This window comes from Streptomyces sp. GbtcB6 (genome assembly GCF_019091475.1).
Taxonomy (GTDB): Bacteria; Actinomycetota; Actinomycetes; order Streptomycetales; family Streptomycetaceae; genus Streptomyces; species Streptomyces hyaluromycini.
The window spans coordinates 57,334-288,019 of sequence record NZ_JAGXJL010000012.1 but is presented as its reverse complement, the minus strand read 5'-3'; the positions used below and the strand labels follow the sequence as shown (position 1 = coordinate 288,019).

Here is a 230,686-nt window from a genome sequence, read left to right as displayed (position 1 = left end):
ACGACGACGCCGAGGAGTGCTCGGTCGAGCTGGCGGCCACCATCATCCTGGAGTGGTCCTCGGTGGTCGACGCGCTCCCGGCACTGTCGGAGGATCCACGCGTGCGTCGAGTGCAAGCGGCTCTGGGCGACCGGCGAGGGTGGTTGTAGACCGTGGCCCAGTACCTTCTGCTGATCATCGCGGGTGCCGTCGTGTGGCGGCTCTACCTGTGGTGGCGTGCACCGGACGATGCTCCGACCCGGTCGGTGGCGCTGGCTCTGCTGAACATGGGCCTGTCGTACCCGGTGGCCATGCCTGGCGGCGCCCACGGCATCGACACCCTGGCCGGCCACGGGATGGCGCGGCTCGTCCAGAACCTGCTCCTGCTGCTGGCCATGTACTTCCTGATGTGCTTCTACCTGTACTCGGCCGACGGACCGGCCGCGCACAGTCGCGCCCGGCGTGAGGCCCTGGTCATGGGCCTTGTCGCGGTGGCGATCACCGTGGCGGCGGTGAGCGTGCCGGATCAGGAGCTGGGCGCGCCGTACGCGACGGTGGACATGACCGTGCTGCCGATCTTCTTGTTCTACACCGTCGCCGGCCTGTACATGATGTATGCCGTCGGTGCGGCGGGGTGGTGGTCGGCCCGCTACGCGCGCATGTCCACCCGTCCGTACGCCACCGGGTTGTGGATGGCGGCGACCGGTCTGGGCGGGATGGCGCTGGCCTGCGCGATCCGCGCCGTCTTCGTCACCATCCGGTGGACCGGCGGTCTCGTGCCGATCCGGATCAACACCTACGTGTCGGTGCTCCTGGTGGTCTCCAGCCTGGCATTCGCCGCCGGCGTCACCTATTCCGTGGCGCGCGCGAAGATCACCGCCACGAAGCTGTGGCTGCGCCGGCGGCGGGACCACCGCAGGCTTGCACCCTTGTGGCAGCTGCTTATCGAGGTCTATCCGGAGAACCAACTGCGTCCCGCTTCGCAAGGGGTGTGGGACCGGTGGCGATCGCGTGGAGTGCATCGCCGGTACCACCGGCGGATCGTGGAGTGCCGTGACGGACTGGTGGATATCAGCCCTTACGTGGTGCACGAATGGGAAGGTGTCAACGTGCTGGACCTCGGGCCGGCGCAGTTGGCCCAGCGTCTGCGCACTGCGGCCGAGATGGTCAAGCAGGGTGTCCCGGCTCCCGGGCCGGCGATCGCGCTGGCCGTACCGAAGGGAGACGACACGAACGCGGACGTACACCAGCTGCTTGCGGTGTCGGAGAACCTCCGGCGGGCCGCGTGACCTGGGCAGGACAAGGAGACGAAAGCACATGCTGATCACGGCAGGCCGGGTCCTGACCGGTTCCGGAACATACCTGGAGGACGGTGCCGTCCTCGTCGAAGGCGATGCGATCGCCGCCGTGGGCCCGCGCACGCAGCTCGCCGAGCACGCAGGGCCGGACGGGGTGCACCTCGCGTTTCCCGACGCGACCATCGTGCCGGGACTCATCGACGCCCACGTTCACCTCGTGTTCGACGGCAGCGCCGATCCCCTCGCCGCGCTCCACGAGTCCGACGACGATGCCCTACTCGCGGGCATGCGCCAGCGCGCAGAACAGCTCGTCTCCAGCGGCGTCACGACCGTCCGGGACCTGGGTGACCGCAACCACCTAGCCCTGCGCCTGAGCGGCGAGATCGAACAGCGGCGCACGCGGGGACCGCGGATCGTGTCGGCAGGCACGCCGTTGACGGTGCCCGGCGGGCACTGCCACTTCCTGGGCGGCGAGGTCTCCGGCGAGACCGCGGTCAGGGACCTGGTACGCCGCAACCTGGCGGCCGGAGCCCGCGTGATCAAGGTCATGGCGAGCGGCGGCGGTCTGACCAAGGACGGCCCGAAGAGCTGGCAGCCCCAGTTCTCCGCGGGCGAGCTGCGGGCCCTGGTGGACGAGGCCCACCAGGCCGGTGTGCCGGTGGCCGCGCACGCCCACAGCGCGGCCGGCATCACGGCCGCCGTGGAGGCCGGGGTGGACACCATCGAACACTGCTCCTGGATGACAGAGGACGGGTTCGCCCTGCGCCAGGAGGTCCTCAAGAAGATCGTCGAGCAGGGCATCGCGGTCTGCCCGGCCGTCAGCCCGCACTGGCAGATGGCGGCCCGCGTCTTCGGCGAGGAACGCACGAAGGTCCTGTTCGGACAGGTCCGGGAGATGGCAGAAGCCGGTGTACGCCTGATCGCCGGAACCGACGCCGGGGTGCAGCGCACCGGGTTCGACGGCACGCTGGCCGACGCGCTCGGCTTCTACGCCCACCTGGGCATGCCGAACGCCCAGGTCCTCGACATGGCGACCACCGAGGCCGCCGACGCCCTCGGAATCGGCGGGTCGACCGGCCGCATCCAGCCGGGGTTCAGCGCGGACCTGCTGGTCGTCGACGGCGACCCACTGACCGACCTGAGCGCGCTCAAGGACATCCGCGCCGTCGTCGCCGCAGGCCAAGTGCACAGTCCGGGGTCACGGCCCGGGCAGCAGTCCTAGACCGTTTCCGGCCTGCGCCCCTCTCGTGGGGGCGCAGGCCGCGTTACGCGGAGCCGTCCTCCTGCTCCGCCATCTCCGCCGCCAGCTGGTTGATCAGCGCCAGCGTCTTGGGCGGCAGGCCCCGCCCGCCCAGGCCACGGGCCCTCACCCGGCCCACGGCGCCCTGCCTCGCGCCAGCCAGCAGCTGCAGACCTTCATAGACCTGGGCGGCCACCGCCTCGTCCGCTTCGAAGTACATCCGCGACACACCGAACACGGCAGCCAGCGCGTCCAGAACCACCGGGGCCGCCGCGTCCATGACACCGGTCCGCAGATCCTCGAAGTCGTTCTCCGTGAGGACATTCGCGCCCGCGTGCGCGTTGACCGCAGCCGCCATCTCCTCATCCGAAGGAGGTCCCTGCGGGCCGGGGTAGGAGCGCTGCAAGATCAGGGTGATTTTCTCGCTGAGGGACTCCGGCGGCCGGCCCGAGTCCGCAGCCATGGCTTCCTGGGTGCCGGGCTCCGGCTCTGTGCCGTTCTTCCTCGCCTCTGCGGCGGCGAAGGAACGATCCTCCGCCCGACGCAAGTCCATCTCGCTGACCCCGTACTTCGCCGCCAGGACGGGAATGTACTTGGCCTGGAGCCGACGCTCCCCACGTTCGGCTCCCGCGACGGGGCTGGCGCTCTTGGTGCCGAGCACAGCCGCCGTCTCCTTCTGGTAGATGCCGGCATCACAGCGGAGATCGGCCAGATCGGGCAGTCCGACACGGGGAAACAGGACGTTCAGATCGCCCCGGAGTGCCGCGGCGTAGGCAGGGAGCTTCTCCGGGTCGGGCGCGCTGTTGCCAGCCTCCCAGTTCGCCACCGCGGAGTCGGTCATACCCAGCTCTGCCGCCACCTCGATCTGGTGGCGATCAGCTGCTCGCCGAACACGGCGGGCACGGTGCCGGTCGAACTGGCGGGCAGACATCTGACCTCGAATTCTCTCCAAAATGAAGCGGGCACATCGTGTTGACTTTCACTTCTACCAAGAATAGCTTCAGCTTAGCGATAACGAGGCAGACCTGCACGTCAGTGGCCTCTCGAATCGCCCGCAGTCCCGCCGGGCGGCGGTGAAAGCCGCCCCACACCGGGCCCTCTCGCCCTCATCAGGAAGTCCGCACGATGTCGCACCAGCTCTTACGCCGTCCGGCGTGACGTACACCGCGGCACCCGCATCACGCACGATGCCGGAGGCACAGATCGCTCTGGATCCTCGGCCGTCGGCGTGAGGCCAACGGTGACAAGAGTGACGTTGCGCCCTGTCGGGGTCACGTCGGCCCACAGCGCTGCACGGTCTACCGCATGCCTCTCGCCGCCGAGGCGGTCGCCCAGGCCCAGCACGAGCAGCAGGAGGAAGACGGCGACACGGCGGCGGCAGATGAACATGCCGCCATGTTCGGCGCCGCCCAACTCACACTGCTCCGCTTCGCGTCGCGGCACGGCTCATGAAGAGCGGCGCCAAGATCGCCGCCGAGTACGCCGAGGCCATCAGTCTGCTGTCTGCATCACGGCCTGCTGCCTCCATCCGTAGATGCATGCGCCGCCGCCCGCAGCTGCGACTTGTAGAGAGTCCTTTAGCAAGGTCTGGATCTTGCCGCACGGCCTGCATATGTTCGTCATCCCTCGCCGGGCACCCCGCCCGGCAGCAGACGACGCTAGGAGCCATGTGCTGAACGGGCGATATAGCCGGCTGAGATAACCCCGAACACAGCGACGGCGCCCAGGGAGCGGTAACTCCCGGACGCCGGACGCCAGATGGCACTCCTGCCCCGGCAAGGGCGGAGTTTCACCCACCTTCACCGCACCGGCCCTTTCCACGGGGCACACCGGCGCGGGCTTCACTACGGAGGAGAGTCTTCCATGCCGCCTGCCCTGCGCAAAAGACCGGTGTCCCCGGCTCGCGCGGCAGCCGTCCTCGCTTCGCCGCTCGGCTCCCTGACCGCGCACCGGCTGTTCTGCGCCGTAGCGCCGGAGCTGGTGCCCAGGTCCCGCCGCATTGGGGCGGTGACCCGATGAGCCGGGACACCCGTGAGTGGGCGTGGGAGTACAGCGCCAGCCGCGGAAACGCGCGCCTGGTCCTGCTGTCGATCGCCGACCGGATCCCGGACGAGCAGTGCGTCGCCTGGGCGTCCCTCACCTCGCTGATGAAGCGTACGAACGCCAGCCGCAACGCCGTGCGCGCTGCTTTGGCCGCCCTGGTCGAGAACGGCGAATTGGAGGTGCTGGACGACCTCGACGGCCCGCAGCACAGCACGGTCTACCGGCTTTCCCGCGCCGCTGCGTGGCTGGCCAAGGTCGCGGCTGCCCGCATGGACGATGCCGAGGCGTACGTCGCGCCCCCTGCCGAGTCCGATCCGGTGCCCGACCTGGACATTGAACGGCTGCGCAGGCACGGGATCCGGCCCCGGACCGGGTCGGAATCAGACCCCCGTCGTCAGGATCTGACCGGGTCGGCTTCTGCACCCCCTCGTCGGAACTTGACCCCTCCCCGGGTCAGAGTCCGACCCTCCTCCGGGTCTGAATCTGACCCCCAGAACCGTAGTGAACCGAAGGTGAACCGTAGGTACAGCAGCAGTGGTGCTGCCGACCTCACCTCCGTCGAGGACTGGCAGGTCGACGACGCCAGCGTGTCCTGGGCCCAGCAGCAGGGGCATCTAGCCCGCCTCGGCGAGCACGGTCTGGAGGCTGCCGACGCGAAGTGGCGCCACCATCGAGCCTCTTGGAGCCCACGGCCCGCGTTGACCTGGGCTGCTGACTGGCGGAGCTGGATCGCCCGCGAGCACAGCCCCGCGCCCCAACGCGCAAATCTCTACGCCCTGCCCGGCGGCACCCCCGCGCCGCAGGCCGGCATGACCCGCGCCGATGCGCACATGGCCGCCCTGCTCGCCGCCGTCGACAAGCGAACTGGAACGGAGTAACTACCTTGAACCACCGCGAAGTTGCTGCCGTGCTCACCTATGCCGGCCGCCTCGACCCCCGTCTCATCCGCACCGACCCGGGCGAGGCTGACAATCAGCTCGACACCTGGCACGAGCTGCTCGGCGATGTCCCTATGGCCACCGGCCGGGGCTGGGACGTGCGCGAGATCGTCCGCAAGCGCATCGTGAGTTCCCCGTATCCGATCCTGCCGGCCGACGTGGCCCGCGAATGGCAGGCGTACCGCCGCGACCGGCTGGTCCGACACACCGATCCGACCCCGATGGCCGACCCGGACAATCCGGAAGCCTGGAGGGCCGAGCTGCTCGCGGCGCGCGACGCCGTGGCTGCCGGGCAGGCGGCCCCCTCGCCGCACCGTGGGATCACCGCCGGGCGCCATCGGCCGGGCCTGAAGGACCAGCTGGCCGCCGTCGGCCGATACATCCCGTCCGCCGTGCGCGCCGAGCTGGCCCCCTACCGTCCGGCCCGCGCCGCCCGGGAAGCCGCCATCGCCGAAGGAGGACCCGATGTCCTCGGCGTGCCGTGCGAGTGGTGTCACGCCCCTGAGGGCGAGCCCTGCCGTCGCCGTCGCCTCACCCTCGACGGCACCGCCCGGGGCAGCGCACCGCGTGCCACGGCTCACCCCGGCCGTATCGACCGCGCCCGGGCTGCCCAGCGCCATCAGGCGTCCACCGCCTGACCGCAGCCCGCTTCCTCACAGAAACGTTCCTTCTGCGGTTCGGCCCCACACCGCACCCCGAGCCCGCCTCGCCGTCGACACGCCGCGCCCCTGTCCGCCACCGGTGCCGCGTGGCCCGCGCCCGCCGAGGCGACTTCCGGAGACTGCCTTGCGTCACATCACCACCAACAACACCCCCACCCCCACGATTAGAGGCATCGCCGACCACAGCTGGCAGGAGCGCGGCCGGTGCCACGGCCTGCCGGCCGAGGAGATCGACGAGCTGTTCTTCCCCGCGGCCCGCGCCCGCGCGGCCATCGACGCGGCCAAGGCGGTCTGCGGCAGCTGCCCGGTGAAGAAGGCGTGCTTCGACTACGCCCTGGACAACGAGATCCGCCAGGGCGTGTGGGGAGGGCTCACCGAGGACGAGCGCCGCCCCTGGCACGCCAAGGTCAACAAGCGCCTGGACTATGCCCGCATCAAGGCCGCGTTCGAAGGCCGCGACATCCACCTCAGCGACGCCGAGCGTGACGCCGTCACCCGCCACGCCTACGTCCGCGGCTGGAGCCCCGAGCGCCTCGCCTACGCCCTGCGACTCGACAACCTCGACTGGGCGCGCGACCTGATGCGCAACGCCGCCCACGCCGTCGCCGACCGCGACCGCTACTGGGGCCACACCGAACCGGAAGAGGCCACCACCGACGAGAACCCCGAGGACGACGTCTCCTCGGAGGAGGACACCGAGGACGCGGTCTCCCCGGTGCAGGTACCCCGCCAGGCGCACACCCACGCCCTGATCGCCGCTCTCCGAAAGGCCGCATGACTCCCCCCACCGCCATGTCCTCCCTTCCCTCCGGCATCGATCCCGTCCACCTCGTCGCGGCCGTCGGCGTGCTCGCCGGGCTGCTGGCCGGCTGGTCGCTCAGGCGTCGCCGGACCCGGGAGAGCGGCCCGCGCGCCTCCACCCCCGCGGTCTGGGTCGCGGCCCTCGCCGCCCTGAACTGCACCGTCTACAGCGCCGACACCAGCTGGCGGTTCGCCGCCGACTATCTCGACATCGCCGGCACGGCGGAGCGGGCCATGATGTTCAGCGCGGCCGAGCTGGCGCTGTTCGCGACCGCCCTGATGGCCCGGCAGAACCTGAAGACCAAGGGAGCGCCCGGCCTGCCAGGCGGCCTAGTATGGGTGATCACCGGGGTGCAGGTCATCCCGGCGTACGCCGAGTCGGGCACGGTGGGCGGCACCGTGCGGGCCTTCGCCGGTCCGGTCCTGGCGGCCGTGCTCTGGCACCTGGCCATGGGCATCGAGCTGCGGCTGCACAAGCCGGACGCCGCCTCCCAAGGGCTCCTGGCCACGCTCGGACGCGAGGTGCGGGAGCGCCTCCTTTCGCGTCTAGGCGTCGCCACCCGCAACCGCGACGCCGCGCAGATCACCAAGGACCGCGCGACCCGGCGGGCGGTGGCGCTCGCCTCCCAGCTGGCTGCGATGCCCGAGGAGGAGCGCGAGAAAGGCCATGGCCGCCGCATCACCCGCCGGCTCCAGTCGGCTCTCGCGCGATCCGGTGTCGGCACCGACCCGGCCCAACGCCGTGTCCTTCTGGAGCAGCTGGCCGCCCGCCGGCACGCCACATCGCTCGCCACCGTGACCCTGCCATCGCCCTGGAGCCCGCCCGCGCGCGACCAGGACGCCGATCGCGAGGACCGGTCCCCTCTCCCCCCGTCCCTCGCGACTGCAGCGGCGGACGGGACGCAGGCGAGTACGGCCGTGAGCGCGGTCCCCGGCGGCGGTCCCCGCAGCACCGCATCGATCGGGGACCGGGCAGCCGGGGACCGTAGGGAACCGGGGACGGGACACGAACCCGACGGGGACCGTCCCCGCCCGAACTCCGTCCGCCAAGGGGACCGAGCCGCCGAGCACGGATCGGGCCCCATGCGCGAGGGCCAAGAAGCGGCGGTCGGGGACCGGGAGGCCGTACCCACCAGGACCGAAGAGCCCGACAACGACGCGAGCCACAGTGCCGGCAATGGGCACGAAGCCGCTGCTCAGGGGAGCATAGACGAGTCCCTAGTCCCCGTCCCCAGTGTGGACGGGGACCAGGAACACCCGGACGCCGAAACGCGGACGGAAGCCCACGGGGACCGTCCCCACACCGTCCCCGACGACGACGGGAACCGCGACCACCCCGACACCGAAACGGGGACCGAGTCCCGTGGGGACCGTCCCCGCACGGTCCCCGTGCGGCGGGCGACGAAGGCGAGGGCGTCCCGGAACCGGCCACGCGGCGGTCAGCCCGCCCGGTCCCGGAGGCAGCCGAAGCTGAGCGTCGAGGAGATGGTCGAGCGGGTCCGTCCCCACGTGCCCGCGCTGCTCAAGCGTGACGGGAACGAGTCCCTGACTCGGCCTCAGCTCCGGGAAATCCTGCGCGCCCAGCAGCTCCCGGGCGGCCGGAACGAGCACCTGACGCCGGTTCTGCAGCAGCTGCGCGACGAAGCGGGCACCACGACGGCACGGAGTACGACTCGATGAAGAACTGCCAGCGCTTCGCGCACATCAAGTCCGGCTTCGAGCAGGACATCCGCCGCCTGAGCGGTCATGCCGAGCGTTACCGGGGATCCGCCTCGGCGAAGACCAGCGCGAGGGACGCCATCTCGCTGAGGCGGAACATGGCGCGGGCCTTGAACCAACACCTCGACCGCTGCCCCGAGTGCGGCTGACACCTGCAAAGCAGCAGGTCAAACACTTGATTCCACCGATCCTTCCGGTGGCCCGGCCTCGGCCGGACCCACCACCACGCTGGAGGAACCCGCTATTCCTGCACGTCACCCGCACACGCACGCGCCGTCCGTCGCCGAGGCCGCCGCCTGGGCGGAGGTGCTCGTGCGGCATGAGTTCCTGCACGCCGCCGTGCTCGCGCCGAACGGCCAGTGGCTCGTCCAGCACCACGCCGAATCCCCCGTCCAACTCCTCGACGGCCCGGCCGCCATGGTCGATTTCGCCGCCGACATCCAGCACCGCATCCGTACCACGAGGAACCGCATCCGATGACAGATCCGACGACAACGCCCACCCCCGCTACAGGCGAGCCGGGAAGCAACTCCACTTCAGCGGGAGCAAGTTGGTGCAAGAGCATTGCTCCCGGTGGGAGCAATGCTCTTGCGTCTCCCGCCCCGGGGGTGGCGGGAGCGGGTCGGCACCGGGGGGCGCCGATCCGCCAGGATGCGGCCGAGGGCGGCCCGCATCCTGGAGAGGGGGACAGCCACTCCTGCCACAGCAGCGACTGCGCCCACGCCGTACCGCCGAAGCCCCACGTTCAGCAGCGTGAGCGCCTGCGCGACGAAAAGAAGCGCATGCACCAGCCGAGTTGCCGTATGAACGACGACGAGTACCAGCTCCTCGTCCGCGCCGCAGCCGCCTGCCACATGAGCGTCGCCAGCTACCTCGCGCGCGCCGCGCTCAAGGCCGCCCGCAACCTCGACCGCACCGCTGCGGAAATCGCCGGCGAACGCGAGATGCTGCACGAGCTGTTCGCCCTGAGAACCGCACTCAACCGGATCGGCAACAACCTCAACCAGGTCGCGGCAGCACTGAATTCGGACGAGCCCGCGCCGCAGGCCAAGGCAGTCCTCGCCGGTGTCGACCGGATCTCCCTGCGTGTGGACGCCTTCGTCCAGCGCTACCTGGACGGCGTGCGTCCGGCCGCATGATCCCCAGAGTCCACGACATGGGCGACGACACCTACGGCCTGCTGGAATACCTGTACGGCCCCGGAAAGGCCGAGGAGCACATCGACCCCCACCTCGTCGCCGCGTGGGACCGTCTGGCCCCCGACCCCGGCCGCCACCCCGGCCGCGACCCCAAGGCAACCCAGCGTGACCTGCAGCGCCTGCTGGACCAGCCGGTCATGGCCTTGCCCGAAAGCGCCAGGCCCGCCGAGCACGTATGGCACCTGTCCGTACGCGCGGCCCCCGAAGACCCGGTCCTCAGCGACGAGCAGTGGGCGGACATCGCCCGCCGTATGGTCGCCGCCACCGGTATCGCCCCCGCTGGCGACGATGCCGCATGCCGCTGGGCGGCCGTCCGCCACGCCGACGACCACATCCACATCATCGCCACCGTCGTCCGCCAGGACGGCCGCCGAGCCCGCATCCGCCACGACGGGGCCCGCTCCCAGGCGGAAGCCCGGAAGATCGAAGTCGACTACGGGCTGCGCCGGTTGAACACTAGTGACGGCACCGCCGCCCAGCGCCCCACCAGCGCCGAACGCCACAAGGCGAACCGCCAGGGCAGAGAACGGACCCCGCGCGAGGAACTGCGCGAGACGGTACGCCGCGCCGCCGCCGGCGTGGGAAGCGAGCAGGAGTTCTTCGATCGCCTGGCCGCCGGCGGCCTCCTGGTCCACCAGCGCGTCGCGCCCTCCGGCGATCTGCTCGGCTACAAGGTCGCGCTGCCCGACGACCGCAACGAGGACCGGGAGCCGATCTACTATTCGGGTTCCACCCTCGCCCCCGACCTGTCCCTCCCCAAGATCCGCGAACGGTGGGCCACCAACGCCTCCCAACCCGAGAGCGACGCCACCGCCGATCCGTCCTCCGGCTCTGCCCGTATCAGCCCGTCGTCCGCGCGTCGCCAGGCGACGCGTGCGGTGTGGGAGGCCGTGCTCGTCCTCGACCAGGGCGACGACGGGCAGATTGCCGCGCAGCTCGCCGCGGCCGGCGAGGTCCTCGACGCCCTCGCCAAGACCTCGGCCGCGCACACCCGGCGCGAACTGCGCGACGCCGCCTTCGTGTTCGAGCGGGCCACGCGCTCCCACATCCGGGCCCAGCGAGGCCACGCCCGCGGTCTGCGGCAGGCCGCCCGTGACCTCGTCCACGGCGGGCCGACGCTCGGCCGTGGGGAGGACGGCGCCACCACCGCCATGCTGATCGACATGGTGTTCTTCCTGGTCACCGCCGCCGCTCACTGGCACGGGATGAAGGAGCACGCCCAGCAGGCCGCTGCTGCCCGCGAGGCCGCCGAACACCTGCGCGCCGCCTACCAGACCGCCGCCCCCGTGTTCCTGGGCGTCCTGCACCAGCGCGGCCGTCACCTGCCCCAGCCGCTGCAGCGCAGGCAGGCAGCCTCCCTGCGCCAGGCAGTGCCGGAGCTGGCCGAGCAGGTCCTGGCCGAGCCGGGCTGGTACGCGCTGGCCGCCACGCTCGCCGACGTCGAGAGCGCCGGTCACGACCCGGACGCACTCCTGGCCGAAGCCGCCGCCCGCCGGGAGCTGGACACCGCCGACTCGATCAGCGACGTCCTCGTGTGGCGGCTGCGGCGCATGGCCGATCTGCCCGCGGACGCCTCCTCCACGCCAGCGCACATCACTCCCGCGCGCACCGGCGCCCGCGAAACCGCGCAGCGCACGGCGAAGGGCAAGGACCGTTCCGGCAAGACCCGCTGAATTCAACAATTCTAGAGTTGCAGCAGGTCAGGGACTTGCGGCACTCTCCTCGTGCAGGTGAGACGACAGAGATGGAGACCGCGTGTTCCGACGCACCCGTGCGGAGAGAGACTTCCGTGAAGCCCAGCGTGCCGGCCAGGCGCTGCTGGCGATGCACACCGAGTGGCCGCTGCCCGACGCACCCGGCCCGGCCCTCCCGGAGACCACGGTGCCGGACTTCCTGCCGCCGGACTTCCGGGCGCCGGTCCGCCAGGACGTCTCGGGCTTCATGATGCGCTGGGACCGGCCGCTCGTCATCGACGGGGAGGTCCACCAGTGCCACTGCGGTGCGTACCGGAACTGGATCGTCTTCAACATGCGCGACGACTCGGTGTGGCTGCGCTGCCCGGCCGGCCACGAAACAGTGGAGCCGCGTCTGGACACCGCCTGGTACAACCGCAATTCCGGTCCGGTCGACCACTTCCACCCCACCCTCGAAGACGGGCTGCGCCACCTCGGCCACTGAAAGCCCGCGAAACCCCTCCCCTCCCCCTGCCCCTGCGTTCGTCGGTGCCCGGAGAGCCGACCCGGTCAGACCGTCCGTCCCGCACCACCTAGGGGTTTCCGCATGCGCCTGTCCACCACGACCGCCCTCGGCCTGAGCGCCCTCTCCATACTTGTCCTGGCCGGCTGCTCCACCAGCACCGAGCCCACCACCTCCACGTCGTCGTCCACGCCCACTCACCAGGACGGCACGGCGAAGGCGTCCGGGCCGCTGTCCTCGGCCCAGCTGAGCGAGCGGCTGCTGAGTGAGAACGACCTGGGCGAGGGCTACACCCACGCGCCACAGCCCGCCGTCCGGCACGACGACGTAACTGTGATCGGCTGCCCGGCGCTGGCCGAGCTCGGCGGCGACACGGCCACCACCGGCAGCCTCAGCTTCCCCCGCAAGGCCAAGGTGTCCTTCACCTACGCCAGCGGCAGCAGCTCCGAGATGTCCGAGGAGCTCTACAGCGACAGCGCGGCGAAGCTGTCTAAGGGCATCGGCACGGTCTTCGACGCGATGCTCTCCTGCCCCACCTACCAGGTGGTGTCGGGCAGCACCGTCATCGACATGGGCACCGCGAAGACGAGCGCCCCTCCGCTCGGCGACGAGCGGTGGAGCCAGCTGCTCACCTACTCCGCCGGCGGGCAGAGCAGCGTCGTCAAGCAGACGGCAATCCGCACCGGCAACGTCCTGGTCATCCTCTCCGGGTCTCCGGCTCTCGTCGACGCCCACCTCGCCGACGCCGTCCGGGCGGCGCAGGCCCGCTGAGCGCGGCGCTCCGTCACGTCTCGTCCTCCCCTGCTGGCCCAGGGCAGGACGAGACGTTCGTCGTCCGGCACTACCGTGTCGGCGGACGACGAACGCCCCGTCGGCACCTTGATGCGGCCCGGGCTTCTGTCGTGCGCCATCAGCACGTCGCCGAACGAGAGGAGGTCGCCGGGGTGATGAAGCGTCCCACGAAGACGCGCGGGTGTTTCGCGTTCGTCACCACACCGCGCCGTGAGGTCGTCCTGCAACTGCGGGACGAGAAGTCCGGCATCGCCTGGCCGGGACACTGGTCGCTTCCCGGCGGCGGGTCCGAGGCGGACGAAACGCCGTTCGAGACGGTCCTGAGGGAGTTGCTGGGGGAGACCGGCATCGTCCCGGAGACGATCGAGGAAGTGCCGGTCACCGCCTACGAGAAGGGCAAGACGCCGCCCCACCTGTTCGCCGTGTCCTGGGACGGCACCGAGAGCGATCTCGTCCTCGGCGAAGGCCAAGCCCTGAGCCTGTTCCCCCTGGACACACTGCCCGAGCCGATGCCGCCCCACGTCCGGCACTACATCGAACAACTCGCACCACGCCGGACGCCGCCGTACCCCTGACGCGCCCGCGCTGTCCGGGCACCTGGCATATGAGAACGGCACAACACCCCCGACGCAACGGAAGCGGGCCTGCTCTCTCACCATGACAGCGGTGAGAGAGCAGGCCCAAAGCAGTGGGAGACTCAGCGGACGGCGTGGCACGGTCGACACAGGCCCGTGCACGAGGTCATGACAGCGCGGGCATGCCCGCCTCCGGCGCATGAGGCCGTTCGATGGCGAGCAGCCGGTCGTGGTGGAGGCCCAGCTCCACGATCTCGTCGTCCGCGGGCAGGTAGGCGAGGATCGTCAGCCGCCGCCCCCGGGTGGGGCGGGTCACGGCCAGGACGTGATGCCGGTCCAGGCAGCCGGACACGGTATAGGCGTCACCGGAGTTGAGGTCCGCAGCACGTCCCTGAACGGTCTTCAGTTCACGACGCTGGGTCCACCAGCGGGCCCTCGCCCGCATCCGGGCAAGCGCCGTCGCCCGTCGCTCGCGCTCGGTCATCCAGGCACGACAGCAGGGGGCGCACTCCACGGTGGCCTCGGGGTTCGGAGCGGAGAGCGGCAGGCCGCACAGCGCGCTGCCGGCGGCGGCGTTGCGGCGGTGTCCGATGACAAGATTGCCCCGGCCGCTGGACGCCCACAGCACGTCGTCCTCTCGCGGGCGCACCTCGTCGGCGGGCACGCGTACCTCGCCCGCCAGGCGATGGAAGCGGTTCAGGGCGGCGAGGAGCGCGGTGCAGTTCGCGCACTTCCGTCGAGCGGACGCCGGGCGGGGATCGAGCGATTTGCCGCAGTAGCCCATCAGGTGGCCCGGGATCGGCCGGTGTGCAGTGGCCCCTTTCCCCGTCCCGACGGCGGGCCGGAGATCCGGTTCGCCGCCGGGGTGCGGCGGCGTGGTCAGGATCAGGAAGGCGCGAGTGCAGGTCTGGCACAGGGAGTGCGCCGTGTTCTCTCCGACCGGCGCGAGGTCCGTCGAGTGGGTGGCGCACACCGTCAACGGCTCGGTGCCGAGCATCACGCCGTGGTGCGCGGTCCCGTTGACGGGCGAGATGGACAGCCGGATCAAGGACAGGTGCAAGCAGACCTCCAAGGCCAGGCTCGGAATGGTGAGGGTGTGCCGTGTCGTCAGTCGCGGCGTACGACGGTGAGCCGTTCCCGCGCGCCGTCGGGCAGCGTGCGCCGGGCAACGGGGACCGGGGAGGCTAGCGAGGCGGCGAAGACCGCGACCAGATCGTGGGGGACGCTGGCGCTGAAACTGGCGCACCACAGATACGGCGCCCCCAGCACGGGTTCCGCCCATGCCTGCCATCCCAGAAGGTCATCTCGGGGGTCAGAGTCATGGATGAGCGGCGGCAGCGTCTCCAGCGAGATGCTGGCGGAGAAGCCCGGGTCGGTGGCGGTCGTCCGCGGGCGGTCCAGGTCGCGCAGCCAGCCGCGCGCGCCGAGCGCGGTGAGCACAGTCTCCGCGTCCTCGAACCCGGCGTCGGGAGCTTCGCGGGCGTCGAGCGCGAGCAGGAGGTCGGCGATCGCCTCGTGCGGGACGCCAGCGGTGAAATACGCGTTCCACTCGGTCATGGCCGAGGCGGAGTGCGGGCGGGCCGACAGCTGCCAGGCCACGGGGAGCCCACCCAGCTCAAACGGGTAGGCGGCGAGGATCCATTCGGCGCCGCGCAGCCCATCGGGGCTCACGTAGAGCAGGGTGTTGCGGGAGGTCGGCCACATGTGCCAGCCGAGCCCGCTGAGCGTGTCGCCGATCCGCTCGGCAAGGGCGTCATCATCGCCGGCCAGATGGCGCGGGGTGACCCAGTACACCGGGTCCGGCGGACGGGGGTGGGAGGGATCGATGGGGTGGTGCGGGTGCAGGGGCGCCTCCGTGGGTTCGATGGATCACTGGCCGGCGTGCGGACCGGTCGCGCTGCGCCGGCGACGCGAGGGTCCCTCAGCCGGGGGCTGCCAGGTCAGAGCGACCGCCACCGCGGGCGGCAGGGGGCCGAACTGCACGGCCTCCTTGGACTCGGCGATGTAGACCACTGATCGGCCCTGCTCGTCCACCGCCGAATCCACACCGCCCAGGAGGTGGGCCATAGGGAAGAAGGGGTTGACGGCGAGGCGGATCGGCGCGTCACGGTCGTACGCGGACAGCAGGTCGAGCAGGTCACCGACGGTCATCTCGCGCTGGTGCGATTCCAACGTGTTCTCCAAGCAGTAGCGGGCGAGGCCGCAAGAACAAAGGCAGCGTTCACGGCGCGTACGAAGGTGATAGGACGCGTTAGTCACAGGGGGCGGGAGGTGGCCCGGATCCGGGCCACGACAGCAGCAATGATCTCCGCCGGGGTCTCTGTCCCGAAGGACATCCGGTAGCCCTGGACGTTCGCGGTGTCGACGACGGCGATCACCCAGCCCTCATCCGTCGACCAGTCCCCGTCCAGGCCGCCGGGCCGTCCGTTGGGGAAGTATCCGAGGTAGAACCGGCCGTCGCGCGAGCCGATGTGGACGTCGGCCCGGTCGTCCACGACATGGGTGAAGTCGGCCTCCGGGAACTGGTCGATCACCTGCATCGGCTGACCGGCGCCGACATTCCGGGAATGGAGCCGCAGGGCCGTGACCCTTGTGGCAAGTCCAGGTTGAGCCGCATCCAATGACACCGCATCACCTCTCTGACCTGGCGTTTTATGGAAGGTCGTTTAGGTTGACATGGTGCCGCGGCAATCACCAGTCCTTGCCGGATCATTTCTGTCTGCCACAGGCGAACTGTCTGTTCTCATCCTGTGGGGTCTCAGATCCCGTTGCCGAATCTCGTGAACGCTCATCTTGTCGCCTCGCGTGACGCGTCTGGGTTCTGGGACATGTATGGCCAACTATCGGTGAGTGTGCGACTTCGTGCCGCACACGTTCAGCGATAGTTGGTCACTGCACGCTTCTCTTGATCAGTCGAGTGCGCTGGACGAGCGGCGTCAATGACGAGCAACGCGCTTGTGCTCATGGCGGGAGCGAGTTCACAGTCGAAGTCCGCAACTACCGGCACCGTGCGCTAGGCCGTCGCGGGCTGGACCTCGTCGGCGCGTCGTCCGTGAAGTCGCTGGCCGCCCGCCGGGGGCACAGCGATACAGTCACAGTATCGACAGCGGCCGGAAGAGCAAGCACGGCCGGAGCTGACCCACGGCCCGTCGGGAATCAGGGTTTCTTGACGCGCGGCTGCCGAGGGACGGCCTGGGCGAGATCCGCGATCAGGGGCGATGAGACGACCGTGGTGGCGCCGGACCTGCCGCTCGTCGCCTGGATCATGGCGGCCGCCTCCAGGGCGGCGGCGGCTTGCGCAGCGAGTTGCACACTATCGAGGGGCTTGCGCTTCACCTGTTGTTTGGCCTTGGCGCGCTGTTCCTCCGTGGTGTCCCTGACCAACTGGGCGTACCCCATGAGGCACATCCCGAGAGAGATAAAGGCAAGGAGATAGGTACCAGTGACGGCGGCCTGCGTGAAGTATGTACGCGCGAAGGTCTCGATGTCGTCCACTGGCAGGTGCGAGAGGACCACGTCCCGAATCAGTTTGTCGAACCCGAATGGGCCCCAGAGCCCGAAGCCCACGATAGCGAGCTTGGGAAGCTTCCGTACGGGCCAGATGTCCCGCGTAACCGCACGCAGCCCCAGGAATGCGGCGATGGGCATCGCAACAACGGTCAGCACGGCGAGGAGGAGCAGGTTGGGCCAACCGCCGAGGGCTGCTAGCCCTGTCTTCCCTGCGACAGCACGTTGCGCGTGCCGGATGGCGGCGGACTCGTACATGAACGCCATCAGACGGTTCATGTCCTCATCGACGTTGTGCTGCCTCTTGATCGGCACTACTTCTCTGTCCTCAACGCCGCTCTCCTCCTGCTTGGGCTCCGGGCGGATGACACCGAGGACAACGTCCTTGACGATGCCTGCCAGCCTCTCCGGCGTGACCAAGTGCTCGCCGCGGTCAGTCCGTACACCGGAACGCCGCGCTGAGGTAGCGATGTTGGGGCGCCCAGAGTGCGGTGTGGAACCGGAGTGCCGGTGGACAGCCGCGGGAATTGCGCCAACCGGCTCCAGGCCAGCAAAATCGAACCACTCGCCCTCTCTGCGGTAGTCGGCAAACGCCTGGTGCAGATGGGCCTCCAGCTTTCGGCCACCGAGCGTGCACCACAGCACTTCGAGACGGTCGGGATTGCCGGTCTGTAGCTCCTTGAGCCGCTTCTTTGGGCTGACGCTAGTACCGATCTTGACGCGGGTCGATCCGACGGAACCGATCACGTACACATAGGAGTCGCCGCCCGGCGCGGAAGAGGTCACAGTCCCGACTGTACGAGGGACCACTGACATGCCATGGGCCCTCGCGCGGCTGTGCCTTGGAGGCTACGGAGGGCGGCCCGGCACCGGAGTTCCGGCGACTGGCGTAGCGCGTCTGTCAATTCTCAAGACCGCGAGCTGGCAGGCACATCAAACCAGTTTCTGCATGTCCGTTTCCCTGATCTCGTAAGGTGCAGCTGGCATCCACAGCTTCTGGAAGGATCGCCGCTGGCAGCCAACGGAAGGGCGGGGCACAGCGTGAAGATCAGCAGGATCACGGCACAGGGCTTCCTGTCCTTCGCCGACCTAAGCATGGACCTGGGACAGGGCCTGACCGTCGTCACCGGCTCCAACGCTGCGGGCAAGTCGAACCTGGGCCAAGTGCTCTGCGCTGTATCCGCATTCCTGGGCCGCTACCGCAACTCGGAGCAGCGCGATCTGCTTGACCTGTACGAGCAGGCCGGCCACCACGGTGCTTCCGCCTTCACGTTGACGGTCTCCTTCGAGCTGGACCAGCCGTGGGAAAAGGACCTGGTCACCACGTTCGTGAAAGCCTCCTACATCAGCATTACCGCTCAGAAGCACGACGGGATGGGCCCCGGCACCGAGGCATTGGAGCAGGCCGCCGAGACCAGCATCTCCACCGACTCAGTTGCCGCGCTGTTCCACGGCACGCTCCGGTTGGACTTCGACTCCCACCGACACTCTGGTTGGTCCTGTGCCTGGCAGTTCAACCGCGGCGAGGACACCTATCACATCCAGTTGGATGGACCGTGCCGGGAGCAGCTCCGCCCTGGACCCGCCCAAGGCTGGAAGACTACATACATGGAACGGGTAATGACACCCGAGCCTGAACTGGTCGAATTCGAAGCACTCCTGGACGGGCTTGACCAGCCAGTCATGTTCAACGTCCCCACACTGAACGACGGGTCAGGACCCCGGCCCGTCTCTATGACCACGCTCGCCCAGGCGCTGCGGTTGACCGAGCAGCATTCCGTACCCTTCGTCGCCGTGCTCGGGAAGATCTGGAGCGCGGGAGTCACGGTGACCGCCAATCGACGCCTGCCCGCGCGCCGGCGCTTTTCTCTCGATGAGCTTATGGGCCCCCTCGATCTGAGCGACGGCAGTCGCATCCCGGCCGAGTTGTACAGGCTGAAAAACGGTGCGCGAGTGCAGCGTGAGGGCTTCCGCAGAGCCCAGGAGATGTTTCGCACCATCACCGGAGCACGCCTGGACGTCCAGGCATCGGCTGAATCGGACGGGATGGCCATCGATGTCATGATCGACGCTGGTCACGGCGAACGCCGTTGCGAGTTCAGCGGTGCAGGACTACAGGAAGCCGTCCTGCTCGCGGCCCTGACAACGGGTGGACCCGGCCGCGTCATCGTCCTGGACGAACCGGCGGTCCACTTGCATCCGACTATGCAGCGACGGATCGCCACAACCGCCCTGCGTGATGTACAAGCCCTCCTGATCACCCACAGCGCAGACCTGGTTCCGGTGGCTACGAAGGCCGACCTCAAGCGCATCGTTCGCCTAGCCCCGGGGCCAGACGGAGCGACTGCGGTGAGCCGTACTTCGGCAACGGCTGCTTCACATCTGGCCGGCTGGATCCAGAATCTGGCTGCTGCCGACACCAGGGCCCTGCTCTTCGCCCGTGCCGTGATCCTCTGCGAAGGTGCGTCGGAGACCGGCGCCCTGGGCCACTGGTGGAACACAGCCACCGAGCTAGGACCGGAGTCGGCCAACGTCCCGCTGCTGGACGTCGGAGGCCAGAACAACTTCGGCGGCTACATCAAATTCCTCACCGCCTTCGGCATCCCATGGGCCGTCATCGCCGACGGCCCAGCTCTGCGCGGCACCAGCGGACTCGCCAAGCAACTTGCCAAGCAGGGACTTCGGCCTCCCAACCCACCTGGTGATGCCGATGGCTTCACCGCGTGGAGCGACTACTGGAAGACCGCAGGCGTGTTTTCCCTCGCCGACCAGTTCGGCGACGACGGCAGCAAGTCCGGCGAACTGGAGGCATACCTGCGCCGCCTGGACCCCCAGATCCTTGACCAAGCGCAGAGGGACACCACCAGCAAACCGCGAGTGGGCGCTCTCTTCGCTACCCGCTACCCCCACGGCACGCCCTTGGAGGTTGCCGCGCTGTACAAGGGCGTGGCCGCCCATCTGAGTATCGGCTGACGCCTCCAGGCTGGAGTTCACCGGAGAAACGAACCGCCAACCGGCGGCGCCGGGTTCGTTCTTGCCGTCTCGCTGGCAGCGTTCGGGGAACCGGCGAGCGGTCGACTGGCTCGCTCGACGGTCGGGATGCGAAAGCCCCCGAAGTCCGTGTCGGCGGATTTCGGGGGCTGGTTCAGCGCCGTGTCAGTTCTGGGAGCTGTGGCTGTCGTCCTCGGTGCGGCGCTGGCGTGCGGCGAAGACAGCTGCGCCGCCGGCAGCGAGGAGGGTGCCGGTGCCGCCGAGCAGCCACGGGGTGGCGTCGGCACCAGTGTGGGCGAGTTCCCCCTTGACGGAGGCGGGCGTGCTTCTTGACGCGGCCGCATCGGCGGGCGGGCTGCTGGACAGCGCACCGGTGGAAGAGTCCGTGCCGTCACCCCGCTGCGCGGGCGCGCTGGTGGCCGGCTTGTCGGACGGCATTGCGGGGAGCGTGGGTGCCGGGGTCGTGCCGCTGGTCTTCGTGGCGTTGGTGACGGTGACGGTCACCGGGTCGCCGGGCTTCGCGGTGAACCTCTTCGAGGACGTGTCGAGAGCGTGTCCGGCCGGTGCCTTGGTCTGCTTGGCCCAGAAGCTGGTGCCGGTGCGGCTGTTGACGGGCAGCTTCGCGGAGGCGGTGCCGTTGGATCCCGTGGTGAGGGTGAGCAGGGTGGTCTCGCCCGTGCCGATGGTGACGGTGGATCCGGGCAGCAGTTTGCCGCTCTTGCTGTCCCTTGCCCTGAGCGTGAGCATGGCGGGCGTGAAGGGAGCGGTGATCGTCAGCGGCGTGTCAGCGCCTGGGGTGACGATGACGTCCTGATCGTCCACGACGCTGTACAGCGGGCTGCCGCCGGAGACCTCCTTGAGCCGGTAGACGCCCGGCGCGAGGTCGGGAAAGGTCACCTTCCCCTGTGCGTCGGTTTTTCCGCGTCCGGTCTCCTGGCCAGCGGAGTCGAGCAGCAGGAACACCGCGCTGGGGACGACGTCCCCGGCTGCGTCCTTCGTGGTGATCTCGACGCTGCCCGCGTCCGGGGCCGCTGTCTCAGCGGGGGCGGAGGATCCCGAGGGGGCTGGCCGGGAGGGCTGGGCGCTGGCAGCCGGCGCCCAGCTGAGAGTGGCGGTCACCGCGACGGCTACGGCGGCGGATCGGACGACTCGTGCGTGCACCAGAGGGGGACTCCTTGGTTCAAGAGGCGGGGGGTATCAGCGGGTTCGGCCGGAGGCCGGGGCGGGAGGCGGCGGGGCGACGGGGGTGTTGCCGTGCGGCTGCTGGCCTGTCGGGGTGGCGACGTAGAGGGCGCGGCGGGTGTGGACAGGGACGTCCTGGACGGTGCGCTGGAGTGGTTCGGTGGAGATGAGCGAGGCGGTGAAGGCCGCGACGAGCGTGGTGGGCGTGCCGAACGAGAAGTGCGCCCTCCAGTACGGCTCGCTGGGGTGTCCGCCCCAGGCCCGCCAGGCCGGTCCGCTGGAGCCGCTGATGTCGTACCGGTGGCGTACGGCGCCGAGTCCGTCCGGGGTGAGGAAGGTCTGTGTGCCGCCGGTCTTGACGGCGTGGCTCCAGCCACGGGTGAGTAGCGGTGCGTACGCCTCGTGCGGCGGCGTGTCGTCCTGGAACAGTCGGTCCTGGTCGCTGTGCAGGTCTTCGAGGTAGAGGTCGAGCAGCTCGGTGTGGACGTCGTGGAGCAGTTCGACGGGGGTGGTGGCGTCGAAGGTGATCCACCAGGCCGGCGGGGTGAAGTCCGGTGGGGTGTAAGGGGTCCGGTGCGCGCTGATGGTCCAGGTGCCTTTGTCGGGCTTGGGTTCGTAGGTGGTCTGCAGTCGCAGGCACGGGCTGAAGGCGGCGGCCGTGCCGTCGTCGATCTGGGCGAACAGCCAGCCCTCGTCGTAGGGGAAGTGCCATGCGGCGCGTGGGTCGATGACGCCGGGCCCGACAAGGTGGCGGGGAAGGACCTGTACGTGCTGGGCCGGGTCGAGGTTCTCCAAGGGGTGGGTGATCACGGGCAGGGCTCCTGCGGGAAGAAGGCAGAACGCCGGGAGCGGCAGGTGTGGGGGCTCAGCGGGTGCGGGCGCCGACGGGGGTGACGGGCACGGCAGGTGAGGGCTGCGGGGCACGGCCCGCCGTGCGGCTGGGCGCGGATGCGGTCCAGGCGCCCGGGCACCAGACCTGCGTGTACTGCTCGATGGCGTCGCGCAGCCGGTTGGTGTGGGCGCCTTTCCAGGGCACCCAGTCGGGGCGGTCGCGGAACTCCTGGAACCTGCCGTAGCCGGACTGGCCCGGCCGGCGTCCTTGTGCCGAGTCGCGGTGGTCGAAGGTGTGGTGGTCGGTGAACTTCAGGACGGCGACGTCGAGTTCGCCCCGGTCCTGGTGGACGGTCGCCAGCCGCAGGCCGTCGTACTCGTCGACCCGGATCGTGCGACAGAAGTCGATCTTCAGGCGTAGTGGCCCGCCGGGCACCGGTGTGGCGTAGTAGGTGTGGCCGATGACGGCGTGGACGGCGAGCGGGAGCCCGAGTTCGGTGAAGAACTCGCGGGCATACATCGACATGAGCGGCTTCCTGGTACGGGTCAGCGACGGGGACCGGGCAGGGCGGGGCGGCTGGTGGTGCTCCAGCGCGGGACGCTGGTCGTGGGCAGCGCGGCCGGGCGGCGAGAGGCGACACGCTGCACGTCGAGCGGGGTCGGGGCCGGCGGGCTCGGCGGGAGGATGGGGGTGAGCTGGGCCAGGTCCTTGACGTAGCTGTAGGTGGAGTCACGCCAGCGGGGCAGCGGGGCGGGATCGCAGACGGACTCGGTGACGGCTTTGAGCAGGGCGACGGGGGTATCGGTACTGAAGGTGGCGTACCAGAAAGGGCGGTTGAGGGAGGTGCCGGCCCACAGCTGCCAGCGGGCCTCGCGGGTGGTCAGCTCGGTTTCCGGGGCGAGATCGCCGGTGGTGTACTCCAGGGCAGCGAGCGCGTCGGGTGACTGGACGGCGAAGACGCCCCGACGGGGGCGGTCGAACAGCCAGCCGCGGTTGATGAGCGGATCGATGGCGAGGAATGGGTCGAGGTACTTGCTCCCGGAGACCGGCCGGGCAAGATAACGGTCCGGGCCCTGCTCGTACGCGACGGCGAGCGCGGTGGTGAAGGCGGTCACGAACTCCGTGGGTGCGGAGTCGTTGAAGCAGGCGCCCCACGCGGGCGGGCCGAAGGGGTCCTTGTAGGCGTTGATGCGCCACAGGCCGTCGTCGTCGCCTTCGGGGAGATAGCCCAGGCGGACCTTGCGGTCCGGGGCGTTCAGGTAGGCGTTGCCGAGGTCGTCGTGGTGCAGTTCCCAGCCGAGGTTGCGCAGCGGGTCGAGGCCGGGATCGCCGACAGCGGTGGTACGGGCAAGATGGCGTGGGGAGACGTAGACGTCTCCGTCGATGGTGTCGTCGTGGCGTGGCACAGGATCCTGGGAAAGGGAGGAAGGCAGGTCAGGGGATCAGGAAGCGAGAGCGAAGGCCGTTCGCAGGTCGGCGGGGCGGCCGGTGTAGTGCAGCGTGCGCAACCCCAGGCGGCGGGCTGCGCGGCAGTTGTCAGCCCGGTCGTCCACGAACAGCACGCGTCCCGGGTCCGCGATGCCAGTGGCGGCCAGGGCGTGTTCGTACACGGCCGGATCGGGCTTGCACACGCCGAGGCGGGCGGAGTACAGGGCATCGTCCATCAGGTGGCGCCGCCAGTTGGTGGCGTCCAGGACGCTGCTGAGGTGGGCCGGGGCGTTGGAGAGCAGCACCATGGGCAGGCCCGCGGTCCTGGCTCGGTACAGGAAGTCGAGGACCTGGGGGTCGGTGCGGGTCCACATGGCGGTGTCGGCCGTGCGCAGTTCATGCAGCAGGCGTGGGCCGGGGTGGTAGCCGAGCACCTTGGCCCAGTACGCGAGGTCGCTGAGCTGTCCGGCGTCGTAGGGTTCGCGGGCGTTCCAGAAGGCGTGCTGGAGGGAGGCGAGGTCGGTGTCGGGCCAGCCGGCCAGCCGGGCGAGGTGCTGCCACTGGGCAAGGGTCGGCTGAACGCCGATGACGCCGTTGTAGTCGAGGATCGCGGCGTCCACGCCGGTCGGGGAGGCGCAGGTGCGGGTCAAGAGGTGGGTTTCTCCAGGGCTTTGGGGGCGAGGGCGGCGACGGCTGCGGCAAGGAGGGCGGGCAGCAGCAGCGCTTGCGGGAGAGCAGTGAGGGTGGCTAGGGCTCCGATGATGGCGGGGCCGGCGAGCAGGCCGACGTAGCCGGTGACCGCGACGGTGGCGACCGCGCGCGGGCCTCCGGCGCCGGCGGCGGTGATCAGACTGGGAACGGTGACGGACAGTCCCAGACCGAAGGCCGCCCAGCCGAGCAGGGCGAAGGTGATGGTGGAGCCGGCCAGGCCGGTGGTGAGGCCGAGGGCGGCCAGGGCAGCGCCGGTGCGCACGACGGCAGGAGCGCCGAAGCGGGCGGTTAGCCGGTCTCCGACGAGACGACCTGCGGCCATGGCGCCGCTGTAGACGGCGTACGCTGCCGCGCTGGTCGCAGTGGTCGCGCCGAGGCCGTGCAGGTGGACGGCAGCCCAGTCGGCGGCGGCTCCCTCACCCAGCAGCGTTGCTGCCGCGAGCGCGCCCAGCAGCCACAACCGGGACTTCGGCAGGCCACGGCGTCCGTCCGGACCCGGGGCGACACGGTGGTGGACGGGTTCGAGTGCGGGGGCGGCGACGCAGCGCGTGAGCCTGCTTGCCGCACCTGCCGCCGCTGCAACGGCGGTGGCGACGGCGGCGAACACGACGGTGTGGGAAATGTGCGCGGTGGCCGCGGCCAGCGCGGCGCCGGCGAGGGCGCCGGCGCTGTACGCCGCGTGCAGCCCGGCCATGACCGGGCGGCCGTGAGCGTCCTGGCAGCGGACCGCGGCAGCGTTGGCGGCGACGTCGAGAACACCGTGCGCGGCGCCGAAGACCAACGCCGCCGCCAGAAGGCTTCCCAGGCTGCGGCAGTCCCCGAGGACGACGAGACAGGCGGCAAGACCGATGGTGCCGCCGGTCAGCAGCACGGGGAGGCGGGCCGGGTGGGCGAGGCGTCCCCCTGCCTTCAGTCCGGCGACCATGCCGAGGGCGGCGGCCAGCAGGACCAGGGCGAGGGCGGCGGTGCTCACCTGGGCGGTGTGCTGGACGGCGGGCATGCGTGCGCCCCAGACGGCCATGACGACGCCCAGGCCGGCGAAGTACCCGGTCAGCAGTCGGCGGCTGCGCGCCAGTTCGGGCGCCACGGTCAAGGTCATGCTGTGTGCTCCCCGGTGCCCGGGGCACTCTGCGCGGCCGGAGTCACCTGGACGTCGAGGGCCCGGAACGCCTCCTGGGCGCGGGCCTGGGCGAGGGTGGCGGTCGGCCCGGTGGTGATCAGGTAGCCGACGCGGGCGGTGAACAGGTCGCCTCCGTCCTGCGGGAGCACAAGCTGGTCGCCGGCCTGGCGCTGGAAGACCACACGCTCCACGCCCGCGACGGGTTCCCTCATGCGGCGGGTGGTGAGGGTGCCGGAGTAGGCCGGGTAGAGGAAGCGGATTGCCGCGGCCTGGTGGCGGGTGGGGGTGAGGTCGGGGGTGCGTCCGCATGCGATGTCGGCGGCGGCGCGGGCGAGGTCGACGCCGGTGGCCAGACGGACGAGGTGGCTGATCATGTCGCCGGCGATCCTCGCGTTGACCTCAATGAGGCGGGGGCGGCCGTCGACCAGACGGAGTTCGACGTGGCTGACACCGTCGGTGACCCCGAGGGCGTCGAGCGCGGCGACGGCGGCCGGGGCGACGATGGCACGGAGCGGGTCGCCGGCGTCGACCATGTGCGCCAGTTCCTCGAAGTACGGTGCACAGCCGACGGTCTTGCGGGTGACGGCGACGACGGTGCTCTGCCCCTGATGCGTGACGCACTCGACGCTCATCTCCGGGCCGTCGAGGTACTCCTCGACCAACACCTGGGTGCTCTCCACTCCCTGGCCGGCGGTCCTGGCGGCGACGCCATACGCGGCCGGCAACTCGTCGGCGGTGTCGACGCGGACGACGCCCATGCTCGCGGCGTGCGCAGCAGGCTTGAGAACAACAGGGAAGCCGATACGCAGGGCCGCAGCCTGTGCCTCGTGCTCGGTGCGCACGCCCACCGAGGCGGCGGAGGGCACCCCGTGGCGGGCGAACAGGATGCGGCTGGTGTGCTTGTTGCGGCAGCCCTGAAGTGCCTCGGGGGCCGTGGTGGGCAGGCCCAGCTGGCGGGCGAGCCGGGCGACGGGGACCAGGTGCCACTCGGTCCACGTCATCACCCCGGCCAGCGTGTGCCGCTCGGCGAGCGCCCGCCCGGCCTCATTCAGCGCCGTCTGGTCGGCAAGATCGGCGACCTCGTGGTCGAGAAGGAACTCCTTCTCCCAGGTCGGCTCGGCGCCGGAGATCAGAACAACGTCGTAGTGGGCGGCGACGTTCTCCAGGCAGGTGCCGCGATACGCCTGGGCCTCCATGTCGGCGGCGGCCACGACCAGGACGACGGAACGAGAAGACAACAAGGGCTCCAAACAGTGTGATGAGGAAAGCGAGTTGAGGCACGGCATGCGGGTCAGGGGGTACGGCGTCGGCGCAGTTCGAAGGCGGACGCCCACCGGAGGTGGTCCTCGATCAACTTGCGGGCGTACAGGGCGGTGAAGGAGTTGTTCAGTCCGCGCACGCCCGTCGGCAGCTGCCAGCGCAGGTCCTCGAACAGCGCCTTCAGCCCGACCTGGGTGGCGCCGGCGGCGATCCGGTCGGCCGTCAGACGCTCCAGCGCGCGGTAGACGTAGGGGTGTTCGGCGTCGAAGGCCAGGAAGCGGTCGGTCAGCGTCGGGCGCGCACCCGCTCGCCACGACGGCCGGTCCATCGGCAGGTCGTAGGGGGTGGCAAGGGCGTGGGACGTGGGCATGGCGGCGGTCTCCGAGGGGGGATCTGGATGTGACCGGGCGGGTCAGACATCAGGTGCGCAGGGCGGGGGCGGTGCGCAGCCGGGCGAAGGCGGCGGTAAGGCCCAGCGCCTGCGGTACGGCGCACAGGGTGATCAGGTGGCCGAGCTGGGCGGGCGGCACGGCGGCGACCAGGACACCGGCAAGGGGGAAGGGCAGCAGGAGCAGCAGAATGGTCAGCGACAGGGTGGCGCCGAACACGTCGGCGGGGATGAGGCGGGAGCGCACGGTGCGCAGCACGACCGTCATGCCGCCCTCGCCGGCCATGAGGACGGCGATCAGGGCGAGATAGGCGTGGTAGGTGCTGGCGAAGGAGACCGCCAGGCACGCCGTGGCGGCGATCGTGGCAGACACGGCACCGACCGGCCACAGGCCGAAGCGGTCAATCAAGCGGCGGCACACGGCGACCGCGATGAGGGTGGCGACGGCGGCGGCCGACCAGATCAGCCCCACATCGGCCGTGGAGTGTCCGAGCCGTTGGACGACGATCACCGGAGTGGCCGCCTGCAGCAGCCCGAGGGTCAGGTTGGAGGCGATCAGCCCGGCCACCAGCCAGCTAAGGGCTGGCTGCGCCCGCAGGACCGAACAGCCGGTGCGCAGCCCATGGCCGACCGGCTGCCGCGCGGCGGGCTTGGCCCGGCGGCTCTCGCGAGGTGCCAGCACGCTGGTGAGCAGAGAGAAGAAGGCGATCACGCCCAGCATCGCGGCGGCGCCGGCCCATTCCAACAGCAGTCCGGCCAGTGCCGGGCCCAGCAGGGTGGCGACCTGGTCGATGCCGAGCAGCGCCGACTGCACGCGGTGCGCGCGGGCGCCGGCCTCGCGGCCAGCTACCCCGCCCGCGGTCTCGGCCGCGATGTAGGAGCATTCGCTGAGGATTCCGGTCAGCGCGGCGAGCAGTATGACGGTGACCGTCGCGCTATATCCCGCGGCGTGCGTCGGCAGGATGACCGCGGCGGCCAGGACAACCAGGGCCCGGCCTGCGGAGGCGGTACGGAGCACGGCGGTGGTGCCGTGGCGGTCGACCAGCGTCCCGGCGAAGGCGAACGCGCCCAGGCGCGGTACCCATTCCAGCGCGAACGCGAGGCCGGTTAGGGCGGCGGAGTGGGTGGTGGCCAGCACCAGCAGCGGGATGCCGTAGGTGGCCATGGTGAGCGCGGCGGCGTCCGTGCCGCGCGGCAGGTAGATGCCGCGCAACAGTGTGGGAAATGGCCGGCGGGCCTGCCGGGGTCCGGCACAGGACCTCACGCAGCGCGCCCCGATTCCTGCGCGAAGTCCAGGGTGCGGGCGGTGTCCTGGCGCAGGTCGCGCGGGTGCGCCGTGAGCCAGGCGGACAGTGCCGTCCACGGGGCCGCCGGCTCAGATGCTGCGCCGGTGTGCTCCGGGCTGTCGTCCCGTACCTGGAGGGTGTACTGGACGCGGGTGACGAAGTCGCTGACCGGGTCGGGCAGTTGGTGGGTGCGGGCCCAGCGGGCGGCGGTGTCGTACACCTCGGCGAGGTCTTGGCCGCCCGCGGTGAGCTGGTAGCGGGCCGTGGCGTGTCCGCGGGCGTGGATGAGACCGAGGGCGTGTGCGGTGTCGATGGCGTGGCGCAGTTGTCCGGTGGTGAGGTCGCCGAGGGCGCCCTGCAGGCTGCCGCGGTGGCGGCTGATGGGGCCGTTGTCGTCGATCTCGGTGACCAGGCGGATCAGGGCCGGCAGGGTCAGGGTCCGGATCGCGCGGCGTTCGTGCAGGGTGCGGGCGGGCGGGGAGGCGGTCATCGGCGGGGGCCTCCTGCCGGGGTGATGGGGCGGGCGGGTATCTGGTGGGAGAAGAGGTCGCCGGGCCTCCACGCCGGGCCGGCCGGGGGCGTGGTGGCCCGAGCGGGGGCGGGAGACGGTGCGGCCGGAACGGCGGGTGCCGGAAGGCGGGCCGGGGTGGTCGCCCACGGGCCGGAGAGGATCTGGGAGGGGGCGCTCTCTCGCCTGCCCAGCGGGGCGGTCTCGGCAAGTGGGCGGGCTGCCCAGGCGGTGATGGCCTGGAAGACAGGGGCGAGTGCCTGGCCGCTGGCGGAAAGCCGGAAGTCGCCACTGGCCGTGACGAGGCCGTCGTCCATCAGACGGTCCAACGGCTTGTAGACGGCGTTCAGTCCGTAACCGGGCATGGCCTCGGCGGCCAGGGTCTTGGCGCTCGCACGGCCCCGGGACATGAGGGTCATCAGGATCGGGGCAGCATGGCGCGGGGCGATGAGAGTGATCGTGTCGTCGATGTTCTGGGCCGGAGGGATTCGCTCGGGCGCCAGCGCGCCGGTGGCCTTGCTGGTGACGAGCTGCTTCTCCAGATGGGTGTCGCCCCAAGAGGCGATCTGGGCCAGGACGGGCAGCAGTCCGGCGCCGCGGTGGGTGAGGCCATAGGTGACGTGGCGCGGGGCGTACTCGGTGCGCTCGACCACGCCGGCGCTGGTGAGGTGACGCAGCCGGGGGTGGAGCTGGCCGTCGGCGAGCCACGGCAGCCTGGGCTTGATCTCGGCGTAGCGCAGCGGCTGGGAGGAGAGGGTCATCAGCACCCACACGCTCCAGCGCGGGGCGAGCAGATCCAACGTCTTGGTGACACTGGCGAGGTCGTTCGGCGGGGTGGGGGGCTGAGCGGTGGTGGCCAAGGATGGTGCTCCTCAAGCGGTGCGGGGCAGATCAGTGGGTGCGGGAGGGTGCGGGCGCCGGGGCGGCAGGTGCGGGGGGCATCGCAGGGTCGGGGTCCGGGGCAGGTGCGCGGCGCAGTCCTGCCAGGACCGCGGCGGTGTTCTTGGCCAAGGCGTCGCGGGTGGCGACGGCCTCGGCGATGCGGCGGGCGCAGTCGAGGATGTGACCGGCGGCGAGGCGGCCGATCTCCCGTTCGGGGGAGGTGAGTTCGCGCAGCCTCTCCAGCTGGAAGGCGATGGTGCGTTCGGCGAGGACCAGGTCGCTGTGGCTGCCGGTGAGTGCGGCAAGCAGGGTGGCGTCGGGAGTGCTGTCGGCTAGGGCTTCGAGTTCGGCGAGCGACTGCCCGAACAGCGCCTCGATGCGCTGGGTGATGATCTCGGAGACCGGGTGAGCCGTGTTGGGCTGGGGCAATCGGCGGGCTTTCAGGGGCGGCTGGTCCGCACCGCCCCGGCGCCGGGGGCGGGCGGAGCAGTGGCGGTGATCTTCGGCTGGGCGAACTGCACGGGCCGGCGCGGGCGCTGGCCGGGAGCGGGCATGGTCCGCAGAAGGTCGTCGAGGGCGGCGACGTACCCGTTGCGGCCGGCCAGCGCCGCTTCCAGCCATCCGGCGTCCCAGCGCAGGTCCTCGGCGGACAGCTCGCCCAGGTCGCGATCGGCGGACATGGTGGCGCGGACGCGGTCCCGTACGCGGACGACCTGTTCCTCGGCGACGGCGAGGAAGCTGCGCAGTTCCAGCGCGCGGTGGAGCGCGGCATCCGTCTCACAGCGGGCCGCCTGCGCATACAGGTCGGCGACGGAGGTGCCGAATGCCTCCTCCAGCGCGGAATCGCGGCTGGTGGACTTGTCGATGACGCTCATCTCGTCACCCCTCGCGCGGGGATGTCCCGTGTGCCGGGCGGTGTGGGCGCGAAGGTGGGCAAAGCGGGGGCGCGGCGCGGGGCCGGGGTGGCGCGAGGCCAGGCGGCGGGTCCGCGCTTGCCGGGGGCGAGGGGGTCGAGGAGGTAGTCCACGACCATGGCGCGCCCGTCCCGTGCGGCGACCGCGGCGTCGACCCGGTGAGCCAACTCCATCGCGGCGTCGTCGAGTTCGCCCGGCTCGGTGCCGAGCGCCGCGACGAGCGCGTCCTCCGCGGTGTCGAGTGCGTCCTGGGATTCGGCAAGCAGGCCGTACCAGCGCACGACGCTGGTGGCATCGGGGTTGGCCCGGGGTGCCGCTGCGACTGCCCGGCGCAGATCGGCGAGCGGCATCTGAAAGCGGTCTTCGATCCGCTCGGCGACGACGCCCAGCACGTCCTGGCTGAACTCAGGCACGAAAAGGACTCCTATCATTCATGTTGTCGGGGGCGGAAAATCCTGTGTCGCGAATCCGGTCCGTACGAAGGCGAATCTTCGAACTCAGCGCCCCACGAAGGAATTGGGTGCCGGCCTGTTAGTCCAGGCACACGTCGGCCGGGTGGTGTACGTACGTGGAGGAAATCCAACCCGTAACACCGGTCGTCTCGTCGGTGGTGTAGCGCCGCTTGTCGCTGGGCCTGTGCACGGTGAACTTGTGGCCCCGGTACAGGATCCCGAGCGCCTTGGAGTTGTCGGATGCCTTGGCGCGGATGGTGACGGCCTTGGTGGTGAGCGTCCGCAGCCCTGGCTTGCTGCAGGTCGAGTCGGTCACGGAGGCGGGCGCCACGGCGGGTGTGGCGCTCGCGGTGGCGGCGGAGGCCAGCGGCAGCGCGAGAGCACCGAGCAGAGCCGCGGGGACGGCTATGCGGGTTGAGCGCATGGGGAATTGAGCTCCCTATCGATCAGAGGGCGTACGGGAGGAACAGCCTGCGGGCGGATGCCGTGCGGCCGAGAACAAGAGTCCGGAGAATTCCCGGTTTCGGTAACCGGGGATTGCGTGCTACATTCCGCGCCGCCTCCCCGAAGGCCGCCGGCATTTCAGCGTGCGCGTACGGCAGGAGCTGGGCCGGCGAGGGTTGAATTCAGTGGCCCGGACGGCGCGGTGGAGCGGGGCGCGCGGGCGGAGCGGGGACGCCCGGGGTGGTGGTGCGGCGGGCTGCCGGGGAGGCGGTCGGCAGCGGGATCCCCTCGCCGCTCCAGTGCGCCTCCCACCACTGGGTGGCGGCCTCGAAGGTGGCGAAGCCGCCCTCGCGCAGGGTGTGCGTCCACGATTGGGTGTCGATCTCTTCGAGCAGGATCCGGAACGGAAGCGGCGCCTTCTCGTCGAGGGCGCGCAGCAGCACCGTAGTCTCCAACGGCTCGGTGTCGTAGGTGTAGCTGGTCAGCAGGGCGAAGTGGTCGCCGTCGCGGCGCAGTCGCTGCTCCAGGGTGCGGGTGGCCTGGTCGGCAGGCGTGGTGCCTGTGCCGTCGGGTAGGAGGATCTGCTCCTCGGGGCAGCTGCGGGCGGTCAGCCAGGACTGGGCCATCGCGGGCAGGGCGAAGGCGGCGTGGTCGAACTGGAAAGTCCGCGTGCTGGTGTCACGCTTCAGGTGGAGGGCGACGAGCTGGGGCTCGCCCGGGATGCCCCAGGTGACGGCGCCGTTGTGGAGCACGTAGAAGCTGTGCTGGTCGTCGCTGGTGTGGTGCTCGGCCAGGACGGTGAGCTGGTCTTCCTCGGTGCCGATGTGCTGCCAGAACTGGTCGTCGGCATGGTCGTTGACGGCGCTGTAGCCGTCGAGGCGGAAATCCGGTGGGTGGGTGGGCATCGGTGCTTTCGGTTCGGCAGCGCCAATAGCGCTGCGGTCGGTGAGGGTTGATTCGCTCAGCGACGCGGGTGCACGGGACACGGAGAGGCCGCCGGTCGGGTTGGCGGCGTGGTACCGGGCGGGCCTGCGGGACGCGGGGCGGTGAGAGCGGCCCGGCCGGCGTCGGTGAGGGTGACGGGCTGGCCGGCGTGCACCGGGTGGGAGGTGTCACGCTCCACGAAGCCGCTCGCCTCCAGGTGCTGCAGCTGGGTGTAGGAGATGCGGGTGTGCGAGCCGGTCGCCACGGCGAGCCGGTGGGTGATCAGGTGTTCGTGCAGCTTGGCGCCCCGGGCGATGGCGAGCAGCGCTGCGACGTCCTTCGCCGTCACGTGCTGGGGCGTACGCGGCGGGGCGGCGGCTTCGATCGGCTCAAGCGCGGCGGCAGTCGTGGTCTGCTGGGCGTCGCGTGCGTCGATGGCGTGCGCGAGCTGGTCGACGGTGCGCTCGATCCGCGCGAACAGGGCCTGATCGACGGGGAGTTCACCGGAGGCCAGGCGGGCGAGACGGGTGCGGTGGAAGGTGACGTCCCGCTCGGCCCGCACGAGTTCGCGGTGGGCGTCCGCCAAGGCCGCGTGCAGGGTGTCGAGGAGACCGGCGGTGCGGTGCCTCCACAGCGCCTCGACGCTGCACCCTGCGGCTGTCTCGATCCGGTGGTCGAACACGGTGCGCGGGCGCCGGTCGGGCGAAGACGCGGGAGGTGAGGTCATGTCGGAGCGGTCCGTGTGGGCGCGCGGGTGTCCGGGGCGTAGATGTCCAGGGCGACGCGGACCTCGATGCAAAGGCCGTCGTGGGTGTGCCGGGTGGGCCCAAGGCGCTCCAGCAGCCGGAGCATCGGCGTGTTGGACGCGTGCGTGAACGCGGTGAGGGTGTGTGCCCCGCGCGTTCGGGCCATCCGGGCCGCGCGGCGGGCCATGGCCGTTCCGATGCCGCAGCGCTGGTGGTCGTCGGCGACCTGCAGTCCGATGTCGAAGACGCCCGGCTGACGGCTGACGGGTCCGACGCAGACGAGGGCCAGGGGCCGCTCGTCGGCGTCGAGTCCGATCCAGCACCGTGCCTGGGCGAGCAGCCGGGCCAGGTCTCGGGGTGTGAGGCGCATGCGGCCCCAGCGGCGCAGCAGATTCTCCGCGGAGCACTGTGCGTGGAAGGCGGCGACCAGGTCCCCGTCGGCCGCCGTCACCTCGCGGGTGTGCGCGAGGGCGGGATGGGTCAGCAGGAGCAGTCCGGGCGGGCGGCCTGCAGGTCATCGCGCCGGTAGGCCCGGTAGCGGCTGCCGTCGGGGGTGCGCGGTTTGCGGGCCTGGACGCCGTAGGGGCCAAGGAGCAGGGCGAGACGGATCGGGGTGAGGTCGGCGTAGCGCCAGCGTCCCTCGGCCTCGCCGGGCAACGTGCGCAGCCGCGCGACCAGTTCTGTGGTGCTGATGTACTGGGCCGCGCCCAGGGTGTCGAAGATGTCGAGGCAGGCGTGGACGATCGTCCGCGGCCGGCTCGGGCAGGTCAGGAACTCCTCACACGTGTCTTCATGGCGGTCGTCGACATCGTCGTAGCCGTCGAGGTCGTCAGGAGCCTCCGGTTCCTCGAAGCCGAAGTCGTCGAAGCTCTCGACGTCGGGATCGAGGTCCGGTTCGCCGTCGTGCTCCTCGTCGTCCAGCGGCTCGTACCCGCCCGCCTGTTCGGGCTCGTACGCCGCCGCGCAGCAGCAGGTGGCGGACAGCAGCGCGCTCAACTCCGCTCCGGCCGCCATGCGTTCGACCAGCAGGTCGGTGAGCGCATCGAGTCGCTCGGTCGCGGTGACGCCGGCGGGACGTTCGGTGCCGGCCAAGTCGGCGAGCTGCCTGTCGAGGTCCTGGATCTCGGTGAACACATCGACGATGGCGCGGTGGTGCGGGTTCTCGGTGACCTGGGCCGGCGCCAGCACAGCGGCGGCGACCTGGTCGATGAGGCTGGGGAACTGCATCAATGAACGGGGCCCTTCAGGGTCGGAGACAGTGCGGGACGGGGAAGGCCGGGCAACGCGTAGGGCGGCGGTCCGGGCTTGGGGACAGGCGGGCGGACTCCCAGCTGCGGGGAGCGGGTGCGGGCCGCGTGGGTGCGCTCGCCCAGGGGCCGCCGCGTGATGCCGAGGCGGGCGCGGGCGGTGTCGTACACGTCGTGCGCCTCCCGCGGACGGACGGCCACGACATGGATCTCGGTGGTGTACGTGGAGGTGGCGGGCGCAGGCCGCTGGGCGTAGACGATGCGCCACGCGTTGCGGTGATCGACGTAGACCTTGCGGCATCCGGCGAGATCACGGGTGAGTTTGGCGCCGGACAGGCGGGCGCTGACGATGTCCTGGAGCTGGGCGAGCGCCAGGTCGCGGATGTCGCCGGGGGCCTGGAGAAGGTCGGTCAGGGCGCGCGGGTCGAAGGAGAGCCCGAAGGCCGGTCGGTCCTGACCGCTCATCCGGCCACCCGGCCGGACTCGCCGTTCCCCGCCGGCTCCTCCGGCTCCTCGGGCTTTTCGGCGGCGGCGGTGCGGCTGGAGGGCCTCGGGCCGGGCAGCAGGCGGTGGGCGGGCCGGTCCGGATCGGTCATGCACGCCGACAGCGGCCCGCCGGCCGCCCGGACGGCGGCCATGGCGTGGGTGAGGAAATCGCGGTGCCACACGAACAGGCCGGACAGGCCCGCCTCGGGGTCCTTGTGCTGCTGGTAGGCCAGCCACAGGGCGTGGAGCCACGCGACGACGTCCGGGTGTTCCTGCCACTGCTGGCACCACGGGGCGGCGGTGGTGACCTCGGCCCCGTAGACCCGGACCAGGAAGTCGTCCACCCAGTCGGACAAGGCGTCGAGTTCGTCCTCGTACTCCTCGCCCTCCAGCTCCAGGATCGGGCGGGGCTCCGGCAGCGCGGGCTGCGGCGTCAGGCCCGCGAAACCCGGCATGCCGAAGGCGCCGAACGCTGTGTCCGGGGGCAGCGGTGCGGAGGCGAGGCTGTCGAGCTGGCGGGCCTGTTCCGCGGACTGCTCCAGCAGTTTGCGGACGCTCGCCGAAACACTCTCCAGGTCGGAGTCCGGCAGCCGGACCGGTTCCGTCTCCCCGTCCCGCCGGGAGTTTATGGATTCAGGCACGAAAAGGGCCTCCTTGAGCCGCAACCGTCGGGCATGAATTGCGGCTCCAACCATCCGGAGAATCCCCGGTTTCGGTAACCGGGACTTGGCTGCTATAACGCCAAGCACGGCAAGGCCAGGGCGCGGCGGGCCATGCCCCAAAGGTCGTCCGCACTGCGCAGCACGGCTCAGGACGTGAGGGTCAAGTCGTCCTGGGAGAGGGTCTGTTGCATCGTCTGCAACAGTCGCTGTTCGGCGACCTTCGCGTAGTGATGGGTCTTCTCGACGCCGATGAACGAGCGGCCCTCCAGCAGGGCCGCGACCCCGGTCGAGCCCGAGCCGCAGGTGAAGTCGAGCACCGTGCCGCCCGGCGGGGAGATCTGCACCAGCTCCCGCATGACGGAGATGGGCTTCTGCGTGATGTGCTGCCGGTTCTTGCCCGACGGCTGCGAGGCGCTGTACAGGCCGGGCAGGTAGACCGGATTGCGGGCGGCGTCGATCGGCCCGTTGCTGGCCCAGACGATGAACTCGCAGTTCTGGGTGAAGCGCCCCTTCTGGGGGCGAGCCTGCGGCTTGTGCCAGGCCAGCACACCCCGCCACAGCCAGCCGGCGGCCTGGATGGCGTCCGTGGTGATCGGCAGCTGCCGCCAGTCGGTGAACAGCAGCGCTGTGCCGCCGACCTTGGTTAGCCGGTGCGCCTCGGTCATGACCTGGGTCAGCCAGAAGCCGTAGGAGCGCTGGTCCATGTTTTCGCCGGTGAAGTCCGGCAGTTCGTGACCGGCGTCAACGGAGGTGTACTTCTGCTTCGCGCTGCGGGAGGTGCGCTCCTTGGCCGTGCGCCCACCCGAGTTGTACGGCGGGTCGGTGATGACGGAGTCGACGCAGTCGTCCGGCAGTTCGGCGAGGACGCCGAGCGCGTCGCCCTGATGCAGGGAAAAAGGCAAAGAGATACCCCAGTTCGGGTCGGATGGAGGAGGAGGTACTCCGGCTCGTCCGGGCAACCCGGGGGACCGAATGCGGGCAGGAAGGCACCACGGGTCCGCGCAGCGGGAGGAGCGAGGGGAGGAGTCAAAACTGTAGGGCACGATCCCCGGTTGAGCGCTATCGCCGCCGAAAGCCCCGAATTCAAGCCTTGATCACCAACGATTTCGGCAACCGGGGATCCGCCCTTACTGTTTTGGAACCGCCCGGCCGACACAGCCGATGGCACGTCCCCGCCCCTGCCCTCAGGAGGTACCCCCTTGTCCTGGCACACCTGACCCGCCCCCCGTGCCGGTGCGAGCGGCAACTCGCACCTGTGCACCCGGGCCCCGATTCACCCATCACCCGGCCGTCGCACCCTTCCTCAACACCGCACGCGCCGCCGGGACTTCACCAAGGACCTCGCCATGACAGTGCTCCGCTCATACCTGCCCGCGCACCGGCCTGCGGCCCGTGACCGCCTGCCCGGAGGCATCGCCGGTTGAAGGGCGTAGCCGCCGGCATCGGCGTCTTCGTCCTCTCCCCGCTCCTCCTCGCCGGCACGGCCATGCTGATGGCCACCAGCAGCGAGGCCGTCCAGAGCGCCTACTCCTCCCTGGCGTGCACGGGCGACATCGACACCGACACGGTCGTCGAGCAGGTCACCAAAATCCTCAACGGCGCGGACGCCAAGACCGTCCGTGTCGAGGGCCTGTCCCTGCCCGGGGAACAGATCCCCAACGCCCGCACCATCGTGGCCACCGGGATCAGCCTGAACGTGCCGGCAAAGGGGCAGATCATCGCGCTCGCGACCGCGCTGCAGGAATCCCGGCTGCGCAACCTCTCCTCCGGCGACCGCGACAGCCTCGGGCTCTTCCAGCAGCGCCCCAGCCAGGGCTGGGGCACCGCCTCCCAGATCCACGACCCCGTCTACGCCGCCACTCAGTTCTACGGGCACCTGCTCAAGGTGGACGGCTGGCAGCAGCTGACCGTCACCCAGGCCGCCCAGGCGGTCCAGCGCTCGGCCTACCCCGACGCCTACGCGCAGTGGGAGGACCTGGCGAGCGCCCTCCAGAAGGCCATCGCCGCGACGTTCCCCGACATCGACCAGGAGACCAGTACGACGGGCACCGCCTCCAGTACCTCATCCTGCGCGGTGACCGAAGACGGTTCCGGGTACGGCACCATCCCGGAAGGCTCGGTACCCAAGGGCTACTCGATCCCCAAGGACACCGCCCCGACGGCGCGCAAGGCCATCACATGGGCGATGGCCCAGCTCGGCACGATGTACCAGTGGGGCGGCACCTGCACCGCGCCGCACGGCCCCGACCCGATGGGCCGCTGCGACTGCAGCTCGCTCACCCAGCAGGCATACAAGCACGCCGGCATCCAGCTCACCCGCACCACATACACGCAGATCAACGAGGGCAAGGCCGTCTCGCCCCAGCATCTTCAGCCGGGTGACCTGATCTTCTCCCGCGGCAGCGCCGCCCGCCCCGAACACGTTGGCATGTACATCGGCTCGGGCCTCGCGATCGAGGCACCAAGGACTGGAAAACCAGTTCGAATCACGCCTCTCGCGGACTGGGACATCCTCGCCGCGCGCCGCGTCATCTGATCCCCGTTCCAGGCCCGGCACCCCGTTCTCACCGCCCCCGTTCAGGGCCCTGCCCGCCCTGCCCTTCCCCTGACACCACGGAGCACCTCCTTGATATCCCGTCATCGCGCCCAGCGTGCCCTCGCGGCAGCCTCCTTGGGCCTGGCCGTCGCCGCCGGCGGCCTGGCCACCGCCTCCACCGCGCAGGCGTACGACACCGACACCACGAAGATCTCGTGCAGTGCGGTCAAGGTCCGCACGTCGCCGTCGACGACGGCCACCGCCGTCGGCGTCGCCTACCGAGGCGACAAGATCACCTACGACCAGTGGGTCTACCGCAAGGCCACCAAGACCTGGTGGACCCGGGGCACCGTGACCCGCAAGTCCGACGGCAAGAAGCTGCGCGGCTACGTGGTCTACAAGTGCGCCAACCCGTACGGCACCAACGGCGCGCCCACCCCGTCGATCCCGAAGTAGCGCACATCGCCGAGCCGGAGCGCTTTCGCTGGCTGGACCGCCCAAGTCCCGGCCTCGCCTGAGCCTCGCCGCGGCACCGGCCGTGTTCTCGTGCACGCCGCACCTCCCTGCGTGGGCGGCGATCCGGCCGGCCGTCTCCCGTCCCGCCGCCGCCCCTCCCCTTTTCAAGGCGCTCGCCTCCCTCCCCCCTTTCTGTGATTCCCGCGCGCCGGGCTTCGGCGCGTGCAAGGAGCCTCTTTGCCTCTGCTCGAAACCGTGCGGTACCTGGCCTACGACCCCGGCATCACGCCCTCCGGCGGCGGTCTGCCCGGCCTGGCCGTATTGAAGAACGTGGTCAACTCGATCAACCTTTTCGCGATCGTCGCGGTGGTCGGCGCGCTGGCCGTCTCCCTGGGCGTGTGGGCCTGGGGCCACCACACCGGGGGCCACCAGGCCGAGGCCAACGGCAAGAAGGGCGCCGTCGTCGCGGCGGGCGCCGCACTCGGTCTCGGCGCCGCGAACGGCATCGTGGCCTTCTTCTCCGCCCTGGGGTCGCAAGTCCACTGATGCCGAAACGATTTCCTTCTCTGTCCCGCTACGGCCTTGGCTGGTCCACCCGGCAGCGCGTCACGGTCATCGCGACCGGCCTCGCCGTCCTGCTGGCCCTGGCCGCCGCCGTCGCCTTGCTCACCCGCCCCGCCGCCACCGGCGACGGCCGAGCCAGCGTCCCCTCGTCCGGGCCGAGCAGCAACACCTCCTCATCCGCCGGCCCGGCAGCGTCGGCTGGAGCCGGTTCGGTGGCGACGCCGCCGCCGGTCGCCGACCCCGTGGCGTTCGCCAAGGCCGCCGCCGCTCTGCTGTGGTCGTACAACACCCGCACCACCAGCCGCGATGAGCAGCTCGCCGGGATGCGGGCGTGGCTGACGCCGGAGACCAAGTACGCGGACTGGACCTCGATCGCCGCGCAGGTGCCCGATCCGGTGCTGTGGTCGCGGATGGCCGACCAGAACCAGTACGCCACCGCCACCGTCACCGAGGCCCACTACCCCTCGGCGTTCAAGGAAGCACTGGCGGATGACCCGTCGGCGATCACCAAGGCGTACATCTACGCCGTCACCGTCACCGGCAAGCAGCAGATCACCTGGAAGAAGGGCGGAGCCGGAGCCGAGGACCGCTCCCTCACCCTCGCCGTGCAGTGCCGCCCCAACGCGAACTGCTCCCTGGTCGCCATCGCCCCGAGCGTCGTGCCCTGACGCACCCAGCCCACCCGAGATAAGGAGAGGACTCACCTTTGGGCTTCTGCGACCTTCCCCTCGCGGACAAACTCTGCACCGTCGGCGACGCCGTCGACTTCGCCTCCGACCCGGGCGCGGCCATCGGCAACTGGATGGCCAAGAGCGCGGGCGAACTCGCCGCCGCCGCAGCCGACCTGGCCGCCGAGGCGGTCAACACCACCACCCAGGTCGACCTGAACGCGACATGGTTCCGCGACAACTACGAGATGATCCTCCCGATCGGCCTGATCATGCTGGTCGGCACGTTCTGCGCCCAGCTGGTACGCGCCGCGATCCGCCGCGACGGCCAAGCCCTCACCCAGGCATTCACCGGCACCGCCGCCGGCGTGCTGTTCGCGTTCACCGCGATCGCCTTCACCACCGTCGCCATCGAAGTCGTCGACGCCCTCTCCGACGGCCTCCTCAAGGCCGCCAACCTCGACATCGCCACGGCGGTGCGGCGCATCGTCAAGGTGGAACAGATCGCCTCCCTGTCCGGCCTGGGCTGGCTCGTCACCGTCTTCGTCGGCATCGGCGCCGCGATCGGCGCCATCCTCTACTGGTGCGTGATGGTGGCCCGCAAGGTCGGCATCCTCGTCATGGTCACCCTCGCCGTCTTCGCCGGAGCCGGCGGCGGCTGGGAAGCCGCCCGGCGCTGGCGCAAGGGCTGGATCGAAGCCACCGCCACCCTCGTCGTCTCCAAGCTCCTGATGACCGTGATCTTCGTGCTCGGGATCGCGGCGATGGGCAAGACCGAGGCCAAGGACGGCATCGCAGCCCTCGCCGACGTCATGGCCGGCATCGTCATCATGGCCCTGGTGCTGCTGTGCCCGTACGCGACCTTCAAGTTCGTGCACTGGGCCGCGTCCGAGGGCTCCGATGCGGAAACACTGCACCGCTCCGGCGGCGCGGGCGCGCAGATCGCCCGCCAGCATGCCGAGCGCGCCGGGCGCAAGGCCGCCGCCGCACTCGCCACCGGAGGAGCCGCGGCCGGAGCGGGCGCCGCTCCTCAGGGCCCGGAATCGGTTCCGGGCGGCTTCCCCGGCGATATCGCCGCGCACCCCACGCCGGACTCCGGCAAGGAAGGCGGCAGCCCGAGCGCGCCGTCATCCGGCAACGAGGGGACCAAGAGCGGTCTGGACAAGACAGTTCAGCCCCCGCCGACCAGCCCCCGTGAGGACGCCAGTGGTCAGATCGGCGGTGGCCCCGGACAGGGGGGCGCTCCCGGATCGCCCTCCGGCGGCAGCGGCTTCATGTCGCAGCCCGGCGCCGGCACCTCCACTCCGCCGCCGCAGGGCGCCCCGCCTTCGCCGAACCCGACCGGCACCGCCGGCGCGACCGGAACGCCGCCGCCCACCGGTCTGTGACCTTGCCCGCCGCCGGGGCGGCACACGCCGCGTACGTCCTCGCCGCGTGCCGCCCCGGCCACCGCCCCCGCGCACCACCGAAAGCGGCCCTTGTCTGATCTCACCGTCACCCCGCTCACCGTCAAATTCCCCCACCGGTCTAGGCGTGGCATCCTGCTCGGCCTGTCCCTGCCCCAACTCGTCCTCACCTCAGGCGCGTTGGCGCTGCTCCTGGTGACAGTGGTGTCCACCGGGCTGCTCGGCGCCGTCGCCCTCACCCCGCTGTGGGCCACGGTCATCGCCCTGGTCGCCGTCCGCCGGCACGGCCGCTCGCTGATCGACTGGGCGCCGATCGTCTGGCGTTTCGCCCAGCGGCGGCGTACCGGCCAGAGTCTGTGGCTGGCCCGGCCGGTCACCCGGCCCCGCCAGGACGGCATCCTGCACCTGCCCGGCACCGCCGCCTCCCTGCGCGTCGTCACCCCCGGCGACTCCGCCAACGGCGCCGCCGCGGTACACGACCCGCATCAGCAGACCCTGACCGCCATAGCGCGCGTCTCCTCACGCGCCTTCGCGCTCCTCGACCCGGCCGCCCAGAACCACAACGTCAGCAGCTGGGGGCGGGCCCTGGCCGGTGTCGCCCGCACCGGACACGTCGCCACCGTGCAGGTCCTGGAACGCACCGTCCCCGACTCCGGCGACACCCTCGCCCGCCACTGGACCCGGCAGGGCCGCCCCGACGCCCCGGTCGCCGGACAGATCTACGGCGACCTGGTCGCCTCCGCAGGCCCTGCCGCGGCTCCGCACGAGACGTACCTGGCGATCTCCCTCGACCTCAAGGCCGCCAAGCGATTGGTCTCCCAGGCCGGCGGCGGGCTGCCCGGCGCGTTCACCGTGATGGAGCAGACCACGGCATCGGTCGCTCAGGCCGCGCGCAGTGCCGGACTAACGGTGACCAGCTGGCTCACGGCCCGCGAGATCGCCGCCGTCATCCGCACCGCCTACGACCCCAGCGCGCTGTCCTCGCTGCAGCAGTGGTCCACCTCCGGCCGGGCCGAGGCCGACCCGGCCGCCGCCGGGCCCGTGGTCCAGGTCGAGGAGTACGACCGGCTCGCCACCGACACCGCCCGGCACACCACCTACTGGGTCGAGGACTGGCCCCGCACCGAAACCAGCGCCGGGTTCCTCCACCCCGTGATGTTCACCGCCGGGGTCCGCCGCACCCTCTCCCTTATCTACGTGCCACAGGGCATCGAGTCCGCGCTGCGTGACGTCCAGCGCACCAAGGCAGCGATCATCGCGGATGCCACCGAGCGTTCGCGGCGCGGGCAGGTCGACTCCGAAGCCGACTCAATCGAGTACGCCGACGTCAAAACCCGCGAACGCCAGCTCATCGCCGGCCACGCCGACGTCGCCCTGACCGGTCTGCTCACCGTGTCCGCCGAGACCGACACCCTGCTCGATGCCGCGTGCGCACAGATCGAGACCGCCGCCGTCACCGCCCAGGTCGACCTGCGCCGGCTCCTCTACCAGCAGCCCGCCGCCTTCACCCTCAGCGCCCTCCCCCTCGCCCGCACCGCCCTGTAACCCCGCTCCGGTGCCGCCGACGTCCTGCCGCCACGGCAGGAAGGAACTCTTCCCCCTTTGACCTCTGCCCTCCCGGTCGGCGACGCGTACCCGTATCTGCGGGCCGCCAGCGCCGGTATCCGCCACCACGCCCGCACCCTCACCCCCCGCTCGGAGCCGGTCTCCTCGCCGACGGACCGCGTGCACCTCGACGTCCTGCACGCGCATCTGACCGCGCTGCACCAGCTGCTCGACCAGCTCGTCGAGACCTCCCGGCCGCCGCATCCCGCCGCCGGCCGACATCTGGCCACCGCGCATACCCGGTTGTTCCAGGCTGCCGCCGCGGTGCACGACGCCTACCACCTCCTGCCCGTCGCGGACGGGCCCCCGGCGGACACGGGCTGCCACCCCGAGCGGCTGTCCGACGGTCCCCCCGTCCTGACCATCTGCCGGCGCCACCTCGCCGCAGGTCACATCGTCCGCCGCAAAACCACCCCCAGCGACCTCAACACCCCGCTGCACGGCCACACCACCACGTGCAGCCGGTAACCCCGCACTACCGAAAGGCCCCGAAATTGCGCGCCCTGAAGCGCTCCACCTCCGCGGCCGCCGTTCTCGCCGCGCTCGCTGGCACCGCGGCCCTGGCCACCGCCTCGCCGGTCGTCTGACCCCCGTGCCGCGTCCAGACCCGCCGCCTTCGTGAAAGCCGCCCCGTCATGAGTCACCGGCCCGCACGCCGTGCCCGCCGCGCCAGCGCCAGCCCCCTGTTCACCCCGCACAGCAGCGACCGCTCCTCCCGTAAGGCCGCCCGCCGTCAGGTCGCCGAGGCCGCTGCGAAGGCCCGCGCCGAAGCAGCCGCCCGCACCGGTGGCGCCGCCGCGAAGGAACAGGAGATGCCCCCTCCCCTCTTCCCGTCCGCCGGGCGGCCCGGCCCCGCGTCCGCCCGCCACAGCAGGCTCAAGCTGCCCGCCCACCGTATGACCACCGCCACCGCGTCCGGGGCGTATCCGTTCCTCGCCGAGGGCGGTCTGGGGGCCGAGGGCATCTACATCGGCCGCGACGTGCACGCGGAGGCGTCGTTCTGCTTCGACCCGTTCGCCATGTACGGCAAAATCGAAGGCTTCACCAACCCGAATGTGCTGCTGGCCGGGGTGATCGGACAGGGCAAGTCAGCGCTCGCGAAGTCCTTCGCACTGCGGTCGATCGCCTTCGGATACCAGGTCTATGTCCCGTGTGATCCCAAGGGGGAATGGACGCCGGTGGCACAGGCGCTGGGCGGCACCTCGATCGCGCTCGGGCCGGGACTGCCCGGCAAACTGAACCCGATGGACGCAGCTCCCCGGCCGAACAGCGTCTCGCAGGCCGACTGGGCGGGCGAGATCCGCAAGCGCCGTCTGCTGCTGCTCGGCTCGCTGGCCCGCACCGTGCTCGGGCGGGAGCTGCTGCCGATGGAGCACACCGGCCTCGACGTCGCCCTCGACGCCGTCGTCACCCGCGCCACAGCCACCGGGCGCACCCCACTGCTCGGCGACATCGCCGCCACCCTCAACAACCCCGACGAACTCGACGCGGCCGGCGGCATCATGTCCGGCCGCCTCGGCGACGCCTCCCGCGACCTCGCCCACGCCATGCGCCGCCTCGTCCACGGAGACCTCGCCGGGATGTTCGACGCTCCCAGCACTGTGGCGTTCGATCCCAACTCGCCGATGCTGACCATCGACCTGTCCCACCTGGGCGGAACCGGCGACGACACCGCACTCGTCCTCGCCATGACCTGCGCGTCCGCCTGGATGGAATCCGCCCTGTCCGACCCGGACGGCGGCCGGAGATGGATCGTCTACGACGAAGCCTGGCGCCTGATGCGCCACCCCGGCCTGCTGCAGCGCATGCAGTCCCAGTGGAAACTCAGCCGCGGCCTGGGCATCGCCAACCTCATGGTCATCCACCGGCTGTCCGACCTGCTCACCGCCGGCGACGCCGGATCACGCGGACGCGCCCTCGCCGAAGGGCTCCTCGCCGACTGCTCCACCCGCATCATCTACCGGCAAGAGACCGACCAACTCCACGCCGCAGCAGCCCTGCTGGGCCTCACCTCGGTGGAGACCGACGCGCTCGCCCATCTCAACCGGGGGCGCGGCCTGTGGAAGGTCGCCGGACGATCTTTCATCGTCCAGCACCTGCTCCATCCGCACGAGCTGTCGCTCTTCGACACCGACGCCCGGTTGCGCTGAAACCCGAACGGAAACCCCGTGACCAACGCTGAACAGCCCAGCCCGACCGAGCCCCTGCGCTCCTTCGCCGTCGCTCAGGACGGCACACTGCACTTCATCGTGCGCGCCCGGGACCTCGATCATGCCCGCGCACAGCTCGCTGATGTCCAAGCCGGCGAAGCCGGGACGGACGTCTCCCTGGGCGACAGCGTCCGTCTGGCCCACATCACCCTGACCGAAGACCCGGCTCTCCCACCGACCGTCGGCTCCCAGATGGTGATCGATGCCCTCGGCACCTCGCCGCAGGGCCTCGGCCGGCGCCACACGGGCGACTCCGCCGAGGACGTCGTTGCCCGGCTCGTGGTCGTGGCCGCCCGCCATCTGGACCACGTGAGCGAACAGCTCACCTACGCCGCCCAGTCCGCGGCCTCCACTCTGACACGCGTCGCGACCGGGAAGACGTCTATCAACTCGCTGGGAGTCCTGCAGAACAGCGCCACGCAGATCGACATCCTGGCCGCCCGCCACGCCGACGCCATCGAGCGCCTCACAGCAGTCATCCATGCCTACCGGCAGGTGACAGCCCCCGACGACTTCACCGCCCAACCGGCGCACCACCCAGGCCAGGCCCCGACCCGCCCAGCCGCACCCAGCGCTCCTGCCAACCACTCATCCCGCCGTCGGTGACCCGCCCTCCCCTCCAGGGAATTCCACCTGCCACGCCCTTCGGGCCTCCCCGGTGAGCAATCGGCCGGCTATCGCCAGTGCCAAGCCGACCACGACGGACTGATGTCCCACCTCGCCGACCCCGAAGCCCAGACAGCGAACGGGTTATCGACTCCTCCGACAACTACCAGTTCACCCGGGATGCCCCTTCCCCGGCGGCACAGCGGCCGGCACCGGCACCACCGCCTCTCTCAGCCCACGCGCCACGGCGCTCTCCATGGCACCCATCCGACCCACCCTTCAGTCAGGTCGCCACCACGGCGGCACCGCCGGCACACGAACCCTGGAGCACCGCTGCAGCACCCAGACTTCGAGCTGTACGACAACGTCGGCCGCACAGCCGACCAGATCCGCGCCTACCACACACGCTCGGCGACCAGGGCGGACCTGCACCGCTGGGCCGACCGCGACGCCGAAGCCTTCCTCACCCGCCACCCCTTGCCCTCCGAGCCGTTCCCCGCCCCGGACCTGGGCCCCTACCGCACGGCTCTGGATGCGGCCGAGACGCCGGCCGAGTTCCACGCCGTGCTCAACACCTTGCTGGACGCGGTCGAACCGTTCCTGAACGAGGTCATCGACCACCTGGTCGCCACCGCGAAGTGGAAGGGCCAAAACCGCGGAGCCGAACCCGGATCACCGCCCTGGCTGCTGCGCGGCGCCGCCAGCAGCATCGCCTCCGGGCTGGCCATGGCCACCGAAGCGGATCTCACGATCCTCCGCGCGCACTACGATCCGCCACCGGATCTGAACGCGCTCCTGAAGCAGACCCGCACAACGCCCAGCACACCTCCGGCCCCGCCCGGCCCGCAGCCCGGGTCCGCAGGACCACGGCGCTGACCTCCCACGGACCAACCACCCGCCGCAGCACCTCAGGAACAGATGCCCGCACCCCGCCCGACCTCGTTGTCCCTCTTTGCCTCCGCCCTCGCCGAACGTCTGCCCGGCACGTGGACGAGCGAGTACCACCGGTACCGCACCTTCGAGAACCAGTTCCCCACCATCGAACGGCTCTGGGACGTCGGCCACGTCGACTACATCGTCAGCCAGTACACCCTGGGCCATGACGCCGTCCTGGACGGCCCCGGCGGGCAGCAGCTCTACGTGACCGACCGGCCCCGGTACCGCCACCAGTTCGTGGTGGCCCCACTGGAGCCCGAGAGCTTCAAGACGCATCAGATATCCCCGGTGCGCGAGCCGAACGGCATCGCCGTCCCCAGCAACTCAGTCCGGGCCGCCGCCCACGTCACCCGTCGCCTCCTGCCCCGCTACCAGGCCGCCCTGGACACGGTCCGCGACAACGCCCTCGCCCAGCCCGAGCCGCCGCACCGCCAGCCTGCGGCCGAGGTCGCGCAGACCCTCACACTGGTCTGGTACCCGGACGGCGTGGTGGGCGCACCGTACGACGCGGTGCCCGAGGAAGCGCGCACGACGCTGTTCGGCTGCCGCTTCCAGTACCGCCCGAACGAGTTCGCCTTCGTGCTGCCGGCCTCCTACAGCGCCACGGAGCGCGTCCTGCTGGTCGAGCTCGCCGTCCGGCGGCTGATGGCCGCCGGTATCGGGGTCAACTTCCGCCGCGCCGCGCCCCTCCCGGCTCCCGCTGCTGCATCGGCAGCCGCACACCAGTCGGGGGTGGCCTCGGCCCCACAGTCCGCCTCCCGGCGGTAGAGACCGCCCGGCTATCAAGGAGTTGCCGCTGTCCGATCCCGACCAGCGGATGCTGCTGCACGACGTGGCCGACCGGCTCAACAGCGTCTCCGACCAGCTTCCACTCCCCGATCAGATCCGCCCGGATCCCGCGCTGAGCGAGATCCTGGACGACGAAGTCCGCCACCTGGCCCGTCTGCTGGGATTCCTGGTCGGCGAGAGCGCCTTTCGTCACCGGGCCGCCTCCTACGCCCCGGCCCCGTCCACGGCCACGGTCCGGCACACGACCCTCGCGCTCGCGAGCGCCGCCGAACCCACCGCTCTCGCGCTCGCCGCCTTCGGCGCCGCCGTCCATCACCTCGGCGAGCTCGCCGACCTCGCCCACCGGGCCCCCGGCCCCGCCCGTACCCGGGCGCTCGCCACCGAGCAGCAACAGCTCGTGGACCGTCTCGGTGCCAGCCGTATCCACCTCGCCCGGGCCGCCAAGCAGCTACGCGCTGCCGCCGACACCCGCACACCACCAGCCGCGACCGGCGTGCCCTCCCCGTCGGCCGCCACCACCCCGTCCCGTTCCCGCTGACCCCCGCCCCCGGAGCACCCTCATCCCCTCGCACACCACAACCCGCCGCACCGCCCTGCTGCTGACCGCCGTGTCCGTCGCCCTGACCGCGTCCGCGTGCAGTACCTCCTCCGACACCAGCACCTCCGCCAAGGCCACGCGCACCGCCTCTTCCACACCGGCCCCGCAGCCAGCGCTGACGACGAAGCAGGCCCTCGCCCAGATCGCCCGCTACTCCAAGATCAACAATGAGGCGAACGCGCACTCCAGCCGCAGCATCCTCGACACCGTCGAGGACGGCCCGCTGTACGCGCAGTCGGTCGCGGACTACAAGGAGAACGAGGGCCTGCCCAAGGCCGACCGCGAGACGTACAAGCCCTGGTCGTACGACCTGGACACCACCGACGTCTACATCCCCCGCGTCAGCGCCGGCCAGCCCAAGTGGTTCGCCGCCGTCAGCCGTAGCGGCAAGAAGAAGCAGTACACCCGCGTGATGGTCATGGCCGAGCAGACGAAGGCAAAGCGGAGGGAGTTGGTCGCCGCCGTCGACCTCGACGACCCCAAGCAGCTGCCGGAGATCGCCCTGGACACCCAGGGCTACGCCACCGCCGTGGACGCCACCTCCGCCCAGAACGTGGCCGCCCCTGTCGATGTGCTGCGTAGGGCTGTCGGCGACAACTTCGCCACCGGCGGCGACATCAGCGGCAAGAAGGTCTTCGCCTCCTCCAAGGCATCCGCCCGCCAGATCAAGGTGCACGACAAGACCGGCACCAAGTTCGGTACCCGCGGCACCACCGCCTTCTCCCTGGCCGGCACCCAGTTCCCCGACAGCTATGCATTGAAGACCACCGACGGCCGGGCGCTCGTGGTCTTCTCCCACACGCACACCCAGCACGACGCTGTCGACGCCGGCCTGGAGATCATCCCGGGCAAGGACGACCGCGCATGGCTCGGCACCACCAACTCGCCGACGCTCACGTACACGTTCACCTGCTCCGACGCCGCCACCGTCCCGCTCACGCCGGGCAAGTCGACGCTGATCGGCTACACCTGCCGCCGCACCAACGCCACCGCATGACCACCAACGCCCCGGACGTGAACCCTCCCTTGCCCCTCACCGCCTACGCCGCCTCGCTCGCCGAGCGGCTGCCCGGCCGCTGGCAGCCCGACCCGGCGACCACGCCCCTCGCCGAGGACCCCGCCAGCCACCGGATCTGGGACAGCGGCCCCATGGCCTACACCGCCTACGAGACCGCCGACCTCCGCCGCACCATCCTGACCTCCTTCGACGGCAGGCAGCTGTACGTCATGCCCCGGCCCTACCGCCCAGGCCAGTTCCTGGTGCTGCCGATGCTGCCCGCCGCCACCGGCCACGAGCACGTGCGGGGATTTCCCGCCCCGCGCGGCCTAGCCGTTCGCGCCGATCCCGCCCGCGCGGCGGACGCCGTACGCCGTCGGCACCTCCTGCTCGACTACCGCGTCACGGCGTTGGCCGCCTGGCGCCGCGCCAGCACCGGACGGCTCCGGGTGGACGTCAGGTTCGACGCCGAGGCCCGGCCACGTATCTACGCGCCTTATGCCCGCGCCCTGATCGAACTCCTCGCGCACGGGGGCTTCCTCCTCGACCCGGCCACCGGCGAGTGCCACCTGCCCGAGGGCCTCCCGCCGCAGCAGGCCGCCGGCCTGCTCGCCGCGAGCACCGCTCGTCTGCAGAGCCTCGGTTTCACCGTGGTATTCCGCGCAACGCACCCCCCGGTCCGCGCGGCCGGCGATCCCGTGCAACCCGCCGCCGACCAGTCTCGGGGCAGGCACCTGTGAACAACAGCGATGTCATCAACATCGGTCTGGACCGCTGCAGACGCCGCATCCAGCAGACCGCCCAGCATCTTGACCCGCCGCAGACGGGCCCGCTGCACGAGGCCCTCGGTCCCGTACTGGAACAGCTCGTCGCCGTGTACAACCTGGCCGGCGGCCTCGTCGACGAGCTGCGCCAGTCTTCCGGCCTCCCGCTCGCAACGACACCTTCGGGACGCGACTTCCTGACGCAGTTGGCTGCTGCGCTCGCGCACACCCACCGCGCCGCAAGCCACCTGAGCACCACGGTGACCGGCCTCACCGATGTCCATCGGCTCGCGCCCCGCGCCGGCACCTCCGCGACGGCGGAGAGCCGGCTCAGCGTCGCCCTCGGGCATGCCGCCGCCCTGCGCAGCCTTAAGCGTGCGCTCGCCGCCGTCACCGTGCCCGTCGCCTGCACCCCACCCACCGCGGCGTGCGCACCGGCGTCCACGGTGGCCGAGCAGCACGGCCGGGCCGCCGCCAACGACACCCGGCCGGTGCGCCGCCGCCTCTGAACGACGCGCCGCCGAAACGAGCCTGGAGCACTTCTGGCCACCCGTTCCTTCATCGCCCGTCCCACCGCCACCGGCTACGCCGGGGTGTACGTCCACTGGGACGGCTATCCCAGCCATCACCTGCCGCTGCTGCTCGCCGCGCACCAGCACCGGTTCGTTGGCGACACCGAGGCGATGGCCGCCTACCTCATCGACGACGCGCCCCAGGGCTGGTCTCGCCTCGGCACCGACCTCCTCGACGGCGCCCCCGACGCGCTGCGCGAGCGCCTCGCCGCCGGCCGCGACGAGCCCGGCACGCGCTACCCGGCCCGGCCCACCGAGCCGCCGCTGCTCTACACCGAGCGGACGGCTTCCCGTCTGAACTGGGGATATGTACTGCACCCGCACGGCATCGAAGTGATCAGCGTGCCCGGCGTGGAGCGCGGTCCGCTCGTCGCGTGGAGCACCGACCCCCGTGTCCGGCTCCGCGACACCGCGTGCCTGTGGAAGCCCGGCCAGCCGATTCCGGCCACCACACCACCCCCGGCCACCGCGCGGACCACCGTACCGGTCACCTCCTCGACGCCGGCACCGCGCACCCGCTCGCGCTGACCCGCCCCACCCTTCTGGAGACTGATCTGTCCACCCGTGCGGTCATCGCCCGCCCCACCGCCGACGGCTATGCCGGCATGTACGTCCACTTCGACGGCTACCCCGACAGCAAACTCCCGCTGCTCCTGGCCGCCTACCAGCACCGGTTCGCCGGTGACCTGGAGGCGATGGCCCGGCACCTGATCGACGAGGTCCACCACGGCTGGGAGGAGCTGGGCACCGACCTCCTCGACGGCACCCCCGCCACCCTGCGCCTCTCGCTGACCGGGGGCCAGGACTACCCCAGTCGCCAACTCACCAACGTGTACACCACCGGCGGCGCCCCGGCCGAGCGTGAACTCATCACGCAGAACGGCACCGACGACCTGGACTGGGCCTACGTCCTGCACCCGCACGGCATCGAAGTGATCGCCCTGAGGGCGTACGACCGCGGTCCCGTCGTCGCATGGGACACCGACCCGCGCAGCGTCATCCGCGCCGATCCGGGCGCCTGGCATCCGGACTCCGCGGCCCCGGTCGTCCCGCCGCGCTTCATGCCCCACTTGTCCACCACCATGCCCGTCACCGCGCCGGCCCCGAACAGGGCCGCCCGCCGATAGCCCACGGCAGCCGTGCACCGATCCGCTGCCCGCCTGGAGAACCCTCTGTCCCCGCGCCCCCGCCCGAAGATCACCGTGGTCATCGCCACCCGACTCCGCACGGACCGGCTGGCGTTCCTCGTGTCCATGCATGCCAGCCTGTGCCGACAGGGTGTCCCCTGGGAGGCCGTTGTCGCCCTGGACGGCGCCGATCCGGCCCGGCTTCCCGCCGCCCTTGCTGGCGACCCGCGCGTCCGCGTCCTCGCCCTTCCGCGCCCGGTCGGTGCGGCCTGCGCCCGAAACCTGGCGCTCAACGAGGTGCGCACCGAGTACGTCAACTGGGCGGACGACGATGACGAGTTCACCGACGACGCCATGGCGCTGCGACTGCACGCCCTGGAAAATTCCGGGGTGGGCTGGTGCGCCGGATACAGCCAGGATCTCCACCCGGACGGGACCACGACCCTGTGGCGCTGCCCGCCCCCGCCCGGCCGGCACGCGGCCGGCGACGTGTGGACGTACTGGAAGGCGCCGTCCGACACCATCCCGATCGGGCCGACCACGATCCTCGCGCGCACCGATCTGGTGCGGGCCGCCCCGATGGGCGGCCTGGTCCAGGGCGAGGACTACCTGGCCGCGATCGGCGTCACCTGCCTCGCGCCCGGCATCCTGCTGCCCGTGCCGGTCTACCGCTACCGCAAACACCCCGGCCAGATGACCCGTCAAGAGAGCTACGAAGTACTGGAGTCGGCAGCCCGCCGGCATGCGTGGAACTACGGGCGCAGCCTGCGAGCCGCCCTCCATGTCCCGGCGACGAGCGATGCGGCCGGGGTGGTGTGATGGCCCCCTCCGTCTCCCAGGCCACGCTCGATCACCTGGCCCGGCGTCTGGACGAGCTGGCCGCTGAGTTTCCCACCAGGCCCGAGGCCGTCGACCTGGTCGCGCTCGCCGACGACATCGCCACGGTGTCCCACCATCTGCAGCACGCCGTTGAACGCGCCCAGGAACGGTTCACCGCCCCGGCCACGGTCCACCCGCCGGAACGCCTCGTCCTGTTCCGGCTCGCCCGGGCCACTGCGGGCATGGCGCACGCTCTGGACACCCTGGCCGAGGCGTTGACCTACGCAACGACCGGCTTCCAGCGCGAGGCGGTACCGGACCTCGCCCACTCTCCTCTGCGCAACGATCCCCAGGTTCTGCGGATGCTGACGGCCGAGAAGTACGTCGCGGCCCGTGCCCGGCTGCGCAATACCGCCTCCGACCTGCGCACTGCGCCGCCCCCGGCTGGTCCGGCCGCGCCACACGCCACACGGCCGCCCGCCGTCGCGCAGCCACCGCAGCGGGTCCGTCCCTGAACTCCCATACGAGGAAAGCCGAGTTGCCGCCGAACCCTCCCGCCCAGATCACCCTCGCCACCAGCCGCGCCCTGGGCCTGGTCGCCATCGCGTCCGGCGAGGAGTACCAACAAGCCCACCACGCCCTCCAAGACGCCGGATTCAACCGCCTGCCCAACGGGGTGTTCGCCGCCCCGCTGACCGGCCCCGAGGCCGCCCGGTCCACCGCCAGCGCCCTGGTGCACCACGCCCACCAGCACGGCGCCACCACCACCCCCAGTCCCCGGCCCTACCTCGGCGACATCGGAACCGAGATCGCTTCCCGGCTGCCTGGCACGTGGAGCGCGACACTGGAGATCTACAGCCACCCGCTGGTGCAGGAAGACCTCTGGTACGGGCTGTGGGACGCCGGCGACATCCACCGTGCCCTCGTGGAGCACCGCATCCCGTTCGCGTCCGTGCTGGAGAACACCGCCGGCACTGAGCTGCTGCTGATCGAACGTCCCGGTCACCGCAGCGGCTACCTCCTCGGGGCTCTCACCGAGCACGAGAAGGAAGACCCGCACGACGACCCCGCCACGCCGCGCAGCATCGTGCTGCCTGCCGATCCGGGCCTTGCCGCGCACGCCGTCACGCACACGTTCCTGCCCGCCTACCGCCGCGCCCTGCACCACCGGGACCTGAACACCGTCTTGAGAGCGCTGGAACGGATCCGGGAAGAACACGAGACACTCCAGGCGATCAAGGAGTCCGGCCGCTACAGCGACGGTGTCCCGCTCCGCGACACTCGCCTGGTCGCCGGAATGGAACGAGACTTCGCCGACTGGGCCTGGCTCTCTTTCACCCAGGTTCTCGAACACGCTCCCGGCCTGCTGGCCTGGTGCCGCCCCAGGGCCACCCCGTGGCCCCAGGACGCCGCCGCGATGAGCCGCCTGCGCGAGGCGCTCGCCGAGAGCGAGGACGCCTGGAACGAGTGGAACGACACGCGGAACGACCTGTGCTCGATCCTCCCGGGGATGCCCACCCACGAATGGAGCCAGATCCGGGGCCGCCTCGGCCTCTCTGTGCTGCCCGCGATCGAGACCTGGCTTGCCGACGGCGAAACGTTCGAGCGCCAGGTCCGCGCCGCCGTGCCGGGCGGGCCGGCAGCCCTGTCGGCGCCCAGCCCGCGGCTGCTCACCGCCCGCCCGGCACTGCCGCCCACGCCCCCAGCCACACCAGCCCACCGCTGAACGCACGCCTGAAGGATTCGTCTCTGTCCGGCCACCTCCGCTTCACCACCCACTCCGAACACGGCTACATCGCCGAAGTCGCCCCCAGATTCCCGGTCATCTGGCCGACTGGCTCCTCACTCACAAGCAGTTCGAGCCCAATCCCAGCACCACCAACCGGTACCGGCTCACCCGTCCCGAACGCGACGGTCGCCAGGCGGTCCGGGATCTGCGCGCCCTCGGCTACCCGGTGGGCACCGCCGCCACCCTCAACCCGGCTGGTGCTCCCGGCCCATCCCAATCCGGAGGCACCAGCGGCCTGTTGGAACGCCGCACCCGCATCGCACAGGCCGCGGCCACCCGCTCCCCGCAGACCCACACCGCCCCGGCAGCATCCCTCCCCGTGTCTGTCCGGCAGACCGCCACCGCCGTGCCCGCGGGCGGCAGAGCACGGACACTCGGCGGAGGGCAGGGCCGATGAGCGACGCCGCGATCCGCATCACCCGTGGCCCGGGCGGCGAAGTCGAAGTCGACGGTCCGGTCGACACCTTCGCCGCCAGCGTCCTGGCCCGCGCCGGATTCGACACCCACCCCATGCTGCGCGACGTCTGGATCCGCCTGCCGTTCGACCGGGGCCACCGGTGGGAGAACGAACACGCCACCTGGGCGGCCGAGATGCTCACCGCGGCCCGGTACCGCGTCGACCGCGCCCCCGACCTGAACCCCATCCCGACCGATGCATCAGCGCCGCCGCGCCGCGCGAAGACCGCTAGGACTACGCAACCCTCACCCGCCGGCACCACGCGGCGTCCACGTCACTGACCTGGCTTCCCGCTCCAGCCAACTCGTCTTCCCAGAAGGGACCTTCCGCCATACCCCGCTCGACCGCACCTGCCTGGAACTGCCACGACGACGCCTGCCCGGTCTGCACTGCGCCGCAGCGCGACGAGATGAGCCTGATGCGCTGCGCCATCCTCACGCTGCTGGAACACGGCCGTTGGATGGCCGCCGACAACATCCCCCTGCGCGAGATCTTGTCCTCCGCCAGCAGCGGTTACCTGACCGGCTTTCCCGGCGATGGCGTCCCGGCGCCCGCCGCCGAGCACTGGTCCTGGCTCGACGCCGAGCTGCGCCTGACCGTCGCCCGCGCCGCCGGACTGGACGCCGTCAGCACCCTCGACCCGCGCATCGGCCGCGTCCTTGCCACCGCCGCCCGCCGCACCTCGCGGCGCCAGATCGACCTCCTCGACCGCGCCGCCGCGCAGTTCACCGAACTCCACACACCCCCCCGCACCGCCTGAATCCACCGGCACCCCACGCCACCACCCTGACAAGGAGATTCCCCCGTACATGGCCGTTGTTGGTACACCCGGCCATCAGAACGTGCGGAAAGGCGAGTCAGGTTGCTGCGGGGCGGAGAGGCCCGCCCTGGAGCATGTCGGCTGTCATTGCCCATCGTTCGTGGTCCAGCCACGCACCGTTGATGTGCTGGAAGCTCCGGGCCCGCCTCGCCTTCGCCCAACACCCCACCGCTTTCCCGCCACCACCGATAGAGGATCCGCCTTGCCCGAAGCACCAGCAGAGCCGTTCATGACGATCCGGCACACCATCACCGGCGAGATCACCACCACCGGCTACAACGCCGCCGCCCGGCGGATCCTGCTCCAGGCCGGCTTCGAAGAGACGCCAGGCTGCGCCTGCCGGGCGACGGAACCCGGTACGGAGCAGGCGCACGGGCCTGCTCGGCAGCCAGCGAGCTGCTCGTCGCCGACCATCCCCTGCACCTGGACCGAGCCCTCGGTCGGCCGGTGAGCGCCGACGCTACGCCCCGGTTGGCCCGGTCACCGATGCCGACACAGTCCGTGATCCGCTCCCAGAGCGGCCAGCCCCTCCAGCGCATCGCCAACCCCCTGCCGCACCCGCACCTTTTGAAGGATCCTCGTATTGACCACACCCGGAACGCCTACCAGTCCAGCGCGCACCAAGGGCGGCGAACTACGGGCCAAGGTGGCCCGACTGCTGGCCGACCGGCCGGCGGACACGCTCACCATCGGGGACATGGCCAGGCAGCTGGGCCACTCCCACGGCGCCGTCCGCAACGCCGCCCTCACCCTGGTGCGACGCGGCGAGGCCGACCAAAGCGGAATGGGACAACCGGAGTTCCGCGCGAACGCGAAAACCGCCGCAGCCGCGCAGACCGCTGTGATCAGCCCACCGGGCACCCACTCTCCCCGCGCCCAGGCGGCCACGGCCCGCACGCCCCTTCCCGCAGCAGCCACGGCCAGGCAGAGCGGCCCGATCCGCCGCGCGGGGGGCCAGCTCTACCACCCGAGGGAGTTGGCCGATCTGCCCGACGTCGAGGCGTTGAATCGCTTGCGTGACGCCGACGTGCCGGTGCTGCTCTACGGCCCTCCGGGCACCGGCAAGACGAGTCTGGTCGAGGCGGCGTTCCCGGACCTGCTCACCGTCGCGGGTGACGGCGACACCACGGTCGGCGACTTGATCGGCGAGTACACACAGGACGACGCGGGAGCCTACGTCTTCCAGTACGGTCCGCTGGTCACCGCGATGACCGAGGGCCGCGCCCTGCTGATCGACGATGCCACCTTGATCTCACCGAAGGTCCTGGCGGCGCTGTATCCCGCGATGGACGGGCGCAGGCAGATCCAGGTCAAGGCCCACAAGGGCGAGACCATCAAGGCCGAGCCGGGCTTCTACGTGGTGGCGGGCCACAATCCCGGCGTCCACGGGGCGGTGTTGACGGAGGCGCTCGCGAGCCGGTTCAGCGTGCAAATCCAGATCGGCACGGACTATGACCTCGCCCTGGCGCTGAGGATCGATGCCCGGGTGGTGCGGGTCGCCCGACACCTCTCCCGCCAAGTCGAACTCGGCGAGCTGGGCTGGGCCCCCCAACTGCGAGAGCTGCTCAGCTACCAGAAGACCGAGGCCGTCCTCGGCACCAAAGCCGCGCTCGCGAACCTGGTCGGCATCGCTCCTGTGGAGGATCGCGACGCCGTCGCCGCCGCCGTCATCAAGGCTGCCGGCGTCAAGGAGGTCGCGCCCCTCACCCTCGGCAAGCAACTCCCCGCCTCAGCCGTCCGGCAGCCCCCGGGCAGCACCGGCTCCGCGCACCGGGGCCGCTCGCGATGAGCGCCCACCACCACGTCCAGTCCCCCGCCACCACCCGGGACGACGACGCCGACCTCGCGCGATGGGACGACGACGGCGCCCCGCCCGCGCAACCCCGTTCCTCCCCGGCCGCGTGGCTGCGCGTGGGAGCCGAACTCGGCGACCGTCTGATCACCCTCTCCGGCCGCCAGGACCTCCTCGTCACCTGCCGCCCCGGCACGCGCAGCGGCGCACCGGCCGCGTTCTTCCCCACTCTGGGCGAGGTCGAGTTCGACGCCGGCCTGTTCGCCCCGCTGAAGCCCCACGAGATCCATCCGCGGATCGTGGGCGACGAGGAGCGGTATCCCGCCGCCTGGGGAGTGTTCGTCCACGAGGCCGCGCACGCGGCCCACTCCCTCTGGACGGCGCCTGCCGGAGCGAACCCCCGTGTCGTCGAGGCCGCGCTCCTGCTGGAGGAGAGCCGCGTCGAAGGCGCACACCTGATCACGCGGCCCACGGACCGCATGTACCTGCGCACCAGTGCCCGAACCCTGGTCATGCCCGACATCGCCCACCCCACCCTCCAGGGCATCGAGCACGCCGCCGCCGTGGCGGCCCTGGTCCTCGGCCGCCGTGACGTCGGCATCCTGGACGCCGGCGAGACCCGGGCCGTCGCCGATCTGTGCGCAAAGGTGCTGGGCGCAAACCTGCTGGCCACCCTCACCCGCATCTGGACCGCAGCCCACCAGTGCGCCGACCACGACGCCACGACCATGCTCGCGCACGCTCAACAATGGTGCGACGCTCTGGACACCGCGGCCCCCGCCCTGCCCGTGCCGGAGAACCTCACCGATCTGCTGTCCGGCGCCGTGGGGGTCGTCATGGACAGCACGGCAGCCACCGACGCCGCCGACCTCGCGGCACAGGCCGCAGCGACCAACGCCATGGCCGCGCAGTCCAAGGCTCAGGCTCAGGACCGCGCCCAGCGGGCCGGCCAGCGACGCAAAGCCGCCGCCACCGCCAAGTCGGTCTTCAACGCCCGTGGCACCACCGTCACCCCCGACGGCACACCGGCGCCCCACGGCAACCCGGTCACCGGCACCCGCAGGCCCACCGCCGCCGAGCAGAGTGCCGCCGCGCGCCTGAGCCGCGCCCTGCGTGCCGCCGCCTACCGCGAGCGGACCGAGGAGCGGACCACCAGCCCCACCCCGCCCGGCCGCCTCAACATGCGCGCGGCCCTCGCCCGCGACGCTCAGCGCGCGGCCGGGTCGGTCCCCACCGCACAACCGTTCACCCACACCCGCCGCCGGAACTCCCCCACCCCACCGCTGCGTGTGGGTATCGCCGTCGACGTCTCCGGCTCCATGCGTGCCGCCTGCGCGCCCGTCGCGTCCGCTGCCTGGATCATGGCACGCGCAGCAGCCCTGACCGACCCCGACTCCCTTACCGCCACCATCGCCTATGACAGGCACCTGACCGCATTGACCCGGCCCACCCACCGAGCACCAGAGCGCGTGACGACGTTCGATGCCAACGGCGGCCACCACAACCTCGGCGACGCCATCGACGCACTCGACCACGGCCTCGAACTCAGCCGACCCGGCGCCGGCCGCCTCCTCGTGATCGTCACCGACGCCCACTACGGCAGCGACGAAACCGCTCAAGCCGTCACCCGCGTCAAGCAGCTCACGACCGCCGGTTGCGCCGTACTCCAGCTCACCCTCACCGCGAAGTCCCAGCACTTGCCGGGGACCACCTTGCTGCACCTGCCCCAGCCCTCCAGCGCTCCCGTCGCCATCGCCAAGGCGGCCACAGACGCCATCCGCAGGACACGCTGAGACGACGCAGAAGGCGGAAGGGTCCCCGAGACCACCGCCAAGCACTCCAGACCACCTCCGCCGACCGCATGAATCGTGCATCTGATGCACGACCCTCCGCAACGACGCAGGCCACCACCCCAACCGCCATCGAAAGGCACTCGATTTGAAGCCCCAGACCAGCAGCCCGACCTCGAACGTAACGCCCAGCAAACGGAATTCCCCGGGGGTGCGTACGCACTGGACCGTAACTCACGTATGCGGACACGAAGTTTCGCATGATCTTTCCGGCCGTCCGGCCGACCGGCGCGCCTCCTTCGCCCGCTGGCTGCAGGAACGTGACTGCTCCGCCTGCTGGAAGGCCGCACGTGAGAAGGACGGCGCCGGCAAGGAGGAGTGGCTGGCCGCCAAGCGCGCCGAGGAGCAGCGGGCCGCCGCCGAGTGGGCCGCGCAGTTCGACATGCCACCGCTCGAAGGACCCGAGAGGGCCCTCGCCTGGGGCGAACGCTCCCGCCACCAGCTCGTCACCGCCGGCTACCGCGCGCTGGTGACCGAGGGCAACTGGGACGAGGCCGACTGGGCCGTCCTGGAGGACACGATCCGCACCCTCACCCGCGCCGGATGGTGGATCGACCAGAGGGATGCCGAGGCCACTGACCTGCCCGAACTCCTGGACGCCGCCACATCCGACGACATCGGAACCGAGAACCCGTTCCGGTAGAGGCGAGCGTTATACCCGACGATCCCCGGTTACCGAAACCGGGGATTCTCCGGAGTCTTGTTCCTCCCACCGCCTGTCTGCGCCTGCTCGTGGAAGGAACTCCCTGCTGTGCCCGACGCCGTCTCCCGTCCCCTCCATGCCCCCGGTGACATCGTCACCCCGGAACGGGACATCACCCACCAGCACTTCCGGCCCGGCGACGAGGTCGTGATCCTCAAGGGCGCCTCCGGCCACGACCTGTGGGGGGACGTCTACCGGGTCGTCACGCCCTCGTGGCACACGCCGACCGACGAGGACGGGTGGCGGCTGTACGACCCGGCCGGCGGGGCGCGCACCTATGTCACCGCGCACCCGCGTTACCTCGTTCATCGCTCCCGCCGCTGCGCCGACTGCCTCATCTACCGGCAGGCGCTGCGGACTTACCTCCTGCCGCGCCTGGCCGGCGCCGACTGGGTCGTCGACTGCGGCTGGTACGCGCTCACGCCCCTCAACCAGGTGGTGCACGCCGCCGACGCCCGAGGCGGACGATGACCCCCGCCTGTGCCCCGGAGCGCACCGCGGCGATGGCGCGTGCCGCGTCGATCGCCGTCGAGACGGTCACCGGAACCCAGTGGCCGGTGCGGCTGGCCGAGGCCCTGCATACGTCGGCACTGCGCGCGCTGGGTCACCGCCCCCAGGCACACGCGGCCATCGATCGTGCCCTGGGACTCCTGCCGCCGGGACAGCCTGCCGTCCACGCGGACGAGGTGCGCGAACACATTCTGATCACCGTCGCGTTCGACCTGACCCGACTCGCCCCTCAGGGCAGGAAGCCCGGGTCTCGTTGATCGTCCGTATCCGTCCGCGCGACTCCATGCCCTTCGGGCCGCTCGCCGAGGCCCTCGGCCGACCGGTCAGTGACCACGAGCAACTGACCGAGTACACGGTGGTCGCCCGCTGGCCGGGGCTGGACCATTGCACGCCCGACGACGAGCAGAAGACGTGGACGTCCGCCGAATGGGCCGACCACCTGGACGACCCCAGCAGGTGGCACGCGTTCGCGGTCAGTCCGCAGGACGACCGTCGCACCATCTGGCACGCGGACATCCGTCTGCATCCCGCCGACCGCGTGCTCACCGGTCCGGAGTGGTCCGAGATCGCCCACCGGCTCGCCCGCATAGCGGGTATCCAGCGGCCGGGGGACGACCAGGGCTGCCGCTGGATCGCCGTCCAGGCACAACCCGGCCGCCTCGACCTGCTCGCCAACCTCATCCGCGCGGACGGCACCTGGACCACGCAGCACCACCGGCTGCCCGCGCTGCTGGCCGTCGAGTGCCGGCGCATCGAGGCCGAACTCGGGCTGCGCGCGCCCCGGGGCGGCGGCCCGGATCCCGGGCAGAGCGCCCGGTTCGCGCAACGCGCCACCGCACCGGTCAACCGTCCTTCGCCCGGCGCCCTGGACGCCACCGCGCAACTCGGTGGACTGCTGCGGCAGCTCACCGACGAGAACACCGGGCCACTCGCGACCGTGCGCGGTCTCGTCGAGCACACGGCCCACCGTCTCGGCCGCCTCCCGCACGCCTACGGCCCGGCCGCGGGACACCAGCTGGAGCTGATTGCCCGCCGCTTGCACGGAATCCAGCAGGACCTCGACGCCACCGCCGCCGCGCTGCCCACCGCGGCAGGGCCGACGCCGTTTCCGGTCCGGTCGGCCACCCGCCCCGTCATCGCGCCCGCAGCGCCGGCCCCGGCCAACGGCCGCCGCTGACCCCACCCCTCTTAGTTTCTTCCGAGGAGACCATGCCCGACCCCACCCCCGACACCGGCCTCGGCTCGTTCGCAGCCGTCCTCGCCGGCGAACTGCCCGGCGCCTGGACCATCACGTACCACCCGGACCGCGGCAGCGCGACCGGCCACGACGCCCTCACCGACCAGGTGTGGGACATGAACGAGGTCGCCAACACCCTGGCCCGGCGCGGCGTGGACCACTGCGCCGTACTGACCCGCGAGGACGGCACCCGCCTGTTCGTCGCGGACCGTCCGGGGCCCGGCGAGGGCTACCTGATCGCCGCTATGGCCCCCGCCGACGCACCGGCCGAAGCCTTCCGTGGCGTCCGCGAGCCCGACGGCATCGCGGTGGCCGCCGATCCGTTCAGCGCCGCCGAGGACATCCACTACGACCTGCTGCCCCGCTACGACAAGGCCCTGGCCCAGGTCCACGCCAATGCCGCCCGCCTCACGGGGTCATCGTCCGCCGAGCCGGAACCCGTGGCGATGACCTGGTCGGACGATACGCTTGTCGTCGAGCGGCCCGACCGCGACGACATCGCCGGGGCCCTGACCGAGGCCGGCTTCGTCCTCGACACCGCACGCGGCGTGTTCGTCCTGTCCGGCGACGACTCCGCCCGCCAGGCCGCGTCCGTACAAGCGGCCGGCCACCGCCTGTCCCAGCTCGGCGTCAGCGTCGTCCTGCGCCATCCGCCCGCCCGGCCCGCCCTCGGCACGGCCGCGACCATGCCGCCGAACCCGCCGGTGGCAGCCCCGCACCACAGCCGCTGACCCGATCCCCTGTGCCCCTCCCGACCCCCTACGTCCTGGCGGCACCCGGCTACCTCGCCGGCGGCAACGACTGGGAGCACCTGACCGACTGGCTGCTGCGCGGCCACGGCTGGCGCGACGCATCCACGATCGACTACCACACCCTCCTGGCCAGCCCCGACGGATACCAGCACGTCGGCCTCGACCGCCGGGGCACCTGGACCTGGTACCTGCACGCCACCCGCCCAGACGGGCGGCACTGGACCGCAACCCTCGGCGCCCATCTCCCCGTCGAGTACGTCACCGCCCTCGTGGAAACCATGCTGCGGCCCGCCACCCGCCACCGCCCCGACACCCTCCGCCCCCTGTACGCCGCCGGCTGGACCAGGGACACCGAGGCCGACGCGATCGCGGCAGTGTCACCGGACGGACTGGTCCGCTTCACCCAGGAGAACGCGGCCGGCCCGTCGCCGCACACGTGGCACGCGGCCTGCACGGTCGACGGATACACCTGGTGGTCCGCCGCCTTCACCGCCCACACCCCGCCCCGGCTCGTCGCCGCGTTCACCCGCAGCCTCGCCTGTCCCGACCCGCTGCCGCGGATGGCCATCGGGATACCGATGTACCGCTGCGGGCCCTACACCCGCCGTACCCAGACCGCTTTCGGCTGGGACGACGAACAAGCGCTGCTCGAAGCACGGATCGCCGAGGCCCGCCGCCACCGCCTCTCCAGCGCACCGGTCTCCAGGTTGCCGTCCTCGGCCGTCCGCCCCAACGCCGCCCGCGTGCGCTGACGGTCCCCTCACCGCCCTCCGCTCGTCACTCTCACTCCGGGAGCCTCCCGTCCCTCGCACACCACATCGCACTCCTGCGCCCATCACCGCTGAGCGCCCGCCCCGCCTGGCCGTGGTCCTCTTCCGCCGCTACCTGCGCGCCGTCACCCCCAGTCCCCGCGCCTGGGCCCATGTGCTGGCCAGCGGGCACCCCGAATCCGCCCTCGACGAAGCCCGCCGCGGGTACACGGGCCTTCTCATCGACAGCGACCGCAGTCGCCACCCCATCCAGCCGTCCGACCCGGCCCGTTCAGGAGGTCCATGACCGCCCCTCCGTCCCACCCCGTACGCCTCGCCGAGGACATCGCCAGCCTGCTCAAGAACCTCAACGACCAGCTCGCCCAGGCCACCCCACGCCAAGCGGCCGAGATCCTCGGCACGGTCCTCACCTACGACGACGGCGTCCTGGCCCTGGTGACCGACCTGATCGCCACCGGATCCCGCTTCGCCCAAGGGCAGGCGCACCGGGGCTCGCTCCCGCCCGAGGTGTGGCTCGCGATGGGCCGCTGCGCCAACGAACTGGGGCACATCAACGCGGAACTCGACGGGCACACCGACGCCCTCAAGCAGCTCGGGGCGCGGTCCACCGCCGGCACCACGCCGACGAAGCCCGTCCCCTCCGCCATGATCGTCAGGAGGAGCCGCTGAGCAGGAAGCAGCAGTGGACAGGCTGGGGCGCCGGTCAGCAGGCCCAGCAGCACTACCTCATCGAACCCCGCCATCTGGCCGGCGGTGGCGACGTGCGCCACGTGACCGAGTACCTGCGCGCCTCCGGCTGGAAGGACAAGTCCAAGGCCGGTGGACCTCTCGTCTTCGACAGCCCGGACAAGTCCGTGAGCATCGGATACGACCCGTTCACCCAGCCCGGCGGCTGGGCCATCCGCGGAAAACAGACCGCGCACCAGGAAGCGTGGCATGCCGCCTTCGGCCGGCAGACGCCTGTCGAGATCGTCGCTGGTCTCACCGACGCCCTGTTCGCCGAGCGCACGGCGCACGCACCCAACGTGTGGGAGCCCCTGCTGCAGCAGGGCTGGGAGACCGAGCGCGGGCGGCACTTCACCGCCCGCAGCCCGGAGGGCGACGCGTTCGTCCGCTTCCATCAGTCCGGTCCCGGGCAGGCGCACTGGTGGGCCGGTGCCCGTAATGAACACGGCCTGGTGTGGGAGGCGATGTTCACGCCGACCACGCCGATGCGGCTGGTCCAGGCGTTCAGCACGGCGCTCTGTGACCCGGAGCCGGTGATGCGGCCCCTCGGCCACATTCCGCCCTCCCAGCGGATCCGCACCACCTCGGTGTCCGTCCTGCCGTCCCAGCTCGGCGCGTGGCAGCAGGCGAGGATCACCGCCGCCCGAGCCGCCACGTGGGCCCGCCACTCCTTCGCCACCAACCGGTCCCGCACCCCGCCCGGAGCGCGCCCGTACGCCGGGCAGCCAGGCCGAACCCGGTGAGCCCGCCAACGCTCCATGGGGAAACAGCCACGACCGGACGCGTGCGCTCCTGCCTTGGCACCGCCACGGTCGGCGCCCAGTTCGGCCACGCGTTCAGCAACACGTTGCCCGCACTCGTTACAAGGCCCGCACCGTATGCCCCTCAACCAACAGGCGGGAAGGTCCGCCACGTGTCGGTGACCGAGCGGCAACTCGCCGCCTTCCGACGCGACCACGAGTCGCACTTCCTCCACGTCACCAGCCCCCGGTATCTCGCCGGTCCCGGCGATGCCCGCCACATCACCCATGCCCTGCTCGCCGCCGGCTGGAGCGTCACCTCCGACCCGGCCTGCCCGGAGACCCAGCTCACCAGCCCGGACCACTCGGCCCGCCTGGAAGTGGCGAGCCAGTCCATGCGGAGCCGCTGGTGGCACGTGACCGCCAAGCCACCCCAATCCACCACCTGGTCCGCCTCGTTCAGCCGGCAGGTCCCGGCCGAGATCCTCGCCGGGCTCACCGACACGCTCCTGACACCCACTCCCGTGCCCTTCGAGGCGCCCGACCCGTGGGACTTCTTCCACGAGGTTGGCTGGAGCGTCACCCAGAGCGAGAACGGCACCGGGCACGAAGCCCTCTCTCCGGATCGACGGGTGGTCGTCGAACACAGCCGGCCCGACGACATCGAGTCCGCCTCCTTCACCTGGCGCATCCGCGTGAAGAAGTACCCTGCGGCCGACGGCGAGAGCGCTCTCGACGGGCCTGCGGTGTGGGACGGCTGGCTCGACCAGCACACACCCGCGCACGCCGTCGCCTGTTTCATCACCGCTTTGACCAGCACCGAACCGCTCCTTCGCGGTTGGGGTCAGCACGGCTGGCCGTTCGGCGTCCACCACGAGCGGACCCACCGCACCGGCAGCGTCATCGCCGACGCCCACCAGCAGCGCATCAAGGACATCCAGGCCCGCATCCGCGCCGCCCGCCGCCGACGTCCGGATGCCGCCCCCACCTCGGCCGCCGCCATCCCGGCCTCGGTGCCGACGGCGGCGCGCCCCCGATGAGCAAGGAAAACCTCTCCCTGACCTCCCCTCTTTCCTGCCCGAGCGTCCTCCATCAACAGCGCCTTGACCAGCTCGCCGCGTTCGTACGCACCAGCGAGCAGATCCTCGACGCCTGGGACACCTACTCCGACCAGCACACCGACCCCGACTGCCAGCCCTACGACGACGAGTCCTACGGGCGGCGCGCAGCCCGGCGGGACGCCGACACCTGGGAGGCTGCCGCCCTTATCCGTCCCTTCGCCCGCGAGCTGCTCTCCACCGCCGCCGTCCAGCTCCAGCACCTGCCCGCCCGTATGGTCCAGCCGGCCTGGCCGTGGCATCTGACCGCGGCCGACGACGCCCTCGACCAGCTCGACGCCATCGAGGCCGAGGGCAGCGCCCGCCTCGACGGCCTGCCGCCGTCCGCCGGGCCGGGGACGGCGGCGTACGACGACCTGGTCGCCGCCCGTAACGCCGAGGCGTGGCACGCGCTGAACGAACTCGCCCTGCACACCCCGGCGATCCTTGCCATCCATGCCGCCGCCCAAGCCGCCCCGCCCCGCCTGGAGGCCGTCGCACCCCATCCCGCGCCGACGGTGTCCGCGAGCCCGGCACCGGCGGCCCGGAGGTGAAGCGGATGCGTTTCCTGCCGCACGACGCGGTGGACGAGGTCCTCGTCTCCCCGCCCTGCCTGGCCGGCGGCGGGGACCCGCGCTGGATCACCACAGCCCTCCACCAAGCCGACGGATGGCGCTACGACCACCTGCCGCTTTCCCCGTACGTCCACCTGGTCCGCCGCGACCAGCGGGCCGAACTGAGCCTGTATCCGGACCCGGACGAGCCGTGGTGGACGATCCTCCACGCCGCCACCGGCGAACACCCCGCCTGGTATGCGCGGTTCACAGCCCGGATCCCGGTGGAGATCCTCGCCGCGTTCACCGACGCCCTCACCGACCCCGCCACCACATCGGTTGAGGGGAACGATCCCTTCGAGATCCTGTACACAGCGGGCTGGCTGGAGCACTCCGACCTCGCCGCTTCGTCCCCCGACGGCCTCCAGCGTGCCGAACGCCCCGACCACGGGCCGTGGCCGGGCAGCTGGTTCATCACCACCACCCTGCCCGGCGACCCCGACACGGTGATCTGGCGCGCCCACCTCAGCGGCGACACCCCGCTGCCCCTGGTCACCGCCCTCGCACGCGCCCTCACCGACACCACAGCGCTGCGCCGCGACCCGGCCACGCTTCCCCTCTTCGTACGCCCCCACCTGCAGACCGTCCCCGCACCGCCGCGCCCGGACACCAGGCTGGATCCGCTGGAACAGCGCGTCCAGGACCTCGCCGCCCGACGCTCCCGTCCAGCCCCGGCCTTATCGCCGCACCGGCGTGAACCCCCACCGCGCCGTACGCGCTGACCCGGCCATGTGCCCTCTTTCCTTCTGGACTCCTGCCCTTGCCCAACACCTCGCCCTCCTCCAGCAACGACGGCTACGACGTCGCCTTCAAGGTCCTCCTCGGCGCCCTCGCCATCGCCGTCCCCCTGTCCAACCTCGCCTGGCTGTGCGGCAACTTCACCGCCCGGATCACCGCCTCAGCCCCCTGGGCGCCGTACCAGCCGGTCCAGGCCCTGCTACATCCTGCCCGGCTGTGGCCCCAGGCCGGACAGGCGTCCCTGCTCTGGGCCACCCGCATCATCCCCTTCGCCGTACTGACCGCACTCGCGCTGACCGCCGCTGTCGTCTGGTCGCGGCACAAGAACGCCGGCGGCGGGCGGAACAAAGTCGCCGCCATGGCGAAGCCGAAGGACATCGAGCCGCTGATGGCCAAGGCGATCACCTCCAAGGCGCGCTCCTTGCGGCCGAGCCTGAAAAATGCCAAGCACATCGCCCCGGCCGACACCGGCATTCTTCTCGGCAACCTGCAAGGGACCCGGCACGAGGTCCGGATGGGGTACGAGGACGTCGCCGTGGCGATCATGGCGCCGCGCAGCGGGAAGACCACCTCGCTGGCGATCCCGTCCATCCTGGCGGCCCCCGGCGCGGTCTTGCTGACCTCGAACAAGGCCGCCGGTGACGCCTACACCGCCACTCTCGACGCCCGCGCCACGGTAGGACGGGTGTGGTCGATGGACCCGCAACAGATCGCCCACGTCGCCCGGCAGATGTGGTGGGACCCGCTCGCGGATGCCACCACTCTCGACGGGGCCGGGCGGCTGGCCGGGCACTTCCTGGCCGCCTCGGTGGATGCCTCCCAGCAGGGCGACTTCTGGTCCAAGGCCGGATCCAACATCCTCTCCCAGCTGTTCCTCGCCGCCGCCCTCGACGAGCGGCCCATCACCGACGTCATGACCTGGCTGGCCTTCCCGGCCGACCGCACCCCGCTGGACATCCTGCGCGATCATTCCTTCACCGCAGTCGCCTCCCAGCTCAAGGGCACGGTCGAGGGCCCGCCGGAAACGAGGGACGGCATCTACGAGACCGCCCGCCAGTACGCCGCGGCCCTCCTCAACTCCGAGATCGCCGCCTGGGTCACCCCGCAGAAGGACGTCCCCGAATTCCGTCCCGCCGAGTTCGTCACCTCCGCCGACACCCTCTACCTACTCTCCAAGGACGGCGGTGGCGGAGCCAGCGCACTGATCGCGGCGTGCGCGGACTCCGTGATGCGCGCCGCGACCGCGCAGGCCGAACGCGCCGGCGGGCGCCTCGACCCGCCCATGCTGGCGATCCTCGACGAGGCCGCCAACGTCTGCAAGATCAGCGATCTCCCTGACCTGTACTCGCACTTGGGTTCGCGCGGGATCATCCCGATCACCATCCTGCAGTCCTACCGCCAGGGTCAGAAGGTCTGGTCGGACGCAGGCATGGACGCCATGTGGTCCGCGAGCACCATCAAGATCATCGGGAGCGGCATCGACGACCCGGACTTCGCCGACAAGCTCTCCCGCCTCATCGGTGACCACGACATGGAGACCACCTCCACCTCGGTCTCGGAGTCCGGCAAGTCGACCTCGGTATCGATGCGTCAGGAACGCATCCTGCCCGCCGACGCGATCCGCGCTCTGCCCAAGGGCACCGCCCTCTGCTTCGCCACCGGCATGCGCGCCGCCATGCTCGACCTGCGCCCCTGGTACCTCGAACCCGGCGCCGACGCCCTTGCCGCCGCCTCCGCCCGCGCGTCCAAGGCCATCACCACGCGTGCCGTCGCCAAGGCCGCCCCGCAGCAGTCCGACTTCGGCACGACGGCATGAGTTCCGCAGCACGACGCCCCGGCCTTCTCCCCGCCTACAGCGCCGGGCCTGATCCGACGGCGCAACGGTCACGGCGCGCCCTTCTGAACTCCATCCCGGTCAGCCGGACTTGACAGTTCCTCGCCCTCCATACGGCCGACGAGGCAATCCACCGCACCCAGAAGCCCCTATGCCAGAGATCCACGACGTTCGCGACGACTGGAACCCCGCACGCCGCTGCTGCCTGGAATGCGGCAACAGCACCCCCACCGTCAGACTGCGGGCCATCACCCACCCCACAACGAACCAGCAGGCTCTCGCCTGCACCAGACACACCCCCACCCTCCCAGTCAGCACGGCGCATCCGCCGATGCGCCGCCACGGACCGTGAAGACCTCCCCGCGATGACAACACCGTCCGATACCCCGCTGTTCGACGTAGACGTGCCCACGCCTCTCACGCCCGTCGAGCGGCTGCTGGCGCTCGCCGACATCTACACCCAGCACAACGATCTACTCGACACCCTGCTCTCCGGCAGCACCTCCCTTCCCGCCCCGGATGCCTACGCCGCCTCCGCCCGGCGGCTAGAGCGCGAGGCCCTCGTCAGCATCAAGGCAGTCCGCCAGCAACCCCTGCCCGCCATCGAATCGATCAAGAGCGCCGTCGTGCGGCTGAAACAACTCGCCCACCTGACCGCTGGTGCCACTCATTACCTCACCGCCGCGCAGCACGTCCTGCCTCCGGACGGTGCACAGCACCAGCGGCTGAACCCCCGGCACGGAGCCCGTTGGTACATACAGCTGGCCCGCGAACTCACCGCGCTCGCACCCCTGACCATCATCGACTCCGCCATGGTCATCGCCCGCAGACTGCCAAGCAGGTCCCACAGCCACACCACCGTGCCCGGCATGACCGTCGACCATCGCGATGCACTGCTCGAAGTCGGCCGCGGCCACATCGCCACCACCCAACGCAACGGAAACCAGTTCGTCTACCACCACGGAACGTCCGTGGACGCCAAGATGCTGGGCCAACTGGAAACCCAGGGCCTGATCATCCACGAGCCCGCGTCCGCAGCCCCCTTCTTCACGGGCGGACCGTCACGCGACCGCGCACGGCTCACCCCCCTCGGAATCTCCGCGCTCAGCACCGCCATCACCTCCCAATTTCCCCTCACCAGGCCGGTAGCCGCCCCCGCTGCCGCCAGTACCACGGTCAGCGCCTCCCGCACACGCCGCTGACAGCGCCGCTCGCTCCCCTGTCGCCGCGTGACCGCCGCCTCGTCTACGCAAGGAATTCCTGATTCATACCTCCCCGACCTATATACGCATTTCGCTGGGCGCTGGCATTCAGTCCACCGCAACAAGCCCGGAGGCATGGGCCGATGCCGGCGCCTTTGACGCGGCGATCCCTCAGGGCAACGCCCGCGCGAACGCGTCCGGGAACCGGCTGCTCGGGCAGGCGTTCCTGCAGCACGCCCGCGTCCGCCTCGACCAGGCACCCATCGACCACGTCACTGCCGCCAAGTGGGCCACCCACCAGCAGGAACTCAACGACCACGAAGCCGATCCGGAGGAGTTGGAAAGCGGAGTGGTCGGCGACTGCTCGCCGTGGGCCTGCCGTAGAGCCGAAACAAGGCCGGTCCAGGACGACTTCGGGCTCGCCACGTGAGACGGATCGTTCTCGATCTGTTCGCCGGCCCCGGCGGCTGGAGCCACGCCCTCACTGTCCTCGGTGCGCGCGATGTGGGCCTGGAATGGGACGAGTGGGCCTGCAAAACCCGTGCTCAGGCGGGCCAGTTGACGATCCGCACCGATGTCGCCTCCTACCCCGTCCGGATCTTCTCCGGACGGGTGACCGGGCTGATCGCCTCCCCTCCGTGCCAGGCATGGAGCATGGCCGGCAAGCGGCTCGGCCTGGTCGACCAGCCACTCGTCCACCAGGCCGTCGCCGACCTCGCCGCCGGACACGACACCCGCGAACAACTCCTCGCGGCCTGTGCGGACGCGCGCTCACTGCTGGCCGCCGAGCCGATGCGCTACCTGTACGCACTCAACACAGTGGGTGAACCCGAGTGGGTGGCCATGGAGGAAGTCCCCGACGTCCTGCCCCTGTGGAAGCAGTACGCGGCCGTCCTGCGCACCTGGGGTTTCTCAGCATGGACCGGAATCCTGAACGCCGCCGACTACGGCGTACCCCAGACCCGCAAGCGGGCGATCCTGCTCGCCTCCCGCATCCGCACCGCCACACCGCCGCCGCCCACCCACGCCCACGTCGAGGAGCCTGAGGGGCTGTTCGGGCCGGGGCGCACACGCTGGGTGTCGATGGCCGAGGCCCTCGGGTGGGGCCGCACCGACGGTCCGGTGCCCACCGTGTGTGCCGGAGGTGGACCGGGCGGTGGGCCCGAACCCTTTCCCTCCGGGTCGCGCAAGACCCTCACCGACGCACGCGACCGAGGCACCTGGGTACCCCCCAGCGTCACGGCTTCCCGTCGAGAGCGCTCCGGCCAAGCCGAACGCCACGGCACGCACCACGACTGGACAGCCAAGGCTTCGACGCCCGAAGGTCCGGCCGATGCGCGCCGCTGGGCGTGGTCGCTGCGCAGTAACAACCAGGCCCACGCCACGGTCAGGCCGTTGTCCGAGCCAGCCGGGACGCTGTTCTTCGGGCACCGCGCGAACGAGTGCACCTGGGTCGCCGAGCCCGCAGGGACACCCGAGGGCGGCGAGGCGGATGCGGCACCGCCCCCGATCAGGATCACCGCCCAGGAGGCGGGCATTCTGCAGACCTTCCCGCCGGGCTATCCGTGGCAAGGCAACAAGGGCCAGCAGTTCTCCCAGATCGGCAACGCCGTCCCGCCCCGCCTGGCCGCACACCTGCTCGCCCCGCACCTGCCTCTCGACAAGCCGTTCAACCCCGACGACTTCACCCTCACCGCCTGATGCCCCCAACCTCCGCTCCGGAAGAAGACGACGAACTGGACCTGTCGCGACCACCGCGCCCGGTCCACTACGCCGAGCAGGCCCTGCTCGGCGCCCTCCTCCTCGAACCAGCACGTCTGGCCGACACCAGCACACTTTCCGCGGATCACTTCGACAGCTACCACCACGCCACCCTGTTCACCGCGATCGCCAGCACCCCGCCGCCCGCCCCCGACCCACAGGTCAGGGACACGGCCTGGATGCACACCATGCTGGAGCAGACCCGCTCCCGAACTCCGGGCCCCAGCGCTGCGCTCCTGGGGGAAACCGCCTGGCTCAACCAGGTCCTCAAGCGCGCCCGCGCACAGGCGCCCGGACTCAACCCTTCCTACCTGCACACCCTCATCCAGGTCTGCCCACGCCCGGCTCACGCTGCTGCATACGCGCGGATGATCCGCACCGATCACGCCCGACGCCTACTGCGCCGTCACGCCGAACGCCTCGCCCACACCTCCACCGACCCGGCCAGCCCCAGCCCGGCCGCCGACGTTCTCATACAGGCCGACACCCTCGGCCGCGTCCTGGACGACCTCGCCGGCCAGTTCGCCCCGCACCCCGGTTCGCTGCCCCGCACTCCGAACCCGCCCCGCCTCCCCAAGCACGTCGGCGCCGAAGAACTCGAAGAGGAACGCAACCTCCTGGCCACCGCCACCGCCTACCCCAGGGACGTGCCGCAGATGCGGTGGCTGCTGGCCGAGGACTTCATCGTGCCGCTGCACGCCGCGCTCTGGCAGTGCATCACCGCCCTCGTCCACCGCGGCGACATGGTCGACCCGATCACCGTCCTCGGCGAGGCCCAGCATCGCGGCCTGCTCACCGACACCCTCTGCGCCCGCGACCTCATCGCCCTGGTCTCCACCCCCGCAGCCTCCCCCGAACACTGGGGCGAGAAAATCCTCCAACGCTCCCTCCTCGCCCGAGCCCACGCCGTCGCCGAGCGCATCACCGCCTACACCGACGACCCCACAAACACCCCCCACCAGCTGATCACCGGCAGCCGCCGCGCCCTCGCCGACCTCCACACCCTGCGCACCCGCTGGAGCCGCGCCATCACCCCAGCCGCTGAACCACCGTCTCGTTCTCCCGGTGCCCCGCACGCACGACCCGCACCACCTCCCCGCGCGGCCAGCCCGCCAGCGGCGGTGCCGACTCCTGTACGAACCCACCGCTGACCTCAACCACCGGGCCCCACCGCATGTCTGGGGCCCGGACTCGAATCGAGCCCGCATCTTCATGCCCGACCACGCCCTCGACGCCCACGTCCGTTTCGACACCCACCCCGCCCGCACTGTCCTGGCAGCGCGGGGGTTCGAGCCCCTCGGCGAGACCACCATGGTCCTGGCCCGGATCGACCACGAAGAGCCATACGGGGCCGACCAGGTCGCCCGAATCCTGACCAGAGAGAGCATCACGGTGGTCCACCGCCACGCCTTCCCGCACGTCGAGAGGCTCCACCTACGACCACAGACACGACACCAAGCACAGCCCGTCAGGAGGCAGGCAACGGCAGACGATCACGCCGCCGCGTAGCTCGCCCGGAACAGATCCTGCGCCCGCTCCACGTCCCTCGGCGTACGCAGCTGCACCTCCAGATCACCCGTCCCATGGTGGCCAAGCCCGGATACGTCACGGGTGAAGCCCGGAACGAGGTCGACGTCCTTCGGATCGACCTTCAGGTACACCAGGAGCTTGGTCTTCTGAGGTGGGCACACACAGGCGAAGTTCCGCAGCCTCTGGAAGGCTGTGTACTGCTTGCGCGGCACACGGTTCACACGGTCTCCGAGACTGAGCAGCACCTCGTCGACAGCGCTCGCCAATTCCACTATCGACGCCCCTGCGGCGCCGGCCGCCGTCCGTGCGGCAGCCTGACGGCGCACCCGGCGGGCTGCCTGCATGCCGCCGCTAGCCGACGCCACGCTCTCAAGGCCGAGGAGGTCGCTGCCGAAGAGTCGGTAGCGGACCATGTCGATCGACCGCCGATGCTCGCGCACGGCATGCACGTCGTAGCGAGTGAAGTCGCCGGCGATACAGATCAGGCGCGGGCCGCTCCACAGCACCTGGGACGCGGCCGTCACCCCGAGTCGGCCGCGGACCAGACGCTCGAACTCTGCCCGGTGGTCCATCAGCCACGCCAGGTAGAACAGACCCTGGTTGATGACACCCGCGTCCACACCCCGCTTGTACTCTACGATCACCGGCGATCCGTTCTCATCCAGCCCGAGCGAATCGATCCGACCCCCGTGGACCGGCCCAGTGCTGTACTCGCTCGCCAGGAACCGGACACCCAGCAGCGTCTCCATGTGCGCCTCGACGAGACCCTGCACATCGGCCTCGACCTCAGCAAGACGCGGCACGACCTCGGTCACGCCGCCATTCGCCGTGTCCGTGCGGAACAGCTTCAGGCCCGACACCTTCCCCTCCTCGGCTCGGAGATCATAAACGCCGAAGAGGTGCCGGATTGTTTCCGCGAGAGGCTACGGAGGCGTGGAGATTTCGTGAGACCCTACGTACGGCCCGGCCGGAGAACGGACGCGTCCCCCCGGCGAACAGGAACCTACGATTCCCCCATGTGTCCCCCGCGCCCCGGGGGACAGCGTTGGGAAGCTGCGTTTTCACAGGTCAGCCCCCGTAGCTCAGTGGATAGAGCAGGCGCCTTCTAAGCACCTGCTCCATCACTCACGACTCACCGCCCGCAGCGCGCGCGAGACCCTCGGCGCATGGACTGGCAGAAACATCGGGCACCCTTGCCCAATCACCATCCCGCCGGTTCGGTGAAGGGACCGTCAACGCCACTGACGTGGCTCTTGTGTCCATCAACATCATCAGCCGCTGTTGGCGATAAGGCTGTCGAGGATCTCCTCCGTGCGGTTCAAATGAGGAGCCCCGACCGTGAGTCGTTCCATGAATCTCGTGTAGGCACCTGTGTCCGCGTCCGGCATGTGAGCGGCGGCGTAATTCCCCATGTGCGCGCCATTTTCCCCAGGTAGACGTTCGAATGTACGGTGAGACTGAGGGCGGCCCGCCCGCCTGAGTAGGGTCGAGGGCAAGCGGCGTCCCTCTGGTCACGCAGCCGCAACACCGTGATCCCCACGGGGAATTCTCTTGCGCAGTACCTGGAGCAAATCGCCGCCGTTCACACGACACGGTGCTGCCCCGGGTGGTACCAGCGAGATCAAGGATTCGGCACAAGATGTCCGCGGTGCGGTGATGTACGGCCGAACGTCCTTCGAGCTCCTGAGAATCCGCATCCTCACAAGGTCCTGACCTCGAATTTCACGAGGTCGCTGCCAGAACCATTTCCAAGGAGTCCCAACACCTTCAGGCCCGCGGGATCAAGAACGCCTGAGACCGTCATTCTCGATGACGGAGATTGCAGCAAGGCGTTCATAAATTGTTCTTGTCAGCTGGTGATCTCGGCCTAGCGCGCGTTGCGAGGCCGCGAGGTTCTCCTCGTACAGCGGGATCGCACGTACCAAATTCCCGTCCTCTTCGTAGACGGCGGCAAGGTTGTTTCGGGCCGCGATGGTGTGGGGATGGTCGACGCCCAGCGTCCGTTCTATGGCCGTGACGACTTGCTCGAGCAGGAAGACCGCGCGCGCTACGTCGCCGGCCTCTTGGTAGATGGCGGCGAGGCTGCTTCGGGCCGTGACGGTGAGGGGATCGCTGGGTCCATGTGTCCGCTCCACAGTCGCGAGAGACTGTTCGTGTATCACGAGGTCGCGGGCCAGCTCCTCGGTCGGCCGAAGTGCAGCATCATCGCCACGATTGGCGCGGCGGCGATACAGAGCGATGGCCTCGTGCCTCGCGGCCAGGGCCGCCGTTTCGCGTCCTGCCAAGAAGTATCGGCCGGACAGGTTGTGGAGTGAGCGCACGAGGTCGGGTTCGTGGGCGGCCTGATGCGAGGATGCGAGGGCCCGACGGATCTGTGTTGCCTCTTCCTCAGCCGATACTGCTTCCTCGGATTGCCCTTCCGCCCCATAGCGGATCGACAGATTGTGCAGCGAGGTGGCGAGTTCGGGCAAGTGGGTGGCGGGGTCGGCCTCGGCCAGCTTACGGCGGACGGCAGTGGCTTCCACGCATCCCTCGAGGACGGCCTTGGGCAATCCCACAGCGGCCTGCAGCGACAGATTGCGCAGCAGTATGGGCGACGCGTCGGCTGCGGCCAGGCCCGTATCCGGAGTGATCGGCAGGTCCCATAGACGCACGATGTCGTCGTAGCCGACCGTGGCCAGGCGGTGACCCCCATCAGGACCGGCTGGGAAGGCGGCCATGGCCAGCACCTCTGAGGGCTGAATTTCGAGAGCCGTGGGGGGTGTGAGCCGCCGCCGACGCGAGCCGCGCAGGTTCCAGAAACGGACGTGGCCCGTGTAGTCGGCTGTGGCCAGGACGCTGCGTCCGCCTTGCCAAGGGAAGGCGGTCATGGCGCGTCCCAGGAATGCAGGAGCGGAGGTGAACTGGCCGCGAGGGGTGCCGTCCAGGGCGGCCCAGAGTTGCACCGTGCCGTCATAGTCGGAAGTGGCGAGGACTGGGTGCCCGTCATCGGCAGGGAAGGCAGTCATTGCCAGGACTCTCGTGACGCTCACTCTGTACGAACGGCCGACGGGGGTCCCGCTCGTACAGTCCCAGATCTGTACATTCCCATCGCCGTCGATTGTGGCCAGAAGAGGCTCGCCGTCCACGCCGGGGAAAGAAGCCAGAGCAACTGTCCCGGGGGCTCTGAGCCTGATGAGGCTGCCGATTGGAGCGCGGTTGAGGGGATCCCAGAGACGCACCGTGCCATCCGGGCTGTACAGGGCGAGCAGGCTACGCCCGCCGGATTGCGGAAGCGCCGCCATGGCTACTACGGGATCCGCAAGGCGCTCTTCGACCGTGATCGACGCGTCGTCGCTGCGTCGGATGTCACGAGGGGCTTTCGCCCCGGCATCAGCTCGTACGGCAAGCAGGTCACGCTTGACCGCCCTGTACGAGGTATGGGCCGGCGAATCGGGGTGGATGATCGTGATGTGGTCGCCTTCAAGAACGGCGGTCTCCGGGGTGGCCGGGACAACGTCGTCGGACTCACCGGTGTAGGACCGGATCGGGATCTGCAGCGAGTATGGTCCTGTCTCGTTGGCGTGGATCACTTGATCGAGAAGGATTCGCCGGTCGACGGCCATCTCGACATCGTGCAGGCGCAGTTGTCGCTCCAGCGGATTTCGCAACCATCTCCGGAGTCGGGTCCGCTCGACCTGCGCGCTGCTGCTCGGGCAAGCGAACATGACGATCCGGCGGATCTTCTGTAGTTCCAGGCCGCGTCCCTCCGTCAACTCCTGCGCCAGGTAGCGCTGTACCACCAGACCGCCCGAGCTGTGCGAGACCAGCACGAGATCGCTGAACGGAGCTGCTTCGGTCCTTAGAAAGGTCTTGAACGCTTCAGCGAAGTCGCTGACCTGTGATAGACGACGAGCCCTGAGTGCCGGGGCGAAGGTCTCGTACTCGAACAGGAGCGGCGCCACGAAGTCCAGTTCGGGGTCCTGGGCTATCAGGCGTTGGAACGGCTCCCACACGGTGGGGACCGACCAGAACCCATGAACGAAGATCAGACCAACGCGCCTAGCGGCAGCCGCCTGCCGGACGCCGTCGTGAGGGGCGTGCCCTTGAGTCCCCTCGGCCAGCTGACGGGCCAGGGTCTCGTATTGACCTCCGGCTCCTCTGAGTACGGACACAGCCACTTCTGCGAAAGGCAGGCTCCGTTCGGGAAGTCGTCGTCCCGATGCCGCGTTCCCGGGGGTCCCGGCCAGCGCGGCCAGCGCGCGGAAGTCGACGACGCCGCCGAACGTCGCGGCCACACGGTTGGAGACTTTGGCGACCACCTGATCGAGTACGTGCATGGACTCGCCGCGAGTCAGCTCGGTGAGCAGATCCTCCCGCACTCCGCTGCGGAAGTCATAGACGATATCGTCGGGGTCTCCACCTGGCTCTGGGGTGCCGCGGCGCTCGATCAGCCCCGAGAGGAACAACTCCGCCAGGTCGGTCTGCCCGGACTCCGGCATCATGGTCTGCTGTACCAGCCGCATCACGGGCAGGCTCAGCGGTGCCGCAGAGAGGTAGCAGGCGAGGCGATAGGCGTTGGGTGAGCTGCCGTTCCGGAATCGCGTCACCTGCTCCGCGGGACTATCGGACTGCTCCCCGGCGCGGGCAGGCTGCTGGGGGCGGGGCACACCCTCCAGGGGCGCGGCCAGCATCGGCGTCCAGCCGGAGCTGCGCCCAGCTGTCAGCTCGGCCCAGGGTGCGAGCCAAGTGCCTTTGGCCTCCATGACGGGAAGCCAGCGAACGGCAGCGCGATCAAGCGCGCCGCGTGCCCCCCGCGGAATGCCGGGCAGCGCCGCAGTGGATCGGAATGCGGGGATCGGGCGGTTCGGGTCGGCCGCGGATACCTCGACGGAAGCCGTGCGCAATGCCGTACGGTGCCACAGCCGTTGAGGCAGCACCTGTAGTGCCGCGGCTGGGCGCTTGGCGGACGTTCGGGTGAGAAAAGCAGTCAGTTCCCTGCCGTACCAGGCGGGTCCGACGCCGTCGGTGAGGACGAGGAGGACCCGTCGGCCGGTGTCGTCCTCCAACGCGCGGTGCCAGGCCCGCTTCGGCGTTGGCGGGGGTGTGGCGAAAGGTGGTCTGCGGCGGAAGGGCGCGATACGGGGTACCGGATGGTCGGTGTCCATGGCCCAGCACCGCACGTCGGCGAAGGCGCTGTGGCGCTCCAGCATCGTGTACAACTCACTGGCCAGTCGGTGCCAGACTGCCATTGTCGCGCCAGTGTCCACCAACAGGTCGACGGAGAAACGTGGCTCACCGGACGGCCGCCAGACTGGCAGTAGCCGCCGGGCCTCGCTGGTGGCCTGAGCGGTGGCCTCCTCGTCGAGTTCGGGAGCCCCAATGGAATCGACGAACTGGCGCAGTGGACGCAACGCCCGGGCCAGAGCCAGTGAGTCGGGTAGGGCCGAGGGCCGGGCCACTTGGACGATCTGGGCAGGGCCGACGTCCGACGTCGCGGGGCCATACTCAGCGAGGGCATGGAGGCTGACGTGAGGTTCGCCGGGCTGCTTCTCGTCTTTCGGGCGGCTCTCGGGTGGGCCGCCGTCCGACGGAATGGCGTGCGGCAGCTCCGTCTCCAGAGCAGTCGCGTCGCCTGAGCGGGGCGTGCTGTTGGTCGGACTCGGCTGCCTCGCGGAAGCCGGCCTCCTTGCGGGTGAGTCCGTCGGCAGCGGCGAGAGCCCGGCCAGCTGGGACACCCACAGGACATCAGCAAGATCCTCGGGATGCAGCCTTCCATCGGCGGTGGCGAGGAGCTCGGCGAGTGCCTCACGCAACCCTGCTCTTGATGGCGTCTGTCCGGCCACGTGTACTCAGCTTTCGTTGAGCGGGCGTAGCAGTACGTCTTGGATGACGCGGCGGTCTTCCTGGTCGGTCCACAGGCCGCCTTCGGCCATGAGCAGGGCGTTGAGCAGCTGGTCGTTGGCCAATTCCGCGCCGTCCCGGCGTTTGCGTGCGAACTGCGCGATCAACTCGGCTCTTACGGCGCCATTGCCGACCTCTTCGCCGAGATGGGCTGCGACCATCGCGGCGAGTCGGTTCTCATCCGGCGGTTGGATTTCCAGGCGGACGCAGCGCCGTAGGAACGGAGTGGGAAACTCGCGTTCGGCGTTGCTCGTGAGGACTACGAACGGGAACTGGGCGCACCGTACGACACCGTCCCGCACGGTGGCCGTCCGGTCAGGGTCGGCGGTCATCACCTCTTGCGTGTGCCGCCCAAGCCTGGAGAGCTCGGGGATGTCGAACTCCCCTTCCTCGAAGACGTTCAGCAGGTCGTTCGGAAGGTCGATGTCACTCTTGTCGATCTCGTCGATCAGCAGCACGCGTGGGTACCGCCAAGGCAGCAGTGCCGTGCCGAGGGGGCCCAGGCGCAGATACCGGCCGATGTCGGGCTCTTTACCGGGGGCTCGGCCAGCATCAGGACTGTTGTAAGACATGGTCCCGCTGCCGATCCCTGCATCGTGGAGTCGGCCGATGGCGTCGTACGCGTACAGGCCCTCGCGAAGCATGGAACGGCTGGTGATCGGCCAACGCAGCACGGGGCCGAGGTTCAGCTCGTGGGCCACCGCATACGCCAGCGTGGACTTGCCAACCCCCGGCTTCCCGGTGATCAGTAGCGGGCGTCGGAGATGTAGCGCCAGGTTGACCCGTTGTACTTCCTTCTCGTCTGCCTGGTAGGCCGCCGCCTGACGGACGCGCCCGAGTCTGCGGGTCGTTCTGCCACTGGCCGTCTCCCTGGGTGGTACGGGGAGATGATCGGCGGAAGCGATCTCGTCGTCGACAAAGGCCCGCCACGCCGGTGCCGGAGGCAAGCGGGTAATCCCGGGATGCGGCACCCCTGTGCCCTTGTAGATCCACCAGTCTTCGGTCATACCTGCCGTCCCTCCGCTCGCCGCCGTCCGACCTGTCGTCATGTCGTGCCTACGTAAAGGCTGTCCTGGTCCGGATCCACGCAGGAGGGGTCCTCCCATAACAAGGTGATGTTGTTCGGCACATCCTCTGCGGCCGCGTTCCGTCCGTGTCTGCGGCAACGGTGCACAATCTGCGGGAGTTCCGTCAGACAGCGGGAGGCGTGTGCACGAAGCGCCTCGACCAGTTCGGACCGATCGCCATGGTTGCGCCGCCACAAAAGCACCGGGACACCGTCCGTGAACATGGCATCGTCGACCGCGTCCCGCAGCTCCGGGACCAGGGCGTCGTAGGGGACGTCGAGTCCCAGGCAGGCGATTGTCGGCTCCGCGTCGAGCCACTGTGCCAAGGCCGGCGCCTGCCCGGCGCTGAGCGTAGGCCAGGTGATCTCGCTGAGAACGTCGTCAGCCAGATCGCTGTTCTGCAGGTGGCTCCAGCGCTTGCGCCAGGGTTCGGGGGCCAGCCAGGCGTCTTTGTACCGCTCCAACGAACGCACCACGACGGGGTGATGGTGTCCCAGGCGGCGCTTCGTGTCTCCGGGAGACCAAAGTTCGGCCGCGTGGCCGAGCAGGGGGCCAGGCAGAAGGAACTCGAGCCGGACCGCGTGATCGTCGGCGCTGCGCAGCTCGCGCGTCAGCTTCGACCAGCCGGCCAGCTGGGCGCTGCCCTCCCCGATCAGAACGCTCTTGGCCAGTGGCTCAGAGGGACCGAACGTCCCCACGCGTGTCAACGGGCCTCCGGCCAGCGGCTGTCGGTAGCAGGCGCCATGGAGGCTGTATCGGCCGTCGCTCACGTGCGGAGGATCCTCGGCCTCCAGCCTGATCTGAACGATCAGCCGCGTGGCTTCGTCGACGGTGGCAGTGTCTGCGGTCGTTCCGCTGACCGAGTCGTCCCACCGGCTGATGATTTCGCGCAGAACGGCGAGCTCAGCGTGTCGGGGAGCGTCTTTGTCTGTGCTGAAGGCCCGGAGGAAGCGCAGCAGCGGACGAGGGTCCGGGTCACGGCGATCGGTGAGGCGGACCAGTATCTGTGGCAGGGTCTCCCGGCCGGTGAAGAGGGCTTGACCCTTGCCGCTGTCGATCAGGTACTGCGACAGGTCCATCGGATGCGGGAAGGAGGACATGCCGCGAACGGCTCCGATCACCCTCAGCAGGTCCTGAGAAGTGAGCGGTGGCATGGGGCGCGTCAGGCTGAGGACAGCCAATTCCAGCCAGGGCAGCGCTCCGTCATCGGGTGCTTGTGTGCGCAGCGCACCGCGCAATGCCTCCAGAGCTCCGTACGGATCGGCGCGGGACGCGATGGTGCGCAGTATCGCCTTCGCATGGGCCCGAGGCTCGGCGTCCTCACGGACGTCACGGTCCACCCGCTGGCACAGCGGACTCTGCCCCATCTCCTCCAACACACTCTGGCGGAATTCGAGGCGCGACATCTTGTGGAAGCTCAGCAACACGTCCAGCAGCAGACCATTTGCGTCCTGTGGCCAGGGGGCGTCGGGCGGCATCCCTCCCGAGTGGACCCCGCAGTCGGCGGCTGCGCTTTTATTGCCGCGCCAGAAACGAAAGAGATGTCCGCGTACCTTTCTACTCACTCTCCCGCCTCACCCTCCCAGCCTCCTACGGTCAGCCCGATGAGCACGCGGAGTCTGTCCAGGGCGCCGTCGTAAGGAACCAGTTCTTCCATCGCCGTGTACAGCGCGCGAAAGGCGGCTGCAGTATCGCGGTAGTGGCGGCAACGACTAATCAGACGAAGAAGGTGATCCCTTCGGTCTGCGCGCTCGTCCACCTCGAAGGAGTACGGCAGTCTAAGATGATCACCCATCTTGTCCAGCAGGTCGTGTCGGCTGTTGAGGCGCGACATTGATGGGAACGCCATCAGGGCCTCGACGAGCTCATGGTCGCTGGGCGGCGACGGAGCCTCGACCATCACAGGAGCGGGAGAGGTCCCTGCCCTCAAGAAGGCGCTGAGAGCTGAAACGGGAACAAACCAGCCGCCTTGGTGATCGCGATACGAACGGCTGCCCTTGAGTACTCCGTACACGAGCCCGTCGGCGCCCGACAACATGCTCCCGCTGAGGCCCTCGCGCACCCCATCTCCGAGCACCTTGACGAAATCTCCGGAGCGACCGGCGACACGAAGCGCGAGAGTATCGGGCTGGACCCCCGGGGAAGGTGTGTAAGTCGAGTAGCCCAGGGCCGTTAGTTCCATGCCCCGTTCCGCCTCAGTCGTGGCCAGTTTTGCCACATGCTGTCCCTCCCAGGGGTGCACGGGGAGCACGGCGAGGTCCGGATACGGGTGGAAACGGCCACCGTCGCCAGTGCTCGGCTCGGCGCGAATGTCCTGTGCCGCGATCGAGCACGAACCCGATGAGTGATGGACGGTCACCTTGGCGGCGGGGCCGGCGCCGTCGACCACGACATGAGCGGCTGTGACGACCAATCCGGGCGACACCAGGAAACCGCTGCCGCGAAACTCGCCCGCGACGTTGATCCAGACCGCGCTCCGGTGGTCTCTCATGCGGTCCTGTAGACCGGGTGTTGCCGAGTTCACTCGGTGTCCGCCCCGCTCATCGACGGAGCGGTCGAAACGGGGCTATTGGCGCTCTCCCTCCGGGCCGCCAGGTCCCAGGAGAGCCGAACCGTCAGTCCTGCTTCGCTGCCGGCCTCGGCGATGACTCCCAGGAGCTGACCCGATTTCACTGCGAGCTTGAGACCGAACTCAACCTCGAAGGCGTCCGGCGACCCAGCTGCTCCCTGAGCGACGGTGTCAGCAGCCCATCGCCCGACTCCCTGAACAGTGCTGCGTACTTGGTCCAAGGTCAGGGCAACGGCCGACCCCAGCTGGGCAGCTCGCTGCCCAGCCCCGAATCTCACATCCCCGTACTCATCCCCGTCGCCACCTTTGGGCTGCTGGAACTGCAGTTCACCGATGACCTCAGCTGACACTGTCGTGCCATCGCCCAGATCGATCGACACTGTCTCGGCCACAGGTCCCCCCGGTTTCATCGCCTGTCAACGGAACGTCAGAGTAGTTCCAGATAACGTGACTTGCCTCAGTCATGCCCACATCGTGATCCATGACGCGATCCGCCCGGCAACGGCTCTTGAACCGCCCGGTGGCAAGGGATCTGGATGGCGAGCGTCGAGCAGGGACTGGAGGGTCAACCCCGGGCGATGGACGCGGTCATCCGTCACTACCGCGAGATCGGCTCCGCAGCCCCGACCCGGGTCCTCTTCTAGACGGACGGCGAGGCCAACAGCAAGAGCACGACGGAAAAGCGTCTGTGCAGTGGCCCGAAGCCAAGTCTCCTCTGTTACCGATATATTCAGCAAGCGACATGTTCGGTGTCAGCATGACTTGCGGTGCGGCGGCGACAGCTGCACCCCCGTCATGACCATCGACCCACGGTCTTCGGGGAACCAGGAGACACGCCCGCGTGACGATCACCGCCACCGCGCGGGATGCCGCGGCTCGCCGCGGCCGCCTTCGCTGGTGGTCCGAACTGCCGCTCATAGCGTTCCTGGCCGAACGCGGACCCGCCGCATTGCGCCTTCAGGAGATGGCGCCCGGTCCATACCCGCCCATCGAGCTGGGTGCCCCGGTGCAGGCCACCGTCACCGCGGGAAGCGTTCTTCTGGCGCACTACCTGCTCGGCCACAACCTCGGCGATCGCATCGGAGGCGAACGGCGGAAGACGGTCTACTACCGGCTGATGGCCCAGGGGCACCGGGAAGGGTGACGCGACTACGTCGCTGACCCCCACGTCGAGTTCCGGGCGGAGTCGGAGGAGCACCGTGTTGCCTGGCTTTTCGAGACCGCCAGGGGAGTCCACCGTCTCGTGGACGCAGTCTGGACGATCAGCGCCATCGTCGGCGCCTGCACATGGACCACCAGACCGTCCGCCGGGTCGCACGGGACAGTTCCCGGCGGCGCAGGCCGCCAGGCAACATTGCCCGCTGAATCTGGCCGCCGCGGTCGAACCGTCGGCTTGGGTCGGTCCTTTTGGCCTTCGTCGGTGCGCGGAACCTCCGGGAGTCAGTTCTCGTCGACATGCAGCAGTTCCGGAAGCGCGAGGGGACCGGGGGCATCGCCGGAGTCGTGGTCGAGGCGTACGCTGCCCGTCGGGGTGGTGAGGGTGAGGGAGCCGACGTGGCGGGCACCGAACCACCACTCCTCGACGATCCGCGCGAGCCGGTCGCGGGCCGGGCGGGTGACATCGGTGAGCGGGACGACCACATGGTCGGGTGTCGGGAACCGCAGCTCGCCGTCGTGCACGCCGGTGTCCACGACGAGCCGGGCAAGCTCCCACAGCAGGTCGCGGTCCACGCGGCGGGGGCCACAGCGAACATCGAGCCGGTACTCCCTGCCATGCGGTGCTTCCAGGGCGGCGGCGACCATCGCCGGCTCCCACAGCTCCGCGGGCGTGTGTGCGCCGTCCAAGGTGAGGTGGACCCCGGAGCCGCCTTGCGGGGCCAGCCGGAAGCCCCGCACCGGTCCGTGCGGGGATCGATCGCGTTGGCGTACCGTCACTCTCGGCTCGCCGGGCTCCGGGGCCGTGTACGTGAGCAGGGCCGAGGGATGTGCGGCGGCCATCAACGGCATCACGCGCTCCTCGATGTGACGGCTCGGCTCCGGCTGCCGGATCAGGTCCTCGTACAGCAGGCCGAGCCCTTCGCCCGTCAAGGGGAGCGCCCAGTGTTCGAGGGCTTCACGCCACACCGCTTCGTGCAAGCCGCGGCGGCCTCTGCGGCGCGCGACCCAGGCCGACAGCGCGGCAATGTCACCGGTGTCGGCCCGCGGCCCTCGCAGATCAGAGCGCAAGGACAGCCACTCGTCGACCCCGTCGACGTCTCCTTGGCGGCAGCGCAGATATGCGACCGCCAGGTCGAAGAGCATGGACTCGCCGACCCGCGGCCGGGCGGCCTGCAGCGACCCACGCCACGCCTGCGCGACGGTTCCGGCCCACAGGGACTCGCCGCGGCGCAGGGCCTCCAGCAGGGTGTAGCCGGAGTCAGCCACTGGCCGCAGTGCCAGACGGGTGCCGGCCAGACCCTCGACCGGATCGACGGTCACGGGCAGGCCGGGCAGCACCAGCGTGCAGGCGGGCGCGCGCTTTCCGCCCCCCACTTGGACGGCGAGCGGACGCTCGGCCGTGCCGATCGGGACGACTGCCGGCGCGTCCATCTCCGCGTCACGCAGGGCCGAGGGGGGCAACGGCACCCACCCGTCGACGCCGCCTCGAGGCCCCTGCCACAGGCACAGCCACCCACTTGTGCTGCGGCGCCCTCGGTCCGACGGGGGCGTCTCCGCAGTGGCGTCCGTCGCGAAATGTGCCGTGGGGTCCCCGCCGGTGACGAGCGTGCGACGCAGCGGGATATACGGTGACCAGCCGCGCAGTAGGAACCGGTCGCCGACGCGCAGTTCCACCGTGTGCGGTTGGTCGGCGCGCAGCGGAAACCGGTCCAGGACATGGTTGCGGCGGTCCAGGATTTCCGCCGCGCCGACGACTGTGCCTGTGCTGGCGGCCGGCACGGTCGGAGCGAGCACGGCGGTCCCTTCCGAGCGGGAACTCACAACTCCCCCAAGGTGAGGGTGCTTTCGTGGCTCGGCGGGGAAAGCCACACGTCGAAACCGGTCGCAGTGAACCGACCGTTGACGAAGTCGGCATCGACCCGGGCCGGGCCACTGGGCCCTTCGCCCCGCCACGGATCGGGGCCGGGATCACGCCGCTGGATGGGATGCCCGCCGACGCGCTCGGACAGCGTCCACGTGGCCGATGAGAGCGCGTCACCAGGATTCGTGTCGAAGTGGAACGGCACCGGCGGGCATGCATCGAACGTGAACACGGTGCCACCCTTGGTGGAGCTGCCGGAATAGTCGCACACCTGGCGCGGCTCATCCGGCGCGCGCAGCCCCGGCCACTCCGTGAGCTGACGGACGTAAGGCCCGATGGTGTCCGTGGTGACCTCCCACCGCGAGCCCTGCCGAGGCTCGCGCGGCATGCTCAGCGCCCTCAGCACCGCGCGGGTGAACAGCGAAGGCGACTTGAGGCGGGCGTACGCGTCTGCGGTGACGTCGGTGGACCGCAGCACTAGTCGATCCCGGCTTCGGGGGTCACGCGCCGGGGACTTGAGCGCGGTGGCGTCGAGGCCGGCCGCGTCTTCCAGCGACGAGGGCATGCCGCGACATGCGTCGACGAAGAAGAGCTGCTTCTCGGCGGCGTTGTCCTCCATGCCCTGTACCGTGCGATCTAGGTCGACGGCGTTCGCGAAGTACGAGAAGAGGTTCTCGCCAGTGTCTTGCAGCAGCAAGCCGTGCGGGCCCCGGCCGATCTGGACGCCGTGACCGCAGAAGTGGAACAGCGCGACGTTGTCCGCGTGACCGTCGCAACGCTCGTACCATCGCTCGAACGCCGCCGTCACCTCGCGCATCACGGCCGGCGCGATCTCTGTCGAACCGTCGTCGCCCTCCAGGCGGACCGGCTCCTGCGCCGAGATCAGCACCTCCAAGCTGCCCAGTGGCAACTCCGGGCGCGCCCCCAGCGGGCCAAGCAGGGCCTCGCACATAGCCGTCGCCGATGCGGGCGGCGCCGTCAACTGCGCGAAGCCGCGACAGTGGTCGTCGCGCCGGGCCCTGGGCCGCTGATGTGTGCCGCCCTTGAACCAGTCGTACCGGCCCACACCGATCACGAACGCGTGCAACGCTGGCCCATCGATGGCGAGATCCCTGAGCGTGGTCACGAGCGGCCCCCATCGGCGACCCGGCGAGCCAGCCGACGATGGAAGTCCGGCGAGGTCAGATACGCGCCGTGCGGCAACAGAGCCCCGCTGTCGAACACCAGGTCCTCGGCGCCGGCAAACACCGCCCCGGCCGCGAACGCCAACGGATCCCGTACGTCCACGACGTTGATCCACCGCGTCACGTTCGGCAGCGCCGGCACCTTCGCGACCTGCGGGGACGGCACGTCCGGGTCGCTCGCGGCGAACAGCTTCAACTCCTCGAACAGGCCGACCTGCGTGCCCACGGTGACCAGCAGATCGATACGCACATCGAGCCGGTAGCACGAGAGGATGTCGTGGACAATGTTGCCGCCCATGCTGTGCGCCACGACGATCAGCGGATCGCCGTAAGCCCGCGCTGCCCCGGCCGCATCGTCCAGCGCCTTACCCACCAATTCCACGACCGGCCCTGGCCGTTCGACACTGCCGCGCCCGGCGAGATATCCGGCGACGTCCGCGAACAACAACGCGCCCTTCGGCGTGAAGCGCCGACTCACCGCTTTCACACCGCCGGCCACGGTCTTCGCGAGAGCGGCGTTGATCCGGCGCACGGCCGCACGTGCGGGCCTGGGCACGGGCACACTACCGAACCTTTCCCACTCGTCCGGTACGTCGCTCTGCCCGTCGCTCTCCTCCAACTCGTGCTGCCAGGCATCGAGTTCCTCGTCAAGGCGATCCAGAAAATCGACGTCGGCTTCGACTTCGCCGAGCCAAGCAAAGAACCCGACGCCGTCGCCGCGCCGACCGTCACCGGTCTTCCACGCCCAATAGGCCACGGCCCGCACGCAGAACGCCACCGTCGCATCCCGCTCCTCGGCCGACCGTGCCTCCACCGACGCCGCCAGCAACTCCACAGCCCACAACAGCGACGTCCGCGCGGCCGTCACCAGCACGCGCCCTTCGGCGACGTCCGGCGCCGCCGCCACGACCCCGTCGACCATCTCCGCGACCGAGTCGTCGACCACCGAACCGTCGTCGCCCAGGGATTCGACGCCGTCGACGTGGAGGCTCGCCCAGTTCCATGCTGGCGGCGGCAACAGCGCGCCCCAGCGCGGATTCAGGATGGGCGCCTCGGGCGACCGACAACCCGCCGCCGGCATCAACGCGAGCCGAAACCAGCTGTCCCGCAAGGCCGCCCGCCGTTCGTCCTCTGCCCCACGATTGGCGATTCCGTGCACGTGGACCAGCGCCATCGTTCCCCCTCAAGCCCGGACCGTCCATTCTGCAACACAGGACCACTCTCACGAGGATGGGTGGACTACCCAGGAAGAAACTACTTTCAAAGCGAGCACGCCCCCGTTCTCTGCCGCCCTCGCCAGCGAGCTGCCCAGCGCTCGGCGTGCGCCGAGCACTCCCCTGCCGCCGGAACCGAATGCGACGTGGCCGCCGCGTGACCGAGATCGCCGCAACGGACGAGGGCCAGCTCCCGCAACTGCCCTGCGCCCCCACGAGGTCCGATGTCGCCCGCTGCTGCCGCCGCACGAACCCCCGCCCCGCCACGACCGACAGGGAAAAGAGCAGGGACACGCCCCAACCGGGCACCGCAAGCCCGGAGGCCGCTGACACGCCCAGCGGCGCGCTCGTGGTCGCCACCACCAGCAGGGCGAGCCCGTGCGGTTCACGCACCCCGAAGTCGACCCTGACGCCTGACCGCCCGCTGCCACCTCGACAACCAGGGCCGGCAGCCCGCCGCCTGACCGACTCGCGGTGGCTTCGGCCGCCGCCCACCCCACACCCTCCGCAGGCATCCCTTGGAATTGATCATCTGAGTGCCTGACGGGCGAGCGGCCTTCGTCTGATCCTGTGCTCCGTCACAGAGGCGCTTGACACCGCCCGGCCCTCCAACTGCAAGGGCTCCAAACCCTCCTGGGCTGATGACGACGAGCGGCGCGTTACGCCGCGCGTAGGGGTAGTACGGGTTCCGAGCCCTCTTGGGCTGATGACCCTTGGCATCGTCACCGAGGAGTTCACCCACCGCTACACGTTCCGAGCCCTCTTGGGCTGATGGCGACGTTCTCGGACCAGATCCTGGCCGGACAGAACGCCATGTTCCGAACCCTCTTGGGCTGATGACGACCGGGTTTCAGGGCCAGCTCGCTCATGTCGTACCAGAGTTCCGAACCCTCTTGGGCTGATGACGACAGCGTCGCCGACCTCAGGGGATGAGGGGCCGGCATGTTCCGAACCCTCTTGGGCTGATGACGACCCGAGGATAAAGCCCCTGCTTGTGGCATCTGCCCTCTCCCCCCTGCAACCGGATTCTGCAGCGGCCCGCCGGTAATGCATCTGTGCAGGTCAGAACGTTTTGCGTGGCGAGTTCGGGTGTTGTCAGACTACTGAAGGCGACGGGCGGCGATCTGAGGGTGTTGAGGTTTGCCGTGGTCCAGGTGTTGTCGGCTGCTGGCTGGAATAGATCGGTAGCCGGCGATCCGTTAGCACAATGATCGATTCCATTGGGGGTGAATGATCTGAATACGGTATGTGACGGCGGGCTTGGAACTAGATTGCCTGGCAGGTTAGTTAAGGGATGTGAACCAAGATCAGTGGTTCGGGAGGGGGCGGGGTTGCGGGTCAGGGTGGACGTGATTCCGGATACGAGGAGTCTGCGGTGGGAGGACGTGCACCGTCCTGCGCGTGCCGTGGTGTACGGATTGTTGGAGAGCAAAGACGCGGCCTTAGCGCGGTCGCTGCACGATGAGGGGTGGCGGGGACATCGACTTAAGCCGGTGGGTGTTGCCACGCCTCAGTTCGTTGGTGCGCCGCGTAAGAAGGGGGTGTACACCACGTCGGCTGATGGGTCGGTGTGGTTCGGCTCTCCTGTGCCGGAGATTGCGTCGGTGCTGGTGGCCGCGCTTGCCGGACGGGAGGAGATCGTGTGGGGGGCGACGCGGCTGCGGGTCCGTGGGTTCAGCGTGGACGTCAGTCCGCCAGCTGGGGACGGGCCGGTGGAGTTGGAGACGGCTACGCCTGTCGTGATCAAGTACGAGGGCCGGGACCTGCTTCCCGGGGATGATCACTACGTTGAGGGCCTGGAGCGCAATCTGGCGCACAAGGCCGACGTGCTGGGCCTGCCGGTTCCCCACAGCCTACGGGTGCTGGAATCCGGTCCCAGGCGGCGGTTTGTTGTCGGCGGGGCACCCCGGATCGGGGCCCAGGTCCGCATCGAGCTCGATGCGGATGCCCGGCTGGTGGAGGCATTGCAGTCCTGGGGGCTGGGCTGGGAGACGATCCAGGGCTTCGGGTGGATCCGTTGACCGTCGACGTACCGCTGAGCGCGACGGGGCATCCGTTGCAGCGGGCCGGGGCCTGGGCCGTGGCGGTACTGGCAGGGCGCGAGGCCCCACAGCAGGTCACCGTCTCGGACCTGGACAGCGTGGTGTCGGGCATGGTGGACGATCTGTGCCGGGCAGCAAACGCGCCCAAGGACACTCGCGCCTACGACTGGTGGAAGGTCCTGTACGCGCTGTATCCGAACTCGAAGGCTACGCGCAGTACGCGGCCGCCTGACCCGGTGATGCTCCGGGGCGAGGTTGAGGGACTCTTCGCGCCGGATGCGCCGGACGCAGCTGTCCTGCCGTGCACGTTCTGCGGGGCGGTCGCTGCGACGGTGTGGGGTAAATCCAACCTTCCGCTGTTCGACAGCAGCAGCGCGCTGAACACGCTGCCGCCGGGAGTCGGGGGATGGCCGGTGTGCCGGGGGTGCAGGATCGCCATGTGGGCTCTGCCGTACGGCTCGTGGGTCACTGCGGGGTCGGCGACGGTGCTCTCGTGCGAGAGCGCGATGGCTGAACGCGAGTTCGCGCGGCGCAACGTGCAGCGTGCCCGGCGTATCACGCAGGCCGGTTTCACCGGGCTGCCCGCGGGGGCCCGGCCGGAGTTGGTGGCGTTGATGGCGTTGCGGGATGCCGGCGCGGACTTGTCTGCCACCACGTTGTGGTCGTTCAAGAACGACAACCAAGCGGCTTGGCTAAGGGTGACGCACACCCGGCGTGCGGTGCCGGTGTTCCTGGCGAGGGTGGACGGCAACGCGCCCCTGCGGCGCGGCTGGCATCTGTTCGCGAGGGCTTTGACACGCCGCGATGCACAGGGCCGGGTGACGGCGGGCGGCTCAGCGGAGGCGGCTCGGCTGTTGTTCGAGGCCGAGGACGGCCGGAGCCGGTCGATGCTGCGGGAGTTGTTCGAGCTGCTTCAGGACTCCGACCGCGCCTGGGGTCTGGATGAGCGTGAGGCACTGGCAGGGCTGGCGGCGGTCTACGCCGAGGAGGTTCTTGGAATGGATACGACGGGTCTGGCCGCGGTGGCGGCACTGATTGCCGACTGGATCGAGCGCGGCAGCAGTCCGCGTGGGCGCTACGCCGAGTACCGCAATGCGGCTTTGAGCGATTACAAGCTGGGGGTACTGCTGATGCAGGCGTACTCGCGTCTGCTGCTGGACGGCAGTGGCACCGAGTTGGCGGGGCCGGAGAGCTGGGAGCCGTTGATCAAGCGCCGGCCGCGGGCCTGGGAGCAGCGGATGCTGCTGTTCGCCCAGGTTTCGGTGATGCTCCAGCAGCGCGGTGTGGCGATCGGTGAGAAGTCTTCGGACCTGGAAGAGCAGCGGCAGGTGGAGGAGTTGGAGAACCGGCCGTTGCTCGATGAGGCTTTCGACTACGAGATGGGACCAGTGTGATGGCGTACTTGGCAGGCACGGTGGTGCTCGCGGTGCGGGCGGGTGCCCCGAACAACGGCAAGGGCGAGGAGACCCGGGCCCGTGTCAAGGTCGCCCGGATCAGGGGGCAGGTCTACCCGTATGTCTCCGCGCAGGCCGCCCGCCGGTGGACACGTGACGGCATGGTCGAGCTCGGTTCGATCCCGTCTCCGGTCACCCGGGTGGGCAAGGCGCAGAACAAGGCCCAGAAGGCCAACACGACGGCGGACCCGGTTCGTTACGCCGATGATGATCTGTTCGGGTATATGAGGACGGGGGCGAAGAAGGACGACGCGGCGACCACGCTGCGGGACAGCCCGTTCATGCTGGGCACGCTGCTGTCAGTCGAACCGGTGTATCCGACGGAGGACTGGGGCGTGATGGCCCGTGGGGTGAGCGAGCCGGTGCTGCACGGTCACGAGTTCTACACGGCTGATCTGGCCGCTCCGCTCCTGCTGGATGTGCCGAGGATCGGCACGTTCACCCTGCCGGTCGCCAATGGGGTGGGCCGGGCGAACTACCTCAGCCAGGAGCAGGCGCTTCAGGTCGCCGAGGCCGCAGCTCTCGGGGCCACGACAACGCACTTCCGTGATCAGCCGGCGGTGCGGCTGCCGCTTCAGGAGCGTAGGCGGCGGGCGGCGCTGTTGCTGGAGGCGCTGGCCCAGCTGAGCGGTGGTGCTAAGCAAGCGCTGCACTACGGCGACCGGGTGCCGTCTCTGCTGGTCCTGGTGCCGTTCAAGGGAGGCGTCAACCCGCTGGCCAATGTCGTGGACGGCGGGGACGGAGAAGGCGTGAGGCTGCGCGGTGATGTCCTGCTGCAGGAACTGAGGGCGTGGGAAGGGGAGTGGGAGGCACCGGTCCGTATCGGCTGGCGTCCGGGCTTTCGGGACCAGGCCCGTGCGGACTTCGAGAAGCAGTGCGCCCAGGAGCTGGCCGACGGAACGATCGTGATCGACCACCCCCGGACCATTCTGCGCGGCCTGGCCGGTGAGCTGCGGGAGGGACGGCTGGATTCCTGGTTCGAGGACCCGGCCCGTCCCGCAGCCGAATGACCACGGCGCCAGCGGAGCCGCTGACGGCCTGGCGTGTGCAGTTCCACGCACCCGTCGCGTCCTTCCGCGATCCCCTGTTTCCCGGCGTGACCAGAGGGCTGCCGGTGCCGCCGCCCTCCACGGTGCGCGGGATGCTGGCGGCCGCCACCGGCGCACCGGCTGAGCCGGTGGTGCTGGGTCTGGCGGCATGGTCCGAGGGCGCGGGCCTGGACACCGAGACGTACCACCCCATCGCGGCGGACGGAGCCAGACCCGCTGCGGGCGGCAGAGTGCCAGCCGTCAAGGGCGGCATGACGATCCGCGACCGGCCCTTCCTCGCCCACCTCCACCTGACACTCTGGCTGCCGGATCCCGACGGCAGCCGCCTTACGCGGGCGCTGCGCCGACCCCGCTGGCCGCTTCGCCTGGGCCGGTCGCAGGACCTTGTCCACCTCACCGACATGACGCGTGTGCTGCTCGAACCCACCAAGAAGGCGAGCGTCGACCACGCCCTGGCCCCCCTGGACGGCCACCGCGTCGGCGCGGCCAACGTCTACCGCATGGCCACCACCGTCTCCGCCGACCGGCTCACCACGACCTGGGCCGATTACCTCTGGTGCGACGAGACAACCGGGCGTCGTCCCGTCCACGGCGCCTACCGGGACTCGTCCTGCTCCGGCAAGGAGGACCAAGCCGTATGGCTGCTGCGCCCGTGACACCCACCGGTCCCGCCTCGCGGCGGCGCGGTCTGAGCGAGGTGAGGGCCAAGTCCCGGCCGCGTCACGACCCGGAACGACTGACCGCCCATTCCCGCATAGTGCACGAGACCGTCGCTCAGATCGAAGGGCGCATCGCACACGCCGGCGTCCTGGCCACCGACCCCGCCTTTTGGCCACGGATCCGCCGGGCGGCCCTGCTGCACGACGCCGGCAAGATCGCGGAAGGCTTCCAACGCCAGTTGGAGGCGGGCGGCCAGCCGTGGGGTGAGCGGCACGAGGTCCTCTCCCTGGCCTACGTCGATCTCCTCGCCGCGGCGGCCGGATGGAGCGACACGGACCGGCTGATCGTTGCCACCCTGGTGGCCTCGCACCACCGCCCCTTGCACGCACCGTCCTCGCTCGGCGGAGGCAAAGCAAGCCTGTCGCGCCTGTACAACCAGCACACCCGCTGGGAGGATGCCTTCACCCTCACACCCCACCCCACGGCGCCGGTGGTGCAAGTCCCGCGGGGACTGCACCGAGAGTTCCTCGCCTGGCTCGCCGGGTTCCTCACCCTTGATCCGCCGTCTGTCGTGGCCGGCGAGCCGACCCTGGCCGCACGCGCCCGGACCCTTCTGGAGGAGGTCCTCACCGCCTGGCGGCAGCCGGTCAAACCCCACCACGGCTTGCTCGCCGTGCTCGCCCAGGGCGCCCTCACCCTCGCCGACCACGCCGGGTCAGCCCACACCACCCTCCAGATCCACATGCCACTGCTGACCGACTACCTCGCCCGCCTCCCCTACACCCCGCACCCCCACCAGCGCGACGCAGCAAGCACCGTCGGCCACCTCGTCCTCGCCGCACCCACCGGCAGCGGGAAGACCGAAGCGGGCCTGGCCTGGGCCGCCGCCCAGCTTCCCACGATGCCCGGCCGCCCCCGCCTGGTGTGGACGCTGCCCTACCGGGCCTCGCTCAACGCCACACGCCGCCGCCTCGCACACACCCTCGCCCCCGCACCAGGAGAGACCACAGCCGACATCGGACTGCTGCACGGCACGGTCGCCCAGACCCTCCTCATCGAGGCGCTCCACGACGACTGCGCCACCCCCGCCACGACCGCCGGGAGCACGCCGACGGTGGACGAAGCGCGCAAGGCCCGCGCCCGGGCCGGGGCCATGCGGCTGTTCGCCCAGCGGATCCGTGTCGCCACCCCGCACCAGCTCCTCATCGGCGCGGTCGCCGGACCCGCCTACGCATCCGTTCTGCTGGAACAGGCCAACGCCCTCTTCGTCCTAGACGAGTTGCACGCCTACGAGCCGGAGACCTTCGGCCGCCTGTGCGCGGCCATGCGCCTGTGGGAACGCCTCGGCAGCCGGTTCGCCGTCCTGTCGGCCACCCTCGCCCCACCCATGCTGGCCATGATCGATGAAAGCGTCGAACAGCCGGTGACCCAGCGGCACGCACCCCCGGGCACGGCCCCCGTCCGCCACCGCCTCGTCCTCGACGACCTGCCGCTCACCGAGCCGGACAGTATCGAGCGCCTGCGACAGTGGCTGAAGGACGGGCACAGCGCGCTGGCCGTCACCAACACCGTCGCCGCCGCGCAGGCCCTGTTCGCCGCCCTCGCCGACGACGCCCGCGCCGTCCAGCCCGGCGACCCGCACGCCGCCCTGCTGCTGCACTCCCGGTTCAAAAACCGCGACCGCGACCGTATCGAGCGCCACCTGCTGCACCGTCACCCCGAGCGGACCGACGGTGACAGCGACCGCCGCGGGGGCCTGGTGGTCTCGACCCAGGCCATCGAGGTATCCCTGCAACTCGACTTCGACCGCGGAGCGGTGGAGAACGCCCCCGTCGAAGCCGTGGCGCAGCGAGCCGGCCGGGTCAACCGCCGCGGCCTCCACCCCGACGGCCCGGTCGAATTCCGCGTCCACGCCACCAAGAGCCACCGGCCCTACCAGCAAGGCGCCGTGCAGGCCGCATGGTCCGCCCTGACCACCCTGGCCGCCGAAGGAGCGGACACCCTCAGCGAGCAGGACATCAACCGGCTCCTGGAACTCGCCTACGACACCGAATGGGGCAAGAACTGGGCGCACACAGCCCGCGAGGCCCGAGACGGCTTCACCAGCCAGTTCCTGACCTTCACCGACCCCTTCCACGACCGCAGCGAGTACGCCCACGCCCTGAGTGAACGCTTCGACACCGTCGAAGTCCTCCACCGCGACGACACCGACGACTACCGCCAGCTGGTCAGCGGCCGAACAGGCGACCCCCTGCTGGCCTCCGGGCCCCTCATCCCACTGCGCTACGGCCAACTCCGCGCCTACAACGCCGTCTACGACCAGCGACTCGGTGTCCACCTGATCGACGGCGACTACGACGAGGACACCGGGCTGCACCCGCCGAGTGAGCCGGAGACCATCCTGTGACGCCCAGCCCAGATCGCTACGACGACGGCAACGACGAACCCCTGGGTGGTGTCCACATCAAGTACCTGTGCCACTGCCCCCGCCAGTTGTGGCTGTACATGCGCGGCTACCGCCCCGAAAGCGGCAGCGACCTGGTCGCCTTCGGCGAGGTCGTCGCCGAGACCTCCTTCACCCGCCGCCGCGACGTCGACCTCGGTGAAGCCCGTATCGACTGGGTCACCGCCGGCGCCGTCGTCCACGAGACCAAATCCTCCCGCGCCGCATCGGCCGACCACGACGCCCAAGTACGGCACTACTGCCTGCTGCTGGAACGCCGCGGGATCGCCGTACGCGGCGGCATCGTCCACTACCCGCTCATCCGCCGTACCACCGAAGTCCCCTGGGACGACGACGCCCGCACCCTGGCCGAGGGCACCGAAGAGCAGGCCCGCGCTGTCATCGCCGCCCCCGCGCCCCCCGAGCGCCTGGCTCGTGGCAAGTGCCGCGGATGCTCCTACCACGACTACTGCTGGGGAGCCTGATGCCCGCCGTAGGCCGCACCTACTGGCTGACCGAGCCCTGCCGCATCCGCCGCGAGGACAACAGTGTCCGCATCGAGCGCCCCGGCGGAAGCCCGGTACACATTCCGATCACGGACATCCGCGATCTGATCGCCTTCGACCACGTCGACGTCAACACCTCGGCCCTGTCCCTGCTCAGCCGCCACGGCGTCACCCTGCACGTCCTGGACCACTACGGCAACCACGCAGGCCACTTCGCCCCCGCCGAGTCCATGGCCTCGGCCACCGTCGTACGCCGACAGGTGGATATCACCGCCGACCCACACCAGCGGCTGGCGATCGGCCGGGCACTCGTGCTGGCCGCCGCCGAGAACCTCCGCTGGGCACTGGACACCGACCTGCTCGACCCAGCACTCGAATCCCTCCGCACAGCACTGCCAGGCTGTGCCACCACCGACGCCCTCATGGGCGAGGAAGGCAACTTCCGGCGCACCGCCTGGGCCGTCCTCGACACCCAACTCCCCGCATGGCTCCGCATGAACGGGCGGACCAGGCGCCCGCCGACGAACGCCGGCAACGCCTTCGTCAGCTACCTCAACGCCCTGGTCTACGCCCGCGTACTCACCGCCCTGCGCAGCACCCCACTGCACCCGGCCATCGGCTTCCTGCACGCCGACACCGACCGCCGACGCAACACCCTCGCCCTCGACCTAGCCGAGCCCTTCAAACCCCTCTTCGCCGAACGCCTGCTCAAACGCACCGCCGCCCAAAAACACCTCAAACCCAGCGACTTCGAAACCGATGTCGGCCGAGCAGCCCTCAGCAAGAACGGCCGCAAGAAAATCGCAGCCCTCGTCAAAGAAGAACTCGCGACGACCATCCACCACCGCACCTTGAAACGCCAGGTCAGCTACGACGAACTCATCCACCTCGAAGCTCTCAAGATCGTCCGCCTGTGCCTTGAAGACATCCCGTACAAGCCCTTCCGGCCATGGTGGTGAAAAGCCATCTTCGTCATCCTCGTCTACGACACCGCAGCCGAACGCAACCCACAAGTCCTCAAGACCTGCCGCCAATACCTCCACTGGACCCAGCGCAGCGTCTTCCACGGCGAACTCTCCACCGCCCAATACCGCGCCCTCATCCACGCCCTGAACTCGGCAATCGACCCCACCCACGACAGCATCATCACCTATACGACCCACTCACCCCACATGATCGAGACCTCCACTCTGGGCGTAGCACTCGGAGGCCCAGACGACATCATCTGACCTGCGTGGATACATCACTGGACAGCGGCTGCGAAAGGACCACATGAACCAAGCCATACGCTGCTGTCGCCTGGGACTTTACGCTCGGGTCGTCATCAGCCCGAGAGGGTTCGCAACATATCGACTCCGGGGCGTGGGCTGGTCAGTTGGGGCGTCGTCATCAGCCCGAGAGGGTTCGCAACCCTCCCTGCGGGAGCCTCCCCTGAACATCCCCCGGTGTCGTCATCAGCCCGAGAGGGTTCGCAACAGGAACTGCCGGGCCTGCCACAGATGGGCGGCAACCGGTCGTCATCAGCCCGAGAGGGTTCGCAACGTGCCCGGGATGCCGCCGACCACTGTGGATGGAGACGTCGTCATCAGCCCGAGAGGGTTCGCAACGTGGTCACGTTCACCGCGGCCGGGTCGACGTCGACGGTCGTCATCAGCCCGAGAGGGTTCGCAACACGGGCACGTAGGCGGTCACCGTCTCGGCCAGCGCTTCCAGTCGTCATCAGCCCGAGAGGGTTTGCAACAACCAGGAGTTGCACGTCGTGCACACCAGGAGCAGGGTCGTCATCAGCCCGAGAGGGTTCGCAACACATACACCCAGCTGCACCTGGAGTGGTTCCACGAGGCCGTCATCAGCTCGCGAGGGTTCACAACATGCTCGCCTTCGGCATCACCACCGCGGGCCGCCGGGCCGTCATCGACCGAGAGGGTTCACAACGCTGCCGCAGCCTCCACCGACACAGACACGGCGGGAGCCGTCATCAGCCCATGAGAGTTCGCAACGCGCCGGTGGCGATGACGTACGTGGTCAGCGAGCGATCGAGATCAGCCCACGAGGGGTCGCAACAAGCAGACGCTGTCGGTTCCGCTGACGCAGGAGGTGTCGTCATCAGCCCGAGAGAGTTCACAACATCACGCGCCGTGGGGCGCCGCCGCCTTCCATCCGGGTCGTCATCAGCCCGAGAGGGTTGGCAACGTACCGATGCCCAGCGAGGGCGAGGCGCCGATGACTTCGTCAGCAGCCCAAGAGGGCTGGCGACGCGTGCACGGCCCGCGACACGCCGACGGGGCCGCTGGGTCGATCAGCCCAGGAGGGTTCGCAACTTGATCAGCTCCTGCTGCTCGGCGAAGGTGAAGTCCGGCCGTCATCAGCCAAGAAGGTTCGCAATCCCTTCTCGCCCTGGAGGGCGGTGGGCAGCACAACGCCGTCATCATCAGCCCGAGAGAGTTCGCAACTACGGCTTCAGGACCTGGTCCAGGGGGACCAGCCCAGTCGTCATCAGCCCGAGAGGGGTCGCAACGCGACCAGGTTGGGGGTGTAGGGGATGCCGACGACGAGGCCGTCATCAGCCCACGAGGGTTCGTAACTTCCACTGCATGGTCGCGCCGGCCGGTCCCGTCCACGTCGTCATCAGTCCGAGAGGGTTCGCGACATGTGGATCCAGTCCCGGCACGATATCCCGTCACCCCACCGGCACCAGAACGGCGCCGGGTCCCGGGGGCATCAGCCCGAGAGGGGTCACAACGCTGCCGCAGCCTCCACCGACACAGCGGGAGCCGTCATCAGCCCATGAGGATTCGCAACGCGCCGGTGGCGATGACGTGCGTGGTCAGCGAGCGGTCGACATCAGCCCACGAGGGGTCACAACTAGGGTCCGTCTTCAAACAGATCTCGCCCATAGTCAGCGGGTCCCAGCCGTTCCAGAGCCCTTTGCCGAGCGGGCGTAGGCCGGACTTGCGCCCGGTGCAGAGTGATCGTGAGCGAGGCGACATATTGCCAGCGATCACCTTGCGGCTCATCCTATTGGGAACGACGGTGGCCGTCTGTGGTAGCCATCTATCCCAAAGTGGGAGATATGTATCAGATCGAAGTAACGGAGCACGGCGAGACGTACCGCCCCCGCAGTCTGCGCGGCTATGCAGACACCGAGCAGGCCGAAGAGGCGAGAAGGAGCTTCCTGCTCGACTCCCCGTGGGCTTCTGCCGAAGTCATAGAGCAAGATTCGTGAGGCTGCTGCCCAGCCGATAGTCGGCTGTCGCTGCGTGGACGTCTGTCACGCTTTCGCGTCGCCCCCGGGCAGTTCCTGCATCAGCCGGGCACGGGCGGGGAGTGGGTATGCGGGCCGCGGAGTGGCCTTCACACATGCTGCCGCTCGGCAAAGGGTCGTGGCCCGTCATCGGCGAGTGACTTACTCGTGCGAGCAGGGCACGCGAGTTTCGTCTTCGAAGATCACCGGTTGGTGGATCATGGCGGAGTGATACATCGCCATGAACTCACCGATCGTGAGTGGGAATTACTTGCTCCGCTGATACCGCGGGCAGTGACGGGACGGCCGCGCGTGTCAGACCGGAGGGTCATCAACGGGATGGTCTACAAGATACGGACCGGGATCTCCTGGCGTGACCTGCCCGAACCATACGGGCCGTGGAAGACTGTTTATACGCGCTTTCGCCGCTACGCCCTGGACGGCGTGTTCACCCGAGCTCTCCAGCAGATCCAGGCCGAGGCGGATGCGGTCGGTGACATCAACTGGCTGGTGCTGATCGACTCGACCATCGTCCGCGCCCACCAGCACGCCGCCGCGACGGGACGAAAAGGGGGCAGCACCGACCGGACGAACCGGACGATCACGCCCTCGGCCGATCCCGCGGAGGACTGACCACCAAGGTTCACCTCGCCTGTGACGGCAAGGGCCGCCCGCTCGCGATCCTGCTGACCCCGGGGCAACGCCACGACAGCATCTGCGCACGCCCACTCCTGGAACGCATCCGAGTCCCACGCACAGGACCAGGACGACCACGTTGCCGGCCCGAAGGGGTCATCGCAGACAAGGCCTACAGTTCCCGGGGTTTCCGCGCCTACCTGCGTAAACGCGGCATCGCACACACCATCCCAGAGAAGATCGACCAGCAACGACACCGGCGCAACCGAGGCCGCAGCGGCGGCAGACCACCAGGATTCGACCGAGAGACCTACCGCCAACGCAACATGATCGAACGCTGTTTCAACCGGCTCAAGGGCTTCCGCGGCATCGCCACCAGATACGAAAAGACCGCGACCTCCTACGAAGCGGCGGTCACACTCGCGTCGTTCCTGCTCTGGGCGAGATCTGTTTGAAGACGGACCCTAGTGGTGGTGGACGGGCGGTGTGACCTCCACCGTCGTCATCAGCCCGAGAGGGTTCGAAACAAGAGGTGCATGCGCGGTGCCGGAGGCCGGTTGTCGGCCGTCATCAGCCCACGAGGGCTCGCAACCCGCGCCCGCACAGTATGAGGGTCACGGTCGCTCCGCGCCGTCATCAGCCCACGAGGGTTCGCAACAGCGACCAACGGCCCATGAGTTTGTAATCCATGAACAGTCGTCATCAGCCCGAGACGGATCGCAACGTGGACGACGCCACCCGAGCTACGCTGCCGCAACTGGTCGTCATCAGCCTGAGAGGGTTCGCAACCTCATCTGGTGGTCTCCTCGCTGCTCACCGGGCACTGCCGTTATCAACCCAATAGGTTTCGCAACGCGATCCAATTTCGGCTTCCGGGCGGTTCACCTCGTGTCGCTATCAGCCCGAGAGGGTTCGCAACACGAGCGACTTCGAGCGAGAGTTGGCCGGGACCAACGCCGTCATCGGCCCGAGAGGGTTCACAACTACACCGCGACAGTGAGCGGCGGGCGTTTTACCGTGGCCGTCATCAGCCCAAGAGGGTTCGCAACAGAAGCTCGTCCTCGGTCAGGCCGCCGGGGCAGTGGGTCGTCATCAACCCGAAAGGGTTCGCAACCAGTTCCTCACCTTCGAGGGTCACCCCATGACGCGGGTCGTCATCAGCGAGAGGGTTCGCAACCGCCGTACCGGAGCCGCGCACGCATCCGCGGCCGCCGTCGTCATCAATCCGAGAGGGTTCGCAACGTGTTGTAGGTGCGCTCGTTGATCTGCCGCAGGATGTCGTCATCAACCCGAGAGGGTTCGCAATTAGTGCACGAAGTAGCTGCCGGCGGGCAGGTCGGCCGGTCGTCATCAGCCCACGAGAGTTCGCAACGAGTGGATACGGTCAGCCCTACGGCTGGCGGGGACTTCCGATGGTGGTGCCGCCCTCGTCGTCGTCCGTGGCGCTGTCCCTGCCGTGAGCCAGCGTCGTCCGGAGATCATGGAGAGGCCCGTAAAATGAGTGGCAGCGGCTGACAGCCGACGGCTTCCGTCTCAACCCTCGGCAGCAACCGTCTGTGATCATCGGACCCACGGGAGCAGCTTCGCTAGCACGCCCCACCGAGCCCGCTCAGGGCCATTCCCTGGGGAGAATCTGGGGAGTATGAGCGGCGCTGGGGAGCGCGTGGGGAGAATCGACTGCGTAACCGGGCACGAGCGTGAAAGGGCCAGAAAGACGGATCGGCCCAGGCCAGAGAGGTTCGCAGCAGCATCACCGCAGGTCAGCGCCACCAGGTAGACAACTTCAAGAAGATCTCTTCGCTCCTCCGACTTCGCGTATACCGGCACGCTTCGTAGGCACTCCGCCCCACATGCCGATCCTACGGATCCATGACCAAGATCCGGACCATACGCGGGCCGAAGTCCGCCGACTCCCCCGCGAGCCCCGCATTCGCCCTGGTTAAGGGCACGCAAGGGCTGTACCACCAGCAGACGAAGAACCTGCTGGCGAGCCCCAGTGCCCTTCCGTCAAATTTCTCTGATCATGACTGCCCCCGGATACGGGTGGGCTCCCCGGCGCTCGCGACTTGGGCTGCTTCTGGTCCAGCACGCCCTGCGCACCTGCACGAGAAGCCATCACTCGGGAACTGACGGCCCATCACGAAAGTCAGCATGAAGTCAGCAAGCGTCTGAGCAAACCCGCCCACAGCTGACTGCACCCTCGAATCACCGCACCCACAGGAGAGCAGTGCTTGACCTGGGAAAAGGGCCGTCAGACCGGCAGTCTCGCAGGCATGCGCCTTGACGCCACGAAGAACATCATCCAGGTGTAGGAGACGGCGGCCGTGTAGAAGATGCCGAAGACGGCGACCGCGACCAGGACGGCGGTGGGCGCCGGGGCGCCGTGCACGGGGGCGGCGACGAGCAGGCCCAGCGCTATGCCGATGAGGGTGCCGAGGACCCGGCGGAAGCCCCGTACCAGGGTCTCGCCGCGTGAGGCGGTGTTCACGAAGATCCACCAGGTGGCGCCGACCGCCCAGTACCAGCGCTGGCCGGACACCAGCTGGCCCGCGACCAGCGCGAAGCCCGCGCCCGCGGTCGCCTGGACGGCCTGCCGGGTGGTCACCCGGGCCAGGCCGGTGCCGGCGGGCGGTGCGGGAACCGGTGGCGGGGGCAGGCGGCGCTCGTAGCACCAGAGTCCGAAGCGCACGGCTGCGGCGCTGAGCACGGAGAGCAGGACGGCGGCGTACAGCTCGGGCAGCTGACCAGGGGCGGCGTGCAGGAACTGGGCGACGAAGAAGGTCATGAAGGCGAACACGCCCAGGCTGTGGCCGCGCGGGCCCCAGCGGCGCGCGTAGACGCCCGCGCCGACCACGGAGAGGAAGACCAGGTCGCGGGCGACCGGGACGTCGTGCAGTTCGGCGGCGGCCGCGAGCACCGGCAGGCCCACGGCGGGCAGCAGCGCGGTGGTGACGGCCTGTCCGCGCACCGTGGCGTCCGCGACGGTGAACAGCGCGAGCAGCGCGGCGAGCCCACCGGTGACGGCGCCCGTGAGGGAGTGCCCGGCCAGTCCGCAGACCACGACGGCGAGGCCGATGCCCAGCACGGCCCGCGCGGCGAAGCGCAGCCGCACCCGTCCCGGGTCCGGCGCCGCGAACACCCTCTTCAGCACTGCTTCCCCTCCCGCGGACGGCACGGAAATGGCGCCGCGGGGATCCGCAGCGCCATCGACACACCCATGAGAGCATCGGCGGGGCGACTGGCTCAAGTGACGTCGATTCCGCTGGGCCATTGGTCCGGTCTCGACGGACGCCGTTCAGTAGTCGAAATACCAATGGCGCAGGTCGGCGGGGGGAGCCGGTGAGCCATTGGTACTGTCGTATGTCATGAGCGTGGACGAGCTGGACACCCGCATCCTGCGGCTGCTGCTGGAGCAGCCGCGCACCAGTGTGCGCGAGTACGCCCGGGTCCTCGGGGTGGCCCGGGGCACGCTGCAGGCCCGGCTGGACCGGCTGGACCGGGACGGCGTGATCACGGGGACCGGCCCCTCCCTCTCCCCCGCCGCGCTGGGCCACCCGGTGCTGGCCTTCGTGCACATCGAGGTCACCCAGGGGCATCTGGACGACGTCGGGGACGCGCTGGCCGCCGTACCGGAGATCGTGGAGGCGTTCTCGATCACGGGCGGCGGGGATCTGCTGACCCGGGTGGTGGCGCGGGACAACGCGCATCTGGAGGACGTGATCCAGAAGCTGATCAGCCTGCCGGGCGTGGTGCGCACCCGCACCGAGGTGGCGCTGCGCGAACGCGTTCCGTACCGGCTGCTGCCGCTGGTGGAGTCCATCGGCCGGGCCGCCCGCGCGTAACGGCATCCTGGTCCCATGAGCGAACCCGGCAACCTCTCGGTCATCTTCGACCTCGACGGAACACTCGTGGACAGCGAGCCGAACTACTACGAGGCGACGCGGCAGATGCTGGCCGGGCACGGCGTCACGGACTTCACCTGGGCGGAGCACGAGAGGCTCGTCGGCATCAGCACACTGGAGACGGTGACCCTGCTGCGCGACCGCCACGGGCTGCGGCCCCCGGTGGACGAGTTGCTCGCGGAGACGAACCGGCGCTACCTGGAGCTGGCCCGGACCCGCACGCGCGTGTATCCGGAGATGCGGAAGTTCGTGGAGCTGCTGGCGGCCGAGGGAGTCCCGACGGCGGTGGCCTCCGGTTCCTCCCCCGAGGCGATCGAGGCAGTCCTGGCCGGCACCGGCCTGGGCGCGTATCTGCGAACGGTCGTCTCGGCCGACGAGGTACCGCACGGCAAGCCGGCGCCGGACGTCTTCCTGGAGGCGGCCCGCCGCCTCGGGGCCGACCCGGCCGGCTGCGTGGTCCTGGAGGACGCGGCGCCGGGCGCGGCCGCGGCGCACGCGGCCGGGATGCGCTGCATAGCGATCCCGTACGTCCCCGCGCAGGCCGGTCAGTTCGCCACGGCCGACCTGCTGATCCGTGGTGGTCAGGCGGAGTTCACTGCGCGGGGCGCGTATGAGTGGCTCGCGCGGACGGCTGGGGCCGAAGGTGTCCGAAACCGGCCACTTCCCGAAGGAGCTCATCTAGATTCTTGAGAAGTGCCAGAAGGGAGCGGCAGGTTGGCGGAGGGCAGCACCCACAACAACATCGTGAGCGGCAACGCGACGGCCATCAACGCCGAGTCGATCGGGAACGTGAACGTCAACGTCCACCTGGCGGCTTCGCCCTCGGAGACCGAACCCGTCACACGGGACCGTTGGGTACGCGAGGCCGTCGGTTCCGGCGTCTGGCGCCATGTCCCGGCCGGCCGGGACACTGCGCACCACCGGGAACAGGTCGCAGCCATCACCACGTCGCTGGCCCGCATGCGCGACGAGCTGGAACGGCGCCTGGAACAGGATCCGTGGTGCGATGCGCCGATCGCGAGCACGTTCCTCGGCAACGTCGACTGGCTGCTCGGCGAGCCGCCCCAGCAACAGGCACGGGCGCAGTCCCACGGTCTCGACCTGTATCCGGCCGAGGCCGCCCTCCTCGTGCTGTTCCCCTTCCTCCACCGGGTCCACTCCCTGCGGCGGACGGCACGGCTCATGGAAGTACGTCCCTGGTCGCTGCGCCCCGAGCCCAACGCCGGGCCGTTGAGAAGGGCGTACGAGCTCTTCGCGGAAGAGAACAACGTACTGGTCCAGCGCGCCCTGCGTGACCCGGAGGCCGAACCGCTCGTCGGCTGGTGGATCTGCCACCGCTGGCTCAGCCAGCACGAGGAGTTCGCCGATGCGACGTCGGTCCCCGATCTCCTGCGGGAACTGGGCAGGGGCGCCGAGGAGTTGGACAGGGTGCTCGCGGCCGACCGGCTGGCCGCGCTGTTGCACGGGTTGCGCCGGGGGCCCGATGTCTGTCATCCAGAGTTCCTGAACCTCCTGCCTCCCGACGAACGGGTCCGCTGCGGTCCAGGTCACCAGCAGATCCGCTTCCAGCGGGCCGCTCTGCTCCTGGCCCTGGGCTACAGCATGTCCGCCGAGATGACGACACTGCCTGACATCGTCGCCGAGCATCTCGCCATCCCGCACCCGGTGGACCTGGACGAACTGCGTCGCACGCTCACGGCGGCGGACTGGGGCGGCTCACGCGACCTGCCGGTCCTCCGGGCCGAATGTCATCACGAGGCAGTCGTCGAAGGACTGCGGGAGTACACGGGCCGCGCCGACACCCTGCTGCACGCCGTACGGCGCACCGTGCGCGAACGGGTCAACCAACCCATGCCGGACCTCCCGACCCGGCTGTCCGCCGACGGTGTGGTGCCCCGTGACGGCGCCTTCGACGGGTACGCGAGATTCCGCAGCGACGGGCGTCGTGTCCTCGATCTGGCGATGGGTATCGAGCTGTACAAGGATCGCGATCTCGCCGTCCGGGAGCTGTACCAGAACGCGCTCGACGCCTGCCGTTACCGGCGAGCCCGGCAGGAGTACCTCGACCGCACGACCGGCTCGCACGGCACGCCGTACCCCGGGAGCATCTCCTTCGTCCAGGGCGTCGACGACGACGGTCGGGCCTATCTCGACTGCGTGGACGACGGTATCGGCATGGGCGAGGCCGAACTGCGCGGTGTGTTCTCGCACGCCGGGGCGCGCTTCGCGGAGCAGTTGGAGTTCAAGCTGGAGCGGGCCCGGTGGGAGTCGCTGGACCCGCCGGTGAAGCTGTATCCGAACAGCCGCTTCGGCATCGGCGTGCTGAGCTACTTCATGCTCGCCGACGAGATTCGGGTCACCACGTGCCGGATGGACACCGACGGACTGCCGGGGCCGGTCCTCGATGTGGCGATCTGCGGCCCGGGTCATCTGTTCCGCATCGTGCAGACCGCTGCGCGCGGGCGACAGCCGGGAACACGCGTCCGGCTCTATCTGCGGTCCGATATCGATACGGCGTCCTGGTCCGCCGTCGATGTCCTGGAACGTGTGCTGGCCCTCGCGGAGTTTCCCGTGTCGGCACAGCACGGTGGGCGGACCAGCACCTGGACCGTGGGACAGCTCAAAGAGAGGGATGCCAGGGGCCGGACCGAGAACTTCGGGCTCAACGCCCACGGGCGTCAGGCGTACTGGCCTCGCGACTCCACCGACCCGCAGGTCATCTGGTGCGAACACGGGGGCGCACTGCTGGTGGACGGCCTGCTCGTCGAACCCACGGCACGGGGCGGAGTGCTGTCGCCGAACGACTCCGGCCTTGTGGGCGCCGTGGTCAACCTCCGTGGTGAGTCATCCCCAGCGCGTCTCTCGGTGGACCGCAGGAACGTCGTCGACGATGTGGCATGGCCTGTCCGGGAACTGCTCAGCGCCGCCACGGACGTACTGACCGAAGGCGATGACCGATGGGCCGACTTCGTGTGGCTCTGCAACGTGGCGAAGGGCAGCGCGGTACTGGGCGACATCGTCGCATCCCGGTTCTCCTCAGCGGCACCGGATATGACATACCGAGGTTTGGCCTTCGGCGACGGCCAGGCGGGCTTCTTTCCGGCCGACGTGTCCCTGGTGCCGGGTGACCGGTACACAGACGGTGGCGTGTACGCGCAGCCCGACTGGGCCTTCGTCAACGGCGAGGCCCCGGACCACATCTACCTCTGGCGGGTCCTCGCCCGCCGTCCGCGCGCGGCCTTGCGGACACTGGCCGAGGTGTGCCCGGAGATCGAGAGTGCCGGTCCTGTGCTGACGCCAAGGTTTTCCGACCAATGGCTCCTTCAGTCCCATATCAGTGGCCAGGGGTGGAGCAACGCCAAGGGTCTGGTGGCCATCGCCGAGGCGGCGGCAAGGCTGCACTTGACAGGGCGCGAGGTCGCCGGACGCTTGGCCGTCCTCGGCTTCGACGACAACTCCCCCCGGCACTGGTCGGACAACGCTGAACTCACCATGGGCAACAGCCGCACATTCGAGAACGCCCATGGGCGCTCTCTGACCCGCAGGAATGCCGTCTCATCCGGTGCTCTCATGCACGCGGCTCTGCGCTCCGGAACAGGTGTCACGTCGACCGCCGCGTTCCTGCGCAGCTTCGGCTTTCACATCACGGATGTCGTAGTAGCGCTGAGCGAAGCGGCCGAGAAGGACGATCTACTCCGGGTCGATCCGGCAGACAGGGCCGCGGGATGTCTGGACCCCGACGTGGTGGTTCCCTTGGGCCACATTGCCCAGGCGAGCATCCGGCTCGGACTGCCCGTGAGCGAGGTGTGCAGCAGACTCGCAGCCCATGGTTTTCGGGCCAACGCCGACCGTCTGCCAGCGCATCCGTCCGAGGAGGATCTTCTGCTGCTCAGCGCCGGCGCAGACGGCGAATACCCCTGGCTGGACGACATGCCGACGCCCGCCGGACACGTCTTGGAGGTGGCCGAAAAACTCAAGCTGGAGCCGTCGGAGGTGCTGACACGATTGGCATCCCTCGGGCTCACACCTCCCGCCCCCTTTCCTCCCGACGCCTGTGGTGACGACATCTGGATGCTGTGGGACGAAACCTTCCACGAATGCTTCACACCGCAGCTCCCCCTCCGGTACAGCAGTGTCTTCAGCCAGGTGGAGGACCTGAACGATCTAAGGCACAAGATCGACAGGATGCGGCGCTTCGGTTTCGACCTCCCCTTGAAAATCCCCAGCCGTCCCACCTGGCTGGATCGGGAACTTCTGCAGGAGAACAGCGCCATCGACTGGTGGTACATGGAAGTGGGCCAGGTCGTGCCGTTCAGCCACGTCCTCCTGGCCGCTCGCGAGGTAGGCGCGAGCCCCACCGCGGTAGCCAAACGACTGCAGGCCTGCAACATCCCGACTTCACACGACAGACTCCCGAAGGGTCTCGCCTTCAGCGAAGCCCTGCGACTTCTCCGGGTTGACGACCTGCCTGACGGCGAAGTGCCGGAAGTGAGGCATTTCCCGCTCGAGTATCTGCACAAGACCGCGCTGCGCAAACGCACCGGCATCCCCGAGATCGTCTCGCTCATCCGCCAACTCGGTGTCCCGCTCCCCGACCCCGCCGAAACGATCCGAGCCGCACTCGCTCGGGTCCCCCGCCCCCAACTCCCCTGAGTACGAATCCGATCCGGACCCATTGACGCTCCCCCACCTCACTCATAACGTCTGGGCAGCCCCCCGAACGCCGTCCGTAATTTCGAACAACTTGATCCCTGGAGGAGCCCATGTCCCAGCCCCTCTCCCGAAGGACCCTCCTCCAGGTGTCAGCCCTGATCGCCGCGGCCGGTGGGACCGATGTGGCGGTCGGTGGTGCGTCAGCCGCGGCCGAAGCGGACTGGAAGGTACGGCCGTTCGGGCTCGGTGACGTGGTGCTGGAGCCCGGGCTGTTCGCCGAGAAGCGGGCGTTGGTGCTCGACCACGCGCGCGGCTACGACGTCAACCGGCTGTTGCAGGTGTTCCGGGCCAACGCGGGACTGGACACGGACGGTGCGGTGGCGCCCGGTGGCTGGGAGGGGCTGGACGGGGAGGCCAACGGAAATCTGCGCGGGCACTACACCGGGCACTTCCTGACCATGCTGGCGCAGGCGTACGCGAGCACCGGGGAGGAGGTGTTCGGGGCGAGGATCCGCACCATGGTGGGGGCGTTGGACGAGGTGCGCGAGGCCCTGCGGCAGGAGCCGTCCGTGCTGAGCGTGCCGGGGGTGTTCGGCGGACGGGCCGCCGAGAACGAGCGGGGGTCGTACCGGTACGTCGAGTTGCCGGCCGGCGTGCTCGGGGACACCTCCGCCGTCACTCTGGCCGCCTGGGTGAAACCCGGTCACGAGGACTCCTGGGCACGGGTGTTCGACTTCGGGAACGACACCACCCGGTATCTGTACCTCGCCGTCAGGAACGCGAGCGGGGTGCCCCGGTTCGCGATCACCACCGGGGGCGCGGGCACCGAGCAGGGGCTCGACGGCACCGCCGCGCTGCCCCTCGACCGGTGGAGCCACCTCGCGGTGACGATCGCCGACGGCACCGGCACGCTGTACGTCAACGGCACACCCGTGGCCCGGAACACGGCCATGTCGCTCACCCCGGCCGCCCTCGGCACCCTCGCCGATCACTGGCTCGGCCGCTCCCACTACACCGCCGACCCCGTCTTCGCCGGCGCCTTCGGCGGGTTCGACGTGTGGTCGCGGGCGTTGGGCGGCGACGAGATAGCCGCGCTGCACAGCGCGCCGGCGAGCGGCGACCTGGTGTCGTACGCCTTCGGCGAGACTTCGGGGCCGGGGTTCGCCGACGGGTCGGGGCGCGGCCTCGACGCCGTCCTGCGCCGCACCTGGGGCGGGCCGAGCCACCCCGGGTTCCTCGCGGCCTGTCCGGAGACCCAGTTCATCCTGCTGGAGTCGATGACCGGCAGCGACTACACGAAGGTGTGGGCGCCGTACTACACCGCGCACAAGATCCTGCGGGGGTTGCTGGACGCACATACCGCAACCGGTGACGAGCGGGCTCTGGACCTCGCGTCCGGCATGGGCGACTGGATGTACTCCCGCCTGTCCGTGCTGCCCGCCGCCACGCTCCAGCGGATGTGGGGGATCTTCTCCAGCGGCGAGTTCGGCGGGATCGTGGAGGCGATCTGCGACCTGCACGAGCTCACCGGCAGGGCCGAACACCTCGCGCTGGCCCGGCTGTTCGACCTCGACAGCCTCATCGACGCCTGCGCTGCGGGCACCGACACGCTGGACGGGCTGCACGCCAACCAGCACATCCCGATCTTCACCGGCCTGGTCCGGCTGTACGACGCGACGGGCGAGGATCGCTACCTCACGGCCGCGAAGAACTTCTGGGGCATGGTCGTGCCGCACCGCATGTACGCCATCGGCGGCACCAGTACAGCCGAGTTCTGGAAGGCGCGGGACGTGATCGCCGGAACCATCAGCGCTACCACCGCCGAGAGTTGCTGCGCGTACAACATGCTGAAGCTGAGCCGGGCGCTGTTCTTCCACGAGCAGGATCCGGCGTACCTGGACTACTACGAACGGGCCCTGTACAACCAGGTGCTCGGCTCCAAGCAGGACCGGGCCGATGCTGAGAAGCCGCTGGTCACGTACTTCATCGGGCTGACGCCCGGTCATGTGCGGGACTACACGCCCAAGCAGGGCACGACCTGCTGCGAGGGCACGGGCATGGAGTCCGCCACCAAGTACCAGGACTCGGTGTACTTCGCGGCGGCCGACGGCAGCGCCCTCTACGTCAACCTGTACAGTCCGTCCACGCTGACCTGGGCCGAGAAGGGCGTCACGGTCAGCCAGCGCACCGGTTTTCCCCGGGAACAGGGCAGTACGCTCACCGTCGGCGGGCGGGGACCGGCCCGTTTCGCGCTGCGGTTGCGGGTGCCGGTCTGGGCGACGGCCGGGTTCCGGGTCACGGTGAACGGACGGGCGGTACCCGGAGCTCCGCGGCCGGGCAGCTACTTCGCGGTGTCGCGGACCTGGCGGCCCGGGGACACCGTGCGGGTGTCGATTCCGTTCCGGCTGCGGGTCGAGAAGGCCCTCGACGATCCGTCGGTGCAGGCCCTGTTCTACGGGCCGGTCAGTCTGGTCGGGCGCAACGCCGCCACGGACCACCTGGAGTTGGGGCTGTACCGGAACGCCGGACTCTCCGGTGATCTGCTGCCGTCCCTGACCCCGGTGGCGGGCAGCCCGCTCCATTTCACCCTGGACGGACTGGACGGACTGGACGGAACGGACGGAACGAACGGAACGGAATTCGCCCCCTTCTACGAGGGGACCGAGGATCCGACGCACGCCTACTTCCGCCGTTCGGAGCCGACGGTGGTGTTCGGCGGCCTCGATTCCGGGGTCGCCAACCCGGTCGGGTCCGACGGCGGCTCGCTGCTGGACGAGGTGTGGGCCGCGGCGCCGTTCCGCGACAAGGGGGCGCTGGTGACGCGGGTGGGGTCGGTGGTGGACGCGTGGGTCGCGGACGGGCTGCTGGCACGGGCGGACGGCACCCGGGTGCTGGCCACGGCCCGGGAGGCGTCGTACGCGGCCTGACGCGACAGACGCAGGCGGTCACTCGGAGGGAGCAGTTCGATCAGCCGTTCGCTCCGCCGGTCGTGCGATGCCCGGGATGGCTGCATAGCGTGGCCGTATGACCACGACCTGGGCAAAGCCGCAGCGGCCGGTTACCGAGGACCGCCGATGGAAGGCGCTCGGGGTGTGTCTCGCGGCCGGCTTCATCTCGCTGCTCGACACCTCGATCGTCAATGTGGCGCTGCCCTCGATGGAGCGCGGGCTGGGAGCCACGGAGGCCGCCCAGTCCTGGGTGGTCTCCGGGTACGCCCTGACCTTCGGGCTGGCGCTCGTCCCGGCGGGCCGGCTCGGCGACATGCGCGGGCGACGCCAGGCCTTCCTGGTCGGGCTGGCCCTGTTCACGGTGGCCTCGACGGCCTGCGGGCTCGCCGGGAGCCCCGACCGGCTGGTGGTGTTCCGGCTGATCCAGGGCGCGGCGGCGGGCATGGTCGCGCCGCAGACCTCGGGGCTGATCCAGCAGATGTTCCAGGGCTCCGAACGCGCCAAGGCCTTCGGGCTGCTCGGCAGCGTCATCGGGGTCTCGACGGCGGTCGGTCCGCTGGCCGGCGGTCTGATCATCGACGCCGTCGGCACCGACGACGGCTGGCGCTGGGTGTTCTTCGTCAACCTGCCCATCGGCATCGCCGCGTTCGCCGCGGGTCTGCGGCTGCTGCCCCGGTACCCCGCGTCGGCGGACCGGCGGGAGCGGTTCGACCCGCTCGGGGTGCTGCTCCTCGGCTCCGGTGTGCTCGCGCTGATGCTGCCGCTGGTGCAGGAGCAGCAGTGGACCGGACCGGAGAAGTGGGCGCTGCTGCCGGTGGGCGCGGTGCTGCTGGGCCTGTTCTGGGTGTGGGAGCGGCGGCAGGGCCGGCTCGGACGGGCGCCCCTGGTCGATCTGAGCCTGTTCTCGCAACGGTCCTTCACGCTCGGCGCGCTGATCAGCCTGACCTACTTCGCCGGCTTCACGACGGTCTTCTTCGTGCTTGCCCTGTTCCTGCAGAACGCGGCCGGATACAGCGCGCTGGCCGCCGGAGTCTCGGTGCTGCCCTTCGCGATCGCCTCGGCGGTCGGTGCCGCCCTGGGCGGCCGGCTGGTGGTGCGCCACGGGCGCAAGCTGGTCGTCATCGGTCTCTCCGGGGTGGCGCTGGGGCTGCTCGGGATCATCGCGGTGGTGTGGCTGGTGCCGATGGAGAGCTTCGGGTGGGCCGCGGTGGTGCCGATGGTCATCGGAGGCATCGGCTCCGGCATCACGGTCTCCCCGAACACCACGCTCACCCTCACCCGCGTCCCCGTGAAGCGGGCCGGTGCGGCCGGCGGGGTCCTGCAGACCGGCCAGCGGGTCGGCTCGGCGGCCGGGATCGCGGTGGTGGGCTCGGTGTACTTCGCCCACCTCGCGCACCGCGGCCCGGCCACCGAGGCGCTCCAGCTGGGCCTGCTCACATCCGTCGGGTTCATCCTGGTGGCGCTGGGCCTGGCGGTGGCCGATCTGGGGGAACGGGCGAAGGCGCCGGAGGCGCTGGAAGTGCAGGGGATGCCGGAGGCGCCGCCGGAGAGGCCGGAGGCCGAGAGCCTGGCACCCTAAGCCGCCACCGCCTCCACCACCGAGAGCACGGTCGACGTCGGCACGACCCTGGACAGCTTCAGACCGGCGGACTCGAACAGCGTGGCGAACTCCGCCTCGGTGCGTTCCCGGCCCACCAGGCACGCCATCAGCAGCAGGTCGAGCGCCTTGGCCTGATGGGGTGCGTTGCCCGGCGGGACCACGGCGTCGACGACCAGGATCCGCCCGCCCGGCGCCAGCGCGGCACGGCAGCGGTCGAGGAGGGTCACGCACTGCTCGTCCTCCCAGTCGTGCAGGATCCGCTTGAGCACGATGACGTCGCCCTCCGGTACGGCGGTGAAGAAGTCGCCGGTCTCGGTGGCCCAGCGTCCGGCGGTCCCGGGTGTGTCCAGCCGGTGTCCGGCCAGCACGTGCGGCTGGTCGTACAGGACGCCGTGCAGACCGGGGTGGCGGTCGAGTGCCGCCAGCAGCAGGCCGCCGTGGCCGCCGCCGACGTCGACGACCGTCCCGCTGGGCGGGAAGTCGCAGGCGGCGACGATGGGCTCGTTCTCGGCGTCGGACATCGCGGCCATCCCGCAGTGGAAGACGTCGGCGGTGTCCTCGTCCTGCGCGAAGTAGTCGAAGAACGGCAGCCCGAAGAGGTTCTCGAACGCGGAGGTCCCCTCGCTCACGCAGCGGCTCAGGTCGGCGGTGGGCAGCCACATGCTGCGGTCGGTGTTCATCAGCACGGCCGAGCGGGCCGAGCAGGGTGCGTCGGTGCGCAGCGCGTCACCGGCGGCGGTGAGCCGGAAGCGCCCGCCGGTGTCCTCCTCGAAGACGCCGCGCGTGGCGAGCAGCCGGAGCACCCGGTAGAGGTTCCGCGGGTCGGTGCCGGTGGCCTCGGCCAGTTCGGCCGGGGTGCGGGGGCCGTGGGCCAGGTGATCGGCGACGCCGACGACCGCGGCGGCGCGCAGGGCGGCCGGGAACAGGTAGCCGAGCGATTCGTTGACGAGGAACGCGGACGAGGCACGGGGGTCTACGGCTTCGTCCGGAGCTGCTTCTGGGCACACGGGCGCCTCCAGCGGTGGATGTCCGGGATGTCCGGAGGCATCGTGACATCGCGCGGGCCCGGGATCGCGGAAGACGATCGGGGCGCGCGGGAGCAGATCGGGAGCGGGCGAGAGGCAAGTGGGGACAGCCGGGGGCCCGGCCGTGGCCTACGAGCTACGGCGGGGCTTGCCACGCTTCGCGGGCTTGGCCGACTTCGCGCCGGCGGCACGGGCGCGTGCGCTGCGGGCGGCCGGCGTCGCCTTGGCCGCGGTGGCCGGCTTCTTCGCCCGCTTGGCCTTCTCCGGCGAGGCCCCTGTCGTCTTGGCCGGCTGCGAAGTCTGTGCGGCCTGGCGGCCACGCGTGCTGTTGACGGTGCGGCCGCGGACGATGCCGATGAAGTCGTCGACCATGTCCGTGGTGGCCTCCTCGGGCCAGGACAGGGCGACGGTCGACTCGGGGCCGTCGGTGAGGGGCCGGTAGGTGAGGTCCCGGCGGTGGTACAGGCGGGCCAGGGACTGCGGCACGACCAGGAGACCCACACCGGCGGCGACCAGTTCCACGGCGTCCTCGGTGGTCGCGGGGCGCTCGAAGGCGGGCTCGCCCGGCGGGGCGTCCCAGTCGAAGACGTCGTCGAGGGGGTGGAAGAGGACCTCTTCGCCGAGGTCGGCCACGGTGACCTCCTCGACCGCCGTGATCAGGTGGTCCTTGGGGACGACGACCACCGTGGTCTCGGTGTAGAGGGGGATCGCGCTGAAGAACGTACGGTCCACCGGGAGCCGCACCAGACCGGCGTCCGCCTCACCCGCGCGCAGCAGGCCGGACGCCTCGCCGGCGGGGACCTGGTGGAGGGTGAGGGGGATGTCGGGCCGACGCTCGTTCCAGATCCGAACCCATTTGGCGGGCGTCACGCCGGGGACGTACGCGAGCCGGAACGACGGTGTTTCCTCCGAGCCTGTCACCAGCCCAGGTTAACGGGCCCCGGCCGACCGCTCGGCATCGGCCGCGGCCGATGCCCCGCATCCGTCGTGGCCGATGCCCCCGCATCCGTCGTGGCCGGCCGCCCCGCATCCGTCGTGGTCGGGGCTCCCGCGACCGGCCGATACCCTTGACCTCATGAGTTCGCACCAGACCGCCCAGACGATGAAGCCCGCGACCGCGGCGAAGAAGCTGGGCGTGTACCTGCCCGCCACGCCCGCCGCCTTCCAGGAGGGTGCCGTCTCGCGCGCCGAGCTGACCGAGCTCCAGGCGAATCCGCCCGAGTGGCTGCGCGAGCTGCAGGCCAACGGACCGCACCCGCGTCCGGTGGTCGCGGCCAAGCTGGGCGTGTCCATCGCGGGGCTGGCGCGCGGTGGGGTGACGGAGCCGCTCACCACCGAGCAGATCGAGGAGCTCAAGCGCGAGCTGCCCGAGTGGCTGGAGAAGGAGCGCGCCACGCAGGCCGAGGTCCGCAAGGAGACCGTGCGACTGAAGAACGTGAAGCGGGAGAAGGAGTCGGGTCAGGGCTGAGCCCCCGCCCGCGCGACTTTCCCACGGCCCCGGTCCAGGCACCTCCGCCTGCGCCCCGGGGCCGTTGCCGTACCGGCCGCGCCCCTTCGCCGGTCCGCCGGCCCACGACGGCCACCGCCCTGCCCACCTCGACGCCGACCGCCCGACCCGCACAGCACTCTCAGCCGGCCGTCCTCTCCTGTCGCCGGCCACCCCGCCCTCGGTCCGCCGGCCTCTCCCACCGCCGTCCGGCACCGGTCCCCGCCCTGGTGCGCTGCCGATTCCGCTTCCGCCCAGCCCCGTCCCATCCCGTCCCGTCCCGTCGGCGGTGCGCTTCCACCACCGCTCCGTCCCCGATCCGTTCCACCGTCCGCTCCCAACTCCCCCAGCCCCAAACCTCTTCACCGGTCACCCCCGCCTCCGCCTCGTCCCCATCCCCCACCGCCCCTTCCCTCGTCGCTGAGCTGCGGTTTCCCCATCCGGGCACAGACCGCGGGAGGCGTTGTCAGTGGTCTCCCCTACAGTCGCCATCACTTGATCACTGCGGTGCGGGGAGGCACGCATGGGGTGGGTGACGGCCGGGGACTACGAGGTGGCCCTGGACGACGGGAAAGTGGTCTGCCGCAACGCGGCGGGGCGGCGGCTGAAGTCCGTGCCCGCGAAGTTGGCGGACGATCCGGCCGTCCTGGGACTGCGGCAGCTCACCGAGTGGCTGGAGCGGCACGAACGGCAGTGCCTGGCCGACGTGGAGCGGTGGATGACCCGGTCCCTTCCGGTGCCGCTCGCCGTCCTGACGCGGGTCTGGCCGGACCCCGCCTGGCAGGCGGCGCTGCGCGACCTGGTGGTGACCGGCGCCGACGGCGAGGTCGCCGGGTTCCTGCGGGACGCCGACGCCGGGCGCGGGCTCGGCCTGGTCGACCTCGACGGCGACACCGTGCGCATCGCCCCCGAACTGGTCCGGCTGCCGCACCCGGTGCTCCTCGAAGACCTGGAGGAGCTGCGGGAGTTCGCCGTCGAACTCGGCGTCGAGCAGAAGGCCCAGCAGCTCTTCCGGGAGGTCTGGCACCGCCCGGCCGCGGTGGACGCGGAGGGCACCCAGATCGAGGAGTACGCGGGCGGGGTGTTCAAGGAGCTGAGGTTCCTGCACGGCAGGGCCACGCAGTTGGGGTACCGCGTGCGCGGCGGATACGCGGTGTGCTCCGTGCTGGAGGAGGGCCGCGGGGTCGAGGCCCGGGTCTGGATCGGCGACTACGACAGCTACTTCGAGACCGAGACCGGCCCGCTGGCGTGGACCGATCCGGCGGGCCGGACGCTGAGGCTGGGTCAGGTCGGCCCGGTCGCCTGGTCGGAGGGGATGCGGATGGCGGCTGCGCTGTACGCGGGGCGGGACATCGAGGACGAGGAGCGGGCGGCATGACCACGTACGACGACACCACGGCCGCGCTGCTCGACGCCGGCGCGATCCTGCCCGCGGGCACGACCGCGCGGGAGGACGCCGACGTCCTGACCGCACGCACGTACACGCACCCCGCCCTGGACGGGCGGGCGGTGGTCCGCCTGGTGCCGGGCACCCTCGGCGAGGCCGAGGACCTGGCACTGGAGTTCCTCGGTCTGGCCCGGGAGCCGGAGGCGCCCGAGGTCGGTCAGGTGCGCCGGGAGACCCTGGGCTTCCCGGCCTGGGCGCTGGTGCACGACCCGGCCAACGGCCATCACGCCCTCGCCCTGGTCAAGGACGTCGAGCGGCTGGCCCGGCAGGCCAAGTCCAAGCCGGGCAACGCGAAGGAGGGCTTCGAGGCGCTCGGCGAGCGGCTCGGCCGCGCGGTCCCGCACTTCCTGCCGACCTTCTACGAGCAGGCCGCCCGGGTCTTCCTCCAGCACGAGAACACGACCTACGCGGCCGCCTTCTTCGGCAAGGCCCGCGAGGCCGAGCGGGTGCACGCCCTGGCCGTGGACGAGGAGCGGCAGCGGGCCGTGTTCCTGGAGTTCGCCTTCGCCGGGGCGCTCACCGTCAAGGCGCTGAAGGAGTACGTGAGGGATCTCGCGCGGCGGCTCGAACCGGCCACCGCCTGGGCGCAGTTCCGGCAGCTGACGGTGGAGCGCTGTGCGGCCGGCATGCCGCCGTACGCCTCGCTGCCGCAGGACGCGCGCGGGCTGATCAGGGCGGCGGGGCTCGACCGGGTCACCGAGGAGTGCGCCCTGGTCGCCGACCTGCTCGCGTCCCCGGCCTCGGTACGCGCGCCCGCCTCCTTCTGGAACGCCTACCGGAGCGTGCTGGCGGTCCTAGCCGAGCGGCGGCCCGGGATCCGGGCACGGCTGCTGGAGATCATGCCGGCCGGCCTGGGCCGGGAGGTGGAGGACGACGAGTTCTGGCTGGCGCTGCTGGCCGAGTGCGGGGCGGACCTGCTGCTCACCGAGGAGGGCGGCGAGGCCGACGCGGCGGAGTGGCTCAGCCGTTGGGCCCAGCACCGCAAGCACGGGGCGGCGTACTCGCACCGCTCCCCCGCGACACTGGCGCTGGTCGAGCGGATGGCGCCCCGGCTGCGTGCAGGCGGACGGCCCGTCGATCTCTTCACCGGGCGCTGGCAGCCGGGGGCGGACCTCGATCTGCTGGACCTGTGCGTGGCGGAGGGCATCGCGCTGGCCGTGCCCGACGCGGACACGCAGGTGCACCTGCAGCTGGCCATCTGGTTGCGCGACAAGCGGCCCGGAGAGCGGGACCTGAAGGCCGTCGCCGCCGATTCCCGTTACCGGGCGCTGCTGTTCGAGGCCGTCGAGGGGCTCGGGCGGGGGCAGGGGCCCGCGGAGCTTCCCAAGGTGGCCGCGCATCCGGTGCTCGGCGACGTACTGCGTGAGTGGCTGCAGGAGGCGACCGCGGAGTTCGCCGCCACCGCCGGACTGCCCGGCGTAGACGCGAAGCTGGAGCGGCTGCGTCCCTTCCGCGCGGTGGTGCAGGAGAGCCCGCAGGCCGTCCGCCGGCTCACCGGGTACGACATCGTCCCGGTCCTCGGCCGTACGCTGCGCGCCGGGATCCTGGACGAACTGGGCTGGCCCGCGCTGGAGGAGGCGCTGGAGCTGCTCGACACCGAGGTGCGCAAGGACCGGGACAACACGCTGTCGGTGACCGAGGCGTGGCCCGCACTGATCCTCGTACGGGGCCACAAGGCGGTCGTCGCCGGTCCCGAGGGCATCCTGCTCACGCACAACCTGCGGCTGCCCACGGACCTGGACCGCTGGCAGCGCCCCCGGTTCCGGTACGTCGACGGCGAGTTGCTGGTGATGTGGCGGGACGGTTCGAAGCAGCACGGCTACTGGTCGAACCGCCCGTCCGAGGTGGTCCCGCTCGGTGGCGAGCAGATTCCCGGCTGGTGGTCCGGTATGGACGCGGCCAACGCGTCGATACCGCTGCCCGGTGGCGGACGGGCCACCGGTGGCCGCACCCTGCACGCCGGGGACACGGTCCTGCCGCCGAGCCGCCCGGTCATCGGCGACGGCACCACGTACTGGCGTCAGGGCAGGCAGGGGCGGCAGTCGCTGTGGCTGGAGTACGACCCGGCGACCGGCGAGCACGGGCGTGCCTCGCTGCCCGCGCTGCTGGCGTCGGCCGTCCGCGAGGACGCCTCGCTGCTGCACGACTCCTGCGAGGTGCTGCCGCTGCAACCCGGCCTTGAGCACAGCCCGTTCGGCACCGACGGCACGGTTCTCGGGCGTTGGGTGCGCACGGAGGGCGAGGGCGTGGAGGCGCGGACGACCGCCGGTACCCCGGACGGGCGGACGGCGACCTTGCGGGCGGCCCGCAACGGCCGGGTGCCGGGGGTGCCGCTGGGTGCGCTGCGGCTGCCGGGCGGGGCCGCGCCGATCGCCGCGCAGATGTACCAGAGCGTCGCCCTGCACGCGGACGACGGCACCGAGCTCGGGCGGGTGTCCTTCGGCGAGTCCGGCGGGGCGTACGCGGCCGGTACCCGGCTGGTGCCGCCGGTCGCGTTCTGGCACGCGCTGCGCCCCCGCGACGAGCGCGGGTCGGCCGTACTGCGCGCCCTGACCGACGCGTCGGCCAGTGAGCTGATGCGGGCGACGGCGACGGCGCTGGACGAACGGCAGCAGGCACTGGCCGCGGCCGGGAAGGACGACAGGGCCAGGGCCGCGGTGCCGACCACCGACGCGGTCACCCTGGCCGCGGTGGCGCGGGCGCTGCCCGAACTCACCGACCGGCGGCTGCTGGCCGGTGTCGCCGCCCTCGTCCGTGCGGCACTGCGGTTCGCCGAGGTCGCCGCGACCCTGGCCAGCCCCGCGCAGGAGCGGCCGCGGCAGCCCCGGCAGCGGACCGAGGGCATGTTCGCCGACTACTCCCCGCTCCACGGCGGGGACCGGACGCTTCACGACGCCACGGCCGGAGTCGTGACCCTGCAGAACGCGTGGCACGGCGGCTGGGCCGCACTGCGCCAGATCCGCGCGGTGAACCACGTGCTGTCCGGCAGGCCCGCCGACGGCAAGCCGCTGCCGGAAGGCGAGCGGCTCACCCCCGTCGGCGGCGGCTGGCTGAGCGACGAGCACACCGTCCCCGCCATCGGCGCGGAATGGACGCCCGTCCTGGGCGCCCTGCGCCCGCTCGCCTACCGCGCCGCCTCACCGGCCCTCACCGACGTGCAGCGCGAGCCGCTGCTCCTGCTGTTCGAGGCGCTCACCGAGGGGCCGCTCCCCGGACTGGGGACCACGCTGCGCGCGGTCGTGCTGAGCGAGCCGCACGACAAGCAGCAGCGGGTAGGGCAGGTGGTTGCCGTGCTGAGCGAGCCGCACGGCAAGCAGCAGCGGGTGGGGCAGGTGCTGCGCCGGGACGGCCGTACGGTGGTGGTGCTCGGCTGCCAGAGCGTCGACGCCCAGCTGGGAGCGGTCGAGTGGCTGGCGCTGGACCACGACCCGTCCGGGGCGTTCGGTGCCGTCGGACACTTCACGCTGGTCAGGGAGACCCGGTACACCACCGGGATCCCGGCGGACCGGCTGGCCGAACTGACCCGGCTGATCCGGGAGAAGGGCGCCGCACCCTGGCGGCCCGAGGCCCCGGAAGCGCTGGCGGCCGCGACGGACGGCGCACTCGGCCCCCTCCAGGCCGCCGTGCTGCTGGCCGGCCACCCGCACTCCCCCGCCGCCGAGGGGCTCGCCACCGTCGGCCTCAAGCCCCGTCAGCGGACCTTCGGCGCACAGCTGCTGGACTCGCTGGGCCAGGACGAGCAGCGGGAGCTCCTCGGCGCGCTGCTGCCCGACGACCCGGCCGAGCTGTGGACGACCGGCCCCGACACGACGGCCGCCGGCCGCCTGTGGGCCGAGCGCCTCGGCACCCTGGTACGCCTGCCGGAGGAGCTGAGCACCGACCTCGCCGGCATGGGCGTCGGTCACGCCGAGGCCGTGCTCAACCCCGCACGCACGCCCTGGCTCGCCCGCACCACGGTGTTCCGGACCGGCAAGGACGGCGACTTCGCGCCCGCCGACCCGGCGGCGGTGCCCGGTCCGTACGTGCTGGCCGGGGCCGTGGAGAGCCTGGCCGCACTGGCTTACGTGCTGCCGTACGGCCATCCGCTGCGGGCCGGACTGACGGACGGGCTGGGCGCACTGCGCCGCCGGCTGGCCGACCCCGAGCTGCTGATCGACCTGCACATGGACTGGACGGAGAAGGGCGGCCCGACCTGCGTGCAGCTGCGCAAGGTCTTCGGCCTGCCGGAGACCGGCGGCGCCGACGCGAACGGGCTGACGAGGGCCGGTGACGCCCTGGTGCTGCGCCCCTGGTACTCGGACACGGAGCATGTGCTGCTCCGGCCGGGAGCCCTGAGCGGAGCCGACGACCCCGTCTTCGGGCTCCTGGAGGGCCTGCTCGGCGAGGGACGTGCGCCCCGGCTGCGTGCCGTCCGGACGCTGCTCGGCGACGACCTCGCCCGTGCCCTCGGGGCCGAGGGACCCGCGGGGTACGCCCAGGACCCCACGGCCGGCGTGCCCGCGCTGGTCGCGGAGGTCTCCGAGGCACACGGACTCGGCGAGGACGCGGCGGCGCTCTACCTCCAGCTGCTGGCGCTGCCCGACCCGACCGACCGCAACTGCGCGCGCTGGACCGGCTGGAAGCCCGCCCGGATCAAGAAGGCCCGTGCCGAACTGGCGGCGACCGGTCTGGTCGTCGAGGCGAAGCGGCCGCGCGCCGGCCGCACCCTCTTCCTGCCCGGCGGCTGGCGTGACCTCAAGGCTCCGGCCCTGCCGCTGGAGACCTGGAAGGAAGCCCTCTACCCGGTCTCCGACGGCAGCCGCACCCTCCCGCTGGTCCCGGTGCCGGAGCTGTTCACCCGCGCCTGGGAGCGGATACGCGCCGGGGACGCCCCCGCATACGAGCAGCTGACCACGCGAGCCACCCGCGGCGGCCGCCGCCGATGACCACGGTCCGTACCACACGCACTACCGCTCCTACCCCCGCCGGCACCACCACTCGTACCGCCGCTAAGGACGACCACCGATGACCGCCAGCACCGCGCCCCTCCGCCAGATCGTCCCGCCCGAGGACCACTTCGCCGCCGAACTGGCCTTCCTCGCCGCGTACGACGCCGGTCCGCGCCCGCCCGCCTGGCGGCTCACGCCCCGGGCCGTCGTCACCTTCGTCATGGGCAGCGGCGGCCAGGCGCTGCGGCTGCCCGACGACGCCGAGGCACCGGAGGGGGTGCCGCGCCGGCTCGTCGTGGAAGGCAAGTTCGTCGGCGACCGGGCCCTCGTCGAGCGGTGCGTGGTGACCCTCGCCGGTGAGCGGGGACTGCTGCTGGTCGGCGAGCCCGGCACCGCCAAGTCGATGCTGTCCGAGCTGCTGTCGGCCGCGGTCTGCGGCACCAGCGGCCTGGTCGTGCAGGGCACGGCGGGCACGACGGAGGACCAGCTCAAGTACGGCTGGAACTACGCCCTGTTGCTCGCCCAGGGCCCGAGCCGCCAGGCACTCGTGCCCTCCCCGGTCCTCACCGCGATGTCCCGGGGTGCCGTCGCACGCGTGGAGGAGGTCACCCGCTGCCTGCCCGAGGTGCAGGACTCCCTGGTCTCGTTGCTGTCCGAGCGGCGCATCGCGGTACCCGAACTGGCGGGCACGGACGACGCGTTGGCGCATGCGGCACCCGGGTTCAGCCTCATCGCCACGGCCAACCTGCGGGACAAGGGCGTCTCGGAGATGTCCGCCGCGCTCAAACGGCGCTTCAACTTCGAGACCGTGGGCCCGATTCCGGATCTGGACGCCGAGACGGCGCTGGTGCGCGGCCAGGCCCGGGCGTCGGTGGAGCGGGCCGGGGCGCCCTTCCAGGTCGACGACGCGGTCCTCGAGGCCCTGGTCACCGCGTTCCGTGATCTGCGCGAGGGACGGTCGGCGGAGGGCTGGGAGGTGGAGCGCCCGTCCACGGTGATGAGCACGGCGGAGGCGGTGGCGGTGGCGGGCGCGCTGGCCCTGTCGGCGGCCTACTTCCCCGGGGACCGCGACGTCCTCGGGCTGCTCCCGGGCCATCTGCTCGGCGTCGTGCGCAAGGACGACCCCGCCGACGCGGCCCGGCTGCGCGGCTACTGGGACGGTCCGGTACGCCGGCGCGCGGAACAGGGCTCGGCGACCTGGCGCACGCTGTGGGACCTGCGCACGGTCCTGGAGGCGTGACCGGTGCCCGACTCCCCCGAGGCGGCCCTCGCCGCTCTCACCGACCCGGCGGGGCCGTACCTGATCGGCGTACGGCACCACGCGCCCTCCCTGGCCGCCGCCGTACCCGCGCTGCTGGACGCGGCCAAGCCGGACGTGCTCCTCGTCGAGCTGCCCGCGGAGCTGCAGGAGTGGCTGCCGTGGCTCGCCCACGAGGAGACCCGGGCTCCCGTGGCCCTCGCGGCGGCACCGGCCGACGGCAGCGGCGGCCCGGCGTTCTATCCGTTCGCCGACTTCTCCCCGGAACTGGCGGCCGTACGGTGGGCCGCGCGGAGCGGGGTGCCGGTGGTCGCTTGCGATCTGCCGCTGGCGGATCGGGGGTGGCGGGAAGGGGAGCGTGCTGCGCAGGGGCCGGGTCGGCTGTCGGACGCCCTGCGTTCCCGGCTCACCGGGCGGTCGGGCGACGACCTCTGGGACCGGCTGGTCGAGGCAGCCGCTCCCGGTTCGACACCGGAGGCACTTCGGCGGGCGGCGCTGCTGACGGGGTGGGCGCTGCGGGAGGAGTCGACCGTGTCGGAGGTGGATCTGCGACGCGAGGAGTGGATGCGTTCCCGTCTGGCCGACTCAACGACGAACGGCGCGCGAGCAGCCGCAGTGGTCGGCGCCTTCCATACTCCGGCACTGGTGCGCCCCTTCAGGGGCGCGGGGAACTGCGCGACCAGCCCCCACCCACCCGCACCCGAATGGACCACCTCCCTCATCCCCTACACCTACGCCCTCCTGGACGAGCGCTCCGGTTACCCGGCCGGCATCCGCGACCCCGAGTGGCAACACATGGTCCTGGAAACAGCGGGTGACCCAACCGCCCTTAACGAGGCATTGACCAGCGCAGCCGTCCGTATCTGTGCCGGACTCCGCGATCTCGGCCACCCCTCGGGCCCCGCCGACGCCCGCGAGATCACCCGCCTCGCCGGAGACCTCGCCCGCCTCCGCGGCCTCCCCGCCGCTGGCCGCGGCGAGCTGGTCGAGGCCGTCCAGACCGTGCTGACACAGGGCGAGCCCTACGGCCGGGGCCGAGCCGTCGCCAGGGCGATGGAGAACGTCCTGGTCGGCACCCGCGTCGGCCGTCCCACGCCGAAGGCGCCCCGCAGCGGTCTCGCCCCCGCCGTCGAGGCGGAGCTCGCGGCACTCGGTCTGCCCGGCCCGGCGGACAGCGGCCCCGGCGCCGCCCGGGAGCTTCGGCTCGACCCCCTCCGCTCGGATCTCGACCGCCGCCGCGAACTGCTGCTGCGCCGCCTGACGTTGTGCTCCGTGCCCTACGCCGAGCCCAGGCCGGTGACCGGCACGGGCGGTGCGGACGCCCTCACCTCGCGCTGGGAGGTGCGCTGGACCCCGGCCACCGCCGCGATGCTGACGGCGGCCGGAATCCGTGGGGTCACCCTCGCCCAGGCGGCCGAGGGCCTGCTGCGCGAGCGGAGCCGCAAGGAGCGGGACGCCGGTGGCCCGACGGCGGCGCAGGTGCTCGACGGCCTGGAGCAGGCGGCGCACTGCGGCCTGCCCGGCCTCGTGGCGGAGCGGCTCGGCGACACCGCCGAGGTACTCACGGACGCCGGTACCCTCCCGGAACTCCTCGCCGGGCTGGCCCTGTTGGACCGGATCGGGACCGGTCACATCGCGGGTCTCGACGCGGACGAGGACCGTACGGCCAGGGCCGTCGCCGTGGGCGAGCTGCTGACCGCGGCCGCGGTGCGCCAGGTGGACGGCCTCACCGGTTCCGAGGACCAGGCCGACGCCCACGCCCTGCTCGAACTCGCGCACCGCGCCGACCTGTCGGGCGGAATCCGGCTCGCCGACGCCCTGGCCCGGCTGGCCGCCGACGGCTCCCCGTTGATGCGGGGCGCCGCCGGAGCCGTTCGCGTGCTGCTCGGCCAGGAGGAACCGGGGGCGTTCGGCGGCCGGGTCGCCTCCTGGGTGGACGGGGCGGTCGACACCGAGTCCCGGTCCGCGCTCACCGCCCGGCTGGCGGGCCTGCTGACGGCCGCCGGACGGCTGCTGGAGGCGGCCGCACCGGCGTTGGAGCCCCTGGTCGACCGGGTGTCGGGGCTGTCCGACCGGGACTTCCTCGACCGGCTGCCGGCCCTGCGCGGCGGTTTCGACACGCTGAGCCCGGCCGACCGCGAGCGTCTGCTGACCGGGGTCGAGGGGCGTCTCGGCGTCGACCGGGTGGCCGACACCGGCGCGATCGACCCGGCCGCGCTGGCCATCTGGACCCGCGCGGACCTCACCGCCCGCGAAACCCTGCGCACGCTCGGACTGCTGCCCCCGCCACGGGCACACAGGGAGCCCGAGCCGGCCGACACCGCCGTGGCCATGCCGGACCACCACCGGCTGGCCCCCGCCGACCGGTGGCGTCTGCTGCTCGGCCGCCGCACCGATCAACTCCCCAAGTCGGCACGGCCCTTGGCCACCGCACTGGACGAGCTGTACGGCCGCGGACGCGGCGAGGGCAGCCGGGGCGACCTCGGCGGCAGGGGCGGTGGGCGCGAGGCCTCGTATCCCGGGGTGCGGGAGTGGTCGGAGGAACTGGCGGCACTGTTCGGTCCGGGTATCCGGGAGGAGGTGCTGGCGGCGGCCGCGACGGGCCGGCCGGACGTGCTGGCCGAGCTGGATCCGGAGAGCGTGCGGCCCTCCGTGGACCTGCTGCGCTCCGTGCTCCGGCACGCGGGCGGGCTGCCCGAGGCCCGGCTGGCCGCGCTGCGCCCGCTGGTACGGCGTCTGGTGGACGCGCTGACCCGGGAGCTGGCGACCCGGCTGCGACCCGCACTGCACGGCACCGCGCTGCCCCGGCCCAGCCGGCGCCCGGGCGGCGGCCTGGACCTGCCGCGTACGCTGCGGGCCAACCTGGCCACCGCCCGCCGGGCGGCCGACGGCACGGTCCAGGTGATCCCGGAGCGTCCGGTCTTCCGGACCCGGGCGCGGCGCGCCGCCGACTGGCGGCTGATCCTGGTCACGGACGTGTCCGGGTCCATGGAGGCGTCGACGATCTGGGCGGCGCTCACCGCCTCGGTGCTGGCCGGGGTACCGACCCTGTCCACTCACTTCCTGGCGTTCTCCACCGAGGTCGTCGACCTCACCGGGCACGTCGACGACCCGCTGTCGCTGCTGCTGGAGGTGAGCGTCGGCGGCGGCACCCATATCGCGGCCGGGCTGCGGCACGCGCGCGAACTGGTGACCGTGCCGTCCCGCACGCTCGTGGTCGTGGTCAGCGACTTCGAGGAGGGTTATCCGGTCGGCGGGCTGCTCGCCGAGGTCAGGGCGCTGGTCGGGGCGGGCTGTCAGGTCCTGGGCTGTGCGAGCCTCGACGACTCGGGGCGCCCCCGCTACTCCACCGGCATCGCGGGGCAGCTGGTCGCCGCCGGGATGCCGGTCGCCGCCCTCAGCCCACTCGAACTCGCCCGCTGGGTAGGGGAGAAGATCGCATGAGAACGGAACGGGAACTGCCCGCCGTCGCCCCGGCCGTGACCGCCGAGCTGGTCGAGGCCCTCTCGCCCCGGCTGCGCAAGCGGCTGGACGCGGGCATCGCCAAACTGGCGGACCGGCCGGTCGTCCGGGACGGCGACACCGTGCGCATCACCGTCGACGACGAGGGCTCCGAGCTCGAACTGCACGCCGCCGGGGGCGTCGTGGCCGACGCGGCGGCCATCCGATGCGGCTGCCTGCTGGCCCCGGACTGCCTGCATCGCGCGGCGGCGGCTTCGGCGGCACCGGTGGCCGACATGGCGGGGACTGCCGGGACCACGGGAGGCGCGGGGAGGAGGGAGGAGGTGGAGAACACCGAGCCCGCCCCGTCCGCCAAGTCCGCCAAGCTCACCGCGAATGCCGCGAATGCCGCGGCCGCCGCGTCCACCGCGTCCACCGCGTCCACCGCGTCCACCGCGTCCACCGCGTCCACCGAGCAGTCGACGCCCGTTTCGGTCGGCCGTGAGGTACCCGCCCCGGACGAGTCGGCGACGCCCCCGCAACGCAGCGCAGCCCACGCCGTTTTCGGCGCCGCGGCCGCCGTGCTCGACGCCGGTACGGACGGTTCCGGTGCCGTGCTGCAGGCGGAGTTGCTGCGTGCCGCGCACACCGCGCGCCTCGCGGGTCTGCCCCGGGCGGCCGCGGCGGCGGTCTCCGTGGTCACCGCGTTGCGCGCGGCCCGTGCGGCCGACCCGGCGTTCCGGCTCACCGAACTCGTCAACGCCGTGTCGGAGACCCTGTTCGTGGCCCACCGCGTCCCGTTCGCCACGGGTGCCGAACTGGCCGGACTGCGCGGCACCGTACGGCAGCCGTACACGCCGGACGGTTCGCTCCGGCTGTACGGCCTGTTCTCGGAGCCGGTGCTCACCGCGAGCGGCTACGCGGGCGCGGTGACCTGGACCGCCGACGCCGAGGGCCTGCTGTACACGGTCTCGGACGTGGCGCCGGGCGGCGCGGGCCGGGCGGTGGGCGCCGCCGACCGTGCCGTACGCGTCGGGGACACGGCGCTGACGCACCGGGAGTTGGCGCGGGCGGGCCTCGCGGTGTCGGGGGCGACGGTGTCGCCGACCGGCCGGCTGGGGGCGGGCGCGGGGGTACGGGCGGTGCGCGCGTCGGGTGCGGACTGGCGGGCCGCGCCGCTGGACCGGTTGTGGGCGGTGCCCGTGGCCGAGCAGGTCGGGCGGGCGCTGGGCGGCGGCCACGATCTGCTGTTCCTGGAGGTGACGCTGGTCGGCGCGGTGCGCGAGGCGGCGGGTGACTGTCTGCTGGCCGACTGCGGCGGTGTGGCGTTGCGGTTGACGGCGGCGCACGACCATCCGGCGCTCCCGCACCGCGGCAACCTGCGGCTGCTGGCCGCCGCGCGCGGCAGCCGGCTGCGTGTGATCGCACGACTCGCCGCGGCCCCGCACGCCCGTGCCCACCTCCTCGCAATCGAGCACCCCACGAGCGCCGGGAACCGCGTCGACGTGGGGCTGGACCGACTCCAGCAAGCGGACCTGCCGACTCCGGCGCCTGCGTCCACCTCTGCCCATGCCCATACCCATGCCAATGCAGCTGCGCCTGCCCCGATCGACGCGGTGCTGGCGCCGGACGAGGCGCCCCTGCACCTGCTGCACCGCCGGGTCGGGCAGGCGGTTTCGGGCGGGCGGCGCGTGCTGGCCTTCCCGGGGGACTCCGCGGCCGATGCCCGCCGTCTGCACCGGCACGGTCTGGGCACGGCCGGCGATATCCTCGACGAGTTGCTCGCCGCGGCGGCGGAACGTTCGCGCGACGCCTTCGGACGTCTCCTTCCGGCGGACACCGGTCGTTTCGCCCGGGCCTGGCTGACCGCGGCGCGCTACACGGACGAGGTCGACCGTGTGCTGTGTGCCGCCGCCTGGGGCGGATGACCGGGCAAGGCGGCCGTATGCGGGCCGCCGCTCCCCCGTGCCGGCGGCCCGCGCGACCGGAGTCGTCCCATCCGGTGCCTGGTTGAAGCATGCGGCACCCCGCCGTTGCGTGGGTATGCGTATAACTGCGTAGGGGCACGACCAGAGAGGAACACGTGTTACACGGGCTGGACAGGGCCTATGAACGCCTCACCGAACTGGCCGTGGCCGCGCTCAACGAACGCGAGCCCGAACGGCTCTGGCCGTTGCTCGCCGAGGCGGTGACCGCTCTGTGCGGTGGGGAGACGCTGATCTACAAGCTGGACGACTGGAGCGAGGCCAAGGGCACCCTCGGGATGTCGCCCGCTGCCGCCGCCTCGCTGGGCCGGCTCGGCGACGAGTCGCTGGGGGTGCTGCGCTCGGGCTACCCGTTCGCCCACCACTACGCGGCCGGCCTCGGCCGTGCACCGGTCACGGCGCGTCGGCTCGCGGGCCGCGCCTGGCCCGTGAGCGAGACCGCGCAGGTGCTCGCTGACGGCCTGGACCTGGACCAGGTGCTGGCGCTGCCGCTGCCCGGCACGGTCGCGCCGATCACCGGCTGTCTGGTCTACCGCTCCGGCACGGACTTCACCGACGACCATGTGCGGATCGCCGAGCGCGCGCAACCGCTGCTGGCCGCCGTCGAGCAGCAGCGCCGGCTCCTGGAGCAGTGGCGCCGGTTGTCCGCGGCGGCCGGCGAGCCGGAGGAGAGCGCGGCGGACTGTGCGCTGACGCCGAGGGAACTCACCGTCCTCCTCCTGCTCACCGACGCCCTGACCGCCGACGCGATCGGCCGCCGGCTGGGTATCTCGGCGCGCACGGTGCACAAGCACGTCGAGAACATCTACCGCAAGCTCGGCACCCGCGACCGCCTCGGCACGGTCCTGCACGCCCAGCGGTTGGGCTTGGTCCCGGCGCCCGAGCAGGCGCGGCCCCGCAAGGGGCCGACGGCCGGGAAAACCCGTGGACAGCGTCTTCGGCCGCCCGGCACAGTGGCCGATCGTGACGAGCAGTGAACTGTGGAGCCAGGCCGAGGCCGACCGCTACGACGGCGAGGAGAACGAGATGTCCTCGGCCGCCGTGCTCGATCCGACCGTCGACTTCCTCGCCGAACTCGCCGGAGACGGACGGGCGTTGGAGTTCGCCATCGGTACGGGGCGGGTCGGTGTCCCGCTCCGGGAGCGCGGGGTGCCCGTGGCGGGCATCGAGTTCTCCGAGCACATGGTGGCGGTCCTGCGGCGGAAGACCGACGAGGAGACCCTGCCGGTCGTGCTCGGGGACATGGCGAAGGCCACCGTGCCCGGCGAGTTCGCCCTGGTCTATCTCGTCTACAACACGATCTCGAACCTGCTCACCCAGGACGAGCAGGTCGAGTGCTTCCGCAACGCGGCCCGGCATCTGCGGCCCGGCGGCCGGTTCGTGATCGAACTCGGGGTGCCGCCGCTGCGGTTGCTGCCGCCGGGGCAGGTCGCGGTGCCGTTCGACGTCTCCGCGGAGCACCTCGGCTTCGACACCTTCGACCTGGTCGAGCAGATCCTCGTCTCGCACCACCTCACCCGCGACGGCGAGGACGGCCGCTACCGCCGGGACGCCTCCCGGCACCGGTACGCGTGGCCCGCGGAACTGGACCTGATGGCCCGGATCGCGGGCCTCGCGCTGGAGCGCCGGGTGGCCGACTGGGACGGCTCCCCGTTCACCCAGGACTCCACGAAACACATCTCGGTGTGGCGCAAACCTGCGTGACCGTCGCGACCGTGGTGACCGGCGCGGCGCCGACACCGACATCGGCACCGGCACCGGCACCGGTCAGCCGCTCGCGGGCGTCCACTGGATCCGCGTACTGCACAGGGAGACCACGACAGCCGCCGCCGCGACCACTCCGAGGCCCCACACCAGGCTGCTCGAACTCGCCACGAAACCGATGAGCGGCGGCCCCGCCAGCAGGCCCGTCGTGCCCATGGCCGCCACCAGTGCCAGCGCCTGCGAGCCCTGCTTCGCCGCGGCCACATAAACGCACGGGGTCACGGCCGCACAGCCCAGTCCGACGCAGGCGAACCCGACCAGCGCCGCCACCACTCCCCCGCTCAGCAGGGCGAAGGCCAGCCCGGCGGCGGCCAGGGCGCTGCCGAGCAGAACGACGCGCCCGTCGCCCCAGCGGCTGCGCCAGCCGTCGGCGAAGAGGCGGGCCAGCACCATCATGCCGGAGAACACGGCGATGCCCATCGGCGCCAACTCCGCCGTCGACTTGGCGACTTCTCGCAGGTAGAGGGCGGACCAGTCGTTCATGGCGCCCTCGGTCACCGTGCCGAACGCCATCGCGCAGCACATCCAGAGCGTCACCCGGGACGGAAGGCTCCATCCGGCGCGGCTCTTGCTCTGCTTCTCCGCCGCGGGAGCCTCGTCCTCGAGAAGACCGGGGCGCGCCAGCGCCGCCAGCAGGACGAGGACGACGGCGGCCACGCCGAAGTGCGCCGTGACGGAGGAGGTGGCCGCGTTCATGCCGGAGGCGAGCAGCGCGGCGAGCAGCGAGCCGGCGCTGAACGTCGCGTGCAGTCTGGCCATGGTGTTGCGTGCGTACCGGGTCTCCAGGGCCGTTCCCTGTGCGTTCATGGCCACGTTCAGGCACCCCACGCACACGCCGTCCGCCACCATGACCAGCAGGGCGACCGGATAGTCCGGGGCGAGAGCGAGTGCCAGGAGCAGCAGGGTCAGGCAGAGGGCGGACAGCAGCGCCAGCCGTGCGGAGCCCAGCCGTTTCATGAGCACCGGCACCAGCGGGAACGACGCCACGGCGCCGATGCCGGCCGCCATCAGCAGCACCCCCACCTCGGCCGCCGTCAGCCCGAGGTCGGCCTTGATGGCGGGGATCCGCGAGGCCCAGGTGGCGTACTGGAAGCCGAGGGAGCAGAACAGTGCGGCGATGGCCAACTGGCTGCGACGGAAGGGATCACGGACAGGGAACACACACATCAACTCGCTTCGTCGACTCGGCCGTCGCACGGGACATGTAGACGGCGTTCGCGCCGTATCCGTCCGGGGAGATCCCCGGGTACGCGGTGAACCCGCGTGCCGACCAGAACGGCTCGCTGCGGCCGACGGCGATCAGCGAGATCCGGTCGAATCCGCGTGAACCGGCGGTCAGGGTGAGGTGGTTGAGAAGCCGCTGCCCAAGTCCCCTGCCGCGCTGCCGTTCCGCGACCACGATGTCGTGCAGATGCAGATTGCGTGGGTGGTGCGCGGAGACCGCGGGCTGCTCCGCCCGTTCGAGGTCCGGGTATCCGAAGGGCGGATACGGCAGTGCCAGCACGTACCCGGCCTGCCGCGCGCCGACGTCCAGGACGAAGCAGGTCTCCGGCGAGGCGTCCGCCCTGGACCGCAGGGCCGCGCGTCCCTCCGAGAGGCCGAGTTCCGCATAGGCCCGGGATTCCATCGCGGCGATGGCGTCCCAGTCGGCGTCGGTGATGTGGCGTATGCGTACGCCGTCGCCGCTCACGGCCGGCCTCCGTCGATGCAGGTGTACGGGAGCGGGGCGAAGCCGTTGAAACCCTGGGTCGTGTAGCTGATCGCGTAGGCGCCGCTGGCGAGCACCCAGACGGGATCGCCGGACGCCAGCTCCCGCGGGACGTGGACGAGGGCGTGTCCCTGGGGGTAGGCGTCGTCGCTGTCACAGGTGGGACCCGCCACGACGGCGGGGACGTGCTCGGCATCGGGGTGCGTGGGGAAGACGAGCGGGTACTGCAGCGCGTCCATCTCGTAGAGGCCGTTGAACTTGCCGCAGGTCAGGTAGAGCCAGTGCTGCCGCTCGCCGTCCGGTCGGCGCCGCTCGGCGAGGCGGGTGACACGGGCGCGGATGGCCCCGTGGTCGGCGACGAGGTGGCGCCCCGGCTCCATGACGAACGCGAGGTGTTCGCCGTGGACTTTCCTGAGGTGGCGCATGCCCTCGCGGATGACGGCGAAGATCTTGTCCAGCGGAGGTTCCAGGGGCAGGCCGTGCGGGTCGAGGTATCCGAGGGCCGGCAGACCGCCGCCGAGGTTGACGTGGTCCAGGACGATGCCGCGCCGGCCCAGGGCGGCCAGGACGTCGGCCAGACACTCGACGGCGCTGTGCCAGGCGTCGGCCGTCATCTGCTGGGAGCCGACGTGCACGGACAGACCCGAGGGGGTCAGGCCCATCTCCCGGGCCGCTTCCAGGATCCGCACGGCGTCCGCGGGCGAGCAGCCGAACTTGTTGCTCAGTCCCCACAGCGCCCCGTCGCCGCTCGTCGCCAGCCTGCAGAACACGCGGGCTCCCGGGGCATGGGCCGCGACGGCCGCCAGGTCCTCGACGCTGTCGGTCGCGAAGTCCCGGACGCCGAGGCGGTGGGCGTCGGCGATGTCCCGGTCGGACTTGACGGTGTTGCCGTAGTGCATCCTGCCGACCGGCACGCCCGCGCGCAGCGCCTGCTCAAGTTCCCGGGGGCTCGCCCCGTCGACCCCCGCGCCCTCGCTCGCGAGGCAGGCGAGGACCTCGTCCACGGGGCAGGACTTCATGGCGAACCGGACATCGACGCCGGGCAGTTCGCGCCGCAGGGTGTCGTAGCCGCGCCGGATCCCGGCCAGGTCGAAGAAGATCCCGTCCTCGGTGGCGCCCGCCAGCGCGGCGAGCAGGGGCGCGGAGGCATGGGCCCTGGCCGCCGTCACCGCCGTCACCGCTGCCGTCCGGGCGTGCGGGGTACGTAGGTGCGGCGGGCCGCGTCGACCAGCGGCTCCCACGCCTCCGTCAGCAGGGCGAAGTCCTCGATGTCGCCACGCGCCTCGTCGAGGAGGCGTTCGCGGCGCCGGTCCAGAAGATCGGCGAACTCGGCGTACCGGCCGCCGAGTTTCCGGTACGCGGCGTCGAGGACGTCCAGCCGGTGGACGTTCTCGCTCCGGTCGAGCCCCGCGCTCTCCCTCGCCAGCCGGGCCACGGCCGACGCGCGCACCTGCCCCTGCCCGTCGAGCAGTGACGTACCGGCCCGGGCCATGTGGTCGTAGACGAAGTTGAAGTAGAGCATCGACAGCAGGAACTTGACGAAGCGCAGCTGGTACGCCGTGAACCCGGAGTCGGTACGGCGTTCGCCGGTGTAGAAGTTGACGATGTTCCGGTTGTGCAGGACGCCCGGCAGCGCGGCGTCGTGGACCAGGTGGATCAGGAAGTAGTCGCTGCCGATCGTGTCGGTCGCCGGCGGCAGGGGCACGTGTTCGTGCACGCCGTGGAAGGCGATGTTGCACATGTCCACGCGCATGGGGTCGACCACGGTCAGTGTGGAGTGGTCCGCGGTGAAGGCGTCCGTGCCCGCGCCCCGGAAGGACTCCTCGACGAGTTGCCTCTTCTGCTCCGGCGACCAGTCCACGGGCGCCCACAGACCGACCATGTCGTGGTACACGCCGGGGTCGATCCGGAGTATCTCGCCGATGTCCACGGACAGTTCGCCGACGAAGGAGCTGCCGACCATCGCCACCCGCCGGTCCATGCGGTCGGCGGCGAGTGCGGTCTCGGTGACGTGGGGGGCGGCGTCGGCCGCGCGCCTGCCGAGTGACAGCAGTTCGTGATGGACGGGGAAGACCGGCTCGCCGCCTGCGGCCTGGTACCGGCTGTCGGAGTCCCTGCGGTGCACGGACTCGCAGCCCAGCGCGGCGGCGAGCAGGAAGGCGCGGTTGGTGCAGGCGCCGTAGGAGAGGCCGGCCGGGAGCATCAGGTCCAGCAGGAGGTCGGGCTTCGTGGCCGCGGACCGGTCGATCGTGCGCCGGAGGAAGTCCCGCTGCCGTACCTCGTCGAGGTGGTGTACGACGATCCGCGGGTGGTCAGGTATCCGGCGCACGGCCTCGGCGTGTTCGGCGTAGGCCGGTGCGGGGCAGGAGTCCAGGATCAGGAGGTGCACCTCGACGTCGAAGTGCCGGGCGGCGTAGGCCGCTTCCTCGGCCACGGCCGTGATCGTCGCCGTGCAGGGCCTGTTGGTCGGCAGGGTCAGGCAGATTCGGCGCATGTCTCTTCTCCGGCCGGCTGCGCTGCACCGTCGAGGTCCGCCCCGTTCCAGGAGGTGCGGCCCAGCAGCTTGGCGCCGAGTTCGTCGAGCGTGGCCCTCCCGTACCGCAGGGACTCGTGCCGCGTGGCGTCGCCCAGCAGCGTCCCGTTCCAGTCGGGCGTGGCGAGGGTGCGCCACGACTCGACCCGGGAACGCCTGAGCGCGTCGTGGGACTCCAGCGCCGGCATCATCGACAGGTACTGGACCGCGCGCACCGTCTGCTCGGAGGTGTTCGGTGCCACGCCGTGCGCCAGCAGCCCGTTGAAGATCAGCAGGTCGCCGGCTTCGAGCTCCGGCCGGACCACGGGGAACTCGGCGCGGTCGATCCTGGGCCGGATCGGGTCGCGGTCGTCCGGCTGGAACGCCTTCCACTGGTCGAAGCGCTTGAACAGCTCGGGGCAGCACTGGAAGCCGCCCAGTTCCGGCCTGGTGTCGGTCAGGGCGATGATCCCCTGGACCCGCTGCGGCAGTATGCCGAGCGTGGTGTCGACGTCCCAGTGCAGCTCGATGTCGAAGCCCTCTTCCGTGCCCGGGATCAGGGCCCGGTCACGGTTCCTGATGTTGGGCGGGTTCAGGTTGAGCCGGTCGAGCGTCACCCAGAGCTCTTCGCAGTCCCAGACGTCGACGAACGCGTCGTAGACCCGGCGGGTCTGGCGGCTGTCCCAGATGAGCTGGTGGTGATAGGCCTCGACGAAGCCGTAGATGTGCAGATCCCGGTCCAGGTCGGAGCGGTACTCGCGCTCCTCGTACCAGGTCTCCGGGCGCTCGGGGTCCAGTCCCTGGAACTCCCAGGCGAAGTCGAGCAGTTCGCGGGCCGAGGCGGCGGGTATGGCCTGCTTCACCACCACGTAGCCGTACGTCTGCCAGTGGGCGAAGTCCTCCTCGGAGAGGACTCGCAGCGGGCGGCTCTTCGTCAGGTCCCGCAGGGGTGTCTGGGCGAGGTAGGTCTCGCCGTCCGAGCTGAAGTAGGGGATGTCCGAGGGGGCTCGATGGAGATAACGGTCAGTCGTGGGCATTCGGTGCTCCACACCTCGATCTCAGGTACCGGCGGCCCGACCGGGTCGCCAACTGCGCGGAGTGAGGGACGGGGACCGTTCCGGCAGGGTCACTGCACCACGGGCCGCACCAGCCCCTCTTCGAACTCGCGTACCTACAACCTGGACTAGACCAACTCATCCTGTCAAACACCGCAGTTGAGGGCGGGTTTCCCCAACAGGCGACGATCCGGGCCCACTTGACACGGGTGGTTAGCTGACGGAGACGCATTGGTCTGTACCAACAGGAGGGCGCACGCTATGGTCTCCAGCAAGCACAGCAAGGAGTTGCGACGACTGGCGCGCTCCGTCCTGCAGCCGGGGTTCGTGGGCACCGAGGCCCCCGAGTGGGTGCTGCGCGAGATCGGGGACGGGCTGGCCTCGGTCGTGCTCTTCTCCCGCAACATCGTCACGCCCGAACAGGTCGCCCGTCTGACCGGGCAACTACGCGCGGAGAACCCGGAGTTGATCATCGCGATCGACGAGGAGGCCGGCGACGTCACCCGGATCGAGTCGGCGACCGGCTCCACCCGGCCGGGCAACTTCGCACTCGGAACCGTCGACGACACCGAACTCACCGAGGCCGTCGCCGCCGACCTGGGACGTCAGCTGCGCGCGGCCGGTGTGAGCCTCGACTACGCACCGAGCGCGGACGTGAACTCCAACCCCGACAACCCGATCATCGGGGTCAGGTCCTTCGGCGTCGACGCCAAGGTGGTCGCGCGGCACACCGGCGCCTGGATCCGGGGACTCCAGTCGGCCGGTGTCGCCGCCTGCGCCAAGCACTTCCCCGGCCACGGCGACGTGGCCGTCGACTCCCACCACGGGCTGCCCGTCTACGACGCCGACCGCGACCGGATCGCCGAGCAGGCCCTGCCGCCGTTCCGTGCCGCCCTCGACGCGGGCGTCCGTGCGGTGATGAGCGGCCACCTGCTGGTCCCCGCCTACGACCCCGAGCTGCCCGCCACCCTGAGCCGGCGCATCCTGGACGAACTCCTGCGTCAGGAGCTGGGGTTCGACGGCGTCGTCGTCACCGACGCCATCGAGATGGGTGCCGTGACCGGCCGCTACGGGATCGGCGGGGCCACGGTCAGGGCCGTCGTCGCCGGTGCCGACGCCGTCTGTGTGGGCGGCGAGAACGCCGAGGAGGCCACCGCCGGCCTGCTCGTGAACGCCCTCGTGGACGCCGTCCTGGCGGGCGGTCTGCCGGAGGAGCGGCTCGCCGAAGCGAGCCTTCGCGTACGGGAGTTCGCGGCCTGGGCGGCGGGACTCAGCCCGGCCGGCAGCGCCGCCTGGGACGCCGACGGCATCGGCTTCGCGGCGGCCCGCCGCGCCATCCGGCTGACCGGAGCCGTACGGCACGCCCTGCCCCTGGTCAACGCACCGCACGTGGTGGAACTGGCGCCCACCACCAACCTGGCCATCGGGAAGGAGACCCCGTGGGGCGTGGCCGCCCCGCTGGGCGAGCGGCTGCCCGGGACGACCTCCGTCCGGGTGGGCCGCGAGGAACTGCTGTCGAACGCCGGCACGCTGGAGACGCGGGCGCTCGCACCCGCCTCGGGACGGCCCCTGGTCGTGGTGGTGCGCGACGCCGCCCGGCACGCGTGGATGGCGCAGGCCCTCGCGGAGCTCGTGGCCGCCCGACCCGACGCGATCGTCGTGGAGATGGGCCTGCCGGGCACCGTCGTACCGTCGGCCGCCCAGATCTTCACGCACGGTGCCACGGCCGCCTCCGGGGTGGCCGCCGCCGAGGTGCTGGCGGGTGCCCTTTAGTGCAGACCTGGGGGCAACTTCCGTACCCGTGAGCGACGTTGACGTCCGGCTCGCCCTTCCCTACGTTCCGAGAGCGCTCTCACGTCCGTCCCTCGAAGCAGGGAGGTCCCATGCCCACTGTGCGCAGACCGAGAAGCCGCCTCCTTCTTCGCCGACTGGCGGCGGCACTCGCTCCGGCCCTGTTCACCGTCCTCGTCCCCCACACGCCCCCGGCGGCCGCCGCCGGCACCTCCGCGGCGGCCGCCGTCTGCAACAAGTACTGCGACACCCGGGACCCCGCGCTCTCCCCGGGCGACCGCGCTCCGGTCACGGCGAGCATCTACTCCCGGTCGATCGTCCTGCACTTCGACGACGCCGACGCCATGGGCTGGGCCTCCATCGACAACGGCAGCCCGGGGGACGAGGTGTGGCTCGACCGTTCCTTCGACGGCGGCCGCACCTGGAGCTCGGGCAGCAGGCTCGGCGACACCACCGTGCCCACCGGGCAGCGTGGTTGGCGCACCCTCATGTACAACGTGGACGACTGGAACAACCTCGGCGTCGGCGCCCTGCGCGCCTGCGGAAAGGCCGGGGACCGCGCCGAGATCGCGTGCACCCCCTGGGCCCGCACCACCTGGAACGCGGGCGAGCCGCGCACGGCCGCGGCCACCGGCCTGATGACCTTCTACGACTACGGAACCGGCCTGTTCGACACCACCGGCTGGTGGAACTCCGCGAACGCCCTGACCGCCGTCATCGACAACATCCGCGTGACGGGCATGGGCAGTTACCGGTACGCGATCGCCCGCACCTACGACCTCAACATCAACGCCCAGGGCGGGCAGTTCCGCAACGACTACATCGACGACACCGGCTGGTGGGGTCTCGCCTGGGTCGCGGCCTACGACCTGACCGGAGACAGCCGCTATCTCGGGACCGCCCGCGCGGACGCCGACCACATGGCCGCCTACTGGGACGGCACCTGCGGCGGCGGAGTGTGGTGGAGCACGGCGAAGACGTACAAGAACGCGATCGCCAACTCCCTCTACATCCAGCTCAACGCGGCTCTCCACAACCGCGTCCCGGGCGACACGACGTACCTCGACCGCGCCCGGGCCGGCTGGTCCTGGTTCCAGGGCACCGGCATGATCAACGGCTCGCACCTGGTCAACGACGGCATCGACCTGTCCACCTGCGGCAACAACGGGCAGGCCGTCTGGTCGTACAACCAGGGCGTCCTCCTCGGCGCGCTGGCCGAGCTGTACCGGGCCACCGGTGACGGCGGACTGCTCACCAGCGCCCGGCAGATCGCCGACGCCGCCACCACGACCTCCCTGCTCCACACCTCCGACGGCATCCTGCGCGATCCGTGCGAGAGCGGTGACTGCGGCGGCGACGGGCCGTCCTTCAAGGGCGCCGACGTGCGCGGCCTCGGCAGGCTCGACTCGGTGCTGCCTGACCACCCCTACGCCGCCTACCTCAAGCGGCAGGCGGACCGCGCCTACGCGAGCGACCGCAACGCCCTCGACCAGTACGGGCTGCGCTGGTACGGGCCGCTCGACCAGGCGGACGCCGCCCGCCAGCAGAGTGCCGTCGATCTGCTCGACGCGGCGCCCTGACCTTCCGGCGACACTACCCGGTTCACCAACTCCCGTGCGACCGCTGCTCAGTTGACTCCTGCGACAGCTAACCGCTATCCATGAGGCAGCCGTTGGGGGGACGCATGCAGGACGTGGTGCTGGCGATGCTTGCGAAGGAGCCATCGCACGGCTACCACCTGCGTGAGTGGCTGCGGCGGACGCTCGGTCCGCTGGGTGAGTCGATGAACGCGGGCCAGATCTACGTGACCCTGGCCCGGCTGGAACGGGCGGGACTGGTCGTCCGCGAACGCACGGAAGGGCCGCCGGACCGGAAGGTGTACGCACTGACCCCGGCCGGACAGCAGCGGGTGGCCGCCTGGCTGACCGAGGTGAACTGGCCGAAGCAGGACCTGGCCGAGCTGCACCTCAAGTTCGCGGTGGCACGAGCCGCCCGGCTCGCCGATCCGGTGGAGCTGGTGGCCGCGTACCGCCGCGAGTTGCTGGGACGCCTGCGGCAGGCGCAGCGCGCGCTGCTGGCCGAGCCGGAGGGCTCGGCCGCCGGCCTGCTGCTGGAAGGCGTCGCTCAGCGGCTGCAGGCGGATCTGCGCTGGCTGCTGGCGTGCGAGCAATTCTGGTCGAGGGTCGAGAACAGAACCGAGGACGAATGAACCAGTTCCACGCGGTGCTGCGGGCCCGCGACCTGTCGAGGACCCATGGCCGGGGGGAGAGCCTGGTCCACGCGGTGGACGGCGTCGACCTGGACGTCCAGGCCGGTCGGATGCTGGCCGTCATGGGCCCCAGCGGCTGCGGGAAGTCCACCCTGCTGCACCTGCTGGGCGGCCTGGAGCGGCCCACCGGCGGAGAGGTGTGGCTGGACGGCGGCCGCATCGACACCCTCGGCGAACGTGCCCTGGCCCAACTGCGCCGCCACTCGGTGGGTTTCGTCTTCCAGGCCTTCCACCTGGTCGAGGAGCTGTCGGCGGCGGAGAACGTGGAGCTGCCCGCGCTGCTCGCCGGACGTTCGCCGCGCGCGGCCCGGCGCCGCGCGGACCAGTTGCTGGAGCAGGTCGGGCTGGACGACCGCGCCCGGCACCTGCCCTGGCAGCTGTCGGGCGGACAGCGCCAGCGGGTGGCCATCGCCCGCGCCCTGGCCAACGAGCCGCTGGTGCTGCTGGCCGACGAGCCGACCGGAAACCTGGACACCGCGGCCACCCTCGACGTGCTGCGGCTCTTCGAGGAGTTGCGGACCGCCGGGCAGACCCTGGTGGTCGTCACGCACGACGAGCGGGTCGCGGCCACCGCGGACCGGCTCGTGTCGATGCGCGACGGCAGACTCGTCGACGACACCTGGATGGCGGACCTCAGGGAGCCGGTGGACGGCATCCACGGCTGGGAGGGCTGACCGTCATGGGCCGCATCCTGCTCGTGTTCCGCCTCGTCCGGTCCGACGTGCGCCGCCACCCCGGCCAGGCCGCGATGCTTCTCCTCTCCCTCACGGTCGCCACCGGCATGCTGGCCCTGGGCGGGTCACTGGGCGGGGCGACCGAGGCGCTCTACCGCCACACCCGCGCCGTCACGGCGGGGCCGGACGTGGTGGCGGTCTCCCCCGACGACTCCGCCGCCACGGCCCGCACCCAGGCCGCGTTGACCAGCGACCCCGCGGTCGCCGCCCACAGCGGTCCGTACCTCCAGTACTACTCGAAGCTGACGGCGAAGGGCTCCACCTCGCACGTGGTGGTGACGGCCGCCGACGCCGAACCGGGCCCGGTGGACCACCCGCTGGTGACCTCCGGCACCTGGGTACGCTCCGGAGGCGTCGTGGTCGAACGCGGCTTCGCCAACGCGCTGGGCGTCCGCGTCGGCGACCACGTCACCGTCGCCGGCCGCTCCCTGCCGGTCGTCGGGACCGCCGTGAGCGCGGCCACCACCGTCTATCCGTTCGCGCAGTTGACCGGTCCCGACGGCGGCCCGAGCGACTACAGCGGCCTGGTCTGGATGACCGGGCAGGACACCGGGCCACTGGCCGCCAGGCACCTTCCGGTGTCCTCGCTCCTCTACCTGAAGCTGCGCGCCCCGGACGCGACCCAGGCGTTCGTGAACGCGCACCGCGGCCCCTCGGTCTACGCGAACTTCCAGAGCTGGCAGTTCATGATCGGCCAGGACGCCACGATCATCGAGGGCAGCCGGCCCATCCTGGTCATCGGCAGCTGGCTGCTGAGCTTCCTCGCCATCGCCGGCGTGGCCACCCTCGCCGCGGGACGCGCCGCCAAGCAGACCCGCCGCGTGGGCCTGCTCAAGGCGGTCGGCGCCACACCCGGCCTCATCGCCGCCGTCCTGTTCACCGAATACGTGACCCTGGCGCTCCTCGCCGACACCCTCGGCCTGCTTGCCGCGCGGCTCGCCCAACCCGCCGTCGCCAACCCCACCGCCAGTCTGCTGACCACCTCCGCCGGACCGAGCGGCGGCACCGTCGTCCTCACCACCGTGGTCGCCCTGGCCGTGGCGGTCCTCACCACCTTCGGCCCGACCATGCGCGCCCTGCGCACCGAAACCGTCGCCGCGCTGGCCGACACCGCGCGCCGGCCCGACCACCGGGCCCGCCTGACACGGCTGTCCGCGATGCTGCCGGTCCCGGTCCTGCTCGGACTGCGCCTGATCGCCCGCCGGCCCGGCCGCGCGTTCCTGCAGGCGTGCAGCATCACGGCCACCGTCATCACGATCACCGCACTGCTGATCGTCTTCGTCCAGCGCCAGGTGAGCTACGGGATCGACTCGCCCCACCTGGGCAACCTGAAGGACGCCCAGAGCCGGCACACGATGGTCGTCGTCGCCGCCGCGCTGGTCGTCCTCGCCGCCGTGAACACCCTCACGACCACCTGGACGACGGCGCTGGAGGCCCGGCACACCATGGCCGTCGCACGCACGCTCGGCGCCACTCCCGGGCAGGTCACCGCCGGGCTGTCCGCCGCACAACTCCTGCCCACCGTGCCCGGCGCCCTCGCCGGTGTCCCCCTGGGGATCGCGTTCGTGTGGCCCTTCAGTGCCGCAGGGACGGTCTACCCACCGGCGTGGTGGCTGTTCGGCGCCGCGTTCGCCACGGTAGCGATCACCGCGGCACTCACCGCCCTGCCCGCCCGCATCGCGGCCCGCCGGTCCGTCGCACAGACCCTCAGCGCCGAATCCGCCTGAACCAATGAGCACAAGAGACGTCGGGCGAGCCGGGCAGGTCAGGAGCCCCCGAGGAACGCGACACGCACCTTTCGCTGTGGATTGTCCCTGTTCGTATCCGCGAAACTCCCTTAAGGCAAGCCCAGGCTGTCCGTTTCTCGGCGTGCGCCAGGCCACCGCCGTGGTCGATCTCTGCGGGACTGACCGCGACAGGTGGAGCGCCGGTGCGGCGAACAGAAGCCGACCATGGCTCGTCCACCGCGCCGGCACTACGGCGTCGTCGCCGACCGATCAGGAGTCGAAGCGCTTGGTCACCGCCAACGTCGTCCCTTCAAGTGGAGTTCCCACTGGCGTCGCAGCCCACTGAGCCAACAGCAACGGCTTCTCATCCACGACCTTCAGCAAGTGCACGATCTCGTGAGTCTCCGGTGCAGCTGGAAGAGTACAGAGGACCACAGAGTTGCCCGTCGCGCTGGTGTGTTCTCCGTACTCTTCGTCCGGGTCGTCCGGCTCCCAGCGCCCGATCTCGACCTCCCACGAGCTGTTGTTGTCACCAAGTTCCGGCGCTTGCACCGTCAGGTAGAAGCCGTCAGAGTCGAACGGCTCCGCAAAGAGTTGGCAGCTGGGATCGTCCAGTGAAGCCCACATGGCGTCAGTGTGGGAGTGCGCCGTGACCAGAACCCGGAGGTGGGAGACGGCTTCCGCCTGCTCCTTCGCAGCGAGTCCTCCCTCACGACGATCGAGCTGCTCCCGTGTCGCGTTGCTCAGCGTCTGCAGTCCGTCGTCGTGCTTCACAAAGGGATGACCGAACTCCCAGTGACGCTCGACCTCCGGCTCCTCCCCCGAGGAAGTGCCTGTGAAATCGGCGAGTCCGGCGCGCAAATCACGTTCCTCCACCTCCAGTTCGGAGCGGATCGCCCTGCTGACTGTGTCGGGCAAAGCCACCAAATGGCTTTCCAGGTCGGCGAGCGCCTGGTGCAGCCTCAAGCAGACGTACTCGTACCAAAGACTGTGGGCGCCATTCAGAAGATCGGCACGAGCCGCATCGTTGGTCAGCGCCGCAATGTGCTTGCTCGGGTAGTAGCCCCCAGGCCGTTCCCGGCTGTCGTGGATACTGACCGGGACTGTAGCGAAGGCGGAGATCCGATTGAGAACGTCGACGATCGGGGCCGCTAGGCGAGCGTCGGAAAGACTGGTCACGGTCTTGGACACCACGCCATCCGAACCTTGATAGGCCGCCAGGATTTGAGTCTTTCCACGGTTGGCATGCTGAGAGTAGACGGTCACGGAAACGACTTTCGCCTGTCCGGCGTACGACAGCTGGACAGGAAGGTGCGTAGGGAGCATGGAAGGAGGTGGTGGCGAAGGCGCTTTCCGACGCTCCGTACCTCGAGATGAACGGGGGTGGCCCGGATACCGTCCCAGGCTCAGGCTCCATTCCTACCCGTAGGCTAACCACATGGACAGCGCGCCACAAGCTCTTCCTGGTCCCCTCCATCGCGATCCGCGATCAGAGTGCCAAGTTCACCCATGACACGCGGGATCTATCCGGCGGCCCGAGCCAACCAGCGAGTAACTCCACGCCTGCTTTTCTGCACCGTAGGCCGGGCGGATCCCGTCTGAGCGGATGGTCCGTCGACCTTCGCATTGGTTCGCCCTGCCGGTCGAGACATGGTGAACGGGGCGGTTTAAGGACCGTTCTGGAAGCCACTGGAAAGCCAACATCGATACCTGGGGCTCCCGGCAGCCTTTGCGATACTGGGCAAACAGGCTCGGCCGTTCGCGACGGGAATGTCGGTCATGAGCGGCCGTTCTGGCAGGATCGTTGGCGCCGGCCAGATTCTCTCCGCGCATGGATCCGCTACGGGTCCAGTCGCCACTCCGGCGGCGCACGGTCAGCTGGCGCCAACACAGTCGAGGCAGTTCTCGAGAAATCCCGGCAACGGGGCGTCCTAGCCCAGGAACAGCTCCCCACCGGTGACAGGTCGTTGGTCGTATCATCGGGCCGAGCCCTTCGCGCCATCGGCAACTGCCATTTGACCACGCTAGAAGGCCAAAAGTGACAGCCAGGCCAGGTGTTGCGCTTTGTGCTGATTGCTCTCAGTCACCCCGCCTCGCCATACCCGCGAGGTGGGCCCGGTCCCCCGGTCCCCAGTGGCCGCTCGACCGCGGACACACGGCCGGTACGAGGGCGCGATGCGGTAATCACGCCGTCTCAGTCCTCGCTGCCGGTGGAGCGGACCGCATTGCATCAGACGGCCAGGCTCGCACCGGCACCGGGCTGTCCGTACTGCCACCTTCATGTGCGTTGAGAGCTGACCCGTTGACGAATGCTCTCCCAGGCATCCTGGCTAGAGTGACCCTTTCTGCCGCTTCATGTTCCGAGCGGGAGGACCGCTGGGAGTCGTGAGGTCCAGTCTCAATTTCCGTGAAGGTGGAGGGGTTCCATTGGGGGGAACGAGAAGGCGACGGCCCATCGTGGTCGTGCTCACTGCCTTACAGGTGGAGTACGAGGCGGTACGTCGGCACCTGCAGGACGTCCACGAGGTCGAACTGCCGCAGGGCACCCTCATCGACGTCGGCCGCACACCGGGCCTCAACTGGGATGTGGCGCTGGCCGAGACGGGCCCGACCAACACCCGTGCCGCCCTCGTCACGCAGTCCACGATCGAGTACTTCGGCGCCGAGGCTGTGCTCTTCGTCGGCGTCGCCGGTGCGCTCAAGGACGATGTCCGCCTCGGCGACGTCGTCGTCGCCAGGAAGGTCTACGGCTATCACGGCGGACGTGAGAGCGTGGACGGGTTCGCCGCTCGACCTGACGCCTGGGAACCGGCGTACGACGTGGACCAGTTGGTGCGCTCCGCCCGACGCAACGAGCCATGGGTCTTCCTCCCTCCGGATACGCGGCCCCGTACACCGCCTCGGGTTCACTTCGAGCCGATCGCCTCGGGCGATGTACTGCTCGGCTTCCGTGACTCCGAGACGGCCCGTCGGATCCGCCGGCACTACAACGACGCCGTGGCCATCGATATGGAGAGCCATGGCGTCACTCACGCGGCCAAGATGAACCGCGCGGTACGGGCCCTCTCCATCCGCGGCATCAGCGACTCCGCCGACCCGGACAAGGCCACACGCGACGCAGCCGGCTTCCAAGAGACCGCGGCACGGCACGCCGCCGCCTTCGCACTGCGGGTACTGCGCGACCTGTGCCCTGGTGGGCGACCTGCCCAGGAGCAACCGCCGGGGCCCGTCGTCGTGGTGTCCGGCCCCGACCGCGCCACCGGCCCAGCGGCCTGGGACAGTCGGCCTGTCGTCAAGGTCGAGGGACAGGAGTACCTGCTCTACGAAGGCCCCGGAGACCTCCTTCACGAGTCTCGGGACGGCGACGTGCTACGACGTCAGGCAGTGGCGCGTGTGGTGTCCGACGGGGACACTGCCCGCGGCACCTACGCCTGGCTGCGCCAAGTCGAGTGGACACGGCCTCTGCCTGGCCCGGGCGGCTTCGACCCCCTGACCGCGCTCGAACAGGAAGCCCGGTTGTGCCGTGCCCTCCGCGGCCCCGACGTCGTCCAGCTGACCCGCAGCGGAAACACCGCCACTCTCGCCCTGGCCTGGCCGGGCGACCCGAAGCTCGGCCGCCCCCGGGAAACCCTCCACGAGCTGCTCCCCGAACCGCCGGTTCCGGCGGACGCGCTGCGCCTGTGGTCGATCGTGAAGGGGCTCGCCGGGGTTGCCGAGACCCTCGAACGGCTGAGCGGCGAGCAGTTCTCGCACCGAGCGCTCCAGCCGACCGCGGTCGTGATACAACGACCACGCATGGTGCTGCGCGACTTCGGTCTCGCCACCGTGCCACCCCGCCCGGGCGAGAACCCCGGGCCCTATCAGGCACCCGAGCAGCGGTACGGCTCCGGCACCCGCCCCGGGCCCGCCACCGATGTCTACCAGCTGGGCGCGCTGCTGTACCGCGCGCTGAGCGGCCGCATCCCCGAGCCCGGACTGCCTCCCTTCCGTGGCTCGGCCTCCGTACCGGACAGTCTCATCCATACCGTTGCCGACGCTCTGCGGGAGGACCCTGCGGCCCGTCCCGATGTCCGTACGCTCCGTCGCGCTCTGCTTGCCACTGCACGCGAGCTGACGTCAGTCCCGCCCCAGCGCTGAGGAGCGTTACCGATGTCCATCGCCACCGTCGCCTTACGCGCTCCACTGGTGCTCGTCCCGGGGCTGGGCCTTGACGAACAGCTCCGTACAAAGGCTGAGTCCAGCGCCGGTCTGCCGCCCGACGTCTCGCAGATCGTCCACGATCTGAACCAGCTCGACGGCGGCGCCGCCGTGAGCGTCAGCCCGGCAAACGGCAAGTACAAACCATCCTTGCTGGTTCACACGCGTACGTATCGCTTGCGCCTCGAGGCCACGAACCGAGGTACCGGCTACTTCGTCAAGCACATCGATCCGCTCCGCCTCGCCGACCATGCACGTCTTGCCCGATCCTGTCTCCTGGTGCGCCCGCCTGCCTGGAAGATGGTGTTCGAACTGAGGGCCGTGCCCGAGGGCTCGGATGCCCAGTGGCAGGATCTTGAAAAGGCCTGGCAGGGTCTCGGCGAGGCGCAGGCTCAGACGCGAGAAGCACCTTCCGTCGTCAGCGAAGCCGAGTCGGAGTTCCTCGACACGTTGGAGCGGCTGATCGACGCGACCGAGGAGATCACCACCCGGGAAGAGCGCGAGGCCGCCCCATTCCCTTATCAGCGCCTCACAGCCACAGGTGGCAAGCGCGGCAGCACTCCGCAGTCAGTCTACGAATTCCACCTCATCGGCCCGGAGTCACCGCAGGTCGGCGCCTTCGTCCGCGTACAGGGCGACACAGAGACCCGTGGGAAGGTCAACCGGGCGGCGGAGCGTTCCGTCACCGTCCGCTTCGATCAACCCGTGTCGTGGGAGCGGCTGCCGGCACGCGGCGCTCTGGAACTCATCCCGAACAGCGTGATCTTCAACAAACAGCGACAGGCCGTGGCGAGCCTCCGCACGTGGAGCACCAGGAACGCGGGCCTCCTCCCGGCAGTGGTCGAGCACCGCGTGCGCACGATCCCAACCAGCACCGCACAGCCGCATGAGGAACTTGATCCCGAGCAACTCGACGCGTTCCGCAAGGCGTTGACCACCGAGGACCTGCTGGTGGTGCTCGGCCCTCCCGGCACCGGCAAGACCCGCACCATCACCGAGATCGCCCATACCGCCGCGACGACGGCCACCGTCGGCAGTGGCCGGGTCCTCGTCACCTCCCACACCAATCGCGCCGTGGACAACGTTCTGGCCCGCCTGCCACGGGATCTCGTGGTGATACGGGTAGGAGACGAGAGCAAGGTCCACGCCGATGTGAAACCGTTGCTCTTGGAGGAACAGTCGGAGAACCTCTCCGAAGGCATCCGACACGCCATGACCCGGCGTGCACAGGCCTACCGAGAGGCAGCGGCTGCCGAGCCGTGGACAGCCGAACTTGCCACTCGAGTTCACCAGGTCGACGACCTGGTCCAGGAAGCGAAGATCGCGGCCCTGCGTCTGCAGGATGCGATCCAAACGGCCGTCGCACCGGCCCAGGCACGGTTGGCGGCACTCCAGCACAAGGAGGGTGAACGGGAGTCGGCCCTGCAGTCTCTGATCGACCGTGCCTCGTGGCTCCAGGAGAAAGTAGGGTCCGAGCAGTCGCGCTCGAACGCCTTCTTCACCGGTCGGCTGCACCGCTCCCGGGCTCGCCGCCGGGGCGAGGAGCTCACCACGGTGGTAGCCGAGATTCAGCGGCTCAACGTACTCGGACCCGACCTGCGCCAGCAGGCAGAAGCGGCGGTCACCGAGGCGGAGCGTGCAGTCCGCGAGGACGCCGCTGTCAGCGCGGCCCGTACCACACATCAGGTGACAGAACTTCGGATCGGCGAGAGCCTTCAATCTGCCTATGAAGCCGCCGACATGGCTGTCCACGCGCTGGGCGCAGGCGTACCGGGCGTACCCGCGCCGGCTCGCCTGCGGGATCCGGCCGATGCGACAGCCGCGCTGCACACCCTGCACCGGCAGTTGGAGGCGTGGCTACCGGTCCTCTCGCAACGCGAGGAACTCACCCGGCAGTGGCAGGCCGCCATCGGCCAGGACCCGGGCCAGCTGGTGCCCGAACTCGTCCGCTACGCTCAGGTGGTCGGGGCCACCTGCATAGGCGCCGCATCCCGCGCTGAACTGTCCGGTGTCGAGTTCGATTTGGGAATCGTCGACGAGGCCGGCCAAATCGGCGTCGCGGACACACTGGTCCCGCTGAGCCTGGTTCGCCGTGGTGTTCTGGTCGGTGACGACCGGCAGCTGCCTCCCTTCCGCGACCCCGAGGTGGATGAGTGGGCCCAAGCCATCGACGACCCCGAACTTGTCCGGTTGATGTCTCAGAGCGCCTTGGAACGCTTGCGCGCCGGACTGCCCTCCTCGCATGTCGTGCAGCTGACCCGCCAGCGCCGGATGCCCGCCGAGATCGCCGACTTCATTTCGGCTGCCTTCTACCGGGGTGAACTGCTCACCGAGAAGGACCACCGGCACACCGACCCCTTGTTCGCGAGCCCGATGGCCTTCGTGGACACCGCCGCGTTGCCTGACCGCGTACGTCGTGAATCGGGGGGCCATCGCGCCGAGGGCCGCGGCCGCAAGGGCCCCTTCAACACCTGTGAAGCACGTCTCCTGGCCAGGCTCGCCGCCTTCTACCACCGCCGGGGTTCCGAGTGGGTGGTGATCGTCCCCTACCTCGCCCAGCGCCTGGAGGTCGTTCGCCACCTGACCCCGCTGATCGGTGATTCCCAGCTTGCGGACGCCTCGGTCGGCAGCGTCGACTCCTACCAGGGCGGGGAGCGCGACGTCGTCCTGTACGGCTTCACGCGCAGCAACCCCGAAGGACGGATCGGCTTTCTCAAGGAGCTGCGCCGAGCCAACGTCGCCTTCACTCGCGCCAAGAGCCAACTGGTCCTCACGGGCGACCTGAGCACTCTGATCCGTGCCAACGATCCAGGCTTCCGCACACTCATCGACGACCTGCACCAGTATCTGCTCGACCGCGGCGACCTGAGGGACTACTGGGATGTCATGGCGACCCTTGCCAAAGCCGCCCCGGACACAGGCGAAGCCGCCGACCCACACGCGGAAGGAGGCCGCCCGTGACGACCGCTCCCCGCCTGATGAACTTCCCCGAAGAGCGAGTCCTGGAGGACGCCGCATTCGGCCAGGGCATCGAACCCACCCGGCTCTACGCTCTGCTGTTGCCCGTCTGGCAGGTGGAGATCCGCGCCGATGTCACCGAGGGCGAGGACTTCTTCCTCATCGACCGCTTCCTGGAGCGCGGGCTGCGCCACGGCGCCCTGCACACCGTGGACGAACTCGCCATGTTCTTCGCCCTGGACCAGGCCTTGGTAGCGCAGGCCGTGCGCTTCCTGGCCGCGATCGGGCACCTGCGAGAGGAGACCGGAGGGCGGCTGTCCCTGACGCCGCTCGGGCAGCGATCCGTGGACGACGACATCCGCTACGTGGTCACCCGTCAGGACCGCCGCAAACTGTACTTCGAGGCACTGAACTGCACGCCGCTGACGCGAGTCCACTACGACGAAGAGGTCGTGACCCTTCTGCCCGCCCACGAACTGGCCAGGGTGACACGAAGCGACCACTACCCGCGCTTCACCCCCATCACCGTGGCATCCGGCTTCGACCGCTCAGCCCTGGACCGCCTGAAAGACCGAAAGGACCGGGCCCGGTTCAATCTGCCCGTCGCTCTGGACGCGCTGGAGAGCCTGGAGGAGACAGTCGTCCACCTGCCCGTCTACGTGGTGCGCGGCCGGAAGGGGCTCCTGGTCTACGGCCAGGCCGAGGCGGGGACCGCCCCCGACCCGGAGCTCAGCGAGCTGTGCACCCGTACTCCAGAGCTGATCAACGCTCTCGACAACGAAGAGACGGGAGAGGAGGCGGACGAGCGCGTCATGCGGTCCGCCCGGAGGTGGCTCCGCGAGCAGGGCCTCGACTCTGTCGCCCCGGAACAGGACGACGACGGCACATGGTCGGTCTCGCTGCCCGCCAGCGCCTTCGGTGAGGAGGGGATCCCGGTATCCCGTATCGGCAGCTACCGCATGGCGGGCAGCCGATTCTTCCGCGTGTGGTGCCCGGAGGAGACACCACGCAAGCTCGCTCTCCTTGTCCGCCTGGACCAACGTATGGGCTCACGTCGGAAGGTCACTCGGCAGGAAGCGGAGGAACTTGTCACTCGCCTGGCCCGTCAATTGCGCCTGGAGGTCCCCGAACTGTCCCGGCTCCGCGCCGGCGCAGAGAAGACGGGGCTCAGCGGCCTCGAGGCTCAATTGGCCCGGCTGGTAAGCGAATGAAACCAATCAACACCGGCCAGCTCCTGCTTGCCGGATGCGAGCCGATCAGAGACAAGGTCACGCCCCCGCAAGAAAGGTAACGCGCACCTTTCGCTGTGGATTGTCCCTGTTCGTATCGACCAGGCACACCGACTGCCAGGTGCCCAGTGCCAGGCGGCCGTTGATCACCGGGAGGGTGGCGTGCGGGGGGACGATCGCCGGTAGGACGTGGTCGCGGCCGTGGCCGGGGCTGCCGTGCCGGTGCTGCCAGCGGTCGTCGGCGGGGAGCAGGGTGTGCAGGGCGGCCAGCAGGTCGTCGTCGCTGCCGGCGCCGGTCTCGATGACCGCGATGCCGGCCGTCGCGTGCGGGGTGAAGATGTTGAGCAGGCCGTCGCGGCCGGCCGCGGCCTCGCGGAGGAAGGCCTCGCAGTCGCCGGTCAGGTCGACGACCCGCTCCCGGCTCCCGGTGGCGACATCGAGCTCTCGTGTGGTGAAGGCATCCGACATGCCTCCATCGTGGCCTATGCGCCCGGGAGGCGTGCGAGCGGCCGGGCCGGGAAGATCCACGGCCGTCCCCGCTGTTGGTAGAAGCGTGAACAATGCGCGTGAGGTCGAGGTAGTCGTCATCGGCGCTGGTCAGGCAGGCCTGTCCAGCGCCTATCACCTGCGGCGCACCGGCTTCGAGCCGGACCGCGACTTCGTGGTGCTCGACCACGCCCCCGCGCCGGGCGGTGCCTGGCAGTTCCGGTGGCCGTCCCTGACGTACGGCAAGGTGCACGGGATGCACGCACTCCCGGGCATGGAGCTGACCGGGGCCGACCCGGCGCGGCCGTCCGCCGAGGTCATCGGCGAGTACTTCGCGGACTACGAGCGCACCTTCGACCTGCGGGTGCACCGCCCCGTCGACGTCCGCGCGGTGCGCGAGGGCGAGGGCGGGCGGCTGCTCGTGCAGACCGACCGGGGCGACTGGTCGACGCGGGCGCTGATCAACGCCACCGGCACCTGGGACCGGCCGTTCTGGCCGCGCTACCCGGGCCAGGAGACCTTCCGCGGGCGGCAGTTGCACACCGCGCAGTACGCCGGGCCCGAGGAGTTCGCCGGCAAGCGGGTCGTGGTCGTCGGCGGCGGGGCCTCCGGCACCCAGCATCTGCTGGAGCTCGCCCCGTACGCGGCCGCCACCACCTGGGTCACCCGGCGACCGCCGGTCTTCCGTGAGGGACCCTTCGACGAGGGCGCGGGACGGGCCGCGGTGGCGCTGGTTGAGGAGCGGGTACGGCAGGGGCTGCCGCCGCGGAGCGTGGTCTCGGTCACCGGGCTGCCCCTCAACGACGCGATCCGGCAGGGCCTGGAGGACGGAGTCCTGGACCGGCGGCCGATGTTCGACCGGATCACCCCCGACGGGGTGGAGTGGAACGACGGGCGGCGCGTCGACGCCGATGTCATCCTCTGGGCCACCGGATTCCGTGCCGCCCTGGACCACCTGGTGCCGCTGCGGCTGCGCGAGCCGGGCGGCGGGATCAGGGTCGAGGGGACCCGCGCGGTCGCCGATCCGCGCGTCCACCTCGTCGGCTACGGCCCGTCGGCCAGCACCATCGGTGCCAACCGCGCGGGGCGCGAGGCCGTACGGGACATCAGGCGGCTGCTGGCCGGGGAACCGGTCGCCGCGTGACGCACCGGCGGCTCAGCGCGGCGGCCGCGAGACCTGCGGCGACCGCTGGGCCTTGCTGTTCTGTGCGGCGTTGAAGTCGGCGACGTTGCGCTGGTGTTCGGCGTAGTCGGCGGTGAACCTCGTGTCCCCCCGCTTGACCGTGACGAAGTACAGCCAGTTGCCCGGTGTCGGGTTCAGCGCGGCACGCAACGCGTCCACGCCCGGGTTGTCGATCGGCGTGGGCGGCAGTCCCATGCGCTGGTAGGAGTTGTACGGGTTCTCGATGCGGGTGTCGCTCACCGTGGTGTTGAGGGTGCTGCGGTTGAGGGCGTAGTTGAGGGTGGAGTCCATCTGGAGCGGCATGCCGCGCTGCAGCCGGTTGAGGACGACCCGCGCCACCTTGCCCATGTCAGCCTTACCTACGGCCTCGGCCTGGACGATGCTGGCGATGGTCACCGCCTGGTAGCCGTTCATCGCGTCGCGCTGGGCGCCTGCCGCGACGGGTGCCCCGCCGAACCTCTTGTTGGCGGTGTCGACCATGAACCGCAGCACCGACTGCGGGGTCGCGTCCTTCTCCAGGGGATAGGTGGCCGGGAAGAGATAGCCCTCGGGGTTGCCCCCGGCGTCGCCGGGAAGCTTCAGGTCCGCGGTGCCGAGGGAACTCTTGGTGCTGCCGGCGGGGAGGGCGAGGGCCTTGTCGACGGCGTCGTAGATCTGGGACGCCCGCCAGCCCTCCGGGATGACCAGGGTGTCGGACGCGGCCGCACGGCCGGCCAGGGACAGCAGGGGCACCGCCACCGCGGCGCCGGCGACGACGGCACCGGTCACGCCGAGGACGATCCTGCCGCGGCGGGTCAGCCGGATCGCCTTCCCACGCGTCGTCGTTCCACGGCTCGAGGCGCCTCGGCTCACGGCCGTCCGTCGGCCCGGGTCCCGTGGCGGAGTGTTCATGTGCATGCGGGCACGTTAGCCCGCATAACGCCACAAACCCGACATATCTTCAGCTTGTCGACCTCAATTTGTCAGCTTGGGCGGGTCCAACAAGGTGAAGCGACCGAGATGAAGCGGCCGAGGTTGATCCAACGAGGTGGGTCGAACGAGGTGAAGCAGCCGAGATGGATCGGCCTCCACCGGTGGGCCGGGGCAAAGCGGCTTCGGTCGGCCGGGGCGGAGCGGCTGCTGTGGGTCGACTTCGCCGGCCGGCCTCGGTCGGGCCGGCCCCGGTTGGCCGACCGCCGCCCGTCGGCTTCAGCCGCCGGCCTCAGCTCGTCGGCGGTGTCGCGTGCCTGCGTCCCCGGTCGCCCCGCCTGTGCACCGGCCGCAGGGCCGTCTCCCACTGGGTCGCCTCGCCGCCGGATCCGGCCGGCTCGACTGCCGGCTCGACCGCCGTCTCCAGCCGGGCGTCCCGGCGTACCAGTGCCGCGTACCGGCCGTCGAGTTCCAGCAGTTCCTCGTGCGTGCCCCGTTCGGCCACGTGTCCGGAGTCGAGGACGACGATCTGGTCGGCGCCCTGGATCGTGGACAGCCGGTGGGCGATGGTGACGGTCGTCCGGTTGGCCGACAGCGCGTCGATCGCGTCCTGGACCGCGTGTTCGGTGCGGGTGTCCAGGGCGCTGGTCGCCTCGTCGAGGATGAGGACCGGCGGGTCGCGCAGGATGGTGCGCGCGATGGCCAGCCGCTGCTTCTCACCGCCCGAGAAGCGGTGTCCGCGCTCGCCGACGACGGTGTCGTAGCCGTCGGGCAGCGAGGCGATGTGGTCGTGAATCTGGGCCGCACGGGCGGCCGCGTGCAACTCCTCGTCGGTGGCGTCCGGCTTGGCGAAGCGCAGGTTGTCGGCGACCGAGGCGTGGAACAGGTACGTCTCCTGGGAGACGACGCCGACCGCGCGGGCGAGGGTGTCGAAGTCGAGGTCACGGACGTCGACGCCGTCCAGGGTGACCCGGCCTCCCGTGACGTCGTAGAGCCGGGGAACCAGGTAGCCGAGCGTGGACTTGCCTGCGCCGGTCGGGCCGACGACCGCCAGGCTGGCGCCGGCCGGGACGGTGATGTCGATGCCGTCGAGGACGGGGCCCACCTTGTCGTTGTGCCTGTCGTACCGGAACTCGACGCCCTCGAAGCGGACCTCGCCCTTCACCCGGTCGAGGTGGACCGGCTCGTCCCGTTCGGTGATGTCGATGGGCAGGTCGAGGTACTCGAAGATGCGCTGGAAGAGAGCGAGGGAGGTCTGGATCTGGACGCCGGTCGCCAGCAGGCTCACGGCGGGCCGGAACAGGCCCTGCTGGAGGGAGACGAAGGCGACGATGGTGCCGAGCGAGATCTGCGGGCCGCCCGCCTGGAGGGCCATGCCGGCGGTCCAGTAGATGACGGCGGGCATCGCGGCCATCACGATCGTGATCACGGCCATGCGCCAGCGGCCGGCCATGTTCGACTTCACTTCCAGGTCGACCAGTTGCTCGGACTCCTCGGAGAAGGAGGCGGTCAGCGAGTCGGCGCGGCCCATGGTGCGGCCGAGCAGGATGCCGCTGACGGAGAGGGACTCGGTGACCGTGGCGGCCATCGCGGCCATCTGCTTCTGGCGTTGGGTGGTGATCTTCTTGCGCTCGTTGCCGACCCGGCGGCTGATCCACACGAAGAGCGGGAGCAGGACCATCGAGACGATGGTGAGCCGCCAGTCGAGGGCGATCATCGCGACGATGGTGGCGACGACGCTGGTGAGGTTGGAGACCAGGGAGGTGGCCGTCGAGGTGACGGTGGCCTGCATGCCGCCGATGTCGTTGGCGATGCGGGACTGCACCTCGCCGGTGCGGGTGCGGGTGAAGAAGGCGAGCGACATGCGCTGCAGCCGGCCGTAGACGGCGGTGCGCAGGTCGTGCATGACGCGCTGGCCGACGGTGGTGGATATCAGCGTCTGCAGGACGCCGAAGACGCTGGTGAGGACGGCACTGGCGATCATGCCCAGCGCGAGCAGGCTGAGCAGTCCGGTGCGGCCCTGCGGGATCGCGGTGTCGAGGGTCGCCTTGAGAAGGAACGGAGTGGCGACCGAGACCAGCGAGGCGGCGCCGACCAGCAGGCCGACGATCGCGAGCCGGCCGCGGTAGGGACGGAAGAGCTTGAGAATGCGGCGTACCTGGCGGGGTTGCCCGGCCGAAGCGCCGTCGGGGGTCCAGTTGATCTCGTCTCGGGGCATGGCTCCTACGGATGGGTGTGGTGTGTACGGACTCACGGAGGATAGCTCACTGTTACCTATACTCACAATGAACATAGTCCTGATATTGTTCCCGTATGAGCACCCCCGACCCCGACGGCCCGCTCGCCGAGCAGTTGCTACGCCTCACGCGCCGGATGTGGCGTATCCAGAAGCGCCATTTGGAAGCGCGCGATCTGGGCGTCACCCCAGCCCAGTCTCGGCTGCTGCGCACCCTCGCGCACTACGACACTCCCCCGCGCATGGCCGACCTCGCCGCACGCCTGGAGGTGGTGCCGCGCGCGGTGACGACGCTGGTCGACGGCCTTGAGTCGAGCGGCAAGGTGTGCCGGGTGCCGGATCCGACGAACCGCCGGGTGACCCGGATCGAGATCACGGACGAGGGGCGCGAGACCCTGCGCGAACTGCGGGCGGCACGGAGGTCGGCGGCCGAGGAGATCCTGGCCCCGCTCTCGGAGGAGCAGCGGGTGGTGCTGGGCGGGCTGCTGGACACCCTGGTCGACGGGCCGGTGACGGCGAAGCACTGCTGAGACATGCCCGAGCGGCTCCCCCTGCTGCGAGGGGGAGCCGCTTCTCGCCTCACGGTCGGCTTCAGCTTTCGGGCACCGGCTCCTTGGCCGGCTCCTCGGCGACCTCCTCCTGCACCGCCTGGGCCGCACCGCCCAGCACCTGCTTGGCCCGCTCCACGTCCAGCGCGCCCTCCCAGCGGGAGACCGCGAAGACGGCGACGCAGTTGCCGAGCAGGTTGGTGACGACGCGCATCGAGTCCATGATGCGGTCGACGCCGAGCAGCAGGGCGACGGCACCGGCCGGGATGGCCCCGAGCGAGGAGGCGGTCGCGGACAGCGCGAGGAACGCCGAACCGGGGATGCCGGCCATGCCCTTGCTGGTGAGCATCAGCACCAGGACGACGGTGATCTGCTGACCGAGGCTCAGGTCGACGCCCACGGCCTGGGCGATGAACAGGGTGCCGATGGAGAGGTAGAGCGAGGCGCCGTCGAGGTTGAAGGAGTAGCCGGTGGGCAGCACCAGGCCGACCGCGTCGTCCCGGGCACCCGCCTTGCGCAGCTTCTGCATGACGCGCGGCAGCACGGACTCCGTGGAGGCGGTGCCCAGGGCGAGCAGCAGCTCCTCGCGGATGTAGCGGACGAACTTCCAGAGGCTGAGCCCGGTGACGGCCCTCAGGGCGACCGCCAGCAGGGCGATGAAGAGCGCGGCGGCCGCGTAGCACAGGACGATCAGCTTGGCGTAGGTCTCGATGACGCCGAGTCCGTACTGGCCGATCAGGACGGCCATCGCACCGAAGACGGCGATCGGGGCGAGGCGCATCACGAAGCCGACGATCGCGAAGATGATCTCCTGGGCCTGCTCGATGGCGGGGAGTACCTGCGGCACCCTGGTGTGGCCGAGGTGGAGCAGGGCCGCGCCCACCAGACAGGCCAGGACGAGCACTTGGAGCAGGGAGTTCTCGGCGAAGGCGCCTATGAAACTGGTGGGCAGGGCGTTGAGCACGAACTCGGTCGTCGACGGCAGCGAGCCGCCGCCCGTCTTCGCGTCGACCGCCTTGGCGCTCAGCGTGGCCGGATCGACGTGCATCCCGGAACCGGGCTGGACCACGTTGGCGGCGACGAGCCCGATGACCAGCGCGAGCGTGCTCGCCACCTCGAACCAGATCAAGGCCTTGAGCCCGATCCGCCCGAAGGCCTTCAGATCACCGGCCTTGGCGATGCCGACGACGACCACGCAGAAGACGAGCGGGGAGATGATCGTCTTGATGAGCCGGGTGAAACCGTCGCCGAGCGGCTGCAGGTCCGAGGCGAAGCCGGGCCACAGCCGCCCGACGACGATTCCGAGCACGAGCGCGCAGGCGACCTGCGCGAAGAGAGAGGTACGCAGTATGCGTGCGACGCGTCGCGGGAGGGACGGGACGGACGGCGGCACGGGCACTCCTTGTGGGGGTTCGACTCGCGGAAGCCGAGCGGGACTTCTGCGATACGGAAAGTGTCTTCCGTGTCGATCACTCTGGAGGTTTTCTTGATCCCGTCTGAGACCGCCGTGTCACGGCCGTGTAAATCACGGACCGAGTGACGCATCGCACACGACTCGGCTCAGCAGCAGCCGCCGCTCAGCAGCCGCTGCGGTCCACCGTCAGCACCCCCTGTTCGGTGGCCAGCGAGCGGTCGTAGCAGCCGTCCGAGCCGTACAGCCGGTAGCGCTCGCTCGACCTGCCGACCGCGTGCCGCTGGTCGCGCGGCACGTTCAGGGTGTACGTCGCGTCGCCGCTGTAGGTGTCGTCGAGCCGTGACCAGCCGGTGCGCCGGCCGCCTCGCGCCTCGGTCACCGCCGCCCGGTCCCCGAGTGTGAGGACGGTGCGCAGCCGGTCGTCCGTGCCGACGGTGATGGCGCCGCTCATGGTGTACGTGCGGTCGGTGCGGGTCGTCCGGGGCGCCCCGCCCGCCCTGACCGTGACGCTCTGGTCGTCCGTCCAGGTGGCGTCGAGCGCGTCCGTCGTCTCGCCGTCGTTCCAGCGGTGCACGGAGGTGTTGGCCAGCGTGCGGCCGACGGTGGTGGTCACCCGGCCGTGCGAGGTGTCGACGTATCCGGCGACGGTGAGCCGGTGCCCGGCGTCGGTGTCGACCCGGTACTCGCCGGAACCGGGTGTGTAGACGGAGGAGTTGGCCGGTTCGGACGCCTTGACCTCGGTGACCTTCCCGGTCACGTGGGCCCGGTGGGCGTCCTGCCACACCAGGACGTTCACGGGGGCGCTCCAGCCGGACTGCCCCTCGGGCACGCCGGCGACCGAGACCTCGACGCTGTGCGGGCGGCCGTCGTTCAGGAGCCCGGCGAACGGCGTCAGGTCGTATTCGATCGGCTTGACATCGAAGGCGCGCGGGCCCGGAACGACGTACCAGAGGAACGGGTTGGACCAGCCGCCGGTCCACACGTTCGGGAACGGCGCGGCGATGCCGGCCAGTTGGCCGTCGACCTTGATCTGCACCTCCCGGTAGGGCCCCTTGTCCGCCTTGCAGGAGTAGGACGCCGGGTCGGCCACGGTCAGGTACCAGAACTCCTCGCAGCCGCCGCCGGATCCGGTGGCGTACACCTCGGCGACGATGCGTTCGCTGTTGCGCGGGGTGGTGAGGGTGGTGCCGTCGGCCAGGGTGAGCACCTTGTCGGGGACCGAGGCCTCGGGGCGTCCCGCGTAGAAGGTGAGGGTGGCCTTGACGTCGATGACGCCGGTGTAGGTGTCGTCGACAACGTTGCCGATGAGCATCTCGACGTCCTGCGTGGAGCGGAAGGTGTCGCTGTAGCGGGTGACGTCCTTCTCCACGTGCCACTCGATGCCGTCCGGCGAGGGCTCGGGGGTGGAGGTGCGCAGCACCTCGACGCCGCCGACGTGCAGATAGCCCAGTCGGTCGTACTGACGGCCCTTCACCTTGCCGTCCAGCCGCAGGACGACCTTGCTCCAGCGGTCGCCGCAGCCCTGCGGGGGCGTGTACGTTCCCCGGTACGGGGTGAAGTCGCGGAACTGGGCCTCTGCCAGGGTGACTTGGCAGGACTTGGCCTCCTTGGGCACGGACACCGGCGGGGCCGCGGTCACCGGGTCGTGCCAGTCGGTGCCGAACTCGGCCGGGACGTCGGCGGCACGGGCGGCGGGAGCACCCGTACCGAGGAGCGCGCTCGCCAGGAGGGTCGCTCCGGCGAGCATGGACATGACGATCCGTTTTCTCATGGCCGGTGTTCTACGGGGAGTTGACCACCCACCGCAATGGCCGGACCGGTCGACGGCCGCTCGGCCGGCCACCCGACCGAGCGATCGCACACCTTGGGCACATATGATGCTACAAGCGGATCAAACCGCCACAGTGGCTGTCATGGAGATCATGACCGCTCGTCACGCCCTGCGCGCCGCCCTCGCGCTCACGGGCGCCGTCGCGCTCACCGGCACCGGCTGTTCCGCCGGTGTCCCGCATCGGGGCCAGGGCGCCGCCGCCCTCGGCGCCTCGGCGGCCGCGTCCGGCCCCGCCCCGACCCCCGGCGCAGCCGGCATCGGCGACCCGCTCATGCCGCTGGACGGCAACGGCGGCTACACGGTCCGCCGTTACACGCTCGACCTCGACTGGCGGGCCCCCGAGACGCCCTTCCCGGCCGGTACCACCATCAGCGCCACCGCCACGCAGGCGCTGTCCCGCTTCGACCTGGACTTCGCCGGCAACACGCTGCACCGGGTCACCGTCGACGGCACGCCGGCCGCCGCCGTACGCGACGGCGACGAACTCGTCGTCACACCCGCACGGCCGATCCGGCGCGGCAGCACGTTCACCGTCCGCGTCGCCTACACCGCCGACCCCACCCAGCGACGGCGGCGAAGCGACGCGATCCGTGAGTACGGCTGGGTGCCCACCCCCGACGGCACGCTGATCTGCGCTCAGCCCGACGGCGCCAAGATGGTCTTCCCGGTGAACGACCACCCCAGCCTGCGGGCCCCCGTCACCTTCCGGATCACCACCCCGCCGGGTGTGAACGCGGTGGCCAACGGCCGGCTCGTCGACCGCGCCGGCCGACCCGGCGGACGGGTCCGGTGGACGTACGACTCCGAGGAGCCCATCGCGGCACAGCTGGTCCAGATGGCGATCGGGAAGTTCGCCTTCGTCGACAGCAAGGGGCCGCACGGTCTGCCCGTGCGCGACGTGGTCCCCGACGGCCTGGTCACGGACACCGAGGCCGACCGCTCGCTCACCCCGCAGCACCTGGCCTGGCTGGAACAGCGCCTCGGCCCGTATCCGTTCCGCCGCTACGGCGTACTCGTCGGCGACACCGACCTGCCGGTCGCGCTGGAGACGCAGTCGCTGTCCGTCGTACCGAAGGACGACCTGCTGGGCGACCGGGTCGACGCCGAACGCAACCTCGTGCACGAGCTGACCCACCATTGGACGGGTGACAGCGTCGCCATCAGGCGCTGGTCCGACCTGTGGCTGAGCGAGGGTCATGCCCGTTTCTACGAACGGCTGTACTCCGCCGAGCACGGCGGCGTGAGCATGGAGGACGCCATGCGGGCGGCTTACGAGCAGCACGACCAGTGGCGCCACGACGACGGAGCCCCGGCCGAGCCCACGGAGCCGACGCTGTTCAAGGTGATGCGCTACGACGGCTCGGCGCTGGTGCTGTACGCCCTGCGGGAGAAGGTCGGTGACGACACGTTCGACCGGATCGAACGCACCTGGGTGACGCGGTACCGGGGGCGCGCGGCCGGTACCCGGGACTTCGTCGCGCTCGCCTCCGAGGTCGCGGGCGAGGATCTGACGCCCTTTCTGACGCCGTGGCTGTACGGGCCCGACACGCCGCCGATGCCGGGCCACCCCGACTGGCACGTGGACCCGGTCGAGGACTGAGCCCGCACGGTGTGCGGCCGCCGCCGGATGCCGAGCCCATGCCCGCCGACCGGGTGGCCTCTGCCGGAACGCTGGGCCACCCGGTCGACGTTCGGCGCGCCGTGCCGCGCCGGGCACGGAAACGTACGAGGGGCGATGTGAAGGGCAACCCCCTTGCCCTGATTGCGACGAGCGTGCTCGGTGACCCTCAGCAAGCGGTTGGAGACCCTCTGGTATGAGAAGAACTGTCGCTCCACGTGTGCCCAGTGCCCTCCGGACCTGCCGCCTGACGGCCTGCCTGATCGCGACGGCCGCGCTGCTGCCACCCCTGCTGATCCTCCCGGCGTCCGGCGCCGACGAGGCCGAGGACCAGCGTCTGCAGAACGCCTTCACGGACGCCGCGCGCGAGTTCCACGTGCCGCGCAGTGTGCTCATGAGTGTGTCCTACATGCAGTCGCGCTGGGACACCCACCCCGGCACCCCCAGCGTCGCGGGTGGCTACGGTCCGATGCACCTGGTGGACACCGACCGCACCGACGCCCCGGCACCGGCACCCGGCCCGCCGGAACCGGGCGGCGGCAGGGCCGACCCGCTGGCGGGAACGGCGTTCGCCGCGGGCGGTCACGCCGTGCAGCCGGCGGACCTGGAACGCGCCGCACGGCTGATCAAGGTCCCCGCCGGACAACTGCGGACAGACGCCGCGGCCAACGTACGCGGCGGCGCGGCGCTGCTGGCCGCCACCCAACGGCATCTCGGCAAGCCGCTCAGCGCCGACCCGGAGGCCTGGTGGCAGGCGGTGGAACGTTTCCCCGGCACCCGTGACGTCACATCGGCGACGACATACGCCGACGACGTCTTCGGCCTGATCCGCCGGGGCGCGCACCGGACCACCGCGGAGGGACAGGAGGTCACCCTCCCCGCCACCCCCGGCGTCCGCTCGCACCCCGGCCCGCAGCCCCCCAAGCGGCCCAAGAACGTCGAGTGCCCGCCCGAACTGTCCTGCGACTGGCTCGCCGCGCCCTACGAGGAGATCGACGACGACGGCGACTACGGCAACCACGACCTCGCCGACCGGCCCCGGGACCAGCGGATCGAGTACATCGTCATCCACGACACCGAGTCGACGCTGCCGAACATGTTCAAGACCGTGCAGGACCCGACCGAGGCGTCCTGGCACTACTCGATCCGCTCCAGCGACGGCCACATCACCCAGCACGTCAGAACGAAGGACGAGGCCTGGCACTCCGGCAGCAAGTTCGTGAACGCCCGCTCGATCGGCATCGAGCACGAGGGTTTCCTCACCCACCCCGGAACCTGGTACACGGAGCAGATGTACCGGTCCTCGGCCCGGCTGGTGCGCTACCTCGCGAAGAAGTACGGCGTCCCGATGGACCGGCAGCACATCTTCGGCCATGACAACGTGCCGTCCCCGACCGGCGACAGCATTCCCGAGATGCACGAGGACCCGGGTCCGTTCTGGGACTGGCGGCATTACTTCGACCTGCTCGGCGCACCGTTGAAGGCCACGGCCGGACCGGACAGCCCCGTGGTGATGATCCTGCCGGACTACGCCACCCACAAGCCGCGGTACACGGGGTGCGACGGCGCCGGAGTACCGTGCCGGCCGCACGGCTCCAGCGCGGTCCGTCTGTACACCCGGCCGGACGAGAACGCTCCGCTGATCCAGGACCCGGGCCGCAGGCCGGACGGCGACGAGTCCACGGAAGACGTCAGCGACCTGGGTTCACGTGTCTCCACCGGCCAGACCTTCGCCGTGGCCGACCGGAGAGGCGAGTGGACGGCGATCTGGTACCAGGGCAACAAGGCGTGGTTCAAGAACCCCGCGGTGCACCCGACGGCCGTCGGTGCGCGCGGCCGCATGGTGACGCCCAAGGAAGGCCTGGACGAGATCCCGGTGTTCGGGCGGGCCCTCCCGGAGGAGGAGGCCTACCCGGAGGGAGTGGAGGAGGAAGAGGAGTCGCCGCTGCCGTACAGCCTGCGGGCCGGCCAGCGGTACGTGACCCAGTCCGGTGTCGGCGGCTCCTACGTCGACCGGTCCACCTTCTCCGACACGCCCCAGCCCGTGGTGCTGGGCCGGCAGCGGTACTACGAGATCCAGTTCGGCCACCGGCTCGCCTACGTACGGGCGGACGACGTGGACCTGGTGGACGCGGGCGCCGCCACGGCGGGCCCGTCCGGCGGGGAGGCGGGCCCGGGCGGACAGTGACACCGCACGCGGCCCGGGGCCGCGCTAGGACCGCAGGCTCGGCCTGTCCCCCATCACCACGACGGGTTCAAGGGCCGGGTCGAGTGTGCGGAGCAGGTACTCCATGGCCTCCCTGGGAAGGCCGATGCACGCCGAGGTGCCGCTGCCGTGGTCGAGGTGCAACCAGATGCCGCCGCCCCTGCCGTCGCCCCAGGGGTGGGTGGTGTCGTGCGGCGGTGTGCCCCGCAGGCGGTTGTAGTCGATGGCGATGACGTAGTCGAAGTCGTGCCGGTACGCCGGGCTCCAGTAGTGCGGGGGTGTGTAGAGGTCCCGGCCCTGGGCATAGGAGAGCCGGGTGCCCGGATCGGGGAGCACACCGCCGGCGTCGGTGACGGTGAACACGCCGACCGGACTGCGTCCGTCACCCGTGTAGTGGTCGGTGGTCCAGCCCGCCCGACCGTTGTGGGCGGGCCAACTGCCCACCGGCTGCCAGCCGCCGGCCTGCCGGTTGTACAGCACGACCGTCGAGTCGGCCGAGTCCTTGCCCTCGCCGTACACGGCGACGACCTGGCCGGAGTGATCGGGGATCAGTGCCTGCCACTGCTCGCCGACACCGGGCAGCCGGCCCGGATCCCCGACCGGCGCGGTCCGGTCCGGCTGCCCGGCCGGGCCCGCTCCGGCGGCTCGGGCAGCTCTCGGGGGTCTGCTGTGCGGCCCCGGCAGGCCGTTCTTCGCGCCACCGCTCGGTGACGCCTCGCAGGCGCTCAGGGCCGCCAGCACGGCTCCGAGGACCGCCGTGGCGGTCGCCCGCCGGACGCTCTTGATCTGCACCCGCCCATCCTGACATCACATACCGGTCAATTAACTAAATCTTCTGACATTCTGCGCGTGTTGGGCGGCAGGCCCTGGCCGGAAGAGGGTGGATTTCGACGGCCGGCAGGAAAAACCGTTTGATTTCGACGACGCTCCGACGCGAACCTTTCACGGCTTGTCGCCACCTCCCCCGACCCGAGCCGCTGGGACACCATGCAGATTCAAGATCTTCCGTATTCCGACCCGGGCGTGCCGGACGCGCGTTCGGGCCCCCGGTTCCTGTGGTGGCTGGGGCGGAATCAGCTGGGCGGGCAGCTCAAGGCACTGGCCTGGGGACTGCTGCACTTCGTGTCCGTCTCCGCGCTCCCGTTCTGTGTGGGCCTCGCCGTCCAGGCCGTCGTCGACCGCTCCGGCACCCGGCTGGCCCTGACGGGCGGTCTGCTGGTGCTGTGCGGCACGGCGATCGCCGTCGGCGACACCTTCCTGCACCGGGCCGCCGTCACCAACTGGATCACCGCGGCCGCCCGGGTCCAGCAGCTGCTCGCCCGCAAGGCCACCCAGCTGGGCTCCGCGCTGACCCGGCGGGTGGCGGCCGGCGAGGTGGTGGCCGTCTCCACCGGCGACGTCGAGAAGATCGGCTGGTTCGTGGAGGCGGTCTCCCGCTTCACCGCCGCCGCGCTGACGGTCGTCGTGGTCGGCGTCGCCCTGGTCTTCTACCAGCCGGCCCTCGGCTGGGTCGTCGCCGCCGGTCTGCCCCTGGTCGCCCTGTCCGTGCTGCCGCTGCTGCCCCGGGCCACCCGGCGCGCAGACTTCCAGCGCGCCAAGGCCGGCCGGGCCACGGAGCTGGCCTCGGACACCGTCGCGGGACTGCGCGTGCTGCGCGGCATCGGCGGCGAGGAACTCTTCCTCGACCGCTACCGCCGCGCCTCCCAGGAGGTACGGCACGCCGCCGTGCGCAGCGCCCGGATGTGGTCGCTGATCTCCGCGATCCAGGTGCTGCTGCCCGGGCTGCTGCTGATCGCGGTGGTCTGGCACGGGGTCCACCTGGCCCGGCAGGGCCGTGTCACCGTCGGTGAACTGGTCACCGTCTACAGCGCGGTCATGATCCTCAACTACCCGTTGCAGCACTTCACCGAGATCGCGATGGCCTACTCCTTCTCACGCCCGTCGGCGAAACGGGCGGCGCGGGTGCTCTCCCTGGACCGGGCCACGGACACCGGCGGCTCGCGCGCGGACACCGTGCCGGCCGGCGACCTGTACGACCCCGCCACCGGTCTGCTCGCTCCCGCGGGCCGGCTGACCGCCGTGGTGTGCGGCGACCCCGACGCGGCCGGACTCCTCGCCGAACGGCTGGGCGGCCACCCCGCCGAGGCCGGCACCTCCGTACTGCTCGGCGGCGTACCGCTCGACGAACTGCCCCTGGAGGCCGCCCGCACCGCGGTGCTCGTCCAGGACAAGGACCCGGTGCTGCTCTCCGGTTCACTGCGGGAACTGCTCGACGTGCCGGCCTCCGGGACCGTGCGGGCCGAGGACGCGCTGGCCGCCGCCCAGTGCGCGGACGTCCTGGACGCCCTGGTCCAGGGCTCGCTGGACGTCACCGACCCGCTGGACGCCCGGATCACCGAGCGGGGCCGGTCCCTGTCGGGCGGGCAGCGCCAGCGGCTCGCGCTGGCCCGGTCGCTGATCACCGACCCCGGGGTGCTCGTCCTGGACGAACCCACCTCCGCCGTCGACTCGCACACCGAGGCCCGGATCGCGGAGGGAATCCGCGCGCTGCGGTCCGGCCGTACGACCGTCGTGTTCACCTCCTCGCCGCTGCTGCTCGACCGGGCCGACCGGGTGGTCCTGGTCCTCGAGGGCGAGGTCGTGGCGATCGGCGAGCACCGCGAACTGGTGCGCACCGAGCGGCGGTACCGGTCGGTCGTGACACGCGAGACGGACGACGAAGCCACGCTGCAGGGCGCAGCGCTCGCAGAGAACGAAGCCGCGCCGCGAGGCAGGGCGCTGGAAGAGAACGAAGCCGCGCTGCACGGCAGGGCGCTGGAAGAGATCGAGGAGAGCGCATGATCGGCATGGCGCCACCGGCGTACGACCCGGCGGCCCCGACGACGGCCACCACCCTGCCCGTCGGCCGCACCGCGACCGTCCGTGCCTACGTGGCCGAACTGTTCCGCCGGCACCGCCGGGCCTTCTCCCTCCTCATCGCGGTCAACACGGTGGCCGTCGTCGCCGCCATGGCCGGCCCGTACCTGCTGGGCGGGCTCGTCGAGCGGGTCTCCGACGGCGCCCGCGACCTCCATCTGGGCCTGACCATCGGCCTGTTCGTGGCCGCGCTCGCCGTCCAGTCCGTCTTCGTGCGGGAGGTGCGGCTGCGGGGTGCCGTGCTCGGCGAGCGGATGCTGGCCGACCTGCGCGAGGACTTCCTCGTCCGGTCGGTCGGGCTGCCTCCGGGCGTCCTGGAGCGGGCGGGCACGGGCGACCTGCTGTCCCGGATCACCACGGACATCGACCGGCTCGCCAACGCCATGCGGGAGGCCGTGCCGCAGCTGTCGATCGGCGTGGTGTGGGTCGTGCTGCTGATCGGCGGACTCGCCGTCACGGCTCCGCCGCTGGCCGCCACCGTGCTGCTCGCCCTGCCGGTCCTGGTGGTCGTCTGCCGCTGGTACTTCCGGCGGGCACCCTCCGGCTACCGCTCCGAGGCCGCCGGGTACGCGTCCGTGGCCGCCGCCCTCGCGGAGTCCGTGGACGCCGGGCACACCATCGAGGCGCACCGGCTCGGCGCCCGCCGCATCGCCCTGTCCGAGCGCCGGATCAAGGAGTGGACGGCGTGGGAGCGCTACACCCTGTGGCTGCGGTCGGTGCTGTTCCCGGCGATCAACGCCACCCACACCACGGTCCTCGGCTCGGTGCTGATGATCGGCGGCGTCTTCGTCCTCAAGGGCTGGATCGACGTCGGCCAGCTGACGACGGGCGCGCTCATCGCCCAGATGCTCGTCGAGCCGGTGAACCTGATCCTGCGCTGGTACGACGAGGTCCAGGTCGCCCAGGTGTCGCTGGCCCGGCTGGTCGGCGTCCGGGACATCGAGCCGGACGCCGGGGACGCCGCGCTGGCCCCCGCCGGCCGGGAGGTGCACGCGGACGAGGTCCGCTTCGGCTACCTGCAGGGCGTCGACGTGCTGCGCCAGGTCTCCCTGGAGGTCGCGCCCGGCACCCGGCTGGCCCTGGTCGGCCCCTCGGGTGCGGGCAAGTCCACCCTCGGCCGGCTGCTCGCCGGGATCTACGCGCCCCGCGACGGCCGGATCACCCTGGGCGGCGCGGAACTGTCCCGGATGACCGCCGAGCGGGTCCGTTCCCATGTCGCCCTCGTCAACCAGGAGCACCACGTCTTCGTGGGCTCCCTGCGCGACAACCTGCTGCTCGCCCGGACCGATGCGGAGGACGCCGAGCTGTGGGCGGCCCTCGGTGCGGTCGACGCGGACGGCTGGGCACGGGCCCTGGAGGAGGGGCTGGACACCGAGGTCGGCTCCGGCGGGCTCGCCCTCACGCCGGCGCAGGCGCAGCAGATCGCGCTGGCCCGGCTGGTGCTGGCCGACCCGCACACGCTGGTCCTGGACGAGGCGACCTCGCTCCTGGACCCGCGCGCCGCCCGCCATCTGGAACGGTCGCTGGCCCGGGTCCTGGACGGCCGAACCGTGGTCGCCATCGCCCACCGGCTGCACACCGCCCATGACGCGGACGTCATCGCCGTGGTCGAGAACGGCCGGATCAGCGAGCTCGGCAGCCACGACGCGCTGGTGGCGGCCGACGGCGCCTACGCGGCGCTGTGGCGGTCGTGGCACGGGTGACAGGCCGTGGCACGGGGTGCGGCACGGGGTACGCGGCGCAGGTCGCGCCCCGTGCCGTTGCGCGGGTGCGAGCAGGGGTGGAAGGCTGGGGAGCGGCACCGGTTCGGGGGCCGGGCGCGAACCGTACGGTTCGCGCCGCGCACCAGTGCCGAGCGTGCCGGCGGCCCGCCCCGCGGACCGCGTCCTCACCCCCTGGAGGTAGCCGTGACCACCGCCGACGGATGGGGGGACGACGTCTACCAGCCCGACGGATCCGAGATCCGTGAGGACACGGGGCTGCTCGACGTGGAGGACACGCTGGAGTCCGACGGCGTCAGCGATCCCCTGGACCGTGGCTGGTCCCCGCCCGAGCGGCCGTGGGCGGTGGAGCACACCGGGGTGACCGCGGCGGAGCGCCACCGGGGCGAGACCCTGGACCAGCGGCTCTCCGAGGAACTGCCCGATCTGGCCGCCCCCGACGACGACGGCATCGGCGACTGCCAGGGCAGCGACGGCGAGCTCCTGGACAACGAGGTCGGCGACCTGCGCTCCGGCCGGCTCGTGGCCCCGAACGAGGGGGCGCACGAAGACGACGAGAACGGCCTGGTCGCGACCGACATCGGCATCGACGGCGCCGGGGCCTCCGCCGAGGAGGCCGCGATGCACATCGTCGACGAGGACACCGCCTACGGCTGAGCCAGCCCGCCCCTGCCCGCCCGCCCCGTCCTTCGAGGAGCCGCCATGCAGCAGGACAAGCACCCCGACTACCACGCCGTGGTCTTCCGCGACCGCACCGCCGGATACGCCTTCCTGACCCGGTCCACCGCCACCAGCGACCAGACGATCGAGTGGGACGACGGCCAGACCTACCCGGTGGTCGACGTGGAGATCTCCTCCGAGAGCCACCCCTTCTACACCGGGAAGGCCCGCACGGTGGACTCCGAGGGCCGCGTCGCCGCGTTCGAGCGCCGCTACGGGAGTGGCTCGGGGCAGGCGGGCTGACCCTCGGGGCACACCGCGTCGGTGGCCTTCCGGGCCTCGGGTCAGATCACGTTCAGGGCGGCCGCGCAGCCTATGCCGCCGAGCACCATGAACACCGGCATGAGCACCTTCAGCTCGACCCAGCTGCCGGCACGGAAGCGCATCGCCTTCGGCGGGCCGATCGGGTACCAGCGCCTGCGGCCGATCGGGATGGGCCACAGGACCGGGCAGCCGGAGACGGTCAGCGCGTCCCCGATGTCGTGCACCAGCGCCCCCAGCACCACCGGCAGCCCCAGCCACAGGTACCCCTGGCCGGGCTGGGTGAACAGCCAGTCCGAGCCGTTGCCCGGCTTGTCCAGGACGCCGGCCAGGATCCAGGCGCTGGTCGCCGCCAGCAGCCACACCAGGATGTCGCTGCTGGAGCCGCGCGCCGCCCGCCACAGCAGGCCCTCGATCGCCAGCACCATGTGGGCGAAGAGGATCGCCAGCACCGCCCAGCGGCCGCCGAGGATCGCCGCGGCCGAGCAGCCCCCGCCGATCAGCGCCGCCCACACCCAGGTGTGCGTCAGCGTGCGGTGCCCGCCGTTGCGGCGCGGGTCGCCCGCCATCCGGGTCGCCTTGTAGACGGCGTAGGAGAGCTTGTCCACGATCTCGCAGACCCAGCGCGACAGCGGTCCGAAGGCCCGCGAGATGGTCGCCGCCTTGTGGTCGAGGTCCGGGGCGAGCGCGGCGCCGGCGCAGATCAGCGCCCCCACCAGCAGCACCGGCCACGGCATCGTATGCCCCGTCGCCGCCGCCGCGGCTCCTACGCCGAGCCAGGCGGCCGCCCCCGACAGTGAGTGTGCTGGTCCCATCATGGCCGTTCCCCGCCCCATTCCTCGTATACCGCTGTCCAGTTGACCGGGTGCGTTGACGCTCCGTCGGCGACACAGCGTAGCGGCCATGATCTTCGTACTCGAAGCCGATTCCCCCCTCGGCGGGTGGGCCAGGCAAGATGGGGGCGTGACCCTCATCGATCAGCTGCCGCCGACCGCCGACCCCGACGCCCTGTACGAAGCCTTCGAGGCATGGGCCCAGGAGCGCGGTCTCACGCTCTACCCCCACCAGGAGGAGGCGCTGATCGAGGCGGTCTCCGGGGCGAACGTGATCGTGTCGACGCCGACCGGTTCGGGCAAGAGCATGATCGCCGCGGGTGCGCACTTCGCCGCGCTGGCCCGGGACGAGGTCACCTTCTACACGGCCCCGATCAAGGCGCTGGTGTCGGAGAAGTTCTTCGAGCTGTGCAAGCTCTTCGGCACCGAGAACGTCGGCATGCTCACCGGCGACGCCTCCGTGAACTCCGACGCGCCCGTCATCTGCTGCACGGCCGAGGTGCTCGCCTCCATCGCGCTGCGCGACGGCAAGCAGGCGGACGTCGGCCAGGTAGTCATGGACGAGTTCCACTTCTACGCGGAGGGCGACCGCGGCTGGGCCTGGCAGATCCCGCTCCTCGAACTGCCCCAGGCGCAGTTCATCCTCATGTCGGCCACCCTCGGCGACGTCTCCTTCTTCGAGAAGGACCTGACCCGCCGCACCGGCCGCCCCACCGCGGTGGTCCGCTCGGCGACCCGCCCGGTGCCGCTCTCCTACGAGTACCAACTGACCCCGATGACCGAGACGCTCACCGAGCTCCTGGAGAGCAGGCAGGCGCCGGTGTACATCGTGCACTTCACGCAGGCACAGGCGGTGGAGCGGGCGCAGGCGCTGATGAGCATCAACATGTGCTCGAAGGAGGAGAAGGAGCAGATCGCCGAGCTGATCGGCAACTTCCGCTTCACCACCAAGTTCGGCCAGAACCTCTCCCGGTACGTCCGGCACGGCATCGGCGTGCACCACGCCGGCATGCTCCCCAAGTACCGGCGCCTGGTGGAGAAGCTCGCGCAGGCCGGTCTGCTGAAGGTCATCTGCGGCACCGACACCCTGGGCGTGGGCGTCAACGTACCCATCCGCACGGTGCTGTTCACCGCCCTCACCAAGTACGACGGCAACCGGGTGCGCACCCTGCGCGCCCGGGAGTTCCACCAGATCGCCGGCCGCGCCGGCCGGGCCGGCTTCGACACGGCCGGTCTGGTCGTCGCGCAGGCCCCCGAGCACGTCATCGAGAACGAGAAGGCGCTGGCCAAGGCGGGGGACGACCCGAAGAAGCGGCGCAAGGTGGTGCGCAAGAAGGCACCGGAGGGCTTCGTCGGCTGGACGGAGAACACCTTCGAGAAGCTGATCGCGTCCGAGCCGGAGCCGCTGACCTCGCGGTTCCGGGTGACGCACACCATGCTGCTGTCGGTGATCGCCCGCCCGGGCAACGCCTTCGATGCCATGCGCCACCTCCTGGAGGACAACCACGAGCCGCGCAAGCAGCAGCTGCGGCACATCCGCCGGGCGATCGCGATCTACCGCTCGCTGCTCGACGGCGGCATCGTCGAGAAGCTCGACAAGCCCGACGCCACCGGCCGTATCGTCCGGCTCACGGTCGACCTCCAGCAGGACTTCGCGCTCAACCAGCCGCTGTCCACGTTCGCCCTCGCCGCGTTCGAACTCCTCGACCCCGAATCGCCTTCGTACGCCCTCGACATGGTGTCCGTCGTGGAGTCCACCCTGGACGACCCGCGCCAGATCCTGGCCGCCCAGATGAACAAGGCGAAGGGCGAGGCCGTGGCCGCGATGAAGGCGGACGGCGTCGAGTACGAGGAGCGCATGGAGCGCCTCCAGGACATCACCTACCCGAAGCCCCTGGAAGAGCTGCTCTTCCACGCGTACAACACCTACCGCAAGAGCCACCCCTGGGTCGGTGACCATCCGCTGTCGCCGAAGTCGGTCATCCGGGACATGTACGAACGGGCGCTGACCTTCACCGAGTTGGTGTCGCTCTATGAGCTGGCCCGCACCGAGGGCATCGTGCTGCGCTACCTCGCGAGCGCTTACAAGGCCCTCGACCACAACATCCCGGACGACCTGAAGTCCGAGGACCTGCAGGACCTGATCGAGTGGCTGGGCGAGACGGTCCGCCAGGTCGACTCCAGCCTGCTGGACGAGTGGGAGCAGCTCGCCAACCCGGAGGAGATGACGGCCGAGGAGGCCCAGGAGAAGGCCGACGAGGTCAAGCCGGTCACCGCCAACGCGCGCGCCTTCCGGGTCCTGGTGCGCAACGCGATGTTCCGGCGCGTGGAGCTCGCCGCCCTCGACCAGGTGGACGAACTGGGCGAGATGGACGCGGACTCCGGCTGGGACGCCGAGGCCTGGGGCGAGGCGATGGACAAGTACTGGGACGAGTACGAGGACCTGGGCACCGGCCCCGACGCCCGCGGTCCCAAGCTGCTCGTGATCCAGGAGGAGCCGCAGAACGGGCTGTGGCGTGTCCGCCAGATCTTCGACGACCCGAACGACGACCACGACTGGGGCATCAGCGCGGAGATCGACCTGACGGCCTCCGACGCCGAGAGCCGCGCGGTCGTCCGCGTCACCGACGTCGGCCAGCTCTGAGCACAGGCCCCGGAACAGGTTCGAGTACAGGCACCGGCACAGGAGAATCCAACCCATGACCAACCCGGCCGAGAGACTGGTCGACCTGCTCGACCTGGAGCAGATCGAGGTCAACATCTTCCGTGGCCGCAGCCCCCAGGAGTCCCTCCAGCGGGTCTTCGGCGGCCAGGTGGCCGGCCAGGCGCTGGTCGCCGCCAGCCGCACCACGGAGGGCGACCGTCCGGTGCACTCGCTGCACGCGTACTTCCTGCGCCCGGGCCGGCCGGGCGTGCCGATCGTGTACCAGGTCGAACGGGTCCGGGACGGGCGGTCGTTCACGACGCGCCGGGTCACCGCCGTGCAGCAGGGCCGCACGATCTTCAATCTGACCGCCTCCTTCCACAAGCCTGAGGTGGGAGCTTTCGAGCACCAGCTGCCGCCCTTTCGCGAGGTGCCGCACCCGGAGTCGCTGCCGACGCTCGCCGAGGAGATCCGCAAGCATCTGGGCGAGCTGCCCGAGCAGCTGGAGCGGATGGCGCGCCGCCAGCCCTTCGACATCCGCTACGTCGACCGGCTGCGCTGGCACCCCGAGGAGATAGCGGGCGCCGAGCCGCGCAGCGCGGTGTGGATGCGCGCGGTCGGCCCACTGGGCGACGATCCGCTGGTGCACACCTGCGCGCTGACCTACGCCAGCGACATGACCCTCCTGGACGCGGTCCGTGTCCCCGTCGAGCCGCTGTGGGGGCCGCGGAACTTCGACATCGCCTCACTGGACCACGCCATGTGGTTCCACCGGCCGTTCCGCGCGGACGAGTGGTTCCTGTACGAGCAGGAGTCCCCCATCGCCACGGGCGGGCTGGGCCTGGCCCGCGGGCGGGTCTACGACCTCGACGGACGGCTGCTGGTGTCGGTCGTCCAGGAGGGGCTGTTCCGCGCGCTGTAGCGGAAGCGGTCGCGGAGTCGCCGCTCAGTCCCGGTCAGTGGGCGGGCCGCGGGCTTCTGCGCAGCAGCCAGCCACGCAGGCCCGGGAAGGGCTTCGGCCTGCCGGGCGCGAGGTGCCGGGACGGTGCGGCGGGGCGGGGCGCCGGCCGGTGCGTGCGGGCTTGCGCCACTTCCCGGGCCAGGTCGTGCCTGAACCAGTCGATCTCGTCCGGATCGGCCGCCGTCATGAGCTCCTCGGCGAGCTGCGCGGCCGGCGAGCCCGGTGCGCCGTGGGCGGGCGGTGCCGGTCGCAAGGCCGTGACGTGGGCGCGCTCGTGAGGGTCCGTGAGCACGTCATCGATCTCACCGGGGTCCAGGAAGCCGGCCACCACCCCGGCCCGCTCCCACGGCCCGTCCGCCTGCCGCAGCAGGAAACCGCAGTGGCGTCCGCGCCAGTTGCGGGCCCGCTGGTCCGCGCCAGCCCTCAGCCGGTCGCTCAGCTCCGCGGGCGTGCGGCCGGTGAGCAGCCGCGTGTTCTTCTCGTCGGCCGCGAACTGTCCCAGCTCCTCCGCCAGGTAGAGCCAGACCACGGCCCGGTACCGGTTCGGATACCACTTCGCCGGAGTCACCAGGCCGAGTTTCGCCACGCGGGTGAACCTGCCCGCAGGGATCCCCATCAGGGCCGCGCCCTCGGTCGTCCCCACGACCTTCACGCTCTCGCGGAGGGCTTCGGCCCGGCCCTGGAGCCGGTCGATCTCGGTCCGTGGGACGCGGCGGCCTCCGCCGCCTCCCTCGTCGGGTACGGTGCGGATCCGTCCGAGGTGTACCGCGAGATCGAACTCGCCCCGCTTGAGGCCCAGTTCTCGGGCAGCGCGGCTCGGCGGGCAGGTGAGCGGGCGGGGTGGGGTGAGGGTGGTGCCGGACATGGTCGTACTCCCCCGTGGAGTGGGTGGCTCGCGCCCGGTGCGCTCGCCGTGGAAAAGACCGTAGCCGGTTCGGCGAGACTCGTGGCAAGCCTGTGGATAACTCCACCGCCGGGGATGAATCAGCAGGTCAGAGGTCTACCACGGAGGAACGCTCCGGCTGCCGGGCGTCCACTCCGAGGTGTTCGCCGACCCGGTTGACCAGCAGGGTCATCTCGTAGGCGATCTGGCCGATGTCGGCCTCCGCGCCGCTGAGCACGCACAGGCAGCTGCCGGTTCCGGCCGCGGTGACGAACAGGACCGCCTCGTCGTACTCGATCATCGTCTGACGGACCTGGCCCGCGCCGAAGTGGCGTCCGGAGCCCTTGGCGAGGCTGTGCAGCCCGGAGGCGACGGCCGCCAGATGTTCCGCGTCCTCCCGGCGTAGGCCTGTGCTCGCTCCCGTGACCAGTCCGTCGTTCGACAGGACCAGCGCGTGCCGTACGTGCTCCACGCGCTCGGTCAGGTCGTCGAGCAGCCAGCCGAGTCCCTGGTTCTGCGCCATGTCGTAGCGTCTCCCCGTGTAGCGTCTCCCCCTGGCTGGAGGATCTCCCCGCCAGCCTTCCCCACCACCGGCCTCCGGGCAAGGAGGATGGGGGCATGGCAGAGAAGATGACCGACGAGGAATGGCGGGCGTTCGTCTCGCACGGCACCCGCACCGGCAAGCTGTCCACCGTCAACGCCGATGGCAGCCCGCATGTGGCCCCCATCTGGTTCCTGCTGGACGGGGACGAGCTGGTCTTCAACACCGGCAAGGAGACCGTGAAAGGGCGCAATCTCGCCCGTGACGGGCGTGTCGCCCTCTGCGTGGACGACGACCGGCCCCCCTTCCACTTCGTGGTGCTGAACGGGCGCGCCCGGCTGTCGGAGGACCTGGGCGAAGTGCGTGATTCGGCCACCCGGATCTCGGCTCGCTACATGGGAGCGGAGCGCGCGGAGGAGTTCGGCGCCCGCAACGGCGTCCCCGGCGAGCTGCTGGTCCGGGTCACCGTGGAGAAGGTGGTGGCGCTCAAGGACCTCACGGGCTGAGGCTCAGCCCACCGAGTCGAGGAGCCGGGCGGTGTGCATCCGTCCGGCGTACTCGACGAGCCGGATCAGCACCTCCTTGCCGGAGTCCCGGTCCCGGGCGTCGCACAGGACCACGGGCGTGCCCTGGTCCAGGTCGAGGGCGCGGGAGACGTCGGGGGCGCCGTAGCTGCGGGCACCGGTGAAGCAGTTGACGGCGACGACGAACGGGATGTGCCGGTGCTCGAAGTAGTCGACCGCCGGAAAGCAGTCCTCCAGGCGGCGGGTGTCGGCGAGGACGACGGCGCCGAGTGCTCCTTGCGAGAGCTCGTCCCAGAGGAACCAGAAGCGGTCCTGGCCCGGGGTGCCGAAGAGGTACAGGGAGAGGCCGGAGCGGATGGTGATGCGGCCGAAGTCCATGGCGACGGTGGTGGTGACCTTCTGGTCCACGCCGTCCGTGTCGTCCACCAGCTGGCCCGCTTCGCTGAGCATTTCCTCGGTGCGCAGCGGCCGGATCTCGCTGACGGCGCCGACCAGCGTCGTCTTTCCGACGCCGAAGCCGCCGGCGACCAATATCTTGAGCGCCATGGCCGATGCGTCGTCGGCGGTGGACTCGGAGTGCTCGGAGACCATGATCACTTCTCTCGGGAGGGCTCTCGGGAGGGCCTGGAGAACCTGCTGCGGTAGACGTCGGGACACCCGCGAGGCGGCACGGGATGGTGCGAAGCCAGCATCATGGCAACTGCCGCCCCGTCGCGGACGGTTGGACCGGAACGTGTCTGTTCTGACCGGCTCGCGCCCGGTTGGTTCCGGATGCTCATCTACAGTGCCCGCAATCCCTCGATGACCTCGCGCAGAATCCGTTCGTCAGGCAGCTGGGCCGGTGGCACCGGGCGGCTCACGGTGACCCGGCCCAGTTCCAGCAGGTCGCCCAGGAGCACCCGGACCACGCCCACGGGGAGGTCGGCGCCGGCGGCGAGTTCGGCGACGGACTGCGTCTCCAGCCGGCACAGGTCGACCAGTGCCCGGTGTTCGGGGCCGAGCGCGGCGTCGTCGTCGGTGCCGGCCGCGCCCGGGTCGAGCGTGACCAGGGCGATCAGGTCGAACTTGACGCCGGTGGGGCCGGGTTTGGTGCGGCCCCCGGTCATGGCGTAGGGGCGGACCAGGGGCCCGGCCTCGCTGTCGTACCACTGGCTGCCCGGCTCGTGCGGGGCATCGGTCGTGTACTCGGTCATCGGTGGCGGTCTTCCGGCTCAGCCGGCGGCGGGCGGCCTGGCGGCGACGCGCGGCGCGGTGTAGAGGTGCTCGCCCACGCGTTTGACGAGGCGGGCCATCTCGTAGGCGACCAGGCCGATGTCGGCGGTCGCGTCGGTGAGCAGGGCGAGGCAGGAGCCGTCGCCCGCGGCGGCGACGAAGAGGAAGGCGTCGTCCATCTCGACCATGGTCTGGCGCACCCCGCCCGCCCCGAAGTGCCGTCCGGCGCCCTTCGCGAGGCTGTTGAAGCCGGAGGCCACGGCGGCGAGGTGCTCGGCGTCCTCGCGTTTGAGGCCGGTCGAGGCGCCGACGGCGAGGCCGTCGTTGGACAGCACCACGGCGTGCCGTACCTCGGCGACGCGCAGCACCAGGTCGTCCAGCAGCCAGTCGAGTTCGCCGGAGCGCCGGTCTGCCCTCGTGCTCGGGTCCTGGATCATGGGCGGTCTCCTTCAGTGCTGTCGGTGCCGTCTTCGGCTCGCGCGGCGGCTCCGCGGCCGGGCTGTCTGCCTCCGCCGCGCGCCCAGCCGTCCCGGTAGGCGGTCATGCGGTCGCGGACGAGTTCGGGGGTGCGCTCGTCCCCGCCGCGGGCGGGCGCCGGCTCCTCGGTGCGGGGATCGCGCAGTTGGGGGGCGAGGCTCGCCTGCCGTACCCGGCGCGGGAGGTCGTCGTCGGAGGGCTCGGAGTCGTGCGGTGGGCGGTGCGGCCTCAAGGTGGTGACTCCGGGGGGCGGGGGTTCGGGCGCGGGGCGCGGTGAGGTGTGGGTGGCGGCGAGGGCGGGCCGGCCGGCGGGGGCGGGCTCCGGGAGAGCGGTGCCGTCCGGGAGAGCGGTGCCGGGCACGCGCGCGTAGGCGCGTGCCGGTGCCTGTTCGGTGTCGGCCGCCGGGCGGATCGAACGTTCCGCCGAGCCGCCGTGCAGCAGGGCCTTCGGCAGCAGGACCACCGCGGTGGTGCCGCCGTACGGGGACGTGCGCAGATGCACCTTGATGCCGTGGCGGGCCGCGAGCCGGCTGACCACGAAGAGGCCGAGCCGGTCGCTGTCGAACAGGTCGAGGGCCTCGGACTGCTCGATGCGCCGGTTGGCTTCGGCGAGGGTCTCCGGGCCCATGCCGAGCCCGCGGTCCTCGACCTCCAGGGCGTAGCCGTTACCGACGGGCTCTCCGATGATGCGCACGCGTGTGTGCGGTGGCGAGAACTGGGCGGCGTTCTCGACGACTTCGGCGAGCAGGTGTGTGAGGTCGGCGACGGCCGCGCCGATGACGGCCGCCTCGGGGAGCTGTCGTACCTCCACGCGCGCGTAGTCCTCGACTTCGGACACGGCGGCCCGTACCACGTTGGTGAGGGACACGGGCATCCGCCAGGCCCGGCCGGGGGCGGCTCCGGACAGGATGATCAGGCTCTCCGCGTGGCGGCGCATCCGGGTGGTGAGGTGGTCGAGGCGGAAGAGGTCGCTCAGTTCGGCGGGGTCGTCGGAGCGGCGTTCCATGCTGTCCAGCAGACTCAGCTGACGGTGGACCAGGATCTGGCTGCGGCGGGCGAGGTTGACGAAGACTCCCGAGATGCCGCTGGCGAGTTCGGCGCGCTCCACGGCGGCGCGCAGGGCGGCACGGTGCACGGTGCCGAGGGCCTCGGCGACCTGTCCGGTCTCGTCCTCCGCGGGCGGTCCCGGGGGCGCCTCACCGCGCACGTCGATCTCCTCGCCGGCCCGCAGTCTGCGCATCGCCTCGGGAAGTTTGCGACGGGCGATCTCCAGGGCACTGTTGCGCAGGCTCACCAGCTCGACGACGAGGCCGCGACCGATGCGAACGGAGATGACGAGCGAGGCGACCACGGCGAGCAGACCGAACAGGACGGCGGCGCCGGCCGGGGTGAGCAGCCCGCGGGCGAACGGATCGGCGCGGCCCGCCACCGCGTGTGCCGTGCCGGCCTGGACGTTCCGCATACCGTCCTGCACGCGCGTGTGCGCGGTGTTCCAGGTGGCTTCCGGGACCGCGCCGACCGCCTTGGCTCCGGGTGAGCTCGCGAGGATCCTGTCCTCGGCGGCGCTCAGCGCGGTGTAGCCGTCGCCGTCGGCGAGCCGCTGCCACGCGGTGCGCTGGGCCCCGGGCAGATCGGGGACGGCCGCGTCGGTGAGGACCCGGCGGGTGTCGACGGCGCCGGTGAACAGCCGCAGTCGCTCGCCGTCGAGGCCACCGGCCAGCCGGGCACCGCCGAGGACCGCGTCCTCCTGGGCCAGCGACTCTCCCGCGCGGGAGAGTTCGAGCAGCACGCGCGCGTCGGAGCCCATGTCGTCGGCCTGGATGCCGGTGAGGGCGCCGTCCACGGCGAAGGCCGAGGCAATGGCCTGCGTGTACTGCCCGTAGGCCGCGTCCCAGCCGGTGCCGCGGCTCTGCACCGCTCGCCGCAGCGTGCGCAGTTGCTCGGCGCCGGTGACGAAGGCCTTCAGGCGCTGGGCCACGCCGGAGGGCAGTTCCTCGCTGTCGGCGACGGTGCTGTCCTTGCCGAGCCGTAGCGCGGCCACGGCCTGATCGGTACGGGCGCCGAGCCTCTTGAGGTCGGCGGTCTGTTCCGCGGTGGGGTCGGTCGCGTACCGGACCGCGGCGGCCCGCTCGGCCTGGAGCGCGGCGACGGCAGCGGCGACCGGGGTGCGCAGCGCGGCGTCGACGCGCTGGGACTGGCGCAGCCTGGAGACGTCCTGTGCCGTGGTGACCGTGGCGTACGCCCACAGGGCGAGCAGGGACATGACCGGCACCATGAGCAGGCAGACGACCTTGGCCCGCACGGTCCGTGGGCGCAGCCGCCAGCCTGCGGGTCGCATGGGCGCGTTGTCCGCCGCGGTGTCGACGAGGTCGTCGACCAGTTCGTCGGCGGGTGGTCCGGCGTGCGCGCGGCGGCCGCGCGGCGGCCGCGCCGACGGTGTCTCCGGGCCTGCTGTGGGGGTCCTACGGGGTGTACGCATGGCCTCCTCGCTCGGGAAAGGTGGGTCGGCGCCGGGTCAGCGTGCGGCGCCCGTGACGGGCTGCTGGGCCGAGGCGGACGCCTCGCGCTCCCCGGCCGTGGGCGAGAGCGCGACGAAGGCCGAGGTGAGGAACAGATAGGACCCGAGGCCGACGGCGAGGGGGAAGATGAACTGCATCGCCGTGGCCCCGGGCAGCGGGCTGCCGGAGGGCGTGACGCGCACGCTGACCGCGAACATCCCGGTGTAGTGCATGCTGCTGACGGCCGCTCCCATGACCAGGGAGGCGGCGGTGACCGCGACGGGCGACCTGATGTTGAGGGCCGCCCACAGGGCCGCGGTCGCGGCGACCACGGCGATGACGACGGAGAGCGCGACGAGCATCGGGTCGTAGCGCACGTCGCCGTGCAGCCGGACGGCCGCCATGCCGAGGTAGTGCATGCTGGCGACGCCCAGCCCGGTGGTGAGTCCGCCCAGCAGGAGCGCCCGGTTGCGGTCGCGGCTGTAGCCGACGGCGAAGACGCCGGCGCTGACGACGACCACGGCGACGAGCAGGCTGAGGATGGTCAGCGGTACGTCGTAGCGGATGTCGGTGCCGCTGACGCTGAAGCCGAGCATGGCCACGAAGTGCATGGTCCAGATGCCGGTGCCGATCGCGGAGGCCGCGGTGAGCAGCCAGTTGCGGCGCGAGCGGCCGGTGCTGCCGAGCGCGCGGACGGTGCAGCGCAGCCCCAGTGCCGCGCCTATGCAGGCCATGACGTACGACAGCGCGGGGGTCAGCCAGCCGAAGGTGGCGTGGTCCAGATGTCCCATGGCTCAGGGACGCTAGGGGGCACGGGCGCACAAAGGGGGCGCATTTCGAAAGGTGTTGCAATATGACTCAGAGATGTGCCGGAACGATCGCGTCCAGCTCGAACATGCGCGCAGGGTCGTCCTCCGTGACGGTGAGGGATCATGCGGACCATGAGCGATGACCACACACACGTCCGGGAGTTCTTCACCGCGCGGGCCGCCGACTGGGACAGCAGGTTCCCCGACGACGGTCCCGCGTACGCGGCCGCGGTCGCCGATCTGAGGCTGCGCGCGGGCGACCGGGTGCTCGACGCGGGGTGCGGCACCGGGCGCGCCCTGCCGCCGCTCCGCCGGGCCGTGGGACCCACCGGCGCGGTCCTCGGGATGGATCTCACCCCGGCGATGCTCCAGGCCGCCCGGCGGGCCGGCCGGGACCGTGCCGGGCGGTTGCTGCTCGCCGACGTCGCCGCGCTGCCGATGCGGTCGGAGTCCCTCGACGCCGTGTTCGCCGCGGGCCTGATCGCCCATCTGCCCCGTCCGGCGGAGAACCTGCTGGAGTTGGCGCGCGTGGTCCGCCCCGGTGGCTCCCTGGCCCTGTTCCACCCCATCGGCCGGTCCGCCCTGGCGGCGCGCCAGGGCCGGCAGATCACACCGCAGGACCTGCGCGCGGAGGGCAACCTCGGCCCGCTGCTGAGCCGTTCGGGCTGGCGCCTGACGTCGTACGTGGACGAGGACGCCCGGTTCCTGGCGCTGGCGGTCCGCGGACGCTAGCCGGCGACCGCCGCGGCGAAGGCGTCGGGACGGTCGAACACGACGTTGTGCCCGGCGCCCGGCACCGTCACCACGCGCACCCCCGACATCTCCAGGGCTTCCCGCCCCGCGAGTTCGCCGCTGAGTTCGCCCTGGAGGTAGACGCGTTCGATCGTCAGCCCTTCCAGGAGCGTGCGCATGACGGGATCAGAACCGCGCCGGAGGCCCGCGGCGCCGCGGTGCAGTGCCCGCGGGTCGGCCGGCCGCATGGTCGCCGCCCAGACGGGCCCGGCCTTGTCGAGCACACGCGCGTGGCCGCTCTCGACGAACTCGTCCTCCTCGTAGGCGGCGATCCCACCGCTGCCCGCGGTCGGCGGCGGGAAGGCATCGAGGTTCGCCTCGGTGAGCACCAGCCGCGAGACCAGGTCCGGTCGCCGACGGGCCGGCACCAGGGCGACAGAACCGCCCATGCTGTGCCCGGCTCCGCGGCCGCGCCGCACCATGTGCTCACGCTCACCGAGGAGGGCAGGCGGGAGCTGCGCCGCCGGCTCGCCGAAGCGGACGAGCGCGACATCACCGACGAGAACCGCTGGTTCACGGTGCTCGCTTTCCTCCGACGCCTTGAGGCCCCGGCCGCCCAGACGGCCGTCCTCCGACGGCGGCCGGCCTTCCTGGAAGAGCCCGCGAGCTTCTTCTACGAAGATGACCGGCCGCTGCGCGCCGAGGAGGTGGACGACCCGTTCCGCCGCGGCAGCCTGACCGTCGCGCGCGCCACGAGCCGCGCCGAACTCGCCTGGCTGCGTGCCACCATCGCCTCGCTCGAAGCCGAGGCCGGCTGAGTCACCAGGACGGCGCCCTCTTCTGTTACCGGAGCTTCAACTCTAGGTTCGACAGAGGAAGGCACATGTTCGGAGGCGACAGCCGGCAGGGGGAAGGGGCCCGCGTGTTCGACCGGATCCGCAGGTACGCAGGCAGATTTCGAGGCGCCGAGGGCACGGAGGTGCCGGAGCGGCGGGCGAGCCGTGAGCGGCGGGCGCACAACTTGTTCGAGGCCGCGGCCGTCTATGTCGCGGCCCGGGCGGAGGACGACCAGGATCGGATGGAGGAGGCGGCGGGCTGGGTGCCGCCGGAGGCGCTGTCTTTCGGGGTGAGCGAGCTGGCGTGCCGGGCCGTGGTCGCTCTGGCCCGGGAGCGCGACGAGTCGCCGGCCACGGTGGCTCGCGATCTTCTCGGGCTGCCCGTGGCCTGACCCTTCGGTACCGCTCAGATCGCCGCTCTTCCGTGGCGCCGAGGTGGTTTCGTCCGATCCCGGTGGAAAACTGCAGCTCGCGTGTGGAGACCGGTCGTGACAACGGCCTTCCCGTCGCACTAGGGTGCGCGCCGTTGGACGAACCACTGGGGAGGCAGGGATGGCCGGGACCGACGAGGAGGCCGTCGCCGCGGACGAGGCACTGTACGTGCTCACGGCGGTGCTGCTGACGCCGGCGAAGTTTCCGAGCGTGCTGGGCGACGACTATCCGGAGGCATGCGCGGCGCTGGCGCTGGCACCGCGCGCCGACGGATACGGCCTGGTGCTCGGCCAGGACGGCGAAGGAGCGCGCTGGACGGTCGTCATCGACGATGTCTCGCTGGTCGCTGTCGCCATCGCGTCCTGGGACTGCGGCATGGAGTACGACCTGTCGCCGGGCGAACGCACGGTGGTCGCCGCCCTGCCCGGCTGGCCGCTGGCGGTCGCCGTGGCGGCCCCCAACGTGCCCTCGCCGCACGACCCCGGCCCGGAGGTGGCGGACCAGGCCCCGCTGACCCCGCCGGACACCAGCACCTGGGGTCCGGCACAGCGGCGGCTGGGCGCGGACGAGATCGCCCTCCAGTGGGCGATCTGGCGGGAACAGATCAGCGACGACCACTTCCCGGCACCGGCGGCCGATCCCTCAGGCCCCTCCGAGAAGGCCTCTGAGGACGCCGGGAAGGCCCCGAAGGGCCACCTCGGGATCCGGCGCGTCCTGGCCGAGGCGTGGGCCTACGTGGACACGCCTCCGCCGCTGGGCCGGGTCCGCTCCTCGTTCGCCCCGGGCGACGCCCGTACGCTGCGCGCCGACGGGCCCGGCTGGTCGCTGGTGGCCCGCACCGACGACATCGCCTTCGTGCTCCTCGACGAGGAACCCGGCGAGGTCCTGCCGGTCGGTCGGGGCCCCGAGCTCCCCGGCCTCCTGGAAGCCCTCGACAAGATGGCCGTACGGCCCCTGTGAGCCCTCCCGGTCCGCATCCCGCCGCAGGTACGGCGGCGGGTCATGCGGTCCCGGGCGGGCGGCTCAGCGGCCGATCTCCTTGCGCGTGACCCGGCGCAGCCTGCGCCGCTGCGAGGGGTCGAGGGTGAGGTACGCGGCCACCGGGACGCCCACCACGATCAGGAACGTCACCCACCAGGGCAGCCATATCAGCAGGATGAGCCCGACCGCCACACCCCCTGCGGCGATCTTCGCGTTCTTCGACATCAGCGTCGCCTCCTTCGCGGCCATTGCCGCTCTCTGATCTGAAAACGGGCCCGCGCTGCCCGCGGTTCCGGACCGCGACCCTGAGACATCCCTGACGAGCGACCCCTACTGGCCCCTGAGTACCGACGCGTGCCGAGTCGAACAGATTGTGAAGCAGTCCCACTCTCAGCGTAACCACTCCGGACCGGTTGCCGCGCCGGACCTTCAGGGGCGACTCGGCCCTGCGGAGAGTCCTGCGAAAAACCCCGCAAAAAACCCTGCGGAAAACCCCACCCGCACAGGCCGGTTGCCCGGATGGCCGGTGGCTGCGGGGATTCGTACGGTCACGGTATGAAGCGAATGAGCAGGATACTGGTGATTTCGGCGGTGTCGGCGGCACTGACGGCGAGCAGCGCGACGGCCGTGGTCGCGCAGGGATCGGGCGCACCGGCGGCTGCCGTCGTCGCACCGGTGGGGACACACGCGTCGCGGGGCACGGTGGTGTCCGTGGAGCACCTGCGGACGCTGAGCGCCCGGCAGGTCGCGGCCGAGCTGACGGGGGACGAGGCGGGCGCCTGGGACACCGGCGCCGTGCGCTACGGCCTGGACACCTTCCGGATCGTGTACCGCACGGTGGATCTGCGCGGCCGGCCCACCACCGCAAGCGGGCTGCCGGCCCTGCCGCGCAGTGGTGAACAACAGTTGCAGACGATGTCGTTCACGCACGGCACCGAGCTGTTCAAGGGCGACGTCGCCTCCGTCTCGGCCGACGTCTGGGATCAAGCACCTGCCCTGACCTATGCGTCCGCAGGATTCGCCGCGGTGCTCCCCGACTACCTCGGACTGGGTCTGGGCCCCGGCCCCCACCCCTGGATGGACGTGCCCTCGGAGACGACGGCCGCCCTGGACATGCTGCGGGCGTCCCGCACCGTCGCGGCACGGAAGGGCCGGGAATTGCGCCGTGGGGTGCTGGCCACCGGCTTCTCCCAGGGTGCCTCGGCGGCCCTGGGGCTGGCCCGGTCGCTGCAGGAGGGGGCCGACGGCTGGTTCCGGCTCCGCGCGGTGGCACCCGTCAGCGGCGCCTACGCGTTCCGGGACGCGGCGCTGCCGGCGCTGCTGGCCGGGCGGGCGGACCCGAAGGCGAGCGTGATCTACACGGCGCTGTTCCTGGTCGCCTTCAACCGCCTGCACCAGCTGTACGACACGCCGGCCCAGGTGTTCCGGGCGCCGTACGACCGCACGATCGAGGGCCTGCTGGACGGCACGCACACCGGTCAGGAGGTCGTGGCCGGCACCCCGGACTCCCTCGACGGGCTGCTCACCGTGCGGGGCCGGGCGATGCTGGCCCACCCCACCGGGCGGCTGGCGGCAGCCCTGCGCGTCACGGACAGCGTGTGCACCGACTGGGTGCCGCGGGCTCCGGTCAGGCTCTACTACGCCGACGGGGACGAGCAGGCCGTCAACGCGAACACGGCCTACTGCCACGCCGCCCTGCGTGCCCACGGCGTCGACGCCCCGCTGGTCGACCTCGGCACCCCGGACTACGGCGGTTCCCGCCATCTCGGTTCCCAGCAGGCGGGAACCGCCGCCGTGGTGCGGTGGTTCCGGACGCTGCGGTAGGCACACCGGAGCGGAGTCCGCGGGAGCGGCCGGGAGGCGGGCGCGGGCTGCGGAATCCGACGGTCCGCCGCCGGGGGGCTGAAAACCGGTGATCCGCCGAGTGGCGGTCGCCCTCCGTTCACCGACCGGTCGAGCAGTGTTCCTCCTGAGGCCCAACTCTGGCCGCTGCCAACGAATTTGTCACCAGGAGGCACGATGTCCCCGCACGCCACCGGCAGACGCCGCGTCCACCGTTCCGTCGCGACGGGTCTGCCGCTGGCTCTGGCCGCCGCCCTAGTGGCGGCGGGCACGGCCGAGGCCTCGTCGTCCGGCGAGACGCACGTCACCCGCACCGCCACCCTCGGCGACATCCCGCTCGGCGCCTTCAGCAACGCGCTGCTCCCGGGCAGTGTGGACAACGACCGGGGTGTGGACCTCGGCGGCATCGGCAGCGACATCTACCCGGCCGGCCGCAAGGGCGAATACTGGACGGTCACCGACCGCGGCCCCAACGGCCAGATCAAAGTGGACGGCAAGAAGCGCCGGACCTTCCCGGTGCCCGGCTTCGACCCGGCGATCGTGAAGATCCGCGTCTCCGGCAACGCCGTCAAGGTGCTCGACGCGATCCCGGTCACCACGTCCTCCGGCAAGGCCGTCACCGGGCTGTCCAACCAGGCGAGCCGGGACGAGGCGCCGTACTCCTACGACGCGAAGACCGCGCTGTCGTACAACCCGAACGGCCTCGACACCGAGGGCATCGTGCGCGCCGCGGACGGCACTTTCTGGCTCGTCGACGAGTACGGCCCGTCGCTGGTCCACGTCTCCGCGCGCGGGAAGGTGCTCACCCGGTACGTGCCCAAGGGGCTGAACCTCACCGGCACCGACTATCCGGTGGTCGAGGCCCTGCCGTCCGTCTTCCTGCACCGGAAGATCAACCGCGGCTTCGAGGGGCTGGCCCTGCTGCCCGACGGAGACCTCGTGCTGGCCCTGCAGAGCCCGCTCTCCCTGCCCGACGGGGACGCCGGGGACGCCTCGCGCACAACCCGTCTGCTGCGCTTCTCGCCCCGGAAGAAGGCGGTCACGGCCGAGTACGCCTATCGCTTCGACCCGGTGAACGTGGTGGACCCGAGCGAGGACGACACCTCCGAACTGAAGATCTCGTCGATCGTGGCCGTCGGCGGCGACCGGCTGCTGGTCGAGGAGCGCACCGACAAGGCGGCGCGGCTGGAGGAGGTGAAGCTGGACCACAGGTCGGACATCCTCGGCGGGGCCTACGACGACGACACCACGTCCCCGTCGCTGGAGCAGCTGGACGACCCGGCCGCCGCCGGCGTCCCGGTGCTCGGCAAGCGGCTTGTGGTCGACCTGAACACGGTGACCGGGGTGCCGTTGAAGATCGAGGGCATCGCGCGCGTGGACCACGACACGCTCGCCCTGATCAACGACAACGACTTCGGGATGACCGACGGCGCCGGCGCGTTCGACACACAGGGCCGCCTCGTCGACAGCGGCATCGAGACGAGCTTGGTGTACGTCCGGCTGCCCAAGGGGCTGTGACCCAAGGAGCTGTGACCCGAGGAGCTGTGGCTACCCCAGCAGTGAGGGCAGCAGGGAGTCCAGACCGCTCGGCAGCTCACTGGGCAGCTTCGAGGGCCATTGCGAAGGGAGCTCGCTCGGCAGACTCGACGGCAGACTGCTGGGCAGCTCGGTCGGCAGGCTGAACGAGGGCCGGGCCGAGCCGGACGTGCTCGGACTGCTCTCGGCGGGCTTCTTGTCGGTCGAGCCGTCGCCGCCGGACGCCATCAGCACGACGGCGGCGACGGCAACCGCGGCCACCAGCAGGACCAGGACGGCGAACAGCGGGCCCCTGCGCCGACGGGGCGGCCTCGGTGGCCGTGGTGGCATCCAGCCGACGGCGGTGGGCGGGTCCTGGCCGCCGGGCGGGGCACCGAAACCGGAGTGCGGGGGCAGGTCGGACACGTCGTCCGGCGGCGGGCCGAAGCCCCCGCCGGAGGACGTTCCGAACCCGTCGCCCTTGGGCGGTCCGAAACCCCCGAGCGGAGGCGGGTCGTAGCCTCCGCCGGGAGGCGGAGTGCCATCCGGCGGGCCGGGCGGTCGAGGCGGTACGGGCGGCATGGCCATACCGCCAAGAGTCACCGCGTTCCGGCCGTCGCGCGAGCCCCGCACGGGAGTTGACACGGACTCATGCCACGGACCGCACGATTCCGGAGCATTTCCGGTGAGAACCGGCCGTGCGGGCACGGATAACGACACACACGCGCGTGCGGGCGTCCGCTTCGAAACCAGCCCGCACGCACGCGTGCGTGTTCAGCCCCGGGCGCCCAGCAGGTGGTCCATCGCCAGCTGGTCGAGCCGCTCGAAGGCCATCCCGCGTGCTGCGGTCGCGTCCGCGTCGAACTCCTCGAAGGCCGTGCGGTCGGCGAGGAGCGACTGGAGACCGTCCGCGGCGGTCGGCAGGGCCAGCTGGTCCAGGCGGGAGGCCCGCAGGGCCTCCTGGACCTCGGGGTCCGCGCGGAAGGCGGTCGCGCGCTCCTTGAGGATCAGGTAGTTGCGCATGCAGCCGGCGGCCGACGCCCATACGCCGTCGAGGTCCTCGGTCCGCGGCGGCTTGAAGTCGAAGTGCTTCGGCCCCGCGTAACCGGCGCTCTCCAGGAGGTCGACCAGCCAGAAGGCGGCACGGAGGTCACCGGCGCCGAAGCGCAGGTCCTGGTCGTACTTGATGCCGGACTGACCGTTGAGGTCGATGTGGAAGAGCTTGCCCGCCCACAGGGCCTGCGCGATGCCGTGCGGGAAGTTCAGGCCGGCCATCTGCTCGTGGCCCACCTCGGGGTTGACGCCGTACAGCTCGGGGCGCTCCAGGCGCTCGATGAACGCGAGAGCGTGGCCGACGGTGGGGAGCAGGATGTCGCCGCGCGGCTCGTTCGGCTTGGGCTCGATGGCGAAGCGCAGGTCGTAGCCCTGGGAGGTGACGTACTCGCCGAGGAGGTCGAAGGCCTCCTTCATGCGGTCGAGGGCGACCCGTACGTCCTTGGCGGCGCCGGACTCGGAGCCCTCTCGGCCGCCCCAGGCGACGTACGTCTCGGCGCCCAGCTCGACGGCCAGGTCGATGTTGCGGATGGTCTTGCGCAGCGCGTAACGGCGCACCTCGCGGTCGTTCGCGGTGAACGCGCCGTCCTTGAAGACCGGGTGGGTGAAGAGGTTGGTGGTGGCCATCGGCACCTTCATGCCGGTCGCGTCGAGGGCCTGGCGGAAGCGCTTGATGTGCGATTCGCGCTCGGTGTCCGAGGACCCGAAGGGGATCAGGTCGTCGTCGTGGAACGTCACACCGTGGGCGCCCAGTTCGGACAGACGCTGGACCGTCTCGACGGGGTCGAGGGCGCGGCGGGTGGCGTCGCCGAACGGGTCCCTTCCCTGCCAGCCGACGGTCCACAGGCCGAAGGTGAACCTGTCCTCGGGGGTGGGCTGGAAGCTCATGCCGCGGCTCCTTGCTCGGGGGCTGTGCTCGATGACTGCGGTGGATGACGGGTGGATGACTGTCGTGCCGACTATTTCGTCATCGCGGTTTACAAATTAGTATGCCGACGCGTCCCTGGGAAGGGTCACCCTGTCCCCGAAGGACGAAAACCGGGTCGCGACACCCCGACGAACCGGGAAAACTGCAGGTCAGATGAACCGCGAGCCGCGGAAAAAGGGAGAGCCCGATGTCAGCAGCCGAGGGTCCGCTCGTCGTCGGCGTGGACACGTCCACCCAGTCCACCAAGGCGCTGGTCGTCGACGCCGCCACCGGCGAGGTGGTGGCGAGCGGCCAGGCGCCCCACACCGTGACCACCGGGGCGGGCCGGGAGAGTGATCCGCGCCAGTGGTGGGACGCGCTGTGCGAGGCACTGCGCCAGTGCGGGGACGCCGCGCACGAGGCGGCGGCCGTGTCGATCGGCGGGCAGCAGCACGGTCTGGTCACCCTGGACGAGCGGGGCGAGCCGGTGCGGCCCGCGCTGCTGTGGAACGACGTGCGTTCGGCGCCCCAGGCGCAGCGGCTGATCGAGGAGCTGGGCGGCCCGAAGGCCTGGGCGGAGCGCACCGGGAGTGTGCCGGGCGCGTCGTTCACGGTCACCAAGTGGGCCTGGCTGGCGGAGCACGAGCCGGAGGCGGTCCGCGCGACCAGGGCCGTACGGCTCCCCCACGACTACCTCACCGAGCGGCTGACCGGGCAGGGCACGACCGACCGCGGCGACGCCTCCGGCACCGGCTGGTGGGCGTCGGCGACCGAGGCGTACGACGAGGAGACCCTGGCCCATGTGGGCCTGGACCCGGCCTTCCTGCCCCGGGTGGTCCGGCCCGGCGAGGTCGCCGGCACCGTGCGCGACAGTCACGACCTACCGTTCTCCAAGGGCACCCTGGTGGCGCCCGGCACCGGTGACAACGCGGCGGCCGCGCTCGGGCTCGGACTGCGCCCCGGCACCCCCGTGCTGAGCCTGGGCACCTCGGGCACGGTGTACGCCGTCTCCAAACACCGGCCCGCCGACCCGACCGGCACGGTGGCGGGCTTCGCCGACGCGCACGGCGACTGGCTGCCGCTCGCCTGCACCCTGAACTGCACCCTCGCGGTCGACCGGGTCGCGGCACTCCTCGGCCTGGACCGCGAGGCCGTCGAGCCCGGCACCTCGGTGACCCTGCTGCCGTATCTGGACGGCGAGCGCACCCCGAACCTGCCCCACGCCTCCGGGCTGCTGCACGGCCTGCGCCACGACACCACCGCGGGCCAGCTCCTGCAGGCCGCCTACGACGGCGCCGTGCACGCCCTGCTGGGCGCCCTGGACCTGGTGCTCGACGAGGACGCCGACCGGACCACCCCGTTGCTGCTGATCGGCGGCGGCGCCCGGGGCCGGACCTGGCAGGAGACGGTACGGCGGCTTTCGGGGCGTCCGGTGCAGGTGCCCGAGGCGAAGGAGCTGGTCGCCCTCGGCGCCGCCGCACAGGCGGCCGGGCTGCTCACCGGCGAGGACCCGGCGGCGGTGGCACGGCGCTGGAACACTGCCGCGGGGCCGGTGCTGGACGCGGTGGAGCGGGACGCGGCGACGCTGGCCAGGATCTCCGGGGTACTCTCCGACGCGGCCCCGCTGCTGGAGCGGGCGCCGGAGAACCGCTGACCGCGCGGCAGGCCGGCCGCGGAACCGTCCCGGGGGACTGAGGATTGATGGAGGCATGACCGCACCGCTGCACGAGGCCCGCCCGACGGCGACCGGCCGTGCCCTGCCGGACACCCAGCAGGGCATGCGCCGGCGCAACCTCGCGCGCGTGATGCACGCGGTCAGCGCGGAGGGTTCGCTGTCGCGGGCCGCGGTCGCCTCACGCATCGGCCTCACCAGAGCGGCCGTGTCGACCCTCGTCGACGAGCTGATCCGGTGGGGGCTCCTGGAGGAGCTGGGCCCCGAGCGGCCCAGCCGGGTCGGACGGCCGGGTTCGGCGCTCGCGGTGAGCGGGCACGGCCCGGCCGGTATCGGGGCGGAGGTCGGGGTCGACCACCTCGCCGTGTGCGCGGTGGACCTGCGCGGCGAGGTACGCGCGCGTGCCGTGCGGCACGGCGCGAACCGGGGCCGGGATCCGCGCCCGGTGGTGGAGGAGCTGACCGGGCTGGTCCGGCGGGTCGTGGCGGACGCGGAACGGGACGGCCTGTGGCCCGCCGGTCTCGCGGTCGCCGTCCCCGGTCTGGTGGCCCGCGACGGGCACACGGTCGTGCACGCCCCGAACCTCGAATGGCACGGCACCGACCTCGGCGCGCTGCTGCCCGCCGGCCTCCCGCTGACGGTGGACAACGAGGCCAACTTCGGCGCGCTGGCGGAGCTGTGGCTGGGGGAAGCCACGCCGCGCGACTTCCTGCACGTGTCCGCGGAGATCGGCATCGGCGCCGCCGTCGTCGTGGACGGACAACTGCTGCGCGGTAAGCGCGGTTTCGCGGGCGAGCTCGGCCATGTGCCGGTCCACCCCGAGGGGCCACGCTGCGCCTGTGGCGGGCGCGGGTGCCTGGAGCAGTACGCCGGCGAGGAGGCGGTGCTGCGCGCGGCCGGCCTCGAATCCCGGCAGGACGCGGTGGGCCTGCTCGCACAGCAGGCGGGCGCGGACCACGAGGGCGTCCGCCGCGCCCTGCAGGACGCCGGTACGGCCCTGGGCATCGCCCTGACCGGTGCCGTCAACCTCCTCGACCCCGAGTCCGTGGTCCTCGGCGGCGCCCTGGCCGGCCTCGCCCCCTGGCTCCTGCCATCCCTGGAAGCCGAGCTGGCCGACCGGACAACAGGCCCCGCCTGTCCGGTATCCGTCTCCCGCCTGGGCCCCGAGGGCCCCCTCCTGGGCGCGGCCCACTCGGTGGTCCGGGCCGTCCTGGACGATCCGGCGACGGTGGCGGAGCGGGTCTGACCGAGGCGCGGCCGCCTCACACTCCCCTTCACCCGTCCGGGTGAGGAAGTTGTCCACAGTCCCGGCCCTGTCCACGGAACCACCAGGCGCTCTTCTGCCCAACCCGCGAGCGCCGTACCGTGATTCACGCGAGGCATCCGCCGGAACGAGGGGAACACGCACGTCAGGGGGGACGTATGTCGGGAGAGGCGGCCGCGGGACTGCGGCGCGACGCGGTGGGGCTGCGGGAGGTGCTGTTCCAGAGCGTGACGGCGATGGCGCCTGCCGCCGCGGTCGCCGCGTCCATTCCGTCGGGGGCGGCGTTCGCCGGTGGCAGTCTGCCGCTGGCCGTAGTGATCGCTCTGGTGGCCTGCCTGTTCACCGCCTCGTGCGTGGCCGAGCTGGCGCGGGAGTTACCGGCCGCTGGTTCCGTGGCCACGTACGCGGCGCGGGGGCTGCATCCGGCCGTGGGGTTCCTGGTGGGCTGGGGCTATGTGTTCGTGGAAGCGCTGGTTCCGCCGTTGCTGCTGCTCCAGCTCGGGTTCACCACGGCGGGCACCCTCCATGACGAGTGGGCCTCCTACCCGGCCGGCCTGTGGTGGCCGTGGGCGCTGGCGGGCGCCGCCGTCATCGCCGTCACCGGGTATCTGGGGGTGCGTGCCTCGGCCCGTTTCGGGACGGTCCTGGGGGTGTTCGAGATCGCGGTGTTCCTCGTCTTCGCCGGGTGGCTGATCATCAGGGCCGGCGGTCACAACACCCTGTCCGTGTTCGGCACTTCGCACACGGCGCACGGTTACGGAGGGGTCAGCGGGGTCTTCGCCGGCTCCGTCTACACCGTGCTGGCGTTCGCCGGCTTCGAGGCGGCCGCGCCGCTCGCCGAGGAGACCCGCGACCCGCGCCGCACGATGCACCGCGCGGTGCTCGGTGCGGCCCTGGGGATCGGCCTGTTCTACGTGCTCACGACCTATGCGATGACCGTGTACTTCGGCCCCGGCAGGTTCGCCTCCTTCGGGGCGGCGGGCGAGGCGTCCTGGGAGGGCGTCGCCCGGGCCTCCTTCGGGCTCTTCTGGGTGCTCGTGTTCCTCGCGGTCGTGAACTCGACGATCGCCAACGCCAACGCCTGCGCCAACGTGTCCACACGGACGGCCTTCGCACTGGCCCGCATCCGGGTCCTGCCGCGCGTCCTCGCCACCCTCCATCCCCGGTACCGCTCCCCCGTCGCCGGCATCGCGGTCCAGACGGTCGTGGCGGTCGGCGCCGTGCTGGGACTGGGTTTCGGCTACGACCCGGTGACCGCGTTCCTGCTGCTGGCCACGGTGATCGTCACGGTCGTCATCGGCGTCTACATCGTCGTCAACCTCGCCTGCGCGGGCTACTTCCTGCGTCGCGGCCGCCCGTCCCTCAAGCCCGTACGGCACCTGCTCCTCCCGCTGCTGGGCATCGTGGCCTTCGTCCCCGCCCTGCTCACCGCGGCCGGTCTGCCCGTCTTCGACTTCGTGACGAAGCTGACCGCCCCGGTGTCGTACGCCGGTCCGGTGGTCGGCGTCTGGATGGGGATCGGGGCGGTCGTCCTCCTGGTGCTGATCCGGCGTCACCCCGAGCGCATAGCCGAGACCGCGCGGGTCCACCTCGAAGAGGGCACCTCCGGCACCCTCGCCCCACAGAACGGAGCAACACCGCGATGACCGACCCCCGGATCCTCACCGTCCGGCCCGGACCCGACGAGTACGCCTGGACGTTCGGCGGGGCGCCGCCGGTGGCGCGGATCGTGCCCGGCACGGTCCTCGACCTGTACACGGAGGACTGCTTCGCCGGACGGGTGCGGTCCGAGAAGGACCTGGTGTCCGAGGTGTGCGAGTTCCCCTTCCTCAACCCGCAGACCGGGCCCTTCCACATCGAGGGCGCGGAGCCGGGCGACACCGTCGCCGTGCACTTCGTGTCGATCGAACCGGCCCGGGACTGGGCGGCGTCGACGACGGTCCCCCTGTTCGGCGCCCTCACCTCGACGCACACCACGGCGACCCTCCAGCCCCAGCTGCCGGAGAAGGTCTGGATCTGGCAGCTGGACCGCACCCGGCGCACGGCTCTGTTCCGGGCGCACGAGGGCGACATCGAGCTGGAGCTGCCGCTGGACCCGATGCACGGCACGGTCGGGGTGGCGCCCGCCAATCTGGAGGTGCGCTCGGCCCTGGTGCCGGACGCGCACGGCGGGAACATGGACACGCCCGAGATGCGGGCCGGCGTCACCTGCTATCTCGGGGTCAACGTCGAGGGCGCGCTGCTCAGCCTCGGCGACGGGCACGCCCGGCAGGGCGAGGGCGAGACCTGCGGGGTGGCCGTGGAGTGCGCGATGAACACCGTGGTGATCGTCGAGCTGCTGAAGGGGATCGCGACGCCGTGGCCCCGGCTGGAGTCGGACACGCACATCGTCTCGACGGGGTCGGCGCGTCCGCTGGAGGACGCTTTCCGGATATCGCAGCTCGACCTGGTGCAGTGGCTGGTGCGCGACTACGGGTTCGGCGAACTCGACGCGTACCAGTACGCAACCCAGACGGTGGAATCGCCGTTGGCCAACGTGTGCGACACCAACTACACGTGCGTGGCCAAGCTCCGCAAGGAGTGGCTGCCCGCGCGCGAGACTTACCGCGGACTGCATGCGCGACTGCGCGAGACGGCGGCCGCCCTGCGCCGCTGACCGCCCCTCGACTCCCCCGTGCTTCGAGCACGCTTCCGAAAGGCAACCCATCCATGGACCGGGCACGACCGCTCCCCAGCAGGCGACGCCTCCTGAAGGGCGCGGCCCTCGCCGCCGTCCCGTACGCGCTGCTCCCCGCGGGCCGGGCGGGCGCGCAGACCGGGGTCGTCGACTATCCGTCGGCCGAGTGGCAGGCGGCGAGCAGCGAGAACCGGACGTCGGCCCGGCGCCCCGACGACTACGTCATCGACCGAGTGATCATCCATGTCACGCAGCAGTCGTACGCCGGCACGCTGTCCATCTTCCAGAACCCGAAGGAGCGGGTGTCCGCGCACTACCTGGTGCGGTCGGCCGACGGGCATGTCGCGCAGTGCGTGCGGGAGTCGGACGTGGCCTGGCACGCGGGGAACTGGGACTACAACACGCGGAGCGTCGGCATCGAGCACGAGGGCTGGGTGGACAAGCCGGAGTACTTCACCGACGCCCTGTACAAGGGGTCGGCGCGGCTGACGGCGTCCATCTGCGACAGGTACGGCATCCCGAAGGACCGGGACCACGTCATCGGCCATGTCGAGGTACCGGGGACCGACCACACGGATCCGGGCAAGCACTGGGACTGGGTGCGCTACATGAAACTGGTCGGGCAGTCGGAGTGAGGCCGGTAGGGCTGTCCTCCCGGTGAGGCCGGTCGAAACGGTTGTCGGCGCGGACACCGCGAGTGACGATGTCCGCAGCCGCATCGCCGTCGGGAGGCCGAGTTGACCGATCCCTGGGTGGCCCTGGAGCCGGGGGCAGACCCTGCCGAGCGTGTCCGGGTGCTGCGCCGGGCGCACGAGACGTTCACCACGGCGGGCACCGTGCCGCGCCCGGTGCGTTCCGTGGTGGCCGAGTCGTGGCGGCGTTCCGCGCGGGCCGGGGTCGGACCGGACGGCGCGGCGCGCGTGGAGCTGACGGACGGTGACCTCGGGGCTTATCGGGCGGAGCATCCGCTGGCCCGGGTGATGCCGCTGTTCCGGGAGCTGATGGGCACGTTCGCGGCGGACGGCGAGCATCTGCTGGCGGTGTGCGACGCGGACGGCAGGTTGCTGTGGGTCGAGGGGCATCCGGCGACCCGGCGCCGGGCGGACCGGATGAACTTCGTGCCGGGCGCCCGCTGGTCGGAGACCGCGGTAGGGACCAATGCGCCGGGGACGGCGGTGGCCGTGGACCGGCCGGTGCAGGTGTTCGCGGCGGAGCACTTCATCCGCCGGGTGCAGCCGTGGACGTGCGCGGCGGCGCCGGTGCACGATCCGCGCACCGGGCGGGTGCTGGGTGCCGTCGACATCACCGGCGGCGACCGGCTGGCGCATCCGCACAGTCTGGGCTTCGTCCAGGCGGTGGCGCGGGCCGCCGAGTCGCAGCTGGCGCTGCTCGATCCGCCGGTGCCCGCCGACGAGGCGCCCGCGCTGACGGCGCTCGGCCGTGACGAGGCCGAGCTCCGGCTGGACGGGCGCCGGATCAGGTTCGGCCGCCGCCACAGCGAGCTGCTGGTGCTGCTGTCCCGCCACCCGGAGGGGCTGACCGGCGACGAGTTGCTGTGCGCGCTGTACGAGGACGAGTCGGTGACGCCGGTGACGCTCCGGGCGGAACTGGTCCGGCTGCGCAGGCTGCTGGGTCCGGGGCTGCTCGCCTCCCGGCCGTACCGGCTGACCGCGCCGGTCGAGTCGGACGCGACCGTGGTGGAGCGGCGGCTGGAGGCGGGCTCGGTGGCGGCGGCCGCAGGGGCGTACACGGGGCCCTTGCTGCCGGGCTCGCAGGCGCCCGCGGTCGTACGGCTCAGGCGGCGGCTGGCGGACGGGCTGCGGGCCGCGCTGATCGGGTGTCAGGACCCCGACCTGCTCGCGGACTGGGCGCACGCGCCGTGGGGCGAGGACGACGTCGAGGTGTGGCGGGCGCTCGCGGCGGTGCGGCCGACGGCGGTCGTACGGTCCCGGCTGGCGGCCCTGGAGGCGGAGCTCGCGGTACCGGTCGGCTGACCTGCGGCGCAACGTGTTCGCAACGTCCGCTCCCCTAGCCTCCGCGCCGGGAGCTGCCCAACGGCGGGCAGCGCATCTGCAAGGAGGCAGGCCACCATGACCCGTTTCGCGGCGCCCGGCACCGAGGGCGCGATCGTCTCCTACCAGGCGCGCTACGACCACTTCATCGGCGGCGAGTGGGTGCCGCCGGCCCGGGGGCAGTACTTCGAGAACCCGTCGCCGGTGAACGGGCAGCCGTTCACCGAGGTGGCGCGGGGTACCGCCGAGGACGTGGAGCGGGCGCTGGACGCGGCGCACGCGGCCGCGCCGGGCTGGGGCCGTACGTCGGTGACGGAGCGCTCCGACATCCTGCTCAAGATCGCCGACCGGATGGAGGCCCACCTCGAACCGCTCGCGGTCGCCGAGAGCTGGGAGAACGGCAAGCCGGTGCGGGAGACGCTGGCCGCCGACATACCCCTGGCGATCGACCACTTCCGGTACTTCGCGGGGGCGATCCGCGCGCAGGAGGGTTCGCTCGGCGAGGTCGACGACGACACGGTGGCGTACCACTTCCACGAGCCGCTCGGTGTCGTCGCGCAGATCATCCCGTGGAACTTCCCCATCCTGATGGCGACCTGGAAGCTCGCGCCGGCCCTCGCCGCCGGCAACGCGGTCGTCATCAAGCCGGCCGAGCAGACGCCCGCCTCCATCCACTACTGGATGAGCCTGATCGCCGATCTGCTGCCGCCGGGCGTGGTGAACATCGTCAACGGGTTCGGCGTGGAGGCGGGCAAGCCGCTCGCGTCCAGCCCGCGGGTGGCGAAGGTCGCCTTCACCGGTGAGACCACGACGGGGCGGCTGATCATGCAGTACGCCTCGGAGAACATCAAGCCGGTCACCCTCGAACTGGGCGGCAAGTCCCCGAACATCTTCTTCGACGACGTCTGGGCGCACGACGACGACTTCCGCGACAAGGCCCTCGAAGGCTTCACCATGTTCGCGCTCAACCAGGGCGAGGTCTGCACCTGCCCGTCCCGGGCCCTCGTCCAGCGCGGCCACTACGCCGAGTTCATGGAGGCCGCGGTCGCCCGCACCCGCCTGATCAAGCCGGGTCACCCGCTCGACACCGACACGATGATCGGCGCCCAGGCCTCCAACGACCAGCTGGAGAAGATCCTCTCCTACCTGGACATCGGCCGGCAGGAGGGCGCCAAGGTCCTCACCGGCGGCGAACGCATCGACTACGACGGTGAGCTCAAGGGCGGCTACTACGTCCAGCCGACCATCTTCGAGGGAGACAACCGGATGCGGATCCTCCAGGAGGAGATCTTCGGTCCGGTCGTCTCGGTGACGTCCTTCGACGACTTCGACGACGCGATCAAGATGGCCAACGACACGCTGTACGGGCTCGGGGCGGGCGTCTGGACCCGCGACATCAACACCGCGTACCGCGCGGGCCGTTCGATCCAGGCGGGCCGGGTGTGGACCAACTGCTACCACGCGTACCCGGCGCACGCGGCGTTCGGCGGCTACAAGCAGTCGGGGATCGGCCGCGAGACACACAAGATGATGCTGGAGCACTACCAGCAGACGAAGAATCTGCTGGTGAGCTACTCGCCGAAGAAGCTGGGCTTCTTCTAGACGCAGAAAAAGGGCGCCTGACCAGGGCAGATGCCCGGCAGGCGCCCTTCTCGGCGCACATCTTAAGACGTCATTTCAGTTGGTGAGTCGGCGGTGGTATATGAGGGTCGCGGCGACGGCGGTGACCGCGGTGACGCCGTCCAGCGCGGAGATCTCCTGGGAGACCGCGCCCTCGCAGTGGCCGCAGGTCATCCCGGACACCTTGTAGACCGTGGTGACGCCGACGCCCTGAACGTCGTCCGTGGCGCCGGTGCCGCAAGAACCGCCGCCACAGCAGGAGCTCGTGCTCGTGTTCGTCTCAGTGGTCATGGCTTCTTCCTCAGGATGCAGGTGCGTGGGCCGCTCTTCGCGGAGGGCGACCTTCCACCCCTCCCGAACATGGAGACAATATACCCCTCGGGGGTATCCCCTACCTGTGCTGTGACGCACACAGGAATCTGCCCGCCGGACGGGGTCGACAGGTCACGGATGGGGCTTCTGCCCCCTCGCGTCCGCTCCGGGCATCCAGGCGGGGCCACGGCTCCGCCTCCCACCCGTTCCGTTCGGCACGCTCAGGCTGTCGGTGTCCACGGCGGTGGCGCGATAGCGGGTTCCCTCGCCCGGTGCATTGCTCACCGTGCCCTCGCCGGCTTTGCGGCCTGACCAGCCCCGTCCAGGCTGTCGCGCCCCGCGGCCCCTCCGGCCGCCTTGTGGTTACGCGCATACACGAAGCCCATGCGTGGGCGGGGCCTCGCCCTGTCAGGCCGACCGGCCAGAGACACCGATCGGCCTGACTCAGGGGCCGAAGAGCCCTGGCACCGGCTTCAGGCCCGGAGGGACAGTGAGATCAGGAAACCTCTCTGGAGGTGAGCACAGTGATGTACTGGGACGGCGGCGGCTGGGCCTGGATGGCCTTCATACCTCTCGTGTGGATCGCGCTGCTCGGCTTCATCGTGTGGGCAGTGGTCCGACTCACGCAGCACCCCACAGGTCGTGCCGACGCACAAGGCCCCGGACAGCCACCACGAGAGACACCCGAGGAGATCCTTGACCGCCGCTTCGCCTCCGGTGAGATCGACGCGGACACCTACACGGAGGCCCGCGAACACCTCGCCGCACACAAGCCGAGGTCCCGGTGACAGGCATCAACGGCCACAGTCTCCCGACGGACAGAAGAGTCCCGCATCAGCGGCGCTGACAGTAGCCGGTCCCAGTAATCGAACATGAGCCGGCATTACCGCCTCGGCGGTGTCCACTCAAGCAAACCGGAGCGTGATCCGCGATGGTAGCCAATGGTTCGATAATGAGCTGGATGTGGATCTGGCCGGTCTTCATCGTGGCTGGCCCACTGCCTATCGGCTTCGTCGTGGTGCGGCTCATACAGGGGGGACTCACCTCCCCGCCCGCACCTCGTTCGGTCGGCTCGGCAGCACGGCGAATCCTCGACGAACGCCAGGCTCGCGGAGAGATCGACGAGGGCGAGTACCAGCGTCGCCGGAGTCTGTTGTCATGAGCGGCGGACCGATCAGCCGACGCCAGGCGTTGGCGTTGCTCGGACTCGGTACGGCCGGCGTGGCGGCCGGCACCGCGGGGTGGGCAACCAGTGCAGGCGCGCCCACCGACCGGAACCGGACGGAACCCGGTGCCTCCGGGGAGCGTTTGCGCCAGCCGCCGGTTGCGGCCAGCCGTGGCGGGGTGCTCGACGTGACCCTCACCGCTGCCCCGGGAGCTCGGCTGACCGACCGGGATACGTCGGCGTGGGCGTTCAACGGCACCTGCCCGGGTCCGACCTTGCGGATGCGGCCCGGGGACGTGCTGCGAGCGCGGTTGATCAACCACATCGACCAGCCGACGAACCTGCACACCCACGGCCTGCACGTGTCCCCGCACGGCAATGGCGACAACCCGTTCGTCACCGTCGAGCCCGGCAACAGCTTCGACTACGCCATCGCCGTGCCGGCCGACCATCCGGCTGGCACGTTCTGGTACCACCCGCACCACCACGGCACCGTCGCCGACCAGATCTTCGCCGGCCTGGCCGGAGCGCTGCTGGTCGACGGCGGTCCTGACCCGGTTCTGCCGGTGAGCGACGACCTGGTCCTGCTGGTCACCGACACCACCCTGGACGGGGCAGGCCGGGTCGCCTCGCCGAGCATGATGGCCAGAATGATGGGCCGCGAGGGCGACCTGGTGCTGGCCAACGGCCAGCACCAGCCGGTCATCGCCGCCGCGCCCGGGGCAGTGCAGCGGTGGCGGGTCATCAACGGCTGCGTCTCCCGGGTACTCGCGCTGCGTCTAGAGGGTCATCGTCTGACTCAGGTCGCCCTCGACGGGGTGTTCCTGCCCGCCCCGGCCGATCGGGACCAGGTAGTGCTGGCTCCGGGAAACCGCGCCGACCTACTCGTACGCGCCACCCGCACCGGCCGGTACGCGCTGGTCAGCGAACCGTACAACCGCGGCAGCCTGGGGATGATGGGCGGCATGATGCATGGTGGTCCCTTCGCCGCCGGCCCGGTCACGCTGGCGACCCTCGTCGCGTCCGGAACCGCCACAGCACCGGCCGTGTTGCCCGCGAGACTGCCTGCCCCGTCGATCCCGTCGGACAGCGTGAGCACACGGCGTCAGATCACCTTCGCGATGGGCATGGGCGGGATCGGCATGGGCGGCATGGCCTTCACCATCGACGGGCGCACCTTCGACCCCGGGCGCGACGACCAGACCGTCGCACTGAACACCACCGAGGAGTGGACCGTGGTCAATACCAGCCCCATGGACCACGCGTTCCACCTGCACGCCTGGCCGTTCCACGTGCTGACTGGCGCACCTGCCGCAGGCGTGCGGCAGGACGTCGTCCTGGTACCGGCCCGGGCCTCGGTGCGACTACGTATCCCGTTCACCGACTACCCCGGCCGCAGCGTCTACCACTGCCACGTTCTCGACCACGAGGACCTGGGCATGATGGCCACGGTCAACGTCCGCCCCTGACAGGCTGCCCTGCGCGTTACACCGCCGACAACCGGTTCGGCCGCGACATGCGGTCCTGCAATGCCCAAGCGATGGAGAACACCGCATTCACGTACCTGCTCACCCAGCTCGGTGCGACCCGAGATTGGCTGGACAACTGCTCTCGTTGCTGTCCTCTCCGTGCAGCTCAACAGGGTGACCTCGCGCAACTTACCGCCGGGGGGCTCAGGCGGCTCGTCAGCGCGCTCTGCAATGATCAGGACCGCGTTGCCGCCGCGCTCGTGCTGCTCCACGCGCAACTGCCTACCTGAATCGCCAGACTCACCTCGTCGGCTCCCTTGCCGACGGCTGGGTCCTCAACGAAGTCCACGCGTTCGAGGAAGGTGAGTTGCCCCGCCGCATGTGGCGGGTCGCCCACACGCGTCTGCAGTGACCGCGACGGCTGAGTGCCTCACTGCCCGACGGGCTCCCATCGTCACAGCCAGGGCTGGAAGCCCGCCACCCAGTAGCGCAGTTGGCCCGCGAAGTACGTCCACATCCCGCTCACTTGGAGAATCCCGACGAGGACGAGCATCGCCCCGCCGAAGCGCATCACGCCTCGGGCGTTGCGGCGGGCGAAGCCGAACGCCTTCAGTCCGCGCCTGAAGCCGAGCGCCGCGACCAGGAAGGGCAGGCCCAGGCCGACGCTGTAGACGAAGGCGAGCAGGGCCCCGCGGCCCGCACTGCCGGTGGTGACGGAGAGGCTGAGGACGGCGGCGAGGGTGGGACCGATACAAGGGGTCCAGCCGAGACCGAACATCACGCCGAGCAGCGGAGCACCGGCGAGACCGGCGCGCGGGTGGTAGCCGATGCGGAAGGTGCGGCCGGCGAACGGGATGCGTTCGAAGGCGCCGAGGAAGAGCAGGCCGAGCACGATGGTGAGCGCACCAAGGACGCGGGTGATCAGGTCCTGGTGGGCGAGGAGCTCGTTGCCGACGTAGCCCAGGGCGGCGCCGTAGCTCGCGAAGAGAGCGGCGAAGCCGAGGATGAACAGGAAGGTCCCGGCGACCATGCGCCCCCGGCCCTCCTCCCGGCCCGCCCGGACGTCGGCCGCAGACATTCCGGTGGCGTACGAGACGTATCCGGGCACCAGCGGCAGGCAGCACGGGGAGAAGAACGACAGTGCCCCAGCCAGCAGCGCGAGCGGCGCGGCCAGCAGGAGCGGTCCGCTGGTGACGAGGTCGGAGACGTTGGCGCTCAAAGTCGGGCTCCCGGTCAGGGCACAGCTCAGGCAGGGGGAACGGCGCCGCGCTGGACGCCGAGCCGACCTTATTCCTAACCTACTTAGGGGAAGGTGCTGGGGTACCACTCCGCCGCCTGCCGACGACGGCCAGGAGCACGTCATGGCCGCACAAACCGCTCCCCATCCGTCATTCACCGCGTGTGCGGGCTGGTCACGGTTCTCCGTGGATCACCGGTACCACCCGGCCATCCACCTAGGCCGCTTAGGATGTCCGGACGGAGTGCACAGGATCGGGAGGTTCGAGGTGCCGCAGTTCGGCGAGCTGGAGGCCGCGATCATGGACGCGGTGTGGGGCGCGGCAAAGCCGCTGCGCGTCCGCGAGATCCTCGATGCCCTCGGCCGTGATCCCGAGCCCGCGTACAACACCGTGCACACCGTCACCGAGATCCTGCATCGCAAGGGCTGGCTGGCCAAGGAGAAGGACGGCCGCGCCTTCAGGTACGGCGCCACGCACACGCGCGAGGAGTACGTGGCCGGGCTGATGGGCGAGGCGTTCGCGGCGGCCGGCGACCGGGGTGCGACGCTGGCCCGGTTCGTGGAGGGCATGCAGCCCGGCGAGGCCGAGGAACTGCACCGGCTGCTGGGCGAGGCCGTACGGAAGGAGGGGTCGCTGTGATCGTCGCCGCCGTGTTGTTCGCGTACGCCGTGCTGCTGTGCACCCTGGCGCCCCGGCTGCTTGCCAGGGCCGGCTGGACCGAGCGCGCCCCACGGCTCGGGATCGTGGTGTGGCAGGCGCTCGGCGTGTCCGCGCTGGCGTCGGCGGTCATGGCGGGCCTGGCACTGACCGTGCCCACGGTCCGGGTGAGCGCGGACCTCGCGCAGTTGCTGCAGGCGTGCGTGATGGCGCTGACCGCGCAGTACGCCTCGCCCGGCGGGGCGGCGGCGGGTGCGGCCGGGGCGGTGCTCGCGCTGGCGGTGCTGGGGCGGACGGCCTGGTGTGCCGGTGCCGCGTTGCTGCGCATCCGGCGTGAGCGGCAGGACCATCGGGAGGTACTGGACATGGTCGGCCGTGCCGATCCGGTGCGCGGGGTGGTCGTCCTCGACCGTGAGGAGCCCGCCGCCTACTGCCTGCCCGGCCGCCATCGCCGTACGGTGATCACCACAGGCGCCCTGCGCACGCTGGACGACGACCAGCTCGACGCCGTCCTCGCGCACGAGCGCGCCCACCAGTCCGAGCGGCACGACGCCGTGCTGGCCTGGGCGCAGACCCTGGCCCGCGCCTTCCCCCGTGTCCCTCTGTTCCGTACCGCCGAGGCGGAGATCGCGCGGCTGGTGGAGATGCGCGCCGACGACGTGGCCGCCGCCCGTTCCGGACGCCTGACCACGGCCGCCGCATTGCTCGCGGTCGCTCAGGGCCGTACCCCTGCTGCGGCCCTCGCGGCCGGCGGCTCCACCGCGGCCCGCCGGGTACACCGCCTCATCGAGCCCCGCCGCCCGCTCGGCCGGGCCCGCGTCGTGGCCGGTTCACTGACCGCGGCGATCGCGCTCGCCCTGCCGGTCCTGGTCGTCGGGGGCCCGGCCGCGGCGGCGACGCAGCTGAACTACTGCCCGGACGGCACCCCGCCCGCGCAGGTCTCCACCATGCGCTGACCTGCGCTGACGCCTCTCGGTGGACACTCCGCCCGCCATAACCTAATCTCCTTAGGAGTTCAGGTGTCGGATATCCGGAGGTCGTGCGCGTGGGTGAGCTGCTGTTCGGCACGACGCTGCTGGCGTCGTTCCTCGGTGGGGTCGTGGCGCTCCTCGCGCCCTGCTGCGTCTCGGTGATGCTGCCCGCCTACCTGGCGACCGGCTTCCGCCGCCGTACCGGAGTTCTGGCCGCGACGCTGGTCTTCGCCGCCGGGGTGGCCACGGTGATCGTCCCGATCGGGCTCGGTGCCACGGCTCTCGTCTCGCTGATCTCCGGCCATCATCTGCTGGTGTTCTCGATCGGCGGGGCTGCGATGGCCGTGGGCGGCATCGCCCTGCTGGCCGGATGGAAGCCGCAGCTGCCGATGATCGCGGGCCGTGCCCCGTCCGGTCACGGCTTCGGCTCGGTGTACGGGCTCGGGGTCTTCTCCGGCGCGGCCAGCTCCTGTTGCGCGCCGGTGCTGGCCGGAGTCGCCGTGCTTTCCGGTGCCGCCGCTTCCTTCCCCGCCGCGTTGGCCGTCTCACTGACGTACGTCGCCGGGATGGTCGCCCCGCTGTGCCTGCTCGCCCTGGTCTGGGACCGTCGTGACTGGGGCACGGGCCGTCTCCTCCAGGGCCGCCAGGTCACCCTTCGAATAGGCCGGTTGAAGCGGCGCATGTCACTGGGCAGTGCCGCCTCCGGAATCCTCCTGATCGCGATGGGCGCACTGACCCTGATCCAGGCCGTACGCGGGCCCGACATGGCCTCGGACGGCTGGCGGGTGCGGGTCGCCGCCGATCTTCAGCACACCGCGTCCCTGGTCACGAAGGCCCTTGGCTGGCTGCCCGGCTGGGCGTTGGCCGTCCTCCTGATCGCGCTCGCCGTCTTCCTCGCACGGCAGGCGCGCGCCCATCTGACCGCCCCCGCCCGCCATTCCCCCGGCGCCGAGGCGAGGGCTTCCTCCGCCGACTGCTGCGACGTACCGCAGCCCCCCGTTCCTGCCGCCTCCTCCGGAGAGGACCGCCCCGTATGAGCACCACCAGCAACAAGAAACCCCCGCTACGGCGTCCTGACGCCGTGATCGCCGCCGGCCGGCAGGCCAAGCGGCGCCGCCTGACATGGATCGTCAGCTCGGCGGTCGCCGTGGTCGCACTGGTCGCGCTGTACGCGGTCTTCTCCACCTCCCCGGCCCGCAATACCTCCAGCAGTGGTGCGTCGTCGTACGACGTCGGCAGCCCCGGCATCGGCGGGACTGCGCCCGCCTTCGCCCTCGCCGCCTCCACCGGTAAGCAGGTCAGCCTGGCCGACTACCGCGGCAAGAACGTCCTGCTGTACTTCCAGGAGGGGCTGACCTGCCAGCCCTGCTGGGACCAGATGACCACCCTGGAGAAGTCCGCCGCCAAGGTGAAGGCCGCCGGCATCGACGACATCGTCTCCATCACCTCCGACCCGGCCGACCTGATCGCCCGCAAGACCAAGGACATGGGCCTGGCCACGCCGGTCCTGTCCGACCCGGACCTGAAGGTGTCCAAGGAGTACGGGGCCAACCAGTACGGCATGATGGGCGACTCCCGCGACGGCCACAGCTTCCTGCTCATCGGCCCGGACGGCACCGTCCGCTGGCGCGCCGACTACGGCGGCGCCCCCGACTACACGATGTACGTCCCCGTCGACAAACTCCTCGCCGACCTCAAGGCCGGAGTGAAGTCGTGATCGCGCTGACCTTGCTCACTCAGGCCGACTGCGCCTGGTGCGACCGCGCGAAGAAACTGCTCGCGGAGACCGACGCCGAGGTCACCGAGGTGTCCGTGGACACCGACCAGGGACGCGAACTCGCCGCCCGCCACCGCCTGCTGTTCACCCCCGGCCTCCTCCACGACGACCGGCTCATCGCCTATGGACGTATCTCCGAACGCGCCCTGCGCCGCGAACTCGCCCGCATACCCCAGACCTGAGGAGCATCCCCCATGGAACAGCTGCTGTACGTGCTTCCCGCCCTCGCCTGCCCCGTCGGCATGGGCGCGATGATGTGGTTCATGATGCGCCCCAAGCACGGCGCACAGCCCGACCCCGGCGCCGATCAGCAGGAACTCCTGCGCCTGCGCAAGGAGATCGACGCCCTGCGCGCCGAGCGCACCCCGCAGGGCGGCATCCAGGACCATCCGGCATGAGCGGCCTCTGGCTGCCCCTCGCCGCCACCGCGCCGGCCGCCGCACTGACCTGGTTCTGCTGCGTCCGCCCGATGGCCCGCAACCGCGCCTGCCACGCCGGGCCCGGCCCCGGGCTGCAGAGCGAGCTGCGCGCCGCCCGCGAGGAACTGCACCGCCTCCGTCACGAGACAACCCCGCCGACCGACCCGACCAGCCGACCGGAGAACCTTGACCGGTGACCGCCCTCCCACCAACCCTCCGGCGCCCCGGCGCCGCGCTCCTCACGCTGGCCTCGCTCGTCCTAGCCGTGCTGCTGGGCACCGCCGCCCCGGCCTCCGCGCACGCCACCCTGCTGTTCACCAGCCCGGCCGCGGACGCCACCGTCCCCGACTCCCCGGCCGCACTGGTCCTCGTCTTCGACCAGCCGGTCGGCGTGGGCGGCGCCTCCGCCGTACGCCTCACGCCCGCAGCCACGCTCGGCAAGCCCACCAAGAGCCAGGGCGGCCGGACACTCACCTTCCCGCTGCGCGGCAGGCCAGCGGAGGGCGTGCACGCAGTCGACTGGACGGTCACCGCCCAGGACGGCGACATCATGACCGGCAGCTACCGCTTCGCCATCGGCCCACGCTCCGTCGCCCTCGCCTCCGGCCAGAGCACGACCGCCAAGGACCCGGTCCCCACCACCGTGCTGCGCTGGCTGCTGTTCACCACCCTGGCCCTGCTCTTCGGTGAGCCCGCGCTCCACCGCCTCACCACCCGTGTTCCCGACGCACCCACGCAGCGGCCCCGCTCGTGGGCGCTGCCCGCCGCCCTCGTCGGCTGCGCCGCCGCCCTCGGCCTCACCACACTGGTGATCGGCGGCGGCTCGCTGCGCTCGGCGATCGACACCCGCCCCGGCATCCTCTCGCTGATCGAGATGGCGGGCTTCGCCCTCGCGGCCGTCGCCGTTCTCGCCCGCCGCCCTACCTGGGCACTCGTCCCGCTCGCCGCCGTGGTCGTCGCCGAAGCCCTGCGCGCACACCCGCAGGCCGAACAGGCCGTCGCCGGACCGGTGCTGACCCTGATCCATCTCGCGGCCGCCGCACTGTGGGCCGGTGCTCTGGTGCAGGTCCTGCGCACGACGGTCGCCTGGCGCGGGGAACGTGCCGCCGCCCGCACCCTGCTGCTGGCCTACGCACGGCTGGCCGCCTGGCTGTTCGCGGCGGTGGTCGCGAGCGGTGTCGTGGCCGCGCTGCTGCTCGTCCCGCTCGGCGACGTCTTCACCACCGGATACGGCCGGCTCCTGGTCGTCAAGATCGCGCTGGTCGCGGTGGCCGCCGGCCTCGCCTACCTCTCGCGCCGCCACCTGCACCGCGGGCGCAGCCGCCTCGCGTACCGCCCGGCTCGCGTCGAAGCCTCTGTCCTGGCCGTCGTATTCGTCCTGTCGGCCGCCCTCACCGTGGTGCGTGCACCCGCCGACACCAACCGCCCGCTGTCCTTCGCGCCCCCGACGACCGGCCCCCTCGTGCCCGCCGGCACCCGCGCCGGAGAGATCGGCATCAGCGCCCGCGCCAGTACCGGCCAGCTCATCATCGAACTGACAGCGCCCCAGGTCGGCGCCCCCGCCAAGCAGTCCTACGGCCTCACGGCCACCCTCGCCGATCCGCGCGGTAAGAAGCGGCAGCTGGCCCTGCGAGGCTGCGGCACCGGCTGCTTCTACACCCCGCTGACCTGGCGCACGGGCACCAGCCGCCTCACCCTCACCGCCTCCGCGGGCGAGGAATGGGCCGGCGGCCGCGCGGGCCTGGCCATCACCTGGCCACCCCGCCCCGACGCCGCGCTGCTGCGTGAGACCGTCGCGGCGATGCAGAAGGTCCCCCACCTCACCGTGCACGAACTGGTCACCAGCAACACCGCCCTTGGCCTCGGCGACCTCAAGCAACTCCCCATCACCGGCAAGGAGTTCCTCGCCGCCGAACCGTACGGCAGCGGCACCGCCCCGGTCACCACCCGGCTGCCCGACGAGAACGGCCACCGCCGGCTCGCTCTCGCCTACCCCGCCGAGCACACCCAGCTCGACCTCACCCTCGACGAGACGGGCCGCATCCTGCACGAAACCCTGACCGCCCCCAACCACCTGGTCACCCGCACCTTCGTCTACCCGGAGACGGAAGAAGAGGAGGGCCATGAGCACTGACCGCCCCGACCCCGCCAACAGTCCGTTCACAGCGGCCGCTTAGCATCGCCGTGATGAGCAGCCGGACACAGCACGGGCGTCGCGGCGCGTGGCGGACCACGCGGTCCGCGGCGCTGTGCCACGCCCTGGTCATGCTGCTCACAGCGCTGGTGATGTGCCTGGGCCCCGCAGCACATGCCGCCGCTGACCTGGCAACCGCGCCCATGACCGCTATGCCGACCGCCGGGACGACACCGACCCATCCGACCGAGCACCGCGTGGTGAAGGTGACGCACCCGGGCAACTGCCCTGCCGGTGACGTCTGCTGCGCTCAGGACGCGCACGGTGTCCGGGCGGTGCTCCCCACCACGACCCAGCCCGCGCCGGCGGTCCTGCCCCGCATCCCCAGTCTCCCCGGCCCGGCCGCCCTCGCCTGTTCCCTCGGCCTCACACCCACGCGCGGCGCTCCCGACCTTCACTTCCTCCAGGTGCAGCGGACGTAGACGGACGCCATTCCGTGCGCTCACGCGCGCGGCGCACAGCGTCCGTTCATCCACCCCTGCACCCACCGCCGCCCGACGACACGGTCCGGCGGGGACGAGGAACACCCAGTCATGTCCAAGACCAGCAAGAAGCAGGCCGCAGCCGACCGCAAGGCCCGCATCGAGGCGATGCGCCGCGTCGAAAGAGCTCGCGAACGCCGCAACCGCATCATCACCATCGCCCTCAGCACCGTCATCGTCGCCGGACTGGTCGGCTGGGGCACCTACGCCGTCAACAACGCCAACCAGAAGAACGAACAGAAGGCCGCCGAAGCCGCAAAGCCGATATCCGGCGAAAAGGTCTGGGACGCCAAGAAGCTCACCCGCAACCACGTCCAGACCAAGGTCGACTACCCCGAGGAACCGCCCGTCGGCGGCGACCACGCCCCGGTGTGGATGACCTGCAACGGCAACGTCTACACCAAGGCCCTCCCGAACGAGAACGCCGTCCACTCCCTCGAACACGGCGCGGTCTGGGTCACGTACAACGACAAGGCCACCGCCGCCGACGTAAAGGCCCTCGCCGCCAAGGTCTCCAAGACCCCCTACACGCTGATGAGCCCGGACAAGACCCAGTCCGGAGCTATCACGCTGACCGCCTGGGCACACCAGCTCAGCGTGAAGACGGCCTCCGACCCGAGGGTCGAGCAGTTCCTCACCAAGTACGTCCAGGGCCCGCAGACCCCCGAACCCGGCGCCGCCTGCACGAACGGGCTCACCGCGTCATGACCGACACAACCCTCACCACGCCGGACGCCACCGACCCCACCGACACCCAGAGCCACCGCCCCGGCATCGGCCGCTGGCTGATGATCGGCGCGGCGGCCGTGGTCACCATCGTCCTGGCCCTGTCGTTGCTCGCCGCCACCAGCAACAACGACAAGGAGTCGGCCACCGTCCCCACGGCCGACTCCGCCGACGCCGGCTTCGCCCGAGACATGGCCGTCCACCACCAACAGGCCGTCGAGATGGCCTACATAGTCCGCGACCGCACCCCCGACGAGGACGTCCGCCGCCTCGCCTACGACATCGCCCAGACCCAGGCCAACCAGCGCGGCATGCTGCTCGGCTGGCTCGACCTGTGGAACCTGCCCGTGACCTCACCCGACGGCTACATGACCTGGATGCAGGGCGGCCACATGGGCCACCAGATCAAGGACGGCTCCTTGATGCCCGGCATGGCCACCAACACGGAACTGGGTCAGCTCGGCAAGCTCAAGGGCAGACAGGCGGAGATCCTCTACCTCCAGCTGATGTACACCCACCACATGGGCGGCATCGACATGGCTCGCGCCTGCGCCCAGCAGTGCACGGTCCCCCAGGAGAAGAGGCTCGCGCAGGGGATGGTCGAGGCGCAGCGGTCGGAGATGCATCTGATGACCGACCTACTGCGGCAGCGCGGCTCGGCACCCCGGTGACGGCCGGGGGCCCGGCAACTCAGGCGGATCCGGGGCTGTGTGAACCAGTATCCGGCTGAGCGGCACGCTCCTCCTGTCGCCGCCAGTCCCGCCTGAGCATGGCAGCGGTCCATCCATCGGAACAACGCTCGACCGCGGTGCCGGCGAATCCCACCGTAGTTCATGCGCAGGCAGCGCCGATCCCGCGCCGTTACGTGACCTCCGCTGCCGGTCAGCGGCAGGCCGGGCACGGGTCGGCGTCCGCATCGGAAGGGGACATGACTTGAGATCACGAAGAATTCTGGCCCTCGTCGCGACACTCTTCGCAGCCGGGTTACTGTTCGCCACGTCGGCGGCCGCATTCGCGCCGGTGAACTTCACCCAACGATGGGGCAATCTCGCCGGTCAGGCGTACGACCAGGTGGCGGGTTCGGTCAGCTGCCCGGCGGGCATGAAGGCCGTCTCCGCGGGAGCGGGCAACGCGGCGCTCGCGAGCGTCGGCCTGACGCCGAACGCCAGTGGCGCCTTCGCGGTCGGCACCTTGAACAATCCCAACTACCTTTACCTGCCACTCGTTGCCGACTGCGTCCCTGCGGCGCAACTGGCCGGGAGCACCTCACGTTCGGTGACGTTCCAGGCCCACACCGGGAACATCGGTGACTACGTCCTGTTCAGCCAGACCGTCACCTGCCCCACGGGGTCGTACGCGTTCGGCGGCGGCGGCTACTTCGTGGACAGTTCGGGCTCTCCGACACCCGCGGGCTTCAACATGCAGGCCGACGCACCAACGGCGGACCAGACCGGCTGGTCGTTCGCCACCTTCGCAAGAAGCGGTGTCGACACAATGATCGTCACGACGCAGTGCGCGCCCCTGCCGGCTCCCACGCTGGTGTCCACGCCGTACTCCGTCAACGGCTCAGGCGGAGGCTACGGCAACTGTCCCTCCGGTCATGTGCCGTTGTCGGGTGGCGCTTACCTGGATCCGCCGGTCCTGAACAGCACTCTCGTCTACACGGAGGTGGTCCGGAACACAGCTCCGAACCCCTCGGGGTGGTACGCCTCGGCATCCACCAACTATCCGGGCGTCGTCCTGCACGTCGTCTCGCAGTGCCTGTGAACGGCACAGCCCCGCCCACGGCCCGGAAGACCGGCCGTGCGGACGCCACCGACCGCCCATACGACAACGGAACCATGACGTACGCGAAGACACACCACTGCACGACGGACAACGCCGCGCAGACCTGGCTCACCGGCTGACCGGGCTCAGGCGACGCTGACCCTGATCCCGCCCGCTCGCGCGGGGCCAGGGCAGCTGCGGCCGGTCGCGCTGGCCGAGCACGGCCGGTCCATTGACCTGACGCCGTGGCAGGTGCTGCACGCCGTGGCGCGCGGCTACGTGCTGGCCGGCCAGGGAATGGGGCGAAGGCTGGCGGAACACCCGGACGGGACCTGGCCCGTCGGATCACCCCCGCGTCGGCGGGAAGCACTCAGAACGCCCCAGTCATGGGCTAGCGGCTGGCGGATCACCCCCGCCGACGCGGGGGTATCCTGCCGCCGACGTACTCGTTCCCGGCCCAGGCGACGGCGATACGCTCTTCCTCGACACCGTGCTCGCGGATTCCAGCAAGCCGGTCACCGGCGCCACCCTCATGGGACTACGCCTCTACGACCCCACCACCGGACGCCCACGCCGACCGAGAGGGCGGCGGTCACGACGGCCAGTGCGGCGGTCGGGGCGAGGAACGCCGGGTCGGCCAGTCGCCGGGCCAGGTCCAGCACTGTCTGCCGGGCCTTGGGCATCCGCCGGCAGTTGATGGCCGCTGCCGCTCCCGGCCCCGTGTGCCCGGCCAGCCGCCGGGGCCGGGCTACCGGGAGCGTCTCCCTGCGGCAAGGCCAACCGGTCACGGGCGAGCACGGTCGCAGGTCCCGCCTGGAGCCTCTCCTCGACAGGCCGGTCAGCCGGCACCGCCGACGCTGTCGACTGTGACCGGGCTGGTCGGCCGGTACACCCGCATCCCCGTCGACGGTTCCACTTCGGATGCTGAGATGACGCTGGACGAGAGCCTGTCGGCAGCCGCGTGTGCTGCAAGCAGTGCCACGACCTGGTCCCGGCGACCTGAACGACGGCGGTCCCGCCGGTCGCCGCTGGCGCCCTGGCAGCTCGACGCTGGGTCATCGTCCCCGTGTCTACGGCGGTCGCGACGCTGCCATCCCTCTGGTCCACCGTGACGTTCGGCGCAAGGAATCGCGGGGTGGGGAGGAAGAGTGGGGGTTACCAGGGGGCGGATGGGCTGCCATCGGGATCGAGGCCATGCGGCCACAGAACGGGGCGTGTGCCCGTACTGGCGTCCTCTCGCATCGAGTAGGTAAGCACCGGCATGATTTCGGCTACAGCTTCGGTGTCGCCTGCGTCGGCAGCCCGTCGCATGAGCTCCATCGCGGCCTCGGGATCATGGGCCCATGCCCGTAGCACGGCAAGTCGGGTCAGAGCGTCGGTACTGCCCGCGTCGACAGCCTGCTGGAGCAGTTGTCCGGCGCCGTTGAGGTCATTGGCTTCCCACCTCTCCTCAGCGAGCCGGTACAAGGCGATAGTGCCCTCGTCTTCGTCGACATGCCTGTCGAACCGCCGGGCGACTGGGCTGTTCTTCGCGGACCCTCGGGTACGGGTCGTTTCCCCCACCAAGGTGGGGGGCGGTGTACCTGTGGGCGTAGTGCGGCCACAGGGTGCCCAGCACCAGGACCGGCGCGCGGGCTGGGTCGGTCAGCAGGCTGTGTACGGCTGCGGCAATCCGTTCGCCTATCCCGCCGTCGGCGGCAAGATAGTGCTGTGTCTCGTTCAGCCACACCACCGTATGCGGTGTCACCCGTACCAGTTCGGCCAGGGCCGACTCGGCGTGTGTGGGATCGAAGGGATGCCACAGGCGCCACCCCGATGCCGCCAGCAGCTGCACGGCCTCCCAGCATGCCCGGGTCTTGCCTGTCGACGACGAGCCGACCAGCACCGCCATTGCGCTGTGCCCCGCTTCGGCCGTAGCGACCACGCGTGCCAGTTCCTCATCGTGTGGGCGGCGTACGTAACTGGGCAGTGCGGCCGACCGACCCCGCCCGCTCTGGCCGCCGGGTCGGTCAGCGCCCGGCGCGGGGACGTCGGCAGCAGGATGGATTTCCAGATCGTGCGCATCCCACTGCGCGATCAAGCGTCCCGGTACATTTCCCTCCGCCATGGCTGCCTGCCCGGTCGCGGCGTCCAGCAGCTCCAGCAGGACCAAGGCGTCCAAGCGCAGGGCACGTGCCAGCGCGCCCACCGTATCGGCGGTGGGCGCAGGTGCGGTTGCGCTGAGCGCCTGGCTGACTGTGGTACGCCCCAGATGCGCAGCGCGGGCCAGTTCGGTCTGGTTCAGACCCCGCGCGAGGCGCCCGGCTCGCAGCCGGGCCCGCAGCTCGGCCAGTGCCGCTGGATCCCGGACATGATCTGCTCCCACGCGTCCCCTCTCTCGCCCTTCCTCCCGTCGAGCTGTTCGTCCTTGTTCATCATCGACGCCTGAACGACGGTGAACAGGCGATCGGCGAGATTCGGCGTCATCTGCAACCGCTGTGCTGACACTGAGGACCGACGCCATGTCTGACCACGCCGCCATCATTCTGCTCGCCTGTGTCCTGGTCACGCTGATTGCCATCCTGGCTGCGACAGCCGCGGGATACCTCGCACGGCGCGGCCATGCCACATACCCTGCTGCCTTCAGCCGTGCCGCCATCACCTTCGCAGCAACTCTCGCCCTGACCGCTACCGTCACCAGCGCCATGGCAACCCTGACGGGCAAAGCAGGGTGAGGTGCCCGCGCTGCTGAAATCGAAACCATCGGCGCGCTCGGCACCTCGAACACGACCTCCACCCGGTCGTCGTATCCAGCGGTCGTCGCCGCGCTTGTCTCTTTGCAGTGCACGACCTGCATCAGGCTGGTAGCGGTCATCGATCAGTTACACGCAGAACTACCGGAGGGTGATCTCGTAACCCGGCTCCGTGTACATCACGATCGGCCGCAGTCCTGAGGATCAACAGCAAGTCACATATTCGGTCCACCGTGGATGGCGCCGAAGCGACTGCGCAGCAAACCCTGGAAAGGAACGACAGTGCGACAAGTTGGAGCTGCCCGTTGCCGTAGATGGGGTCCGAGGATGAAAGGCTGGCCATGGCTTACACGAGGAGTCAACTGTTCGGTGGCGCGGGGGGTGCGGAGTTCAAAGACGACCTCACGGAAGTTGCAGCCCTGACTTCGGTGGTCGTCAGACACGCCGACATCGTTGGCAGTATTCGGTGCACATGGCTCACGACCGACGGGAGCACACGGGAAGGGGAATGGCACGGAGGGCCCGGAGGTGCAATAGATTCCTTCAGTCTGGATGATGGCGAATTCCTTACAGAAGTCGCAGGCACCCACAGCAGTTGGGTCACTCAGCTTCATTTCACCACCAATCGTGGTCGCCGGTTCGGCCCGTATGGGAAGAGTTTGTGGCCGGGCAAGCAGCACGAATTCAAGATCGCCCCGAAAGGGCAGGCAATTGGCGGATTCATCGGACGATCGGCGAGCGTGCTGGATTCTCTCGGGGTGTACACCACAGACCGGCAAGAGATCACTCCGGTTCGCCATCTCCGGCAGGGCCGCCGGATGTGAAGCTGACACGGCGTGGCGCAACCGGATACCCCGGGATACGGGTCCGAGGAAAACCGCCGGTGTCCCCGCAGAGCATCGTCGTAAATCTCCCTTCGGGAAAGGGTCTGGAGTTCGTTCCTGAACGTGGGCGCAACTACCAGTTGACTGTGTATTCCGGGTCGAAGAACACACGATCCTACGACGGCGAGCTGTCGAGTGATGGGGAGTCCCTTACCTTCCGGAACATCGATCTGGCCCTCTCTCCGGACAATTTGGAGTCTGCAGTGTGGGTCGCGGTGAAGGCCAATCAGACCGCTCTGGCGGGAACCACGCAGCTGACATTCAAGATGGGTGGCGTCGAGTCGGCTTCCACTCCCATCGAGGTCACAGAAGGGTGACCGTCTGGGCTTCCGATTCCCTGCGGATCTCAGGACCAAAGCCTCCGAGGCCACGGCCAAAGCGTCGAGCATGATGTTTCGTGCGCACCAAAGGACACGACGTGTTGTGGGTGCTCGGCCAGGCCCGCCGGCATCATGCCTTTTCCCCGCACCTCATGACCTTTCCCTTCTTGGACGCGCTCGTAGGGCATGACCAGCGACTAGAGACAGCGCCGGGTCCGAGCACAGGCAAACCACGACTAATTCTTTCGAACCGTAACGAAAGGACGGTACGCCGTGACTCAGGAAACCCTTGCTCCTGCCCCCATAGCCGCCAGCGCAATCGAGCCCCGTACGGCCGTCGCGCGGACCGCAAGCTCGCCCCTTGTTCCCTGCACCCATATCCGGCGCTTCAACTATTCGGGCAGCGTGGAGAACTTCACTGCTCCCCTGGGGTCACCACGATCAACACCCGCTGCTGGGGTGGGGGTGGGGGCGGAAGCGGCATTGGGGGCGGGACTGGGGGCGGGGGTGGTTTCGCCACCGGGGACATCTCCGTCGTGCCGGGCGAGACCCTGCGGGTCGTTGTCGACCTGGGAGGAGGCCCGAACGGTGGGGGCGGAATGAGCGGACTGTTCAGTCAGCGTCTGGGGCAGACGCTTCTGATCGCCGCAGGGGGCGGAGCGGGCCTCATGAATGCCGGTGGTGCACGTGGTGGTGCGGGCGGCGGCATCAGCGGTTGCGACGCACGGACCTACTCGCGGGGCGAGTGGACAGGGACGCCGGCGCATGGAGCATCGGGTTCGACTGGCGGTGGTGGTGTGTCGGCTGACAGTTATTACGGGGGGCGTGGCGGCAGCACCGGCCAGAACGGCGGCCCCAACGTGAACGGTTCCGTTGGGGGCCAGGTGCCGATCCCGGGTATGGGGGGCGGCTGGGGCGCCAACTACGGCAGCCCCGCAGGTGGAGGCGCCGGCTATGCGGGTGGCGGTGGAGGGATGGGCTTCGGGAACTCGTCCGGCTACTTTGCCAGTGGCGGGGGTGGTGGCAGCAGCTTTGTGAACGGTCCTGGCGTCACCGGGGGACGCACCCTGGCTGGTAATGACACCCGGGCAGGCGGCAAGGACGATCCCCTGTACGAGTCTCCTGTCGGCGACGCAGGCCGTAACGGTCAAGTGGTCTTGCAGTGGGCGGAGTTCACGGTGACGCCCGGCGGGCCACCTGACGTGAAGCTGAGGCAAGGCGGAGGGGTCGGGTACCCGGGAGTGCGGGTCGAAGCCGGCGTGGCGTTCGAAGCGGTGTCGGTGACGGTGGCCCTTCCCGCCGGCCACAATCTGCTCTTCGGTACGCAGACACTCGCCGACTACCGGCTGACCGTCCAGAACACCGGCCAGAAAACCAGGCAGTACCGCGGAATCTTGTCTGGGGACGGGACGTCGCTGGTCTTCTCGGAGTGGACTTGAAGCTGCCCGGGACGACGGTGATGTGGGTCGCCGTGAGCGCCGGCCACGCCACCCCGCTCGGTACCACCAGTCTGACCTTCACCATCGGAGGAAAGACCTCTCCCTCCACAACGATCGTCGTTACCTCGGCCTTCTCTGTGTCGCCGGGTGGCGCCACAGTGACCGCGGAGCGGGGAGGACGGCCCGTGTATCCGGGTGTGGAGGTACGGAACAGCGGATCGCAAGCCATCCCGCGGCAAACGGTCACCGCACTTCTTCCGGCCCGCGCCGGCATGCGGTTCGGTGTGCCGGGCAACCCCGATCACCAACTGACCGTCTGGGGCGCGCACGGGAAAACCACCGTCTACATGGGAAGCATTTCCGACGACGGCCAGTGCCTGACCTTCTCCGACGTCGACCTCGCAATCCCCACCGCCGAATCACAGGCGGTCATGTGGGTCTGCGTAAGCGCCGCTGATGGCGCCCCCTCGGACTCCACCAGCGTGGAATTCTCCATCGACGGCCGGACCTCGCCATCCACGACCATCAAAATCATCTGAGGGACCCCCGGACGGCATCGCGTCCACTGCCACCAACGTGCCCACGCGCGCTCGAATGCCCCTTGCGGCATCAATGCCAGGCGCACGCCCGGGCCAGCACATAGGGCGCCGACTTCCGCGACACCCGTAACCGGCGGGCCGCCTCCAACGGCCGCACCCCTGCCCGAACCTCTCCGCAGCCTCGAAGCGCACCGCCTCACGCTTCGCCTGCACCGGTCGTGTGCCTCGTAGGGCATGGCTACGCCGTCCCTGCCCTTCAGCAGGCCGGTGTAGGGCCCCCAACGGAGGGCGACCGCTCCCGGCCATCGAGACTCGGCCCCGCACAGGCTTGCGACCGCTGTGGGCCGAATGGGAGCCACTGATTCCTAATGCGGTCTGTCAAGCCTCCTGGGCAGTGGGTGGTACGGCCTCATAGGGCCGTCCGTCTCGTAGAAGAGCCCAGAGGACGTTGACGCGGCGGCGGGCCAGGGCCAGGACGGCCTGGATGTGACGCTTGCCTTCGGCGCGCTTGCGTTCGTAAAACCGGCGGGAGTCCTCGCAGTGACGGATGCTGAACAATGCGGAGATGGAGAAGACGCGTTGGAGCCGGCGGTTGTAGCGGCGTGGCCGGCGAAGGTTGCCGCTGATCTGGCCGGAGTCGCGGGGAACAGGTGCGACGCCGCCGAAGCTGGCAAGGCGGTCTGCGGTGCCGAAGAGGCTCATGTCGCCGCCGGTCGCGGCCAGGAACTCGGCACCGAGGATGACACCCAGGCCGGGCAGGCTGGTGATCACTTCGAAGTCCTGATGCCCGCGAAACCGGGCTTCGATCGCCTTGTCCACGTCGGTGATCTGCTGGTTGAGGGCCATCACCTCCGCCGCCAGGGTGTGCACGAGCTGGGCGGTGAGTTTCTCTCCGGGCAGGCTGGTGTGCTGGCGGCCAGCAGTTTCGACGGCTGTCTCGGCGAGCCGGTCAGGGCGAAGGACCCTGCGATTGCGCAGCCAGGTTTCCAGCCGTTTGACGCCAATCCGGCGAATGGCGGCTGGGGTCTGGTAGCCGGTCAGCAGCACGAGCGGACCGGTGTTGGTCAGGTCCAGTGCCCGCTCCAGACCAGGGAAAATCCCGGTGAGCTGGGCGCGGAGCCGGTTGACGGTGCGGGTGCGGTCGGCGACCAGGTCTGTGCGCCGGCCGGTAAGGATCTTGAGGTCGGTGACGGTTTCGTCGCTGATGCGTAAGGGGTGCAGGTCGCGGCGGATGCGGACTTGGTCGGCGATGACGGCGGCGTCCTTGGCGTCGGTCTTGCCCTCGCCACGGTAGCTCTCCGAGGCGCGGTGGATGGCCCGGCCAGAGATGTAGTGCACCGGCTGGTCGTGGTTGAGCAGGAGCGTGATGGCCAGAGCGGCACCGCCGTCGGCCAGGTCGATGCCCCAGGTCACCGTCTCGTCCAAGGCCGAGACATGAGCGAGGAGTTCGAGGAGCTCGGGTTCGTCGTTGGCGACGCGGCGCGACAGCAGCCTCTCGCCTCTCTCATCGATGGCGACGCAGTGGTGGTGGGTCTTTCCTGCATCGATGCCGGCCCAGATCATGGCCATGTGGTGCCTCCGTGCGGTGTGCTGCTGGTGCCTCCCGACCGACGACCTCGCTGTCGATTCCCTACTCAGCGATCATTCGCAATTCCTAATTGGCAGCCGAGTCGTCGTGGGGTACCGGGCGGCCAATCAGTGGAAGCCACAGGCGGCAGAGCCTTTTGAACCACACCCGGCACCCCTGGGTGGGTGAACCATACGAGGGGCTCACCACGTCCCGCAGAACAACGTAGGGAGCCTTTTCCAACCTCGGTTTGACGTCGCCAGATGCAGGGCGAGGACGGCCTTGACCGGGTCGGTGGTGCGGGTGGTGCTGCAGCGGGGCTTGCGCAGGAGGCGCCAGGACTTCGGGGTGACCATGGCCTGCTCGCCGACCGTGCGGATCCCGGTGTGGGAGACGTTGACGGCTTGCCGACTGGCGGAGATGTTCTCCCAGCGGGTGCGGTAGGGGGCGCGCACGGTGCCGCCGGCACCCTGGTATCCCTTATCGGCCCAGCAGCGCACGTCGGCGAGCACGGCTGTTTCCGTGCGAGCCATCGATCAGGTGAAGGGTTGCCCCACGGAGCGTCGCATCCCGCGTACATCGCACAAAGATCACTGGCAGGACGTGAGGGGACAGAAGGGGGCAGGTGAGAACATCTGTGCAGTGGATGGGACGCAGACTGGCCCGGACCGCCGGAACGGCCCACGCGCAGCGCGCCCGTCACGGACGGAATGGGTGGCGGAGACACCGAGGATGTCTAGGTCCTTCTGGAACTCGGTGGTGACTGTCCGGGCGGCCTCGGGCGGTGGGCATCTGCTGGGTCGGGGCGAACTGCGAGGGCCCCTGCGTCCTGACGGTGGCCCCGAGCTTCTTCGCCTCCGGCTGGATGCGGCACTTCATGTTCACGTAGACCCCGTCGCCTGCCACACCCTCGATGAACGCCCAGCTTTCGCGAGCTCTTGACCGACCCGGACGGGCCGCTCGAAGAGGGACAAGCGGTGGCGGTGACGGCAGCCCGACCACACCGTGTCCAGGGCGGCCAGGTGGGGATCGGCCATGTGCACGAGGCGTTGCTGACGGACGCACAGCACTGCGCCGTCGCTGAGTGCGAAGCGGGTCCGGCGCTCCAGGAGGCCGGTGGCGAGGTGCAGGACCTGGCGGTGGTGGAGCACCGTCGAGGTGTCCGACGTGAACCGGTCGCCTCCAGGCAGCCGGAACCGGAGCGGCAGCCAGTTCGGCAGGTTGACCATGTCCTCGTTCTCGACCCGGTGTCCCGCCACGTCCGAGGCGATTCGGTTGTAGCAACCGGCCGCGTAGGTCCCGGGGTAGTGCACGTCGTCGGCGGTGCACTCGGGCAGGGCGCCGCGGATGGCGAAGTAGCCGTTGCCCGTCGTGCACAGCGACTCCCGCAGCCGCTCGTCGGCGCGCAGGTATCCGTCGTACTCCCACGTCCAGCCGCTCACTTCGGCTCCCTCCACGCAAGTCGCCGACGTGGAGGGTGGGCGGGCCGCTCGATCAGGGCCGTACCCCGCGGTACTGGAGCAATCGCGTATGAGGCCGAACGGCCATGCGGCGCTCCCCTCCGCTGCGGGAATCGACTGAGCGGTTCGCCCGCGACAGCGCCTGTGGACGAATGCAAGGATCACTCCGTCTGCGGCACGACCGCCACCGGACATTCCGCATGGTGGAGCAGCGTGTGGGCCACCCGGCCGAGTTGAAGACCGACGTGTCCGTGCCGACGCCTCGCTCCTACGACAACCAGGTCGGCGGCGGCGGAACGGTCCACGAGGATCCGGTGCGCCGGCCCCTCGGCCGTCACACTGCGGACCCTGACCTTCGGATGAGCGGACCGGGCTTCGCCGAGCAGCGTATCGAGCAGCGCCGACGCCTTGTCCTCCTGCTGGCGGGCGACCTCTGCGAGCACCACCTGGTTGCCGACCTCGTGGGCGGGGCAACGCCAGGCCCGGACCACGTCCAGAACGCAGTTGCGGACCTCGGCCTCACGGAAGGCGAACCGCGCGGCCTCGGCGCCGGAGACGGGCTCCCCCGCACCCAGCAGGATCCGTTCGTGACCGCCGGCCAGGCCCGCCTTGTCGCCCCGCACCACGATCACCGGGCAGTGCGCTCGGGCCGCCACCGCCAAACCGACCGACCCGAGGAGCAGCCCAGTCAGCTCGCCCCTGCCCCGCGACCCGGTCACCAGGGCATGTGCTCCCTCGCCCGCGCTCAGGAGGGCGCGCACCGCGTCGTCGAGGAGGACATCGGCGGTGACCTTCACATCCGGGCTGCGCAGTGCGGCGCGCTCTGCCGCGGAGGCGACGATGTGTTCGGCCAGCACCCGTTCCGAGGGGCGCTCCCCGCTGTCCGACGGCACTCCGGCCTCGTAGCGCTCCCAAAGGGAGGCGTACACCAGGCGTAGCGGAATGTCGTGGCGGGCGGCCTCGTCCACCGCCCAGTCGACCGCGAGCAGGCTTCCGTCCGATCCGTCGACACCTACGACCAGGGGAAGGGTCATCGTCCCCACCGCCTTTCGCCGGACTGCCACGTCGTGCAGCAGGGGGCTCCGATTTCACCGTGCCACGTTGCGGCAACGGGCAGGAGGGGCCACTCAGCCCGGTTCGTGTACCCGGTCAGCCCCTGTCGGCGTGGAACCGCGCGCCGGAGGCTGGGGGCCGGGCCGGCCGGAAGGGCGGGCTCTCGATACGACCCGTCACCGCACGGGTCATGGCCCTGAAGGAGGCTCGGACATGAAGCCCACGAAGGTCGGCGCCGTCATGGTCGGCGACGTCGTCACGGCCGGGTACGGCACACCGTTCAAGGAGTTGGTGCGGCTCCTGGAGGAGCACCGCATCAGCGGCCTTCCCGTGGTCGACGAGGACGGCAGGGTGCTCGGTGTGGTCTCCGAGACCGACCTCATGCTGCACCAGGCCCGCGATCCCGAGCACGACCACAGGCATCTGATGGGCCACGGCACCCGGCGCGAGGCCGTCAAGAGCCATGCGAGCACCGCAGGCGGTGTCATGTCGACGCCCGCCGTCACCATCCGCTCCGATGCCACGGTCACCGAGACGGCCCGGCTGATGGCCGGGCACCGTGTCGAACGCCTGCCCGTGGTGGACGAGCAGGACCAGCTGGTCGGCATTGTCACCCGCGGCGACCTGCTCAAGGTCTTCCTGCGTTCCGACGACGAGATCGTCCGGGAGGTCCGGCAGGAGGTCCTCGGCAACACGCTCTGGCTGGCCCCGCACACCATCGAGGTCACAGCGCACAACGGTGTGGTCACCCTCACCGGGCAGCTGGAACGGCGCAGCGAGATACCCGTCGCGGTCGGCATGACACGTCGGCTGGACGGTGTGGTGGAAGTCGTCGACCACCTCTCCTACCGGATCGACGACAAGCACCTGCGGCCGACCGAGCAGAAGCTCCACGGGGTGGCCGACGGCTGGCTCCGCCGGCTCTGACGGTGGGAACGAACACGGGTCCGGTGGTCGGACGGCGCCTGCCGGTGCGGTTCTCGCGGGGCCGCCGGTCCGTGCCGCCGACGGTCACGCAGCCGGGCGATGAGCGCTTCGAACGCCGTGGTGAACACCGCGGCGAGGATCGCCGTCATCGCCAGCGCCAGCACCAACAGGACGGAGAAATGCTCCCAGAACTCCGGTGTGAGGCTCGTGCCCACTGTCATCGCCCTCCCTGATCGGGGTCGTTCCCGTCACTCACAGCCAACTCCAACGCCCGTCGGGAGGCATGAGCCGGACGGTCCGGACCACGGCCCGGACCGTCCTTGCCGCAGGGGGCCGTACGGCCCTGGGGGCGCCCGGCCCGCGCGAAGGACCGGACTGGTCCCGCAGCGGAGCCGATTGCCTCATGGACGGGCGAGCGTCCGGGGAAGTGGCTTACGCCTACGCGGCGCCATCACGGACGGCGTACCGCGTCCCCGCCGAGGAGGCGACGATCATGCAGCGGATGCAGGAGGCCAAGCGCCCCAGGGCTCCGCGTGAGCCGGAGCCTCCTGATCTGCGGACACCGTTTGGTCGGCCGCTGCCCTGCTGAGGCGCGGAGGCCGAGAGCGGTCCGTCACCTGACCAGCACCCGCTCCCCGGAGCGCGGCCGCCGCATCCGGTTCGCCGTGGACCAGGTTGGTCGCCTGCGGCGCGAGGACCGGGCAGCCAGTCGATGATCTGCGTGGCGCCGGCGACGGCGGCCCGGACCGGGACGTACTCACCGAACGTTCTGAGGACCTTCGCGCCGTCCACGAGGTCACGGGCCCGTGTGTCCTGTGCCGCGAGCCCGACCACCACGACCGCGTTGCGCGGATCGGGCAGCCGTCGGCGCAGATGGGCAGGACACGGCTGTCGAGCGCCGCACCGGACGCCGAGACGATGACCGCGAAGCCGCCCGACCTGCTCAGCTCGACGGGCTTCCTGGAAGCGGGAAGCGGGTGGCGTCCTTCCCGCACTGTCGTGCCGCGGCGTGTGGACGCGGCGGAGTACGTGTCTCCGGCGCGCGTGGGTGCCCAGGCCGTGCCATGGGCCGAAGAGCCACCTCCGGTGGGGCTGAGCGGCCTTTCACGAGGAAGACCCTTGCATGAGGCCGAACGACCCCTTGCCGGGTCCGGGCGGCCCGTGGCGGCCGGCTCCGCCCGCACACACCCTGGGATCAGGGACCCCTCGGCCCCGCCCGTCCTTCCGAGGAGGAGACCATGCCCGGCAAACCGCACACCGTGAGCGATGTGATGACCCGCACCGTCGCCGCGATCGGCCGCGACGCCCCGTTCAAGGACGTCGTCACCCTGATGGAGGAGCGGAAGGTCAGCGCCCTGCCCGTGCTGGAGGGCGAGGGCCGGGTGATCGGTGTCGTCTCCGAAGCCGACCTGCTCCCGAAGGAGGAGTTCCGGGACAGCGACCCGGACCGGTTCGTCCAGCGGCAGCGCCTCGACGACCTGGCGAAGGCCGGCGCGGTGACCGCCGAGGAGCTGATGAGCACGCCCGCCGTGACGGTACATCCGAACGCCACGCTCGCCCAAGCGGCGCGCATCATGGCCCAGCGCAAGGTCAAGCGACTGCCCGTCGTCAACGACGAGGGGATACTCGAAGGCGTCGTCAGCCGCTCCGACCTGCTCAAGGTCTTCCTCCGCAGCGACGAGGAACTCGCCGCGGAGGTACGGCACGAGGTCGTGGACCGCCTCTTCCCGCTCTCCGCCGACCACATCCAGGTCGAGGTCACCGAAGGCGTGGTCACCCTCACCGGGTGGGTGGAGGACGATGGCGTGGCCGGGGTGGCCCAACGGCTGGCCCGTGCCGTCGAGGGCGTGGTCGACGTCCGCTGCTGCCTTGTCCCGGCGTCCGCACGGAGCAACCCGTGATGACGGGTCCGGGCACGCGGCAGCACCACGGAGCCGCGCCCGACGACGGGCCGGAAACGGCGGTGTGCGCGGCCGGTGGTCACCGGCCGCGCACACCTGATGTGGGATCGGCGTCCTCCCCCCGAGGCTCAGCCGGTCCGCACCGGAATGGTCCTGGTTCCCGTCTTCTCCTCCGGGACCGGGACGGGGACCGTGACGGTCAGCACGCCGTCCTTGTACGCCGCGGCCGCCTCGTCGCCCCTCGCTCCGGCGGGCAGCCGGACGGACCGGGCGAAGGTGTCCTCGGGCAGCACCGGCCAGCCGCGCAGCCGCTCGATCATGCCGCTCATGCGCTTCCTCCTTTCGGATTCTCATCTCCAGCCTCCCGCAAGGGCGTTGGAACAGCCGTGGGCCGACCGACCCTGTCCTGGATCCGGTCGGCCCTCACCTGACGTCATCCCCTGCCCCCGCTGAAGTTCCGTCACCGGGTCCCGGTCTGTTGCCACTCCGCGCCCCATTCGGCTCGTCGGTGCACCGACCACCCGTTCACCGTGATCCGCCCGTACCTGGAGCCGGCCGGTGTGGACGGAGCAGTCCGCGGCGGTCCAGTGCACCGTGACCCACGCCTTGCCCGCGTCGTAACCGGCCATGATGGGCGAGCCTCCCCCGGAGGGGGTCTGCGATCGTGTGGTCATAGCTGCCCCGGCCGCCCATCCGGCGCACAGGCCGCCGAGGCGGGCCTCGGTCCAGACGGCGAGCACGCGCCAGGCTTCGACCACATCACGGTGACGCCGCAGCGGATTGCGCCGCCGGCGCCAGAACGGTCGGCCGGGACGCGCTCCGTGTCGGGAAGATCGAAGTCCGGGTCAGAACGGGGCGCGGGCCTGTTCCTTGCGCAGCAGGTCGGCCTCCGAGACGACACCGACGACGCGGCCGTCGTCGTCGAGGACGGGGGCCGCGCTCACCTGCCAGCGTTGCATGGCCTTCACGATGTCCTTGAAGGCCGCGCCGTGGCGCAGGGCGAGGACGGTGTGGGTCATCACGTCGCTCACGACGTCCGCAGTGCCGGTCACGGCGGCCTCCAGGGTTCGGCTGCCGTGGCCCGACACCCGCAGAATCGGCCGCTCGCTCTCGGAGGGCACGGGCCGAACAGCCCTCTTCTCGGTGCCGGGCTTCCCCGAGCCGGTATGCGACACGCCCTGCCGCTACGGCTTCGCCACCGGCACCCGCCACACCAGCGTCGTACCCCCGCCCTCGGGGCCGCCGGGGCCTTCGGGGCAGGTCCACTCCAGGCTGCCGCCGAGTTCCGCCGCCCGCTCCGCCATGTTGCGCAGCCCGCTGCGGCGGCCGTCGGGCGGGATACCGACGCCGTTGTCCCTGACAGTGAGGACCAGTTCCCGGCCGTCGGTCGCCAGGACGATCTCCGTCCGGTCGGCTCGGGCATGCCGGGCAATGTTGGTCAGCGCCTCGGAAAGAACAGCGACCGCGTGATCGGCGATCTCCTTGGGCACGTCGGTGTCGATCAGCCCCTCCAAGCGCACACTCGGCGCGAACCCGAGCGCCGGGGCCGCCTCACCGGCCACCCGCACGGCACGCGCCCGCAGCCCGGCACCGGCGACACCCTCCCGGGTCCGCAGCCCGAAAATGGTCGACCTGATGATCTTGATGGTCTCATCCAGGTCGTCCACAGCACGCAGCACCCGCTCCGACGCCTCCGAGTGCTCGATGAAACGCCCCGCGCTCTGCAGCGTCATCCCGGTGGCGAACAACCGCTGGATCGCCAGGTCGTGCAGATCCCGGGCGATCCGGTCGCGGTCCTTCAGCACCGCGATCTCCTCGGCATCCCGCCGCCGCTCCGCCAGCTCCATCGCGATGGCGGCCTGAGCCGCGAAGACCTGCAGCGGCTCGGTCTCCTTCGCCGTGAACAGCGGCTGCCCCACCTCACGAGCCAACAGCACCACACCACGCACACCGGCCTCGCGAGTGCCGATAGGGCTGGCCACGGCGGGGCCCAGCCCGCTGAAGCGCGGGGGTTCGGGCGAGACCCGGTTGTCGTGGCCCACGTCTGCGCTGGTCACCGCGGCGCTCTGGGAGAACGCCAGGCCCATGAGCGTCTTGTCCAGGGGGAGCACCAGCCCGCGGTGAGCGTCCGCGTCCATGCCGACGGCGATCTCCACGGTGAGCAAGTCGGTGTCCGCCATCGGGATCGCGACGGCGGCCAGCGCCGAGCCGGTGATCTCCCTGGCCTGCTCCGCGATCAACCCGAGGGCCTCGGTGCTCGCGCTGCCGGACATCAGGCTGTTCGTGATCTCCGCGCTCGCCCGCAGCCACCGCTCACGCAGCCGCGACTCCTCGTACAGGCGGGCGTTGTCGATCGCCACACCGGCCGCCACGGCCAGCGTCGACGTCACCGACACGTCCTCCTCGTCGAACTGGCCACCGCCCCGCTTCTCGGTGAGGTAGAGGTTGCCGAAGACCTGCTCACGGACCCTGATCGGGACACCCAGGAAGGTGTTCATCGGCGGGTGGTTCGGCGGAAAGCCGTACGAGGCCGGATGCTCCGACAGCTTGGTCAGGCGCAGCGGCTCGGGGTGGCGGATCAGCTCGCCCAGGATGCCGTGGCCCTCCGGGAAGGGACCGATCCGGGCGATCTCCTCCTCGGCGACGCCGACCGTGTGGAAGGCCGACAGCCGCCTGCCGTCGGGTCCGATCACCCCGAGAGCCCCGTACTCGGCATCGACCAGCACCGCCGCCGCCTCCACGATGCTGCGCAGAGCCTGCTCCAGGTCCAGTTCCCGGCCGACCGAGAGCACCGCCTCCAACAGGCTGTGCACACGGTCCCGGGTGCCGCGCGCGGCGTCCAGCCGGGCCTGCAACTCCTCCAGCAGCTCGTCCAGCCTGAGCTGCGGCAACCGCACCCGGGCCACCTCGTGGCTCTCCACCGCACCCCTCCCGACCCCGTCGACTCGTACACCGGCAGGTCCGGTCCAGTGCCACCGTAATGCGCGAGACCGGCGTGGACACCCGGATTGGGTCAAGTCGTCTGCGCCTCCGGCTGGGCCGTTCCGCCCTGCCCAGGAGACAGCAGCGCCTGCGGGCCGAGAGACTTACGGCTGCCTCCGACCCAAGATCGACGCCGCCGATATGCGGCTCGCACTCCCGCCCGCCGACGGCACGATGACCGTCTTCCGGGCCACGGCGCACCATGTCCGGCAACCGTGGTCGGCCGCATCCGGCCACTGGTGTCCGGCTCCGTCGCTGCCGTACAGGTGGAGGAGATCACGCACCGTGCGGACACGGCCGACCGACCCGGACAGATGACCATCGATACCCATTCTTGGCCATGGCCAAGAAGAGACTGGCTTCAGGAGCGGCACCGATCCCCCTGGGGAGTCGCTCCGCTCGTACCACCGCCTTCGCCGAATCGACAAAAGAGCGCCGCAGCCGAACCGGCAGCCCGAGGGCTCCACGCCACCGGTCAGTCGTGCGGTACGACCGCGACCGGTGTGGCCGCACGGCGTAGTACCGCGGCGGTGACCGGGCCGATGTGCGCGCCGAGCGCGGGCCGGCGGACCCTGCGGCCGACGACCACCAGCGAGGCCTCTCGTGAGGCGTCCGCCAAGTGCGAGCCGGCGTCGCCTATCACCGACTCCTCGGTCACCTCGACACCCGGGAACTTGGCCTTCCACGGGAGAAGGCGTGCTGGTACCGCGGCCGGTTCGTCCTGGAGCTCCGGGCCGCTCCGGCCGTGCACCACGCGCAGCCCCGCCGCGCGCCGGGATGCCGCGGCGAACGCGAAGCCGAGGACGGTGTCGTCGGCACCGCTGAGATCCAGCCCCACCACGACGTCTCGGTACGGGGTCGCCTGGGAAGGCGTCCCGGAAGCATCGGACAGGTGCTCGTCCTCGGCGCCGGTTCCGGCACGGACAAGGACGACCGGTTGCTCGGCACGGGCGATCACCGCCGATGCCACGGAGCCGAGCAGGAAGCCCGCGGCCGCGCCCAGGCCTCGGGAGCCGAGAACCAAGAGCTCCGCGTCCTGCGCGGCGCCGGCCAACGCCGCCACCGGCTGTCCCGGGAGCTGGTCCGTATCGGCTCGCAGCCCGGGATGCCGGTGGTGCAGCCGGACGACGGTCTCCCGCAGCAGCGCCGCTGAGCGGTCGGCTCCCGCCGGAGGCACCGGTTCGCCCGCGAACGGCACGTACGCGTGCGGCTGTTGGTCGCCCACGTGCACCAGGCGCAGGGGAAGGTCTGACATCAGGGACTCACGCGCGGCCCAGTCGGCTGCTGCGAGGCTTTCGGGTGAGCCGTCCAGGCCCACGGCGACGACACGGGTCATGAGGAGACCTCCTGTTGCACGGGTGTGCTCCCACTCTGATCACGCGCGGCTCGTGGCGGGAGGGACCGTAGGTCCTCGCGGTGGGCCCATCGGTCCCTGGTGGCGTCGGTGAGGGAGTTTCAGGAGACACGGTCCAGGCCGTACATGGTTCGTCCGGCGGTCAGTTCGCGTCCGGTGACCAGCTCCGGCTCGATGCGCACGATGACCTCCCGGCGGGACGGCACCCAGGACCGGGGGCCAACACGGACGAGCCGTTCGTGTTCGCCGGGGTCGCCGACCACGGTCGCGCGGCCGGTCACGACGACGCTCCAGCCGGCGTGCGCGACGGCGTCGACCTCGTCGGCCTCGAAGGCGACGACGGCACCGTCGATGGCCCGCACCAGCTCCGAGGCCTCGGACGTGCGCAGCACCACCGCTCCGTCACGGTCCAGGGCGAAGTTGACGGGCAGCACTGCGGGCAACGCGTCCCGGGTGTGGACGACCCGGCCGACCGGCACCCCGGCGAGCAGCCGCAGGCACTCCCGCCGGTCGAGTTCACGGAATCCGTCGTTGGCATACATCGGCCGTCTCGTCTCTCGCTTCGTCCTGCATTGGTGTGTGGCCGTTGCGGCGCGCGGCACGGCCGGGATCAGACTGTGATGCGACGCCCGGTGACGGACCGGGGCTCGATACGCACCCACAGGTCACGCCCGCCACCCGCCCACGGCGTACTGCGGGCCAGCTCCGTAAGCCGCCCTACCTCCTCCGGCTCGGTCACGGTGCTCGCCGGTCCGCACACCAGCACGCTCCAGCCCTCGCTGAAGGCGTCGTCGATGCGGTCGACCTCGAAGGCCACCCGACAGCCAGGGGCGAGGGACGGTGTCGTACCGGTGACGGTCCTGAAGACGATCTCGCCGTCGGCGACTGTGTAGTTGACCGGCACGATGACCGGGCCCGAGGTGGTGTCGACGCCGAGCCGTCCCACGCCGTGGCCGCCGAGCAGCGCCCTGCATTCGGCCGGGTCCAGTTCCGTGAACCTGGGATCGCGGCCCGCCCGTCCCGGGCCGGGCGGGGCTTCGAGGCCGCCTCCGGTGAGGTGCGGCACAGTGGTGCGCAGCACGTTCGCGAGCCTGAGCAGGGCGCCCGTGCCCGGCGCGGCCTCGGGGTGTTCCTCCACGTACCGCAGATAGCCGGCCGCGATACCGGCCCGTTCGGCCGTCTCCTCGCGGGTGAGGCCGAGTTCCTTGCGGCGGGCCGCCAGGCGGCGCCCCAGGTCTCCCAGCGGCGGTCCTTCCGCCGTGTTCGGCCGTACCTGTCCGGCCATGACGGGTCACGTCCTCTCGTCGGTCAGGCCCCGCGGACGGCGACCTCGTGCTGCTCCCCGCCGAGCACGACCTTGAGCGCGCCGGTGTCGGCGGCCCGGGCGAAGACGTCGTACGCCTCCGCCATCTGGTCCAGCGGGAAGGTGTGGGTGACCAGCTGAGCGGTGGGCAGCCGACCGGCGGCTGCCATCCGCAGCAGGGTGGGGGTGGAGTGGGTGTCCACCAGGCCCGTGGTGATGGTCACGTTCTTGATCCACAGCTCTTCGAGGTGCAGCGTGGCCGGCCTGCCGTGCACGCCGATGTTGGCGACGCGTCCGCCGGGCCGCACCATGCGGGTGCACAGCTCGAAGGCCTCCGGCACGCCCACGGCCTCCATGACGACATCCGCACCCAACCCGTCGGTGAGGTCGGCGACCAGCTGTTCCGGGGCTTCCCGCGCGTCTGCGACGGCGTCCGCGCCGAGGCGCTTGGCCGCCTCCAGCCGGGCGGGAGCCAGGTCCACGATGACGATCCGCTCCGGAGCGAACAGCCGCGCCGTGGTGATCGCCGCGAGACCGATCGGTCCCGCGCCGACGACGGCGACGGTGTCGCCGGGGCGCACCCGGCCGTTGAGGACGCCCACCTCGTAGGCGGTCGGGAAGATGTCCGCGAGGAGGACGGCGTCCTTGCTGTCGACGGTGCCGGGCAGCGCGTGGACGGACAGGTCCGCGAAGGGGACGCGGACGTACTCGGCCTGGGTGCCGTCGACCAGATGACCGAGGATCCAGCCCCCGCCGCCCCGGCACTGGCCGTACATGGCCTCCCGACAGTACGAGCACCGCCCGCAGGAGCTGATGCAGGAGACCAGAACACGGTCTCCGGGCCGTACGGTCCGTACGTCACTGCCGACCTCGACGATCTCGCCGACGGCCTCGTGACCGAGGATCGTGCCCGGCTGCACCTCCGGGACGTCGCCCTTGAGGATGTGCAGGTCCGTCCCGCAGATCGTGACGGCGTCCACCCGTATGACGGCGTCGGTGGGCTCCTTGATGGCGGGATCGGGGACCTCTTCCCAGGCGGACTGCCCGGGGCCGTGGAAGACGAAGGCCTTCATGGGGTCGCTCACCGTCCTTGGTCCGCTGCGGGGCACGGGGTCGGCGGACGTCGGCGGCGGGTGCCGGCCGGGCGCCTGAACATCGCCGGTATCGCCCCGCAAATCCAGCTTGTCCTGTCTCGAACGGGTCCGCTTGGGCCGTCCGGCCCTCATGACCTGACGGACGGGCCGCCCCTTCGGAACGCCGGGATACCGGCCGTTCGGACCCTGCCGCCATGAGCACAAGGGGACCGACCGGCCCTTCCTTACAACCCGCCGACTGCACTTGTCTGTCTCCACGGCCGACAACCACACCAGGTCCGTGACGTACCACACGACCCGCACCGACCACGGCACGACCGTCGTCACCCTCCAGGGCGAACTCGATCTGCTGGCGGTTCCGGTCCTCGCCGCCGCCCTCGACGCCCTGACATCCGGTGCGGAGCCC

The 230,686-nt window shown here is 70.8% G+C and carries 212 protein-coding genes, 7 pseudogenes and 1 CRISPR repeat array (2 of these 220 running past the window's edge); of the genes and pseudogenes, 138 read left to right on the top strand and 81 right to left on the bottom strand.

Annotated features, from left to right (window positions below):
- The 3 genes in view from KVT45_RS22460 to KVT45_RS22450 are tightly spaced (at most 28 nt apart) and all read left to right on the top strand, a layout consistent with a single transcriptional unit that may run on beyond the window.
- Positions 1–149 carry the 3' portion of a hypothetical protein gene (locus KVT45_RS22460; protein WP_217550125.1) on the top strand. 391 nt of this gene lie to the left of the window's left edge, so the window shows 149 of its 540 coding nt (coding positions 392–540); its start codon lies off the left edge, out of view; it ends in the stop codon at positions 147–149.
- Between the two features lie 3 nt (positions 150–152).
- On the top strand, positions 153–1,268 hold the full coding sequence (locus tag KVT45_RS22455) for an MAB_1171c family putative transporter (RefSeq protein ID WP_217550123.1): 1,116 nt from the start codon (positions 153–155) through the stop codon (positions 1,266–1,268).
- A 28-nt stretch (positions 1,269–1,296) separates the two neighbouring features.
- On the top strand, positions 1,297–2,499 hold the full coding sequence (locus tag KVT45_RS22450) for an amidohydrolase family protein (protein WP_217550121.1): 1,203 nt from the start codon (positions 1,297–1,299) through the stop codon (positions 2,497–2,499).
- A 43-nt stretch (positions 2,500–2,542) separates the two neighbouring features.
- Here the strand turns inward: KVT45_RS22450 and KVT45_RS22445 are convergent, their stop codons facing one another.
- Positions 2,543–3,448, bottom strand: a complete 906-nt coding sequence (locus KVT45_RS22445; protein WP_217550119.1) for a helix-turn-helix transcriptional regulator — start codon at positions 3,446–3,448, stop codon at positions 2,543–2,545.
- 374 nt (positions 3,449–3,822) lie between these two features.
- Here KVT45_RS22445 and KVT45_RS56450 point away from each other — a divergent pair, with 374 nt between their 5' ends.
- From KVT45_RS56450 to KVT45_RS22385, 12 genes are all read left to right on the top strand, one after another.
- Positions 3,823–3,969 carry a hypothetical protein gene (locus KVT45_RS56450; RefSeq protein WP_254647168.1) on the top strand — a complete coding sequence of 49 codons (147 nt, stop codon included), beginning with the start codon at positions 3,823–3,825 and terminating at the stop codon, positions 3,967–3,969.
- Between the two features lie 563 nt (positions 3,970–4,532).
- Entirely contained in the window at positions 4,533–5,438 is a 906-nt protein-coding gene (locus KVT45_RS22435; RefSeq protein WP_217550117.1) for a helix-turn-helix domain-containing protein, read from the top strand.
- Between the two features lie 5 nt (positions 5,439–5,443).
- Positions 5,444–6,136, top strand: coding sequence for a hypothetical protein (locus KVT45_RS22430; RefSeq protein ID WP_217550116.1), 693 nt, complete (start codon positions 5,444–5,446; stop codon positions 6,134–6,136).
- Between the two features lie 148 nt (positions 6,137–6,284).
- Positions 6,285–6,938, top strand: a complete 654-nt coding sequence (locus KVT45_RS22425) for a WhiB family transcriptional regulator (protein WP_217550115.1) — start codon at positions 6,285–6,287, stop codon at positions 6,936–6,938.
- On the top strand, positions 6,935–8,641 hold the full coding sequence (locus tag KVT45_RS22420; RefSeq protein WP_217550114.1) for a hypothetical protein: 1,707 nt from the start codon (positions 6,935–6,937) through the stop codon (positions 8,639–8,641). The genes KVT45_RS22425 and KVT45_RS22420 overlap by 4 nt, the downstream gene beginning before the upstream one ends.
- The gene (locus KVT45_RS22415; protein ID WP_217550112.1) at positions 8,638–8,829 is read left to right on the top strand and encodes a hypothetical protein; all 192 of its coding nucleotides are present in this window, start codon (positions 8,638–8,640) and stop codon (positions 8,827–8,829) included. The genes KVT45_RS22420 and KVT45_RS22415 overlap by 4 nt, the downstream gene beginning before the upstream one ends.
- A 163-nt stretch (positions 8,830–8,992) precedes the next feature.
- Entirely contained in the window at positions 8,993–9,160 is a 168-nt protein-coding gene (locus KVT45_RS22410; protein ID WP_254647167.1) for a hypothetical protein, read from the top strand.
- A gap of 323 nt (positions 9,161–9,483) precedes the next feature.
- Positions 9,484–9,819 (top strand): plasmid mobilization relaxosome protein MobC, encoded by a 336-nt coding sequence (mobC, locus tag KVT45_RS22405; RefSeq protein ID WP_254647166.1) that lies wholly within the window; start codon positions 9,484–9,486, stop codon positions 9,817–9,819.
- Positions 9,816–11,552 carry a relaxase/mobilization nuclease domain-containing protein gene (locus KVT45_RS22400; RefSeq protein WP_217550108.1) on the top strand — a complete coding sequence of 579 codons (1,737 nt, stop codon included), beginning with the start codon at positions 9,816–9,818 and terminating at the stop codon, positions 11,550–11,552. The genes mobC and KVT45_RS22400 overlap by 4 nt, the downstream gene beginning before the upstream one ends.
- An 82-nt stretch (positions 11,553–11,634) precedes the next feature.
- Complete coding sequence (locus KVT45_RS22395) at positions 11,635–12,057, top strand: hypothetical protein (RefSeq protein ID WP_217550106.1); 423 nt, start codon at positions 11,635–11,637, stop codon at positions 12,055–12,057.
- 102 nt (positions 12,058–12,159) lie between these two features.
- Positions 12,160–12,846 (top strand): hypothetical protein, encoded by a 687-nt coding sequence (locus KVT45_RS22390; protein WP_217550104.1) that lies wholly within the window; start codon positions 12,160–12,162, stop codon positions 12,844–12,846.
- 176 nt (positions 12,847–13,022) lie between these two features.
- On the top strand, positions 13,023–13,442 hold the full coding sequence (locus KVT45_RS22385; protein ID WP_217550102.1) for an NUDIX domain-containing protein: 420 nt from the start codon (positions 13,023–13,025) through the stop codon (positions 13,440–13,442).
- Positions 13,443–13,608: 166 nt separating this feature from the next.
- Here the strand turns inward: KVT45_RS22385 and KVT45_RS22380 are convergent, their stop codons facing one another.
- The 5 genes from KVT45_RS22380 to KVT45_RS22360 all read right to left on the bottom strand — a co-directional run bounded on the left by KVT45_RS22380 (position 13,609) and on the right by KVT45_RS22360 (position 17,735).
- Positions 13,609–14,502 carry a hypothetical protein gene (locus KVT45_RS22380; protein WP_217550100.1) on the bottom strand — a complete coding sequence of 298 codons (894 nt, stop codon included), beginning with the start codon at positions 14,500–14,502 and terminating at the stop codon, positions 13,609–13,611.
- Positions 14,503–14,549: 47 nt separating this feature from the next.
- Complete coding sequence (locus tag KVT45_RS22375) at positions 14,550–15,236, bottom strand: DUF317 domain-containing protein (RefSeq protein ID WP_217550098.1); 687 nt, start codon at positions 15,234–15,236, stop codon at positions 14,550–14,552.
- Between the two features lie 75 nt (positions 15,237–15,311).
- A complete protein-coding gene (locus tag KVT45_RS22370) occupies positions 15,312–15,593 on the bottom strand; it encodes a hypothetical protein (protein WP_217550202.1) in 282 nt (93 codons plus the stop codon).
- A gap of 104 nt (positions 15,594–15,697) precedes the next feature.
- Complete coding sequence (locus tag KVT45_RS22365; protein WP_308310841.1) at positions 15,698–16,069, bottom strand: DUF317 domain-containing protein; 372 nt, start codon at positions 16,067–16,069, stop codon at positions 15,698–15,700.
- Positions 16,070–16,598: 529 nt separating this feature from the next.
- Positions 16,599–17,735: a GIY-YIG nuclease family protein gene (locus KVT45_RS22360; protein WP_217550094.1), complete on the bottom strand. Its 1,137-nt coding sequence runs from the start codon at positions 17,733–17,735 to the stop codon at positions 16,599–16,601.
- 255 nt (positions 17,736–17,990) lie between these two features.
- Here KVT45_RS22360 and KVT45_RS58120 point away from each other — a divergent pair, with 255 nt between their 5' ends.
- Positions 17,991–19,922 (top strand): TOPRIM nucleotidyl transferase/hydrolase domain-containing protein, encoded by a 1,932-nt coding sequence (locus tag KVT45_RS58120; protein WP_217550092.1) that lies wholly within the window; start codon positions 17,991–17,993, stop codon positions 19,920–19,922.
- Positions 19,923–20,105: 183 nt separating this feature from the next.
- Here the strand turns inward: KVT45_RS58120 and KVT45_RS22350 are convergent, their stop codons facing one another.
- From KVT45_RS22350 to KVT45_RS22245, 22 genes are all read right to left on the bottom strand, one after another.
- The gene (locus KVT45_RS22350; RefSeq protein ID WP_217550090.1) at positions 20,106–21,101 is read right to left on the bottom strand and encodes a collagen binding domain-containing protein; all 996 of its coding nucleotides are present in this window, start codon (positions 21,099–21,101) and stop codon (positions 20,106–20,108) included.
- 36 nt (positions 21,102–21,137) lie between these two features.
- Positions 21,138–21,932 (bottom strand): DUF317 domain-containing protein, encoded by a 795-nt coding sequence (locus KVT45_RS22345; protein ID WP_217550089.1) that lies wholly within the window; start codon positions 21,930–21,932, stop codon positions 21,138–21,140.
- A 55-nt stretch (positions 21,933–21,987) separates the two neighbouring features.
- On the bottom strand, positions 21,988–22,479 hold the full coding sequence (locus tag KVT45_RS22340; protein WP_217550087.1) for a hypothetical protein: 492 nt from the start codon (positions 22,477–22,479) through the stop codon (positions 21,988–21,990).
- A 20-nt stretch (positions 22,480–22,499) separates the two neighbouring features.
- Entirely contained in the window at positions 22,500–23,360 is an 861-nt protein-coding gene (locus KVT45_RS22335) for a DUF317 domain-containing protein (protein ID WP_217550085.1), read from the bottom strand.
- Positions 23,361–23,396: 36 nt separating this feature from the next.
- Positions 23,397–24,032, bottom strand: coding sequence for an HAD family phosphatase (locus KVT45_RS22330; RefSeq protein ID WP_217550083.1), 636 nt, complete (start codon positions 24,030–24,032; stop codon positions 23,397–23,399).
- Entirely contained in the window at positions 24,029–25,192 is a 1,164-nt protein-coding gene (locus KVT45_RS22325) for an MFS transporter (RefSeq protein WP_217550081.1), read from the bottom strand. The genes KVT45_RS22330 and KVT45_RS22325 overlap by 4 nt, the downstream gene beginning before the upstream one ends.
- A complete protein-coding gene (locus KVT45_RS22320) occupies positions 25,189–26,409 on the bottom strand; it encodes an ATP-grasp domain-containing protein (RefSeq protein ID WP_217550200.1) in 1,221 nt (406 codons plus the stop codon). The genes KVT45_RS22325 and KVT45_RS22320 overlap by 4 nt, the downstream gene beginning before the upstream one ends.
- Before the next feature lie 95 nt (positions 26,410–26,504).
- Positions 26,505–26,843, bottom strand: a complete 339-nt coding sequence (locus KVT45_RS22315) for a hypothetical protein (RefSeq protein WP_254647164.1) — start codon at positions 26,841–26,843, stop codon at positions 26,505–26,507.
- Positions 26,844–26,892: 49 nt separating this feature from the next.
- Complete coding sequence (locus KVT45_RS22310) at positions 26,893–28,077, bottom strand: MFS transporter (protein ID WP_254647201.1); 1,185 nt, start codon at positions 28,075–28,077, stop codon at positions 26,893–26,895.
- A 44-nt stretch (positions 28,078–28,121) separates the two neighbouring features.
- The gene (locus tag KVT45_RS22305) at positions 28,122–28,637 is read right to left on the bottom strand and encodes a hypothetical protein (RefSeq protein WP_217550079.1); all 516 of its coding nucleotides are present in this window, start codon (positions 28,635–28,637) and stop codon (positions 28,122–28,124) included.
- Positions 28,634–29,515: a helix-turn-helix domain-containing protein gene (locus KVT45_RS22300; RefSeq protein ID WP_217550077.1), complete on the bottom strand. Its 882-nt coding sequence runs from the start codon at positions 29,513–29,515 to the stop codon at positions 28,634–28,636. Before KVT45_RS22300 ends, KVT45_RS22305 begins: the two co-directional genes overlap by 4 nt.
- 31 nt (positions 29,516–29,546) lie before the next feature.
- The gene (locus KVT45_RS22295; RefSeq protein ID WP_217550075.1) at positions 29,547–29,966 is read right to left on the bottom strand and encodes a hypothetical protein; all 420 of its coding nucleotides are present in this window, start codon (positions 29,964–29,966) and stop codon (positions 29,547–29,549) included.
- Positions 29,967–29,977: 11 nt separating this feature from the next.
- The gene (locus KVT45_RS22290; RefSeq protein WP_217550073.1) at positions 29,978–30,412 is read right to left on the bottom strand and encodes a hypothetical protein; all 435 of its coding nucleotides are present in this window, start codon (positions 30,410–30,412) and stop codon (positions 29,978–29,980) included.
- Positions 30,409–30,864 (bottom strand): hypothetical protein, encoded by a 456-nt coding sequence (locus KVT45_RS22285; RefSeq protein WP_217550071.1) that lies wholly within the window; start codon positions 30,862–30,864, stop codon positions 30,409–30,411. Before KVT45_RS22285 ends, KVT45_RS22290 begins: the two co-directional genes overlap by 4 nt.
- A gap of 118 nt (positions 30,865–30,982) precedes the next feature.
- Complete coding sequence (locus tag KVT45_RS22280; protein WP_217550069.1) at positions 30,983–31,327, bottom strand: SH3 domain-containing protein; 345 nt, start codon at positions 31,325–31,327, stop codon at positions 30,983–30,985.
- Positions 31,328–31,529: 202 nt separating this feature from the next.
- On the bottom strand, positions 31,530–32,252 hold the full coding sequence (locus KVT45_RS22275) for a hypothetical protein (protein ID WP_254647162.1): 723 nt from the start codon (positions 32,250–32,252) through the stop codon (positions 31,530–31,532).
- A gap of 56 nt (positions 32,253–32,308) precedes the next feature.
- Positions 32,309–32,998, bottom strand: coding sequence for a PadR family transcriptional regulator (locus tag KVT45_RS22270; protein WP_217550067.1), 690 nt, complete (start codon positions 32,996–32,998; stop codon positions 32,309–32,311).
- Entirely contained in the window at positions 32,995–33,468 is a 474-nt protein-coding gene (locus KVT45_RS22265) for a GNAT family N-acetyltransferase (protein ID WP_217550065.1), read from the bottom strand. Before KVT45_RS22265 ends, KVT45_RS22270 begins: the two co-directional genes overlap by 4 nt.
- Before the next feature lie 29 nt (positions 33,469–33,497).
- Positions 33,498–34,244, bottom strand: coding sequence for a DUF3631 domain-containing protein (locus KVT45_RS22260; protein ID WP_254647161.1), 747 nt, complete (start codon positions 34,242–34,244; stop codon positions 33,498–33,500).
- A complete protein-coding gene (locus KVT45_RS22255) occupies positions 34,244–34,729 on the bottom strand; it encodes a hypothetical protein (protein ID WP_217550061.1) in 486 nt (161 codons plus the stop codon). Before KVT45_RS22255 ends, KVT45_RS22260 begins: the two co-directional genes overlap by 1 nt.
- Positions 34,726–35,391, bottom strand: coding sequence for a DUF4913 domain-containing protein (locus KVT45_RS22250; protein WP_308310840.1), 666 nt, complete (start codon positions 35,389–35,391; stop codon positions 34,726–34,728). Before KVT45_RS22250 ends, KVT45_RS22255 begins: the two co-directional genes overlap by 4 nt.
- Before the next feature lie 167 nt (positions 35,392–35,558).
- Positions 35,559–36,314 (bottom strand): site-specific DNA-methyltransferase, encoded by a 756-nt coding sequence (locus KVT45_RS22245; protein WP_217550057.1) that lies wholly within the window; start codon positions 36,312–36,314, stop codon positions 35,559–35,561.
- A gap of 518 nt (positions 36,315–36,832) precedes the next feature.
- On the opposite strand from KVT45_RS22245, the gene KVT45_RS22240 reads away from it, so the two are divergent.
- The 42 genes from KVT45_RS22240 (at position 36,833) to KVT45_RS22035 (ending at position 72,966) form a co-directional block, all read left to right on the top strand.
- The gene (locus KVT45_RS22240; RefSeq protein WP_217550055.1) at positions 36,833–37,948 is read left to right on the top strand and encodes a C40 family peptidase; all 1,116 of its coding nucleotides are present in this window, start codon (positions 36,833–36,835) and stop codon (positions 37,946–37,948) included.
- A gap of 90 nt (positions 37,949–38,038) precedes the next feature.
- Positions 38,039–38,404 carry a hypothetical protein gene (locus KVT45_RS22235; RefSeq protein WP_217550053.1) on the top strand — a complete coding sequence of 122 codons (366 nt, stop codon included), beginning with the start codon at positions 38,039–38,041 and terminating at the stop codon, positions 38,402–38,404.
- A 237-nt stretch (positions 38,405–38,641) separates the two neighbouring features.
- Positions 38,642–38,950, top strand: a complete 309-nt coding sequence (locus KVT45_RS22230) for a DUF6112 family protein (protein WP_217550051.1) — start codon at positions 38,642–38,644, stop codon at positions 38,948–38,950.
- The gene (locus tag KVT45_RS22225) at positions 38,950–39,636 is read left to right on the top strand and encodes a hypothetical protein (protein WP_217550049.1); all 687 of its coding nucleotides are present in this window, start codon (positions 38,950–38,952) and stop codon (positions 39,634–39,636) included. Before KVT45_RS22230 ends, KVT45_RS22225 begins: the two co-directional genes overlap by 1 nt.
- A gap of 38 nt (positions 39,637–39,674) precedes the next feature.
- Positions 39,675–41,024 (top strand): ATP-binding protein, encoded by a 1,350-nt coding sequence (locus tag KVT45_RS22220; RefSeq protein ID WP_217550047.1) that lies wholly within the window; start codon positions 39,675–39,677, stop codon positions 41,022–41,024.
- A gap of 90 nt (positions 41,025–41,114) precedes the next feature.
- Positions 41,115–42,587, top strand: a complete 1,473-nt coding sequence (locus tag KVT45_RS22215) for an SCO6880 family protein (RefSeq protein ID WP_217550045.1) — start codon at positions 41,115–41,117, stop codon at positions 42,585–42,587.
- Positions 42,588–42,644: 57 nt separating this feature from the next.
- Positions 42,645–43,115, top strand: a complete 471-nt coding sequence (locus KVT45_RS22210) for a DUF6238 family protein (RefSeq protein ID WP_217550043.1) — start codon at positions 42,645–42,647, stop codon at positions 43,113–43,115.
- Positions 43,116–43,282: 167 nt separating this feature from the next.
- Positions 43,283–44,797: an ATP-binding protein gene (locus tag KVT45_RS22205; RefSeq protein ID WP_217550041.1), complete on the top strand. Its 1,515-nt coding sequence runs from the start codon at positions 43,283–43,285 to the stop codon at positions 44,795–44,797.
- A gap of 18 nt (positions 44,798–44,815) precedes the next feature.
- On the top strand, positions 44,816–45,463 hold the full coding sequence (locus tag KVT45_RS22200; protein WP_217550039.1) for a hypothetical protein: 648 nt from the start codon (positions 44,816–44,818) through the stop codon (positions 45,461–45,463).
- A 180-nt stretch (positions 45,464–45,643) separates the two neighbouring features.
- Positions 45,644–46,339: a hypothetical protein gene (locus KVT45_RS22195; protein ID WP_254647160.1), complete on the top strand. Its 696-nt coding sequence runs from the start codon at positions 45,644–45,646 to the stop codon at positions 46,337–46,339.
- Positions 46,340–46,381: 42 nt separating this feature from the next.
- Positions 46,382–47,167 carry a hypothetical protein gene (locus KVT45_RS22190; RefSeq protein ID WP_217550037.1) on the top strand — a complete coding sequence of 262 codons (786 nt, stop codon included), beginning with the start codon at positions 46,382–46,384 and terminating at the stop codon, positions 47,165–47,167.
- Between the two features lie 22 nt (positions 47,168–47,189).
- The gene (locus KVT45_RS22185) at positions 47,190–47,726 is read left to right on the top strand and encodes a hypothetical protein (protein ID WP_254647159.1); all 537 of its coding nucleotides are present in this window, start codon (positions 47,190–47,192) and stop codon (positions 47,724–47,726) included.
- 70 nt (positions 47,727–47,796) lie between these two features.
- Entirely contained in the window at positions 47,797–48,783 is a 987-nt protein-coding gene (locus KVT45_RS22180) for a hypothetical protein (RefSeq protein WP_308310839.1), read from the top strand.
- On the top strand, positions 48,780–49,523 hold the full coding sequence (locus KVT45_RS22175; RefSeq protein WP_217550035.1) for a hypothetical protein: 744 nt from the start codon (positions 48,780–48,782) through the stop codon (positions 49,521–49,523). The genes KVT45_RS22180 and KVT45_RS22175 overlap by 4 nt, the downstream gene beginning before the upstream one ends.
- Complete coding sequence (locus KVT45_RS22170) at positions 49,520–50,056, top strand: hypothetical protein (RefSeq protein ID WP_217550033.1); 537 nt, start codon at positions 49,520–49,522, stop codon at positions 50,054–50,056. Before KVT45_RS22175 ends, KVT45_RS22170 begins: the two co-directional genes overlap by 4 nt.
- A gap of 84 nt (positions 50,057–50,140) precedes the next feature.
- Positions 50,141–50,647, top strand: coding sequence for a hypothetical protein (locus tag KVT45_RS22165; protein ID WP_217550031.1), 507 nt, complete (start codon positions 50,141–50,143; stop codon positions 50,645–50,647).
- Positions 50,539–51,246, top strand: coding sequence for a hypothetical protein (locus KVT45_RS22160; RefSeq protein WP_254647158.1), 708 nt, complete (start codon positions 50,539–50,541; stop codon positions 51,244–51,246). The genes KVT45_RS22165 and KVT45_RS22160 overlap by 109 nt, the downstream gene beginning before the upstream one ends.
- 126 nt (positions 51,247–51,372) lie before the next feature.
- Positions 51,373–52,065, top strand: coding sequence for a glycosyltransferase family 2 protein (locus KVT45_RS22155; RefSeq protein WP_254647197.1), 693 nt, complete (start codon positions 51,373–51,375; stop codon positions 52,063–52,065).
- Positions 52,065–52,580 (top strand): hypothetical protein, encoded by a 516-nt coding sequence (locus KVT45_RS22150; RefSeq protein WP_217550029.1) that lies wholly within the window; start codon positions 52,065–52,067, stop codon positions 52,578–52,580. Before KVT45_RS22155 ends, KVT45_RS22150 begins: the two co-directional genes overlap by 1 nt.
- Positions 52,581–52,603: 23 nt before the next feature.
- On the top strand, positions 52,604–53,791 hold the full coding sequence (locus KVT45_RS22145; protein ID WP_254647157.1) for a hypothetical protein: 1,188 nt from the start codon (positions 52,604–52,606) through the stop codon (positions 53,789–53,791).
- Between the two features lie 456 nt (positions 53,792–54,247).
- Positions 54,248–54,592, top strand: a complete 345-nt coding sequence (locus tag KVT45_RS22140; protein WP_217550027.1) for a hypothetical protein — start codon at positions 54,248–54,250, stop codon at positions 54,590–54,592.
- Between the two features lie 128 nt (positions 54,593–54,720).
- Complete coding sequence (locus KVT45_RS22135; RefSeq protein ID WP_217550025.1) at positions 54,721–55,071, top strand: hypothetical protein; 351 nt, start codon at positions 54,721–54,723, stop codon at positions 55,069–55,071.
- A 289-nt stretch (positions 55,072–55,360) separates the two neighbouring features.
- Positions 55,361–55,582 (top strand): hypothetical protein, encoded by a 222-nt coding sequence (locus KVT45_RS22130; protein ID WP_217550181.1) that lies wholly within the window; start codon positions 55,361–55,363, stop codon positions 55,580–55,582.
- A 195-nt stretch (positions 55,583–55,777) separates the two neighbouring features.
- Complete coding sequence (locus tag KVT45_RS22125) at positions 55,778–56,920, top strand: AAA family ATPase (RefSeq protein ID WP_217550179.1); 1,143 nt, start codon at positions 55,778–55,780, stop codon at positions 56,918–56,920.
- A complete protein-coding gene (locus tag KVT45_RS22120; RefSeq protein ID WP_217550023.1) occupies positions 56,917–58,716 on the top strand; it encodes a hypothetical protein in 1,800 nt (599 codons plus the stop codon). The genes KVT45_RS22125 and KVT45_RS22120 overlap by 4 nt, the downstream gene beginning before the upstream one ends.
- A gap of 208 nt (positions 58,717–58,924) precedes the next feature.
- Entirely contained in the window at positions 58,925–59,416 is a 492-nt protein-coding gene (locus tag KVT45_RS22115) for a hypothetical protein (protein WP_217550021.1), read from the top strand.
- 108 nt (positions 59,417–59,524) lie between these two features.
- A complete protein-coding gene (locus KVT45_RS22110; RefSeq protein WP_217550019.1) occupies positions 59,525–59,947 on the top strand; it encodes a hypothetical protein in 423 nt (140 codons plus the stop codon).
- The gene (locus KVT45_RS22105; RefSeq protein ID WP_217550017.1) at positions 59,944–60,243 is read left to right on the top strand and encodes a hypothetical protein; all 300 of its coding nucleotides are present in this window, start codon (positions 59,944–59,946) and stop codon (positions 60,241–60,243) included. The genes KVT45_RS22110 and KVT45_RS22105 overlap by 4 nt, the downstream gene beginning before the upstream one ends.
- The gene (locus tag KVT45_RS22100; protein WP_254647154.1) at positions 60,240–61,163 is read left to right on the top strand and encodes a hypothetical protein; all 924 of its coding nucleotides are present in this window, start codon (positions 60,240–60,242) and stop codon (positions 61,161–61,163) included. Before KVT45_RS22105 ends, KVT45_RS22100 begins: the two co-directional genes overlap by 4 nt.
- 32 nt (positions 61,164–61,195) lie before the next feature.
- Entirely contained in the window at positions 61,196–61,954 is a 759-nt protein-coding gene (locus tag KVT45_RS22095) for a hypothetical protein (RefSeq protein WP_217550015.1), read from the top strand.
- 11 nt (positions 61,955–61,965) lie between these two features.
- A complete protein-coding gene (locus KVT45_RS22090; RefSeq protein WP_217550013.1) occupies positions 61,966–62,727 on the top strand; it encodes a DUF317 domain-containing protein in 762 nt (253 codons plus the stop codon).
- A gap of 300 nt (positions 62,728–63,027) precedes the next feature.
- Positions 63,028–63,414 (top strand): hypothetical protein, encoded by a 387-nt coding sequence (locus tag KVT45_RS22085; RefSeq protein WP_217550011.1) that lies wholly within the window; start codon positions 63,028–63,030, stop codon positions 63,412–63,414.
- Positions 63,411–64,214: a DUF317 domain-containing protein gene (locus KVT45_RS22080; protein WP_217550175.1), complete on the top strand. Its 804-nt coding sequence runs from the start codon at positions 63,411–63,413 to the stop codon at positions 64,212–64,214. The genes KVT45_RS22085 and KVT45_RS22080 overlap by 4 nt, the downstream gene beginning before the upstream one ends.
- Positions 64,215–64,384: 170 nt before the next feature.
- A complete protein-coding gene (locus tag KVT45_RS22075; RefSeq protein ID WP_217550010.1) occupies positions 64,385–65,251 on the top strand; it encodes a DUF317 domain-containing protein in 867 nt (288 codons plus the stop codon).
- Positions 65,248–65,862, top strand: a complete 615-nt coding sequence (locus KVT45_RS22070; RefSeq protein WP_217550007.1) for a hypothetical protein — start codon at positions 65,248–65,250, stop codon at positions 65,860–65,862. The genes KVT45_RS22075 and KVT45_RS22070 overlap by 4 nt, the downstream gene beginning before the upstream one ends.
- A gap of 5 nt (positions 65,863–65,867) precedes the next feature.
- Positions 65,868–66,644, top strand: a complete 777-nt coding sequence (locus KVT45_RS22065; protein ID WP_217550005.1) for a DUF317 domain-containing protein — start codon at positions 65,868–65,870, stop codon at positions 66,642–66,644.
- 38 nt (positions 66,645–66,682) lie between these two features.
- Positions 66,683–68,476, top strand: coding sequence for a type IV secretory system conjugative DNA transfer family protein (locus KVT45_RS22060; protein ID WP_217550003.1), 1,794 nt, complete (start codon positions 66,683–66,685; stop codon positions 68,474–68,476).
- A gap of 169 nt (positions 68,477–68,645) precedes the next feature.
- Positions 68,646–68,846, top strand: coding sequence for a hypothetical protein (locus KVT45_RS22055; protein WP_217550001.1), 201 nt, complete (start codon positions 68,646–68,648; stop codon positions 68,844–68,846).
- Between the two features lie 52 nt (positions 68,847–68,898).
- A complete protein-coding gene (locus tag KVT45_RS22050; protein WP_217549999.1) occupies positions 68,899–69,696 on the top strand; it encodes a hypothetical protein in 798 nt (265 codons plus the stop codon).
- Positions 69,697–70,131: 435 nt separating this feature from the next.
- Positions 70,132–71,397: a DNA cytosine methyltransferase gene (locus tag KVT45_RS22045; RefSeq protein ID WP_217550173.1), complete on the top strand. Its 1,266-nt coding sequence runs from the start codon at positions 70,132–70,134 to the stop codon at positions 71,395–71,397.
- Positions 71,397–72,608 (top strand): DnaB-like helicase N-terminal domain-containing protein, encoded by a 1,212-nt coding sequence (locus tag KVT45_RS22040; RefSeq protein WP_217549997.1) that lies wholly within the window; start codon positions 71,397–71,399, stop codon positions 72,606–72,608. Before KVT45_RS22045 ends, KVT45_RS22040 begins: the two co-directional genes overlap by 1 nt.
- A 61-nt stretch (positions 72,609–72,669) precedes the next feature.
- A complete protein-coding gene (locus tag KVT45_RS22035; protein WP_217549995.1) occupies positions 72,670–72,966 on the top strand; it encodes a hypothetical protein in 297 nt (98 codons plus the stop codon).
- Here KVT45_RS22035 and KVT45_RS22030 read toward each other — a convergent pair.
- From KVT45_RS22030 to KVT45_RS22005, 6 genes are all read right to left on the bottom strand, one after another.
- On the bottom strand, positions 72,951–73,847 hold the full coding sequence (locus tag KVT45_RS22030; RefSeq protein WP_217549993.1) for a DUF5655 domain-containing protein: 897 nt from the start codon (positions 73,845–73,847) through the stop codon (positions 72,951–72,953). The two genes, KVT45_RS22035 and KVT45_RS22030, sit on opposite strands and share 16 nt — an antisense overlap.
- 921 nt (positions 73,848–74,768) lie before the next feature.
- A complete protein-coding gene (locus KVT45_RS22025) occupies positions 74,769–78,782 on the bottom strand; it encodes an alpha/beta fold hydrolase (RefSeq protein ID WP_217549991.1) in 4,014 nt (1,337 codons plus the stop codon).
- Positions 78,783–78,818: 36 nt separating this feature from the next.
- Positions 78,819–79,877: a MoxR family ATPase gene (locus KVT45_RS22020; RefSeq protein ID WP_217549989.1), complete on the bottom strand. Its 1,059-nt coding sequence runs from the start codon at positions 79,875–79,877 to the stop codon at positions 78,819–78,821.
- Between the two features lie 38 nt (positions 79,878–79,915).
- Positions 79,916–81,415 (bottom strand): hypothetical protein, encoded by a 1,500-nt coding sequence (locus KVT45_RS22015; RefSeq protein ID WP_217549987.1) that lies wholly within the window; start codon positions 81,413–81,415, stop codon positions 79,916–79,918.
- 83 nt (positions 81,416–81,498) lie between these two features.
- Entirely contained in the window at positions 81,499–82,428 is a 930-nt protein-coding gene (locus KVT45_RS22010) for a trypsin-like peptidase domain-containing protein (RefSeq protein ID WP_217549985.1), read from the bottom strand.
- A gap of 29 nt (positions 82,429–82,457) precedes the next feature.
- On the bottom strand, positions 82,458–82,898 hold the full coding sequence (locus KVT45_RS22005; RefSeq protein ID WP_217549983.1) for a CU044_2847 family protein: 441 nt from the start codon (positions 82,896–82,898) through the stop codon (positions 82,458–82,460).
- Positions 82,899–83,042: 144 nt separating this feature from the next.
- Here KVT45_RS22005 and KVT45_RS22000 point away from each other — a divergent pair, with 144 nt between their 5' ends.
- Positions 83,043–83,150 (top strand): VWA domain-containing protein, encoded by a 108-nt coding sequence (locus KVT45_RS22000; protein WP_217549981.1) that lies wholly within the window; start codon positions 83,043–83,045, stop codon positions 83,148–83,150.
- A 197-nt stretch (positions 83,151–83,347) separates the two neighbouring features.
- Positions 83,348–83,650, top strand: coding sequence for a hypothetical protein (locus KVT45_RS21995; protein WP_217550210.1), 303 nt, complete (start codon positions 83,348–83,350; stop codon positions 83,648–83,650).
- Positions 83,651–83,946: 296 nt separating this feature from the next.
- On the opposite strand, the gene KVT45_RS21990 is transcribed toward KVT45_RS21995, so the two are convergent.
- Genes KVT45_RS21990 through KVT45_RS21980 form a run of 3 tightly spaced genes read right to left on the bottom strand, consistent with a single transcriptional unit; the run spans position 83,947 to position 87,883 of the window.
- On the bottom strand, positions 83,947–85,458 hold the full coding sequence (locus tag KVT45_RS21990) for a hypothetical protein (RefSeq protein WP_217549979.1): 1,512 nt from the start codon (positions 85,456–85,458) through the stop codon (positions 83,947–83,949).
- A gap of 23 nt (positions 85,459–85,481) precedes the next feature.
- Positions 85,482–86,651, bottom strand: coding sequence for a caspase family protein (locus tag KVT45_RS21985; protein WP_217549977.1), 1,170 nt, complete (start codon positions 86,649–86,651; stop codon positions 85,482–85,484).
- Positions 86,648–87,883 (bottom strand): hypothetical protein, encoded by a 1,236-nt coding sequence (locus KVT45_RS21980; RefSeq protein WP_217549975.1) that lies wholly within the window; start codon positions 87,881–87,883, stop codon positions 86,648–86,650. Before KVT45_RS21980 ends, KVT45_RS21985 begins: the two co-directional genes overlap by 4 nt.
- A gap of 1,581 nt (positions 87,884–89,464) precedes the next feature.
- Between KVT45_RS21980 and KVT45_RS21975 the strand changes: the two genes are divergently transcribed.
- The 10 genes from KVT45_RS21975 to KVT45_RS21930 all read left to right on the top strand — a co-directional run bounded on the left by KVT45_RS21975 (position 89,465) and on the right by KVT45_RS21930 (position 100,412).
- Positions 89,465–89,944: a CRISPR-associated endoribonuclease Cas6 gene (locus KVT45_RS21975; protein ID WP_308310838.1), complete on the top strand. Its 480-nt coding sequence runs from the start codon at positions 89,465–89,467 to the stop codon at positions 89,942–89,944.
- The gene (locus KVT45_RS21970; protein WP_254647152.1) at positions 89,941–91,359 is read left to right on the top strand and encodes a hypothetical protein; all 1,419 of its coding nucleotides are present in this window, start codon (positions 89,941–89,943) and stop codon (positions 91,357–91,359) included. The genes KVT45_RS21975 and KVT45_RS21970 overlap by 4 nt, the downstream gene beginning before the upstream one ends.
- Positions 91,359–92,429 (top strand): type I-B CRISPR-associated protein Cas7/Cst2/DevR, encoded by a 1,071-nt coding sequence (cas7i, locus tag KVT45_RS21965; RefSeq protein ID WP_217549969.1) that lies wholly within the window; start codon positions 91,359–91,361, stop codon positions 92,427–92,429. Before KVT45_RS21970 ends, cas7i begins: the two co-directional genes overlap by 1 nt.
- Positions 92,426–93,124 (top strand): CRISPR-associated protein Cas5, encoded by a 699-nt coding sequence (cas5, locus tag KVT45_RS21960; protein WP_217549967.1) that lies wholly within the window; start codon positions 92,426–92,428, stop codon positions 93,122–93,124. The genes cas7i and cas5 overlap by 4 nt, the downstream gene beginning before the upstream one ends.
- Complete coding sequence (cas3, locus tag KVT45_RS21955) at positions 93,106–95,535, top strand: CRISPR-associated helicase Cas3' (RefSeq protein WP_217549965.1); 2,430 nt, start codon at positions 93,106–93,108, stop codon at positions 95,533–95,535. The genes cas5 and cas3 overlap by 19 nt, the downstream gene beginning before the upstream one ends.
- The gene (locus KVT45_RS21950; RefSeq protein WP_217549963.1) at positions 95,532–96,056 is read left to right on the top strand and encodes a CRISPR-associated protein Cas4; all 525 of its coding nucleotides are present in this window, start codon (positions 95,532–95,534) and stop codon (positions 96,054–96,056) included. The genes cas3 and KVT45_RS21950 overlap by 4 nt, the downstream gene beginning before the upstream one ends.
- Positions 96,056–97,036: a type I-B CRISPR-associated endonuclease Cas1b gene (gene cas1b, locus KVT45_RS21945; RefSeq protein ID WP_217549961.1), complete on the top strand. Its 981-nt coding sequence runs from the start codon at positions 96,056–96,058 to the stop codon at positions 97,034–97,036. The genes KVT45_RS21950 and cas1b overlap by 1 nt, the downstream gene beginning before the upstream one ends.
- A gap of 6 nt (positions 97,037–97,042) precedes the next feature.
- Positions 97,043–97,306, top strand: a complete 264-nt coding sequence (gene cas2, locus KVT45_RS21940) for a CRISPR-associated endonuclease Cas2 (protein WP_217550171.1) — start codon at positions 97,043–97,045, stop codon at positions 97,304–97,306.
- 88 nt (positions 97,307–97,394) lie between these two features.
- Positions 97,395–98,334: direct repeats of the CRISPR family, unit length 29 nt; unit sequence GTCGTCATCAGCCCGAGAGGGTTCGCAAC.
- 816 nt (positions 98,335–99,150) lie between these two features.
- Positions 99,151–99,303 (top strand): hypothetical protein, encoded by a 153-nt coding sequence (locus KVT45_RS21935; protein ID WP_217549959.1) that lies wholly within the window; start codon positions 99,151–99,153, stop codon positions 99,301–99,303.
- A gap of 249 nt (positions 99,304–99,552) precedes the next feature.
- Positions 99,553–100,412 (top strand): IS5 family transposase gene (locus tag KVT45_RS21930; RefSeq protein WP_308310843.1). Its coding sequence is split into 2 segments (ribosomal slippage): positions 99,553–99,906 and positions 99,909–100,412, totalling 858 coding nucleotides; the frame shifts between segments, so codons are not numbered across the junction.
- Between the two features lie 1,832 nt (positions 100,413–102,244).
- On the opposite strand, the pseudogene KVT45_RS21925 reads toward KVT45_RS21930, so the two are convergent.
- Positions 102,245–103,108, bottom strand: a pseudogene (locus KVT45_RS21925) (FUSC family protein); the annotation flags it as partial.
- A gap of 214 nt (positions 103,109–103,322) precedes the next feature.
- Here KVT45_RS21925 and KVT45_RS21920 point away from each other — a divergent pair.
- The 5 genes from KVT45_RS21920 to KVT45_RS21900 all read left to right on the top strand — a co-directional run bounded on the left by KVT45_RS21920 (position 103,323) and on the right by KVT45_RS21900 (position 113,039).
- The gene (locus KVT45_RS21920; protein ID WP_217549957.1) at positions 103,323–103,799 is read left to right on the top strand and encodes an Lrp/AsnC family transcriptional regulator; all 477 of its coding nucleotides are present in this window, start codon (positions 103,323–103,325) and stop codon (positions 103,797–103,799) included.
- Positions 103,800–103,814: 15 nt separating this feature from the next.
- On the top strand, positions 103,815–104,549 hold the full coding sequence (locus tag KVT45_RS21915; RefSeq protein ID WP_217549955.1) for an HAD family phosphatase: 735 nt from the start codon (positions 103,815–103,817) through the stop codon (positions 104,547–104,549).
- A gap of 24 nt (positions 104,550–104,573) precedes the next feature.
- Positions 104,574–108,512 (top strand): ATP-binding protein, encoded by a 3,939-nt coding sequence (locus KVT45_RS21910; RefSeq protein ID WP_254647151.1) that lies wholly within the window; start codon positions 104,574–104,576, stop codon positions 108,510–108,512.
- Positions 108,513–108,622: 110 nt separating this feature from the next.
- Positions 108,623–111,439, top strand: a complete 2,817-nt coding sequence (locus KVT45_RS21905; protein ID WP_217549954.1) for a beta-L-arabinofuranosidase domain-containing protein — start codon at positions 108,623–108,625, stop codon at positions 111,437–111,439.
- Positions 111,440–111,536: 97 nt separating this feature from the next.
- Positions 111,537–113,039, top strand: a complete 1,503-nt coding sequence (locus tag KVT45_RS21900) for an MFS transporter (protein ID WP_217549953.1) — start codon at positions 111,537–111,539, stop codon at positions 113,037–113,039.
- On the opposite strand, the gene KVT45_RS21895 is transcribed toward KVT45_RS21900, so the two are convergent.
- Complete coding sequence (locus KVT45_RS21895) at positions 113,036–114,067, bottom strand: methyltransferase (RefSeq protein ID WP_217549952.1); 1,032 nt, start codon at positions 114,065–114,067, stop codon at positions 113,036–113,038. The two genes, KVT45_RS21900 and KVT45_RS21895, sit on opposite strands and share 4 nt — an antisense overlap.
- 147 nt (positions 114,068–114,214) lie before the next feature.
- Positions 114,215–115,006, bottom strand: coding sequence for a LysR family substrate-binding domain-containing protein (locus KVT45_RS21890; protein WP_217549950.1), 792 nt, complete (start codon positions 115,004–115,006; stop codon positions 114,215–114,217).
- Positions 115,007–115,160: 154 nt separating this feature from the next.
- On the opposite strand from KVT45_RS21890, the gene KVT45_RS21885 reads away from it, so the two are divergent.
- From KVT45_RS21885 to KVT45_RS21850, 8 genes are all read left to right on the top strand, one after another.
- Positions 115,161–115,553 (top strand): DUF5997 family protein, encoded by a 393-nt coding sequence (locus KVT45_RS21885; protein ID WP_217549948.1) that lies wholly within the window; start codon positions 115,161–115,163, stop codon positions 115,551–115,553.
- A gap of 541 nt (positions 115,554–116,094) precedes the next feature.
- On the top strand, positions 116,095–116,949 hold the full coding sequence (locus KVT45_RS21880) for a DUF4132 domain-containing protein (RefSeq protein ID WP_217549946.1): 855 nt from the start codon (positions 116,095–116,097) through the stop codon (positions 116,947–116,949).
- The gene (locus tag KVT45_RS21875; protein ID WP_217549944.1) at positions 116,946–121,943 is read left to right on the top strand and encodes a hypothetical protein; all 4,998 of its coding nucleotides are present in this window, start codon (positions 116,946–116,948) and stop codon (positions 121,941–121,943) included. Before KVT45_RS21880 ends, KVT45_RS21875 begins: the two co-directional genes overlap by 4 nt.
- A gap of 79 nt (positions 121,944–122,022) precedes the next feature.
- Positions 122,023–123,186, top strand: coding sequence for an AAA family ATPase (locus KVT45_RS21870; protein ID WP_217549942.1), 1,164 nt, complete (start codon positions 122,023–122,025; stop codon positions 123,184–123,186).
- Positions 123,187–123,189: 3 nt separating this feature from the next.
- Complete coding sequence (locus KVT45_RS21865) at positions 123,190–126,648, top strand: DUF5682 family protein (protein WP_217549940.1); 3,459 nt, start codon at positions 123,190–123,192, stop codon at positions 126,646–126,648.
- On the top strand, positions 126,645–128,573 hold the full coding sequence (locus tag KVT45_RS21860; protein WP_217549938.1) for a hypothetical protein: 1,929 nt from the start codon (positions 126,645–126,647) through the stop codon (positions 128,571–128,573). Before KVT45_RS21865 ends, KVT45_RS21860 begins: the two co-directional genes overlap by 4 nt.
- Before the next feature lie 155 nt (positions 128,574–128,728).
- Complete coding sequence (locus KVT45_RS21855) at positions 128,729–129,607, top strand: LuxR C-terminal-related transcriptional regulator (protein WP_217549936.1); 879 nt, start codon at positions 128,729–128,731, stop codon at positions 129,605–129,607.
- Positions 129,594–130,334, top strand: coding sequence for a class I SAM-dependent methyltransferase (locus KVT45_RS21850; RefSeq protein ID WP_217549934.1), 741 nt, complete (start codon positions 129,594–129,596; stop codon positions 130,332–130,334). The genes KVT45_RS21855 and KVT45_RS21850 overlap by 14 nt, the downstream gene beginning before the upstream one ends.
- Positions 130,335–130,397: 63 nt before the next feature.
- On the opposite strand, the gene KVT45_RS21845 is transcribed toward KVT45_RS21850, so the two are convergent.
- Genes KVT45_RS21845 through KVT45_RS21825 form a run of 5 tightly spaced genes read right to left on the bottom strand, consistent with a single transcriptional unit; the run spans position 130,398 to position 135,651 of the window.
- Positions 130,398–131,561 carry an MFS transporter gene (locus KVT45_RS21845; RefSeq protein WP_217549932.1) on the bottom strand — a complete coding sequence of 388 codons (1,164 nt, stop codon included), beginning with the start codon at positions 131,559–131,561 and terminating at the stop codon, positions 130,398–130,400.
- Positions 131,539–132,084 (bottom strand): GNAT family N-acetyltransferase, encoded by a 546-nt coding sequence (locus KVT45_RS21840; RefSeq protein ID WP_368857555.1) that lies wholly within the window; start codon positions 132,082–132,084, stop codon positions 131,539–131,541. Before KVT45_RS21840 ends, KVT45_RS21845 begins: the two co-directional genes overlap by 23 nt.
- Complete coding sequence (locus KVT45_RS21835; protein WP_217549930.1) at positions 132,081–133,280, bottom strand: type III PLP-dependent enzyme; 1,200 nt, start codon at positions 133,278–133,280, stop codon at positions 132,081–132,083. The genes KVT45_RS21840 and KVT45_RS21835 overlap by 4 nt, the downstream gene beginning before the upstream one ends.
- Positions 133,277–134,596 (bottom strand): DUF6271 family protein, encoded by a 1,320-nt coding sequence (locus tag KVT45_RS21830; protein WP_217549928.1) that lies wholly within the window; start codon positions 134,594–134,596, stop codon positions 133,277–133,279. The genes KVT45_RS21835 and KVT45_RS21830 overlap by 4 nt, the downstream gene beginning before the upstream one ends.
- Positions 134,578–135,651 carry a phytanoyl-CoA dioxygenase family protein gene (locus tag KVT45_RS21825; protein WP_217549926.1) on the bottom strand — a complete coding sequence of 358 codons (1,074 nt, stop codon included), beginning with the start codon at positions 135,649–135,651 and terminating at the stop codon, positions 134,578–134,580. The genes KVT45_RS21830 and KVT45_RS21825 overlap by 19 nt, the downstream gene beginning before the upstream one ends.
- Before the next feature lie 279 nt (positions 135,652–135,930).
- Between KVT45_RS21825 and KVT45_RS21820 the strand changes: the two genes are divergently transcribed.
- From KVT45_RS21820 to KVT45_RS21800, 5 genes are all read left to right on the top strand, one after another.
- On the top strand, positions 135,931–137,442 hold the full coding sequence (locus KVT45_RS21820; RefSeq protein WP_217549923.1) for a glycoside hydrolase family 3 protein: 1,512 nt from the start codon (positions 135,931–135,933) through the stop codon (positions 137,440–137,442).
- A gap of 110 nt (positions 137,443–137,552) precedes the next feature.
- The gene (locus KVT45_RS21815) at positions 137,553–139,040 is read left to right on the top strand and encodes a glycoside hydrolase family 76 protein (protein ID WP_217549921.1); all 1,488 of its coding nucleotides are present in this window, start codon (positions 137,553–137,555) and stop codon (positions 139,038–139,040) included.
- A gap of 80 nt (positions 139,041–139,120) precedes the next feature.
- Entirely contained in the window at positions 139,121–139,669 is a 549-nt protein-coding gene (locus tag KVT45_RS21810) for a PadR family transcriptional regulator (RefSeq protein WP_254647150.1), read from the top strand.
- A complete protein-coding gene (locus tag KVT45_RS21805) occupies positions 139,666–140,403 on the top strand; it encodes an ABC transporter ATP-binding protein (RefSeq protein ID WP_217549919.1) in 738 nt (245 codons plus the stop codon). The genes KVT45_RS21810 and KVT45_RS21805 overlap by 4 nt, the downstream gene beginning before the upstream one ends.
- Before the next feature lie 5 nt (positions 140,404–140,408).
- Entirely contained in the window at positions 140,409–142,190 is a 1,782-nt protein-coding gene (locus KVT45_RS21800) for an ABC transporter permease (protein WP_217549916.1), read from the top strand.
- Between the two features lie 270 nt (positions 142,191–142,460).
- Here the strand turns inward: KVT45_RS21800 and KVT45_RS21795 are convergent, their stop codons facing one another.
- Positions 142,461–143,456 carry a hypothetical protein gene (locus tag KVT45_RS21795; protein WP_217549914.1) on the bottom strand — a complete coding sequence of 332 codons (996 nt, stop codon included), beginning with the start codon at positions 143,454–143,456 and terminating at the stop codon, positions 142,461–142,463.
- A gap of 1,197 nt (positions 143,457–144,653) precedes the next feature.
- Here KVT45_RS21795 and KVT45_RS21790 point away from each other — a divergent pair.
- The 3 genes from KVT45_RS21790 to KVT45_RS21780 are packed head-to-tail and all read left to right on the top strand — an operon-like array spanning position 144,654 to position 150,556.
- Positions 144,654–146,327: a hypothetical protein gene (locus KVT45_RS21790; RefSeq protein WP_217549912.1), complete on the top strand. Its 1,674-nt coding sequence runs from the start codon at positions 144,654–144,656 to the stop codon at positions 146,325–146,327.
- A 12-nt stretch (positions 146,328–146,339) separates the two neighbouring features.
- Positions 146,340–149,348, top strand: coding sequence for a DEAD/DEAH box helicase (locus tag KVT45_RS21785; protein WP_217549910.1), 3,009 nt, complete (start codon positions 146,340–146,342; stop codon positions 149,346–149,348).
- Complete coding sequence (locus KVT45_RS21780) at positions 149,345–150,556, top strand: hypothetical protein (RefSeq protein ID WP_217549908.1); 1,212 nt, start codon at positions 149,345–149,347, stop codon at positions 150,554–150,556. Before KVT45_RS21785 ends, KVT45_RS21780 begins: the two co-directional genes overlap by 4 nt.
- Positions 150,557–150,613: 57 nt before the next feature.
- Here the strand turns inward: KVT45_RS21780 and KVT45_RS21775 are convergent, their stop codons facing one another.
- Complete coding sequence (locus KVT45_RS21775; protein ID WP_089106457.1) at positions 150,614–151,042, bottom strand: secondary thiamine-phosphate synthase enzyme YjbQ; 429 nt, start codon at positions 151,040–151,042, stop codon at positions 150,614–150,616.
- Positions 151,043–151,127: 85 nt separating this feature from the next.
- On the opposite strand from KVT45_RS21775, the gene KVT45_RS21770 reads away from it, so the two are divergent.
- Complete coding sequence (locus KVT45_RS21770; protein WP_217549906.1) at positions 151,128–152,204, top strand: NAD(P)-binding domain-containing protein; 1,077 nt, start codon at positions 151,128–151,130, stop codon at positions 152,202–152,204.
- A gap of 12 nt (positions 152,205–152,216) precedes the next feature.
- On the opposite strand, the gene mltG is transcribed toward KVT45_RS21770, so the two are convergent.
- Positions 152,217–153,095 (bottom strand): endolytic transglycosylase MltG, encoded by an 879-nt coding sequence (mltG, locus tag KVT45_RS21765; RefSeq protein WP_308310837.1) that lies wholly within the window; start codon positions 153,093–153,095, stop codon positions 152,217–152,219.
- A 349-nt stretch (positions 153,096–153,444) separates the two neighbouring features.
- Positions 153,445–155,370, bottom strand: a complete 1,926-nt coding sequence (locus KVT45_RS21760) for an ABC transporter ATP-binding protein (RefSeq protein ID WP_254647146.1) — start codon at positions 155,368–155,370, stop codon at positions 153,445–153,447.
- Positions 155,371–155,465: 95 nt separating this feature from the next.
- On the opposite strand from KVT45_RS21760, the gene KVT45_RS21755 reads away from it, so the two are divergent.
- Entirely contained in the window at positions 155,466–155,918 is a 453-nt protein-coding gene (locus KVT45_RS21755) for a MarR family winged helix-turn-helix transcriptional regulator (protein WP_217549904.1), read from the top strand.
- A gap of 61 nt (positions 155,919–155,979) precedes the next feature.
- On the opposite strand, the gene KVT45_RS21750 is transcribed toward KVT45_RS21755, so the two are convergent.
- On the bottom strand, positions 155,980–157,329 hold the full coding sequence (locus KVT45_RS21750; protein WP_217549902.1) for a cation:dicarboxylase symporter family transporter: 1,350 nt from the start codon (positions 157,327–157,329) through the stop codon (positions 155,980–155,982).
- Positions 157,330–157,513: 184 nt separating this feature from the next.
- Positions 157,514–159,121, bottom strand: a complete 1,608-nt coding sequence (locus KVT45_RS21745; RefSeq protein WP_254647145.1) for a peptide-N4-asparagine amidase — start codon at positions 159,119–159,121, stop codon at positions 157,514–157,516.
- Positions 159,122–159,263: 142 nt separating this feature from the next.
- On the opposite strand from KVT45_RS21745, the gene KVT45_RS21740 reads away from it, so the two are divergent.
- Both KVT45_RS21740 and KVT45_RS21735 read left to right on the top strand, forming a co-directional pair.
- Positions 159,264–160,781 carry a M1 family metallopeptidase gene (locus KVT45_RS21740; RefSeq protein ID WP_254647144.1) on the top strand — a complete coding sequence of 506 codons (1,518 nt, stop codon included), beginning with the start codon at positions 159,264–159,266 and terminating at the stop codon, positions 160,779–160,781.
- A gap of 214 nt (positions 160,782–160,995) precedes the next feature.
- Positions 160,996–162,987: an N-acetylmuramoyl-L-alanine amidase gene (locus tag KVT45_RS21735; RefSeq protein WP_217549900.1), complete on the top strand. Its 1,992-nt coding sequence runs from the start codon at positions 160,996–160,998 to the stop codon at positions 162,985–162,987.
- A 24-nt stretch (positions 162,988–163,011) separates the two neighbouring features.
- Here the strand turns inward: KVT45_RS21735 and KVT45_RS21730 are convergent, their stop codons facing one another.
- Positions 163,012–163,797: a L,D-transpeptidase family protein gene (locus KVT45_RS21730; RefSeq protein WP_217549898.1), complete on the bottom strand. Its 786-nt coding sequence runs from the start codon at positions 163,795–163,797 to the stop codon at positions 163,012–163,014.
- A gap of 195 nt (positions 163,798–163,992) precedes the next feature.
- On the opposite strand from KVT45_RS21730, the gene KVT45_RS21725 reads away from it, so the two are divergent.
- The 4 genes from KVT45_RS21725 to KVT45_RS21710 all read left to right on the top strand — a co-directional run bounded on the left by KVT45_RS21725 (position 163,993) and on the right by KVT45_RS21710 (position 168,605).
- Positions 163,993–165,846 carry an ABC transporter ATP-binding protein gene (locus KVT45_RS21725; RefSeq protein WP_217549897.1) on the top strand — a complete coding sequence of 618 codons (1,854 nt, stop codon included), beginning with the start codon at positions 163,993–163,995 and terminating at the stop codon, positions 165,844–165,846.
- Positions 165,843–167,624, top strand: coding sequence for an ABC transporter ATP-binding protein (locus KVT45_RS21720; protein WP_217549895.1), 1,782 nt, complete (start codon positions 165,843–165,845; stop codon positions 167,622–167,624). The genes KVT45_RS21725 and KVT45_RS21720 overlap by 4 nt, the downstream gene beginning before the upstream one ends.
- Before the next feature lie 204 nt (positions 167,625–167,828).
- Complete coding sequence (locus KVT45_RS21715; protein ID WP_217549893.1) at positions 167,829–168,299, top strand: DUF5709 domain-containing protein; 471 nt, start codon at positions 167,829–167,831, stop codon at positions 168,297–168,299.
- Positions 168,300–168,344: 45 nt separating this feature from the next.
- Positions 168,345–168,605: a type B 50S ribosomal protein L31 gene (locus KVT45_RS21710; RefSeq protein WP_217549891.1), complete on the top strand. Its 261-nt coding sequence runs from the start codon at positions 168,345–168,347 to the stop codon at positions 168,603–168,605.
- A gap of 41 nt (positions 168,606–168,646) precedes the next feature.
- Here the strand turns inward: KVT45_RS21710 and KVT45_RS21705 are convergent, their stop codons facing one another.
- Complete coding sequence (locus KVT45_RS21705; RefSeq protein WP_217549889.1) at positions 168,647–169,441, bottom strand: metal-dependent hydrolase; 795 nt, start codon at positions 169,439–169,441, stop codon at positions 168,647–168,649.
- Between the two features lie 145 nt (positions 169,442–169,586).
- Here KVT45_RS21705 and KVT45_RS21700 point away from each other — a divergent pair, with 145 nt between their 5' ends.
- Both KVT45_RS21700 and KVT45_RS21695 read left to right on the top strand, forming a co-directional pair.
- Positions 169,587–172,100, top strand: a complete 2,514-nt coding sequence (locus tag KVT45_RS21700) for an RNA helicase (RefSeq protein WP_217549887.1) — start codon at positions 169,587–169,589, stop codon at positions 172,098–172,100.
- A gap of 55 nt (positions 172,101–172,155) precedes the next feature.
- Positions 172,156–173,022 (top strand): acyl-CoA thioesterase II, encoded by an 867-nt coding sequence (locus KVT45_RS21695; protein ID WP_217549885.1) that lies wholly within the window; start codon positions 172,156–172,158, stop codon positions 173,020–173,022.
- Between the two features lie 34 nt (positions 173,023–173,056).
- Here KVT45_RS21695 and KVT45_RS21690 read toward each other — a convergent pair whose 3' ends face one another.
- Both KVT45_RS21690 and KVT45_RS21685 read right to left on the bottom strand, forming a co-directional pair.
- Positions 173,057–173,926 (bottom strand): DUF6397 family protein, encoded by an 870-nt coding sequence (locus KVT45_RS21690; protein WP_217549883.1) that lies wholly within the window; start codon positions 173,924–173,926, stop codon positions 173,057–173,059.
- 127 nt (positions 173,927–174,053) lie between these two features.
- Positions 174,054–174,467: a roadblock/LC7 domain-containing protein gene (locus KVT45_RS21685; protein WP_217549881.1), complete on the bottom strand. Its 414-nt coding sequence runs from the start codon at positions 174,465–174,467 to the stop codon at positions 174,054–174,056.
- Positions 174,468–174,562: 95 nt separating this feature from the next.
- Between KVT45_RS21685 and KVT45_RS21680 the strand changes: the two genes are divergently transcribed.
- Positions 174,563–174,991 carry a PPOX class F420-dependent oxidoreductase gene (locus KVT45_RS21680; RefSeq protein ID WP_217549879.1) on the top strand — a complete coding sequence of 143 codons (429 nt, stop codon included), beginning with the start codon at positions 174,563–174,565 and terminating at the stop codon, positions 174,989–174,991.
- 3 nt (positions 174,992–174,994) lie between these two features.
- On the opposite strand, the gene KVT45_RS21675 is transcribed toward KVT45_RS21680, so the two are convergent.
- The 5 genes from KVT45_RS21675 to KVT45_RS21655 all read right to left on the bottom strand — a co-directional run bounded on the left by KVT45_RS21675 (position 174,995) and on the right by KVT45_RS21655 (position 179,987).
- Positions 174,995–175,600 carry an ATP/GTP-binding protein gene (locus KVT45_RS21675; RefSeq protein ID WP_217549877.1) on the bottom strand — a complete coding sequence of 202 codons (606 nt, stop codon included), beginning with the start codon at positions 175,598–175,600 and terminating at the stop codon, positions 174,995–174,997.
- A gap of 188 nt (positions 175,601–175,788) precedes the next feature.
- A complete protein-coding gene (locus KVT45_RS21670) occupies positions 175,789–176,202 on the bottom strand; it encodes a DUF742 domain-containing protein (protein ID WP_217549875.1) in 414 nt (137 codons plus the stop codon).
- 18 nt (positions 176,203–176,220) lie between these two features.
- The gene (locus KVT45_RS21665) at positions 176,221–176,658 is read right to left on the bottom strand and encodes a roadblock/LC7 domain-containing protein (protein WP_217549874.1); all 438 of its coding nucleotides are present in this window, start codon (positions 176,656–176,658) and stop codon (positions 176,221–176,223) included.
- The gene (locus KVT45_RS21660; protein WP_217549872.1) at positions 176,655–179,177 is read right to left on the bottom strand and encodes a sensor histidine kinase; all 2,523 of its coding nucleotides are present in this window, start codon (positions 179,175–179,177) and stop codon (positions 176,655–176,657) included. The genes KVT45_RS21665 and KVT45_RS21660 overlap by 4 nt, the downstream gene beginning before the upstream one ends.
- A gap of 36 nt (positions 179,178–179,213) precedes the next feature.
- A complete protein-coding gene (locus KVT45_RS21655; RefSeq protein ID WP_217549870.1) occupies positions 179,214–179,987 on the bottom strand; it encodes an MHYT domain-containing protein in 774 nt (257 codons plus the stop codon).
- A gap of 141 nt (positions 179,988–180,128) precedes the next feature.
- On the opposite strand from KVT45_RS21655, the gene KVT45_RS21650 reads away from it, so the two are divergent.
- Positions 180,129–180,737, top strand: a complete 609-nt coding sequence (locus KVT45_RS21650; protein ID WP_217549868.1) for a class I SAM-dependent methyltransferase — start codon at positions 180,129–180,131, stop codon at positions 180,735–180,737.
- On the opposite strand, the pseudogene KVT45_RS21645 reads toward KVT45_RS21650, so the two are convergent.
- Positions 180,734–181,192 (bottom strand): annotated as a pseudogene (locus KVT45_RS21645) (alpha/beta fold hydrolase); the annotation flags it as partial. The gene KVT45_RS21650 and the pseudogene KVT45_RS21645 sit on opposite strands and share 4 nt — an antisense overlap.
- Here KVT45_RS21645 and KVT45_RS21640 point away from each other — a divergent pair.
- The 3 genes and pseudogenes from KVT45_RS21640 to KVT45_RS21630 form a co-directional block, all read left to right on the top strand.
- Positions 181,193–181,555: pseudogene (locus KVT45_RS21640) on the top strand (PadR family transcriptional regulator); the annotation flags it as partial. It lies immediately after the preceding pseudogene.
- A 104-nt stretch (positions 181,556–181,659) separates the two neighbouring features.
- Complete coding sequence (locus KVT45_RS21635; protein WP_217550157.1) at positions 181,660–181,965, top strand: hypothetical protein; 306 nt, start codon at positions 181,660–181,662, stop codon at positions 181,963–181,965.
- 160 nt (positions 181,966–182,125) lie between these two features.
- Positions 182,126–182,965, top strand: coding sequence for a hypothetical protein (locus KVT45_RS21630; protein WP_217549866.1), 840 nt, complete (start codon positions 182,126–182,128; stop codon positions 182,963–182,965).
- Positions 182,966–183,028: 63 nt separating this feature from the next.
- On the opposite strand, the gene KVT45_RS21625 is transcribed toward KVT45_RS21630, so the two are convergent.
- Complete coding sequence (locus KVT45_RS21625) at positions 183,029–183,211, bottom strand: hypothetical protein (RefSeq protein ID WP_181809683.1); 183 nt, start codon at positions 183,209–183,211, stop codon at positions 183,029–183,031.
- A 339-nt stretch (positions 183,212–183,550) separates the two neighbouring features.
- Between KVT45_RS21625 and KVT45_RS21620 the strand changes: the two genes are divergently transcribed.
- Complete coding sequence (locus tag KVT45_RS21620) at positions 183,551–184,810, top strand: lipase (protein ID WP_254647141.1); 1,260 nt, start codon at positions 183,551–183,553, stop codon at positions 184,808–184,810.
- 195 nt (positions 184,811–185,005) lie between these two features.
- Positions 185,006–186,346, top strand: a complete 1,341-nt coding sequence (locus KVT45_RS21615; protein ID WP_217549864.1) for an esterase-like activity of phytase family protein — start codon at positions 185,006–185,008, stop codon at positions 186,344–186,346.
- 30 nt (positions 186,347–186,376) lie between these two features.
- On the opposite strand, the gene KVT45_RS56440 is transcribed toward KVT45_RS21615, so the two are convergent.
- Positions 186,377–186,769 carry a hypothetical protein gene (locus tag KVT45_RS56440; RefSeq protein WP_308310836.1) on the bottom strand — a complete coding sequence of 131 codons (393 nt, stop codon included), beginning with the start codon at positions 186,767–186,769 and terminating at the stop codon, positions 186,377–186,379.
- Positions 186,770–187,117: 348 nt separating this feature from the next.
- Positions 187,118–188,284: a xylose isomerase gene (xylA, locus tag KVT45_RS21605; RefSeq protein ID WP_217549860.1), complete on the bottom strand. Its 1,167-nt coding sequence runs from the start codon at positions 188,282–188,284 to the stop codon at positions 187,118–187,120.
- A 227-nt stretch (positions 188,285–188,511) separates the two neighbouring features.
- Here xylA and xylB point away from each other — a divergent pair, with 227 nt between their 5' ends.
- The 7 genes from xylB (at position 188,512) to adh (ending at position 197,530) form a co-directional block, all read left to right on the top strand.
- Entirely contained in the window at positions 188,512–189,957 is a 1,446-nt protein-coding gene (xylB, locus tag KVT45_RS21600) for a xylulokinase (protein WP_217549858.1), read from the top strand.
- A 55-nt stretch (positions 189,958–190,012) separates the two neighbouring features.
- On the top strand, positions 190,013–191,221 hold the full coding sequence (locus KVT45_RS21595) for an ROK family transcriptional regulator (protein WP_217549856.1): 1,209 nt from the start codon (positions 190,013–190,015) through the stop codon (positions 191,219–191,221).
- 176 nt (positions 191,222–191,397) lie between these two features.
- The gene (locus tag KVT45_RS21590; protein WP_217549854.1) at positions 191,398–192,885 is read left to right on the top strand and encodes an APC family permease; all 1,488 of its coding nucleotides are present in this window, start codon (positions 191,398–191,400) and stop codon (positions 192,883–192,885) included.
- A complete protein-coding gene (locus tag KVT45_RS21585; protein WP_217549852.1) occupies positions 192,882–193,895 on the top strand; it encodes an acetamidase/formamidase family protein in 1,014 nt (337 codons plus the stop codon). The genes KVT45_RS21590 and KVT45_RS21585 overlap by 4 nt, the downstream gene beginning before the upstream one ends.
- A 53-nt stretch (positions 193,896–193,948) precedes the next feature.
- Positions 193,949–194,551, top strand: coding sequence for an N-acetylmuramoyl-L-alanine amidase (locus KVT45_RS21580; RefSeq protein ID WP_217549850.1), 603 nt, complete (start codon positions 193,949–193,951; stop codon positions 194,549–194,551).
- Between the two features lie 102 nt (positions 194,552–194,653).
- On the top strand, positions 194,654–195,910 hold the full coding sequence (locus KVT45_RS21575) for a GAF domain-containing protein (protein WP_217549849.1): 1,257 nt from the start codon (positions 194,654–194,656) through the stop codon (positions 195,908–195,910).
- Between the two features lie 96 nt (positions 195,911–196,006).
- Positions 196,007–197,530: an aldehyde dehydrogenase gene (gene adh / locus KVT45_RS21570; RefSeq protein WP_217549847.1), complete on the top strand. Its 1,524-nt coding sequence runs from the start codon at positions 196,007–196,009 to the stop codon at positions 197,528–197,530.
- 108 nt (positions 197,531–197,638) lie between these two features.
- On the opposite strand, the pseudogene KVT45_RS21565 reads toward adh, so the two are convergent.
- Positions 197,639–197,839 (bottom strand): annotated as a pseudogene (locus KVT45_RS21565) (heavy-metal-associated domain-containing protein); the annotation flags it as partial.
- A gap of 536 nt (positions 197,840–198,375) precedes the next feature.
- Here KVT45_RS21565 and KVT45_RS21560 point away from each other — a divergent pair.
- Together KVT45_RS21560 and KVT45_RS21555 are read left to right on the top strand one after the other, a co-directional pair.
- Positions 198,376–198,648, top strand: a complete 273-nt coding sequence (locus KVT45_RS21560) for an SHOCT domain-containing protein (protein WP_217549843.1) — start codon at positions 198,376–198,378, stop codon at positions 198,646–198,648.
- Between the two features lie 370 nt (positions 198,649–199,018).
- Positions 199,019–200,494 (top strand): multicopper oxidase family protein, encoded by a 1,476-nt coding sequence (locus KVT45_RS21555; protein ID WP_217549841.1) that lies wholly within the window; start codon positions 199,019–199,021, stop codon positions 200,492–200,494.
- Between the two features lie 454 nt (positions 200,495–200,948).
- Here KVT45_RS21555 and KVT45_RS21550 read toward each other — a convergent pair whose 3' ends face one another.
- Positions 200,949–201,713 carry a cytochrome c biogenesis CcdA family protein gene (locus KVT45_RS21550; RefSeq protein WP_254647140.1) on the bottom strand — a complete coding sequence of 255 codons (765 nt, stop codon included), beginning with the start codon at positions 201,711–201,713 and terminating at the stop codon, positions 200,949–200,951.
- Positions 201,714–201,975: 262 nt separating this feature from the next.
- Here KVT45_RS21550 and KVT45_RS21545 point away from each other — a divergent pair, with 262 nt between their 5' ends.
- The 13 genes from KVT45_RS21545 to KVT45_RS21485 all read left to right on the top strand — a co-directional run bounded on the left by KVT45_RS21545 (position 201,976) and on the right by KVT45_RS21485 (position 210,865).
- Positions 201,976–202,371 (top strand): BlaI/MecI/CopY family transcriptional regulator, encoded by a 396-nt coding sequence (locus KVT45_RS21545; protein ID WP_308310835.1) that lies wholly within the window; start codon positions 201,976–201,978, stop codon positions 202,369–202,371.
- Positions 202,368–203,345 carry a M56 family metallopeptidase gene (locus tag KVT45_RS21540; RefSeq protein ID WP_217549837.1) on the top strand — a complete coding sequence of 326 codons (978 nt, stop codon included), beginning with the start codon at positions 202,368–202,370 and terminating at the stop codon, positions 203,343–203,345. Before KVT45_RS21545 ends, KVT45_RS21540 begins: the two co-directional genes overlap by 4 nt.
- A gap of 89 nt (positions 203,346–203,434) precedes the next feature.
- The gene (locus KVT45_RS21535) at positions 203,435–204,397 is read left to right on the top strand and encodes a cytochrome c biogenesis CcdA family protein (RefSeq protein ID WP_217549835.1); all 963 of its coding nucleotides are present in this window, start codon (positions 203,435–203,437) and stop codon (positions 204,395–204,397) included.
- On the top strand, positions 204,394–205,077 hold the full coding sequence (locus tag KVT45_RS21530) for a peroxiredoxin (protein ID WP_217549833.1): 684 nt from the start codon (positions 204,394–204,396) through the stop codon (positions 205,075–205,077). Before KVT45_RS21535 ends, KVT45_RS21530 begins: the two co-directional genes overlap by 4 nt.
- Positions 205,074–205,319: a glutaredoxin domain-containing protein gene (locus KVT45_RS21525; protein WP_217549831.1), complete on the top strand. Its 246-nt coding sequence runs from the start codon at positions 205,074–205,076 to the stop codon at positions 205,317–205,319. Before KVT45_RS21530 ends, KVT45_RS21525 begins: the two co-directional genes overlap by 4 nt.
- 12 nt (positions 205,320–205,331) lie before the next feature.
- Positions 205,332–205,535, top strand: coding sequence for a hypothetical protein (locus KVT45_RS21520; RefSeq protein WP_217549829.1), 204 nt, complete (start codon positions 205,332–205,334; stop codon positions 205,533–205,535).
- Positions 205,532–205,753, top strand: coding sequence for a hypothetical protein (locus KVT45_RS21515; RefSeq protein WP_217549827.1), 222 nt, complete (start codon positions 205,532–205,534; stop codon positions 205,751–205,753). The genes KVT45_RS21520 and KVT45_RS21515 overlap by 4 nt, the downstream gene beginning before the upstream one ends.
- Positions 205,750–207,690, top strand: coding sequence for a copper resistance protein CopC (locus KVT45_RS21510; protein ID WP_308310834.1), 1,941 nt, complete (start codon positions 205,750–205,752; stop codon positions 207,688–207,690). The genes KVT45_RS21515 and KVT45_RS21510 overlap by 4 nt, the downstream gene beginning before the upstream one ends.
- A gap of 53 nt (positions 207,691–207,743) precedes the next feature.
- Complete coding sequence (locus KVT45_RS21505) at positions 207,744–208,172, top strand: hypothetical protein (protein WP_217549825.1); 429 nt, start codon at positions 207,744–207,746, stop codon at positions 208,170–208,172.
- Positions 208,173–208,283: 111 nt separating this feature from the next.
- Positions 208,284–208,940, top strand: a complete 657-nt coding sequence (locus KVT45_RS21500; RefSeq protein ID WP_217549823.1) for a DUF3105 domain-containing protein — start codon at positions 208,284–208,286, stop codon at positions 208,938–208,940.
- Positions 208,937–209,629 (top strand): DUF305 domain-containing protein, encoded by a 693-nt coding sequence (locus KVT45_RS21495; protein WP_217549822.1) that lies wholly within the window; start codon positions 208,937–208,939, stop codon positions 209,627–209,629. Before KVT45_RS21500 ends, KVT45_RS21495 begins: the two co-directional genes overlap by 4 nt.
- A gap of 262 nt (positions 209,630–209,891) precedes the next feature.
- Positions 209,892–210,725 carry a hypothetical protein gene (locus tag KVT45_RS21490; RefSeq protein WP_217549820.1) on the top strand — a complete coding sequence of 278 codons (834 nt, stop codon included), beginning with the start codon at positions 209,892–209,894 and terminating at the stop codon, positions 210,723–210,725.
- Complete coding sequence (locus tag KVT45_RS21485) at positions 210,722–210,865, top strand: hypothetical protein (RefSeq protein WP_217549818.1); 144 nt, start codon at positions 210,722–210,724, stop codon at positions 210,863–210,865. The genes KVT45_RS21490 and KVT45_RS21485 overlap by 4 nt, the downstream gene beginning before the upstream one ends.
- A 390-nt stretch (positions 210,866–211,255) precedes the next feature.
- Here KVT45_RS21485 and KVT45_RS56435 read toward each other — a convergent pair whose 3' ends face one another.
- The 4 genes and pseudogenes from KVT45_RS56435 to KVT45_RS56425 form a co-directional block, all read right to left on the bottom strand.
- Complete coding sequence (locus KVT45_RS56435) at positions 211,256–211,513, bottom strand: hypothetical protein (protein ID WP_254647139.1); 258 nt, start codon at positions 211,511–211,513, stop codon at positions 211,256–211,258.
- A 662-nt stretch (positions 211,514–212,175) separates the two neighbouring features.
- Positions 212,176–212,913: a hypothetical protein gene (locus KVT45_RS21475; protein ID WP_254647211.1), complete on the bottom strand. Its 738-nt coding sequence runs from the start codon at positions 212,911–212,913 to the stop codon at positions 212,176–212,178.
- A 24-nt stretch (positions 212,914–212,937) separates the two neighbouring features.
- Positions 212,938–212,994, bottom strand: a pseudogene (locus KVT45_RS56430) (hypothetical protein); the annotation flags it as partial.
- An 11-nt stretch (positions 212,995–213,005) separates the two neighbouring features.
- The gene (locus KVT45_RS56425; RefSeq protein WP_254647210.1) at positions 213,006–213,191 is read right to left on the bottom strand and encodes a hypothetical protein; all 186 of its coding nucleotides are present in this window, start codon (positions 213,189–213,191) and stop codon (positions 213,006–213,008) included.
- Between the two features lie 35 nt (positions 213,192–213,226).
- Between KVT45_RS56425 and KVT45_RS21470 the strand changes: the two genes are divergently transcribed.
- The 5 genes from KVT45_RS21470 to KVT45_RS21450 all read left to right on the top strand — a co-directional run bounded on the left by KVT45_RS21470 (position 213,227) and on the right by KVT45_RS21450 (position 216,639).
- A complete protein-coding gene (locus KVT45_RS21470) occupies positions 213,227–213,439 on the top strand; it encodes a hypothetical protein (protein WP_217549814.1) in 213 nt (70 codons plus the stop codon).
- 359 nt (positions 213,440–213,798) lie between these two features.
- Positions 213,799–214,281 (top strand): jacalin-like lectin, encoded by a 483-nt coding sequence (locus KVT45_RS21465; protein WP_217549812.1) that lies wholly within the window; start codon positions 213,799–213,801, stop codon positions 214,279–214,281.
- A 59-nt stretch (positions 214,282–214,340) separates the two neighbouring features.
- Positions 214,341–214,658, top strand: a complete 318-nt coding sequence (locus tag KVT45_RS21460; protein WP_217549810.1) for a hypothetical protein — start codon at positions 214,341–214,343, stop codon at positions 214,656–214,658.
- Positions 214,659–215,260: 602 nt separating this feature from the next.
- Entirely contained in the window at positions 215,261–216,100 is an 840-nt protein-coding gene (locus tag KVT45_RS21455) for a hypothetical protein (RefSeq protein WP_217549807.1), read from the top strand.
- Positions 216,091–216,639, top strand: coding sequence for a hypothetical protein (locus tag KVT45_RS21450; protein WP_217549806.1), 549 nt, complete (start codon positions 216,091–216,093; stop codon positions 216,637–216,639). Before KVT45_RS21455 ends, KVT45_RS21450 begins: the two co-directional genes overlap by 10 nt.
- Before the next feature lie 378 nt (positions 216,640–217,017).
- On the opposite strand, the gene KVT45_RS21445 is transcribed toward KVT45_RS21450, so the two are convergent.
- The 4 genes and pseudogenes from KVT45_RS21445 to KVT45_RS21430 form a co-directional block, all read right to left on the bottom strand.
- A complete protein-coding gene (locus KVT45_RS21445) occupies positions 217,018–218,208 on the bottom strand; it encodes an IS110 family transposase (protein ID WP_217549804.1) in 1,191 nt (396 codons plus the stop codon).
- Positions 218,209–218,409: 201 nt separating this feature from the next.
- Positions 218,410–218,712: pseudogene (locus KVT45_RS21440) on the bottom strand (hypothetical protein); the annotation flags it as partial.
- A gap of 489 nt (positions 218,713–219,201) precedes the next feature.
- Positions 219,202–219,648: pseudogene (locus tag KVT45_RS21435) on the bottom strand (glycoside hydrolase family 65 protein); the annotation flags it as partial.
- 179 nt (positions 219,649–219,827) lie between these two features.
- Complete coding sequence (locus KVT45_RS21430) at positions 219,828–220,700, bottom strand: universal stress protein (protein WP_217549801.1); 873 nt, start codon at positions 220,698–220,700, stop codon at positions 219,828–219,830.
- 232 nt (positions 220,701–220,932) lie between these two features.
- Between KVT45_RS21430 and KVT45_RS21425 the strand changes: the two genes are divergently transcribed.
- Both KVT45_RS21425 and KVT45_RS21420 read left to right on the top strand, forming a co-directional pair.
- Entirely contained in the window at positions 220,933–221,646 is a 714-nt protein-coding gene (locus KVT45_RS21425; protein WP_217549800.1) for a CBS domain-containing protein, read from the top strand.
- Positions 221,647–222,884: 1,238 nt separating this feature from the next.
- Entirely contained in the window at positions 222,885–223,547 is a 663-nt protein-coding gene (locus KVT45_RS21420; protein ID WP_217549798.1) for a CBS domain-containing protein, read from the top strand.
- 128 nt (positions 223,548–223,675) lie between these two features.
- Here the strand turns inward: KVT45_RS21420 and KVT45_RS21415 are convergent, their stop codons facing one another.
- From KVT45_RS21415 to KVT45_RS21385, 7 genes are all read right to left on the bottom strand, one after another.
- Complete coding sequence (locus KVT45_RS21415; protein WP_217549795.1) at positions 223,676–223,876, bottom strand: Hsp20 family protein; 201 nt, start codon at positions 223,874–223,876, stop codon at positions 223,676–223,678.
- A gap of 516 nt (positions 223,877–224,392) precedes the next feature.
- Complete coding sequence (locus KVT45_RS21410) at positions 224,393–224,599, bottom strand: CBS domain-containing protein (RefSeq protein ID WP_217549793.1); 207 nt, start codon at positions 224,597–224,599, stop codon at positions 224,393–224,395.
- A 132-nt stretch (positions 224,600–224,731) separates the two neighbouring features.
- Complete coding sequence (locus tag KVT45_RS21405; protein ID WP_217549791.1) at positions 224,732–226,468, bottom strand: GAF domain-containing protein; 1,737 nt, start codon at positions 226,466–226,468, stop codon at positions 224,732–224,734.
- A 536-nt stretch (positions 226,469–227,004) separates the two neighbouring features.
- Positions 227,005–227,865, bottom strand: a complete 861-nt coding sequence (locus KVT45_RS21400; RefSeq protein ID WP_217549789.1) for a universal stress protein — start codon at positions 227,863–227,865, stop codon at positions 227,005–227,007.
- 119 nt (positions 227,866–227,984) lie between these two features.
- Positions 227,985–228,425, bottom strand: a complete 441-nt coding sequence (locus KVT45_RS21395; protein WP_217549787.1) for a pyridoxamine 5'-phosphate oxidase family protein — start codon at positions 228,423–228,425, stop codon at positions 227,985–227,987.
- Positions 228,426–228,493: 68 nt separating this feature from the next.
- Positions 228,494–229,168: a pyridoxamine 5'-phosphate oxidase family protein gene (locus KVT45_RS21390; protein ID WP_217549785.1), complete on the bottom strand. Its 675-nt coding sequence runs from the start codon at positions 229,166–229,168 to the stop codon at positions 228,494–228,496.
- 23 nt (positions 229,169–229,191) lie between these two features.
- Positions 229,192–230,259, bottom strand: a complete 1,068-nt coding sequence (locus KVT45_RS21385; protein WP_217550149.1) for a zinc-dependent alcohol dehydrogenase family protein — start codon at positions 230,257–230,259, stop codon at positions 229,192–229,194.
- A gap of 301 nt (positions 230,260–230,560) precedes the next feature.
- Between KVT45_RS21385 and KVT45_RS21380 the strand changes: the two genes are divergently transcribed.
- Positions 230,561–230,686, top strand: partial view of an STAS domain-containing protein gene (locus KVT45_RS21380; RefSeq protein WP_217549783.1) — the 5' end (the start) only. The gene runs 243 nt beyond the window's last position; 126 of the gene's 369 nt are visible here — the first part of the coding sequence; the start codon lies at positions 230,561–230,563; its stop codon lies beyond the right edge, outside the window.

Excerpts from the sequence above, each read along its gene's own strand:
- KVT45_RS21595 (WP_217549856.1), top strand. The coding sequence starts at position 190,013 with ATGACCGCACCGCTGCACGAGGCCCGCCCGACGGCGACCGGCCGTGCC.
- KVT45_RS21680 (WP_217549879.1), top strand. The coding sequence starts at position 174,563 with ATGGCAGAGAAGATGACCGACGAGGAATGGCGGGCGTTCGTCTCGCAC.
- KVT45_RS21870 (WP_217549942.1), top strand. The coding sequence starts at position 122,023 with ATGACCGCCAGCACCGCGCCCCTCCGCCAGATCGTCCCGCCCGAGGAC.
- KVT45_RS21520 (WP_217549829.1), top strand. The coding sequence starts at position 205,332 with ATGGAACAGCTGCTGTACGTGCTTCCCGCCCTCGCCTGCCCCGTCGGC.
- KVT45_RS21980 (WP_217549975.1), bottom strand. The coding sequence starts at position 87,883 with ATGGCGCTGGTCCACGTGCACGGAATCGCCAATCGTGGGGCAGAGGAC.
- KVT45_RS22175 (WP_217550035.1), top strand. The coding sequence starts at position 48,780 with ATGACCACCAACGCCCCGGACGTGAACCCTCCCTTGCCCCTCACCGCC.
- KVT45_RS22290 (WP_217550073.1), bottom strand. The coding sequence starts at position 30,412 with ATGAGCGTCATCGACAAGTCCACCAGCCGCGATTCCGCGCTGGAGGAG.
- KVT45_RS22195 (WP_254647160.1), top strand. The coding sequence starts at position 45,644 with ATGCCCCTTCCCCGGCGGCACAGCGGCCGGCACCGGCACCACCGCCTC.
- KVT45_RS21880 (WP_217549946.1), top strand. The coding sequence starts at position 116,095 with ATGGGGTGGGTGACGGCCGGGGACTACGAGGTGGCCCTGGACGACGGG.
- KVT45_RS21455 (WP_217549807.1), top strand. The coding sequence starts at position 215,261 with ATGAGCGGACTGTTCAGTCAGCGTCTGGGGCAGACGCTTCTGATCGCC.
- KVT45_RS22340 (WP_217550087.1), bottom strand. The coding sequence starts at position 22,479 with ATGTCGATGTATGCCCGCGAGTTCTTCACCGAACTCGGGCTCCCGCTC.
- KVT45_RS22085 (WP_217550011.1), top strand. The coding sequence starts at position 63,028 with ATGACCGCCCCTCCGTCCCACCCCGTACGCCTCGCCGAGGACATCGCC.
- KVT45_RS22370 (WP_217550202.1), bottom strand. The coding sequence starts at position 15,593 with ATGACCGTCGGTGACCTGCTCGACCTGCTGTCCGCGTACGACCGTGAC.
- KVT45_RS22105 (WP_217550017.1), top strand. The coding sequence starts at position 59,944 with ATGACCCCCGCCTGTGCCCCGGAGCGCACCGCGGCGATGGCGCGTGCC.
- KVT45_RS22205 (WP_217550041.1), top strand. The coding sequence starts at position 43,283 with ATGAGTCACCGGCCCGCACGCCGTGCCCGCCGCGCCAGCGCCAGCCCC.
- KVT45_RS21705 (WP_217549889.1), bottom strand. The coding sequence starts at position 169,441 with ATGATGGGACCAGCACACTCACTGTCGGGGGCGGCCGCCTGGCTCGGC.
- KVT45_RS21465 (WP_217549812.1), top strand. The coding sequence starts at position 213,799 with ATGGCTTACACGAGGAGTCAACTGTTCGGTGGCGCGGGGGGTGCGGAG.
- KVT45_RS22225 (WP_217550049.1), top strand. The coding sequence starts at position 38,950 with ATGCCGAAACGATTTCCTTCTCTGTCCCGCTACGGCCTTGGCTGGTCC.
- KVT45_RS21590 (WP_217549854.1), top strand. The coding sequence starts at position 191,398 with ATGTCGGGAGAGGCGGCCGCGGGACTGCGGCGCGACGCGGTGGGGCTG.
- KVT45_RS21915 (WP_217549955.1), top strand. The coding sequence starts at position 103,815 with ATGAGCGAACCCGGCAACCTCTCGGTCATCTTCGACCTCGACGGAACA.
- KVT45_RS21650 (WP_217549868.1), top strand. The coding sequence starts at position 180,129 with ATGCGGACCATGAGCGATGACCACACACACGTCCGGGAGTTCTTCACC.
- KVT45_RS22270 (WP_217550067.1), bottom strand. The coding sequence starts at position 32,998 with ATGACCTCACCTCCCGCGTCTTCGCCCGACCGGCGCCCGCGCACCGTG.
- KVT45_RS21695 (WP_217549885.1), top strand. The coding sequence starts at position 172,156 with ATGACCAACCCGGCCGAGAGACTGGTCGACCTGCTCGACCTGGAGCAG.
- KVT45_RS22055 (WP_217550001.1), top strand. The coding sequence starts at position 68,646 with ATGCCAGAGATCCACGACGTTCGCGACGACTGGAACCCCGCACGCCGC.
- KVT45_RS22255 (WP_217550061.1), bottom strand. The coding sequence starts at position 34,729 with ATGAGCGGTCAGGACCGACCGGCCTTCGGGCTCTCCTTCGACCCGCGC.
- KVT45_RS21805 (WP_217549919.1), top strand. The coding sequence starts at position 139,666 with ATGAACCAGTTCCACGCGGTGCTGCGGGCCCGCGACCTGTCGAGGACC.
- cas1b (WP_217549961.1), top strand. The coding sequence starts at position 96,056 with ATGCCCGCCGTAGGCCGCACCTACTGGCTGACCGAGCCCTGCCGCATC.
- KVT45_RS21745 (WP_254647145.1), bottom strand. The coding sequence starts at position 159,121 with ATGAGAAAACGGATCGTCATGTCCATGCTCGCCGGAGCGACCCTCCTG.
- KVT45_RS22305 (WP_217550079.1), bottom strand. The coding sequence starts at position 28,637 with ATGACCGCCTCCCCGCCCGCCCGCACCCTGCACGAACGCCGCGCGATC.
- KVT45_RS21900 (WP_217549953.1), top strand. The coding sequence starts at position 111,537 with ATGACCACGACCTGGGCAAAGCCGCAGCGGCCGGTTACCGAGGACCGC.
- KVT45_RS21555 (WP_217549841.1), top strand. The coding sequence starts at position 199,019 with ATGAGCGGCGGACCGATCAGCCGACGCCAGGCGTTGGCGTTGCTCGGA.
- KVT45_RS22280 (WP_217550069.1), bottom strand. The coding sequence starts at position 31,327 with ATGCGCTCAACCCGCATAGCCGTCCCCGCGGCTCTGCTCGGTGCTCTC.
- KVT45_RS56450 (WP_254647168.1), top strand. The coding sequence starts at position 3,823 with ATGCCTCTCGCCGCCGAGGCGGTCGCCCAGGCCCAGCACGAGCAGCAG.
- KVT45_RS22035 (WP_217549995.1), top strand. The coding sequence starts at position 72,670 with ATGCCCGACCACGCCCTCGACGCCCACGTCCGTTTCGACACCCACCCC.
- KVT45_RS21445 (WP_217549804.1), bottom strand. The coding sequence starts at position 218,208 with ATGGCCATGATCTGGGCCGGCATCGATGCAGGAAAGACCCACCACCAC.
- KVT45_RS21825 (WP_217549926.1), bottom strand. The coding sequence starts at position 135,651 with ATGCCCACGACTGACCGTTATCTCCATCGAGCCCCCTCGGACATCCCC.
- KVT45_RS21500 (WP_217549823.1), top strand. The coding sequence starts at position 208,284 with ATGTCCAAGACCAGCAAGAAGCAGGCCGCAGCCGACCGCAAGGCCCGC.
- KVT45_RS22400 (WP_217550108.1), top strand. The coding sequence starts at position 9,816 with ATGATCCCCAGAGTCCACGACATGGGCGACGACACCTACGGCCTGCTG.
- KVT45_RS22020 (WP_217549989.1), bottom strand. The coding sequence starts at position 79,877 with ATGACCGAAGACTGGTGGATCTACAAGGGCACAGGGGTGCCGCATCCC.
- KVT45_RS21690 (WP_217549883.1), bottom strand. The coding sequence starts at position 173,926 with ATGTCCGGCACCACCCTCACCCCACCCCGCCCGCTCACCTGCCCGCCG.
- cas5 (WP_217549967.1), top strand. The coding sequence starts at position 92,426 with ATGACCACGGCGCCAGCGGAGCCGCTGACGGCCTGGCGTGTGCAGTTC.
- cas7i (WP_217549969.1), top strand. The coding sequence starts at position 91,359 with ATGGCGTACTTGGCAGGCACGGTGGTGCTCGCGGTGCGGGCGGGTGCC.
- xylB (WP_217549858.1), top strand. The coding sequence starts at position 188,512 with ATGTCAGCAGCCGAGGGTCCGCTCGTCGTCGGCGTGGACACGTCCACC.
- KVT45_RS21935 (WP_217549959.1), top strand. The coding sequence starts at position 99,151 with ATGTATCAGATCGAAGTAACGGAGCACGGCGAGACGTACCGCCCCCGC.
- KVT45_RS22315 (WP_254647164.1), bottom strand. The coding sequence starts at position 26,843 with ATGCCCACGTCCCACGCCCTTGCCACCCCCTACGACCTGCCGATGGAC.
- KVT45_RS21775 (WP_089106457.1), bottom strand. The coding sequence starts at position 151,042 with ATGTCGGATGCCTTCACCACACGAGAGCTCGATGTCGCCACCGGGAGC.
- KVT45_RS21470 (WP_217549814.1), top strand. The coding sequence starts at position 213,227 with ATGTCTGACCACGCCGCCATCATTCTGCTCGCCTGTGTCCTGGTCACG.
- KVT45_RS22000 (WP_217549981.1), top strand. The coding sequence starts at position 83,043 with ATGGCGAGCGTCGAGCAGGGACTGGAGGGTCAACCCCGGGCGATGGAC.
- KVT45_RS21620 (WP_254647141.1), top strand. The coding sequence starts at position 183,551 with ATGAGCAGGATACTGGTGATTTCGGCGGTGTCGGCGGCACTGACGGCG.
- KVT45_RS21875 (WP_217549944.1), top strand. The coding sequence starts at position 116,946 with ATGACCACGTACGACGACACCACGGCCGCGCTGCTCGACGCCGGCGCG.
- KVT45_RS21815 (WP_217549921.1), top strand. The coding sequence starts at position 137,553 with ATGCCCACTGTGCGCAGACCGAGAAGCCGCCTCCTTCTTCGCCGACTG.
- KVT45_RS56425 (WP_254647210.1), bottom strand. The coding sequence starts at position 213,191 with ATGACGCCGAATCTCGCCGATCGCCTGTTCACCGTCGTTCAGGCGTCG.
- KVT45_RS21585 (WP_217549852.1), top strand. The coding sequence starts at position 192,882 with ATGACCGACCCCCGGATCCTCACCGTCCGGCCCGGACCCGACGAGTAC.
- KVT45_RS22415 (WP_217550112.1), top strand. The coding sequence starts at position 8,638 with ATGAAGAACTGCCAGCGCTTCGCGCACATCAAGTCCGGCTTCGAGCAG.
- KVT45_RS22135 (WP_217550025.1), top strand. The coding sequence starts at position 54,721 with ATGAGCCTGATGCGCTGCGCCATCCTCACGCTGCTGGAACACGGCCGT.
- KVT45_RS21760 (WP_254647146.1), bottom strand. The coding sequence starts at position 155,370 with ATGCCCCGAGACGAGATCAACTGGACCCCCGACGGCGCTTCGGCCGGG.
- KVT45_RS22070 (WP_217550007.1), top strand. The coding sequence starts at position 65,248 with ATGAGCAAGGAAAACCTCTCCCTGACCTCCCCTCTTTCCTGCCCGAGC.
- KVT45_RS21530 (WP_217549833.1), top strand. The coding sequence starts at position 204,394 with ATGAGCACCACCAGCAACAAGAAACCCCCGCTACGGCGTCCTGACGCC.
- KVT45_RS21420 (WP_217549798.1), top strand. The coding sequence starts at position 222,885 with ATGCCCGGCAAACCGCACACCGTGAGCGATGTGATGACCCGCACCGTC.
- KVT45_RS22435 (WP_217550117.1), top strand. The coding sequence starts at position 4,533 with ATGAGCCGGGACACCCGTGAGTGGGCGTGGGAGTACAGCGCCAGCCGC.
- KVT45_RS21430 (WP_217549801.1), bottom strand. The coding sequence starts at position 220,700 with ATGACCCTTCCCCTGGTCGTAGGTGTCGACGGATCGGACGGAAGCCTG.
- KVT45_RS21755 (WP_217549904.1), top strand. The coding sequence starts at position 155,466 with ATGAGCACCCCCGACCCCGACGGCCCGCTCGCCGAGCAGTTGCTACGC.
- KVT45_RS22445 (WP_217550119.1), bottom strand. The coding sequence starts at position 3,448 with ATGTCTGCCCGCCAGTTCGACCGGCACCGTGCCCGCCGTGTTCGGCGA.
- KVT45_RS21860 (WP_217549938.1), top strand. The coding sequence starts at position 126,645 with ATGAGAACGGAACGGGAACTGCCCGCCGTCGCCCCGGCCGTGACCGCC.
- KVT45_RS21920 (WP_217549957.1), top strand. The coding sequence starts at position 103,323 with ATGAGCGTGGACGAGCTGGACACCCGCATCCTGCGGCTGCTGCTGGAG.
- mobC (WP_254647166.1), top strand. The coding sequence starts at position 9,484 with ATGAACGACGACGAGTACCAGCTCCTCGTCCGCGCCGCAGCCGCCTGC.
- KVT45_RS22040 (WP_217549997.1), top strand. The coding sequence starts at position 71,397 with ATGCCCCCAACCTCCGCTCCGGAAGAAGACGACGAACTGGACCTGTCG.
- KVT45_RS21390 (WP_217549785.1), bottom strand. The coding sequence starts at position 229,168 with ATGGCCGGACAGGTACGGCCGAACACGGCGGAAGGACCGCCGCTGGGA.
- KVT45_RS22320 (WP_217550200.1), bottom strand. The coding sequence starts at position 26,409 with ATGGAGGCCCAGGCGTATCGCGGCACCTGCCTGGAGAACGTCGCCGCC.
- KVT45_RS22010 (WP_217549985.1), bottom strand. The coding sequence starts at position 82,428 with ATGAGAGACCACCGGAGCGCGGTCTGGATCAACGTCGCGGGCGAGTTT.
- KVT45_RS21400 (WP_217549789.1), bottom strand. The coding sequence starts at position 227,865 with ATGACCCGTGTCGTCGCCGTGGGCCTGGACGGCTCACCCGAAAGCCTC.
- KVT45_RS21625 (WP_181809683.1), bottom strand. The coding sequence starts at position 183,211 with ATGTCGAAGAACGCGAAGATCGCCGCAGGGGGTGTGGCGGTCGGGCTC.
- KVT45_RS21785 (WP_217549910.1), top strand. The coding sequence starts at position 146,340 with ATGTCCATCGCCACCGTCGCCTTACGCGCTCCACTGGTGCTCGTCCCG.
- KVT45_RS22120 (WP_217550023.1), top strand. The coding sequence starts at position 56,917 with ATGAGCGCCCACCACCACGTCCAGTCCCCCGCCACCACCCGGGACGAC.
- KVT45_RS21665 (WP_217549874.1), bottom strand. The coding sequence starts at position 176,658 with ATGATCCAGGACCCGAGCACGAGGGCAGACCGGCGCTCCGGCGAACTC.
- xylA (WP_217549860.1), bottom strand. The coding sequence starts at position 188,284 with ATGAGCTTCCAGCCCACCCCCGAGGACAGGTTCACCTTCGGCCTGTGG.
- KVT45_RS21735 (WP_217549900.1), top strand. The coding sequence starts at position 160,996 with ATGAGAAGAACTGTCGCTCCACGTGTGCCCAGTGCCCTCCGGACCTGC.
- KVT45_RS22450 (WP_217550121.1), top strand. The coding sequence starts at position 1,297 with ATGCTGATCACGGCAGGCCGGGTCCTGACCGGTTCCGGAACATACCTG.
- KVT45_RS21655 (WP_217549870.1), bottom strand. The coding sequence starts at position 179,987 with ATGGGACATCTGGACCACGCCACCTTCGGCTGGCTGACCCCCGCGCTG.
- KVT45_RS21505 (WP_217549825.1), top strand. The coding sequence starts at position 207,744 with ATGAGCAGCCGGACACAGCACGGGCGTCGCGGCGCGTGGCGGACCACG.
- KVT45_RS21820 (WP_217549923.1), top strand. The coding sequence starts at position 135,931 with ATGGTCTCCAGCAAGCACAGCAAGGAGTTGCGACGACTGGCGCGCTCC.
- KVT45_RS22130 (WP_217550181.1), top strand. The coding sequence starts at position 55,361 with ATGACGATCCGGCACACCATCACCGGCGAGATCACCACCACCGGCTAC.
- KVT45_RS22150 (WP_217550029.1), top strand. The coding sequence starts at position 52,065 with ATGGCCCCCTCCGTCTCCCAGGCCACGCTCGATCACCTGGCCCGGCGT.
- KVT45_RS22390 (WP_217550104.1), top strand. The coding sequence starts at position 12,160 with ATGCGCCTGTCCACCACGACCGCCCTCGGCCTGAGCGCCCTCTCCATA.
- KVT45_RS21660 (WP_217549872.1), bottom strand. The coding sequence starts at position 179,177 with ATGCGTACACCCCGTAGGACCCCCACAGCAGGCCCGGAGACACCGTCG.
- KVT45_RS21710 (WP_217549891.1), top strand. The coding sequence starts at position 168,345 with ATGCAGCAGGACAAGCACCCCGACTACCACGCCGTGGTCTTCCGCGAC.
- KVT45_RS21675 (WP_217549877.1), bottom strand. The coding sequence starts at position 175,600 with ATGGTCTCCGAGCACTCCGAGTCCACCGCCGACGACGCATCGGCCATG.
- KVT45_RS21810 (WP_254647150.1), top strand. The coding sequence starts at position 139,121 with ATGAGGCAGCCGTTGGGGGGACGCATGCAGGACGTGGTGCTGGCGATG.
- KVT45_RS21725 (WP_217549897.1), top strand. The coding sequence starts at position 163,993 with ATGCAGATTCAAGATCTTCCGTATTCCGACCCGGGCGTGCCGGACGCG.
- KVT45_RS21685 (WP_217549881.1), bottom strand. The coding sequence starts at position 174,467 with ATGGCGCAGAACCAGGGACTCGGCTGGCTGCTCGACGACCTGACCGAG.
- KVT45_RS21385 (WP_217550149.1), bottom strand. The coding sequence starts at position 230,259 with ATGAAGGCCTTCGTCTTCCACGGCCCCGGGCAGTCCGCCTGGGAAGAG.
- KVT45_RS21830 (WP_217549928.1), bottom strand. The coding sequence starts at position 134,596 with ATGCGCCGAATCTGCCTGACCCTGCCGACCAACAGGCCCTGCACGGCG.
- KVT45_RS22015 (WP_217549987.1), bottom strand. The coding sequence starts at position 81,415 with ATGCCGCCCGACGCCCCCTGGCCACAGGACGCAAATGGTCTGCTGCTG.
- KVT45_RS21885 (WP_217549948.1), top strand. The coding sequence starts at position 115,161 with ATGAGTTCGCACCAGACCGCCCAGACGATGAAGCCCGCGACCGCGGCG.
- KVT45_RS21800 (WP_217549916.1), top strand. The coding sequence starts at position 140,409 with ATGGGCCGCATCCTGCTCGTGTTCCGCCTCGTCCGGTCCGACGTGCGC.
- KVT45_RS22260 (WP_254647161.1), bottom strand. The coding sequence starts at position 34,244 with ATGCAGTTCCCCAGCCTCATCGACCAGGTCGCCGCCGCTGTGCTGGCG.
- KVT45_RS21905 (WP_217549954.1), top strand. The coding sequence starts at position 108,623 with ATGTCCCAGCCCCTCTCCCGAAGGACCCTCCTCCAGGTGTCAGCCCTG.
- KVT45_RS21415 (WP_217549795.1), bottom strand. The coding sequence starts at position 223,876 with ATGAGCGGCATGATCGAGCGGCTGCGCGGCTGGCCGGTGCTGCCCGAG.
- KVT45_RS21495 (WP_217549822.1), top strand. The coding sequence starts at position 208,937 with ATGACCGACACAACCCTCACCACGCCGGACGCCACCGACCCCACCGAC.
- KVT45_RS22275 (WP_254647162.1), bottom strand. The coding sequence starts at position 32,252 with ATGCCCACCCACCCACCGGATTTCCGCCTCGACGGCTACAGCGCCGTC.
- KVT45_RS22095 (WP_217550015.1), top strand. The coding sequence starts at position 61,196 with ATGCCCGACCCCACCCCCGACACCGGCCTCGGCTCGTTCGCAGCCGTC.
- adh (WP_217549847.1), top strand. The coding sequence starts at position 196,007 with ATGACCCGTTTCGCGGCGCCCGGCACCGAGGGCGCGATCGTCTCCTAC.
- KVT45_RS21515 (WP_217549827.1), top strand. The coding sequence starts at position 205,532 with ATGAGCGGCCTCTGGCTGCCCCTCGCCGCCACCGCGCCGGCCGCCGCA.
- KVT45_RS22385 (WP_217550102.1), top strand. The coding sequence starts at position 13,023 with ATGAAGCGTCCCACGAAGACGCGCGGGTGTTTCGCGTTCGTCACCACA.
- KVT45_RS21425 (WP_217549800.1), top strand. The coding sequence starts at position 220,933 with ATGAAGCCCACGAAGGTCGGCGCCGTCATGGTCGGCGACGTCGTCACG.
- KVT45_RS21720 (WP_217549895.1), top strand. The coding sequence starts at position 165,843 with ATGATCGGCATGGCGCCACCGGCGTACGACCCGGCGGCCCCGACGACG.
- KVT45_RS21395 (WP_217549787.1), bottom strand. The coding sequence starts at position 228,425 with ATGTATGCCAACGACGGATTCCGTGAACTCGACCGGCGGGAGTGCCTG.
- KVT45_RS22325 (WP_217550081.1), bottom strand. The coding sequence starts at position 25,192 with ATGACCTTGACCGTGGCGCCCGAACTGGCGCGCAGCCGCCGACTGCTG.
- KVT45_RS21615 (WP_217549864.1), top strand. The coding sequence starts at position 185,006 with ATGTCCCCGCACGCCACCGGCAGACGCCGCGTCCACCGTTCCGTCGCG.
- KVT45_RS22190 (WP_217550037.1), top strand. The coding sequence starts at position 46,382 with ATGCCCGCACCCCGCCCGACCTCGTTGTCCCTCTTTGCCTCCGCCCTC.
- KVT45_RS21845 (WP_217549932.1), bottom strand. The coding sequence starts at position 131,561 with ATGTGTGTGTTCCCTGTCCGTGATCCCTTCCGTCGCAGCCAGTTGGCC.
- cas3 (WP_217549965.1), top strand. The coding sequence starts at position 93,106 with ATGGCTGCTGCGCCCGTGACACCCACCGGTCCCGCCTCGCGGCGGCGC.
- KVT45_RS21630 (WP_217549866.1), top strand. The coding sequence starts at position 182,126 with ATGGCCGGGACCGACGAGGAGGCCGTCGCCGCGGACGAGGCACTGTAC.
- KVT45_RS21670 (WP_217549875.1), bottom strand. The coding sequence starts at position 176,202 with ATGACCGAGTACACGACCGATGCCCCGCACGAGCCGGGCAGCCAGTGG.
- KVT45_RS21580 (WP_217549850.1), top strand. The coding sequence starts at position 193,949 with ATGGACCGGGCACGACCGCTCCCCAGCAGGCGACGCCTCCTGAAGGGC.
- KVT45_RS22140 (WP_217550027.1), top strand. The coding sequence starts at position 54,248 with ATGAGCGACGCCGCGATCCGCATCACCCGTGGCCCGGGCGGCGAAGTC.
- KVT45_RS22155 (WP_254647197.1), top strand. The coding sequence starts at position 51,373 with ATGCATGCCAGCCTGTGCCGACAGGGTGTCCCCTGGGAGGCCGTTGTC.
- KVT45_RS22065 (WP_217550005.1), top strand. The coding sequence starts at position 65,868 with ATGCGTTTCCTGCCGCACGACGCGGTGGACGAGGTCCTCGTCTCCCCG.
- KVT45_RS21740 (WP_254647144.1), top strand. The coding sequence starts at position 159,264 with ATGGAGATCATGACCGCTCGTCACGCCCTGCGCGCCGCCCTCGCGCTC.
- KVT45_RS22420 (WP_217550114.1), top strand. The coding sequence starts at position 6,935 with ATGACTCCCCCCACCGCCATGTCCTCCCTTCCCTCCGGCATCGATCCC.